Origin of the sequence: Chelatococcus sambhunathii, assembly GCF_001418005.1 — a bacterium.
Classification (GTDB): domain Bacteria; phylum Pseudomonadota; class Alphaproteobacteria; order Rhizobiales; family Beijerinckiaceae; genus Chelatococcus_A; species Chelatococcus_A sambhunathii.
This window is the reverse complement of sequence record NZ_LIOL01000002.1, coordinates 393,227-619,983: the sequence shown is the minus strand read 5'-3', so window position 1 is coordinate 619,983 and position 226,757 is coordinate 393,227. Positions and strand designations below refer to the sequence as shown.

The 226,757-nt window shown below is 67.8% G+C and carries 199 protein-coding genes, 6 tRNA genes, 3 pseudogenes and 2 riboswitches (2 of these 210 running past the window's edge); of the genes and pseudogenes, 134 read left to right on the top strand and 74 right to left on the bottom strand.

Annotation, left to right across the window (positions count from 1 at the left end; genetic code table 11):
• Positions 1-726: the 3' portion of an asparaginase gene (locus ASC46_RS06415; protein WP_055458512.1), read on the top strand. 285 nt of this gene lie to the left of the window's left edge; 726 of the gene's 1,011 nt are visible here — the last part of the coding sequence; its start codon lies beyond the left edge, outside the window; its stop codon occupies positions 724-726.
• Positions 727-730: 4 nt separating this feature from the next.
• Here the strand turns inward: ASC46_RS06415 and ASC46_RS06410 are convergent, their stop codons facing one another.
• The 3 genes from ASC46_RS06410 to meaB are packed head-to-tail and all read right to left on the bottom strand — an operon-like array spanning position 731 to position 3,867.
• Entirely contained in the window at positions 731-2,098 is a 1,368-nt protein-coding gene (locus tag ASC46_RS06410) for a TIGR03808 family TAT-translocated repetitive protein (RefSeq protein ID WP_055458426.1), read from the bottom strand.
• 60 nt (positions 2,099-2,158) lie between these two features.
• Positions 2,159-2,863 (bottom strand): pyroglutamyl-peptidase I, encoded by a 705-nt coding sequence (locus tag ASC46_RS06405; protein WP_055458425.1) that lies wholly within the window; start codon positions 2,861-2,863, stop codon positions 2,159-2,161.
• A 14-nt stretch (positions 2,864-2,877) separates the two neighbouring features.
• Positions 2,878-3,867, bottom strand: a complete 990-nt coding sequence (gene meaB, locus ASC46_RS06400) for a methylmalonyl Co-A mutase-associated GTPase MeaB (RefSeq protein WP_055458424.1) — start codon at positions 3,865-3,867, stop codon at positions 2,878-2,880.
• Positions 3,868-4,045: 178 nt separating this feature from the next.
• Between meaB and ASC46_RS06395 the strand changes: the two genes are divergently transcribed.
• Positions 4,046-5,083: an alpha/beta hydrolase gene (locus tag ASC46_RS06395; protein ID WP_055458423.1), complete on the top strand. Its 1,038-nt coding sequence runs from the start codon at positions 4,046-4,048 to the stop codon at positions 5,081-5,083.
• Between the two features lie 12 nt (positions 5,084-5,095).
• Here the strand turns inward: ASC46_RS06395 and ASC46_RS06390 are convergent, their stop codons facing one another.
• Positions 5,096-5,836, bottom strand: a complete 741-nt coding sequence (locus ASC46_RS06390; RefSeq protein WP_055458422.1) for a DUF3750 domain-containing protein — start codon at positions 5,834-5,836, stop codon at positions 5,096-5,098.
• Between the two features lie 219 nt (positions 5,837-6,055).
• Between ASC46_RS06390 and ASC46_RS06385 the strand changes: the two genes are divergently transcribed.
• The 4 genes from ASC46_RS06385 to ASC46_RS06370 all read left to right on the top strand — a co-directional run bounded on the left by ASC46_RS06385 (position 6,056) and on the right by ASC46_RS06370 (position 8,335).
• A complete protein-coding gene (locus tag ASC46_RS06385; RefSeq protein WP_055458421.1) occupies positions 6,056-6,877 on the top strand; it encodes a lysophospholipid acyltransferase family protein in 822 nt (273 codons plus the stop codon).
• 67 nt (positions 6,878-6,944) lie between these two features.
• Entirely contained in the window at positions 6,945-7,457 is a 513-nt protein-coding gene (locus tag ASC46_RS06380) for a DUF2975 domain-containing protein (protein WP_157672317.1), read from the top strand.
• Between the two features lie 8 nt (positions 7,458-7,465).
• A complete protein-coding gene (locus ASC46_RS06375; RefSeq protein WP_055458419.1) occupies positions 7,466-7,699 on the top strand; it encodes a helix-turn-helix domain-containing protein in 234 nt (77 codons plus the stop codon).
• Between the two features lie 96 nt (positions 7,700-7,795).
• A complete protein-coding gene (locus ASC46_RS06370) occupies positions 7,796-8,335 on the top strand; it encodes a hypothetical protein (protein WP_141659659.1) in 540 nt (179 codons plus the stop codon).
• A 184-nt stretch (positions 8,336-8,519) separates the two neighbouring features.
• Here the strand turns inward: ASC46_RS06370 and scpA are convergent, their stop codons facing one another.
• From scpA to ASC46_RS06340, 6 genes are all read right to left on the bottom strand, one after another.
• Entirely contained in the window at positions 8,520-10,682 is a 2,163-nt protein-coding gene (gene scpA, locus ASC46_RS06365; RefSeq protein WP_055458417.1) for a methylmalonyl-CoA mutase, read from the bottom strand.
• Positions 10,679-12,586 (bottom strand): methylmalonyl-CoA mutase subunit beta, encoded by a 1,908-nt coding sequence (locus ASC46_RS06360; RefSeq protein ID WP_055458511.1) that lies wholly within the window; start codon positions 12,584-12,586, stop codon positions 10,679-10,681. Before ASC46_RS06360 ends, scpA begins: the two co-directional genes overlap by 4 nt.
• Before the next feature lie 134 nt (positions 12,587-12,720).
• A complete protein-coding gene (gene folK, locus ASC46_RS06355) occupies positions 12,721-13,242 on the bottom strand; it encodes a 2-amino-4-hydroxy-6-hydroxymethyldihydropteridine diphosphokinase (protein ID WP_055458416.1) in 522 nt (173 codons plus the stop codon).
• Positions 13,235-13,603, bottom strand: a complete 369-nt coding sequence (gene folB / locus ASC46_RS06350; RefSeq protein ID WP_055458415.1) for a dihydroneopterin aldolase — start codon at positions 13,601-13,603, stop codon at positions 13,235-13,237. Before folB ends, folK begins: the two co-directional genes overlap by 8 nt.
• Positions 13,600-14,436 carry a dihydropteroate synthase gene (folP, locus tag ASC46_RS06345; RefSeq protein ID WP_055458414.1) on the bottom strand — a complete coding sequence of 279 codons (837 nt, stop codon included), beginning with the start codon at positions 14,434-14,436 and terminating at the stop codon, positions 13,600-13,602. Before folP ends, folB begins: the two co-directional genes overlap by 4 nt.
• Before the next feature lie 108 nt (positions 14,437-14,544).
• On the bottom strand, positions 14,545-14,928 hold the full coding sequence (locus tag ASC46_RS06340; RefSeq protein WP_055458510.1) for a DUF2267 domain-containing protein: 384 nt from the start codon (positions 14,926-14,928) through the stop codon (positions 14,545-14,547).
• Between the two features lie 215 nt (positions 14,929-15,143).
• Here ASC46_RS06340 and ASC46_RS06335 point away from each other — a divergent pair, with 215 nt between their 5' ends.
• Positions 15,144-16,685, top strand: a complete 1,542-nt coding sequence (locus tag ASC46_RS06335; protein ID WP_055458413.1) for a helicase HerA-like domain-containing protein — start codon at positions 15,144-15,146, stop codon at positions 16,683-16,685.
• Between the two features lie 61 nt (positions 16,686-16,746).
• The gene (locus ASC46_RS06330; RefSeq protein WP_055458412.1) at positions 16,747-18,129 is read left to right on the top strand and encodes a dipeptidase; all 1,383 of its coding nucleotides are present in this window, start codon (positions 16,747-16,749) and stop codon (positions 18,127-18,129) included.
• A 330-nt stretch (positions 18,130-18,459) separates the two neighbouring features.
• On the opposite strand, the gene ASC46_RS06325 is transcribed toward ASC46_RS06330, so the two are convergent.
• Positions 18,460-19,137: a haloacid dehalogenase type II gene (locus ASC46_RS06325; protein ID WP_055458411.1), complete on the bottom strand. Its 678-nt coding sequence runs from the start codon at positions 19,135-19,137 to the stop codon at positions 18,460-18,462.
• 174 nt (positions 19,138-19,311) lie between these two features.
• Here ASC46_RS06325 and ASC46_RS06320 point away from each other — a divergent pair, with 174 nt between their 5' ends.
• Together ASC46_RS06320 and ASC46_RS06315 are read left to right on the top strand one after the other, a co-directional pair.
• Positions 19,312-20,205, top strand: a complete 894-nt coding sequence (locus ASC46_RS06320; protein WP_082464717.1) for a branched-chain amino acid aminotransferase — start codon at positions 19,312-19,314, stop codon at positions 20,203-20,205.
• Between the two features lie 68 nt (positions 20,206-20,273).
• Positions 20,274-21,005 carry a DUF1194 domain-containing protein gene (locus tag ASC46_RS06315; protein ID WP_055458508.1) on the top strand — a complete coding sequence of 244 codons (732 nt, stop codon included), beginning with the start codon at positions 20,274-20,276 and terminating at the stop codon, positions 21,003-21,005.
• Positions 21,006-21,009: 4 nt separating this feature from the next.
• Here ASC46_RS06315 and murJ read toward each other — a convergent pair whose 3' ends face one another.
• Together murJ and ASC46_RS06305 are read right to left on the bottom strand one after the other, a co-directional pair.
• A complete protein-coding gene (murJ, locus tag ASC46_RS06310) occupies positions 21,010-22,536 on the bottom strand; it encodes a murein biosynthesis integral membrane protein MurJ (protein ID WP_055458410.1) in 1,527 nt (508 codons plus the stop codon).
• A gap of 256 nt (positions 22,537-22,792) precedes the next feature.
• Positions 22,793-23,311 (bottom strand): DUF3828 domain-containing protein, encoded by a 519-nt coding sequence (locus ASC46_RS06305; RefSeq protein ID WP_055458409.1) that lies wholly within the window; start codon positions 23,309-23,311, stop codon positions 22,793-22,795.
• Positions 23,312-23,491: 180 nt separating this feature from the next.
• Between ASC46_RS06305 and ASC46_RS06300 the strand changes: the two genes are divergently transcribed.
• The gene (locus tag ASC46_RS06300; RefSeq protein WP_071923722.1) at positions 23,492-23,833 is read left to right on the top strand and encodes a hypothetical protein; all 342 of its coding nucleotides are present in this window, start codon (positions 23,492-23,494) and stop codon (positions 23,831-23,833) included.
• A gap of 61 nt (positions 23,834-23,894) precedes the next feature.
• On the opposite strand, the gene ASC46_RS06295 is transcribed toward ASC46_RS06300, so the two are convergent.
• Entirely contained in the window at positions 23,895-24,494 is a 600-nt protein-coding gene (locus tag ASC46_RS06295; protein ID WP_055458507.1) for a superoxide dismutase, read from the bottom strand.
• Positions 24,495-24,779: 285 nt separating this feature from the next.
• Between ASC46_RS06295 and ASC46_RS21590 the strand changes: the two genes are divergently transcribed.
• A complete protein-coding gene (locus tag ASC46_RS21590) occupies positions 24,780-25,979 on the top strand; it encodes a hypothetical protein (RefSeq protein WP_055458407.1) in 1,200 nt (399 codons plus the stop codon).
• A gap of 26 nt (positions 25,980-26,005) precedes the next feature.
• Here ASC46_RS21590 and sseA read toward each other — a convergent pair whose 3' ends face one another.
• Both sseA and ASC46_RS06280 read right to left on the bottom strand, forming a co-directional pair.
• On the bottom strand, positions 26,006-26,866 hold the full coding sequence (gene sseA / locus ASC46_RS06285; protein WP_210165971.1) for a 3-mercaptopyruvate sulfurtransferase: 861 nt from the start codon (positions 26,864-26,866) through the stop codon (positions 26,006-26,008).
• A gap of 28 nt (positions 26,867-26,894) precedes the next feature.
• Entirely contained in the window at positions 26,895-27,611 is a 717-nt protein-coding gene (locus ASC46_RS06280; RefSeq protein WP_055458406.1) for an alanyl-tRNA editing protein, read from the bottom strand.
• A 326-nt stretch (positions 27,612-27,937) separates the two neighbouring features.
• Between ASC46_RS06280 and ASC46_RS06275 the strand changes: the two genes are divergently transcribed.
• From ASC46_RS06275 to ASC46_RS06265, 3 genes are read left to right on the top strand one after another with little or no spacing between them, the layout of a single operon-like run.
• Entirely contained in the window at positions 27,938-28,981 is a 1,044-nt protein-coding gene (locus ASC46_RS06275) for an HlyD family secretion protein (protein ID WP_055458405.1), read from the top strand.
• A 17-nt stretch (positions 28,982-28,998) separates the two neighbouring features.
• The gene (gene rbbA / locus ASC46_RS06270) at positions 28,999-31,770 is read left to right on the top strand and encodes a ribosome-associated ATPase/putative transporter RbbA (protein ID WP_055458404.1); all 2,772 of its coding nucleotides are present in this window, start codon (positions 28,999-29,001) and stop codon (positions 31,768-31,770) included.
• A 1-nt stretch (position 31,771) separates the two neighbouring features.
• A complete protein-coding gene (locus tag ASC46_RS06265; RefSeq protein WP_055458403.1) occupies positions 31,772-32,941 on the top strand; it encodes an ABC transporter permease in 1,170 nt (389 codons plus the stop codon).
• Between the two features lie 54 nt (positions 32,942-32,995).
• Here the strand turns inward: ASC46_RS06265 and ASC46_RS06260 are convergent, their stop codons facing one another.
• Entirely contained in the window at positions 32,996-34,018 is a 1,023-nt protein-coding gene (locus tag ASC46_RS06260) for a zinc-dependent alcohol dehydrogenase (protein ID WP_055458402.1), read from the bottom strand.
• A 253-nt stretch (positions 34,019-34,271) separates the two neighbouring features.
• Between ASC46_RS06260 and ASC46_RS06255 the strand changes: the two genes are divergently transcribed.
• From ASC46_RS06255 to ASC46_RS06245, 3 genes are read left to right on the top strand one after another with little or no spacing between them, the layout of a single operon-like run.
• Positions 34,272-36,056, top strand: a complete 1,785-nt coding sequence (locus tag ASC46_RS06255; RefSeq protein WP_055458401.1) for a PHA/PHB synthase family protein — start codon at positions 34,272-34,274, stop codon at positions 36,054-36,056.
• Positions 36,057-36,061: 5 nt separating this feature from the next.
• Positions 36,062-37,462 carry a bifunctional enoyl-CoA hydratase/phosphate acetyltransferase gene (locus tag ASC46_RS06250; RefSeq protein WP_055458400.1) on the top strand — a complete coding sequence of 467 codons (1,401 nt, stop codon included), beginning with the start codon at positions 36,062-36,064 and terminating at the stop codon, positions 37,460-37,462.
• Complete coding sequence (locus ASC46_RS06245) at positions 37,459-38,676, top strand: acetate/propionate family kinase (protein ID WP_055458399.1); 1,218 nt, start codon at positions 37,459-37,461, stop codon at positions 38,674-38,676. The genes ASC46_RS06250 and ASC46_RS06245 overlap by 4 nt, the downstream gene beginning before the upstream one ends.
• A 255-nt stretch (positions 38,677-38,931) precedes the next feature.
• Here ASC46_RS06245 and ASC46_RS06240 read toward each other — a convergent pair.
• Positions 38,932-39,007: transfer RNA gene (locus tag ASC46_RS06240), tRNA-Asn, on the bottom strand.
• Between the two features lie 141 nt (positions 39,008-39,148).
• On the opposite strand from ASC46_RS06240, the gene ASC46_RS06235 reads away from it, so the two are divergent.
• The 7 genes from ASC46_RS06235 (at position 39,149) to ASC46_RS06205 (ending at position 48,098) form a co-directional block, all read left to right on the top strand.
• Positions 39,149-39,222, top strand: a tRNA-Cys gene (locus ASC46_RS06235).
• Between the two features lie 101 nt (positions 39,223-39,323).
• On the top strand, positions 39,324-39,989 hold the full coding sequence (locus tag ASC46_RS06230) for a protein-L-isoaspartate O-methyltransferase family protein (protein WP_055458398.1): 666 nt from the start codon (positions 39,324-39,326) through the stop codon (positions 39,987-39,989).
• On the top strand, positions 39,986-41,575 hold the full coding sequence (locus ASC46_RS06225; protein WP_245280484.1) for a TolC family outer membrane protein: 1,590 nt from the start codon (positions 39,986-39,988) through the stop codon (positions 41,573-41,575). Before ASC46_RS06230 ends, ASC46_RS06225 begins: the two co-directional genes overlap by 4 nt.
• A gap of 142 nt (positions 41,576-41,717) precedes the next feature.
• The gene (locus ASC46_RS06220) at positions 41,718-42,425 is read left to right on the top strand and encodes a PopZ family protein (RefSeq protein ID WP_055458397.1); all 708 of its coding nucleotides are present in this window, start codon (positions 41,718-41,720) and stop codon (positions 42,423-42,425) included.
• Positions 42,426-42,553: 128 nt separating this feature from the next.
• Positions 42,554-45,259: a valine--tRNA ligase gene (locus ASC46_RS06215; protein ID WP_055458396.1), complete on the top strand. Its 2,706-nt coding sequence runs from the start codon at positions 42,554-42,556 to the stop codon at positions 45,257-45,259.
• Positions 45,260-45,550: 291 nt separating this feature from the next.
• Entirely contained in the window at positions 45,551-47,281 is a 1,731-nt protein-coding gene (ilvD, locus tag ASC46_RS06210; protein WP_055458395.1) for a dihydroxy-acid dehydratase, read from the top strand.
• Positions 47,268-48,098, top strand: a complete 831-nt coding sequence (locus ASC46_RS06205; RefSeq protein WP_055458394.1) for a tetratricopeptide repeat protein — start codon at positions 47,268-47,270, stop codon at positions 48,096-48,098. Before ilvD ends, ASC46_RS06205 begins: the two co-directional genes overlap by 14 nt.
• A gap of 14 nt (positions 48,099-48,112) precedes the next feature.
• Here the strand turns inward: ASC46_RS06205 and ASC46_RS06200 are convergent, their stop codons facing one another.
• Complete coding sequence (locus ASC46_RS06200; protein WP_055458393.1) at positions 48,113-50,254, bottom strand: CHASE2 domain-containing protein; 2,142 nt, start codon at positions 50,252-50,254, stop codon at positions 48,113-48,115.
• Positions 50,255-50,376: 122 nt separating this feature from the next.
• On the opposite strand from ASC46_RS06200, the gene ASC46_RS06195 reads away from it, so the two are divergent.
• A complete protein-coding gene (locus ASC46_RS06195) occupies positions 50,377-51,171 on the top strand; it encodes a FecR family protein (RefSeq protein ID WP_071923736.1) in 795 nt (264 codons plus the stop codon).
• Between the two features lie 10 nt (positions 51,172-51,181).
• Here ASC46_RS06195 and xth read toward each other — a convergent pair whose 3' ends face one another.
• A complete protein-coding gene (gene xth, locus ASC46_RS06190) occupies positions 51,182-51,964 on the bottom strand; it encodes an exodeoxyribonuclease III (protein ID WP_055458391.1) in 783 nt (260 codons plus the stop codon).
• 97 nt (positions 51,965-52,061) lie between these two features.
• On the opposite strand from xth, the gene ASC46_RS06185 reads away from it, so the two are divergent.
• Positions 52,062-52,739 (top strand): ceramidase domain-containing protein, encoded by a 678-nt coding sequence (locus tag ASC46_RS06185; RefSeq protein ID WP_055458390.1) that lies wholly within the window; start codon positions 52,062-52,064, stop codon positions 52,737-52,739.
• A 365-nt stretch (positions 52,740-53,104) separates the two neighbouring features.
• Here ASC46_RS06185 and ASC46_RS21505 read toward each other — a convergent pair whose 3' ends face one another.
• Both ASC46_RS21505 and ASC46_RS06180 read right to left on the bottom strand, forming a co-directional pair.
• The gene (locus ASC46_RS21505; protein ID WP_096335192.1) at positions 53,105-53,254 is read right to left on the bottom strand and encodes a hypothetical protein; all 150 of its coding nucleotides are present in this window, start codon (positions 53,252-53,254) and stop codon (positions 53,105-53,107) included.
• A gap of 70 nt (positions 53,255-53,324) precedes the next feature.
• Positions 53,325-53,957, bottom strand: coding sequence for a MarC family protein (locus tag ASC46_RS06180; protein ID WP_055458389.1), 633 nt, complete (start codon positions 53,955-53,957; stop codon positions 53,325-53,327).
• Positions 53,958-54,236: 279 nt separating this feature from the next.
• On the opposite strand from ASC46_RS06180, the gene gyrA reads away from it, so the two are divergent.
• Positions 54,237-56,990: a DNA gyrase subunit A gene (gene gyrA / locus ASC46_RS06175; protein WP_055458388.1), complete on the top strand. Its 2,754-nt coding sequence runs from the start codon at positions 54,237-54,239 to the stop codon at positions 56,988-56,990.
• A 105-nt stretch (positions 56,991-57,095) separates the two neighbouring features.
• Here the strand turns inward: gyrA and ASC46_RS06170 are convergent, their stop codons facing one another.
• Positions 57,096-57,866: a hypothetical protein gene (locus ASC46_RS06170; protein WP_055458387.1), complete on the bottom strand. Its 771-nt coding sequence runs from the start codon at positions 57,864-57,866 to the stop codon at positions 57,096-57,098.
• A gap of 367 nt (positions 57,867-58,233) precedes the next feature.
• Entirely contained in the window at positions 58,234-59,115 is an 882-nt protein-coding gene (locus ASC46_RS06165) for a polyphosphate kinase 2 family protein (protein ID WP_055458386.1), read from the bottom strand.
• Positions 59,116-59,196: 81 nt separating this feature from the next.
• Between ASC46_RS06165 and coaD the strand changes: the two genes are divergently transcribed.
• The 5 genes from coaD (at position 59,197) to tgt (ending at position 63,292) form a co-directional block, all read left to right on the top strand.
• Positions 59,197-59,700: a pantetheine-phosphate adenylyltransferase gene (coaD, locus tag ASC46_RS06160; protein ID WP_019402695.1), complete on the top strand. Its 504-nt coding sequence runs from the start codon at positions 59,197-59,199 to the stop codon at positions 59,698-59,700.
• A 24-nt stretch (positions 59,701-59,724) separates the two neighbouring features.
• Complete coding sequence (locus tag ASC46_RS06155; protein ID WP_096335193.1) at positions 59,725-60,291, top strand: peptidylprolyl isomerase; 567 nt, start codon at positions 59,725-59,727, stop codon at positions 60,289-60,291.
• A gap of 67 nt (positions 60,292-60,358) precedes the next feature.
• A complete protein-coding gene (locus tag ASC46_RS06150) occupies positions 60,359-60,829 on the top strand; it encodes a peptidylprolyl isomerase (protein ID WP_055458385.1) in 471 nt (156 codons plus the stop codon).
• A gap of 229 nt (positions 60,830-61,058) precedes the next feature.
• Complete coding sequence (gene queA, locus ASC46_RS06145) at positions 61,059-62,156, top strand: tRNA preQ1(34) S-adenosylmethionine ribosyltransferase-isomerase QueA (RefSeq protein ID WP_055458384.1); 1,098 nt, start codon at positions 61,059-61,061, stop codon at positions 62,154-62,156.
• On the top strand, positions 62,153-63,292 hold the full coding sequence (tgt, locus tag ASC46_RS06140; protein WP_055458383.1) for a tRNA guanosine(34) transglycosylase Tgt: 1,140 nt from the start codon (positions 62,153-62,155) through the stop codon (positions 63,290-63,292). The genes queA and tgt overlap by 4 nt, the downstream gene beginning before the upstream one ends.
• 6 nt (positions 63,293-63,298) lie before the next feature.
• On the opposite strand, the gene ASC46_RS06135 is transcribed toward tgt, so the two are convergent.
• The 6 genes from ASC46_RS06135 to ASC46_RS06110 all read right to left on the bottom strand — a co-directional run bounded on the left by ASC46_RS06135 (position 63,299) and on the right by ASC46_RS06110 (position 67,828).
• Positions 63,299-64,408, bottom strand: a complete 1,110-nt coding sequence (locus tag ASC46_RS06135; protein ID WP_245280483.1) for a hypothetical protein — start codon at positions 64,406-64,408, stop codon at positions 63,299-63,301.
• A gap of 32 nt (positions 64,409-64,440) precedes the next feature.
• Positions 64,441-64,516: transfer RNA gene (locus ASC46_RS06130), tRNA-Lys, on the bottom strand.
• A gap of 39 nt (positions 64,517-64,555) precedes the next feature.
• The gene (gene accC, locus ASC46_RS06125) at positions 64,556-65,938 is read right to left on the bottom strand and encodes an acetyl-CoA carboxylase biotin carboxylase subunit (protein WP_055458382.1); all 1,383 of its coding nucleotides are present in this window, start codon (positions 65,936-65,938) and stop codon (positions 64,556-64,558) included.
• 10 nt (positions 65,939-65,948) lie between these two features.
• Positions 65,949-66,434 carry an acetyl-CoA carboxylase biotin carboxyl carrier protein gene (gene accB / locus ASC46_RS06120; protein WP_055458381.1) on the bottom strand — a complete coding sequence of 162 codons (486 nt, stop codon included), beginning with the start codon at positions 66,432-66,434 and terminating at the stop codon, positions 65,949-65,951.
• A gap of 19 nt (positions 66,435-66,453) precedes the next feature.
• Entirely contained in the window at positions 66,454-66,912 is a 459-nt protein-coding gene (gene aroQ / locus ASC46_RS06115) for a type II 3-dehydroquinate dehydratase (protein ID WP_055458380.1), read from the bottom strand.
• A gap of 136 nt (positions 66,913-67,048) precedes the next feature.
• A complete protein-coding gene (locus ASC46_RS06110) occupies positions 67,049-67,828 on the bottom strand; it encodes a DsbA family protein (protein WP_055458379.1) in 780 nt (259 codons plus the stop codon).
• Between the two features lie 241 nt (positions 67,829-68,069).
• Between ASC46_RS06110 and ASC46_RS06105 the strand changes: the two genes are divergently transcribed.
• The gene (locus ASC46_RS06105) at positions 68,070-69,230 is read left to right on the top strand and encodes a pyridoxal phosphate-dependent aminotransferase (RefSeq protein WP_055458378.1); all 1,161 of its coding nucleotides are present in this window, start codon (positions 68,070-68,072) and stop codon (positions 69,228-69,230) included.
• Between the two features lie 51 nt (positions 69,231-69,281).
• Here the strand turns inward: ASC46_RS06105 and ASC46_RS06100 are convergent, their stop codons facing one another.
• From ASC46_RS06100 to ASC46_RS21205, 8 genes are all read right to left on the bottom strand, one after another.
• Positions 69,282-69,863 (bottom strand): GntR family transcriptional regulator, encoded by a 582-nt coding sequence (locus tag ASC46_RS06100; RefSeq protein WP_245280482.1) that lies wholly within the window; start codon positions 69,861-69,863, stop codon positions 69,282-69,284.
• 214 nt (positions 69,864-70,077) lie between these two features.
• Complete coding sequence (locus tag ASC46_RS06095; protein WP_055458376.1) at positions 70,078-70,824, bottom strand: ATP-binding cassette domain-containing protein; 747 nt, start codon at positions 70,822-70,824, stop codon at positions 70,078-70,080.
• A gap of 62 nt (positions 70,825-70,886) precedes the next feature.
• Positions 70,887-71,831: a sugar ABC transporter substrate-binding protein gene (locus tag ASC46_RS06090; RefSeq protein ID WP_055458375.1), complete on the bottom strand. Its 945-nt coding sequence runs from the start codon at positions 71,829-71,831 to the stop codon at positions 70,887-70,889.
• A gap of 56 nt (positions 71,832-71,887) precedes the next feature.
• Positions 71,888-72,829, bottom strand: a complete 942-nt coding sequence (locus ASC46_RS06085; RefSeq protein WP_055458374.1) for an ABC transporter permease — start codon at positions 72,827-72,829, stop codon at positions 71,888-71,890.
• 198 nt (positions 72,830-73,027) lie between these two features.
• Positions 73,028-74,518, bottom strand: coding sequence for a xylulokinase (locus tag ASC46_RS06080; protein ID WP_055458373.1), 1,491 nt, complete (start codon positions 74,516-74,518; stop codon positions 73,028-73,030).
• A 6-nt stretch (positions 74,519-74,524) separates the two neighbouring features.
• Positions 74,525-75,172, bottom strand: coding sequence for a DsbA family oxidoreductase (locus ASC46_RS06075; protein ID WP_055458372.1), 648 nt, complete (start codon positions 75,170-75,172; stop codon positions 74,525-74,527).
• Positions 75,173-75,198: 26 nt separating this feature from the next.
• On the bottom strand, positions 75,199-76,461 hold the full coding sequence (locus ASC46_RS06070) for an AMP-binding protein (protein ID WP_055458371.1): 1,263 nt from the start codon (positions 76,459-76,461) through the stop codon (positions 75,199-75,201).
• A gap of 13 nt (positions 76,462-76,474) precedes the next feature.
• Positions 76,475-76,669 carry a hypothetical protein gene (locus ASC46_RS21205; RefSeq protein WP_141659657.1) on the bottom strand — a complete coding sequence of 65 codons (195 nt, stop codon included), beginning with the start codon at positions 76,667-76,669 and terminating at the stop codon, positions 76,475-76,477.
• 135 nt (positions 76,670-76,804) lie between these two features.
• Between ASC46_RS21205 and ASC46_RS06065 the strand changes: the two genes are divergently transcribed.
• On the top strand, positions 76,805-77,539 hold the full coding sequence (locus ASC46_RS06065) for an invasion associated locus B family protein (RefSeq protein WP_055458370.1): 735 nt from the start codon (positions 76,805-76,807) through the stop codon (positions 77,537-77,539).
• 94 nt (positions 77,540-77,633) lie between these two features.
• On the opposite strand, the gene hspQ is transcribed toward ASC46_RS06065, so the two are convergent.
• On the bottom strand, positions 77,634-77,963 hold the full coding sequence (hspQ, locus tag ASC46_RS06060; protein WP_055458369.1) for a heat shock protein HspQ: 330 nt from the start codon (positions 77,961-77,963) through the stop codon (positions 77,634-77,636).
• 95 nt (positions 77,964-78,058) lie between these two features.
• Positions 78,059-79,102: an HpcH/HpaI aldolase/citrate lyase family protein gene (locus ASC46_RS06055; protein WP_055458368.1), complete on the bottom strand. Its 1,044-nt coding sequence runs from the start codon at positions 79,100-79,102 to the stop codon at positions 78,059-78,061.
• A 247-nt stretch (positions 79,103-79,349) separates the two neighbouring features.
• Here ASC46_RS06055 and ASC46_RS06050 point away from each other — a divergent pair, with 247 nt between their 5' ends.
• On the top strand, positions 79,350-80,324 hold the full coding sequence (locus tag ASC46_RS06050; RefSeq protein WP_055458367.1) for an AEC family transporter: 975 nt from the start codon (positions 79,350-79,352) through the stop codon (positions 80,322-80,324).
• Between the two features lie 10 nt (positions 80,325-80,334).
• Entirely contained in the window at positions 80,335-81,444 is a 1,110-nt protein-coding gene (locus ASC46_RS06045) for a CaiB/BaiF CoA transferase family protein (RefSeq protein ID WP_055458366.1), read from the top strand.
• Here the strand turns inward: ASC46_RS06045 and ASC46_RS06040 are convergent.
• On the bottom strand, positions 81,436-82,671 hold the full coding sequence (locus ASC46_RS06040) for a UbiH/UbiF family hydroxylase (protein WP_055458365.1): 1,236 nt from the start codon (positions 82,669-82,671) through the stop codon (positions 81,436-81,438). The genes ASC46_RS06045 and ASC46_RS06040 overlap by 9 nt on opposite strands.
• A gap of 172 nt (positions 82,672-82,843) precedes the next feature.
• Between ASC46_RS06040 and ASC46_RS06035 the strand changes: the two genes are divergently transcribed.
• The gene (locus tag ASC46_RS06035; RefSeq protein WP_055458503.1) at positions 82,844-83,584 is read left to right on the top strand and encodes a TerC family protein; all 741 of its coding nucleotides are present in this window, start codon (positions 82,844-82,846) and stop codon (positions 83,582-83,584) included.
• Here the strand turns inward: ASC46_RS06035 and ASC46_RS06030 are convergent, their stop codons facing one another.
• The gene (locus ASC46_RS06030) at positions 83,585-85,315 is read right to left on the bottom strand and encodes a SulP family inorganic anion transporter (protein WP_055458364.1); all 1,731 of its coding nucleotides are present in this window, start codon (positions 85,313-85,315) and stop codon (positions 83,585-83,587) included. It abuts the gene before it with no gap.
• Positions 85,316-85,431: 116 nt separating this feature from the next.
• On the opposite strand from ASC46_RS06030, the gene ASC46_RS06025 reads away from it, so the two are divergent.
• The 5 genes from ASC46_RS06025 (at position 85,432) to ASC46_RS06005 (ending at position 91,211) form a co-directional block, all read left to right on the top strand.
• A complete protein-coding gene (locus ASC46_RS06025) occupies positions 85,432-86,403 on the top strand; it encodes a quinone oxidoreductase family protein (protein WP_055458502.1) in 972 nt (323 codons plus the stop codon).
• A gap of 125 nt (positions 86,404-86,528) precedes the next feature.
• Positions 86,529-88,037, top strand: coding sequence for an ABC transporter ATP-binding protein (locus ASC46_RS06020; protein WP_055458501.1), 1,509 nt, complete (start codon positions 86,529-86,531; stop codon positions 88,035-88,037).
• Entirely contained in the window at positions 88,027-89,121 is a 1,095-nt protein-coding gene (locus ASC46_RS06015; protein WP_055458363.1) for an ABC transporter permease, read from the top strand. Before ASC46_RS06020 ends, ASC46_RS06015 begins: the two co-directional genes overlap by 11 nt.
• A complete protein-coding gene (locus tag ASC46_RS06010) occupies positions 89,118-90,035 on the top strand; it encodes an ABC transporter permease (RefSeq protein WP_055458362.1) in 918 nt (305 codons plus the stop codon). The genes ASC46_RS06015 and ASC46_RS06010 overlap by 4 nt, the downstream gene beginning before the upstream one ends.
• A gap of 105 nt (positions 90,036-90,140) precedes the next feature.
• On the top strand, positions 90,141-91,211 hold the full coding sequence (locus tag ASC46_RS06005; RefSeq protein ID WP_055458361.1) for a BMP family ABC transporter substrate-binding protein: 1,071 nt from the start codon (positions 90,141-90,143) through the stop codon (positions 91,209-91,211).
• A gap of 69 nt (positions 91,212-91,280) precedes the next feature.
• On the opposite strand, the pseudogene ASC46_RS06000 reads toward ASC46_RS06005, so the two are convergent.
• The 3 genes and pseudogenes from ASC46_RS06000 to ASC46_RS05990 all read right to left on the bottom strand — a co-directional run bounded on the left by ASC46_RS06000 (position 91,281) and on the right by ASC46_RS05990 (position 95,321).
• Positions 91,281-93,270 (bottom strand): annotated as a pseudogene (locus tag ASC46_RS06000) (PhoX family protein).
• A 244-nt stretch (positions 93,271-93,514) separates the two neighbouring features.
• Entirely contained in the window at positions 93,515-94,924 is a 1,410-nt protein-coding gene (gene glnA, locus ASC46_RS05995) for a type I glutamate--ammonia ligase (RefSeq protein WP_055458360.1), read from the bottom strand.
• A gap of 58 nt (positions 94,925-94,982) precedes the next feature.
• Positions 94,983-95,321, bottom strand: a complete 339-nt coding sequence (locus ASC46_RS05990) for a P-II family nitrogen regulator (protein ID WP_019403288.1) — start codon at positions 95,319-95,321, stop codon at positions 94,983-94,985.
• Between the two features lie 205 nt (positions 95,322-95,526).
• Here ASC46_RS05990 and ASC46_RS05985 point away from each other — a divergent pair, with 205 nt between their 5' ends.
• Positions 95,527-97,014, top strand: a complete 1,488-nt coding sequence (locus ASC46_RS05985) for a bifunctional ADP-dependent NAD(P)H-hydrate dehydratase/NAD(P)H-hydrate epimerase (protein WP_055458359.1) — start codon at positions 95,527-95,529, stop codon at positions 97,012-97,014.
• A 43-nt stretch (positions 97,015-97,057) separates the two neighbouring features.
• Here the strand turns inward: ASC46_RS05985 and ASC46_RS05980 are convergent, their stop codons facing one another.
• Positions 97,058-98,473: a multicopper oxidase family protein gene (locus tag ASC46_RS05980; RefSeq protein ID WP_169790086.1), complete on the bottom strand. Its 1,416-nt coding sequence runs from the start codon at positions 98,471-98,473 to the stop codon at positions 97,058-97,060.
• Positions 98,474-98,685: 212 nt separating this feature from the next.
• On the opposite strand from ASC46_RS05980, the gene ASC46_RS05975 reads away from it, so the two are divergent.
• The 33 genes from ASC46_RS05975 (at position 98,686) to ASC46_RS05815 (ending at position 131,918) form a co-directional block, all read left to right on the top strand.
• Positions 98,686-98,771, top strand: a tRNA-Leu gene (locus ASC46_RS05975).
• A 74-nt stretch (positions 98,772-98,845) separates the two neighbouring features.
• Positions 98,846-100,249 (top strand): trigger factor, encoded by a 1,404-nt coding sequence (gene tig, locus ASC46_RS05970; RefSeq protein ID WP_055458357.1) that lies wholly within the window; start codon positions 98,846-98,848, stop codon positions 100,247-100,249.
• Between the two features lie 85 nt (positions 100,250-100,334).
• Complete coding sequence (locus ASC46_RS05965; protein WP_019403284.1) at positions 100,335-100,958, top strand: ATP-dependent Clp protease proteolytic subunit; 624 nt, start codon at positions 100,335-100,337, stop codon at positions 100,956-100,958.
• A gap of 236 nt (positions 100,959-101,194) precedes the next feature.
• On the top strand, positions 101,195-102,460 hold the full coding sequence (gene clpX / locus ASC46_RS05960; protein ID WP_055458356.1) for an ATP-dependent Clp protease ATP-binding subunit ClpX: 1,266 nt from the start codon (positions 101,195-101,197) through the stop codon (positions 102,458-102,460).
• A gap of 248 nt (positions 102,461-102,708) precedes the next feature.
• Positions 102,709-105,138: an endopeptidase La gene (gene lon / locus ASC46_RS05955; RefSeq protein WP_055458355.1), complete on the top strand. Its 2,430-nt coding sequence runs from the start codon at positions 102,709-102,711 to the stop codon at positions 105,136-105,138.
• A 302-nt stretch (positions 105,139-105,440) separates the two neighbouring features.
• A complete protein-coding gene (locus ASC46_RS05950) occupies positions 105,441-105,719 on the top strand; it encodes an HU family DNA-binding protein (protein ID WP_019403281.1) in 279 nt (92 codons plus the stop codon).
• Positions 105,720-105,827: 108 nt separating this feature from the next.
• Positions 105,828-105,903: transfer RNA gene (locus ASC46_RS05945), tRNA-Val, on the top strand.
• A gap of 839 nt (positions 105,904-106,742) precedes the next feature.
• Positions 106,743-106,819 (top strand) — tRNA-Asp (locus tag ASC46_RS05940).
• A 450-nt stretch (positions 106,820-107,269) separates the two neighbouring features.
• The gene (locus tag ASC46_RS05935) at positions 107,270-107,635 is read left to right on the top strand and encodes an NADH-quinone oxidoreductase subunit A (protein ID WP_055458354.1); all 366 of its coding nucleotides are present in this window, start codon (positions 107,270-107,272) and stop codon (positions 107,633-107,635) included.
• Positions 107,626-108,210 carry a NuoB/complex I 20 kDa subunit family protein gene (locus ASC46_RS05930; protein WP_055458353.1) on the top strand — a complete coding sequence of 195 codons (585 nt, stop codon included), beginning with the start codon at positions 107,626-107,628 and terminating at the stop codon, positions 108,208-108,210. Before ASC46_RS05935 ends, ASC46_RS05930 begins: the two co-directional genes overlap by 10 nt.
• Before the next feature lie 12 nt (positions 108,211-108,222).
• On the top strand, positions 108,223-108,828 hold the full coding sequence (locus ASC46_RS05925; RefSeq protein WP_055458352.1) for an NADH-quinone oxidoreductase subunit C: 606 nt from the start codon (positions 108,223-108,225) through the stop codon (positions 108,826-108,828).
• 15 nt (positions 108,829-108,843) lie between these two features.
• On the top strand, positions 108,844-110,034 hold the full coding sequence (locus tag ASC46_RS05920; protein WP_055458351.1) for an NADH-quinone oxidoreductase subunit D: 1,191 nt from the start codon (positions 108,844-108,846) through the stop codon (positions 110,032-110,034).
• Positions 110,034-110,966: a hypothetical protein gene (locus ASC46_RS05915; RefSeq protein WP_245280480.1), complete on the top strand. Its 933-nt coding sequence runs from the start codon at positions 110,034-110,036 to the stop codon at positions 110,964-110,966. The genes ASC46_RS05920 and ASC46_RS05915 overlap by 1 nt, the downstream gene beginning before the upstream one ends.
• Complete coding sequence (gene nuoE / locus ASC46_RS05910; protein ID WP_055458349.1) at positions 110,966-112,096, top strand: NADH-quinone oxidoreductase subunit NuoE; 1,131 nt, start codon at positions 110,966-110,968, stop codon at positions 112,094-112,096. Before ASC46_RS05915 ends, nuoE begins: the two co-directional genes overlap by 1 nt.
• Before the next feature lie 6 nt (positions 112,097-112,102).
• Positions 112,103-113,404 carry an NADH-quinone oxidoreductase subunit NuoF gene (gene nuoF, locus ASC46_RS05905; RefSeq protein WP_055458348.1) on the top strand — a complete coding sequence of 434 codons (1,302 nt, stop codon included), beginning with the start codon at positions 112,103-112,105 and terminating at the stop codon, positions 113,402-113,404.
• 50 nt (positions 113,405-113,454) lie between these two features.
• A complete protein-coding gene (nuoG, locus tag ASC46_RS05900; RefSeq protein WP_055458347.1) occupies positions 113,455-115,533 on the top strand; it encodes an NADH-quinone oxidoreductase subunit NuoG in 2,079 nt (692 codons plus the stop codon).
• Positions 115,534-115,545: 12 nt separating this feature from the next.
• On the top strand, positions 115,546-116,589 hold the full coding sequence (gene nuoH / locus ASC46_RS05895; protein ID WP_055458346.1) for an NADH-quinone oxidoreductase subunit NuoH: 1,044 nt from the start codon (positions 115,546-115,548) through the stop codon (positions 116,587-116,589).
• Positions 116,590-116,620: 31 nt separating this feature from the next.
• Entirely contained in the window at positions 116,621-117,109 is a 489-nt protein-coding gene (gene nuoI, locus ASC46_RS05890; RefSeq protein WP_055458345.1) for an NADH-quinone oxidoreductase subunit NuoI, read from the top strand.
• A 93-nt stretch (positions 117,110-117,202) separates the two neighbouring features.
• Positions 117,203-117,817 carry an NADH-quinone oxidoreductase subunit J gene (locus ASC46_RS05885; RefSeq protein ID WP_055458344.1) on the top strand — a complete coding sequence of 205 codons (615 nt, stop codon included), beginning with the start codon at positions 117,203-117,205 and terminating at the stop codon, positions 117,815-117,817.
• A 20-nt stretch (positions 117,818-117,837) separates the two neighbouring features.
• Complete coding sequence (nuoK, locus tag ASC46_RS05880; RefSeq protein WP_055458343.1) at positions 117,838-118,146, top strand: NADH-quinone oxidoreductase subunit NuoK; 309 nt, start codon at positions 117,838-117,840, stop codon at positions 118,144-118,146.
• A 10-nt stretch (positions 118,147-118,156) separates the two neighbouring features.
• Positions 118,157-120,115 carry an NADH-quinone oxidoreductase subunit L gene (nuoL, locus tag ASC46_RS05875; RefSeq protein WP_055458342.1) on the top strand — a complete coding sequence of 653 codons (1,959 nt, stop codon included), beginning with the start codon at positions 118,157-118,159 and terminating at the stop codon, positions 120,113-120,115.
• The gene (locus ASC46_RS05870; RefSeq protein ID WP_055458341.1) at positions 120,115-121,626 is read left to right on the top strand and encodes an NADH-quinone oxidoreductase subunit M; all 1,512 of its coding nucleotides are present in this window, start codon (positions 120,115-120,117) and stop codon (positions 121,624-121,626) included. Before nuoL ends, ASC46_RS05870 begins: the two co-directional genes overlap by 1 nt.
• A 10-nt stretch (positions 121,627-121,636) precedes the next feature.
• Positions 121,637-123,082 (top strand): NADH-quinone oxidoreductase subunit NuoN, encoded by a 1,446-nt coding sequence (gene nuoN, locus ASC46_RS05865; RefSeq protein ID WP_055458340.1) that lies wholly within the window; start codon positions 121,637-121,639, stop codon positions 123,080-123,082.
• 19 nt (positions 123,083-123,101) lie between these two features.
• Positions 123,102-123,899, top strand: a complete 798-nt coding sequence (locus ASC46_RS05860; RefSeq protein WP_245280479.1) for a biotin--[acetyl-CoA-carboxylase] ligase — start codon at positions 123,102-123,104, stop codon at positions 123,897-123,899.
• A gap of 17 nt (positions 123,900-123,916) precedes the next feature.
• Positions 123,917-125,590 (top strand): ribonuclease J, encoded by a 1,674-nt coding sequence (locus tag ASC46_RS05855; RefSeq protein ID WP_055458339.1) that lies wholly within the window; start codon positions 123,917-123,919, stop codon positions 125,588-125,590.
• A gap of 30 nt (positions 125,591-125,620) precedes the next feature.
• Complete coding sequence (gene mce / locus ASC46_RS05850) at positions 125,621-126,025, top strand: methylmalonyl-CoA epimerase (RefSeq protein ID WP_055458338.1); 405 nt, start codon at positions 125,621-125,623, stop codon at positions 126,023-126,025.
• Positions 126,026-126,119: 94 nt separating this feature from the next.
• Positions 126,120-126,350, top strand: coding sequence for a DUF1467 family protein (locus tag ASC46_RS05845; RefSeq protein ID WP_055458337.1), 231 nt, complete (start codon positions 126,120-126,122; stop codon positions 126,348-126,350).
• A gap of 427 nt (positions 126,351-126,777) precedes the next feature.
• Positions 126,778-128,100, top strand: a complete 1,323-nt coding sequence (gene proS, locus ASC46_RS05840; protein WP_055458336.1) for a proline--tRNA ligase — start codon at positions 126,778-126,780, stop codon at positions 128,098-128,100.
• A 25-nt stretch (positions 128,101-128,125) separates the two neighbouring features.
• A complete protein-coding gene (locus tag ASC46_RS05835; RefSeq protein ID WP_055458335.1) occupies positions 128,126-129,406 on the top strand; it encodes a lipoprotein-releasing ABC transporter permease subunit in 1,281 nt (426 codons plus the stop codon).
• Positions 129,407-129,412: 6 nt separating this feature from the next.
• Complete coding sequence (locus ASC46_RS05830) at positions 129,413-130,105, top strand: ABC transporter ATP-binding protein (protein ID WP_055458334.1); 693 nt, start codon at positions 129,413-129,415, stop codon at positions 130,103-130,105.
• A 112-nt stretch (positions 130,106-130,217) separates the two neighbouring features.
• A complete protein-coding gene (locus ASC46_RS05825; RefSeq protein ID WP_055458333.1) occupies positions 130,218-130,637 on the top strand; it encodes a DUF3775 domain-containing protein in 420 nt (139 codons plus the stop codon).
• 26 nt (positions 130,638-130,663) lie between these two features.
• Positions 130,664-130,879 carry a ChaB family protein gene (locus ASC46_RS05820; RefSeq protein WP_055458332.1) on the top strand — a complete coding sequence of 72 codons (216 nt, stop codon included), beginning with the start codon at positions 130,664-130,666 and terminating at the stop codon, positions 130,877-130,879.
• Between the two features lie 10 nt (positions 130,880-130,889).
• Positions 130,890-131,918 carry a ribose-phosphate diphosphokinase gene (locus tag ASC46_RS05815; RefSeq protein WP_055458331.1) on the top strand — a complete coding sequence of 343 codons (1,029 nt, stop codon included), beginning with the start codon at positions 130,890-130,892 and terminating at the stop codon, positions 131,916-131,918.
• Here ASC46_RS05815 and ASC46_RS05810 read toward each other — a convergent pair.
• Entirely contained in the window at positions 131,854-132,963 is a 1,110-nt protein-coding gene (locus tag ASC46_RS05810; RefSeq protein ID WP_055458330.1) for a hypothetical protein, read from the bottom strand. The two genes, ASC46_RS05815 and ASC46_RS05810, sit on opposite strands and share 65 nt — an antisense overlap.
• Positions 132,964-133,144: 181 nt before the next feature.
• On the opposite strand from ASC46_RS05810, the pseudogene ASC46_RS05805 reads away from it, so the two are divergent.
• Together ASC46_RS05805 and ASC46_RS21690 are read left to right on the top strand one after the other, a co-directional pair.
• A pseudogene (locus ASC46_RS05805) lies at positions 133,145-134,461 on the top strand (nicotinate phosphoribosyltransferase); the annotation flags it as partial.
• A 69-nt stretch (positions 134,462-134,530) separates the two neighbouring features.
• Positions 134,531-134,719 (top strand): hypothetical protein, encoded by a 189-nt coding sequence (locus tag ASC46_RS21690; protein WP_169790089.1) that lies wholly within the window; start codon positions 134,531-134,533, stop codon positions 134,717-134,719.
• A gap of 69 nt (positions 134,720-134,788) precedes the next feature.
• Here the strand turns inward: ASC46_RS21690 and ASC46_RS05800 are convergent, their stop codons facing one another.
• Entirely contained in the window at positions 134,789-135,235 is a 447-nt protein-coding gene (locus ASC46_RS05800) for a host attachment protein (protein ID WP_063186295.1), read from the bottom strand.
• 253 nt (positions 135,236-135,488) lie between these two features.
• On the opposite strand from ASC46_RS05800, the gene ASC46_RS05795 reads away from it, so the two are divergent.
• From ASC46_RS05795 to lpxB, 16 genes are all read left to right on the top strand, one after another.
• A complete protein-coding gene (locus tag ASC46_RS05795) occupies positions 135,489-136,184 on the top strand; it encodes a CBS domain-containing protein (protein ID WP_055458328.1) in 696 nt (231 codons plus the stop codon).
• A gap of 523 nt (positions 136,185-136,707) precedes the next feature.
• The gene (dnaE, locus tag ASC46_RS05790) at positions 136,708-140,178 is read left to right on the top strand and encodes a DNA polymerase III subunit alpha (protein ID WP_055458327.1); all 3,471 of its coding nucleotides are present in this window, start codon (positions 136,708-136,710) and stop codon (positions 140,176-140,178) included.
• A gap of 468 nt (positions 140,179-140,646) precedes the next feature.
• On the top strand, positions 140,647-141,651 hold the full coding sequence (locus ASC46_RS05785; protein WP_055458326.1) for a 30S ribosomal protein S2: 1,005 nt from the start codon (positions 140,647-140,649) through the stop codon (positions 141,649-141,651).
• Between the two features lie 107 nt (positions 141,652-141,758).
• Entirely contained in the window at positions 141,759-142,676 is a 918-nt protein-coding gene (gene tsf, locus ASC46_RS05780; RefSeq protein WP_055458325.1) for a translation elongation factor Ts, read from the top strand.
• A 181-nt stretch (positions 142,677-142,857) separates the two neighbouring features.
• On the top strand, positions 142,858-143,571 hold the full coding sequence (gene pyrH, locus ASC46_RS05775; protein ID WP_096335194.1) for a UMP kinase: 714 nt from the start codon (positions 142,858-142,860) through the stop codon (positions 143,569-143,571).
• Positions 143,572-143,674: 103 nt separating this feature from the next.
• Positions 143,675-144,235, top strand: a complete 561-nt coding sequence (frr, locus tag ASC46_RS05770) for a ribosome recycling factor (RefSeq protein ID WP_055458324.1) — start codon at positions 143,675-143,677, stop codon at positions 144,233-144,235.
• A 64-nt stretch (positions 144,236-144,299) separates the two neighbouring features.
• Complete coding sequence (locus ASC46_RS05765) at positions 144,300-145,070, top strand: isoprenyl transferase (protein ID WP_425349087.1); 771 nt, start codon at positions 144,300-144,302, stop codon at positions 145,068-145,070.
• A gap of 5 nt (positions 145,071-145,075) precedes the next feature.
• Positions 145,076-145,951 carry a phosphatidate cytidylyltransferase gene (locus ASC46_RS05760; RefSeq protein ID WP_055458322.1) on the top strand — a complete coding sequence of 292 codons (876 nt, stop codon included), beginning with the start codon at positions 145,076-145,078 and terminating at the stop codon, positions 145,949-145,951.
• Between the two features lie 9 nt (positions 145,952-145,960).
• The gene (dxr, locus tag ASC46_RS05755) at positions 145,961-147,121 is read left to right on the top strand and encodes a 1-deoxy-D-xylulose-5-phosphate reductoisomerase (RefSeq protein WP_055458321.1); all 1,161 of its coding nucleotides are present in this window, start codon (positions 145,961-145,963) and stop codon (positions 147,119-147,121) included.
• Positions 147,122-147,154: 33 nt separating this feature from the next.
• Entirely contained in the window at positions 147,155-148,318 is a 1,164-nt protein-coding gene (gene rseP, locus ASC46_RS05750) for an RIP metalloprotease RseP (RefSeq protein WP_055458320.1), read from the top strand.
• Between the two features lie 148 nt (positions 148,319-148,466).
• Positions 148,467-150,800, top strand: coding sequence for an outer membrane protein assembly factor BamA (bamA, locus tag ASC46_RS05745; protein ID WP_055458319.1), 2,334 nt, complete (start codon positions 148,467-148,469; stop codon positions 150,798-150,800).
• A gap of 61 nt (positions 150,801-150,861) precedes the next feature.
• The gene (lpxD, locus tag ASC46_RS05740; protein ID WP_055458318.1) at positions 150,862-151,914 is read left to right on the top strand and encodes a UDP-3-O-(3-hydroxymyristoyl)glucosamine N-acyltransferase; all 1,053 of its coding nucleotides are present in this window, start codon (positions 150,862-150,864) and stop codon (positions 151,912-151,914) included.
• Positions 151,915-151,965: 51 nt separating this feature from the next.
• Positions 151,966-152,430: a 3-hydroxyacyl-ACP dehydratase FabZ gene (gene fabZ, locus ASC46_RS05735; RefSeq protein WP_055458317.1), complete on the top strand. Its 465-nt coding sequence runs from the start codon at positions 151,966-151,968 to the stop codon at positions 152,428-152,430.
• Between the two features lie 4 nt (positions 152,431-152,434).
• A complete protein-coding gene (gene lpxA / locus ASC46_RS05730; protein WP_055458316.1) occupies positions 152,435-153,235 on the top strand; it encodes an acyl-ACP--UDP-N-acetylglucosamine O-acyltransferase in 801 nt (266 codons plus the stop codon).
• 2 nt (positions 153,236-153,237) lie between these two features.
• The gene (locus ASC46_RS05725; RefSeq protein ID WP_055458315.1) at positions 153,238-154,095 is read left to right on the top strand and encodes an LpxI family protein; all 858 of its coding nucleotides are present in this window, start codon (positions 153,238-153,240) and stop codon (positions 154,093-154,095) included.
• Positions 154,095-155,258, top strand: a complete 1,164-nt coding sequence (gene lpxB / locus ASC46_RS05720) for a lipid-A-disaccharide synthase (protein WP_055458314.1) — start codon at positions 154,095-154,097, stop codon at positions 155,256-155,258. The genes ASC46_RS05725 and lpxB overlap by 1 nt, the downstream gene beginning before the upstream one ends.
• A gap of 77 nt (positions 155,259-155,335) precedes the next feature.
• Here the strand turns inward: lpxB and gltA are convergent, their stop codons facing one another.
• Positions 155,336-156,628, bottom strand: coding sequence for a citrate synthase (gene gltA, locus ASC46_RS05715; protein WP_055458313.1), 1,293 nt, complete (start codon positions 156,626-156,628; stop codon positions 155,336-155,338).
• A gap of 260 nt (positions 156,629-156,888) precedes the next feature.
• Positions 156,889-158,310, bottom strand: a complete 1,422-nt coding sequence (gene gltX / locus ASC46_RS05710) for a glutamate--tRNA ligase (protein ID WP_055458312.1) — start codon at positions 158,308-158,310, stop codon at positions 156,889-156,891.
• A gap of 334 nt (positions 158,311-158,644) precedes the next feature.
• Between gltX and ASC46_RS05705 the strand changes: the two genes are divergently transcribed.
• Complete coding sequence (locus ASC46_RS05705; protein ID WP_245280478.1) at positions 158,645-160,762, top strand: ComEC/Rec2 family competence protein; 2,118 nt, start codon at positions 158,645-158,647, stop codon at positions 160,760-160,762.
• On the opposite strand, the gene lexA is transcribed toward ASC46_RS05705, so the two are convergent.
• The 8 genes from lexA to ASC46_RS05665 all read right to left on the bottom strand — a co-directional run bounded on the left by lexA (position 160,740) and on the right by ASC46_RS05665 (position 169,267).
• Positions 160,740-161,438 (bottom strand): transcriptional repressor LexA, encoded by a 699-nt coding sequence (gene lexA, locus ASC46_RS05700; RefSeq protein WP_019403650.1) that lies wholly within the window; start codon positions 161,436-161,438, stop codon positions 160,740-160,742. The genes ASC46_RS05705 and lexA overlap by 23 nt on opposite strands.
• A gap of 114 nt (positions 161,439-161,552) precedes the next feature.
• Entirely contained in the window at positions 161,553-162,764 is a 1,212-nt protein-coding gene (locus tag ASC46_RS05695) for a molybdopterin molybdotransferase MoeA (protein ID WP_055458310.1), read from the bottom strand.
• A 24-nt stretch (positions 162,765-162,788) separates the two neighbouring features.
• Entirely contained in the window at positions 162,789-163,292 is a 504-nt protein-coding gene (gene moaC, locus ASC46_RS05690) for a cyclic pyranopterin monophosphate synthase MoaC (RefSeq protein ID WP_055458309.1), read from the bottom strand.
• Entirely contained in the window at positions 163,289-164,095 is an 807-nt protein-coding gene (gene trpC / locus ASC46_RS05685; RefSeq protein ID WP_055458308.1) for an indole-3-glycerol phosphate synthase TrpC, read from the bottom strand. Before trpC ends, moaC begins: the two co-directional genes overlap by 4 nt.
• A 7-nt stretch (positions 164,096-164,102) precedes the next feature.
• Positions 164,103-165,116 (bottom strand): anthranilate phosphoribosyltransferase, encoded by a 1,014-nt coding sequence (gene trpD, locus ASC46_RS05680; protein WP_055458307.1) that lies wholly within the window; start codon positions 165,114-165,116, stop codon positions 164,103-164,105.
• Between the two features lie 10 nt (positions 165,117-165,126).
• On the bottom strand, positions 165,127-165,738 hold the full coding sequence (locus tag ASC46_RS05675) for an anthranilate synthase component II (protein ID WP_055458306.1): 612 nt from the start codon (positions 165,736-165,738) through the stop codon (positions 165,127-165,129).
• Between the two features lie 88 nt (positions 165,739-165,826).
• Positions 165,827-167,347 carry an anthranilate synthase component I gene (gene trpE, locus ASC46_RS05670; RefSeq protein WP_055458305.1) on the bottom strand — a complete coding sequence of 507 codons (1,521 nt, stop codon included), beginning with the start codon at positions 167,345-167,347 and terminating at the stop codon, positions 165,827-165,829.
• Positions 167,348-167,353: 6 nt separating this feature from the next.
• Complete coding sequence (locus tag ASC46_RS05665) at positions 167,354-169,267, bottom strand: peptidylprolyl isomerase (protein ID WP_055458304.1); 1,914 nt, start codon at positions 169,265-169,267, stop codon at positions 167,354-167,356.
• Positions 169,268-169,417: 150 nt separating this feature from the next.
• Here ASC46_RS05665 and tpiA point away from each other — a divergent pair, with 150 nt between their 5' ends.
• The 9 genes from tpiA to ASC46_RS21585 all read left to right on the top strand — a co-directional run bounded on the left by tpiA (position 169,418) and on the right by ASC46_RS21585 (position 177,077).
• Positions 169,418-170,182: a triose-phosphate isomerase gene (tpiA, locus tag ASC46_RS05660; protein ID WP_055458303.1), complete on the top strand. Its 765-nt coding sequence runs from the start codon at positions 169,418-169,420 to the stop codon at positions 170,180-170,182.
• A 124-nt stretch (positions 170,183-170,306) separates the two neighbouring features.
• Positions 170,307-170,726 (top strand): preprotein translocase subunit SecG, encoded by a 420-nt coding sequence (gene secG / locus ASC46_RS05655; RefSeq protein ID WP_055458302.1) that lies wholly within the window; start codon positions 170,307-170,309, stop codon positions 170,724-170,726.
• A gap of 174 nt (positions 170,727-170,900) precedes the next feature.
• Positions 170,901-172,529, top strand: a complete 1,629-nt coding sequence (locus ASC46_RS05650) for a CTP synthase (protein ID WP_055458301.1) — start codon at positions 170,901-170,903, stop codon at positions 172,527-172,529.
• Between the two features lie 48 nt (positions 172,530-172,577).
• On the top strand, positions 172,578-172,982 hold the full coding sequence (locus ASC46_RS05645) for a DUF350 domain-containing protein (RefSeq protein ID WP_019403639.1): 405 nt from the start codon (positions 172,578-172,580) through the stop codon (positions 172,980-172,982).
• Between the two features lie 83 nt (positions 172,983-173,065).
• A complete protein-coding gene (kdsA, locus tag ASC46_RS05640; protein ID WP_055458300.1) occupies positions 173,066-173,908 on the top strand; it encodes a 3-deoxy-8-phosphooctulonate synthase in 843 nt (280 codons plus the stop codon).
• A gap of 97 nt (positions 173,909-174,005) precedes the next feature.
• Positions 174,006-174,104: riboswitch (TPP riboswitch) on the top strand.
• Positions 174,093-175,262, top strand: coding sequence for a glycine oxidase ThiO (thiO, locus tag ASC46_RS05635; RefSeq protein ID WP_055458299.1), 1,170 nt, complete (start codon positions 174,093-174,095; stop codon positions 175,260-175,262). (Overlaps the previous riboswitch by 12 nt.)
• Positions 175,259-175,489 (top strand): sulfur carrier protein ThiS, encoded by a 231-nt coding sequence (gene thiS, locus ASC46_RS05630; RefSeq protein ID WP_055458298.1) that lies wholly within the window; start codon positions 175,259-175,261, stop codon positions 175,487-175,489. Before thiO ends, thiS begins: the two co-directional genes overlap by 4 nt.
• A gap of 1 nt (position 175,490) precedes the next feature.
• A complete protein-coding gene (gene thiG, locus ASC46_RS05625) occupies positions 175,491-176,288 on the top strand; it encodes a thiazole synthase (protein ID WP_055458297.1) in 798 nt (265 codons plus the stop codon).
• Between the two features lie 3 nt (positions 176,289-176,291).
• Positions 176,292-177,077, top strand: coding sequence for a thiamine phosphate synthase (locus tag ASC46_RS21585; protein WP_055458296.1), 786 nt, complete (start codon positions 176,292-176,294; stop codon positions 177,075-177,077).
• Here ASC46_RS21585 and queF read toward each other — a convergent pair.
• Positions 177,059-177,517 carry a preQ(1) synthase gene (gene queF, locus ASC46_RS05615; RefSeq protein WP_055458295.1) on the bottom strand — a complete coding sequence of 153 codons (459 nt, stop codon included), beginning with the start codon at positions 177,515-177,517 and terminating at the stop codon, positions 177,059-177,061. The two genes, ASC46_RS21585 and queF, sit on opposite strands and share 19 nt — an antisense overlap.
• A gap of 197 nt (positions 177,518-177,714) precedes the next feature.
• Between queF and eno the strand changes: the two genes are divergently transcribed.
• The 9 genes from eno to ASC46_RS05570 all read left to right on the top strand — a co-directional run bounded on the left by eno (position 177,715) and on the right by ASC46_RS05570 (position 187,190).
• Entirely contained in the window at positions 177,715-178,998 is a 1,284-nt protein-coding gene (gene eno / locus ASC46_RS05610; RefSeq protein ID WP_055458294.1) for a phosphopyruvate hydratase, read from the top strand.
• A 195-nt stretch (positions 178,999-179,193) separates the two neighbouring features.
• A complete protein-coding gene (locus tag ASC46_RS05605) occupies positions 179,194-179,517 on the top strand; it encodes an FtsB family cell division protein (protein WP_055458293.1) in 324 nt (107 codons plus the stop codon).
• Positions 179,518-179,705: 188 nt separating this feature from the next.
• Positions 179,706-180,773 (top strand): pyruvate dehydrogenase (acetyl-transferring) E1 component subunit alpha, encoded by a 1,068-nt coding sequence (pdhA, locus tag ASC46_RS05600; RefSeq protein WP_055458292.1) that lies wholly within the window; start codon positions 179,706-179,708, stop codon positions 180,771-180,773.
• A gap of 101 nt (positions 180,774-180,874) precedes the next feature.
• The gene (locus ASC46_RS05595; protein WP_055458291.1) at positions 180,875-182,275 is read left to right on the top strand and encodes a pyruvate dehydrogenase complex E1 component subunit beta; all 1,401 of its coding nucleotides are present in this window, start codon (positions 180,875-180,877) and stop codon (positions 182,273-182,275) included.
• 15 nt (positions 182,276-182,290) lie between these two features.
• Complete coding sequence (locus ASC46_RS05590) at positions 182,291-183,661, top strand: pyruvate dehydrogenase complex dihydrolipoamide acetyltransferase (protein ID WP_055458290.1); 1,371 nt, start codon at positions 182,291-182,293, stop codon at positions 183,659-183,661.
• Between the two features lie 54 nt (positions 183,662-183,715).
• A complete protein-coding gene (gene lpdA / locus ASC46_RS05585) occupies positions 183,716-185,155 on the top strand; it encodes a dihydrolipoyl dehydrogenase (protein WP_055458289.1) in 1,440 nt (479 codons plus the stop codon).
• Positions 185,156-185,174: 19 nt separating this feature from the next.
• Positions 185,175-185,555 carry a GlsB/YeaQ/YmgE family stress response membrane protein gene (locus ASC46_RS05580; protein ID WP_245280477.1) on the top strand — a complete coding sequence of 127 codons (381 nt, stop codon included), beginning with the start codon at positions 185,175-185,177 and terminating at the stop codon, positions 185,553-185,555.
• A gap of 190 nt (positions 185,556-185,745) precedes the next feature.
• Positions 185,746-186,705 carry a lipoyl synthase gene (gene lipA / locus ASC46_RS05575; RefSeq protein ID WP_055458287.1) on the top strand — a complete coding sequence of 320 codons (960 nt, stop codon included), beginning with the start codon at positions 185,746-185,748 and terminating at the stop codon, positions 186,703-186,705.
• A gap of 8 nt (positions 186,706-186,713) precedes the next feature.
• Positions 186,714-187,190: a type II toxin-antitoxin system RatA family toxin gene (locus ASC46_RS05570; protein WP_055458286.1), complete on the top strand. Its 477-nt coding sequence runs from the start codon at positions 186,714-186,716 to the stop codon at positions 187,188-187,190.
• Between the two features lie 7 nt (positions 187,191-187,197).
• Here ASC46_RS05570 and ASC46_RS05565 read toward each other — a convergent pair whose 3' ends face one another.
• Both ASC46_RS05565 and ASC46_RS05560 read right to left on the bottom strand, forming a co-directional pair.
• Positions 187,198-187,695 carry a CinA family protein gene (locus tag ASC46_RS05565; protein WP_055458285.1) on the bottom strand — a complete coding sequence of 166 codons (498 nt, stop codon included), beginning with the start codon at positions 187,693-187,695 and terminating at the stop codon, positions 187,198-187,200.
• Complete coding sequence (locus tag ASC46_RS05560; RefSeq protein ID WP_055458284.1) at positions 187,692-188,903, bottom strand: bifunctional 2-C-methyl-D-erythritol 4-phosphate cytidylyltransferase/2-C-methyl-D-erythritol 2,4-cyclodiphosphate synthase; 1,212 nt, start codon at positions 188,901-188,903, stop codon at positions 187,692-187,694. The genes ASC46_RS05565 and ASC46_RS05560 overlap by 4 nt, the downstream gene beginning before the upstream one ends.
• Positions 188,904-189,085: 182 nt before the next feature.
• Between ASC46_RS05560 and dusB the strand changes: the two genes are divergently transcribed.
• The 7 genes from dusB (at position 189,086) to hflX (ending at position 198,341) form a co-directional block, all read left to right on the top strand.
• Positions 189,086-190,090: a tRNA dihydrouridine synthase DusB gene (gene dusB / locus ASC46_RS05555; RefSeq protein ID WP_055458283.1), complete on the top strand. Its 1,005-nt coding sequence runs from the start codon at positions 189,086-189,088 to the stop codon at positions 190,088-190,090.
• A gap of 38 nt (positions 190,091-190,128) precedes the next feature.
• A complete protein-coding gene (locus ASC46_RS05550) occupies positions 190,129-191,238 on the top strand; it encodes a two-component system sensor histidine kinase NtrB (RefSeq protein WP_055458498.1) in 1,110 nt (369 codons plus the stop codon).
• 12 nt (positions 191,239-191,250) lie between these two features.
• On the top strand, positions 191,251-192,696 hold the full coding sequence (gene ntrC / locus ASC46_RS05545) for a nitrogen regulation protein NR(I) (RefSeq protein WP_055458282.1): 1,446 nt from the start codon (positions 191,251-191,253) through the stop codon (positions 192,694-192,696).
• A gap of 105 nt (positions 192,697-192,801) precedes the next feature.
• The gene (locus ASC46_RS05540) at positions 192,802-195,081 is read left to right on the top strand and encodes a sensor histidine kinase NtrY-like (RefSeq protein ID WP_245280476.1); all 2,280 of its coding nucleotides are present in this window, start codon (positions 192,802-192,804) and stop codon (positions 195,079-195,081) included.
• Entirely contained in the window at positions 195,078-196,448 is a 1,371-nt protein-coding gene (ntrX, locus tag ASC46_RS05535) for a nitrogen assimilation response regulator NtrX (RefSeq protein ID WP_055458281.1), read from the top strand. Before ASC46_RS05540 ends, ntrX begins: the two co-directional genes overlap by 4 nt.
• Positions 196,449-196,693: 245 nt before the next feature.
• Entirely contained in the window at positions 196,694-196,948 is a 255-nt protein-coding gene (gene hfq / locus ASC46_RS05530; protein WP_055458280.1) for an RNA chaperone Hfq, read from the top strand.
• Position 196,949: 1 nt separating this feature from the next.
• The gene (hflX, locus tag ASC46_RS05525) at positions 196,950-198,341 is read left to right on the top strand and encodes a GTPase HflX (protein WP_055458279.1); all 1,392 of its coding nucleotides are present in this window, start codon (positions 196,950-196,952) and stop codon (positions 198,339-198,341) included.
• 3 nt (positions 198,342-198,344) lie between these two features.
• On the opposite strand, the gene mazG is transcribed toward hflX, so the two are convergent.
• The gene (gene mazG / locus ASC46_RS05520; RefSeq protein ID WP_055458278.1) at positions 198,345-199,178 is read right to left on the bottom strand and encodes a nucleoside triphosphate pyrophosphohydrolase; all 834 of its coding nucleotides are present in this window, start codon (positions 199,176-199,178) and stop codon (positions 198,345-198,347) included.
• A gap of 327 nt (positions 199,179-199,505) precedes the next feature.
• On the opposite strand from mazG, the gene ASC46_RS05515 reads away from it, so the two are divergent.
• Genes ASC46_RS05515 through ASC46_RS05505 form a run of 3 tightly spaced genes read left to right on the top strand, consistent with a single transcriptional unit; the run spans position 199,506 to position 202,437 of the window.
• Entirely contained in the window at positions 199,506-200,474 is a 969-nt protein-coding gene (locus ASC46_RS05515; RefSeq protein WP_072249432.1) for a tripartite tricarboxylate transporter substrate binding protein, read from the top strand.
• On the top strand, positions 200,465-200,938 hold the full coding sequence (locus tag ASC46_RS05510; protein ID WP_055458277.1) for a tripartite tricarboxylate transporter TctB family protein: 474 nt from the start codon (positions 200,465-200,467) through the stop codon (positions 200,936-200,938). The genes ASC46_RS05515 and ASC46_RS05510 overlap by 10 nt, the downstream gene beginning before the upstream one ends.
• Positions 200,935-202,437 (top strand): tripartite tricarboxylate transporter permease, encoded by a 1,503-nt coding sequence (locus tag ASC46_RS05505; protein ID WP_096335329.1) that lies wholly within the window; start codon positions 200,935-200,937, stop codon positions 202,435-202,437. Before ASC46_RS05510 ends, ASC46_RS05505 begins: the two co-directional genes overlap by 4 nt.
• Before the next feature lie 19 nt (positions 202,438-202,456).
• Here ASC46_RS05505 and ASC46_RS05500 read toward each other — a convergent pair whose 3' ends face one another.
• Positions 202,457-202,927, bottom strand: coding sequence for an Lrp/AsnC family transcriptional regulator (locus ASC46_RS05500; protein WP_055458494.1), 471 nt, complete (start codon positions 202,925-202,927; stop codon positions 202,457-202,459).
• Positions 202,928-202,947: 20 nt separating this feature from the next.
• Complete coding sequence (locus ASC46_RS05495; RefSeq protein WP_055458276.1) at positions 202,948-204,033, bottom strand: NAD/NADP-dependent octopine/nopaline dehydrogenase family protein; 1,086 nt, start codon at positions 204,031-204,033, stop codon at positions 202,948-202,950.
• 730 nt (positions 204,034-204,763) lie between these two features.
• Between ASC46_RS05495 and ASC46_RS05490 the strand changes: the two genes are divergently transcribed.
• The 3 genes from ASC46_RS05490 to ASC46_RS05480 all read left to right on the top strand — a co-directional run bounded on the left by ASC46_RS05490 (position 204,764) and on the right by ASC46_RS05480 (position 207,035).
• Complete coding sequence (locus ASC46_RS05490; RefSeq protein ID WP_141659656.1) at positions 204,764-205,156, top strand: hypothetical protein; 393 nt, start codon at positions 204,764-204,766, stop codon at positions 205,154-205,156.
• Positions 205,157-205,270: 114 nt separating this feature from the next.
• Complete coding sequence (locus ASC46_RS05485) at positions 205,271-206,395, top strand: ABC transporter substrate-binding protein (RefSeq protein WP_055458274.1); 1,125 nt, start codon at positions 205,271-205,273, stop codon at positions 206,393-206,395.
• The gene (locus ASC46_RS05480) at positions 206,388-207,035 is read left to right on the top strand and encodes a FecCD family ABC transporter permease (RefSeq protein ID WP_245280475.1); all 648 of its coding nucleotides are present in this window, start codon (positions 206,388-206,390) and stop codon (positions 207,033-207,035) included. The genes ASC46_RS05485 and ASC46_RS05480 overlap by 8 nt, the downstream gene beginning before the upstream one ends.
• Positions 207,036-207,092: 57 nt before the next feature.
• Here the strand turns inward: ASC46_RS05480 and ASC46_RS21685 are convergent.
• A pseudogene (locus tag ASC46_RS21685) lies at positions 207,093-207,337 on the bottom strand (hypothetical protein); the annotation flags it as partial.
• Positions 207,338-207,474: 137 nt separating this feature from the next.
• Positions 207,475-207,687: riboswitch (cobalamin riboswitch) on the bottom strand.
• A gap of 211 nt (positions 207,688-207,898) precedes the next feature.
• On the opposite strand from ASC46_RS21685, the gene ASC46_RS05475 reads away from it, so the two are divergent.
• The gene (locus tag ASC46_RS05475) at positions 207,899-212,602 is read left to right on the top strand and encodes an alpha/beta fold hydrolase (protein ID WP_055458273.1); all 4,704 of its coding nucleotides are present in this window, start codon (positions 207,899-207,901) and stop codon (positions 212,600-212,602) included.
• A 51-nt stretch (positions 212,603-212,653) separates the two neighbouring features.
• Here the strand turns inward: ASC46_RS05475 and ASC46_RS05470 are convergent, their stop codons facing one another.
• The 9 genes from ASC46_RS05470 to ASC46_RS05430 form a co-directional block, all read right to left on the bottom strand.
• Complete coding sequence (locus ASC46_RS05470; protein ID WP_055458272.1) at positions 212,654-213,469, bottom strand: alpha/beta fold hydrolase; 816 nt, start codon at positions 213,467-213,469, stop codon at positions 212,654-212,656.
• 18 nt (positions 213,470-213,487) lie between these two features.
• A complete protein-coding gene (locus ASC46_RS05465) occupies positions 213,488-213,727 on the bottom strand; it encodes a DUF1127 domain-containing protein (protein WP_157672316.1) in 240 nt (79 codons plus the stop codon).
• Between the two features lie 121 nt (positions 213,728-213,848).
• Complete coding sequence (locus ASC46_RS05460; protein WP_055458270.1) at positions 213,849-215,093, bottom strand: NAD(P)-binding domain-containing protein; 1,245 nt, start codon at positions 215,091-215,093, stop codon at positions 213,849-213,851.
• A 79-nt stretch (positions 215,094-215,172) separates the two neighbouring features.
• A complete protein-coding gene (locus ASC46_RS05455) occupies positions 215,173-215,781 on the bottom strand; it encodes an OsmC family protein (RefSeq protein ID WP_055458493.1) in 609 nt (202 codons plus the stop codon).
• A 243-nt stretch (positions 215,782-216,024) separates the two neighbouring features.
• On the bottom strand, positions 216,025-217,521 hold the full coding sequence (cysK, locus tag ASC46_RS05450; protein WP_055458269.1) for a cysteine synthase A: 1,497 nt from the start codon (positions 217,519-217,521) through the stop codon (positions 216,025-216,027).
• A gap of 40 nt (positions 217,522-217,561) precedes the next feature.
• Positions 217,562-218,830 carry an MFS transporter gene (locus ASC46_RS05445; protein WP_055458268.1) on the bottom strand — a complete coding sequence of 423 codons (1,269 nt, stop codon included), beginning with the start codon at positions 218,828-218,830 and terminating at the stop codon, positions 217,562-217,564.
• A gap of 305 nt (positions 218,831-219,135) precedes the next feature.
• Positions 219,136-219,849 carry a class I SAM-dependent methyltransferase gene (locus tag ASC46_RS05440; RefSeq protein WP_096335328.1) on the bottom strand — a complete coding sequence of 238 codons (714 nt, stop codon included), beginning with the start codon at positions 219,847-219,849 and terminating at the stop codon, positions 219,136-219,138.
• A 35-nt stretch (positions 219,850-219,884) separates the two neighbouring features.
• Positions 219,885-220,481, bottom strand: coding sequence for an HD domain-containing protein (locus ASC46_RS05435; protein WP_055458492.1), 597 nt, complete (start codon positions 220,479-220,481; stop codon positions 219,885-219,887).
• A 160-nt stretch (positions 220,482-220,641) separates the two neighbouring features.
• The gene (locus tag ASC46_RS05430; RefSeq protein WP_245280474.1) at positions 220,642-221,190 is read right to left on the bottom strand and encodes a hypothetical protein; all 549 of its coding nucleotides are present in this window, start codon (positions 221,188-221,190) and stop codon (positions 220,642-220,644) included.
• A 431-nt stretch (positions 221,191-221,621) separates the two neighbouring features.
• Here ASC46_RS05430 and ASC46_RS05425 point away from each other — a divergent pair, with 431 nt between their 5' ends.
• From ASC46_RS05425 to ASC46_RS05400, 6 genes are all read left to right on the top strand, one after another.
• Complete coding sequence (locus ASC46_RS05425) at positions 221,622-222,857, top strand: ABC transporter substrate-binding protein (RefSeq protein ID WP_055458265.1); 1,236 nt, start codon at positions 221,622-221,624, stop codon at positions 222,855-222,857.
• Positions 222,858-222,971: 114 nt separating this feature from the next.
• Entirely contained in the window at positions 222,972-223,904 is a 933-nt protein-coding gene (locus ASC46_RS05420; protein ID WP_055458264.1) for a carbohydrate ABC transporter permease, read from the top strand.
• Positions 223,904-224,788, top strand: coding sequence for a carbohydrate ABC transporter permease (locus ASC46_RS05415; RefSeq protein WP_055458263.1), 885 nt, complete (start codon positions 223,904-223,906; stop codon positions 224,786-224,788). The genes ASC46_RS05420 and ASC46_RS05415 overlap by 1 nt, the downstream gene beginning before the upstream one ends.
• Before the next feature lie 3 nt (positions 224,789-224,791).
• On the top strand, positions 224,792-225,871 hold the full coding sequence (locus ASC46_RS05410; RefSeq protein ID WP_055458262.1) for an ABC transporter ATP-binding protein: 1,080 nt from the start codon (positions 224,792-224,794) through the stop codon (positions 225,869-225,871).
• Between the two features lie 60 nt (positions 225,872-225,931).
• Positions 225,932-226,699: a sugar phosphate isomerase/epimerase family protein gene (locus tag ASC46_RS05405; protein ID WP_055458261.1), complete on the top strand. Its 768-nt coding sequence runs from the start codon at positions 225,932-225,934 to the stop codon at positions 226,697-226,699.
• A gap of 5 nt (positions 226,700-226,704) precedes the next feature.
• On the top strand, positions 226,705-226,757 hold the 5' portion of the coding sequence (locus tag ASC46_RS05400; RefSeq protein ID WP_055458260.1) for a Gfo/Idh/MocA family protein. Its footprint extends 1,123 nt past the window's final position; 53 of the gene's 1,176 nt are visible here — the first part of the coding sequence; its start codon is at positions 226,705-226,707; the stop codon falls past the right edge of the window.

Below are 226,757 nucleotides of genomic sequence, written 5' to 3'. Positions count from 1 at the left end.
CGCGCGGGGCGCGAGCCAGCCTGCCTTGAATGCGGCGCCCACTGGCCCATGGGGCAGGAAGCGGCGCGCGCGCTCGCCCGCACCGGGGCCGAGCCGACGGTCCTGCACAACAACTGTTCCGGCAAGCATGCCGGCTTCATCTGCGCCGCCTGCGCCATGGATGTCGATCCCGCTGGCTACATCGAGCCCGGCCACGCGCTGCAGCGGGAGGTCAAGGCGGCGATGGAGGCGCTGACAGGCTTTGCGCACAGGGACGAACTGCGCGGCACGGACGGCTGCTCCATTCCGACCTATGCCGTGCCGCTGCGGGCGCTCGCCCGGGCCTTTGCCCGCATCGGCACCGGGACCGGCCTCACGCGGGAGCGGGCCGCCGCCTTCGCCCGCCTCAGGGCGGCTGTCGCGGCCCACCCCTTCATGGTGGCCGGCACCGGCCGCTTCGACACCATCCTCATGGAGGCGCTCGGCGCGCGGGCCTTCGTGAAGGTCGGGGCGGAAGGCGTCTATTGCGCCACCTTTCCGGAGCTCGGCCTCGGCATCGCTCTCAAGTGCGACGATGGGGCAGCGCGGGCGGCCGAGGTGGCCATGGCGGCCCTCGTCGAGCGCTTCCTGCCGCTGTCCGCGCAGGAGGCGGAGGCCGTTGCCGCGCTGTCGCGCCCGCAGATGCGCAACTGGAACGGCCGCCTCGTCGGCACCATGCGGCCGGCGGCGGCGCTCGCCAGCGGCTGACGCGTCAGGCGACGGCATTTCCGGTCACCACGATGCCGGTTGCCCGCGCATCCGGGCGGGCCGTCAGATCACCCGTGACGGCCTTGTCGTATTCGTAGCCGACAACGGCACCCTCGCGGGCGCCGGAGATGACGTTGCCCGAGATCACGGCGCTGCGCTCCTTCGGCACGAGGCTGACGCGGATGCCGGTCCGCGCGTTGCGTATGACATTGCCGGTCACGGCGATGTTGCGCATCGCCCAGGACCAGCCGACGCTGATGCCCTTGTCCTCCGCATCCTCGATGACATTGCCGGTGACGCTCGCCTCGGCCTCGACGTGAATGCCGGTGCCGCCGGCGAGCACGCCATCATAGGAGCGGGGGCGGTGGCGCAGGCCGCGCAGCAGGTTGCCGCTGCACACCGAAAGACGGCCGCCGTGGTCGAGGTTGGTCATGGAGATGCCGCTCATCGCCTCCTCGACCACGTTGTTGGCGATGATCGTACCTTCGAAGGCGAATTCGGCCCACAGCGCCGTCTCGCCGAGACGCGCGCAGTTGTTGCCGATGATCTGGCAGGCGGAGCCCGAATTGTTGCGGATCGCGGACAGGGCGCAGTCGCGCACGGTGTTGCCGCTCACGAGGACGCCGCCAGCCCGGAAGATGCTGATGCCGTTGCCGTATTCGCCCGTGCCGCCGGCATCGGCTGCGATGTGCGAGATCCGGTTGCCGGCAACGACAGTGCCGTCGTCTCCCTTCTCCGAACGCCAGACCTGGATGCCGTTGCTGCCGCAGCGGGTGACCGTGTTGGCGGTGATCGAGAGACCGGTCGCATCAATGGAGAACAGGGCCGAATGGCTTGCCTCCGAAAACGCAGACCCCGTGACGCGGCCGCCGCAACCCGCCAGATGAAGCGCGATGCCACCGGCCTTCTCGAAGCGGCAGCCGTCGATCTCGACCTCGCGCACGCCCGCGAGCGTCACGAGGCCGGCGCGATCGGGCAGCGGGCGGGACAGCCCGTCGAGGCGCAGTCCGTAAAGGGCGATGGACTGGGCGTTCCGCGCCGTGAGCATCGGCCCGCTGCCGGCATGGACGAAGGTGGTGAGGCCGGGCGCGCCGACGAGCCGCGCCCCGTCGGGCAGCGCCACCGCGGCGATGCGGTAGCGCCCCGGAGGGACAAGGAGCGGCGCGCTCCGCCGGGCCGCCTCCGCAAGCGCCGCAGCGAGCCGGGCGGACTGGTCCTCTTCCGTATTGGGCCGCAGGCCGAACGGGAGCGCCGAAATGCCGAGGGCAGCGGCCATGCCGTCAGCCTCGCGGCCGATCGCGGAGCCCGCCGCGAGCGGCGCGGCGCCGGCGAGGGCGGCGGTCATCAGGATGAGGCGGCGGCTTTCGTCCATGGGCAGTGTCCTTTTAGAAGGCCATGGACACAAGATCCGTGCCGGCTGCCTTGTCCCGGATCAGGACATTTGCCTGCGGGCGCTTTCCCGGACGAGAACGATGGCGGCTGTCTCGAGGGCGCGGGCCATGGCGGCGAGGGTGGGGCGCCGGACCTTTGCCGGTGCGCCTGTCTGCGGCGAATCCTTGCGCGTCGGGCGAGGCGTCGGGCTGCTCGCCCAGGCACTCGGCATCGGCACGTGGATGAAGACGACCGGGATCGACGGGCGCTTATCTTCAAGCTGGCCGAGCGCGGTGAAATAGCTGGCGTTGCACAGATAGCGGCCGGCGTCGATGGACCGGCGGACCGGCATGCCCGTGCCCGCCATCGCCACCTTCAGGCGTGCGAGCGGGGCCGGCGAGCGGCGCACCAACGGAGCGCCCTTCGCAAGCGCCGCCCCGCGATGGGTCTTGCCCGAGGCGTCGGGGGCCGTCCTGTTGGCCTTGTTGACCGCGCGCGTTTCCACCCGCACGTGGCGGGCGCGGGTGGCGACGCCGAGCATCAGGACCGCCCGCGGCCGCGCGGCGGCCAGCCGGGTCGGCAAAGCCTTGTCCAGGATGGCGTAGCGCGTTCGGAAGACGTGGTGCTCCGCCCTGATGCCGAGCCGGGCGAGGCGCCGGCTGCCGCCGACGCGCTCGGCGAGCACCGCCGTGGGATTGACCGGCACACGCGGGAAGGGCCCGAAGCCGGTGATGAGAATGTCGCAGCGCTTGTTCCGTTTAACCATCTGGTGTTGGCCCGTCAAAGCCCTAGCAAGGACGCGATCTCGTCGGCCGCCACTGTCGCCGCGAGCTTTCCCGCCGCGACCTCAGCCTCGAGCGCCGGCACGCGCTTGCGCACCTGCGGATCGGCCCGCAACCGCGCATGCAGCCGATCCTCCACCATGGCCCACATCCACTTCACCTCCTGCGCGCGTCGCTTCTGCTGCAGTTCGCCCGTCGCCGTCATGCGCTCCCGGTGGTCGACGACCTTCTCCCAGAGGACGTCGAGGCCGACGTTGGCAAGGCCGGAGATGGTGATGACGGGCGGCGACCAGGTCGGGCTCGCGGGCGCGAGAATGTGCAGGGCGGCGCGATAGTCGGCCGCCGCGGCCTTGGCGCGAGTCGCACCCTCGCCATCCGCCTTGTTGACGGCAATCATGTCCGCCATCTCGACGATGCCCTTCTTGATGCCCTGCAGTTCGTCGCCCGCGCCCGGCAGCATCAGCACGAGGAAGAAATCCGTGAGGTCGGCCACCGCCGTTTCCGACTGGCCGACGCCCACCGTCTCGACGAGAATGACGTCGAAGCCCGCCGCTTCGCACAGGAGCATCGTCTCGCGCGTCTTCGCCGCGACCCCGCCGAGCGTGCCGGAGGAGGGCGATGGGCGGATGAAGGCGTTCTCGTCAATGGCGAGCCGCGCCATGCGCGTCTTGTCGCCGAGGATCGAACCGCCGCTGCGCTGCGAGGAAGGGTCCACCGCGAGCACCGCCACCTTGTGGCCCGCCGCCGTCAGATTGGAGCCGAGGGTGTCGATGGTGGTCGACTTGCCGACGCCCGGCACGCCCGTGATGCCGACGCGCACGGCCCCGCCGGTGCGCGGCAGTACCGTCTGGATGAGCTCGCGCGCCAGCGCCTGGTGGTCGCCCCGGCGTGATTCGACGAGCGTGATGGCGCGCGCCAGCGCCGCGCGCTCGCCCCTGGCGAGGCGTGCGGCAAGATCGGGCAGGGCGGAGCGGTCGAGGCGTGTCATGTTACGCTATAGTTGCCACAGATTCGCGCATCGAGGTGGGATGAATTCCGCATACGGAGCGCTGCGGGCCGGGCGTACCGTCGCAGGCCGGCCTTTGCCACCTTTTGCCCTATCTTCGCCCACAATCGAACGCCAAAAGGGACCCGTCCCAGAAGCCCCGGCAAACCGAAGCCCGTTCATGCCCCATCGTTTGTCCCGCCGCGTCCTGCTGCGCCTCGCGCTCGTCAATGCCGGCGCCGCCACGCTCGCCGGCTGTTCCAGCGCCATCGGCGCTTTTGACGGTGACAGCGCGCCGGCGTCCGCCCTCGGATCGTCGCCGATGGGCGCGCGCGGCGGCCCTGTCGTCTATGCCGTGACGACACGCGCGCCGGTGAACGGGGCGAGCGAGCGGCCTTGGTTCGGTTCCGCCCGAGCCGGCGGCACGCGCGCCGTCGCCGTGCGGTTCGATCCGCCGCCAGAGACATTCTTCGGCCGCATCGGCTCGACGCTTTCGGGCGACTGGCGCATCAACGCCGTCGAGGCCCTGGGCAACAATGATCCCGTCGCCGCGCTGACGCTGGAGGCGGGTGGACGCGACGTGCTGGTCTATGTTCACGGCTACAACCAGAGCTTCGAGCGTGCCGCGATCGACGCGGCGGAACTGACGCGCGCCATCGGCTTTTCCGGGGCGACGGTCAGCTTCTCCTGGCCGTCGAAGGAGGGGCTGCTCGACTACGGCTACGACCGCGAGAGCGCGTTGTGGTCGCGCGACGCCTTCCAGGATCTGCTCGAGGCACTGGTGCGCAACGCCATGGTGGGCCGCGTCCACATCGTCGCGCACAGCATGGGCACGCTCCTGACGCTGGAGACACTCCGCCAGCTCTGGGCAGTGAGCGGCAGCGCGGACGTTGCCGCGCGCTTTGGCGCGATCGTCTTGGCTTCGCCCGACATCGACGTCGATCTCTTTGCAACCGGCGTGCAGCGCATCGGCCCGCTGGCGAAGCACATCACGGTGATTTCCAGCGTCAACGACCGGGCGCTCGCCGTCTCGAGCCGTCTTGCCGGCGGGGTCTCGCGCGTCGGCGCCGCCGACCGGGCCGTGCTGGAGCCGCTCGGCGTCAAGATTGCCGATGCCTCGGACTATGGCTGGGGCATTATCAGGCACGATCTGTTCCTGACGAACAAGGACGTGCGCGGCGTGATCAAGCGGGCCGTGGAGCGCCGGACCTGGGATTGATCGTGAAGTCGCTCAGACGAGCGCCAGCCGGCCGAAGCCGGGCAGTTTCAGCGCGGGCTGGCGCAGGTCGAGCCCGGCGACAAGTCCGAAAAGGTTGATTTCAAGTCCCTCGACCCAAGCGACCGTTATGCCGAAGAGTCCGCCGAGCGCGACCTGGAAACCGGTGCCGCTCGGCGCGAGGCCGGCATAGATCATCTCGACATGGTAGTCCTTTCCGAGTGCCGTCGGCGGCAGCGCGACGCCGAGCTGCGGCACGCGGGCCACGACATGGGCGACAAAGCTGTTCGAATTCGGCCCCGGCCAGACGCGGTAGCTACCTCGCTCGCGGAAGGGATAATCCGCGATCGCCGCCCGCACGGCGGGTAGCAGAGCTTCCGCCGCCTCGCCTTCGATGGCGGCGACGAGCTCGGGCATGTTCCCATACCAGCGCCCGTCGGGCGCCCAGCCGTCGCGTCGCACAGGCGTGCCCCAGCCCACCTTGTCGTAGCGCTCGTAGGGGACGGCGCCCGCCTCCTTGACGACGAGCCAGGTGTGATGCGCCACGGCGCCTTTCCAGCGCCCGGTGCGAGCCGCATAGATGTGGATGATGGCCGGGCTGTCGGCGACCGGCGCCGGCAGGAGGCCGCTGCTCGTCCAGTCGGCGCCGCTCCAGGAGCGGGGATGGCCGTGGCCCATCCACATGAGCGCATGGGCGCCGAGCGGCAGGAGGAAGACGAGCACGAAGGCCGCGAGGGCAAGGCGCATGAGACGCATGAACAACCGGATGCCGACTGCCGCGGGAGCTGTCAATTCACGGGACGGCGAGGGGACGCACCGTCGTTCCGCGAGCGTGAGGCGAAAAAGGGCCACGCTGCCCGGCGTCCGGCGGAGCTCCCCGCGCGTCAGGTCGCCGTAATGCATCTGCCGCAGACAGCGGTGCGCCTGGGTCCGGGTAGACAGGGCCCGGGCCGGTGCAACCGACAGGGTGTTTTCATGATGTCCGGTGCCTCTCCGCATCGCGCCGCCGACGGCGCGCCTTCCGCCTGCGAGACGCCTTCCGAAGATCGCTTCAACCCGCCACTCGCCATCCGGGCGGGCAGCTTCGCCCTTGCGGGCTATCTGCGCCTCGTGGCGCGCACGACCCTTTTCGGTGTGCGACGGGGCCGGCAACCAGACGGCGCTGCCATCTTCGCCATGTGGCATGGCCAGCAGCTGCTCTCATTCGCTGCCCGCATGGACGAGCGGCCGGTGGCGGCACTCGTCTCCACCCATCGGGACGGGGCTCTTATCGGCGCTGTCTGCGCGCGCCTCGGCCTCACCGTCATCCACGGATCTGGGGCGGAAGACCCGCGGCAGGCGCGGCGTAAGCGTGGCGCGTTTGCGTTCCGCGCCATGCTGCGGGCGCTGGCCAAGGGCACCAGTGTCGCCCTCACCGCGGACGTGCCGAAGCGCGCCCGCATCTGCGGGCCCGGCATCATCCGTCTCGCCCTTCATTCCGGCCGGCCGATCTACCCGCTTGTGGCGGTGACCAGCCGGCGCATCGACCTCGCCAACTGGGATCGGGCGAGCATCCCGCTCCCCTTCGGTCGCGGTGCCATCGTCATCGGCGAGCCGGTGCTGGTTCCGTCCGACGCGACGGCCGGCCATTGCGAGGATCTGCGCGGCCGGCTCGAAGCCGCGCTTGATGACGCCATCGCGGCGGCTTACGGCGCGATCGGCCACCGCGATCCGGGCGCTGGCCTCATTCACGGCACGGCGGGGGAGCGGGAGGCTGCAACCGGGCCATCACGGCGCGCGTTTCATGTTTATCGATAAATCTGATTGCTGCCGAAGCCCGTCCGGACTAGCGTCTGCAGACATTGTCACCATGTGGGAATGGGTGATGCCTACGGTTCAAATCTACAGCCGGCGCCTGTCGCTGGTCACCGCAGTCCTGCAATGGCTCGTGCCTCTCGCATGGATCGCCATTGCGACGGTGGCGACCATGCATGGCGATCCTGAATTGCCGGGTGGTCCGGCGGATGCGAGCCAGTTGCAGCTTTCCAGCAAGATCGCCTTTGTCTTGCTGACCAGCATTGCGCCGCTGCTCCTCGGCTTGATGCTGCGGGAACTGCACCAGCTGCTGCTGCTCTATGCAGGCGGAGAGGTGTTCACGGCGCCGGCGGTGGTGCGCATCCACCGCATGGGTGTCCTCCTCGTCGCCTATTCCCTGGCCGACCAGGTCGCATTCCTGGCGGCGGGCCTCGTCCTCTATTTCACCGAGCGGCTCACCGAGGTGCCGCTCGCCTACCAGCTTCATCTCGGCGAACTGTTCATCGGGCTCGTCGTCATCCTGCTCGGCCGCATCATGGGCATGGCCTGCCGCATGCAGGACGAACTGAGCCTGACGGTGTGAGCCGGGCAATGGCGATCATTGTCAACCTCGATGTCATGCTCGCAAAGCGCAAGATGCGCCTCGGCGATCTGGCGGCTGCCGTCGGCATCTCGATCCAGAACCTCTCCGTGCTCAAGACCGGCAAGGCCCGCGCCATCCGCTTCTCGACGCTCGACGCGCTCTGCCGGCATCTCGACTGCCAGCCGGGCGACATTCTCGCATTCGTGGATGACGGCTGTCCTCAGCCAATCGACGATGATTGATTTCATGTTTATCGAGAAAAATTAATTGACAAAAATGTTATTCGCCCTAGGTTGACGGGAGCGTTTCTGCGATCCCGACTTGGGGAGGTGCATGCCATGATCCGTGAGAGGCGAGCGGCCGATGCCACCGGGCGTGCCGTCCGGCGAGGCAGGCTCGGTGCCCTTGGCTGGCCGGCTGCGGTATTGAGCCTGGTCGCCCTCGGCGCATTTGCTATCGCCATGGAGCGGTCGGCGCCGCAGGATGAGGCGCTGGTCGCCGCCGCAGTTCGCGCGGCCTTGGCACGCGATATGGAAGGGCGCCTCGCGCTCTCTTCTTCACCGGCCTTCGCCGCCCTGGAGGCGCGGCACCCGGGCCTCTGGTTCCGCGCCTGCGACGGCAACGGCGAATGCCTGTCCTACGGCCCGGTGCCGGACACGCTGGGTCCGCCTGAAGCCGGCGGAGGCAAGACGGGGCAGCCCCATGTCGGCGGCGTGACCATCGCCGCCGGCGTCGCACGGCAAACCGGGTTGCGAGGGCTCGGTCTCGCCACCCTGCGCGTCATGCTCGAGGCCCTCACGACCGTCGGCGGCATGGGCACAGGCGAGCATGCGAAATACCGGCTCTACTCTTATGCGCATCACCCGGCGGGAATGTAGGGGCGGCACAGCCAGCCGGGCCACGTCGGGTCTTCCCGACCGCTCCCAGCTTCAGGATACATTGATGGCGTCTGGCGATGTCGTCCGGCACGAGGGCCGGCCACTGCGAGGACCTGAGCCGCTAGCTTGAAGCTGCACCCGATGACGCCATTGCCGCGATCGCCGGCCCGGTGGATCGTGCCCGCTACTCTGCGGCCTGCTTCGGCTCGTAGCCGAGGCGGCGGTTGAGCTCCCTGATGAGCTTCTCGGCCGCTTCGGCGATCACCGTGCCCGGCGGGAAGATGGCCGAGGCGCCGGCCTTGGTCACGGCCTCGTAGTCCTGCGGCGGCACGACGCCGCCGACGACGATCATGATGTCCGGCCGGCCCTGCTTCTCGAGTTCCGCCTTCAGCTCCGGCACCAGCGTCAGGTGCCCGGCGGCGAGGGAGGAGACGCCGACGATGTGCACGTCGTTCTCCACAGCCTGGCGGGCAGCCTCCGCCGGGGTCGCGAACAGGGGGCCGATATCGACGTCGAAGCCGAGGTCGGCGAAGGCCGAGGCGATCACCTTCTGGCCGCGGTCGTGCCCGTCCTGGCCCATCTTGGCGACGAGGATGCGGGGCCGGCGGCCGTCGTCATGCTCGAAAGCTTCCACGAGGGCGAGAACACGCTCGACGGCATCGCTCATCGCGCCGACCTCCCGTTTGTAGACGCCGGAGATGGCCTTGATCTCCGCCCGGTGGCGGCCCCAGACCTTCTCCAGTGCCGCGGAAATCTCGCCGACCGTCGCCTTGGCCCGGGCGGCATCGACGGCAAGGGCGAGCAGGTTGCCCTCGCCGGTGTCGGCGGCCTTCGTCAGGGCCGCGAGCGCCGCCTCCACCGCCGGGGCGTCGCGCTCGGCCCGCAGGCGCTTGAGCTTGTCGATCTGCGCCGCGCGCACGGCCGAATTGTCGACTTTCAGCACCTCGATCGGCGGCTCGTCGTCCGGGCGGAAGCGGTTGACGCCGATGACGGCCTGCTGGCCGGAATCGATGCGTGCCTGCGTCCGCGCCGCCGCCTCCTCGATGCGCAGCTTGGGGATGCCGGCCTCGATGGCCTTCGCCATGCCGCCGAGCTCCTCCACCTCGCGGATGTGGGCCCAGGCCCGCGCGGCGAGCTCGCCCGTCAGCCGCTCCACGTAGTAGGAGCCGCCCCACGGGTCGATGATCCGCGTCGTGCCGCTCTCCTGCTGCAGGAAGAGCTGGGTGTTGCGCGCGATGCGGGCGGAAAAGTCCGTCGGCAGCGCGAGCGCCTCGTCGAGGGCGTTGGTGTGCAGCGACTGGGTGTGCCCCTGCGTCGCCGCCATGGCCTCGATAGCCGTGCGCGTGACGTTGTTGAACACGTCCTGCGCCGTCAGCGACCAGCCGGAGGTCTGGCAATGGGTCCTGAGTGCCAGCGACTTGTCGTTCTTTGGCGAGAAGCCCTTGACGAGCTTCGCCCACAGGAGGCGCGCGGCCCGCAGCTTCGCCACCTCCATGAAGAAGTTCATGCCGATGGCCCAGAAGAAGCTGAGCCGCGGCCCGAACTGGTCGATGGTGAGCCCGGCCGCGAGGCCGGCGCGGATATATTCGACGCCGTCGGCGAGCGTATAGGCGAGCTCGAGGTCCTGCGTCGCCCCCGCCTCCTGCATGTGGTAGCCGGAGATGGAGATGGAGTTGAACTTCGGCATATGCGCCGAGGTGAAGGCGAAGATGTCCGAGATGATGCGCATCGACCCCCTGGGCGGGTAGATGTAGGTGTTGCGCACCATGAATTCCTTGAGGATGTCGTTCTGGATGGTGCCCGCGAGCTTCTCGGGCGGCACCCCTTGTTCCTCTGCCGCGACGATGTAGAGCGCCAGCACCGGCAGCACGGCGCCGTTCATGGTCATAGACACGCTCATCTCGTCGAGCGGGATGCCCGCGAACAGCGTGCGCATGTCGTAGATGGAATCGATGGCGACCCCGGCCATGCCGACGTCGCCGGCGACGCGCGGATGGTCGCTGTCATAGCCGCGGTGGGTGGCGAGGTCGAAGGCCACGGACAGGCCCTTCTGCCCGGCGGCGAGGTTGCGCCGGTAGAAGGCGTTGGAGTCCTCGGCCGTGGAGAAGCCGGCATACTGGCGCACGGTCCACGGCTGGTTGACGTACATGGTAGGATAGGGGCCGCGCAAATAGGGTGGCAGCCCGGGGAAGGTGTCGAGGAAGTCCAGTCCCTTGCGGTCTGGCTCGCCGTAGTGCGGCTTGACCAGGATGCCCTCGGGTGTCAGCCACGGCTCTCCCGCGGCACCGGCCGTACCGGGCGGCATGGCGGCGAAGGGAACGTTCGCAAAGTCCGGGATCCGCGTCATGACATCCCTTTCCGAGCCGGCGTGGCCGCTGCCTGTGCCTTGGTAAGCAGGGCGAGCGCATCGCAGCCCATGAAAATATAGTCCTCGACGCCGGCGCCGGCCAATCGCGCGGCGAGCGGCTCGGCCGGACGGCCGGCGAGCCAGATGGCTGTGGCACCGGCCCCCTTGAGGGCGGCAGCCGCCGCTTCCCCCTCCGTCTCGTAGGCCTCGTCCGTGCCGCACAGGCAGGCGATGGCGGCGCCAGATCCGGCGAAGGCGGCGGCGAGGGCTGCGATGTCGGTCGTGCCCCGCGATCCGGCAAAGCCGTCGTTCGTCAGCGCCGCGATGCCGCCGGCCTCGAAGAAGTTGCGGGCGAAGGTCGACCGCGCGGTGAAGGCGGCAAGCGGTCCCAGATTGGCGAGGAAGATGGACGGGCGATGGCCGCAGCGGACAAGCGTATCATCGCTCGCGTCGCGCAGCGCCTCGAACGGTTCCGCGTCCCGCATCGACGGCAGCGGCTCGGCCAACAGGGCCGCGTCTGCGGACAGGGCAGGACCGACCTCGTCCGGCGCCGGCATGAGGACGGCGACCGGCGCCTCGCCGAGATGCGGGAATTCGCTCGTGCCGGTGATCGGCGCCTTGCGCGTGGCGATGTCGCGTCTGGCCTTTTCGCGTGTTTCGGCGATGCGCGCCTGCTCGTGGCCGGCGGAGAGGCTGGCGAGAATGCCGCCCTCACGCTCGATGGTCTGGAACAGGCCCCAGGCCCTTTCGCACAGCGCCTCGGTCAGCGCCTCGAAGGCGCCGGATCCGGCGGCGGGGTCGGTGACGCGCCACAGGTTCGATTCCTCGGCGAGGATGAGTTGGGTGTTGCGGGCCATGCGCCGGGCGAAGCCATCGGGCAGGCCGAGCGCGGCCGTGAAGGGCAGCACCGTGATGCCGTCCGCACCGCCGAGAGCGCCGGAGAAGGTGGCGACCGTCGCCCGCAGCATGTTGACCCAGGGATCGCGCTTCGTCGCCATGCGCCAGGCGGTCTCGGCATCGAGGCGGATCGGCCGCGACGCGAGGCCGCAGACGTTCTCGATCCGCGCCCACAGGCGCCGCAAGGCGCGGAACTTGGCGAGGGTGAAGAAGGCGTCCGCATCCGCCGGCATGAGGAAGGAGAGGAGCGGGGCTGCCTCTTCCGGGGCGATGCCGGCCTCTTCCAGCACGCGCAGATAGAGGACGCCGGTCGCGAGCGCGGCCGCGAGCTCCTGCGCCGGCCCGGCGCCGGCCTCGTGCCAGGCGCGCGTATCGACACGCAGGAGGCCGCGGGCAAAGCCCTTGGTGCTGAGGTCCGCGACCGTGCCGGTCAGCCGTTTCGCGAGTTCCGGCCAGGGGAGCGGCAGGCGGCCGGTACGCGCGAAGTCGCCGACTGGGTCGAGGCCGAAGTCGATATCGAGGCCGGAGGCCGGCAGGCCGCGCCGCGCCGCGTGTTCGGCGACGATGGTGGCGACGCGGCGGCCGTCGAATGGCGCCGTCTCGAGCCGGATGCGCACAAGTTCGAGCAGGACGCCCGATAGCGCGGCGGCCAGAGAATCGGCATCCGCCAGCGTCAAGCCGAAGCCGCGTGCCGTTGCCGAGCCGGCGAGAGCGAGCACGAGCCCGCTCGCCCCTCCTTCGAGATCGGCGAGCGCCAGCCGGTTGGCCTCGGTGGGGTCGGGATGCTCGATGCGCTGCAAGACCTGCCATGGTTCGGCCTCGGCCCGCCCGAGGGGCGGTGGCGCAGCTTCGGCCTTTCCATAGAGAGGCTGGACGACGATGCCTTCGCGGCTGCGGAAAACGAGCTTCTTCTCGAAATCCGCTCCCTTCAGGGCGCGTTCGACCTGGGCGAGCCAGTCGTCGCGGGTGGCCTGGGGAAATGCAGCAGCGAGCTCAAGGTCTTCGATCACGCGTTGCGGCCTCGTGCGAAGCGATGGAACGGCGCCGAGATTGCCACGGGCGATGCCGCCTCACCACCCTTCCTTGGTCGCATCGATGCCCATACCGCCTGGGCAGATGCGGAACGGCCGAGCGATCGCCCTCAGAGATGGACTTCCCAGTCCAGCCGCTCGATGCCGGTCATGTCGATGGCCGCTGCCGCCTCGCGCACGCTGCGGCTCCCGATCATCCGCTCGGGCGCGATGTCGACGAGGGGGGCGAGAACGAAGGCCCGCTCGCCGATATAGGGGTGCGGAACGTGCAGATGCGGCTCGTCGATCACCTCGTCGCCATAAAACAGGATGTCGATGTCGATGATACGCGGCCCCCAGCGCTCGCGCCGCACGCGGCCGGCCTCCTGCTCGATCCGGAGGGCCGTTTCGAGAAGGGTGCGCGGCTCGAGCGTGGTCTCAATGGCGATGCAGATGTTGAGGAATGACGGCTGGTTCGTCTCGCCCCACGGGGCCGTGCGATAATAGGCGGAATGGCGGATCACGCGCACGCCGGGCGTCGCATGCAGGGCGGCCACCGCGCAGTCGATCTGCACGCGCAGGTCGCCGATATTCGAGCCGAGCCCGAGGATGGCCTCGACCGGGGTCGCGCGCTGGGGGACGGCGCTAGTCATGGCGCGTGCGCCCGATGGTGACGGCGACGGTCTCGAAGATGGCATCGATCGGCGCATGTGGCTTCTCGATGGTGACCTCGAGCCGCTCAATGCGCGGGAACCGCGCCATGATGGCATCGGCGACAGCGCCGGCGGCGGCTTCGATCAGGTCGAAATGCCGGCTGGAGAAAGCCGCGCGGGCCACCTCGACCATCTCGGCATAATTGAGCGTGTCCTCGAGCCTGTCGGAGCGCTGCGCCGCGGCGAGCGGCAGCTCGGCCGTCAGGTGCAGGATGAAGGGCTGCCCCAGCACCCGTTCCTCGGGCATGACGCCGTGGGTGCCACGCAGGGCGAGGCCGCGGACGGTGATGCGATCACTCATGATGACTGGGCCTTGGCTATGGCATCGGCGACGCTCAGCGCCTGCACATGGGCGACGACGTCGTGCACCCGCACGATCTCGCAGCCCGCAGCCGCTGCGATGACATGGGCGGCCAGTGTGCCGGGCAGGCGCTCGTCCGGTACCGTGCTCACGATATGGCCGATGAAGGATTTGCGCGAGGCTCCGACGAGCATCGGCAGGCCGAAATGGTCGCGCAGCTCGGCAAGGTGGCGCAGCACGACAAGGTTCTGTTGCGGTGTCTTGCCGAAGCCGATGCCGGGGTCGAGCACGATGTCGGTGCGTGCGATGCCGGCCCGGGCGGCGATGTCGAGCGTGCGCGCGAAGAAGTCCCGCATGTCGGCGAGGATGTCGATCTCCGCATCGGCCCCAGGCCGATTGTGCATGGCTATGACGGGCACGCCGTGCTCGGCCGCAACGCGGGCCATGTCCGGGTCGCCTTGCAGGCCCCAGATGTCGTTGATGATGCGCGCGCCGGCGGCGACGGCCGCGGCCGCGACCGCTGCCTTTGTCGTGTCCACGGAGACGGGCGTTGCGTTCTCGGCGACGAAGCGCCGGAGTACCGGCATCAGCCGCGCCAGCTCTTCCGTCGCGCTGATGGGAGTGTGGCCCGGCCGGCTCGATTCGGCACCGATGTCGATGAAGTCCGCCCCCTCCTCGGCGAGCGCGCGGCAATGCATGAGCGCCGCATCCACCGTCGGCAGGCGCCCGCCGTCATAGAAGGAATCGGGCGTGACGTTGACGATGCCCATGATACGCGGGCGACCGACGAGGGGAACGCCGGCGAGCTGCCGGCGGCTGAGCGCTTCTGTCATGCCCGCTGCGTGACGCCGTGGCGGCCGCCTGTCAAGCCGTCTGCAGCTGTTGCGATGGTTTTGCGCGCGCCGCCGACGCAACCCGCGCCGGGGCGCGCGCTCGAAGCGTCACACGAATTGTGACAGGCCGGGCACGGCGCCGACGATGGGCCCCATAACGTCCTCGCCCGCCTTCTCGCGGCCATAGGCGAAGAGCTCGCGGCCGAGGGCCTGCATCTGCCCCATGGACAGACCCGCCGATGTCAGCTGGCCGCCGAGTGCCATGATGCCGCCGCCCATCAGGCCGCCGACCATGCCGGCAAGGCCACCCTTGCCGTTGCCGCTGGCTTCGGCCATCGCGGCCTCGGCGCCGGGCAGGGCGGCGATGAGCTGGCGCACCTCCGTCTCCGGGCCTTCCTTGAGCAGGAAGTTGAGGACGATTGCGATGGCCTTGCGCGCCGTTGCCGCGTCGAGACCAACCTTTTCAGCTATGCGTGCGACGAGTTCGTCCATCATGGGCTCCTGTGTCGGAAGGTGGGGCATCTTTTGCGCCGCTGTCGCGAAAAGCAAGCAGATAGTTCATATCGAAACCATTCCGGAGCGCGCGGTCAGGGCGCATTTCGCCGTGCGGTCGGCGCTCCCGTTGTGGAAAGGCGGCGCCCGATCTCCTATAAGCTGAATCGGCGTCGCAGGCGCCGATGGACGAGACGCGAGGGATGGCACGATCCATGGCGGAAGAAGGCACCATTCTCATCGGCAAGGCCACCGGCGATGCTCACAAGGACACTCCCAGATACGAGGAGCTGCTGCTGCGACTCGCCAATCGCCACGGCCTCGTGACCGGCGCGACCGGCACCGGCAAGACGGTGACGCTGCAGGTGCTCGCCGAGGGCTTCTCCAATGCCGGCGTGCCGGTCTTCGCCGCCGACATCAAGGGCGACCTGTCCGGTGTCGCCGCCATGGGCGAGGGCAAGGAGCCCTTTGTCAAGCGCGCCGCCGACATCGGCGTCACCTATGCCGCGGACAGCTTCCCCGTCACCTTCTGGGACCTCTTCGGCGAGAGCGGCCATCCGGTCCGGGCCACGGTCTCGGAGATGGGGCCGCTGCTGCTCGCCCGGCTGCTCGACCTCAACGACACGCAGGAGGGCGTGCTCAACATCGCTTTCCGCGTCGCGGACGAGCAGGGCCTGCTGCTGCTTGACCTGAAGGACCTGCGCGCCATCCTCGCCCATGTGGCGGAAAACGCGAGCGCGCTGTCGGCGCAATACGGCAATGTCTCGACCCAGTCCGTTGGCGCCATCCAGCGCCAGCTCCTCGTGCTGGAGAACCAGAAGGGAGACTTCTTCTTCGGTGAGCCGGCGCTCGCCATCTCCGACCTGATGCGGATCGACCGGGACGGGCGCGGCGTCATCAACATCCTGGCCGCCGAAAAGTTGATGAACAACCCACGGCTCTACGCCACCTTCCTTTTGTGGCTGCTGTCGGAGCTGTTCGAGCAACTGCCGGAGGTGGGGGACCTCGACAAGCCCAAGCTCGTCTTCTTCTTCGACGAGGCTCACATGCTGTTCTCCGACGCGCCGAAGGCGCTGGTGGAGGCGGTGGAGCGGGTGGTGCGACTCATCCGCTCGAAGGGCGTCGGCGTCTATTTCGTCACGCAGAACCCGCTCGACGTGCCGGAGACGGTGCTCGCCCAGCTCGGCAACCGCATCCAGCACGCCCTGCGCGCCTTCACCCCGCGCGATCAGCGCGCCGTGCGCGCTGCAGCCGGCACCTTCCGCCAGAACCCCGCCTTCGACACGGAGAAGGCCATCATCGAGCTCGGCGTCGGTGAGGCGCTGGTGTCGGTGCTCGAAGGCAAGGGCGCCCCCTCCGTGGTGGAGCGCACTCTGATTGCGCCGCCCTCGGCCCGCGTCGGCCCGTTGACGCAGCAGGAACGCGAGCGACTGATCGCGGCAAGCCCGCTCAAGGGCCGCTACGATAACGCGGTTGATCGGGAATCGGCCTATGAGATCCTGGCGCAGCGTGCCGCCGAGGCCGCCGCCACCAAGCAGGCGCCGCAGCAGGCCGGCGCCGGCAGCGAGGGCGGTGTGCTCGACACGCTCGGCGGCATTCTCGGCGGTGGCCAGCCAGCCGGCAGGGGCGGGCGCCGGACCGTCACCGTCACGGAGCGGGTGATCACGAACGTGGCCTCCTCGGCCGCGCGCACCATCGGCACCCAGCTCGGCCGCGCCATCCTGCGCGGCATCCTTGGCTCCATGACCAAGCGCTGAGCACCTTTCGTTCCATCATTCCAGGCGGCCCATCGGGCCGCCTTCGCCGTGGAGGGCATCGATGTCGCATCTCGACCAGGTACTCGCAAGGATCGACGAGGATCTCGGCGCCTCACTCAACCGCCTCTTCGGCCTCCTGCGCATTCCCTCCATCTCGACCGACCCGGCCTACAAGGAGGAGTGCCGCAAGGCGGCCGAATGGCTCGCTGCCGACCTCGAGGGTCTCGGCTTCGCGGCGGGCTTGCGCGAAACGCCGGGCCACCCGGTGGTGCTCGCCCACCAGCGACGCGAGGGCGCGCCGCATGTCCTGTTCTACGGCCACTACGACGTGCAGCCGGTCGATCCGCTCGACCTCTGGGAGACGCCGCCCTTCGAGCCGCGCCTCGCCGAACTGCCGGGCGGGCGCAAGATCATCGTGGCGCGCGGCGCCTGCGACGACAAGGGCCAGGTGATGACCTTCATCGAGGCCTGCCGGGCGTGGAAGGCGGTCACCGGCTCGCTGCCGGTCGGCATCACCGTCCTGCTCGAAGGCGAGGAGGAGGACGGCTCCCGCAACCTGCCGGCCTTTGTCGAGGCGACGAAGGAGGAGCTTGCCTGCGACGTCGCCCTCGTCTGCGACACGGGCATGTGGGACCGCGAGACGCCGGCGATCACCGCCTCGCTGCGCGGCATGCTCTATGAAGAGCTGACCGTGCGCGCGGCCGACCGTGACCTCCATTCGGGCCTCTTCGGTGGCGCGGCGCAGAACCCGATCCGCGTGCTCGCCCGCATCATCGCCTCGCTGCACGATGCGGACGGCCGGGTCACCGTGCCGGGCTTCTACGAGGGCGTCGCCGAGACGCCGCCGGAGGTGATTGAGCAGTGGAAGGCGCTGAACCTCACGGCCGAGGAATTTCTTGGCGGTGTCGGCCTCAAATATCCGGCGGGCGAGAAGGGGCGGCTCCTCATCGAGCAGATCCAGTCCCGCCCCACCTGCGACGTCAACGGCATCATCGGCGGCTATACGGGCGAGGGCACCAAGACCGTCATCGCCGCCGAGGCGCGGGCCAAGATCTCCTTCCGCCTCGTCGGCGACCAGAACCCCGACGCGATCCGCGATTCCTTCCGCGATTTCGTGCGCCGGCAGCTGCCCGAGGATTGCTCGGTGGAGTTCATCGCCCACAAGGGCTCGCGCGCCGTCGCGCTGCCCTATGACGGTCCGGTGCTCAACAAGGCGCGCAAGGCGCTCGCCGCGGAATGGGGCAGGGAGCCCGTCACCATCGGCTCGGGCGGCTCGATCCCCGTCGTCGGCGACTTCAAGCGCACGCTCGGCGTCGATTCGCTCCTCGTCGGCTTCGGCCTCGACGACGACCGCGTGCATTCGCCCAACGAGAAATACAACATGACGAGCTTCCACAAGGGCATCCGCTCCTGGGCGCGCATCCTCGCCGAACTGGCGCAATAGGGCAGCTGGCGCGACAGGGAAGGGGCACCGCCGCTTCCACCGTCATGCCCGTGCCTGTCCCGCAGCTGTCGGAGCGGCGCGCGGGACCGTTGGAAGAACGGCACAACCTTCCCGCCCGTCCTGGTCGCGCCTGTCGCGGCCATCCACGCCTTTCGATCTCGCGCAGGCTTTGCGGCGTGGATGCCCGCGACAAGCGCGGGCACGACGGTGGAAATGGTCGGAAGGTCATTTAAACGTCGTGTGTCCCGCCGGCGCCTTGGAACTGGTGCGTGTTCAATGGCGTCGATGGCCGGCAGACGGGCCGGAGAGACGGTGCTTCACGACCCCACGCTACACCAGCCCGTTCAGGTCGCGGACGATGGCGACGGGGCGCTGGTCGGCATATTCGTCCGGCGCGCCGGCGCGGTTGACCCAGACGGCTCGGAAGCCGAAGCGCGCGGCGCCCGCCACGTCCCAGCGGTTGCTCGAGACGAAGACGGCCTGCGCCGGCTCGATGCCGAACCGGCGCGTCACGAGCGCATAGGCTGCGGGGCTCGTCTTGAACACGCGCACCTCGTCGACGGACAGGACCGCATCGAGATGCTCGCCGATGCCGGCCGAGGCGACGGCATCGGCAAGCATCGACCTTTCGCCGTTGGAGAGGATCGACGTTGCAAGCCCGCCGGCCTTGAGGGTGGCGAGTACGGCCGGCACCTCCTCATAGGCGTCGAGCACGCGGTAGGCGCCAAGGAGCTTGTCAGCGATGGCGCGGTCGACGGACGGAAAACGCGCGAGCGCATGGTCGAGCGCCTCGCGCGTGAGTTGCCAGAAATCCCGGAAGTCGCCATAGAGCGACAGCACCCAGGAATATTCGAGCTGTTTGGCGCGCCAGACATCCGACAGCGCCGAGGCATCCGGGCCGATTGCCCCGGCATGCCGCGCCACCGCGGCATGCACGTCGAACAGCGTGCCGTAGGCGTCGAAAACGACGACGCCCGCGCCCGGCGCCGCCTCATCGAGAAGAGCCATGCGCGTTCCCCCTGCGCTTTCATGGGTGACAGGCCGGCAGGATGGCGCCCCGCGGCCACATCACGCAAGCGTGGTGGACGCTTCAGCGATATTCATTGGACGATGAGCCCGCGCACCATTGACGGCTTGCCGGACGGGGCGTTCGATGGGACAAGAACACTGACGTATTGGAGCATGATGATGTCCGGGCAATCTCGGCCTTGGTATAGCGAGACATGGACCTGGTTCGATGGCGGCTGGCATGAGGGCAACCTGCCGCTCATGGGGCCGCGCAGCCACGCCTTCTGGCAGGGCACCTCCGTTTTCGACGGCGCTCGGGTCTTCGAGGGCGTGATGCCGGACATCGACAGCCATGCCGCGCGCGTCAACCGCTCGGCCAAGACGCTCGGGCTGAAACCGACCATGGAACCCGAGGCGATTGTCGAGCTCGCGCGGGAGGGCGCGCGCAAGTTCGGGGCGGGCGCCGAGCTCTACGTCAAGCCCATGTACTGGGCCGAGGCGGACGGGCCGGCGGTGATCGCGCCCGATCCTGAGTCGACCCGTTTCTGCCTCTGCCTCTTCGTGGCGCCCATGCCCAAGCCCGGCGGCATCACGCTGACCAAGGCGAGCTACCGCCGCCCGACGCTGGAGACGATGCCGACCGACGCCAAGGCCGGCTGCCTCTATCCCAACAACGCCCGCGCCGTCCTCGAGGCGAAGCGCAAGGGCTTCGACAACGCCCTCGTGCTCGACATGCTCGGCAATGTCGCCGAGACCGCCACCACGAACGTCTTCATGGCGCGCGACGGCGAGGTGCTGACGCCGGCGCCCAACGGCACCTTCCTCAACGGCATCACGCGGCAGCGCGTCATCAGGCTGCTGCGCGAGGCGGGCGTGACGGTGCACGAGACGACGCTGCGCTACGACGATTTCGTGGATGCGGACGAGATCTTCCTCTCGGGCAACTATTCCAAGGTCATGCCCGTGCTCAGGATCGACGAGCGCGAACTGCAGCCCGGCCCCTTCTACCGCCAGGCGCGCGAGCTCTACTGGGCCTTCGCCCATGCCGGCGAGAAGGTCGGCGGATAACGTCATCCTGAAGTGACGCATTCCCTCCGCATCCCTAGGCTTCCGCGCCGGGGATGCCGGAGGTGGACATGCGGATCTTGGCGGGCCTGTCGTTTCTTCTCATCGCGCTCGTTTCCGTCCCGGCGCGAGCCGAGGAGGTCGATCTCGAGCTGGTGCTGGCGGCCGACGGCTCGGGCTCCATCGACGACGACGAACTCACCCTGCAGCGCGAGGGCTGGGCGAGCGCGCTGACGAGCAACGACGTCCTTGCCGCCATCGGCAGCGGCCTCATCGGCGCCATCGCCGTCGCCTATGTGGAATGGGGTGGCCCGCAATCGCAGGTGACCGTCGTCGACTGGCAGGTCATCCGCGATCCGGCGACCGCCGAGGCCTTCGCGCACAAGCTGCGCACGCGCCCGCGCGGCGCCTATGGCTACAACTCGATCTCCAACGCCATCGACTATTCCGTGCGCCTCGTCGAGGAGAGCGGCTTTTCGGGCATGCGCAAGGTCATCGACGTCTCGGGCGACGGCCCCAACATCGGCGGCCGGCCGCTGGCCGAGGCCCGGGCGGAGGCCCTGGCGAAGGGCTTCACCATCAATGCCCTCGCCATCCGCCGGCCGGGCGGGCGCCCAGGTGGGCCGGGCGGCATGTCGCTGGAAACCTATTACGGTGAGCAGCTGATCGGTGGGCCCGGCGCCTTTGTCGAGATCGCCGACGAAACGCGCCCCTTCGCCGTCGCGGCCCGGCGCAAGCTCGTCGCCGAGATCGCCGACAGTGGCGGCGCGACGCGCCACGCCACCCTGCAGGCGGTGCCGTGAGATTCTAGACGCGCCGCAGCGGCACGCGCATCAGCCTGATCCCGGCCAGCAGCGTCGCGCCATAGGCGAGCGCGCCGGCTGTCGCGACGAGGAAGATCAGCACCTGAGGTCGCCAGGGCAGGGTGGCAGGCAAGAGGCCATCGCCCCAGCGCTCGGCCGCGAGCGCCGCAAGGCCGAGCACGGCGCAGGCGATGGTGATGGCGACAATGGCGCAGCCCAGCTCGCGGCTCGGCGCCGCCCATTCGCGGCGCTTCGCCAGCACGAAGAGCAGGAGCACGTTGACCCAGGCGCCGACCGCGGTGGCAAGGGCGAGGCCTGGCGCCGCCATCGAGCCAACGAGGAGAAATTTCAGCGCCACGTTGACGGCGACGGCCGACAAGGACGCGATGACCGGCGTCGTCGTATCGGCGCGGGAATAGAAGCTTGCCACCGCGGAGCGGATGAGGACCACAGCCGGCAGGCCGGTGGCATAGGCGGCGAGCACGGCGCCCGCCGCCGCGGCATCCTCGGTGGTGAAGGCGCCACGGCCGAACAGCGCCTGCATGATGAGGTCCGGCACCGCGAGGAAGGCGACGGCGCAGGGGGCGGCGAGCACGAGGGTAAAGATGGCGGCCCGGTTCTGCGCGCCGTGCGCGCCCGCGACGTCCCCCGCGGCGATGCGCCGGCTCATCTCCGGCAGCAGGACGGTGCCGGCGGCGATGCCGACGACGCCGACTGGCAGCTGGTAGAGGCGGTCGGCATAATAGAGCGAGGAGATCGCGCCGGTCGGCAGCATGGCGGCGATGATGGTGTCGGCGAACATGGCGATCTGCACGCCGGCCGAGCCGATGACGGCCGGCCCGAGCACCTTGAAGAAGGCGACCATGTCGGCATCGAAGCGTGGCACGGCAAAGCGCGGCGCGAGGCCGGCGCGCCTTGCGTCCCAGCAGACGAGCGCAAGCTCCAGCACGCCCGCGGCCGCAACGCCCCAGGCGGCGGCATGGCCGGCCGTCGGGAAGAGGAAGGCGAGGCCCATCGCCACGATGAGCGACAGGTTGAGGAGGATGGGCGCCCCGGCCGCGGCGGCGAAGCGGTCGGCGGCGTTGAGCACGCCCGAGACGAGCGTCACCAGCGTGATGAAGAGGAGGTAGGGAAAGGTGATGCGCGTCAGCGTCACCGTCAGCTCAAACTTCGCCGGCTCGTCCCGGAAGCCCGGCGCCATCAGGTCGATGAACTGCGGCATGAGGGCGAGCGCCGCGGCGAGCAGCGCGAGCTGCACGAGCGTGAGCAGCGAGAATACCCGGTCGGCGAAGCGGCGGGCGGCCTCCGCACCGTCCGTGGTCAGAATGCGCGCATAGGCGGGAATGAAGGCGGCGTTGAAGGCCCCCTCGCCGAAGATGGCGCGGAAGTGGTTCGGCAGCCGGAGCGCCATGAAGAAGGCATCGGCGACGAGGCCGGCACCCATCACCGCGGCGAAAACGACGTCGCGGGCAAAGCCGGTGAGGCGCGAGAGCAGCGTGAAGCCGCCGACGGACAGGAGCTTCTTCAGCATCCGCGCCGCTCGTCGCGCAGGACGGCCGCCGCGCCCGGCCGATACTCCGCCCCGGCGGGCGTGGTGCCGACATGTTCCCCGAAGAGGCCGAGCGACATCAGCTGAATTCCGGAAAGGGACGCGAGGGAAACGGTCGACAGGCACCTGCCGGCGTGGCCTGGCGCACCCGTCGGACGAGCGGTGCGGCCAAGGCCGCTCTTATCGGTTTCGATCGTGGCAGAAAAGCGGGAAAGATTCACTCTCCAGGGGCGGGCGGCTACTCGCCTGTCCTCTGCTTCAGGATCGCCCTGAGGGACCATGCCTCGCCGTCGACGCTGCCGCGCAGGTCGTCGATCCTCCAGCTGCCGTCCTCCAGGATAAGGACATAGCGCACCACCGCATCGGCCGCCTGCGCGCGCTCCGTGAAGCGGCCCGTGAGCGTCACCGCGAGAAGGGCGGTGGCATCCGTCCGCGCCTCGCTCGCCACGGTGAAGGACTTCACGTCCGGGTCCTGCGAATTGGTGACGGGATCGAAGTCGAGCACCGGCTCGTCGTTCGCTTCGGCAATCGCTTCGGCCTTGCGCCACAAGGCTTCGAGTGCGCTCGAGAAGTTCCTGCGCCGCACGCCTTCGTCGAAGAGGAACATGCCGCCCTCGTCGCCCTGGCCCTGGGCGGCGCGGTCGTAGATCGCCCTGACGACGGTGTTCGGCTCACCGGCTGCGGCCATGGCCGGGGCGGAGGAGACGAGGGCCACCGCCGCGAGGAAGGTGCGCCGGCTGAGACCGACCATGTTCATGCTGGATATCCGTTCGGGGTGAGAATGCGCCGCGATCATGCCGCAACGGCCGCGCGCTGCAACGGCATTCTTTCCTTTTCGGGCTTGAAGCCGGGTGGCCATATGCCTAGCCATGACGGGAGCGGTCGGCTGCTTTTCGATGAATGCCGGTCCGCGAAAAAACTCAACGGGACTCACCCCATGGCGAGAACACGAATCCGGTTGGCCGCCTGCGCGGCGCTCCTCATCTTCGCATCCCCGACGGTGGCCGAGGAGCCGGCCTGTGCCACCGCTGCCGCCGGGCAGGCGCTGAAACTGCTGAAGTTCCATACCGAAGGTGACGATCGCGCCGCGGTCTTCGCCGACCGCGTGAAGTCGCTCGGCACGATCAAGGCGCTGCGGGGCAAGGGCCGTTTCGACGTCGTCGAAGTGCCCGGCGCGGTCTACAAGGCCGATTACCGCATGCGCCTCATCTATGCGCAGATCCCCGGCGAATGCGTCCTGATGGGCCAGGAGATCATCGAGGCGAGCGATCCCTATTAAGTTCCCCATAAGGAGAACGGGGCCCGACGGGCCCCGTTCGCGATGCGAATCAGCGCATCCCTCAGCGGGTGGCTGCCTCGTACATCTCCGTCACGTATTCCCAGTTCACGAGATTCTCGATGAACGCCTTGAGATAGTCGGGGCGACGGTTGCGATAGTCGATGTAATAGGAATGTTCCCACACGTCGCAGCCGAGAATCGGCTTGGCGCCGTGCACCAGCGGGTTTTCGCCGTTCGGCGTCTTCATGACGATGATCTTGCCGTCCTTGACGGCGAGCCAGCACCAGCCGGAGCCGAACTGCGTGGCGCCCGCCTGGGCAAAATCTTCCTTCATCTTCTCGACGGAGCCGAGATCCTCGATGATCTTCTTCTCGAGGTTGCCGGGGATGGCGCCGCCGCCGTTCGGCTTCATCCACTTCCAGAAGTGGATGTGGTTGTAGTGCTGGCCGGCATTGTTGAAGAGGCCCTGATTCTTGCCGAAAGAGCCGACGACGACTTCCTCCACCGATTTGCCGGCGAGGTCCGTGCCCTCGAGCAGCTTGTTGCCGTTGTCGACATAGGCCTTGTGGTGCTTGTCGTGGTGATACTCCAGCGTCTCCTTGGACATGTACGGCTGGAGGGCGTCGTAGGCATAGGGAAGATCGGGGAGGGTGAAGGACATCGTTATCTCCTTTGCTTCCGCATCGAGGAATCCGGGACGCGTGCCGGTGGACGCGCCGCAGGCCAGGACCACAGCCGTCGACGAATTGCCTCAGCGGTCGACGGTCATGCTGGCCTCCCGTGGGGTGCGGGTAGCCGTGGAAGAGCCCACCCGGTCTACTTAGGGACGGTCGGCGCACGGGGCAAGCGCGCGCTGCGCAGAGCGCCACGAGTTGGCAGCATGAGCGCAAGGCTTTACTGTGCGCCGAAGAAGTATGGCGTAGACTGAAATGAAAGTTGTCGTGTGATGGTTGCCGTAATCCTCGTCGTTGCAGGTGTTCTCGTCGCCGGCGGTTTCTACGCGGTGATGGCCGGTGCCGAAGTCATCGTGCTCGAGCGCGGATGGTCGATGGTGATCGCCGGCAGTGTCTTCGCCGCCGCCGGCTTCGTTCTGGCGGCCATTGCGCTTCTGATGCGCGACCTGCGCCGCCTCGCTGGGGGCCTCGAGTTCCTTCCGACCCGCGAGTCGTCGCTGGGCCGGGCGGCCGAGCAGCCATTCGACGACGAGGCGGATTTTCGTCCTGTCGTCGTCCCCGGCGTGCCGATAGCGCCCTCCGCCGCCGCCGGTGCGGCCGCGACAACCGGTGGAAAGGCATGGGCGGAGGAGGAGACGCGGGAGACGGAGGCGGCCGAGGAGCCGGGCTTCGAGACGATGCGACCGTTCCCCTCGCGCCGATTCGAGGATCGTCCGGCAGCTGAGGAAGAACGGGAAGAGCCGGAAGAGCGGGAGGAGCCGGTCTCCGCCGCAGCCCCGGACCAGCCTGCATCGGCAGAGGAGGTGTCGGCCCAGCCCCCGCGCAGCGGCAAGCTGGATGATCCGTTCGCCCGCTTCGACTTTTCGCGGGATTTCTTTGTCACGGAGCCTCGGACGGCCGGGACCGAATCGCAGGAGGCTGGCGAACAGCAGAAGGAAGAGCCCCGCCTGTCGACCTTCGGCACGGCGCCCCAGGTGTCGGAGGAACCCGAAGCGGAGGCCGAGCCGGAGCCCGCCCCGAAGGGTGAGGAAACACTGCCCCAACTCCCGTCCTGGCTGCGTCGCACGGAGGACCGGGGCGACGCGAAGGGCTTCGAGGCGCCTGCAGCCCCCTGGCAACAACAGGGACGTGAACCTTCTTCTGCACTGGCCGCTGACGGGGCAACGCCGGAACCGTCTGAAGACGGGCCCGCAACGGACCGCGCCGAGGAGGCCCCGGCGGAGCATGACGAAGCCGGGGAGCCCGCGCCTGCGGAGCAGGAGGCCGACACCGCCCCGGCGGCGCCGACCGTCGTCGGCACCTACAGCGCCGGCGGCAATCTTTATGTGATGTACTCCGACGGTTCCATCGAGGCCGAGACGGGCCGCGGCGTCTTCAAGTTCGCCTCGCTCGACGAATTGAAGACCTATATCGCCACCGGAGAGGGTGGGCAGTTGCAGTCGTCGGGCCGGTCGGCACCCAAGGACGATTGACGGGCCATCGTTCCCTTCGGGGCCGCTCAGTCGGCCGGCCCGGTCACGACCGGGCAATCGGCCCGGCTGCCCCATTCCGCCCATGAGCCGTCGTAGAGCGCGGCGGGCGGCCTGCCCAACGCGTCGAGCGCGAGCCACAGGATCGCCGCCGAAACACCCGAGCCGCAGCTGGTGATGACCGGCCGGTCGAGGCTGACGCCGGCGGCCTCGAACACGGGCCGGATATCCTCCGGCGCCTTCAGCCTTCCCTGCTCGACGAGGCGGGCATGCGGCACGTTGAAACTGCCGGGTATGCGGCCGGGGCGCACGCCCGGGCGAGGCTCCGGCGCCTCGCCGCGGAAGCGTTCCGGCGAGCGGGCGTCGACGATCTGGGCCGAGCGATCGGTGAGCGCGGCGCGCACGCCCGCGACATCGGCGACACCCTGCGGCGCCCGCGCCGTGAACGACCGCCGCGGTGGCTGCACAGGCTCCGCGTCGACGGGCCGCCGCTCGGCCAGCCACTTCGGGAAGCCGCCGTCGAGGATCTTCACGTCCTGCGCGCCGAAGGCCCGGAACATCCACCACACACGCGCCGCGGCGAGCAGCCCCGCGCCGTCGTAGACCACGATCCGCATGCCGTCGCCGATGCCGAGCGCGCCGACGGCGTCCGCGAACCGTTCCGCCGTCGGCATCATGTGCGGCAGGTCGGTGCTCTCGTCGCGGATCGCCTCGATGTCGAAATGGACCGCGCCGGGGATGTGCGCGGCGCGATATTCGGCGGCGCCGTCGCGGTTGTCCGTCGGCAGATACCAGGAGGCATCGACGATGGCGATGTCCGGCGCGCCGAGATGCTCGGCGAGCCAAGCGGTAGAAACGAAATGGGCCGAAGGCAGCTTGGTCTCGCTCATGGCCTGGTCCTCTGCGTTACGGCCGTGATCAGGCGAGCGCGATGCGCACGCGCCGGTTCTGCCGACCCTTCTTCTCGATGGCGGTGATGGCGACCGCGCCGATCTCGCCGGTGGTCTTCACATGCGTGCCGCCGCAGGGCTGCAGGTCGAGCCCCGCGATCTCGACGAGCCGCACGGTGCCCGAGCCCATCGGCGGCTTGACGGACATGGTCTTGACGAGGCCGGGATTGGCGAGGAGCTCCTCGTCCGTGATCCAGCGCTCGCTCACCGGCGCATCCTGCGCGATCATCTCGTTGAGCTTGACGCCGATCTCGTCCTTGTCGAGGCCGGCATCGGGGATATCGAAGTCGAGCCGGCCCTCGCCGTCGCCGATGGCGCCGCCGGTGACGGGAAAGGGCAGGGCGACCGAGAGCAGGTGCAGCGCGGTATGCACGCGCATGCGCGCATGGCGGACGTCCCAGTCGAGGCGCAGGCCGACGATGTCGCCGATGGCGGGGAGACGCCCCTCGGCCGCCGGCACATGCGCGATCGTCGACCGGTCGGGGCCGTAGACGGCATTGGCGATGGCGATCTCCTGGCCGCCGGGCAGCATCATCCAGCCGATGTCGCCGGGCTGGCCGCCGCCCTGTGCATAGAAGATGGTGCGGTCGAGGATGATGCCGCCATCGTCGGAGAGGCCGACGACGGTCGCCTCGGCCGTTTTGATATAGGGATCGTCCCGGAACAGAAGGGTCGTCTTGCTCATCGCGCGCCTCCGCAGAACAGGTTGCGCGACCGTAGGCGGGGGCCCTGGCCGCTGCAAGCCCGTCGGGGGCAGTGCTGCGCCTCCGAGCCATGCAAGGCTGGGGGCGAAGCGCTCGCGGCCCGCTGCAGGCCGGACATGTGGGCTGCGGCAGGAATGGAGGAACATTGATTGGCATACCGTCGCCGGGCCATGATCTGCATCAAGGCCGCAGCGAGTGCCGGAGCCTAGGACGACACTCGGCCGGTGACGCCGGCTGGAATCGCGGCCTTTGGCAGCAGAAGCTGCCGAGGCGAGTTCACCGACAGTGGGCCTTCAGGAGGTTTCGGATGAGCCTGCCCCGTCCCTGTTGTCTTGCGCTGCTCGTGGTGTTTCTGGCGACGCCCGGCTGGCTGCCGCCCTGCGAAGCGGTCTTCGGTGCCGGGGTTGCGCAGGCGCAGGGAACCCTCGAGACGCTGTTCAACCGCCTGCGCCGCAACAGCCTGCCGGAGGGCATCGCCAGAGCCAACGGCCGTATCGAGGCCGAGCAGGTCGACGTCTCGGCCAAATATGCCGGCCGCCTCGCCGAGGTTCTCGTCGAGGAGGGCGACATGGTCGATGCCGGCACCGTCATCGCCCGCATGGATGATTCCGAATACCGGGCCCAGTTGCGCGGCGCCGAGGCGCAGGTGCTGCGGGCCGTCAAGGCGAAGGCCGAGGCCGAGGCCTTGATCGCCCAGCGCGAGAGCGACCGTCTGCTCGCGAAGGCCGAGCTCGACAGGGCCGAGGAGCTCTTCACCAAGGGCCATTTGTCGCAGGAGCGGCTCGACCAGCGGCGCAGCCAGATGAAGGCGGCCGATGCCGCGCTCAACGCCGCCCAGGCCTCGCGCGACCAGGCCGCCGCCGCCATCGAGGCGGCGAAGGCGGATGTGGCTCGGCTCGAGACGGTTGTCGCCGACATGGTGCTGAAGGCGCCCCGGCGCGGGCGCGTGCAATACAAGCTGGCGCGCGGCGGCGAGGTGGTGGCCGCCGGCGCGCGCATCGTCACGCTGCTCGACCTTGCGGACGTCTATATGACCATCTTCCTGCCTGCGCGCGACGCCGGCAGGGTCGTTCTCGGCGACGAGGCGCGCATCATCCTCGATCCCATCCCGCATTATGTGGTGCCGGCGCGGGTCTCCTTCGTCGCGGCCGATGCGCAATTCACGCCCAAGGCCGTCGAGACGGCAGACGAACGCGAGAAGCTGATGTTCCGCGTCAAGATCCGCATCGATCCCAACCTGCTCAGGCAATACGAGCCGCAGGTGAAGACGGGCGTGCGCGGCATCGGCTTCGTCCGCACCGACAAGGATGCCGGCTGGCCGACGGACCTCGCCATCCGGCTGCCGGACTGAGCCCAGCGGTAGCCTTCATGGATATCGCCTGCCCTTCTGCAGCCCCGGCCGTCACCGGCGCGGATGCTGTCGTCACCCTGCGCGGCGTCACCCACCGTTACGGCAAGGTGCACGCCCTCGACGATGTCTCGCTGTCCATTCCCGCCGGCTGCATGGCCGGGCTGATCGGCCCCGACGGGGTCGGCAAGTCGACGCTGCTCGCGCTCGCTGCCGGGGTGCGCAGGATCCAGGAGGGGGAGGTGAGGGTGCTCGGCGGCGACATGGCCGATGCCGGGCACCGCAGGGCGAGCGGCGCGCGCATCGCCTACATGCCCCAGGGCCTCGGCCGCAACCTCTATCCGACCCTCTCGGTCTACGAGAATCTCGACTTCTTCGGCCGCCTCTTCGGGCAGGGCACCGAGGAGCGCGAGACGCGCATCGCCGAGCTCCTGAAAGCGACCGGGCTCGACCCGTTTCCCGACCGGCCGGCCGGCAAGCTGTCGGGCGGCATGAAGCAGAAGCTCAGCCTGTGCTGTGCGCTCATCCACGATCCCGACCTCATCATCCTCGACGAGCCGACGACCGGCGTCGATCCGCTGTCGCGGCGCCAGTTCTGGGACCTTATCGAGCGCATCAGGCAGCGCCGGCCGGGCATGAGCGTCATCGTCGCCACCGCCTATATGGAGGAGGCGGAACGCTTCGACTGGCTCGCCGCCATCGACGACGGCAGGGTGATCGCCACCGGCTCGCCGGACGAGGTGCGCGCGCGGGCGGGGACGGACACGCTCGAAGCCGCCTTCATCGCCCTCCTGCCCGAGGAGAAGCGCCGCCAGCACGAGCCGGTCGCCGTGCGCCCGCGCGTCGCGAGCGACGGCCCGCCGGCCATCGAGGCGGAGGGCCTGACCTGCCGCTTCGGCGACTTCACGGCCGTCGACAATGTCAGCTTCCGCATCGCGCGCGGGGAGATCTTCGGTTTCCTCGGCTCCAACGGCTGCGGCAAGTCGACGACGATGAAGATGCTGACCGGCCTCCTGCCGGCGAGCGAGGGCTGGGCCAGGCTGTTCGGCGAAACGCTTGATGCACGCGATCTCGAGACGCGCCGGCGCGTCGGCTACATGTCCCAGTCCTTCTCGCTCTACGGCGAATTGACCGTGCGGCAGAACCTCGAGCTGCACGCCCATCTCTTCCACCTCCCGGCCGACAGGGTCGCGCCGCGGGTCGACGAGATGCTGCAGCGTTTCGACCTGGCCGATGTCGCGGACGAGCGCCCCGAAAGCCTGCCGCTCGGCATCCGCCAGCGCCTGCAGCTCGCCGTCGCGGTGATCCACGGGCCGGAGATGCTGATCCTCGACGAGCCGACGTCGGGCGTCGACCCGGTGGCGCGCGACGCCTTCTGGCGCTTCCTCGTCGGCTTGTCTCGTGACGAGGGCGTGACGATCTTCATCTCTACCCATTTCATGAACGAGGCCGAGCGCTGCGACCGCATCTCGCTGATGCATGCGGGCAAGGTGCTCGACGTGGGCACGCCGCGGGAACTGGCAGCGCGGCACGGCGGCGGCGACATCGAAGAGGCCTTTGTCGCCTGCCTTGCCGAGGCGGCGGGCATCGACCTGTCGGCCGAGGATGCGCAGGAGGCGCCGGTCGCGCTGCCGACGGCCATGGGACAGGCGCAGGCCGCGCGCTCCTTCGACCTGCGCCGGCTTTGGGCCTATGCGCGGCGCGAGACGATGGAACTGATGCGCGACCCCATTCGCCTCGCCTTCGCACTGCTCGGCCCGATCATCCTCATGATCACCTTCGGCTACGGCATCTCCTTCGACGTCGAGAAGCTCACCTTCGCGGCCCTCGACCAGGACCGGTCGCTGGAAAGCCGGCAACTGCTCGAAAGCTTCTCCGGCTCCCGCTATTTCGACGAGCGGGCGCCGATCGCCAATGCCGCCGAGGTGGTGGACCGCCTGAAGAGCGGCGAGCTCAAGCTCGCCATCGAGATCCCCGCCGGCTTCGGGCGCGACCTCGTTGCCGGCCGCCAGCCGGAGGTCGGCGTGTGGCTCGACGGCGCCATGCCCTTCCGGGCCGAGACGACGCGCGGCTACGTCAGCGGGCTGGCGCTGCAATATCTCCAGACGCAGTCGCACGAGCGCGGCCGCGGTTCCGTCAGCGTCCTGCCGGCCGATATCGAGACGCGCTTCCGCTACAATCAGGCCTTCAGGAGCATCTATGCCATCGTGCCGAGCGTCATCATGCTGATGCTCGTGCTGATTCCGGCGATCATGACGGCGGTCGGCGTGGTGCGCGAGAAGGAGACCGGCTCCATCGCCAATTTCCGCGCAACGCCGGTCACCAGGTTCGAGTTTCTCGTCGGCAAGCAGCTGCCCTATGTCGTCATCGCGGCCGTGAGCTTCGTCTCGCTGCTTGCGCTCGCGCTGCTGCTGTTCGGCGTGCCCGTGAAGGGCTCGCTGCCGACGCTGCTTTTCGCGACCCTGCTCTATATCCTCGCGACGACCGGCTTCGGCCTCTTCGTCTCGTGCTTCACGCGCACCCAGGTCGCGGCGGTCTTCGCCACCTCGATCATCGCCATCATCCCGGCGGTGAACTTCTCCGGCCTTCTCGTGCCGGTCTCCTCGCTGTCCGGCAGCGCCCGCTTCATCGGGCTCGCCTTCCCGGCGGCGTGGTACCAGCCGGTGAGCGTCGGCACCTTCACCAAGAGCCTCGGCTTCGCCGACCTGTGGCCCAACCTCGTCATGCTGGCGCTGTTCGGCATCGGCTTCATCGTCGCGTCGCAGGTCGCGCTCGCCAAGCAGGAGCCGTGAGATGAGCGGGCAATCGAAACGGCATCGCCTGTCGGCGCGCGGCATCGGCGGCCATGTCGCCAATGTCCTGCGCCTGGCGGTGAAGGAATTGCGCAGCATCCGGGCCGACCCGGTCCTCGTCGCGCTCATCCTCTACACCTTCACCTTCGCCATCTACTCGGTGGCGACGGGCGCGAAGACGGAGGCGGAGAACATGGCCATCGCGGTCGTCGACGAGGACCGCTCGTCCTTGTCGCGCCGACTGCAGGATGCCTTCCTGCCGCCCCTGTTCAAGACGCCGGTCGAAATCGGCGCCGGCGACATCGACGCGGCCATGGATGCGGGGCGCTTCGTCTTCGTGCTCGTCATTCCGCCGCGCTTCGAGGCGGATCTCCTCGCCGGGCGCCATCCCGAGCTGCAGGTCAATGTCGATGCGACGGCCATGACCCAGGCGGGCAACGGCGCCGTCTACGTGCAGAACATCCTGACGAACGAGATCATCGCCTTCCTGCAGCGGCGGGAGGGCAGCGCCATCCTGCCGGTCAACGTCGTCGTGCGGGCGATGTTCAATCCAAACCTGACCTCGTCCTGGTTCACCTCGGTGATGCAGGTGATCAACAACATCACCATGCTGTCCGTCATCCTGACCGGGGCCGCGCTGATCCGCGAGCGCGAGCACGGTACCGTCGAGCACCTGCTCGTCATGCCGGTGACGCCTGTCGAGATCATGCTCGCCAAGATCCTGGCGAATGGCCTCGTCATCGTGGCGGCGGCCTTCGTCTCGCTCGTCGTCGTGGTTGAGTGGCTGCTCGCCGTGCCCATCGCCGGATCGATCCTGCTCTTTCTTTCAGGGGCGGTGCTCTACCAGTTCTCGGTCGCGGCGCTCGGCATCCTGATCGCCACCTTCTCGACCTCAATGGCCCAGTTCGGACTGCTCGCCATCCCGGTGCTCATCGTGCTCAACCTCCTGTCGGGCTCGACGACCCCGATGGAGAGCATGCCGGAGTGGCTGCAGCATGTGATGCAGATTTCACCGGCGACGCATTTCGTCGCCTTTTCGCAGGCCGTGCTCTATCGCGGGGCGGGGCTCAAAATCGTGTTGCCGCAGATGCTGGCGCTCGCCGCCATCGGTGTCGCCTATTTCGCCGTCTCGCTCGGCCGCTTCCGCAAGGTTATCTTCAACGCCGGTTGAATGGCGGCCTAGGCGGATGAGGGGCGGCGACGGAGACCATCGCCGCCGAAGGGCTCAGGCGAGGTCGAGGACGACCCGGCCGTCGATGGCGCCGGCTTCCATGCGCTCGAAGACGTCGTTGATGTTGTCGAGCCGGTCCCAGGAAAAATGGGCCGCGACGGCGCCGTCGCCGGCGAAGGCAAGCGCCTCCTCGAGGTCCTGGCGCGTGCCGACGATGGAGCCGCGTACCGTGATGCGCTTCAGCACCGTGTCGAAGATCGGCATCGCGAAACGGCCCGGCGGCAGGCCGACGAGGGCCATCGTGCCGTGCGGACGCAGCACGCCGAAAGCCTGCTCGAAGGCAGCGGGCGACACCGCCGTCACGAGGACACCATGCACGCCGCCGATGCGCTGCTGCAGCTCCGAAACAGGGTCGCGCTCGCGGGCGTCGATGGCAATCTCCGCGCCCAGCGACCTGGCGAGTTCCAGCTTGTCGGGATGCACGTCGATGGCGGCGACATGCATGCCCATGGCGCGCGCATATTGCACGGCCATGTGGCCGAGCCCGCCGATGCCGGAGATCGCCACCCATTCGCCGGGCTTCACCTCCGTCTCCTTGAGGCCCTTGTAGACGGTAACCCCGGCGCAGAGCACCGGCGCGGCCGGTCCCCAGGCGAGGTTTTCAGGCAGCCGGCCGACGTAGTTCGGGTCAGCGAGGGCATATTCGGCGAAGCTGCCGTTGACGGAATAGCCGGTGTTCTGCTGGCTGCCGCATAGCGTCTCCCAGCCGGTGCGGCAATGGGGGCAGTAGCCGCAGGCCGTGTGCAGCCAGGGCACGCCGACACGGTCGCCCTCCTTCACGCGCTTCACGTCGCGCCCCACAGCGGCAACCGTGCCCACGCCCTCGTGGCCAGGAATGAACGGAAGCGTCGGCTTGACCGGCCAGTCGCCCTTCACCGCGTGCAGGTCGGTGTGGCAGACGCCCGTCGCCGCGATCTTGACGAGGATCTGGTCCGGCCGCGGCTCCGGCACCGTCCATTCCTCGATGGCGAGAGGCTCGCCGAACACCCGCGCTATGGCGGCTTTCATCTTGGGCATGGCACACTCCTTCGGTTGAACCCTGCGGGTGAGAGGCGGGCGAGGCCGCGGCCTCGAGAACGATCGCGGCGGCTTCCGGGTTGTCGTCACATTGAAGCGGATCATGTCTGAGAGCCGCGATCATGCGTCGGCACGGCCGGGGTCTGCTTTGTGCGAGATCAAACGGTGGGGTTGCCCGGCGTGCCATTGTGCGACGCAGCGCGGACATGCCCGACGTGAAGGCCTGCGGTCGGGCTGGACAGAGGAACGCGAGATGAACGATCCCCGTCACCCCCGGATCTCGACGGCACACACGTGTCGCGACGAAAGCCTGGGACTGGAGGGCTACCGCGCCCTGGACCGCATGCGCGAGGCGCTGACAGGAGCGATAACCGGCGGAATCTCGCCGACCTCGCTGGCGCTTGCCCTGTTCGACTGGTCGATCCATCTCGCCGCGGCGCCGGGCAAGCGGCTGGAGCTCATCGACAAGGCGGTGCGCAAGACCGGGCGCATCGCCGCCCATATCGCCGCCGCGGCAGCCCGGCCCGACACGCCGCCCTGCATCGAGCCGCTGCCCGGCGATCATCGCTTCCGCGCCGAGGGCTGGCGCAAGCCGCCGTTCAGCCTATGGGCCCAGGCCTTCCTGCTGCAGCAGCAATGGTGGCACAACGTCACCCGCGAGGTGCCCGGCGTGAGCCCGCACCACGAGGAGGTCGTCTCCTTCGCCGTGCGGCAGCTCCTCGACGTGTTCTCGCCATCGAACTTCCCGCTGCTGAACCCGGAGGTGCTGGAGAAGACGATCGAGACCGCCGGCGCCAATTATCTCGAAGGCTTCTCGAACTTTCTTGAGGATGTCACCCGGCAGGCGACCGGACAGCTTCCCGTGGGCGCGGACGCCTTCCAGCCGGGCCGCGACGTCGCGGTCACGCCGGGCAAGGTGGTCTTCCGCAACCATCTGATCGAGCTCATCCAGTATGCGCCGGCGACAAAGGCGGTGCTGGCCGAGCCGGTGCTGATCGTACCGGCGTGGATCATGAAGTACTACATCCTTGACCTTTCGCCGCAGAACTCGCTCGTCCGCTATCTCGTCGGGCAGGGGCATACAGTCTTCTGCATCTCCTGGCGCAATCCCGACGCCACGGACCGCGATCTGTCGATGGACGACTACCGGCGGATGGGGGTGATGGCGGCGCTCGACGCCATCAATGCCATCCTGCCGGATGTGAAGGTCAACGCGGTCGGCTATTGCCTCGGCGGCACGCTCCTGGCGATCGCGGCGGCGGCCATGGCCCATGCTGGCGACGATCGCCTCGCCTCGATGACGCTTCTTGCCGCGCAGACGGATTTCACCGAGCCGGGCGAACTGGCGTTCTTCATCGACCACAGCCAGATGCACTTCCTCGAGAGCATGATGTGGAACAGGGGCTATCTCTCCGCCGACCAGATGGCGGGCGCCTTCCAGCTGCTGCGCACCAACGACCTCGTCTGGTCGCGGCATATTCGCGAATATCTGATGGGCGAGCGGGCGCCGATGTTCGACATCATGGCCTGGAACGCCGACACGACCCGCATGCCCTATCGCATGCACGCCGAATATCTGCAGCGCCTCTACATCGACAACGAACTGGCGAGCGGCCGCTTCATGGTCGAGGGACGCCCGGCGGCCCTGCAGAACATCCGCGTGCCGATGTTCGTCGTCGGCACGGAGCGCGACCACGTGGCGCCGTGGCGCTCGGTCTACAAGGTGCATCAGCTCTGCGACACGGACATCACCTTCGTCCTGACGAGCGGCGGCCATAATGCGGGGATCGTCAGCGAGCCGGGGCATGTCGGCCGCACCTTCCGCACCGGCCTCAAGGAGGCCTCCGCCCTCTATCTCGGCCCGGACGAATGGCTGGCGGCGGCGACGGTGAAGGAGGGCTCCTGGTGGACGGACTGGGCGGCCTGGCTCGCGGAGCGGTCAGCAGGCGAGCGGGTCGCCCCGCCGGCGATGGGGGCGCCGCGCAAGGGCTATCCGCCCCTCGCCGATGCTCCGGGCACCTACATCTTCCAGAGGTGAGCGGCATGAGCGATTTCCTGCGCAACCGCACTTTCGACGAGCTGCGCCCGGGCGACGGCGCCTCGCTGGTGCGTGTTGTCGGCCGTGACGACATCGACCTGTTCGCGGCCGTCTCGGGCGACGTCAACCCGGCCCATCTCGATGCCGCCTTCGCGGCGACCGACAGGTTCGGCCACGTCGTCGCGCACGGCATGTGGACGGCGGCGCTGGTCTCGGCCGTGCTCGGCACGGAACTTCCCGGCCCGGGCACGATCTATCTCGGGCAGGAGCTGAAGTTCCTGAAGCCGGTCACCCCAGGCGACACCATCACCGCACGGGCGAGCGTGCGGGAGAAGCGCCCCGAGAAGCGCATCGTCCTTCTCGACACCGTCTGTACCAACCAGCGGGGTGAGGAGGTCCTGAGCGGCGTCGCGACGGTGATCGCGCCGGAGCGGCGCATCGAATGGCCGCGCAAACGCCTGCCCGACGTCTCGCTGCGACGGCATGACCGCTACGAAGAGTTTGTGGCAAAGGCCCGCAAGGCGCCGCAGGTCCGCGCGGCCATCGTGCATCCCTGCTCCGTCGCCGCCATGCAGGCGGCGGTCGAGGTGCGGGACGAGGGCCTGTTGGAGCCGCTCCTGATCGGGCCGGAAGCGAAGATCCGTGCCACGGCCGACGCGGCGCAGGTATCGCTCGACGGCATCACGATCGAAACCGTCCCCCACAGCCACGCGGCTGCGGAGCGCGCGGTGGAGCTCGCCGTCGCCGGCGCGGTGTCCGTTCTCGTCAAGGGCAGCCTGCATACGGACGAGTTGCTCGGCGCGGTCGTGGCACCGTCTTCCGGCCTCAGGACCGAGCGCCGTATCAGCCACGTCTATGCCATGGACGTGCCGGCCTACGACAAGCCGCTCATCGTCACCGACGCGGCCGTCAACATCCAGCCGACGCTCGACCACAAGCGGGACATCTGTCAGAACGCGGTCGATCTTCTGCGCATCCTTGGCATGGAGGAGCCGCTTGTCGCCGTGCTCGCCGCCGTCGAGACGGTCAACCCCAGGATGCCGTCGACGCTCGACGCAGCAGCCCTGACCGTGATGGCGGCCCGCGGCCAGATCACCGGCGCGCGCGTCGACGGGCCGCTTGCCTTCGATAATGCCATCAGCCCCGATGCCGCACGCACGAAGGGCATCGTCTCGCCCGTCGCCGGCCGGGCCGACATCCTGCTGGTGCCGGACCTCGAGGCCGGCAACATGCTGGCCAAGCAGCTCATCTACTTTGCCGGCGCGACGGCCGCCGGGCTCGTCCTCGGCGCCCGCGTGCCGATCGTCCTCACCAGCCGGGCCGATCCTCTCTCGGCGCGGATCGCCTCGGCAGCACTGGCAAGACTCGCTGCGGCGCCCCGTCGCCCGCCGGGGGTGGGTGCATGACGGGCGATCTTCTCGTCACCTTCAACGCCGGCTCGTCCACGATCAAGATCGGCCTGTTCGAGGCCGGCGCGGGGAGGGCGCGGCGCATCGCCCGGGGCATCATCGACCTGCGCCGCGCGCCGCCGATGTTCCGGCTCGACGAGGGGCCGCTGCCCTTCGAAACGGCACTCGCGGCGCCGGCCGAGGACGTGCGGGGTCTTCTGGCCGAGACTTTCGGTCTCGTCGGCCAGCACGTCGACCTCGAGCGGGTGAGGGCGGCGGGCATCCGGGTGGTGCACGGCGGCGGCACCTTCACCGGGCCGGTCCTTATCGACGACGATGTCGTCGGCAAGCTCGACGAATTGACGGTTCTGGCGCCGCTGCACCAGCCGCAGAGCCTGCGCATCATCCGCGGCATCCGGCACCTGCGGCCCACGCTGCCGCTGTGTGCCAGTTTCGACACCGCCTTTCACCAGAGCCAGGACGATATCGTGCGCCGTTTCGCCCTGCCGCGCGCGCTGCACGACGAGGGAATCAGGCGCTATGGCTTCCATGGCTTGTCCTACCAGTTTATTGCCGGCGAACTCGCCCGCCGTGCGCCTGAGACGGCGGCCGGCAAGGTCGTTGTCGCCCATCTCGGCAGCGGCGCCAGCCTGTGTGCGCTCGAGGGCGGCGTGAGCCGGGACACGAGCATGGGCTTCTCGACGCTCGACGGGATTCCCATGGCGACGCGCTGCGGCGCGCTCGACCCCGGCGTTCTCCTTCACCTCATGGGGCAGAAGGCCATGCCGCTCGCCGCCGTCGAGGACCTTCTGTACCATCGCTCGGGTCTTCTCGGCGTCTCCGGCATCAGCCCCGACAGCCGCGTTCTCCTCGATAGCCGGGATGTGCGGGCCGAGGAGGCGATCACGCTCTTCTGCTTCCGCATCGCGGGCGAGATCGCGCGCCTCGCCGTGACGCTCGGCGGCCTCGACGGTGTCGTCTTCACCGCGGGCATCGGCGAGAATCAGCCGCGCATCCGTGCCGAGGTCTGCGCGCGGCTGGGCTGGCTCGGCCTCACGCTCGATGCGGGCGCCAATGCCGCCAACGCCCCGCGCATCAGCACGGAAGACAGCCGCATCGCCGCCTACGTCATCCCGACCGACGAGGAGCAGGTGATTGCGGATGAGACGCTGGCTGTGGTCGGCGATGCCGACCGTGGAGGACCGGCAGGCCACGATCTGCTTCGAGTCTGAGGTCCGGAGCGCTCCTGCCCGTCGGAGGGTCGGCCGAACCGGCCGTTCCGGAGGTCACTGTTTGGGACGGCCAGGAAGCTGGCAGACGGCAAGATCCTTGATGAAAGCCGCCAACTGGCGGCAACGCTTCACCAAGGTCCGCAGCGTTCTCGTTCGATCTTGCGTGGATTGGCACCTCATTGGCGCTTGCGGCGCCAATGTCCGAGCGCGGACGGGGCAATCTGAAGCGTAACAACGATTTTGGGAGGAAGAAGGTGGCTCCCCGAGCAGGACTCGAACCTGCGACCATTCGATTAACAGTCGAACGCTCTACCGACTGAGCTATCGGGGATCACGGCCGGTTGACTATATCATGACAGACGCTCCTGCAACCCCTTTTCGTGCCCGTCACCAGGCTGTGGATCGAGGGGGAGGGGCACCCCAAAACGGATGTTGCGGAAGGGCCCGCGCCTTTGGTATGAACCCGCGGCGAGGCCTCGTGGCGGAGTGGTTACGCAGAGGACTGCAAATCCTTGCACCCCGGTTCGATTCCGGGCGAGGCCTCCATATCCGGCGATACCGCTTTCGGGATCGAACCCGCCGGCCCGATGCCAGCGGGAACGCTGCCCGGGGTGTCCTGCCGGCAGCGATCCTGAAAGGTCCCCCCGATGCTCGATTTCGCCCAAGCCCGCCGCACCATGGTGGACTGCCAGGTCAGAACCTTCGACGTGGTGGACCATGCCTTGCTGAGCGTCCTTGAGGAAGTGCCGCGCGAGCGTTTTGTGCCGGCCGCCGCGGAAGCTACCGCCTATTCCGACCGAGCCATCACGCTGACGCGATTCGCCGACGGGACGGCGCGTGTCATGCTGCCACCCATGGTGCTCGCCCGGATGATCCAGGCTCTCGACATCGTGCCGGGCAGCCGCATCCTCGATGTGGCCGGCGGCACGGGCTACGCGAGCGCTGTCATGGAGCGTCTGGGGGGCGATGTTGTCATGCTCGAGGCGGATCCGGCTCTGGCAGAGCGTGCGAAGGCCATCCTGTCCGATCTCGGCTGCGACGTCACGGTCCAGGTCGGACCGGTCGCCGAGGGTTATGCAGCGGGCGCGCCCTATGACCTGATTCTCGTGAACGGGGCCTATGAGACCGTTCCCGACGAATTGCTCGCCCAGCTCGCCGACGGCGGAAGGCTCGCCGCGGTCGATGCCTCGGAAGGGGCTGGCCGGGTCGTGCTCTTCCAGCGTGCTGGCGAGGCGGTGGGTAGCCGTCGGCTGTTCGATGCCGCAGCGCCGGTGATCGAGGGGTTGCGGCGCGCGCCGTCCTTCCAGTTTTGATTGTCTTCAAGGTTATACGCTGTGTCGCATTTTTGCGGCACAACCAGAAAAGTTGGCGCGATCGTTCGCGTCAGCGGTTCTCGCTGCCGGATCCGGGCTGTATGCTCGCCGCCGAGCGTTCGCAGGGGCTGGCACGTTCGAAGAAGGATTCTGAGGTGCTTTTTAGGCCTCGACATGACGGGAAGGTGGCCGTGATTCGACATTCGAAGACCACCGGGGCGAAGTGGCTGAAGCTTGCGGCACTGTCCGGCACCATCCTCGCGTCCTGCGCTGCTGCGCAGGCCGAGACGATGGCCGGCGCGCTCGCGAAGGCATACGAGAACAACCCGTCTCTGAACGTCCAGCGTGCGCAGGTGCGCATCACCGACGAGAACGTGCCCCGCGCCAAGGGCGGCTGGCGCCCCACCATCACCGCGCAGGGCACCATTGGCGCCGTGGCGTTAAATTCGCGCACACCCAACGTCGGCGGGTCCAATGACGATCTGTTCCGCCGCACCATCGGTATCGAGGTGCAGCAGATGATCTTCGACAGCGGCCGCACGCTCAACACGGTGCGCGCGTCCGAATCGCAGGTCTTCGGTGCGCGCGAGACGCTTCGCAACACCGAGCAGAGCGTGCTCCTCGAAGGCGTCATCGCCTATATGAACGTGCTGCGCGACACCGCCGTCTACAACCTGCAGACCAACAACGTCGAGGTGCTGCAGGAGCAACTGCGCCAGACGAAGGACCGCTTTGACGTGGGCGAGGTGACGCGCACGGACGTCGCCCAGGCCGAGGCGGCGCTCGCTGCCGGGCGCGCCCAGCAGAGCGTGGCCCAGGCCAATCTCAGGTCCAGCATCGCGACTTACCGGCAGGTGATCGGCGTTGAGCCCAAGCAGCTCGGGCCGGGCATTTCGGCCGAGAAGTACCTGCCCAAGACGGTGGATCAGGCGGTCGCGCTCGGGTTGCAGCGCCACCCGGCGATCGCCGCCGCGCAACACAGCGTCGATACGGCCGAGTTGCAGGTAAAGGCGACGGAAGCGCAACTGCTGCCCGATTTCCGGGTTTCGGCGGGCGTGTCGCAGAGCTGGGACCAGACCATTTCTGGCGACCGGCGCACGAGCGCCTCCATCATCGGCACGCTCAACGTTCCCATCTATGAGGGTGGCGTCGTCTATGCGCAGACCCGGCAGGCCAAGGAGACCGCCGGTCAGGCGCGCATCCAGGTCGATCTGATCCGCGACCAGGTGCGCCAGCAGGTCATCGCCACCTGGTCACAGCTGGAGGCTGCCAAGCAGCAGATCACGGCGGCGCAGGCGCAGGTGGAAGCCAACCAAGTCGCGCTTGAGGGCGTCCGCGAGGAGGCCAAGGTCGGCCAGCGCACGACGCTCGACGTGCTCAACGCCCAGCAGGCATTGCTCAATTCTCGCGTCGAGCTGGTCACGGCCCAGCGAGACCGCATCGTTGCATCCTATGGCGTGCTCTCGGCCGTCGGTCGCCTGGCGGCGCCCACGCTGGGCCTCAGGGTCGCGACCTATGATCCGAAGATCCACTTCGAGCAGGTCAAGGACAAGTGGATCGGTCTCGACACGCCGAGCGGCAAGTAGCAGAGGTGGTATTTTGCGGCCGGAATGCCGCTAAATCCTGTGGTCTTTCGGGCGGGGCGCTTGCCTCGCCCTTTCTGCGTGAAATACTCGGCTGAGGCGGACGGACGTGATTCCCGCGTCCGACAATTGATCGGTGCGACGCATGAATTCGGCGAGCCCCAAGCTGCAGGACCCTGCGAAGACGCCCGAGCCGACGATGGACGAGATTCTCGCGTCCATCCGGCGCATCATCACGGAGGACCAGTCCGCGGCGGCGCCGGCTCCCCGGCTGCCGGTGGCGGAAGAACGCATCCCCCGTCAGGATGCCGGCCGTCCCGACGGCGCCCGTGCCGATAGCTTGCGCCGTGAGGCCGCCGCTCATGAGCGGATGCACCGGGGTGAACCCTTCCTGCCGGAGACGCCGCGCAGGCCTGTTGCCGCCGAAGAGTCTGGCGCCGCGGTGCGCCCGCCGGCTCCCGGGCCCGCACCGCATGCGACGCCCCTGAACGCGCCGGCCGGCCGCGAAGGCTTCTCCCGCGCCGCCATCGAGCGCAGCGTTGCCGAGGAGGCTATGCCGTCGCTGGTCGCGTCGCTTTCAGCTGCGCTGCCGCCGCGACAGCCGGAGCCCGCATCTGCCCAGCGCGAGGCGAGGGACGAGTTGCTCTCGCCACAGACCGGCGCCCGCGTCGCCTCCTCGTTCGAGGCTCTGACGTCCAACGTTTCCGGTCAGGGTGCGCGCACGCTGGAGGACCTTGTGCGCGATATGCTGCGTCCCATGCTCAAGGCTTGGCTCGACGACAATCTTCCGGCCATCGTCGAGCGCCTCGTGCGGCAGGAGATCGAGCGCGTGGCACGCGGCGGCCGCCGCTGAGTCTTGTTGCGACACGCGCAGTCTGATCGCCGGATCAACCTGGTCCGCGATTGACTTATGCCTGTCGCTTCGCTTTCTACCAGTCGGTTCCCCGCGCCGGCCCCTGCCGGCGTGCGCAAATGGTTTGGGTGATGGACAAGACTTTCGAGCCGGGCGCCGTCGAGGCGCGGATTTCCGCCTTGTGGGAGAAGGAAGGGGCGTTTCGCGCCGGGCGTGCGGATCGCGCCGGCGCGCCGCCCTATTGCATCGTCATTCCTCCGCCGAACGTCACCGGCTCGCTGCACATGGGGCATGCGCTCAACAACACGCTGCAGGATGTGCTCTGCCGCTTCGAGCGCATGCGTGGCAAGGACGTGCTGTGGCAGCCGGGCATGGATCATGCCGGCATTGCTACGCAGATGGTGGTCGAGCGCCAGCTCATGGAGCGGCAGGAGCCGTCTCGCCGGGACCTGGGGCGGGAGCGCTTCGTCGAGCGCGTCTGGGCGTGGAAGGAACAGTCCGGCGGCGCCATCATCAACCAGCTGAAGCGCCTCGGGGCCTCGTGCGACTGGTCGCGCGAGCGTTTCACGATGGACGAGGGGCTGTCGCAGGCCGTCGTAAAGGTCTTCGTCACCCTCCATTCCGAGGGCCTGATTTACAAGGACAAGCGCCTCGTCAACTGGGATCCGCGCTTCCTTACCGCCATCTCGGATCTCGAGGTGCAGCAGGTCGAGGTCAAGGGTCATCTCTGGCACATCCGCTATCCGGTCGAGGGCGAGGCGGAACGCTTCATCACCGTCGCCACAACCCGGCCGGAGACCATGCTCGGCGACACCGCGGTCGCGGTCCATCCCGAGGACGAGCGCTATCGCGATCTCATCGGCCGGAATGTCGTGCTGCCGCTCGTCGGCCGGCGCATCCCGATCGTCGCCGATGCCTATTCCGATCCGGATAAGGGCACCGGTGCAGTCAAGATCACGCCGGCGCACGATTTCAACGACTTCGATGTCGGCAAGCGCCATGGCCTCCGGCTCGTCAACGTGCTTGGCCCGGAGGCCGAAATCACGGTGCGCGATAACGAAGCTTTCCTTGAGGGCGCCGTGGCCGGCGCCGATCTCGACGCGGTGCTCGCACTCCATGGGCTCGACCGTTTCGAGGCGCGCAAGCGCATCGTCGCCATGCTGGAGGAGCGGGAGCTTCTCGCGGCGATCGAGCCGCACACCCACATGGTGCCACACGGCGACCGCTCCGGCGTCGTCATCGAGCCTTGGCTGACGGACCAGTGGTATCTCGATGTCAAGCCGCTCGCCGAGAAGGCGCTCGCCGCGGTGCGCGCCGGCAAGACGCGTTTCGTGCCCGAGACATGGGAGAAGACCTACTTCCAGTGGCTCGAGAACATCGAGCCGTGGTGCATCTCGCGTCAGCTCTGGTGGGGGCACCAGATCCCGGCGTGGTACGGGCCGGATGGCCATGTCTTCGTCGCCGCGGGTGAGGACGAGGCAAGGTCCGCCGCGGCCCGCCATTACGGCAGCGAAGTGTCGCTCACCCGGGACGAGGATGTGCTCGACACCTGGTTCTCCTCCGCGCTGTGGCCGTTCTCGACGCTCGGCTGGCCGGAAAAGACGCCGGAGCTCGCCCGCTATTATCCGACCAGCACGCTCGTCACCGGCTTCGACATCATCTTCTTCTGGGTCGCCCGGATGATGATGATGGGCATCCATTTCATGGACGACGTGCCCTTCCGCGACGTCTACATCCACGCCCTCGTCCGCGACGAGAAGGGCGCGAAGATGTCGAAGTCGAAGGGCAACGTCATCGACCCGCTCGACCTCGTCGAGAAATACGGCGCCGATGCCCTGCGCTTCACGCTCGCCGCCATGGCCGCGCAGGGGCGCGACATCAAGCTTTCGACGCAACGGGTTGAAGGATATCGCAATTTCGCGACCAAGATCTGGAATGCGGCGCGCTTTGCCGAGATGAACGGCTGCGTGCGCGTGGCGGATTTCGCGCCGGACAAGGCGACGCTGACGCTCAACCGCTGGATCGTCGGCGAGTGCGGGGCGGCCGCAGGCGCGGTCACGGCGGCGCTCGAGGCGTTCAAGTTCAACGAGGCGGCCGGCGCGGCCTACCGCTTCGTCTGGAATCTCTTCTGCGACTGGTATCTCGAGCTCGCCAAGCCTGTGCTGCAGGGCGAGGACGGCCCCGCCAAGGACGAAACGCGGGCGACGATCGCCTTCGTCCTCGACGAGATCTGCAAGCTGCTGCACCCCTTCATGCCCTTCCTCACCGAGGAGCTATGGGCCATCAAGGGCGAAGAGGGGCCCGCGCGGGAGACGATTCTGGCGCTCGCGCCGTGGCCTGCGACCAGGGTGGCGGGCGATGCCGAGGCGGAGGCCGAGATCGGCTGGATCATCGACCTCGTGTCCGACATCCGCTCCGCCCGGGCAGAGACGAACGTGCCGGCCGGGGCGCAGGTGCCGCTCGTCTTCGTTGGTGCCTCCGCCGAGACCCGGGCGCGCGTCGCACGCTGGGAAGATGTGCTGCGCCGTCTCGCCCGGCTGGGCGACATCAGCTATGCCGAAGCTGTGCCCGGGGGCAGCATCCAGCTCATCGTCCGCGGCGAGGTGGCGGCCCTGCCGCTCGCCGGCCTCGTCGATCTCGCTGCCGAGCGTATTCGCCTCGAGAAGGAACTCGGCAAGCTCGATGCGGACATTGCCCGCATCGACGCCAAGCTCGCCAATGCGGACTTCGTCGCCCGCGCCCCGGAAGAGGTCGTGGAGGAGCAGAAGGAGCGCCGGGAGGGCGCTCTCCTGCGCCAGGGCAAGATCCGCGAAGCGCTCGCACGCCTCGCATAGCGATTAAGGTTAATTTCCTCTCAATTTTATGTGACTTCAGCGCAACAGGCCGTGACGATCGACGATCGGCACGGCCCTGGCGCTGCGGCTGCCGCGAAGCCGCCATAAACGAGTCGCACCTCTTTACGCACAGCAAATCCTTGAAAGCGCTGCGGTTTGGCTGCGGGGTCCAAGGTTCCGGCAAGCAATTGCCGGGAGGATTGGGCTCGTGGGTGCCTCTTGGCATCGCCGCAGGCTTCTGGGAAAGAATTGCCTCGCAAGGGGCAGGGCGAACAGGGAGTGCGTTGCCATATGGACGCGCGCGTCTTCAACAAGGCGAAGCTGCCCAGCCGTCACGTGACGGAGGGGCCCGCGCGTGCGCCCCATCGCTCCTATTATTATGCGATGGGCCTGACAGAGCGGCAGATCCACCAGCCTTTCGTCGGCGTCGCCAGCTGCTGGAACGAGGCGGCTCCCTGCAACATCGCCCTGATGCGTCAGGCCCAGGCGGTGAAGAAGGGCGTCGCCGCCGCCGGCGGAACGCCGCGCGAGTTCTGCACGATTACCGTGACCGACGGCATCGCCATGGGCCACCAGGGGATGAAGTCCTCGCTCGTCTCGCGCGAGGTCATCGCCGATTCGGTCGAGCTCACCATGCGCGGCCACTGCTATGACGCGCTCGTCGGCCTCGCCGGCTGCGACAAGTCGTTGCCCGGCATGATGATGGCCATGGTGCGCCTCAACGTTCCCTCGATCTTTATCTACGGCGGCTCCATCCTGCCCGGCCACTTTCGGGGAAAACCCGTCACCGTGCAGGATGTCTTCGAAGCCGTGGGCCGCCATTCCGTCGGCGGCATCTCGGACGACGACCTTGCCGAGCTGGAGCAGGTGGCCTGTCCTTCGGCCGGAGCCTGCGGCGCGCAGTTCACCGCCAACACCATGGCAACCGTCTCGGAGGCCATCGGCCTCGCGCTGCCTTATTCGGCGGGTGCACCGGCGCCCTACGAGATCCGCGACCGCTTCTGCATGACGGCGGGCGAGATGGTCATGGAACTCGTCGCCCGGCAGATCCGCCCGCGCGATATCGTCACACGGAAGGCGCTGGAGAATGCAGCGACCGTGGTGGCCGCCTCGGGCGGCTCAACCAATGCGGCACTGCATTTGCCGGCTATCGCCCATGAGGCGGGCATCGGGTTCGACCTCTTCGACGTTGCCGAGATCTTCCGCCGCACGCCCTATATCGCCGATCTCAAGCCCGGCGGGCGTTATGTCGCCAAGGACATGTTTGAGATCGGCGGCATTCCGCTCCTGATGAAGACGCTGCTCGACCACGGTTTCCTTCATGGCGACTGCATGACCGTCACGGGTCGCACGATCGCGGAAAACCTCGCTTCCGTGCGCTGGAACGATGAGCAGGACGTGGTGCGTCCCGCCGACAAGCCGCTGTCGCCGACGGGCGGCGTGGTCTGCCTTCGCGGCAATCTCGCGCCGGATGGCGCCATCGTGAAGGTGGCGGGCATGGACGAGGACAGCCTCGAATTTGCCGGACCCGCCCGATGTTTTGACAGCGAGGAGGCCTGCTTCGAGGCGGTGACGAACCGCGCCTACGAAGAAGGGGACGTTCTCGTCATCCGCTACGAAGGGCCGCGCGGCGGCCCCGGCATGCGTGAGATGCTGGCCACGACGGCGGCCCTCTACGGGCAGGGCATGGGCGACAAGGTGGCGCTTATCACGGACGGACGTTTCTCCGGCGCGACGCGAGGCCTGTGCATCGGCCATGTCGGGCCGGAGGCGGCTGTTGGCGGACCGATCGCCTTGCTGCGCGACGGCGACATCATCGAGATCGATGCCGTGGCCGGCAGGCTGGATGTGCGGCTGTCCGAGGCTGAGATGGCGCGTCGGCGCGCCGTCTGGACCCCGCGCGAGACGGATTATGGCTCGGGGGCACTCTGGAAATATGCGCAGACGGTTGGGCCGGCGCGCGGCGGCGCCGTGACCCATCCCGGCGCCTTCGAAGAAAAGCACTGCTATGCTGACCAGTAGAGTACTCGCCTGCGGGCTCGGCGCTCTCGTCTTTGCCGCCACGCCGGCGGCCCTGGCGCTCGACGGCCCGCGCTCCGCCGCCGCCCCGGTGATCGGCGCCTCGCCCACCGATGCCTTCAAGTCGGTGCGCGACGCCTTCAAGATCGGCATCCGCGACTACAACGCCGGCGACAAGGTGGGCGCCGTGCGCGCGCTCGAATATGCGGCAACCCAGGGCCATACCATGGCGCTGTGGAAGCTCGGCCGCATGTATGCCGAGGGTGACGGCGTCGGCCACGACGATCTCAAGGCCTTCGAGTATTTCTCGAAGATCGCCGACCAGTATGCGGACGAGAGCCCGGCTTCGGCCAATGCGCGCTTCGTCTCCAGCGCCTTCGTCGCGCTCGGCGGCTATTTTCTTGAAGGCATATCCGGCAGCTACGTCAAACGCGACGTCAGCCGCGCGGTGGACATGTTCTACTATGCTGCCTCCTACTACGGCGATCCGGATGCGCAGTATGGCCTTGCACGCCTCTATCTCGAGGGGTTAGGCGTCGAGAAGGACAGCCGCCAGGCAGCGCGCTGGCTGCACCTGTCCGCGGAGAAGGGGCATCACGCCGCCCAGGCGCTACTCGGCAACCTGCTCATCCTCGGCGACGGCGTGCCGCGGCAAGGTGCCCGCGGCCTGATGTGGCTGACGATGGCCCGCGAGGCAGCCGATCCGCAAAAGGACAGCTGGATCATCGATCTGCATGACAAGGCCTTCTCTTCCGCGAGCGAAAGCGACCGGCAGGCGGCGCTCGCCTACATGCAGCAGTATCTCAGCAAACACCGCTAAAAACCTCAGCTGATTCAGCCTTTCGACACCGACTCGTTCTCCGCGAGTCGCGCCCGGTGGAAGGCGTATAGCGGCGCCCGGTCAACCCCGCGGGAGTTTCGCGATACCTCGTCCAGAAGCTCTCGTGCTGATGGCCGCCTCCCGATTGCGGCCTCGATGGCACAGTCGTGTTGCCGGCGGAAATCGTCGAATCCGGCGTCCCGCTGGTCGGGCCCGCACACGAGCGTATAAAGCCGCGTCGCCTCGCCGCGGCCGCGCAGGCGCACCTCGTCGACGAGGAGGAAGCCGAAGGCGGGCGCCGCGGCGACGACCGCTCCCGAGGCGAGGATTGGCTCCCCGTAGATTTTGCTCGCCTGCTCGATGCGCGCGGCAGCATTTACCGTATCGCCCACGGCGGAATAGTCGAAGCGATGCAGCGAGCCGAGGTTGCCGACGCAGGCCGGACCGGTGTGGATGCCGATGCCCACGGCAAGCGGCGGCAAACCCTCCTGCGCCAGGGCTGGGGCAAGCCGGCCAATGGCCGCTTGCATGGCGAGGGCGGCCGCGAGCGCCTTCGCCACGTGGTCGGGCACGTCGAGCGGTGCGTTCCAGAAGGCCATGAGGCCGTCGCCGAGGAACTTGTCGATGGTGCCGCCGTGGCGCATCACCTCGTCGGTCAGCGGCGTGTGCACGGTATTGAGGAAGGCGACGACGTCCCGCGCGTCGAGCCGCTCGGCACGACTGGTGAAGCCGCGAATGTCGGCGAAGAGAACGGTTATCGGCCGGGTTTCGCCGCCGAGCGCCAGGCGCCCTGGTTCGCGCGACAGCACCGCCACGACCTCCGGTGACAGATAGCGCGCGAAGGCTTGGCGGATCCACCGCCGCTCCGCCTCAGTGCGACGCAGGGCGATGGCGATGGCACTGGCGAAAGACGCCGCCGTGCCGGCCAGCGGCCAGACTGGATCGATGAGCATCGCCGCGCGCGAGAAGGCAAGCCAGCTTGCCGCGCCCACGGCCGCCGCGAGGCCAAGGAAGGCGGGGGCGCTGACAAGGGGCCGCACTCGCAGGGCAAGTGCCACGGCAAGGGCGCTGAGGGCAAGAAGCCCGGCCACCTCGACGCCCGGCGCATAATCCGGCCGCATCAGGCGGGCACCCGACAGCACGTGCTCGAGGAATTCCGCGTGGATATCGACGCCGGGCACCGCCGCCTCGAGCGGCGTCGCGCGCACGTCGGCAAGGGCGGCGGCGCTCGCGCCGACGAGGACGATGGCGCCGGAAAGCGCGGCCGTATCGGCGGAGCCGTCCAGCAGGCGCCAGGCCGGGAGGCGACGCTCGTCTCGGGTGCCGGCATAGTGGATGCGCAGCGCCCCGTCCGCCTCTGTGGCGATCGTGACCTCGCCGATGCGCACGGCCGCGATCCCCGTCGGACGTCCGAAAGCGGTTTCGCCGCTCGCATTCGAGGCGCGCACGAGGATGGTCGATGCCCCTTGCGCGACACGCAGCGCCTCGCTTGCCAGGCCCGGCACCAGCGCATCGCCGAGCGCCATGAGCGTCGGCACGCGCCGCACGACGAGGTCGCGATCCGGCACCCAGTTGAGCGCCCCGAGGCCGGCTGCCGGTTCGGTGAAGAGCGGCAGAGAGGGAATGACGCCCGAGAAGCGCGGCACGAATTTCAGGGGATCGTCGCCTGCCGTGGCAAAGCCCGCTTTCGGCGCGAGGGGCGTCTCACCAGGGGCGTTCGTCAGGGAGAGGCTCATGATGACAGGGGCTGAGGCGACGGCCTCGGCCAGCCGCTCGTCGCCGTCCGGCCCGTTGGTTCGCTCCGGCTCCGACAGGAGGATGTCGAAGGCGACGGCACCGGCCGCCCGCAGCCGGTCGACGATCGCGGCGAGGCGCGCCCGCGGCCAGGGCCACTGGCCCAGTCGGGCAAGGCTCTCGTCGTCGATATCGACGATGCGAACGGGCAGGGTGGGGTCGTAGGGACGCGGCGACAGGCGCTGGTAGCTGTCGAATGTGATGTCGCGCACGGCGCGCACCGGCATGGGCGCCCAGAGGATGAGCGCGGCAGTGACGGCAACCGGAACGAGCACGGCGATCCAGCCGCCGGGCTGCAGGTGGCGGCGTGCCCATCGGCGTCGGTCCGTCGGTGTCGTCGGCGTCGGGCCGCTGTCCTGCATGGGTCGTCTCCGTCTGCAGGAGAGACTGTCGCAATCGCCGGTGCGCAAGGCAAATCGCGCCCCTTCCTCGTGCACTGGCTGCGTTGCAAGTTATACTCTCGTCAAGCAAAGAGGGGCGCGCGATGGCAAGGTGCACGATTGCCACTGTGGCGGCACTGGCTGCCGGCTTCCTGACGGCGCTCTGCGGGCCCGCAGCGGCCGAGACGGACATCGGCGCGGCCGTGATCGCCGAGCGCCAGGTGTCGGGCAGCCTCAACGGGCGGGTGCGGACCGTCACCGTCGGTTCGGACGTCTTCGCCGACGAGATCATCCGCACCGGCCGGGACAGCGCGGCTCGCCTCGTCTTCCGCGACGAGACGCACTTGATGATGACGGCCAATGCCGTCGTCACGCTCGACCGCTTCGTCTTCAATCCCGACCGGACGGCAACTGAAGCCGTGGTGCGCGCCACCCGCGGCGCCTTCCGCTGGGTGAGCGGCGCCTCGCCCTCCGGCGCGTACGAGATCCGCACGCCGATCGCGACCATCGGCGTACGTGGCACAGTCTTCGATCTTCTTGTCGAGGCCGCCCGCGTCACGGTGGTGCTGCAGACGGGAGCGGTCGAGGTTTGCACGCTCGCGGGCCGCTGTGTCGACATGGTGCGTCCCGCAGACGTCGTCGTCGTCACGCGGACCGGCCTCGTCGGGCCGGTGCCCGGCACGGCGAACACCTTCGACTTCTTCGAGGCCTGCCTGCGGAGCAGCAACCGGGCCCTCTGCCGGCAGGTGGAAGAGGTGCCGTCAAGGCAGCCGATCGAATGGCTCGACCGCAACGGCCCCGCCTCGCCGGGTGATGGAGGCTCCTCACAGGGCGGCAACCGCGGCGGCCAGGGCGGTGGCAATCAAGGAGGCGGCGTACCGGGAAACAACGGGCCGTGAGCCATGGCGTTCACAGATCGAATTCGGCCATGACGGGCACGTGGTCGGACGGCTTGTCCCAGGCGCGCGTGCGCTTGACGATCGTGACGCTCCGGAGCCGGTCGGCCGCCTGCGGCGACAGGAGCAGGTGGTCGATGCGGATGCCATTGTTCTTCTGCCACGCCCCCGCCTGGTAGTCCCAAAAGGTATAGAGGCCCGTGGCATCGGTGGTGGAGCGCAGGGCGTCGTAGAGACCGAGGTTGAGGAGGCCGCGGAACTTCTCCCGCGTTTGCGGCAGGAACAGCGCGTCGTTCACCCACAGCTCCGGCCGGGCTGCATCCTTCGGCTCGGGGATGACGTTGAAGTCGCCCGCGATTACGAAGGGCTCCTCTTCGGCGAGCCGGGTCCGGGCGTGGGCATGGAGCCGGTCCATCCAGGCGAGCTTGTAGCTGTATTTCTCGGACGGCGCGGGATTGCCGTTCGGCAGGTAGATCGCGGCGATGCGCGCCGCGCCTTTCTTGCCCGGCACGAGCGCCTCGACGAAGCGCGCCTGACCGTCATCGTCGTCACCAGGCAGGCGCAGGCGGATGTCCTCCAGCGGCCGCTTGGAGAGGATGGCGACGCCGTTGAAGCTCTTCTGCCCGCACAGCGCGATGTTATAGCCGGTGCCGTCGAGCTCGAGCCGCGGGAAGGCGTCCTCCTGGCACTTCAGCTCCTGCAGGCAGACGACGTCCGGCGCCTCCTCCTTCAGGAAGCGCAGCAGATGCTCCAGCCGCTGCTTGACGGAATTGACGTTCCAGGTGGCGATCCGCATGGCGTGTCGGCTCCGGCGAAGGGGTGTTGCCTCATCGTCATGGAGATGTGACACGGGAGGGACGGCACCGCAATCACGCGAAGGCGAGGGGTGGGGGATGGATCGGTCGTCCTGGCATCAACCGATCGATGCCTATTGCGAGCGCATCGATCCGAGCTTCTGGTCCGAACCCGTCAATGCGCTGACGAACGGCGCCTTCATCCTCGCGGCCATCGCGGCGGGCCTGATCTGGCTGCGGGCGCCGCGGCGGGACTGGCTGGTGGCGGTCCTGATCGTGCTGGCCTTTGCCGTAGGCGTCGGCTCCTTCCTCTTCCACACGGTCGCGACGCGCTGGGCGGCACTCGCCGATGTCGTGCCCATCGCACTGTTCATCATCGTCTATTTCTTCCTCGCCATGCGGCGCTACCTTGAGCTGCCGCTGTGGGCGGCGCTCGCCGTCACGGCGCTGTTTCAGGGATTGTCGATGATGGTGCCAGGATTGTGGCTCGATTTCGCCCGCGCGCAGTTCGGCTACGATCCGCTCAACGGATCGGCCGGCTATCTGCCGGCCGCCGCCGCGATGATCGTCGTCGGGGCCCTCGTATGGCGCTGCAAGCCGGCCGTCGGACGTGCGCTCGTCGGCATCGGCGGCCTCTTCGTCGTCTCGCTGACCTTCCGCAGCATCGATACGCTCGTTTGTGGCGCGTTGCCCCTCGGCACCCATTTCGTGTGGCACCTCGCCAACGGGCTCGTTTTGTTCCTGCTGCTGCGGGTGGCGCTGCCGAGGCCGGCCTGAGCGCTACCAGCGCCTCGTGCAGACGCGCACGCGGCGCGGCCCCCACGGTGTGTCGCGCCAGCGCCAGCGGCAGACCACACGGCCGCGCGGCGGTGGGCCCGGCCGCCAGAAGCAGTCACCCCAGCGGTTGCACACCCAGCGGACGGAGGTAACGGGCCCTTCCGTCCGTTGGGCTGCTCTCGCGCCGTCAGCGGATGGCGCGAGGGGCATGGCCCCGGCCGACGCGCCCAAGCCCAGACCGAGACCCATGCCGAGACAAAGGATTGCTGCCTTGACGCTGTCTCTCATGTGCCGTCTCCCACTCGAGCCTTCCACTTTGCCCCCACGTCGACGGGGCGAGCGGCGCAGCGGGCTGTCCGCCCCATTCAGTTCTTCTCGATCGACACACCGTGCTGACCGATGCTGATCTCCACCCCGTCGGGCTTGCGCTCTTCCTCGTAGAGGCGATAGCCGAGAACGATGACGACGACGCCCAGCGCGCCGACGAGAAGATAAAGCAGGCTTCGTGATGGCATGATACACCCCCGTCCCTTGCATGTCCGGGACGACAACGGGGCCTCAGCCGCATTTGTTCCGCCTGGGTCGTCAGCCGGTCGCAGCGACCGCCTTGATGCCGTCGATGACGAACTGGACCGCGAGGGCGGCAAGGATAACGCCGAGCAGGCGCGTGAGCACGATGTTGCCCGTCGTGCCGAGCAGCCGCGCTATGCTCTTGGCAAGATGGAAGACGACGAGGCAGAGCGCCAGTACCGCGGCAATCATGGCGAGCAGCAGAACGAGCCGCACCGGCTCGCCGCCCGCCTGGCCGGCGATGAGAATCGTGGCGGTGATGGCGCCCGGGCCGGCGAGCAGGGGTATGGCGAGCGGGAAGGCCGCCACGTTACGGATATGGTCCTCGGTGATCGCCGTCTCGGCCGTCGCCGCCTTGCGCGCCGTCCTCAGCTCGAAAACCATCTCGAAGGCGATCCAGAACAGCAGCAGTCCCCCGGCGATGCGGAAGGCCGGCAGGCCGATGCCGAGCGCCTGCAGGAGGAAATCGCCGCCGAGGCCGAAGAAGGCCATGATGCCGAAGGCGATGATGCAGGCGCGCACGGCGACGCGCCGGCTCTCCGCCGCCGTCATGCCACGCGTGAGGCTGAGGAAGATCGGTGCAAGACCCGGCGGATCGAGCGTGACGAGCAGCGTGACGAGTGCCGATGAGATGAATTCCTGCACGATGCCCCCGCATTCTGCCGCTTTTCACGCGCGATTGTGCCGTCGCCGCCGAGGCTTGCGCAAGGCAGTTGGCGCTCCTGCGCCACCGTGCTTCGAGACTTGCGCCGGCCGGCGTCGCAGAAACATCCAAAACCACAACTAAGTGGCTGATTCTGATCGTGGATCAGTTACGGGGCGCGGCGCTTTCGCCTATGGCATTTTGGGGCCGTATGGGCTAGACCCAATGAGACTCATTCCGCCGCGACATCCCCGCCGGCGGAGCATTCACTGCGGACGTGCACCTTGGCGGATCAAGACGACATCGAGAACGGCGGCAGCGACCGCGAGCCGCCCGGCGGCGATATCAAGCCGGTCTCCATCATCGATGAAATGAAGCGCAGCTACCTCGATTACGCCATGAGCGTGATCGTGAGCCGTGCCCTGCCGGATGTGCGCGACGGCCTCAAGCCCGTGCACCGGCGCATCCTCTTCTCGATGCACGAGAACGGCTACACGCCGGACAAGCCCTACCGAAAATCGGCCCGCATCGTCGGTGACGTGATCGGTAAGTATCACCCGCACGGCGACCAGTCGATCTACGACGCCCTCGTGCGCATGGCGCAGGATTTCTCCATGCGCCTGCCGCTCGTCGACGGGCAGGGCAACTTCGGCTCGGTGGACGGCGACCCGCCGGCGGCTATGCGCTATACCGAATCGCGGCTTGCCAGGGCGGCAATGTCCCTGATCGAGGATATCGACAAGGACACGGTCGATTTCAACGACAACTACGACAATACGGAGCAGGAGCCGTCGGTTCTGCCGGCGCGTTTCCCGAACCTGCTCGTCAACGGCGCCGGCGGCATCGCCGTCGGCATGGCCACCAACATCCCGCCGCATAATCTCGGCGAGGTGGTCGATGCCTGTGTCGCCTATATCGACCGGCCCGAGATCACCGACGAGGATCTGATCGAGATCGTGCCCGGCCCGGACTTCCCGACCGCGGCGACGATCCTCGGCCGCTCGGGCATCCGAGCGGCCTACACGACCGGGCGCGGCTCCATCATCATGCGTGCCCGGAGCGTGGTGGAGGAGGTGCGCAAGGACCGCGAGGCAATCGTCGTCACGGAAATTCCGTACCAGGTGAACAAGGCGGCGCTGATCGAGAAGATCGCCGATCTGGTACGCGAGAAGCGCATCGAAGGCATTTCGGACCTGCGCGACGAATCCGACCGCGACGGCATGCGCATCGTCATCGAACTGAAGCGCGATGCGGTGGCGGACGTCGTCCTCAACCAGCTCTACCGCTACACGCCCATGCAGACGAGCTTCGGCGCCAACATGGTGGCGTTGAACGGCGGCCGGCCGGAGGTGATGACGCTGCGCGACATGATCGTCGCCTTTGTCGATTTCCGTGAGGAGGTGGTCTCCCGCCGCACAAAGTTCCTGCTCAACAAGGCGCGCGATCGCGCCCACGTGTTGGCGGGTCTTGCCATTGCCGTCGCCAATATCGACGAGGTCATCCACCTCATCCGCACGGCGCCGGACCCGAACTCGGCGCGCGAGGCGCTGATGGCGCGCGACTGGCCGGCCGGCGACGTCGCGCCGCTCATCGCCCTTATCGACGATCCGCGCCACCGGGTGAGCGAGAACGGCACCTATCGCCTGTCGGAGACGCAGGCGCGTGCCATCCTCGACCTGCGCCTGCAGCGCCTGACGGCCCTCGGCCGCGACGAGATCGCCGACGAGCTCAACAAGCTCGCCGAGGAGATCAGCGACTATCTCGACATCCTGCGCTCGCGCGCGCGCATCATGGGCATCGTGAAGGACGAACTCGCCGCCGTGCGCGATGCCTTCGCCACCCCGCGCAAGACCGAGATCCTCGACTGGGCGGCGGATGTAGAGGACGAGGATCTCATCCAGCGCGAGGACATGGTCGTCACCGTCAGCCATGCCGGCTACATCAAGCGCGTGCCGCTGACGACCTACCGGGCCCAGCGGCGCGGCGGCAAGGGCCGCAGCGGCATGCAGACGCGCGACGAGGATTTCGTCTCGCGCCTTTTTGTCGCCAGCACGCACACGCCAGTGCTCTTCTTCTCCTCGCATGGCCAGGTGTACAAGGAGAAGGTGTGGCGCCTGCCGCTTGCGGCGCCGAACGCCCGCGGCAAGGCGCTCATCAACATGCTGCCGCTCGACGAGGGCGAGCGCATCACCACCATTATGCCCCTGCCGGAGGACGAGGCGAACTGGGCGTCGCTCGACGTGATGTTCGCCACGGCGCGCGGCAACGTCAGGCGCAACAAGCTGTCCGACTTCGTGCAGGTGAACCGCGCCGGCAAGATCGCCATGAAGCTTGACGAGGGGGATTCCATCGTCGATGTGCAAATCTGCACCGAGCATGACGACGTGCTGCTGACGACGGCGCTCGGCCAGTGCATTCGCTTCCCGGTGCCGGAGGTGCGCGTCTTCAAGGGCCGCGATTCGACCGGCGTGCGCGGTATCTCGCTCGGCGATGGGGACAAGGTCATCTCGCTCGCCATCCTGCGCCATATGGATGCGACGGCGGACGAGCGCGCGGCCTATCTCAAGCTCGCCAATGCCGCCCGCCGCGCGGCCAACGGTGACGGCGCGGAGGAAGAGCTGGATGTGGAGGAGGGCTCGGCCGACAGCGCCTTGTCGCAGGAGCGCTATGCGCTCATGGGCGCGGCCGAGCAGTTCATTCTCACGATCTCGGAGAACGGCTACGGCAAGCGTTCATCGGCCTACGAGTACCGGGTCACCGGCCGCGGCGGCAAGGGCATCGTGGCGATGGCCGTCAACGGTCGCAACGGATCGCTGGTGGCGTCCTTCCCCGTCGAGGCGAGCGACCAGATCATGCTGGTGACCGACGGCGGCCAGCTCATCCGCTGCCCGGTCGACGGCATTCGCATCGTCGGCCGCTCCAGCCAGGGCGTCATCGTCTTCAACACGGCCGAGGACGAGCGCGTTGTCTCCGTTGAAGGCATCAGCGACGAGAGCGAGGATGGGGGCGATGGCGGGGAGGCCTCGACCGAGGCGTGATATGCGTCAATGCCTGCAGCGGGGGCGAAGGCTCGACGCTGCAGGCAGGGACAGGCATGCAACGGAATGTGTGCAAGGGAAAGGGGTGTGCCGCCCCCTGCCTGCCTAGACCTCGAACAGCCGTCCCAGTTCTCCGATGTCCTCCAGATCCTGGAGCAGTGCCGGAGCGTCTGCTGCGTCTTCGGCCAGCTCTGCCGAAGCATTTGTTTCGTCCGCTATGGCCCGGCCGTCCGAAGCGACGGAATCGGCTTTCGTCCGCGGGGTATAGCCTGCAATCTCGATGCCATTCTGGACCGATTCCTCCCTGAGAATGCTCAGGAAGTCAGCGGCGTCCAGCTTTCCGGTGCCGAGTTCTCCGAGCGTGTATGAGCCATCCGGCGAAACAGTTATTTCGTTTGTGCTGACGATATCCGTCGTGACCTTCGGATTGAGCATGAGCTCTGCAAGCGGATATCCTTTTCCGTTGCGTCCTTCCTGCCCCAGTGCGGTCAGGATGCTCGTATTGCGATTGTCGGGACCGGAAGCCCAGATGATCTTTCCCCCACCAGCCTCGTTGACCTGCCTGGCGAGATCGTCCACCAGCTTGTAGCCGTCGACGCCTCCGTTCAGGCGATTGTTCAAGCTGCTGCCGTTCAAATGGACCATCGTGCGGTTCGCGTAGATGCCGTCGGGCTGCCGGTCCGTGAGGACCAGCAGGGCGGAACAGGACGTCAACCGATTGGTTTCCAATGCCGTGCTGGCATCATGCGCGGCCGCCCAGTAATTTATCGGGACGTAGGCCGCAGCGTCCCCGTCGCCATTGCGCTTGGCTCTGCCCGGCGCGGCCACGGCGCTGGTGAACAGGTCGTTCTGAGTTCGGCCATTCGCTGCCGACATCGCCGGGGACGAAGCCGCTTGGCTTGTTTCCGACCATGCTTTTGCTTCTTCTGGGAGTGTTCCTGGTGTGATGTGTCTGTAATGGTTTGAATATTTAAAATTGTTATGTATCATATCATTCTCACATAATCTCATTTGTTAATTGATGCGGGGAATTTGATATTGAATAATGCGCGGCTCCGGCTTGAATGGTAGCCGAGCGGGAGCGATCAGGAACCATTCGACCGTGTGAAAACTGAATGCGCGATGCCGCGCCTTGTTTGAGCTTCCATCTGGTCGCTGTGCCGCGCAGGCGTCCGCCTGTGCGGCGCTGGCATTGCCCGCCGATGGACTGGTCCTTTCCGTCGGAGCCGAAGGCGAGGGAGTCTCAATCGTTGTCGAGGGCCTTGCGGATGCCGGCGAGCTTCTCGCGGGTTGCCGCCGAGACGAGCGGGAAGGCGAGGTCGAGCTTGCGCATCTCGCTGATGATGGCGGCCATGACGGTGACGCGGGTGAACCACTTGTCGTCGGCCGGCACCACGTACCATGGCGCCTGCTCGGTCGCCGTGGCGCGGATGGCGGCCTCGTAGGCCTGCATGTAGGCGTCCCAGTGTTGGCGCTCGTCGACATCCTTCACGTCGAATTTCCAGTTCTTGGACGGGTCGTCGATGCGGGCGATGAGTCGCTTCTTCTGCTCTTCCTTGGAGACGTTGAGGAAGAACTTCAGAACCTTCGTGCCGTTGCGCGACAGGTAGTCCTCGAACAGGCGGATGTCCTTCAGCCGCTCATCCCAGATGGACCCGGTGACGAGGCGCGTCGGCAGTCGTTGCCGCGCGAGGATCTCCGGGTGAACGCGCACCACCAGCACCTCTTCGTAGTACGAGCGGTTGAAGATGCCGATGCGGCCGCGCTCCGGCAGCCGGCAGGTGGTGCGCCACAGGAAATCATGGTCGAGTTCCTCGTCGGAGGGAGCCTTGAACGGATGCACCTGGCAACCCTGCGGGTTGATGCCGGACATCACATGCTTGATCGCCCCGTCCTTGCCGGCGGCGTCCATCGCCTGAAAGATGAGCAGGATTGACCATTCGTTCTGGGCGAAGAGCTTTTCCTGCATCTCGCGCATGTGGGAGATGCCCTCGTCGAGCTTTGCCTTGGCTGCGGCCTTGCTGATGTCGAAGCCGTTGGTGTCGCGCGGGTCGTGTTTCGACAGTCGGAACTTGCTTCCGTCGGTGATGCGGAAGGGGGCAAGGAAGGCGTCGATGTCCGGCATGGGCGACTCCCGCAGCAGGAAAGGACTAGGATAACGGGCCCGGCCGGTTTATCCAGCGCAGGGCGCCGCCAGGGAGATTCCATGTCCGTACGCACCGCTCTCTATGCCGGCTCGTTCGATCCCGTCACCAACGGGCATCTCGATGTCGTGCGCAATGCCTGCCGCCTCGTCGACAGGCTCGTCATCGCCATCGGCATCCATCCGGGCAAGGCGCCGCTGTTTGCCGCCGAGGAACGGGCGGAGATGCTGGAGGAGGAGTGCGGGCCGCTGGCGCAGGAGCAGGGGGCCGAGCTCGCCGTCGTCACCTTCTCCGATCTCGTGGTGGAGGCGGCGCGCCGCAACGGCGCGAGCCTGCTCATCCGCGGGCTGCGCGACGGCACCGATCTCGATTACGAGATGCAGATGGCGGGCATGAACGAGGTCCTGGCGCCAGACGTGCAGACCGTCTTCCTGCCGGCTTCTCCCATCGTGCGCCCCATCACCGCCACGCTCGTGCGCCAGATCGCGGCCATGGGCGGCGATGTCTCGCGTTTCGTGCCTCACCGGGTGGCCGCCCGCCTTCAAAGACGTTTCGCCGGCGGCTGAGCCGGCCCGGATCAGGAGAGCCTCATGCCGCGTTTGCTGCTCGCGCTTGCCGCCTTCATGTCCCTCATCGTCGCGCCCGCGCTCGTGACGCCGGCCATGGCGCAGGCGAAGCTCGACCCCGAGAACACGATCTATCTCGACACCAAGGACGGGCGCGTCACCATCCGCCTCAGGCCAGATCTCGCGCCGATGCACGTTGAGCAGATCAAGAAGCTGACGCGGGCCGGCTTCTATGACGGCATCGTCTTCCACCGCGTCATTGACGGCTTCATGGCTCAGACCGGCGACCCGACGGGCACCGGCACCGGCGGCTCGCAGTTGCCGGACCTGCCGGCCGAGTTCTCCAACGCCCCCTTCAAGCGCGGCACGCTCGGCATGGCGCGGGCGCAGGATCCAAACTCTGCCAACTCGCAGTTCTTCATCTGCTTCGACGATGCGTCCTTCCTCAACGGCCAGTACACCGTCTTCGGCGAGGTTGTCTCGGGCATGGATGTGGTCGACAAGATCAAGAAGGGCAGCAAGGCCCGCAACGGCGCGGTCGACAACCCGGACAAGATCGTCCGCATGCAGGTCGCCGCAGACGCCAAGTGAAAGGCGCCCTGCAGACCCGGATGCCGGACCGGGGCGATTCACGGCTCGTTCAACCAGGAGACAAGAGATGACGACCGATCCCGAAAACACCATCGTCATGGAGACCACGAAGGGCCGCGTCGTCATCGCGCTGCGGCCGGATCTCGCGCCGAACCACGTGGCACGTATCAAGGAGTTGGCGCGGGCCGGCTTCTATGACGGCATCGTCTTCCACCGCGTCATCGACGGCTTCATGGCCCAGGTCGGTTGCCCGCACGGCACCGGCACCGGCGGCTCGGACCTGCCGGACCTGAAGGCCGAGTTCAACGCGGAGCCGCACGTGCGCGGCACCTGCTCGATGGCCCGTACCCAGAATCCCAACTCCGCCAACTCGCAGTTCTTCATCTGCTTCGACGACGCGCGCTTCCTCGACCGGCAGTACACCGTCTGGGGCAAGGTCGTCGAAGGCATGGAGAACGTCGACCAGCTGAAGCGCGGCGAGCCCGTGCGTGACCCCGACAGCATCGTCTCGATGCGTGTCGTGGCCGACGCAGCGTGACGTCCTGAAGCCTGGAGCCAAGGGGCGAGCCATTTGGCTCCAGGCAAGAGCCGCGTCGTAGCCGGGCTTCGACGCGTGGATGTCCGCGACAGCCGCAAGCATGATGCGGCCTTCATGCCAGGCTCCGCGAGTAGGACCGCCGCCGAATGTCAAACGATGCACTGGCAAGCCTGCCCCTCACCGCTTAAGTCCTGCCGCGAAGAACCTTCGTTTCACCCAGGAAGAACCGTTGCGCGTCGATCTGTTCGACTTCGAACTGCCCGATGAGAGCATCGCCCTGCGGCCGGCGAGCCCGCGCGACAGCGCGCGCATGCTCGTGGTGCGTCCCGATGGAGAAAGGCTGCTCGCGGATCGGATCGTACGCGAACTGCCGGATTTGCTGGCGCCGGGCGATGTGCTCGTCCTCAACGACACTCGCGTCATCCCGGCGCGTCTTGCCGGCATCCGCGTGCGCGGCGAGGCCGTGTCCCACGTCGAGGTGACGCTTCACAAGCGCGAGGGCGCCGATCTCTGGCGCGCCTTTGCCCGCCCCGGCAAGCGCCTCAAGGTAGGCGACCGCATCCGCTTCGGCGAGGAGGGCGAGAACATGGCCTGCCTGCTCGCCGCCCTCGATGCGGAGGTAGAAGAGAAGAGCGACGGTGGCGAGGTGCTGCTGCGCTTTGCCTTCTCGGGGCCGGCGCTCGACGAGGCGATTGCCCGCCTCGGCCATGTGCCGCTGCCGCCCTACATCGCCTCGAAGCGGCCTGACGATGCCGCAGACCTCAGGGATTACCAGACCATCTACGCTCGCCACGACGGCGCCGTCGCTGCGCCGACCGCGGGCCTCCACTTCACGGACGAGCTTTTCTGCGCGCTCGATACGCGCGGCATCGCGCGGCGCTTCGTGACGTTGCACGTCGGCGCCGGTACCTTCCTGCCGGTCAAGGCTGAAGATACGCGCGATCATCGCATGCACGCCGAATGGGGCACCATCGACGACGCGACGGCTGCCGCGCTGAATGCCGCGCGCGCCGAGGGGCGGCGTATCGTTGCCGTCGGCACGACGGCCCTGCGCCTGCTCGAAAGCGCCGTGCGCCCGGACGGTACCTTCGAGGCATGGCGCGGGGACACGTCGATCTTCATCACGCCGGGCTATCGCTTTCGCGCCGTCGATGTGCTGATGACCAACTTCCACCTGCCGCGCTCGACGCTCTTCATGCTGGTCTGTGCCTTCGCCGGCATGGAGACGATGAAGGCGGCTTATGCCCACGCCATCGCGGCGGGCTATCGCTTCTATTCCTATGGCGATGCCAGTCTGCTCTTCCGCGCGCCGGAGCCGCCAGCATGACCGTTTCCTTCACCTTCACCCCCGGCAAGACGAGCGGCTCCGCCCGAACAGGCGAGATCCGCATGCCGCGGGGTGTCATCCGCACACCGGCCTTCATGCCCGTGGGCACGGCAGCCACCGTCAAGGCCATGTATCCCGACCAGGTGAAGGCGCTGGGGGCGGACGTCGTCCTCGGCAACACCTATCACCTCATGCTCCGTCCGGGGGCCGAGCGGGTGGCCGCGCTCGGCGGCCTGCACAAGTTCATGAACTGGCCCTATCCGATCCTGACGGATTCCGGTGGTTTCCAGGTCATGTCGCTGGCACAGCTCCGCAAGATCGATGAGAACGGCGTCACCTTCCAGTCCCATCTCGACGGGTCGACGCATGTTCTCACGCCCGAACGCTCCATCGAGATCCAGGGCCTGCTCGGCTCCGACATCCAGATGCAGCTCGACGAATGCGTGAAGCTGCCGTGCGAGGAGGCAGTGGCGGAGAAGGCGATGCGCCTCTCCCTGCGCTGGGCCGAGCGCTGCAAGGTCGCCTTCGGCACGCAGCCCGAGCGGGCGTTGTTCGGCATCGTGCAGGGCGGCGAGGTCCCGCGTCTGCGCATCGAGAGCGCGCGCGAACTCGTCGACATGGGGCTCGACGGCTATGCCATCGGCGGCCTTGCTGTGGGCGAACCGCAGCCTGTCATGCTCGCCATGATCGAGACCGTGATGCCTCATCTCCCGGCCGGCAAGCCGCGCTATCTCATGGGCGTCGGTACACCGGACGATATCGTCGAAGCCGTGCGTCGCGGCATCGACATGTTCGACTGCGTCATGCCCACGCGGGCTGGCCGGCACGGCCTCGCCTATACCCGCTTCGGCCGCATCAATCTGCGCAATGCCTGCCATGCCGAGGATTCACGGCCGCTCGACCCCGATTCCAAGTGCCCGGCCTCGAACACCTACAGCCGCGCGTATCTGCACCACCTCGTCAAGGCGGGCGAGATCCTCGGCATGATGCTGCTGACGTGGAACAATCTCGCCTATTATCAGGATCTCATGTCCGGCCTGCGCCGCGCCATTGCGGACGACCGTCTCGACGACTTCATCGCCGAGACGAAGGCAGCCTGGGCGCGCGGCGAGAAGGGCGGGGACGCCACCGCCTGAGCCGCCTCACCAGACGGGCGAGCCGGGGGTAACGAAGAAGCCGTCGTCAGCCTCCGTCGCCCCGCCCATGGCTGCCGCCAGCGTCTCCTCGATGCGCCGCGCGATGCCGATGCGATAGTGCATCGGATCCCAGTAGTTGCTGTCCTCACGCGTCACGGGCGACGATCGGCGGAAATCGAGGAGCAGCGCGCCGTGGCGCTGCGCAATCTCGGCGAGCATGGCCTTGCAGGCCTCCTCGTGCATGACGGCCTTGCTGCCTGGCCGCGGCTGCACGGCGACATGCACCGGCGGCAGCAGGATCATCTTGCGCGTCGTGGCCGGTGCGCGTGCGAGCATGGCATCGAGCCATGCGAGCGCCGGAAAGCGCCAGCTCTTACGCTCCGCCTCGCTCACCGTCTCGGCGGGCACGACGGATGTCACGGCCTCGGGGGCATGCCCCTGCCAGATGTGCATGCGCGCGCGGGAAAGGTCGTAGGTGTCCTCCGGCGGCACGAAGACCTCGTAGCCGTCGCCGCGGATGCGCTCGTCCATGAGGCCGAGCCGATAGGCTGCCACCCGCAGGGCGATCTCGAGATTCTTGGAATTGAAGAGATGGGCCCAGTCGTTGAGCCGGTCGTCGTCGTAGAGCCAGGGCGGGAAGGGGCGGGGCGTCAGGCGCTTGGCCTCGCTGTCGGCGTCGCGGTCGCACCAGGGCGCGTCGATGCCGAAGACGAGCGTCCCCGGCGCCGGCGTATGGCGCAGGAACAGGTTGGCGATCTGCATCTGTTCCCATGGCGTGGCGGCATTCATCGCAAGATTGGCGAAGCGCCCGCCGAGGAGCTTATCGAGCCGCTGCGGATCGAGGAGACGTACGGTCGAAGTCCCGAAGACGGCGGAGGAATAACGTCCGCTGCGCACGATTTGCGGATAGACGTAGCGCTGGTTGATGTCCATGAGCGGACCCGGCTCGCCCGCGCCGCGCCTGACGCCGTAGGGATCGAAGCCGGCGATGACGCCATAGGTCAGCGCGGCGAACGCGAGCGTGGCGAGGACGAAGGTGAGGCTGAAGCGCCTCGCGACCGTCTCGTCCTTGGGGCCGCCGGGCCTGTCCGGCGGCATGCCTGCGCCTGATGTCATCTGCAATCCCTTGCCGGTCAGGGACTTGGCGGTGGTGAGCGCGCTGGGGCTCGAACCCAGGACCTACTGATTAAAAGTCAGTTGCTCTACCGGCTGAGCTACGCGCTCGCTCTGGTCCGCCTCAGATACGGGGAACGCCGGGGGCGGTCAACCACCTTGGCCCTGTGCTGCGGAGCTTTCGAGATCGAGTCCACCGCTGCGCAGGAAGCCCTCGAGCCAGTGGATGTCGTAAAGCCCGTTCTGGATGTCCTGGTTGCGCACCAGCGTGCGGAACAGCGGCAGCGTCGTGTCGATGCCGTCGACGACGAACTCGTCGAGCGCGCGGCGCAGGCGCATCAGGCACTCGTTGCGCGAGCGGCCGTGCACGATCAGCTTGCCGACGAGCGAATCGTAATGCGGCGGAATGCGGTAGCCCTGGTAGACCGCCGAATCAACGCGCACGCCGAGGCCACCGGGCGGATGATAATAGGTGATCGTGCCGGGCGAGGGACGGAAGGTCGCCGGATGTTCGGCATTGATGCGGCACTCGATGGCATGGCCCTCGATCTGCACATCCTCCTGGCGGATGGACAGGGGATGGCCGGCGGCGATGCGAATCTGCTCGATCACGAGATCGATGCCGGTGATCATCTCCGTCACCGGATGCTCCACCTGGATACGGGTGTTCATCTCGATGAAGTAGAACTCGCCGTTCTCGTAGAGAAACTCGACCGTGCCAGCCCCGAGATAGCCGAGCTTCTTCATCGCGTCGGCGACGATGGACCCGATCCGGTCGCGCTCGGCGCGGTTGAGGGCGGGCGAGGGACCTTCCTCCCACACCTTCTGGTGCCGCCGCTGCAGCGAGCAATCGCGCTCGCCGAGGTGGATGGCGCCGCCCTGGCCGTCGCCGAGCACCTGCAGCTCGATGTGTCGCGGCTTCTCGAGATATTTCTCGATATAGACGGCATCGTCGCCAAAGGCCGCCTTCGCCTCCGCGCGCGCGGTCTGCAAGGCGTGCGGCAGCTCATCGGCGTTGCGGGCCACCTTCATGCCGCGCCCGCCGCCACCGGCCGCCGCCTTGATGAGGACGGGAAAGCCGATCTCGGCCGCGACGCGCCGGGCCTCGTCGTCGTCGCTGATGCCGCCCTCCGAGCCCGGCACGCAGGGAATGCCGAGGCGCTTTGCCGTGCGCTTGGCCTCGATCTTGTCGCCCATAAGCCGGATGTGTTCGGCCTTGGGGCCGATGAAGGTGATGTTGTGGTCGCTCAGCATCTCGGCGAAGCGGGCGTTCTCGGACAGAAAGCCGTAGCCGGGATGGACCGCATCGGCGCCCGTGATCTCGCAGGCCGAGATGAGCGCCGGCATGTTGAGATAGCTGTCGCGCGCGGTGGGCGGGCCGATGCACACGCTCTCGTCGGCGAGGCGCACATGCATGGCATCGGCGTCGGCTGTCGAATGGACGGCGACAGTGGCGATGCCGAGCTCCTTGCAGGCCCGAAGGATGCGCAGGGCAATTTCGCCGCGATTGGCGATGAGGACCTTGTCGAACATGCGGAGAGCCTCACTCGATGACGAGGAGCGGCTCGCCATACTCCACCGGCTGCCCGTCCTCGACCAGGATCGCCGTGACCGTGCCGGAGCGTGGCGCCAGGATGTCGTTGAAGGTCTTCATGGCCTCGACCAGGAGCAGCTTGTCGCCGGCCTCGACGCGCGCACCCACCTCCACGAAGGGCTTCGCCTCCGGCGAGGGGCGGCGATAGGCGGTGCCGACCATCGGCGAGGTGACGGCGCCGGGGTGATCGGCGCCCGGCTTGCCGGCCGGCGGCGCCGGCGGGGCGGCGACCGGTGCCGGAGCGGGATTGTGGGCGACGGCAGCGACCGGGGCGGCAGCCACGGGAACGGACACGTTCGCCGTCAGGTGGCGTGCGACGCGGATGCGCAGATCGCCCTTTTCCACCTCAATCTCGGAGAGATCGGTGTCGGCGATCAGCTGCGCGAGCTCGCGCACGAGGCTCGGGTCGATCGGGTTCTGTTTTGCGGTGGCCATCGTCTGAATGTCCGTTCGATCAGTTGCCATCGGCACCGTGGCGCTGCCTCAGGATGCGCACGATGGCATCAAGCGCGAGCTCGTAGCTCACCGGGCCGAAGCCGCAGATGACGCCGGCGCAGACGGGCGCGATGGTGGAGTGATGTCGAAAGGCCTCTCGGGCGTGCACGTTCGACAGGTGGACCTCGATCGCCACCGCATCGACAGCCTTGATGGCATCGCGCAGGGCAATGGAGGTGTGGGTATAGGCCGCGGCATTGAGCACGATGCCGGCGCCGGCAAGGCCCGCCTCGTGGATGAATTCGACGAGTTCGCCCTCGACATTCGACTGCCGGCAGGTGACATCAGCGCCGAGGCGAGCGCCGAGTTCGACCAGGCGCTGCTCGATCGCGGCCAGCGTCAGGGAGCCGTAGGTCTGTGGCTCGCGAACGCCAAGAAGGTTGAGATTGGGACCGTTGATGATGTGAACGGCGACCATGGGCTCTCTATGCCGTGGCGGACGACGCGGCCGGGACGGCGCGCGAACCCGGCCCTCTTAGCGCGAAGCGCGTGGGAAAGGAAGACTTTGCGCGCGAAAGCCGCCTCGCGGCGCACGCTGCTTTGCGACGCCGTGCTCAGCACTCGCTCTTGCCGCACGTGCGCATGGCTGCGATGCGCTGCTTGATCGGTTCGGCGCCGACCGCGCCAGGGATGATCGCATCGCCGATGACGAAGGCGGGAGTGCCGGTCAGAGACAGCTTATCGCCAAGTTCCAGCGTCTCGGCCAGCGCCTCGCGGATCTTCGGCGACTCCATGTCCTTCTGCAGGCGCGCGAGGTCGAGGCCCATCTCTTTGGCGACGGCCATCGCCCGATCCTTGCCCACCCGGCCACGCGAGTTCATGAGACGGGTGTGGAACTCGAAGTACTTGTCGCCGTCGAGCTGCTCCCGGACGGCGAGGGCGACAACGGAAGCATCGACCGAATCGGCCCCGAGGATCGGCAGGTCGCGCAGGACGACGCGCAGCTTGGGGTCCGCCTTCGTCAGGGCCACGACATCGCCTACGGCCCGCTTGCAGTAGCCGCAGTTGTAGTCAAAGAACTCGACAAGCGTGACGTCGCCCTCGGGATTGCCGACGACGATGCCGTGCGGCGACTGCGTCAGCGCCTCGGAATGGCTGGCGAGCGCCTGCTTTTGCGCATCCTCCTGCGCCTGCTGCTGCCGGCGCTCGAGCTCGACCAACGCCTCCTGCAGGACCTCCGGGTTCTGGATGAGATACTCGCGGATGATTTTCTCGATGCCCGCCCGATCCTGAGTGGAAATGGTGTCCGACTGCGCCGAGGCTCCGAAGGCCGTGAGGCTGGTGGCGAGCCCGCAGGCGAGGAGGACGGGAGCGAACGAGCGAAGAGCGATCATGTTGGATTCCTGAACCGGGATGGAGCAGCTTTTCCGGCTCAGGGAGCACGGAAGGACGCCAAGATCAATTCACCAGCGCGTCAGTGCGCCAACACCGCGTCATTTCTGGGGCATCGGGACTGGCGGGGGGCAAACGGCCGCAGGCAGCCTCCGTCAGCGAGCGCCGCGATGCCGGCCGCGGCGTTGCCATCGGCCCGGCGGGCGGTTAATCCCGCGGGAGACCTGACCCGAGAGCCTGTCCATGCCGCTCCCTCCATTGCCCGCCCGTCTCAGTCGCGTGTCGTCATTCCTCGCCATGGACGTGCTCGCCGCCGCCAGGACGAAGGAGCGCGCAGGCGGGGACGTGGTGCACATGGAGGTCGGGCAGCCGTCCGCGCCGGCGCCGCGCCGGGTGCGGGAGGTCGCGCGCGCGGCGCTCGAAACCGGCCGGATCGGCTACACGGAGGCGCTCGGCCTGCCGTCCCTGCGCGAGCGCATCGCCCGGCACTATCGCGATGCCTATGGCGTCGACGTGGCGCCCGAGCGCGTCGTCGCGACCACCGGCTCCTCGGCGGGCTTCGTGCTCGCCTTCCTCGCCCTGTTCGAGCCCGGCGCGCGCGTCGCCATCACGGCGCCCGGCTATCCGGCCTATCGCAACATCTTCGCGGCGCTCGGCATCGAGCCCGTCGACATCGCCGTCGATGCCGCAAGCGGCTGGGTGATGACGGCCGAGGCCGTGGAGCGGGCCCATCGGGAGGCGCCGCTCGCCGGCGTGCTGGTGATGAGCCCGGCCAATCCCTCCGGCACCATGATGGGGCGCGAGGCGCTGGCCCGCCTCGCCGACACCTGCCGACGCTCCGGCATCTGGTTCATCTCCGACGAGATCTATCACGGGCTGACCTACGACGCGCCGGCCGAGACGGCGCTCGCCGTCCATGACGACGCCCTGATCGTCAACTCGTTCTCCAAATATTACTGCATGACGGGCTGGCGCATCGGCTGGCTCGTGGTGCCCCATGCCCTCGTGCGTCCTGTCGAGACGCTGGCGCAGAACCTCTACATCTCGCCGCCCTATCTCAGCCAGGTGGCGGCCGAGGCGGCCTTCGACGCCGTCGAGGAGCTCGAGGCGATCAAGGCCGGCTATGCGGCCAATCGCGCCTTCCTGCTCGAGGAGCTGGCGGCGATCGGCCTCGGCGAGGGGCCGCCCGTCGACGGGGCATTCTACATCTACCGCGACGTCGCACGCTTCACGAACGATTCGCTCGCCTTCTGCCGCCGCATGCTGGAGGAGACGGGCGTCGCGGCGACGCCGGGCCTCGATTTCGACCCGGACAGGGGCGCGCGATTCGTTCGCTTCTCCTTTGCCGGCTCGATGGAGGATTGCCGCCAGACGGTGGCGAGGCTGCGCGCCTGGCTGCGCTGAGGGCGCCGCCCGCCGCTCGGGCGCTGCGCCACCTGCAGCTTTTCGCCGCCGTCAGCTCATCAGCGACAGGCCGTGCCGGTGCAGGGCCTTGAGATGCTGCTGGACCGCGCGGCGCGCGCGTTTGACATCCTCGGCTTCGAGCGCGTCGACGATGGCGAGATGGTCGCCAAAGGATTTCTCGCGCCGGCCGCTCCAGCGCATCTCGCCGAACAGGCGCGTGGCGATGCGCAGCGCGCGGATGGTCTGCCGCAGGGCGCTGTTGCCGCAATGATCCGTATAGAGGCTCTGCACGGCCTCCTCGATCTGCAGGACGGTCTCCGGCGGAACCTTGCGCTCCGCCTTGGCGCTTTCGATCTCGGCGCGCACGCCGCAGAGCGCCGACTGATGCACGCGCCCGATGGCCAGGGTGGCCGCCTCCGGCTCCAGGAACTCGAGCACCTTCAGGCTCTGGAGGTATTCGATGAGGTCCACCTGGCGAACCACGAAGGAACGGTTCGAAGCCTTGGCGACCAGTCCCTCGCCCTCGAGGCGCTGCAACGCTTCCCGGAGCGGCGTGCGCGAAATGCCCAGCATGTCGGCGATGCGGGCCTCGACGATGATCTCGCCACCCTTCAACCGGTGTTGATAGATCATCTCCGAAACGGCGCGATGTGCCAAACATGAAAGGCTGGAATCAGCCTCTGCAACTGTACTGGATTCGTTGGTTTGCATATAGTCACCATTCAGCTGTCGAAAAGCTGTCAATGGTCGTTCAGATAACATTCAGGATTGGCGCCGGCGCGTCAGTCTGTGCTGGATTGCGGCCAAAAATACCTCAAAGAATGCATGATCGCGTTGGATCGATATATCAGCTTTCCTTGCCGGTCATGACCATATGGGCGAGGCCGTCGGCGTCGAGGCCGGCGACGGGCCGGTCGATGACCTTGCGGCCGCTCTTGAGGATGGCGACCCGCGTCGCCACCGCGGTGACGTCCGCCATGTTGTGGCTGATCAGCACGACGGTGCGGCCTTCGGCATTGAGCTTGCGGATGAGGTCGAGCACCAGCGCCGTTTCCTTCACGCCGAGCGCCGCCGTCGGCTCGTCCATGATGACGACCTGGGCATCCCAGTGCAGGGCGCGCGAGATGGCGACCGCCTGGCGCTGGCCGCCGGACAGGCGCTCGACCGGCCGGTGCATGTCCTCCACCGCGACCGACAACCGGCCGAGATAGCCCTTGGCCAGTTCCTCCATGCGCCGCTTGTCCAGGATATGGACGAAGGGCAGCAGCGGGCGCGTCAGTTCCGCCCCCATGAAGACGTTCTGGACGATCGACAGGCGCGGGGCGAGGGCAAGGTCCTGGTAGATCGTGGCGATGCCCTTCGCCAGTGCATCCTGCGGCGAGCGGAAGCTGACCGTCCTGCCGTCGAGCGTAATGGCGCCGGCGGACGGCTCCTGCGCGCCGGAGATGATGCGCACCAGTGAGGACTTGCCGGCGCCGTTGTCGCCGCAGATGGCGAGCACTTCGCCCCGCCCGATGTCGAGGTCGATGCCCTTGAGCGCGGCGACCGCGCCGTAGGACTTCTCGATGCCGCGCAGGGAAAGGACGGGCGCCATGGATCTCGCCGTTCGGGTTGGGCGCGGCCGGCAGTTGCGGCCGCGCAGGTCAGCTTGCGGACCTACTTGATGAATTCCTTGACGTTCGTGGCGTCCACGAGCGTCGCGTCGGTGAAGAGATAGGGGCCCGCCGTCACCGAGTCCTTCGGCTGCTTCTTGACGACGATGGTGTCGATCGCCTCGACGGCGGAGCGGCCCATGCCCTCGAAGGGGATGGCGACGGTCGCCATCAGCATGCTCTCCGGATCGGCGATGCGGCGGTAGGTCTCGGGCCCGCCGTCGATGGAGACCAGCACGATGTCGCCCTTCTTGAGGCCCTGGGCCTGCATCAGGTCGTCGATGATATAGGCCTGCCCGTCAAAGGAGGCCCAGATGCCGTTGATCTGGCCCTGGTTCTTGAGGAGCAGCGCCTGCATGCCGTTGCGCACGTCGTCGCGCCAGCTCTGCGTGCGCGCCATGCTGTGCTTGCCGATCTCCTTGACGGCCGTGTTCTCGGACAGGACGACGTCGAGCACCTTGCCGCGGATGCGCGTGCCGACATTGCCCTCGAAGCGCTGGGTAAGGATGTTGCCGCGGTAGCCGAGCTGGCCGAGCAGGTAGAGCGCCGCATCGGCGCCGACCTTGTACTCGTTCACCTGCACGTCCATCAGCGTGTGCGGGCTCGTGCCGGCCATGACGGTGATGACGGGCACGCCCGCCTTGCTGGCAGCCTCGAGCTGCGCGTCCGCCTCCACGGGCTTGCCCATGGCGATGACGATGGCGTCGACCTTCCGCGCGATCAGCGCATCGAGCTGCTCGGCATGCTTCGGCAGCGCGCCTTCGGAATTGAGCAGGGTGACGTTCCAGCCCTTCGCCTTGGCGGCCTCCGCCGCGGCGTTGGCGACACGCGCATGCGTCTCCGACGACATCTGGAAGGCGACGATGCCGAGCTCGAAAGCCATGGCGGCATTGGCGGACAGTGCCAGCAGCGCCCCGGCTGCGGCGGCGATGAGCGACGTCTTCTTCATGTTTCCTCTCCCCAGCCCCGATCGATCCTCGATCAGTTGATCTTGGCGCAAACTCCCTACAGCTTAAACGCAGCTTTCTTCAGCGCCGTGGCAGACAGTGCAACGGAAACGATGATGATGAGCCCGAGCACGATGTCCTGCACGTAATAGGCGGCGCCCATCAGGACGAGCCCGTTGCCCAGCACCTTGAGGGTGAGCGCGGCCACGAGCGTGCCCGGCACGTTGGCCCGGCCCGGCTCGAACATGGTCATGCCGAGGAGCACCGCAGCGATGGCATAGAGGAAATAGTCGCCCGCCATGTTCGGCGCGGCCGAGGACAGGCTCGCCGTGAGGAGCACCGCGGTGACGCCGGCGAGAAGGCCCGAGAGGGCGAGGCCGAGGCGCTTCATGCGCCCGGTCGCGATGCCGGCGAGCCGGGCCGCCTCGTCCGCCTCGCCCGTCGCCGTCATGTGCACGCCGGTGCGCGTGCATTTGACGAGGAACAGCGCCCCGCCGGCGACGAGGGCGAGCCAGATCACGAGGTTGGGGAGGCCGAGCATGCTGCCGCGCGCGATGCCCGTGAACTCCGCCGGCCAGCGCCCGACGAAGGCGACGCCCTGCGTGATCATGAAGGCGAAGCCCTTGGCGATTGCCGCGGTGCCGAGCGTGGCGATGAGTGACGGCACCTTGAGCCGCGTGACGGCGATGCCGTTGAAGAGGCCGGCGCCGAAGGCGACGAGAAGGCCGGCCGCGACGGCGAGGAGCGAAGACTGGCCCGCCTGGATCAGCGCCCCCGTCACCACCGCGGCAAGGCTCGCCACCTCCGCCACCGACAGGTCGAGCTCCGACGTGATCAGCGCCAGCGTGAAGCCGATGGCGAGGATGGCGAGGAAGCTCGTCTCCTTGAGCACGTTGAGGAGGTTGGTCGGCGCCGCGAAATTCGGCGCGAAGGCGACGAAGAACAGCGTGAGGGCGAGGCCGGCGACGGCGGTGCCGTAGGTTTCGAGGAAGGAGCGCATCAGCGGTCGATCGCGCGGGCGATGCCGGCAAGGCGGCGGCGGGGAAGGGGCGCGAAGGCGGGAGACATTCGGCGGACGGCGGCTCGGCGGGCGCTGAGGCTGGCGGAGCGGGCATCGTTAGCAGACTGGGGATGCCCCGCAAGCAGAAAGGGCACGAATTGTGTGCGCCGCGCGCATGAATTGTGTGGCCAGCCGGCGTTACGTCGGCGTTTCGAGATGCGCGAGGTCCGCCGTCAGCGGCGCCAGCATCGGCACGGCGCGCCGGAACTGCGCATGGAGCGCGTCATAGAACGGGCGCCGGTCGCCGCGCGGCACGTGGCGACGGGCGGGCCGGGCCATGCCCACCTGCGCCGCGGCAAGATCGGGATAGGTGCCCGCGGCGACCTGGGCGAGGGCGGCGGCGCCGACGAGGCCGGGCTCGCCTGCCGCGCCGACGACCACGGGCCGGTTGCAGACGTCCGCCTTCACCTGCGCCCACAGCCGGTTGGCCGCTGCGCCGCCGCCGAAGCGGATCTCGCTGCAGGTGATGCCGGCCGCCGCCTCCGCACGGGCCAGGACCTCGCGGTTGAGCAAGGCGATGCCCTCGATCAGCGCCCAGGCGAGGTCGCCCGCCCCGTGGCGGCGGTTGAGGCCGAGGAAGGCGCCGCGCATGGCCGGGTTCCAGTAGGGCGTTCGCTCGCCCTGCAGGAAGGGCAGGAAAAGCACCGGCGCCCGATCCCGCGGCCGGGCAAGCAGCGTCTCGAACACCGCGGGCACATCGGCGTCCTCGCCGCGCCAGCCGGCCAGCAGCTCCGCCAGCCAGCGTGCCGTGTCGGCACCATTCTGGCCGGGGCCGCCGATCTGGTTGAGGCCGTCGCCCCAGTCGATCGTCAGGAGCCCCTCGGCCGTCCGGTCCGCCGGGCTCATCAGGCCGAGCACCTCGGTGGTGCCGGAGATGTTGTAGGCGAAGCCCGGCCGCATGGCGCCGAGGCCGACGACCGCCGCCCACGTATCGTGCGAGCCGCAGACGACAGGCCGTCCCGCGAGCCGGGCGAGCGCCCCGCTGGCATCCTCGCGGATCGTGCCGACCGTCGCACCCGGCGGCAGGAGCGGCGGCAGGACCGCATCGCTGATGCCGGCGCCCGCGAACAGGCTCGCCGTGCCCGCATTTGCGGCACAGGCAGTGAGGCGCGCGGCGGAAATGGCATCGCTCGCCACGATGCCGGTCAGGCGGGCATTGATGAAATCCTTTGGGTCGACGACGTGCGCCAGGCGGCGGTAGGCCGACGGCGCATAACGCTGCAGCCAGGCGAGTCGGGCGAGCGGGTGGAAGGCGTTGACGTGCGTCGTCTCGGGATGGCTGGCATCGAGGCGCGCGCGCAGCTCCTCCGCGAGCTCGGCCGCGCGCGCATCCCGCCACGTGATGGCGGCGTGGACGGGCGCCCCGGCCGCATCGAGGAAGACCTGCGTGCGCGTGATGCCGCACACGGCGACGGCCGCCGCGCCGGCGAAGGCTTCCGGCGCCTTGCGCGCAAGCTGCTCGGCCGCCGCGGCGAAAAGGTCCCACCAGGCCTCAGGCGCAATGCCACCGCCGTCCTCGTGCTCGCCCGGCGAGGCGAGGGTGACGTCCTGCCGGATGGCGCCGGCTTCGTCGACGAGGGCGAGACGGAAATGCGAGCCGCCGATGTCGCAGGCGAGGACGAGGGGCATCGCGGCTCAGCCCGCGAGGGTTTTGTCGATGACCTCGACGAGCGTTTCCGGAGCCTGGGCGCCGGAGACCCCGTAGCGCCCGTCGAAGATGAAGAACGGCACGCCGGAGATGCCGAGCCGCGCGGCGGTCGCGATCTCCTCCCGCACCGCGTCCTTGTCCTCCTCCGTCGCGAGCCTTGCGGTGACTTCCGCCGGATCGAGGCCGCCGCTCGCCGCGGCCTCCGTGAGGACGGCGTGGTCGCCGATGTCGCGGCCGGCGAGGAAATAGTCCGAGAACAGGCGTTCGACGACCGCGTCCTGGTGGCCGAGCGGCTGGGCCCAGCGGATCAGTCGGTGCGCGTCGAGCGTGTTGGGCGAACGCGCGATCGCCTCGAAACGGAAGGTGATGTCCGTGTCCGCGGCGGCGGCGCGAACGTTGTCATGCAGGGCGGCGATGCGTTCGTCGTCGCCGAACTTCCGCCTGAGATAATCCTTCCGGTCGATGCCGCCTGAGGGGATTGTCGGGTCGAGCTGGAACGGGCGCCAGTTGACGGTCACGGCGATATCCGGGCGCTGCGCCAGCGCCGCCGCGAGCCGCCGCTTGCCGATAAAGCACCATGGGCAGACCACGTCGGAGACGACGTCGATGACGAGGCTGGCGGAGGGCGCGGCCATGGCTTGTCCTTTCCGGCGATGGCCGCTCAGGCGGCCGGCGGCTCCGCTGCTTCGGAGATGGCGAGAATGCGCGCGTCGAGGCTGTCGACCCGGTAGGGCAGGCGCCGCCAGCCGTCGGCGAGGGGCGCACCGCCCGGCCACTCGAACCGCCCGACGGGCGCAATTTCGGTCGCGCCGCCGCGCACCTCGAGGTGGCCGCCGATGCCGCGTCGGGTATCGAGCAGCGGCTGGCCGTTCATCATGGGGGCCGGCTGCGGGCCGAGCATGAGGGTCGGCTGGCCATTGCCGCCGCGCACGGCGCACAGAAGTGCGAACTCGCCGATGTCGAGGACATCGACGATGTGGGCTTCGCCGGCGGCATCGGACGGCTCGGCACGGAACGGCACCTGATGGACGAAGGCGACCCGCCGGCGCCGGTCGCGCAAGAGGCCGCTTGCGGCCAAGGGCTGCTCGAGCCAAGCAGGCGCGACGAGGAGCGCCTGCGGATCGGCGACCAGCCGGTCCGCGAGCGGGCGGCTGTCGAACAGCGCCTGCATGATCAGCGGCGCGCCGCTGATGAGCGCAGCGGCGAGGCCGCAGCTGAGGCCGGCGAGATCGTCCGGCGCCAGCAGTGAGATGATCTGCTGGCCCGCACCCAGCTTCGCCGCGAGGACGAAAGGCAAGGCGCTCGCGATCAGCGAGGCCTCGCTACGCAACAGGGGCGTTGGCCGATCGGGACGGTTGAAGGTGATGACGCCGGGTGAAGCCGCAGCCGGGGCAGGCACCGGGTCCTCCGTCTCCGCCAGCACCGTGTCGAGGGCGACGACGCCATCCGGCACCTTGTCGCCGAAGGCTGCGATGAAGCGCAGGCCGAAATAGCGCGCCGCAATGTGCCGCGCCATGTCAGCCGGCCGCATGCCGGCGAGCCTGCCGATGGTGAGCAGCGCCTGGACGCCGGCGGCCTCGCAGGCCTGGGCGAGGGGCGGCGCATCCCAGCCGAGCGGCAGCAGCGTGGGGCAGAAACCCGCGCGCATCGTGGCGAGAATGGCGATACATGCCTCCGGCCCGGACGGCATCAGAATGCCGACGGCGGCCTTTGGATCGAGCCGCACGTTGCCGAGAACGGTGGCGAGCCGTGCCGACATCGTGTCAGCTTGCGCGAGGCGCATCTCCGCGCCGAGCAGGCTCGCGACCGGCTCCGCCGAGGGCAGGGAGGCGAACGCCGGCCGCTCCGGCGAGCGGCGGGCCGAGCCGGTGAGGAGACGGGTCAGGCTGAGGCGCGCCCAGATCTCGTCATCGAGGGCAGCCACTCGCTCCTGCGCTTCACTGCGTGTTGCCGTCACCCAGCCTTGTTTCCCTTCTACGAATCGCGCGCTCCATCATGCGCATCTTGGCCGGTTGTTGCCAACGAAAGGTCACCGGCCGGTGTCCTGTCTCGCGTTCAGGTCCGTAGAGCGCCTTCCAGCCTGCTGGCGCCCGGCGGCGGAACACGATAAAGGAGTGCGCGAGTCGTGTCATTCAATCGCCTCATTCGGCGCGGAATGCAGCGTCTCCTCGCGTGATGGTCGTTTCGCCGGCCGCAGCGGAGATCGTTCCGCCACCGAGCCAGTCCAACGGGCGCCGCGCCCGTCGAACCGTGAAAGAGGAATTCTAATGGGCCTCATGACGAACACCGCGGCGAAGCGCACGCCGCTCGCGATGGTTGCGGTCGTCGCAGCCGCAGCGACTGGCCTTCTGCCGGGTCTTGCCCATGCACAGCAACAGCCGGCGCCGCAGCAGCCCCAGCAACAGCAGCAGGGGCCGACGATCGTGCAGGTCAAGCCAGAGCCGTCCCAGACCGACTGGACGAAGGTCTGCGGCCGGGACCAAGCAGCCAACAAGGAAGTCTGCTACACGACACGCGACTTCGTGTCCGACCAGGGCCAGCCGGTCCTGGCCGTGGCGGTTTATGAGGTCAAGGGCGACCCGACGCGCATCGTGCGCTTCCTGATGCCGCTCGGCCTGCTTTTGCGCCCGGGTGTGCGCTTTACTGTCGACCAGAACCAGGCGACCCCCGGCCAGTACGCCATCTGCTTCCCCAACGGCTGCTTCGCCGAAGCGCAGGTGAAGGACGACTTCATCGGCCAGATGAAGAAGGGCAACACGCTCAACGTCAGCGTGCAGAATCAGATGGCGAACGAGGTGACCTTCGCCATTCCGCTCGCGGGCTTCACCAAGGCCTATGACGGCGCGCCGATCGACCCGAAGGTGCTCGAAGAGCAGCAGCGCAAGCTGCAGGAAGAGCTCCAGAAGCGCTCCGAGGAACTGCGCAAGCGTCTCGAGCAGCAGCAGGGTGCGGCCGGCGCCAGCGGCGCCGCCCCGGCCAACGGGCAGAAGCCGGCTCAGTAAGGCCTCGCTCGGATCGCACAAGACAAAGGCGCCGGTCTCCCGGCGCCTTTTCATTTGGCCTATGTCTGGACTTTGAGGGCGGAAACGCGTCGGCCTAATTGTCGAAACCGTGCCGCACCCGGTAATTGCCTTCGGCCGTGCGCTCGAAGATCTCATCGACCTGCGGATGGCGTATCGGCTCCTGCGAGTGGTCGGGCTCCAGGTTCTGCTCCGAAACGTAGGCGATGTATTCCGTCTCGTCGTTCTCGGCGAACAGGTGATAGAAGGGCTGGTCCTTGGCCGGACGCTGCCCCTCGGGAATGGCGAGCCACCATTCCTCGGTATTGTCGAAGGTCGGGTCGACATCGAAGACCACGCCTCGGAAGGGATAGATCCGGTGCCGCACGACCTGGCCGATGCCGAACTTTGCTGAACGCGTCTTCATGGTGCTTTCTGTCCCGTCTGCTAGGACATATAGAGGGGGGCAGGCGCCGTCAACGCGGTGCAACAATAGCTAACTTTCGGCAGCATTGCGGTTTTTCACAAATTGTAGAGCGCACGCCGGTCCGGGTCCTTGTCGGCGACCGCACGCGCGAGATCGACGATCACCTTGGCCTGCTTCCAGGTGGCGTCGTCCTGCATCTTGCCGTCGATCATCACGGCGCCGGTGCCGTCCGGCATCGCCTCGAGGATGCGCTGCGCGAAGGCGACTTCTTTCGCATCGGGGCTGAACACCCGCTTGGCGATGGCGATCTGCGACGGGTGCAGCGACCATGCCCCCGCGCAGCCGAGCAGGAAGGCGTTGCGGAACTGGCTCTCGCAGGCCGCCTCGTCTGAAAAGTCGCCGAAGGGGCCGTAGAAGGCCTTGAGCCCGTTGGCCTGGCAGGCATCGACCATGCGGGCGATGGTGTAGTGCCAGGGGTCCTGCTGGGCGCTGGCCCGCTCGATGCCCTGCGCGCTGCGGTCCGCAAGCACCCGATAGTCCGGATGGCCGCCGCCGACGCGGGTCGTCTTCATGCCGCGTGAGGCGGCAAGGTCCGCCGGGCCGAGACTCATGCCGTGGAGGCGCGGGGAGGCAGCGGCGATGTCGTCGACATTCTTGACGCCTTCCGCCGTCTCCAGGATCGCGTGGATCAGGATGGGCCGGCCGATGCCGTGCCGCGCCTCGAGCTGGGCGAGCAGCTGGTCGAGGTAGTGGATGTCCCACGGGCCTTCCACCTTCGGCAGCATCACGACGTCGAGCTTCTGCCCCACGGCCGCGACGATGGCCATGACGTCGTCGAGCATCCAGGGGCTGTTGAGGGCGTTGATGCGCACCCACAGGCCCGTCGTCCCGAAATCGCAGCCCTCGGCCATTTCGATGAAGCCGGCGCGTGCGGCCTCCTTGGCATCGGCGGGGATGGCATCCTCGAGATTGCCGAGCAGCACGTCCACCTCGCCGACGATATCGGCCACCTTGGCGCGCACCTTCTCGATGTGCGGCGGGATGAAATGGATCATCCGCTCGAGCCGCGTCGGCAGCTCCCGGAAGGGCTGCGGCGCGCCGAGCGCCAGCGGGCGATAGAAGTTGCGCGGCAGTTTCATGTCGTCTCCACCCTCGGATCGCCGGTTCCCGGCATTCATGCTGCAGTGCAATAGACACCAGTTGCGCCGCGTCGTCCATTGGCCGGAGGGCGAAGGGACGACGGCTGACCAGGCGCTCCACACGCCGGGCATGCTGTTGCGCGGGGCTTTCCGTGCATGGGGCCCCTGCGCTTGCGGCGGTTGTGCTGCCGGCCCCGCACGTTATGCCTTGAGCCGCGGGCGCCACGCCGCCCGCCGGGAGCCCTCGATGACGGACCTTGCCGCGCTGATCAGCCTCGTTGCGCCCTTCTTCGGGCTCATCGCGCTCGGCTTCTACTGCGGCAAGCGGGTGCATATTCCCGAGGGCGGGCTCGCGTGGATGCAGTTCTTCCTCATCTACGTCGCGCTGCCGCCGCTGTTCTACCGGCTCATCGTCAACACGCCGATCGAGGAACTCGCCAACTGGCCCTTCATCGCGGCGACGACCCTGTGCACCTTCAGCGCCTTTGCGATCTCGTTCTCGGCGGGAATGGCGACGTCGCGCGGCGACATCTCGCAGGCGACCCTGCGCGGGCTCGCGGGCGCCTATTCCAACATCGGCTACATGGGGCCGCCGCTCGTACTCGCCGCCCTCGGCAGCGGGGCCAGCGCGCCGGTGGCGCTGATCTTCGTCTTCGACAACATCCTGCTCTTCACGCTCGTGCCGTTCCTGATGACCATCGGCGGCGCCGACAAGCGCAGCTTCGCCGAGACGACGCGGGCCGTGGTCTGGCGGGTGGTGACGCACCCGTTCAACCTCGCCACCGCCGCCGGCGTCGCGGCGAGCTATTTCAGGCTCACGCTGCCCGACTTTGCCGATAAGATGGTGACCTGGCTCGCCGGGGCGGCCGCGCCGTGCGCGCTCTTCATCCTCGGGGTGACGGTGGCGCTGCGGCCGCTGGGGCGCCTGCCGCTCGAGGTGCCGGCCCATGTCTTCGTCAAGCTCATCATCCATCCGCTGCTGGTCTGGGTGGTTCTATCGGCCTTCGGCGATTTCGATCCCGTCTGGGTCTACGCGGCGGTGCTGATGGCGGCGCTGCCGCCGGCCCTCAATATCTTCGTGTTGTCGACGCAGTATCGCATCGGCCTGGAACGCGCCTCGGCGGCCATCCTCGTCGGCACCGTCGCCTCCATGGTGACGCTGACGGGCTTTCTCTGGCTCATCAAGACGGGCAGGATGCCTCACGATCTGTTTCCGTCGTGAGGGGTAATTCATGGCGCATCTGCCGCTCGAGGGCCTCGTCGTCCTCGATTTCTCGACCCTGCTACCGGGGCCGCTGGCGACCCTTATGCTCGCCGAGGCCGGGGCCGAGGTGATCAAGGTGGAAAAGCCGCAGGGCGACGACATGCGGCACTTCCCGCCGCAGCTCGGCGAGACTTCGGCGCCCTTCGCCGTCCTCAACGCCGGCAAGCGCAGCATCGCCCTCGACCTGAAGAACCCGGACCAGCGGGCGGCGCTGCGCCCCCTCGTCGAGCGGGCGGATATTCTCGTCGAGCAGTTCCGCCCGGGCGTCATGGCGAAGCTCGGCCTCGGCTACGAGGCGCTGAAGGTCATCAACCCGCGCCTCGTCTACTGCTCCATCACCGGCTTCGGGCAGGAGGGGCCGCGGGCGCAGGAGGCGGGCCACGACCTCAACTATGCCGCCGTGGCGGGGCTCCTGTCGCTCAGCCCCGGCACGACGCGGAGCCCGACGGTGCCGCCGATGCTGGCGGCCGACATCGGCGGCGGCTCGCTGCCGGCGGTGCTCAACATCCTTCTTGCCCTGCGCCGGCGCGACCTCACCGGCGAGGGCATGCACCTCGACATCGCCATGAGCGACGCGATGTTCACCTTCGCCTGGTATGGCCTCGCCCAGGGCCACGCCACCGGCCGTTTCCCGGGAGCGGGGGAGAATGTCCTTGCCGGCGGCTCGCCGCGCTACGGCCTCTATGCCACCCGCGACGGGCGCTTCCTCGCCGTGGGGGCGCTGGAGCAGAAGTTTTGGGACACCTTCTGCGGTGCGCTCGACCTGCCGGAGGCCCTCCGGGACGACCGGCGCGATCCGGCGGCGACGCGTGCGGCGATCACTGAACGTATCGCTGCGCAGGACGCGGACGAGTGGCGCCGGCGCCTCACCCCGCTCGACTGCTGCTGCACGGTGGTGGCCAGTCTCGACGAGGCGGTGCGCGACCCGCATTTCACGGCTCGCGGGCTCATGGGAGCGACCGCGGCGACGCCCGACGGCAGCCGCATTCCGCTCGCCGCCGTGCCGATCGACCCGCAGCTGCGGCGCGCCCGCGACGAGCAGCGCCCGGTGCCGGCGCTCAAGCCCGCGTCACAATAGCGGGTCGGCAGCCCCGGCGCGGGACATCAGCCGCGGCAGGCGCGCGTGCGGGGCGAGCCCCTCGCGCATGACGAAGCGGCGCAGCGGCCCGATGAGATCGAGCGCGATGAGGCCGGCGCCGCGCAGGAGGTCGGCCGGGAGGAAATGGGCGAGCAGCGTCCGGTTCAGCGCGTCGACGCCCGTCGTCCTGAGGCGCACGTCGAGCCGCCGGCCGCGTTCGTAGGCTCCGAGGGCTTCCGGGCTGCCGATGTCGAGGCCGCGCGTGCGCGCATCGACCACGGCATCGCGCAGGTTGGCGACGTCGCGCATGCCGAGATTGAGGCCCTGTGCGCCGATGGGCGGAAAGACGTGGGCCGCCTCGCCGGCGACGGCGATGCGATCGGCGGTGAAACGCGCGACCGAAAGGCCGCTCATCGGCACGCGCCCGCGTCCGCCCTCGACGCGCATACGCCCGAGCATGGACCGCGCCTGCCGCTCGACGGCAAGCGCGAAGCTTTCGTCGTCACGCGCCGCGAGCGTCTCCGCCTGCTCAGGGCTGCATACCCACACGAGGCTGGAGCGTAGCCCCGGCAGCGGCACCAGCGTGAAGGGCCCCGAGCGGGTGTGGAACTCCGTCGACGTGTCGCGGTGGTCGCGGCTGTGCGCGAGGATCGCTGTCAGCGCCGTCTGCGGATAGGACCATTCGCGGATGTCGATGCCCGCGTCGGCCCGCATGCGCGAGTTGCGTCCGTCGGCCGCCACGACGAGGGGCGCCCTAAGGATGCGGCCGTCGTCCAGGCTCGCTTCGGCGAGGTCGGCGCCGGCGGTGAAGGCGGTGGCGGACGCAGCCACGCGCGCGAGGCCCCGCGTATTGTCCGCGAGGGTAGCAAGGCCCGCGACCAATGTCGCGTTCTCGATGTTGTAGCCGAAGGCGTCGAGGCCGATCTCGCCGGCGTTGAAGGTCACCGGCGGCGGGCGGAAGAGGTTGTCCGTCGCATCGATGAGGCGCATGTGCGCCATGGGGGCCGCCTGCATCTGCAGGCCGTGCCAGGCGCCGATGGCATCGAGCAGGCGGATGGAGGCATCGAGCAGCGCCACCGTGCGCCCGTCGCGCGCCGTGCGCACCTCCCCGACGAGCGTGGTGCGGAGGCCTTCCTGAGCCAGTGCGATGGCGAGGGCGAGGCCGGCTGGGCCGGGCCCGACGACGATGACATCGGCGTCCGCCGCCGGGACTTTCCGCTTCGCCATCGCATGTCCTCCAACTCGGCCGCGCCTTGCGCCGCACGTCGACCTCTGAGCTACCGCAAGCTGGGCGCGGATGCCAGAGGCCGGCTACCGCATGCCACAATGGCCGGATTGTCGCGGCTTCCGGGCCATGCTTTCCTGCCGGACCGAGCGATTCGAGACGGAGCTTTCCTGCATGTTCGAATGGGTGGCCAATCCCGCCGGCTGGGCCGCGCTCGTCACGCTCTCGGCCATGGAGATCGTGCTCGGCATCGACAATGTCGTGTTCATCTCCGTGCTGGTATCGAAGCTGCCGCGCGACCAGGCGGAGCGGGCCCGCCGCATCGGCCTCCTGCTCGCGCTCGTCTTTCGTGTTTTGCTGCTTTTTGCGCTCACGGCCATCATGCGCCTGACGGAGCCGGTCTTCACCATTTTCGGCAATGGCTTCTCTTGGCGCGACATCATCCTCATCGTCGGCGGGGCGTTCCTGATCGCCAAGGCGACACACGAAATTCACGCCGAGATGGAGGGGCCGGGCGAGAGCGAGCGGCGCAGTGCGGCACCGGGCGCCTTCACGGCGGCCGTCGCGCAGATCACGGTCATCGATCTCGTCTTCTCGGTCGATTCCATCGTCACGGCCATCGGCATGGCCCAAGACGTATCGATCATGATCATCGCCGTCGTCATCGCCATGGCGGTAATGTATGCGGCCTCCGGGCCCGTCAGCCGCTTCATCGCCCACCACCCCACCACGAAGATGCTGGCACTGGCCTTCCTCATCCTCATCGGCGTGTCGCTGGTGGCTGAAGGCGGCGAGATCCATATCCCTCGCGGCTACATCTATTCGGCCATGGCCTTCGCGGCAGCCGTCGAGGCGATCAACGTCATGGCTGGTCGCAAGCGGCGCAGGCATGCCGGGGGGAGCGGAGAGGCCTGATCAGAGCGTGGCGAGCGCCCGGCCTGCCGCGTCGCGGGCCGCCGCGACGGTGGCGGCATAGCGCACGAGCGGCACCTTCAGCCCCTCGTGCGCCAGAACCCGCCTGACAGAGGGGCTTGCGCCCGCGATGTAGAGCCGGGCCCCGCGCCGCGTTGTCTCCCGGGCGATCGACAGGAGCGCGCGGGCCGCTGTCGAATCGGCGAAAGGCACCTGCGACAGATCGAGCACCAGCGTCTTGGGACGGCTGCCGATGCGCTCCAGGATGGCGCCGACGTTGCCGGCGGCGGCGAAGAAGAGCGGGCCGGCGATGCTGTAGACGATGACGTCCGGATCGGCGACGCGGCCACTGTCGTAAGCTTCCCGCGCGCCGGCCGGCGCATCCGCCTCGTCGTCCATGCCGAGCGAGGCGTGCCGCTCCACGGCGACGAGCTCGCCCATGCGGTGCATGAAGAGGAAGCTGCCGAGCACGACGCCGACGGCGATGCCTTCTGTCAGATCGCGGAAGACGGTGAGGAGGAAGGTGGCGAGCAGCACCACGGCCTCGCCGCGCGAGCGCGTGAGGATCGACGCGAAGGCGTGCCGCTCGGCCATGTTCCAGGCGACCACGGCGAGCACAGCCCCGAGCGCGGCCAGCGGCACATAGGCCGCGAGTGGCGCCGCCACCAGCATGAAGACGAGCAGGAAGAGCGCGTGTAGCATGCCGGAAACGGGCCCGATGGCGCCGGCGCGGACGTTCGTTGCCGTGCGGGCGATGGTGCCCGTCGCAGTCAGGCCGCCGAAAAGCGGAGACGCGATATTGGCGAGCCCCTGCGCGACGAGCTCGCAGTTCGAGCGGTGGCGCCGCCCCGTCATGCCGTCGGCGACCACCGCCGACAGGAGCGATTCGATGCCGCCGAGCAGCGCGAGCGCCAGCGCATCCGGCAGGACGGTGAGCACCTTGTCGAGCGACAGGGCCGGCATGCTCGGTGCCGGCAGGCCGCGCGGCACCTCGCCGAAGCGCGAGCCGATGGTCTCGACCGGCAGGCCGAAGGCCCAGGAGGCGAGGGTGGCCGCAAGCACCACGATGAGGAAGGCCGGCAGCCGCGCATCGATGCGGCGCACGAGGATGATGAGGCCGATCGAGGCGACGGCGAGGGCGATGGTCGCCCCGTTCGCCGTCTCGCGCACCTGCCACAGCGCCTCGACCTTCGGCAGGAGGGCCGCAGGCTCGGGCCCGGCCAGCGTCAGGCCGAGGAGCTCCTTGAACTGGCTCGCCAGGATGATGACGGCGATGCCGGCGCTGAAACCGACCGTCACCGGATGCGGGATGTACTTGATGTAGGTCCCGAGCCGAAGAAAGCCGATGAGGACGAGTACGAGGCCGGCGATCATCGTGGCGAGCAGGAAGCCGTCATAGCCGTGGCGCTCGATGGTGGCGGCCACGAGCACGATGAAGGCGCCGGCCGGGCCGCCGATCTGAAAGCGGCTGCCACCGAAGGCGGAGATGAGAAAGCCGCCGATGATGGCGGTGGCGAGGCCCTTGTCCGGGCTCACCCCGCAGGCGATGGCAATCGCCATCGACAGGGGTAGGGCGACGATGGCGACGGTCAGGCCCGCCAGCGCGTCGGCGCGCAGCTGCGGCAGGCCATAGCCCTCGCGCAGGACGGTGACGAGCTTGGGCGTGAACAGGTCCCGCAGGCTGGGAGACGGCTTCGGCGAAGGTCTCGGTGACGTCTTTGCCTGCTGAAGCATGGGGTTTGATCCTGACGCAAATTACAAAATGTATTTGTAGTATATAAGCCCGGAGCCGCATTGCCTACGACGGCATTGCATATCTAACATGCAATGCAACACGAGGGATGGAAGCCGTGAAAGCAATCCGCATTCACCGCCACGGCGGGCCAGAGGTGCTGGTCTATGAGGATGTCGACATCGGCCAGCCGGGTCCCGGCGAGGTCCGCGTCCGCAACATGGCAGTCGGCCTCAATTTTATCGATGTCTATTTCCGCACCGGCGCCTACAAGCCGCCGGGCCTGCCGTTCACGCCCGGCAACGAAGGAGCCGGCGAGGTTGTGGCGGTGGGCGAGGGCGTCGGCGATTTCGCTCCCGGCGACCGGGTGGCCTACGCTGCTACGCTCGGCTCCTATGCCGAAGAGCGGATCGTGCCGGCCCAATTCCTGGTACACCTGCCCGGCGCCATCGACTTCGAGACGGGCGCGGCCATGATGCTGAAGGGCCTGACGGCGCAATATCTGCTGCGCCGCACCTTCCGCGTCGAGGCTGGCCACACCATCCTCGTCCACGCAGCCGCGGGCGGCGTCGGCCTCATCCTGACCCAATGGGCGAAGCATCTTGGCGCCACCGTCATCGGCACCGTCGGCTCGCCGGACAAGGCCGAGCTCGCACGGCACAACGGCTGCGACCACGTCATCGACTACCGCAGGGAAGACTTCGTCGCCCGCGTGAAGGAGATCACGGGCGGCGAGGGGTGCCACGTCGTCTATGACGGCGTCGGCAAGGCCACCTTCCCGGGTTCGCTCGACTGTCTTCGCCGCTTCGGCTATTTTGTCAGCTTCGGCTCCGCCTCGGGACCCGTCGAGGCCTTCGACATTCTGCTCCTGGCGCAGAAGGGCTCGCTCTTCGCAACCCGGCCGACGCTGTTCACGCATCTGGCCACGCACGAGGACGTGGTCGAGATGAGCAACGATCTCTTCCATGTGGTCGAGAGCGGTGTCGTCAAGATCCCGATCCACGCCCGCATGCCGCTCGCCGAGGCAGCCGAGGCGCACCGCCGCCTCGAGGCGCGGCAGACGACCGGGTCGACGGTGCTGCTGCCCTGAGCAACCTTTCATTGGCACGGATCCTGCCTCGGCGGGCGGGGCGAGACACGGGGCGGGGCGGCGTGACGGAGTTGGACGCAGCAGCGGGCGCGGGCGCGGATGAGACGGGGCCGCCGCTCATCGCCATGCACGGCATCACCAAGATCTTCGGCTCGCTCGTCGCCAACGATCATATCGATCTCGCCATCCGGGCGGGCGAGATTCATGCCCTGCTCGGCGAGAACGGTGCGGGCAAGTCGACGCTCGTCAAGATCCTCTACGGACTGCTTGAGCCGACGCAGGGCGAGATCCGCTGGCGGGGCGAGCCGGTGCGCCTTGCCGGGCCGCAGGAGGCTCGCGCGCTCGGCATCGGCATGGTCTTCCAGCATTTCTCGCTGTTCGAGAACCTGACGGTGGCGGAGAACATCGCCGCCGCCATGCCGCCCGACCTGTCGCTCGCCGAGGTTGCCGCGAAGGCGCGGGACGTGTCGGGCCAGTACGGCCTGTCCGTCGACCTCGACCGGCCGGTGTGGACGCTCTCGGCAGGCGAGCGCCAGCGTATCGAGATCATCCGCTGCCTGCTGCAGGACCCGCGGCTGATCGTGCTCGACGAGCCGACCTCCGTGTTGACGCCGCAGGAGGCAGACCGGCTTTTCGTGACGCTCGAACGCCTGGCCGCGAGCGGCTGCGCTATCCTTTATATCTCGCATCGCCTCGAGGAGGTGCGGCGGCTGTGCTCTTCGGCCACGATCCTGCGTGCCGGCCGCGTCGTCGCTACCATCGACCCGCGCGCCGTCAGCGCCCGTGAGATTGCGGGCCTGATGGTGGGCGCGGCGCTGCACGACGTGGTCGCCGGCCGTGCCGCCGCCGAAGGCACCCCGCGGCTCCTGGTGCGCGGCCTCTCGCTCGCGCCTGAGAAGGCACATGGCCAGGCGCTGCGGGACATCGATCTCGTCGTGCGGGCGGGCGAAGTCCTCGGCATCGCTGGGGTTGCCGGCAACGGCCAGGGGGAGCTTTTCGCCGCACTCTCCGGCGAACGTCTCGCCGCTGCACCGGACGTTGTCACCATCGATGGTAAGCCCGTCGGGCATCTCGGTGTAACCGAGCGGCGGCGGCTGGGCGCCGCCTTCGTGCCGGAGGAGCGGCTCGGCCACGGTGCGGTGCCGGACCACCGCCTCGCGGAGAACACCTTGCTTTCACGCCACGGCACCGGCGGCCTCGTCTCGCGCGGCTTCGTGCTCGCCGACGCGACGCGGGCACTGGCGACGCGCATCATCGAGACCTTCGACGTGCGCAAGGAGGGTGCGGACCCGCGCGCTCGTACCCTTTCCGGCGGCAATCTGCAAAAATTCGTCGTCGGCCGCGAGATCCTGCGCGAGCCGGGCGTGCTCGTCGTCAATCAGCCCACGTGGGGCGTGGATGCTGGCGCCGCCGCGCTCATCCGCCAAGCGTTGGTCGATCTTGCCCGCAGCGGCAGCGCCGTCCTCGTCATCAGCCAGGACCTCGACGAATTGTTCGAGATCGCCGACCGCATCGCCGTCATCCACGCCGGTGAACTGAGCGCGCCGGAGGCGACGGGCGACCTCACCCGCGAGACGGTCGGCCTGCTCATGGCGGGCGCTGCGGCACCGAAGGGGACCGTCCATGCGCATTGAGCTGCAACAACGCACGGCGCCCTCGGCCATCGCGCGGCTCCTTGCGCCCGTGCTGGCGCTGGCTGCCGCCTTTCTCCTCGGCGGTATCGTCATTGCGGCCATGGGCCGCTCGCCGCTCGCCGCGCTCGACGTTTATGTGCTGCAGCCCTTGTCCGACCCATGGGCGCTGCAGGAGATGGTCGTGAAGGCGACACCGCTCGTGCTCATCGCCATCGGCCTGTCCTTCTGCTTCCGGGCCAACCTGTGGAACATCGGCGCCGAGGGACAGTTCGTGGTCGGCGCCATTTGCGGCAGCACCGTCGCGCTCGCCACGCACGGAACAGCCGCGGGCGCCTGGGTGCTGCCGGCCATGCTGCTGCTCGGCACGCTCGGCGGCATGGCCTGGGCGGGCGTGCCCGCCTTCCTGCGCGCCCGCTTCGGCGTCAGCGAGATTCTGACCAGCCTGATGCTGGTCTACGTGGCCGAGTTGATCCTCGACTATCTGGTGCGCGGGCCCTGGCGCGATCCCAAGGGCTTCAACTTCCCCCAATCCGTCACCTTCGACGAGGCGGCGACGCTGCCCTTCCTCACGGACGGCGGGCGTCTGCATGTCGGCATCCTCATGGCGCTCGTCGCCGTCATCGTCGCCTTTGTCGTGATGGGGCACACCATCTTCGGATATCGCCTCAGGGTCACGGGCGAAGCGCCTCGCGCCGCACGCTTTTCCGGCTTCAGCGAGCCGCGCACGACCTTCATCGTCTTCGCCATTTCCGGCGGCCTCGCCGGGCTCGCCGGCATCGTCGAGGTCGCGGGCCAGATCGGTCAGCTGAAGCCCTCGATCTCGCCGGGCTACGGCTTCACGGCGATCATCGTCGCCTTCCTCGGGCGCCTCAATCCCTTCGGCATCCTGCTCGCCGGCCTCGTCATGGCGCTGACCTTCATCGGCGGCGAGGCGGCGCAGATCACGCTGCGCCTGCCATTCGACCTGACGCGCACCTTCCAGGGCATCCTGCTGTTCTGTGTCCTGGGGGCCGACGCGCTCGTCACCTATCGTGTGCGGCTCGTGCGCGGCACGCCGGCACAGGCGGCAGGGAGAGCGGCATGAGCATTGTCGAAGCCATTCTGCTCACCATCGTCACGGCATCGACGCCGCTCCTCATCGCCGCCCTCGGGGAGCTGGTCACCGAGCGGGCCGGCGTTCTCAACCTGGGTGTCGAGGGTATGATGGCGATGGGCGCCGCCTGCGGCTTTGCTGGCGCCATCCTGTTCGATTCGACCCTTCTTGGCGTCCTCTGTGGCATTCTTGCCGGGGGGCTGACGGCGGCGCTCTTCGCCTTCGCCGTGCTCGGCCTCGCCGCCAATCAGGTCGCCTCAGGCCTGGCGCTGACCATCTTTGGCCTCGGCCTGTCCGGGCTCATCGGCGCGCCCTTCATCGGCGCCCGGCGCGATCCCATCACGCATCTCCACATCCCGGGGCTCTCGGACCTGCCTCTCGTTGGGCGTCTGTTCTTCGGCCAGGATGCCTTCGTCTACGCCTCGCTCCTGCTTTGTCTCGGCGTCGGCTGGTTCCTGTTCCACACCCGCAAGGGCCTGTTGCTGCGGGCGGTGGGCGAGAACCAGACCTCGGCCCATTCTCTCGGCCTGCCGGTGCTGCGCGTGCGCTTCGTCGCCATCCTCTTCGGCGGCGCCTGCGCGGGCCTCGCGGGGGCCTATCTCTCGCTCGTCTATACGCGCTTCTGGTCGCCGGGCATGACCTCCGGGCGCGGCTGGATCGCGGTCGCGCTCGTCGTCTTTGCGGCTTGGCGGCCCGGCTGGACCTTCTTCGGCGCCTATCTCTTCGGGGCGGCGACGGTGCTGCAGCTCCATGCGCAGGCGGCGGCGATCGGCATCCCGTCCCAGGCGCTGTCAGCCTTGCCTTATCTTGCGACGATCGTCGCGCTCGTCGTCCTCTCGCTCGGCCGGCGGCGCGACACCGGTGCCCCGGGTTCGCTCGGCGCACCTTTCGTGCCGGACCGGTAGCTTGCTAAATTCGTCCGTCCCGCCGTGCCGGAGAGGGGACGTCGCAGGGGGCGGCGTCCTGCGGGCGGATAAGACCAGCCCCCATTCGAGTGACAGGGACCCACGATGAAGCGTCTATTCACCCATCTTCTGGCGACGGCGGCCATGGCGCTCGTTGCCGGCGCTGCCAGCGCGCAGGACAAGCTCAAGGTCGGCTTCATCTATGTGGGGCCGGTCGGTGACCACGGCTGGAGCTACCAGCACGATGTCGGCCGCAAGGCCATCGAGAAGGCGCTCGGCGACAAGGTCGAGACGAGCTACGTCGAGAGCGTGCCGGAGGCCGATTCAGAGCGCGCCATCGAGCAGCTCGCCCGCACCGGCCACAAGCTCATCTTCACCACCTCCTTCGGCTACATGGAGCCGACGCTCAAGGTGGCGAAGAAATATCCGGGCGTGAAGTTCGAGCACGCCACCGGCATCAAGCGCGCCGACAATGTGTCCACCTATGCGGCGAAGTTCCATGAGGGCCGCTATGTCATCGGCCAGATCGCGGCCAGGATGTCGAAGACCGGCGTCATCGGCTATGTCGGCGCCTATCCGATCCCCGAGGTCGTCGCCGGCATCAACGCCTATTTCCTCGGCGCCCAGTCGGTGCGGCCGGACATCAAGATCAAGGTGGTCTGGGCCAATTCCTGGTATGATCCGGGCAAGGAGGCGGACGCCGCCAAGGCGCTGCTCGACCAGGGCGTCGACGTGATGGCCCAGCATACCGACAGCCCGGCGCCCCTGCAGGCGGCCGAGGCGCGCGGCCATTTCGGCTTCGGCCAGGCGTCGGACATGATTCGCTTCGCGCCCAAGACGCAGCTGACCGCGATCGTCGACAACTGGAACGACTATTACGTCGCCCGCACCAAGGCCGTGCTCGACGGCACCTGGAAGTCCGAGGACACCTGGGGTGGCCTCGACAGCGGCATGGTGAAGATGGCGCCCTACACCAACATGCCGGATGATGTGAAGAAGATGGCCGAGGAGACGGAGGAGGCGATCCGTTCCGGCAAGCTCAATCCTTTCAAGTGCCCCGTATTCAGGCAGGACGGCAGCGAGGTGGAGTGCAAGGGTGGCGCGGCTCTATCAGACGAGCAGGTGCTCGGCATGAATTTCTATGTGAAGGGTATCGAGGACAAGCTGCCGCAGTAGACGGCGGCAGGGACTGCAGGCGGAACGGCCGGCGCAAAGGCGCCGGCCGTTTGCGTCTTAACGGAGCACTCAGCCGGCGATCTTGCCGCCGCCCCGCTTCGTGATGGCGACAATCGACGGGCGAGGCGGCATGCCGTCCTGGAAATCCGGCCACCGCGTCGCCGGATCGTCGAAGGTCGAGATGCGGCCGAAGGCCGACCAGTCCTTGCCATCGTCGCCGGGGTGCTGCACGGCGACAAAGAAGGTGGTGAGGTCCGGCGTCGGCATGGGGCCGCAGAGCTCCGCACCCGCCGGGCAACGGAAGAACAGCTTGGAGGTGCCGCGCGCCGCGCCTTCCGTGTCGATAGCGAAAAGCCCGTCGGTGCGGCCCGTGCTCTTTTCGGACATGCCGTCCGTCGACACCCACAGGCGCCCCTCGCTGTCGATGGCGCAGTTGTCCGGCATGCCGAACCAGCCGTCCTTGCTCGTCGCCGAGGAGAATGTGGCGCCGACGTCGGCGATCGAGGGGTTGCCGCATTTGACGAGGATTTCCCAGGTGAACTTGCGCGCCGCATGATCGCCGCCCTCCGGCAGCATCTCGATGATGTGGCCGAACTCGTTGTTGGCGCGCGGATTGGCGGCGTCGACCTGTTCGGCCTTGCGGCGCGCGTTGTTGGTCAGCATCACATAGACCTTGTCGGTCTGCGGATTGGCCTCGACGTCCTCCGGCCGGTCCATCTTGGTGGCGCCGAGGAGATCGGCGGCGCGGCGCGCCCTCGATGACGACATCGGCCTGGCTGGCAAAGCCGTTTGCCGCCGTCAGCGGCCCCTCGCCGAAGACGAGCGGCAGCCATTCGCCAGTGCCGTCGGCGTCATAGCGGGCGACATGCAGCGTGCCCCTGTCGAGCAGGTCCATGTTGGCGGCGCGGTCGGCCGGATCGACCCGGCCTTCGGTGACGAACTTGTAGACGTAGTCGAAGCGCTCGTCGTCGCCCTGGTAGACGACGAAGCGTCGGTCCTTGTTGACGATGTTCGCCGCGCCCTTGTGCTTGAAGCGGCCCATGGCCGTGCGCTTCTTCGGCACCGAGGTGGGGTCGAGCGGGTCGATCTCCACCACCCAGCCGAAGCGGTTCGATTCGTTCGGCTCCTTGGCGAGGTCGAAGCGGTCGTAGTGCTGGCCCCAGTTGTAGGAATTGCCGGGCACGCCGTAGCGCTTCAGCGCCGCCTCCTCGGGGTGGCCGTCGGCCTTGCCCCAGAAGTAGCCGTTGAAGTTCTCCTCGCACGTCAGCCACGTGCCCCAGGGCGTGATGCCGCCGGCGCAGTTGTTGAGCATGCCGCGCACCTTGCGCCCCTCGGCATCGTAGGAGGTCTTCATGCGCTCGGCGCCGGCGGCCGGGCCGGTGATCTCCATTTCCGTCTCGGCGGTAATGCGGCGCGCATATTTCGAATCCGGCACCACCTGCCACTTGCCGTTCACCTTGCGGACTTCGATGACCGAGCCGCCGTGCGCCATCATCTCGATGTCGACGAGCGCCTTCGTCATGTCCTTGAAACGGACGTCCTTGGTGTGCTGGGGCGGGATGCCCGGAAACATCAGCTCCTCGTTGGTGTATTCGTGGTTCACGACGAGGAGGCCGTGCGCCGACGGGTCGGCGGCGCCGGGCAGGGGGATGTAGCCGAGGAAGTCGTTATTGTAGCCGAACTGCCCGGCCTGCGCCTCGGCGCTCTGGCTCTTCGGATCGAACGCCGGCGCGCCGGGCAGCACGGGGTCGCCCCAGCGGATGAGAATGTCGGCGTCATGGCCCTCGGCGACATGATGCCGCTCGTCGACACCCGCCGCCGGCTCCTTGAAGCGGAAGGCCGATGCGTCGGTCTCGGCGCGCGCCTTTTCGGCCGTGGCGAGCGCCAGCGGCGAGACGGTGGCCGAAATGGCGGTGACGGCCAGCGCCCCGCGCATCAGGTCGCGGCGGCTGAAGCGCCGGGCGATGATCTCGCCCATGCTGGGATTGTCGCTCGTGTTGCGGCCGAGGTTCTCTGATTCCTCGTAAGCCTGGGAGCGAGTCAGCTCAGCGTCGGTCATCCTGGGATCCCCCGATGGAAAATCAGCCGCTCACAGTTAGGGCCGGGGCATGTCCGACGGATGACACTACGTCCCGCGATCGACTGTAACCGATGACGCCCGCAGACGACGTTTCTCCATCGGCCATGGCGCCTGCGAGACCCAGGCCACGGTGGAGAAGGACCCTGAAACGAAACAGCCGGGGCCCGAAGACCCCGGCTGCCATATTCCGGTGCGGGCGGCCGGAAGGGCCCCCCGCGCTGCATCAGACCGAGTAGTACATGTCGAACTCGACCGGGTGCGGCGTGTGCTCGAAGCGGATGACGTCCTGCATCTTGAGTTCGATATAGGCGTCGATGAAGTCGTCGCTGAACACGCCGCCGGCCTTGAGGAAGGCGCGGTCCTTGTCGAGGGACTGCAGGGCCTCGCGCAGGCTGGCGCAGACGGTCGGGATCTTCTTCAGCTCGCGCGGCGGCAGGTCGTAGAGATCCTTGTCCATCGCCGAGCCGGGGTCGATCTTGTTCAGGATGCCGTCGAGGCCAGCCATGAGTAGGGCCGCGAAACCGAGGTAGGGGTTCGCCGTCGGGTCGGGGAAACGCACCTCGACGCGCTTGGCCTTCGGCGAGTTCGTCCACGGAATGCGGCAGGAGGCCGAGCGGTTGCGCGAGGAGTAGGCGAGCAGCACCGGCGCCTCGAAGCCCGGGACCAGACGCTTGTAGGAGTTGGTCGACGGGTTGGTGAAGGCGTTGATGGCCTTGGCGTGCTTGATGATGCCGCCGATGTACCACAGGCATTCCTGGCTGAGGTCGGCATACTTGTTGCCGGCGAACAGCGGCTTGCCGCCCTTCCAGATCGACTGGTGCACGTGCATGCCCGAGCCGTTGTCGCCATAGACCGGCTTCGGCATGAAAGTGGCTGACTTGCCGTAGCTCTGGGCCACGTTGTGGATGCAGTACTTGTAGACCTGCATCTGGTCGGCCATCAGCGTCAGCGTGTCGAACTTCATGCCGAGCTCGTGCTGGGCCGAGGCGACCTCATGGTGGTGCTTCTCGACCTTGACGCCCATGGCAGCCATGGCCGCGAGCATCTCGCCACGCATGTCCTGTCCGGAATCGAGCGGCGGCACGGGAAAGTAGCCGCCCTTCGTCGGGATGCGGTGGCCGAGGTTGCCGCCCTCATAGTCCGTGTCGCCGTTGATCGGCAGCTCCGCCGCATCGAGCTTGAAGCCCGTGTTATAAGGGGTGGCCGTGAACTTGACGTCGTCGAAGACGAAGAACTCCGCCTCGGGGCCGACATAGATCGTGTCGCCGATGCCGGTCGACTGCAGGAAGGCCTCGGCCTTCTTGGCGATGCCGCGCGGGTCGCGGTTGTAGGCCTCGCCCGTGGTCGGCTCGAGAACGTCGCAGACGATGGAGAGCGTCGCGGCCGAGAAGAATGGGTCGACGGTGGCGGTGGCCGGGTCCGGCATGAGGAGCATGTCGGATTCGTTGATGGCCTTCCAGCCGGCGATCGAAGAGCCGTCGAACATCGTGCCTTCGGCGAAGATGTCTTCGTCGATCATCGACACATCGAAGGTGACGTGCTGCCACTTGCCACGCGGATCGGTAAAGCGGAAGTCGACATACTTGATGTCTTCGTCCTTGATCAGCTTGAGCACGTCCTTAGCGCTCTTCATCATTATCATCCTCTAGTGGAACTGGCCGTCTGCGGCCCGTGGGGTGGCGTAGGTCGGATCAAATCGCGTCCGTGCCGGTCTCGCCGGTGCGGATGCGGATGACCTCCTCGACCGTGGATACAAAAATCTTGCCATCTCCGATCCGGCCCGTCTGGGCCGCCTTGCGGATGGCCTCGACCGCCCGGTCGACCATCTCGTCGGCAAGAACGATCTCGATCTTCACCTTGGGCAGAAAGTCGACGACGTATTCCGCCCCGCGGTAGAGCTCGGTATGGCCCTTCTGGCGGCCGAAACCCTTGGCTTCGATGACGGTGATACCCTGCAGGCCGACGTCCTGAAGCGCCTCCTTCACCTCGTCGAGCTTGAAGGGTTTGATGATCGCTTCGATCTTCTTCATGCCGTGCAGCCTCCGCAGGATCAGTCAGTGCAAACAGCTCGTGTGGCTCTTACCATCAAAGCCGATCGGCCTGCCACGGGGAATTGGCCGCTCCCTGCCACGCAATGTTGCAGCCAGACGACATTTGGAGGCTAAAAATTGTGCAGATGCTACTTTTTTCATCGACCCCGGCGAGGGGGCTGCCATCGCAGCGGCAGAATGCCCGATGCTTGAGCTCATGACCTGCGCCGAGATGGCTGCGGCGGATGGGCGCACCATAGCCGGTGGCACGCCGGGCATCGTGCTGATGGAACGGGCGGGGCAGGCGGTGGCCGAGCGGGTGCTCGCCGGGGTGGCAGGACCCCAGCGCATCGCCGTTCTCTGCGGGCCCGGCAACAATGGCGGCGACGGCTTCGTCGTCGCGCGCCTGCTCGCGGCGGCGGGCCACGATGTGGCCGTCCACGCCCTCGTGCCGCCGGACCGGCTGACGGGTGACGCCGCCGAGGCGGCCCGCGGCTGGCAAGGCGAGGTCCTGCCGCTCGCGGGCTGGCGTGCCGACGGTGTCGATATCATCGTCGACGCCATCTTCGGCGCCGGGCTCGCGCGCGATATCGCCGCGCCGCTCGATGCGGTGATCGCGGCAGTGAATGCCGCCAGCGCCCAGGTCGTCGCGGTCGACGTGCCCTCCGGCATCGACGGCGACACCGGCACCGTGCGGGGCTGCGCCGTCAGGGCTGACGAGACGGTGACTTTCGCCCGGCGCAAGCCCGGCCATCTGCTGCTGCCGGGACGCGAACATTGTGGCCGCGTGCATGTTGCGGACATCGGCATCGCCGACGCGACGGTGGCCGCGCTCGATGTGCGGACGGCCGCGAACGCTCCCGGCCTCTGGCGGGACAAGCTGCCGCGCCCGGATGCGGCGGGTCATAAATACAAGCGCGGCCATCTCGTCGTCGCCTCCGGCGGGCCGGCGCGGACGGGCGCGGCGCGCCTTGCCGCGCGAGCCGGCCTGAGGGCCGGGGCCGGGCTCGTGACCGTCGCCTCGCCGCCGGCGGCCGTCGCCATCAATGCGGGGCATCTGACCGCCATCATGGTGCGCGCCGTCGATGGTGCCGAACAGCTCGCCGACCTGCTGACAGATGCGCGCTTCTCGGCGCTCGTTCTCGGTCCGGCGCTGGGCATTGGCGAGGAGACGCGCCGTATGGTCGAGGTGGCCGCCGCCGCGCGCCGGCACCTCGTGCTCGATGCGGATGCGCTGACGAGCTTTTCGAACAATCTCGCCGGCCTGTGGCAGGTGGTGACCTCCGCTGCGCCGGCTGGCGTCGTGCTGACGCCGCACGAGGGCGAGTTCGCAAGGCTGTTCGGGGAGGCCGGGGGTGTCGCGCAGGCGCGATCCAAGCTGGAGCGGGCCCGGGCCGCCGCCGCGGCGAGCGGGGCCGTTGTCGTGCTCAAGGGCCCCGACTCGGTCATCGCCGCGCCGGACGGACGCGCCGCCATCAACGAAAACGCGCCGCCTTGGCTCGCGACGGCCGGGACGGGCGACGTGCTCGCCGGCATCATCGGCGGCCTCATGGCCCAGGAGATGCCGACCTTCGTGGCCGCCTGCGCCGGCGTGTGGATGCACGGAGCGGCGGCCGCTGCCTTCGGGCCGGGCCTCATCGCCGAGGACCTGCCGGAGATGCTGCCGCAGGTGTGGCGGACGTTGCTGGATTAGCCTTCGTTTTCAGCGGGAAGGGATGGCTTCTTGAATCACCGCCTCACGTCACCTCGTACCAGGTGGCGAGGCCGGCCGGCAGCCGGTCGAGGATGGCCGAGCCGATCAGCCAGCGGCCCGGATTGTCGGCGACAAAGGCGATCCGCACCGTGCGCCCGGGCGGCACGGCGAACGTGTCGAGCCAGTAGGGCTCCCAGCCGTCGTCGAGCGGATGCAGCAGCCGCACATGGTGCCCGTGGATGTGCAGGGCCTGCACGAAGGCGGTCTGGTTGGTGAAGGCCAGCACGGCTGGCTTGCCGCGCGGCACGCGCAGCAGCGGCTCGCGCTGGTCTGTAAAGGCGGCGCCGTTGACCTGCCAGAGGCGCGTGACATCGGCATCGGTCGCCGGCCGGTTCGGGTCGAGGCCGCCGCCGATCACAGCCTCCGCGCGCAGGGCGGCGGCAAGGTCGATGGCGGCCGGCAGATCCGGTGCCGCCAATGCCGGCCGCGGTTCATCGGCATGCGGCGACGGGGCACCGGTCGCCGCGAACGTGACGAGCGGCACCGTCGACGTGCCGAACAGGCCGCTGACGGTCGCGCCTTCGCCCGGCGTGACGACGACGTCCAGTCGTCCGCCGGGCAGCAGCGTCAGCATCGCGCGGGCCGGAGCGAAGGGCTCGACGGCGATGCTGTCGACGGCGATGACCTCCGCCTCCATGGCGTCGAAGCGCAGCGTGAAGATGCGCGCGTTGGCGGCATTGACGAGGCGCAGACGCGCACGGCCGCGCTGCGGCAGCCTTACCGCCTGCGGCGGCGTCACGCCGTTCACCGTCAGCCAGTTGCCGAGCCGGCCGGCGAGCCCCGCGTCCTGCGCGGTGCCGAAGCTCGCCCGCAGGGCGCCGCTCTTCTCGAGTGCCCAGTCGGACAGGACGACGATCACGTCCTCGTCCACCGCGATCGATTCCGGCTCGGGGACGATGAGCGTGCCATAGAGCCCGCGGGCAGATTGCTCGGCGGCATGGGCGACGACGGCCGGGCGGAGAAGGAACGTACCCGGCCGGACCGGCGTGAGGGCAAGCGAGCGCTCCCCGCCGGGCGGCACGGCATCCCCCGCAAGCGGCGCCGCTCCGTCAAGCGCATTCTCGGTCCGCAGGCCGAGGACATGCATGGAGACGGGCTGCGGCAGCTCGTTGGTGAGGTGCAGCGCGAGGGCTTCGCCAAGTGGCGCGCGCAGCCGTGCCCCCGCGGCATCGCCGGTGAAGCTCCATAGGTCCGCGGGGCCTGCGGCGGACGGATTGAGCGGTACCGTCGCGGGCGCCGCGACAAGGCGGGCGCCGCCTCCGGCAGCCGGCTGAGCGCAGGCTCTGCGCGTTGTGCCCGTGAACAGCGCAAGCCCGCCGAGTGCCTTCACGAATGTGCGACGGGCCATGGCGGTGGTATGGGAGCGAGAGGAAATCGTCGTTGCCTCGAATGGCGCCATGGAGACCATCGCTTTGTCGGAAGGCCCAGATCTAACGCGAAGCGCCGTCCGGCACGAGGGCGCGGCAGCATTTTTCCGCCCTCGCCATGCTGCTGCGCGGGGGGGCCGGGCACAAAAGGCGGCGCGCGTCATTTTTTTGCTGCATCACCCTTCTGTCATGATATAGAGCCCCGTCCCGGAAGGGGTCTTGGCCGCAGGGCGAGACTCCGGTTGCGGGCGTGGCGGAATTGGTAGACGCGCTGGATTTAGGTTCCAGTGACGACAAGTCGTGGGGGTTCGAGGCCCTCCGCCCGCACCATGCGCCTTGGTGAGGTTCGGCGCGGCCGACCCTTGTGAATGATCATTCAGAGCGAACGGAATAGAGCTGTAAAGATGCAGGCGACGCAAACCCTGTCCGAGGGGCTCAAACGCGAGTTCAAGGTGGTCGTGCCGGCCGCCGATCTGGAAACGAAGCTCACGGGCGAGCTGGCCGGACTGAAAGATCGTGTCCGCATCAACGGCTTCCGCCCGGGCAAGGTGCCGCTGACGCACCTGCGCCGGCTCTATGGCCGCGCCGTGATGGCGGACGTGGTGCAGAACGCCGTCAACGACGCCAACCGCCAGATCGTCGCGGAGCATTCGCTCAAGCTCGCCCAGGAGCCTCAGGTCACATTCCCCGAGAACAAGGACGAGATCGAGGCCGTGATGGAGGCGAAGGCGGATCTTGCCTTCACCGTCGCGCTCGAGGTGCTGCCGCAGATCGAGATCAAGGACTTCTCCGGCATCGAGCTGACCAAGGAGGTCGCCGAGATCGGTGACGCCGAGGTCGACGAGGCGCTGGAGCGCATGGCCAAGCAGAACCGCAGCTTCTCGCCAAAGGACGGTGCGGCCGAAAACGGCGACCGCCTGACGGTCGACTTCGTCGGCACCATCGACGGCGAGGCCTTCGAAGGCGGCTCGGCCGAGGACATCAAGGTCGAGATCGGCTCGAACTCCTTCATCCCCGGTTTTGAGGAGCAACTGGTCGGCGCCAGGGCTGGCGAAGACCGCACGGTCAACGTCTCCTTCCCTGAGAATTACCTGGCGCCAAACCTCGCCGGCAAGGCTGCGACCTTTGCCGTGAAGGTCAAGGCGGTCGAGGCCCCGGACGCGCTCAAGATCGACGACGAGCTCGCCAAGGGCTTCGGCATGGAGTCGCTCGACAAGCTCAAGGACGCCTTGCGCGAGGCGATCGGGCGCGACTTCGCCGCCCAATCCCGCCGCAAGCTCAAGCGCATCCTGCTCGACGCCCTCGACGAGCAGTATACCTTCGACCTGCCGCCGAGCCTCGTCGAGCAGGAATTCGCCGGCGTGTGGAACCAGGTCGAAGCCGAGATGAAGCAGTCCGGCAAGACCTTCGCCGACGAGGACACGACGGAGGAAGAGGCGCGCGCCGAATACCGCCGCATCGCCGAGCGGCGCGTGCGACTGGGGCTGGTCCTTGCGGAAATCGGCGAGAAGGCCGATGTAAAGATCACGGACGACGAGGTGACGCAGGCCGTCATCGAGCGCGCCCGCCAGTTCCCCGGCCAGGAGAAGGCCGTGTGGGACTATTATCGCAAGAACCCGCAGGCGCTTGCCGAGATCCGCGCCCCGATCTTCGAGGAGAAGGTGGTCGACCACGTCCTCGGCCAGGTCAAGGTGACGGAAAAGACAGTGTCGCGCGAGGCTCTGTTCTCGGACGACGAGGACGGCGAGGCTGGCGCGGACGAGGGCAAGAAGGCCAAGAAGGCCTCCAGGTCCAAGAAGAAGGCGTAACAGGCTATCCTGCGGGCGATTCGCTGCAGGATCGCCCGCAGGGTCGGTTCACGGCCGCGGGCATTCGGAACCGACGAGGAAGACGATGAGGGATCCGTTAGAGGTCTATAACAACACGCTCGTGCCGATGGTGGTGGAGCAGTCCAACCGCGGCGAGCGTGCGTTCGATATCTATTCCCGCCTGCTGCGCGAGCGAATCATCTTCCTCACCGGCCCGGTGGAGGATTATTCGGCCTCGCTCATCGTGGCGCAGCTGCTGTTCCTCGAGGCCGAGAACCCGAAGAAGGAAATCTCCTTCTACATCAATTCCCCCGGTGGTGTGGTGACGTCGGGGCTGTCCATCTACGACACGATGCAGTTCATCCGCTGTCCCGTTTCGACGCTGTGCATCGGCCAGGCGGCCTCCATGGGCTCGCTGCTTCTTGCCGCGGGCGAGGCCGGACAGCGTTTCGCGCTGCCGAATGCGCGCATCATGGTGCATCAGCCTTCGGGCGGCTTCCAGGGCCAGGCGACGGACATTCTCATCCACGCGCGCGAAATCGAGGCGCTGAAGCGCCGCCTCAACGAGATCTACGTGAAACACACGGGCAAGGATCTCGTCTCCATCGAGCAGGCTCTGGAGCGCGATTTCTTCATGACCGCGGATGCGGCTCGCGACTTCGGCCTCATCGACCAGGTCCTGGCGACGCGCCCGGAGGTGGCGGCCTGATCGCGGTTGTCCCCAAGGACGGGTCAGGGGACGGGCGCCGGCTCCGGCGTGCCGTCCCATTTCTGTTGATCGGCATGCGGCACCATGTTTGCATGGTAGCCGTCATCGAATGAATCGGCGCGCTGGCGCCGGGCGAAGATCGCGGAATTACCCTTTCTTAGATCGACGCCTATATGAAGATGTGATGACGCTCGTACCGCGTGGTGCGGCACGGGCGGATCGAGCGGAGACGGACCATGAGCAAGACCAGCGGTGGCGACGCCAAGAGCACGCTCTACTGCTCATTTTGCGGCAAGAGCCAGCACGAGGTCCGCAAGCTCATCGCTGGACCGACCGTGTTCATCTGCGACGAGTGTGTGGAACTGTGCATGGACATCATCCGCGAGGAATCCAAGTCCTCGCTGGTGAAATCCCGCGATGGCGTGCCGACGCCGAAGGAGATCAGCAAGGTTCTCGACGATTACGTGATCGGCCAGGACCATGCCAAGAAGGTGCTCTCCGTCGCGGTGCACAACCACTACAAGCGCCTCGCGCATGCGACGAAGCACAATGACGTCGAACTTGCGAAGTCGAACATCCTGCTCGTCGGCCCGACGGGTTCGGGCAAGACGCTGCTCGCCCAGACGCTGGCGCGTATCCTCGATGTGCCGTTCACGATGGCGGATGCCACCACCCTGACGGAGGCCGGCTATGTCGGCGAGGATGTCGAGAACATCATCCTCAAGCTCCTGCAGGCCTCCGACTACAACGTCGAGCGGGCCCAGCGCGGCATCGTCTACATCGACGAGATCGACAAGATCTCGCGCAAGTCCGACAATCCTTCGATCACCCGCGACGTGTCGGGCGAGGGCGTGCAGCAGGCGCTCCTGAAGATCATGGAGGGCACGGTGGCTTCGGTGCCGCCGCAGGGCGGGCGCAAGCACCCGCAGCAGGAGTTCCTGCAGGTCGACACCACCAATATCCTGTTCATCTGCGGCGGTGCCTTCGCCGGGCTCGAGCGCATCATCAGTGCACGCGGCAAGGGCACTTCGATCGGCTTCGGTGCCAATGTGCAGGCTCCGGATGACCGGCGCACGGGCGAAATCTTCCGCGAGGTCGAGCCGGAGGATCTCTTGAAGTTCGGCCTCATCCCCGAATTCGTCGGCCGCCTGCCGGTCATCGCGACGCTCGAGGATCTCGACGAGGACGCTTTGACGAAGATTCTCAGGGAGCCGAAGAACGCGCTGGTCAAGCAGTACCAGCGGCTCTTCGACATGGAGAACGTCGAACTCACCTTTTCTGACGAGGCGCTTCTGCTCATTGCCCGCAAGGCGATCGAGCGCAAGACGGGTGCGCGCGGCCTCAGGTCCATCATGGAGGGCATCCTGCTCGACACGATGTACGACCTGCCGGGTCTCGAGGGTGTGGAGCAGATCGTCATCAGCCCCGAGGTGGTCGAGGGCAAGGCCAAGCCCTTGTTCATCTATGCGGATCGACAGGCGGAAACGAGCGCCAGCGCCTGACGGGCGCTCGCTCGCCGGTTGCACGGAGCAGGGCCGATCACCGTTTTGCGAGCTGGCCCTGCGTCCTTTCTTGAAACATACGGCACGGGACGCCACCTAACGCCCAACACCCGGTGCCGGCATGCTCTTAGAAGAGGTGCCGGCAAGGTGTGTCGGGGCAGCCGCAGCCGCGGTGAGCGCGCCCGACAATCCGTCCGTTGTCGGCCCATCGGGGCGGGGGCGGGCGCAAAGGAAAGGAACTGAGGGCTATGACCAATTCCAAGCCCCGCCAGCCGGCCATCCCGGGCACTGTTGCCGTCTATCCGGTCTTGCCCCTGCGCGATATCGTCGTATTCCCGCACATGATCGTGCCGCTCTTTGTCGGCCGCGAGAAGTCGATCCGCGCGCTCGAGGAAGTGGTCAAGAGCGACGGGCACATTCTACTCGCGACGCAAATCAACGCCTCTGACGATGATCCGGCGACGGACGCGATCTACCAGGTCGGCACCGTGGCGAGCGTGCTGCAGCTCCTCAAGCTGCCCGACGGCACCGTGAAGGTCCTTGTCGAGGGTGCCGGCCGCGCCAAGGTGCGCCAGTACACCCGCAGCGACGACTATTACGAGGCCGAGGCCGAGGTGCTCGCTGAATCGGCCGGCAATGCGGTGGAGACGGAGGCGCTCGCTCGCTCCGTGGTCTCGGAATTCGAGAACTACGTCAAGCTGAACAAGAAGGTTTCACCCGAGGTCGTCTCCGCGGTGACGCAGATCGACGATCCCTCGAAGCTCGCTGACACGGTCGCCTCGCATCTCGCCGTCAAGATCGCCGACAAGCAGGCGATCCTCGAGACGACGTCGGTCGCAGAGCGGCTCGAGAAGGCTCTCGGCCTGATGGAAAGCGAGATCTCCGTCCTGCAGGTGGAGAAGCGCATCCGCACGCGCGTCAAGCGCCAGATGGAGAAGACCCAGCGCGAGTACTACCTCAACGAGCAGATGAAGGCGATCCAGAAGGAGCTTGGCGACGAGGACGGTCGCGATGAGCTCGCCGAGCTGGAAGAGCGCATCGAGAAGACCAAGCTGACCAAGGAGGCGCGCGAGAAGGCGCAGGGCGAGCTGAAGAAGCTGCGCCAGATGTCTCCCATGTCGGCCGAGGCGACGGTTGTGCGCAACTATCTCGACTGGCTGCTCGGTATCCCGTGGGGCAAGCGCTCGCGCGTCAAGAAGGACCTGAACCTCGCCCAGGAGGTGCTGGACACCGACCACTTCGGCCTCGACAAGGTCAAGGAGCGCATCGTCGAATATCTTGCCGTGCAGCAGCGCGCCAACAAGCTGACGGGCCCGATCCTGTGCCTCGTCGGACCTCCGGGCGTCGGCAAGACCTCGCTCGGCAAGTCCATCGCCAAGGCGACGGGGCGCGAGTTCGTGCGCATGTCGCTCGGCGGCGTGCGGGACGAGGCCGAGATCCGCGGCCACCGGCGCACCTATATCGGCTCGCTGCCCGGCAAGATCATCCAGTCGATGCGCAAGGCCAAGACGTCCAATCCGCTCATCCTGCTCGACGAGATCGACAAGCTGGGCATGGACTTCCGCGGCGATCCGGCCTCGGCCCTGCTCGAGGTGCTGGATCCTGAGCAGAACTCGTCGTTCAACGACCATTATCTCGAGGTCGACTACGACCTGTCGAACGTGATGTTCGTGACGACGGCGAACACGCTCAACATCCCGCCGGCCCTGCTTGACCGCATGGAAGTGATCCGTATCGCCGGCTACACGGAAGAGGAGAAGGCCGAGATTGCCCGGCGGCATCTCATTCCCAACGCGCTGGCCAAGCACGGCCTGCAGCCGAAGGAATGGGAGATCGACGATGCCGGACTGCTCATCCTCATCCGCCGCTACACGCGAGAGGCGGGCGTGCGCAATCTCGAGCGCGAGATTGCCAATCTCATCCGCAAGGCGGTGAAGGAGATCATCCTCACCAAGAAGAAGAGGATCAGCGTTACGGCTGACAACATCTCCGACTATCTCGGCGCGCCGAAGTTCCGCTATGGCGAGATCGAGGCTGAGGATCAGGTGGGCACCGTCACCGGTCTCGCCTGGACCGAGGTCGGCGGCGAGCTCCTGACGATCGAAGGCATCATGATGCCCGGCAAGGGCAAGATGACCGTCACCGGCAACCTGCGGGACGTGATGAAGGAATCGATCTCTGCAGCGGCGTCCTATGTCCGCTCGCGCGCGGTCGACTTCGGCATCGAGCCCCCGCTGTTCGAGCGGCGTGACATCCACGTGCACGTTCCGGAAGGCGCGACCCCGAAGGACGGCCCGTCGGCCGGCATTGCCATGGCGACTGCCATCGTCTCGACGCTCACGGGCATTCCGGTGCGCCGCGACGTCGCGATGACCGGCGAGGTCACGCTGCGCGGACGGGTTCTGCCGATCGGCGGCCTCAAGGAAAAGCTCCTCGCCGCTTTGCGCGGTGGCATCAAGAAGGTGCTGATCCCCGAGGACAACGCCAAGGATCTGGCGGACATCCCGGCTTCGGTGAAGAACGGCCTCGAGATCGTCCCCGTGTCGCGCATGGAGCAGGTGCTTGCCCATGCTCTGGTGCGTCAGCCCGAGGCGATCGTCTGGGACGAGGAGGCGGCCTCCCGGAAGGGCGCGGTCGCATCCAGCGATGAGGATGGCACGGGTCTCGTCGCTCACTGAGCCGGGATGCTAGGACGGAATCGCAGGAGGCGGGATCCACGGACCCCGCCTCCTTCGCTGAAGAGCCGCGATTCGCTTGTCAGCCAAGGACAAGCCGGCATCGCACCTTCGGGGCCGAATTTGGGCGTCGTTAGTGCGCGACACGGGTGCTTTTTTGTGGTTTTGCAGCCTGTAACCGTTGCATTTCTTGGGATTCTGCGGCATCGGGGTTGAGCGTGCCGCCGCTGTTGCGGGCGGACGTGTCCGCGCCATGTGGCGCATTCGGTTCGCAGCTGTGACGGCGCGAATGCAAGGAGGACAACATGAACAAAGGTGAACTCGTCTCGGCCGTCGCCGAGAAGGCGGGCCTCACGAAGACCCAGGCCACCGAGGCGATCGACGCGGCGATTGACGCGATCACGGGCGCTCTGAAGAAGGGTGACGAAGTGAAGCTGGTCGGGTTCGGCACCTTTGCGGTCGCCGACCGAGCGGCCGGTACGGCGCGCAATCCGCGTACGGGCGAGACGATCCCCGTGCCGGCGTCCAAGGCGCCCAAGTTCAAGGCGGGTGCCGCTCTCAAGGACGCCGTCAACGGCAAGTGACGTTACAGGGGCGAGCCGATCGCATGAGGCTATTCGGCCGTTCGCTCACGCGGGATGCGGCCAGAGCCCTTGCGGAGGGCCCGGCTCGCCCCTAAACACTGGGACAATGGGCGGTTAGCTCAGTCGGTAGAGCATCTCGTTTACACCGAGAGGGTCGGCGGTTCGAGTCCGTCACCGCCCACCACCTGAAGTCCTTGAAATATCAGCCTTGAACGTTTGTTCCGCGATCTTGCAGTGGCGGGGGATAGCGCCGGACATGGCGTGTGCAGGCCAGTCCTGAGATGAGGCGCCGGCCTGTCTTTGGGCTCCTTCCGCGCCGCCCGCCGGTCGGTCCCGTGCAGCGGGGGACGGGCGGCCGCTTGCCGAACCCGGCAGAACATGTGCCGATTTTCCGCCGGCACGGCCCCGTCCCGGCCGCGGCACGGGCATCGATTGCGATTTCTCCTGGCGATCTGGGACGTTGAATATGGGGCGGTGAACCCCATATTCTTCAAGCGGTGTTCTGTGACCTCCGCGGCGAGCCCTGATCGCATCCATGCCCCCCAAGGAATGCGGTCGGGGCTTCGCTATGTCGGCGTGGCGCGCAAGCCCGCCGTGGGCTGGTTCGGTCATATGCTTGTCTCTCGAAGTCAGATCCGGTTGCTGTCCGCGGGGGCCGATGTCCTGCGTCATCCGGCCGTGGCTGCCATCGATGCGCGGCCGCGATGAAGCGGGGAGGGGCCGGTCCGCCTTGGTGAGGCGGTGGCCTTGTCTCGTTGCGCGGGCCCATTGGGGCAGCGGATTCGGAGGAGCGGAAAGAGGCAACGCTTCGCCCCGCGAGACGTGCCCTGCAGGTCGTCCAGGGTGAATCGGATGCTCGCGCTCGGCCTTGCGAAGAACGGCCATTGCGAGCGGCGGCAGCCGCTGTCCACAGGCGGGAAGGGGTGTTCGGAAGGGTTTTCACAGGGATGCAGTCAAGGTGCTTGACAGGGCCGGAGACGGGTCTTAAGTCAGCGCCACCACAGCGAACGAGACGTTCGCCGCGGGGGTGTAGCTCAGTTGGTTAGAGCGCCGGCCTGTCACGCCGGAGGCCGCGGGTTCGAGCCCCGTCACTCCCGCCACTTTCTTCCTCGAAAATCAGAGCCTCGAAGTTCCAGACACGATCCTGCGGCGACGGGAACGTGACGTCGACTGTCCGGACCGTGGTCTATGTCCGAGCCGGTTGTCCTTCGGGCACGGCACCCGTCGGGTATGCCGGACGGGTGCCGTGCCGAAATGTCCCATGCGGATGTTTGGTCGAGCGAGGATGAGGCGGGTCGCGGGGTGGCGGTTGCGCGGGCCTTGCGCCGCGGTGCCGAAAGCCGGGAACATGGCAGCTATGCGGCACCGCAGCACTTGCGCCCGCGGATCGGCTGCGATAAGCCTCGCCCGCAAATGCGAAACGGTCCAAGGTAGCGGATTGCCGGCGTTTTCCGTCGCTTCGCCGCGCTCGGACCGGCTTCGTGCTGAGCGAGAAATCCGTCCAAGAGCCCGCCGTCTTCGGCGACGGGCCACGATACCGCGGGTGCCGGATGCAGAGCCTTCTTGCCGACTATCTGCCGCTCGTCATCTTCATCGGTGTGTCGCTGGTGATCGGGATGGCGCTGCTTGTCTCGCCCTTCATCGTGGCATATTCGCGGCCTGACGCCGAGAAGCTGTCGGCCTACGAATGCGGCTTCAACGCCTTCGACGATGCGCGCATGAAGTTCGACGTGCGCTTCTATCTCGTCGCCATCCTCTTCATCATTTTCGACCTCGAGGTCGCCTTTCTCTTCCCGTGGGCCGTGGCCTTCGGCGACCTCGGCTGGTTCGGCTTCTGGTCCATGATGCTGTTTCTCGGCGTCCTGACCGTCGGCTTTATCTACGAGTGGAGAAAGGGAGCCCTCGAATGGGATTGATCGGCGAAGCGAGCGGCCCGGCCGTCGCGCCGGCGGCCAGGGGCGTCATCGACCCGCGGACCGGCAAGCCCGTGGGCTCGGATGATTCCTTCTTCCTCGGCCTCAATGACGAACTGGCGGACAAGGGCTTCCTCGTCACCTCGACGGACGAGCTCATCCAGTGGGCCCGCACCGGCTCGCTGATGTGGATGACCTTCGGCCTTGCCTGCTGCGCCGTGGAGATGATGCAGCTGTCGATGCCGCGCTACGACGTCGAGCGCTTCGGCTTCGCTCCGCGCGCCAGCCCGCGCCAGTCGGACGTGATGATCGTCGCCGGGACGCTGACCAACAAGATGGCGCCGGCCCTGCGCAAGGTCTACGACCAGATGCCCGAGCCACGCTACGTCATCTCGATGGGCTCGTGCGCCAACGGTGGCGGCTACTACCATTATTCCTATTCGGTCGTGCGTGGCTGCGACCGGGTGGTGCCGGTCGACATCTATGTCCCGGGCTGCCCGCCGACCGCCGAGGCGCTGCTCTACGGCGTCCTTCTTCTGCAGAAGAAGATCCGCCGCACCGGCACCATCGAGCGCTGAGGAACGAGGCGAATGAGCGTCAATCTGACCGAGCTCGGAGAGCATATCCTCGCATCGCTGCCGGGTGCGGCGAAGGCGGCGGGCGTCGGCTTCGGCGAGCTCACGATCTATGCCGACGCGCACGAGATCGTGCGTGTCCTGACCTTCCTGCGCGACGACGCGCGCTGCCGCTTCGTCAACTTCACGGACCTGTGCGGCGTCGACTATCCGGTGCGCGAGAAGCGCTTCGACGTCGTCTATCACCTCCTGTCGCCGCAGCATAACACGCGCATCCGCGTGAAGGTGGAGACTGACGAGGTGACGCCCGTGCCCTCGGCCGTCGGCGTCTTCCCGGCTGCCAACTGGTTCGAGCGCGAGGCTTACGACCTCTACGGCATCCTGTTCTCCGGCCATCCGGACCTGCGCCGCATCCTCACCGACTACGGCTTCGAGGGCCATCCGCTGCGCAAGGACTTTCCGCTCACCGGCTTCGTCGAGGTGCGCTACGACGACGAGGAGAAGCGGGTGGTCTACGAGCCGGTGCGGCTCAACCAGGAATTCCGCAACTTCGACTTTCTCTCGCCGTGGGAGGGCACCGACTACGTGCTGCCCGGCGACGAGAAGGCCAAGGCCAACTGAGCGGGAGAGGGCGCCTTGGGCGAGCATCAGATCCGCAATTTCTCGATCAACTTCGGCCCACAGCATCCGGCGGCGCACGGCGTGCTGCGCCTCGTGCTCGAGCTCGACGGCGAGGTGGTGGAGCGCGTCGACCCGCACATCGGCCTTCTGCACCGGGGCACGGAGAAGCTGATCGAGGCCAAGACCTACCTGCAGGCGGTGCCCTATTTCGACCGGCTCGACTATGTCGCGCCGATGAACCAGGAACACGCTTTTGCGCTTGCGGTCGAGCGGCTGCTCGGTATCACGGTGCCGAAGCGCGGCCAGCTCATCCGTGTGCTCTATTCGGAGATCGGGCGTCTCCTCTCGCACCTCCTCAATGTGACGACGCAGGCCATGGACGTCGGCGCGCTCACCCCGCCCCTCTGGGGCTTCGAGGAGCGCGAGAAGCTGATGATCTTCTATGAGCGGGCCTCGGGCGCGCGCATGCACGCGGCCTATGTGCGCCCCGGCGGCGTACACCAGGATCTGCCGAGCAAGCTCATCGACGACATCTGGGATTTCTGCGACCCCTTCCTCAACGTCTGCGACGACCTCGAGGGGCTCCTCACCGACAACCGCATCTTCAAGCAGCGCAACGTCGACATCGGCGTGGTCTCGCTCGAGGACTGCTGGGCCTGGGGCTTCTCCGGCGTCATGGTGCGCGGCTCGGGCGCGGCGTGGGACCTGCGCAAGGCGCAGCCCTACGAGTGCTACGAAGAGCTCGATTTCGACATCCCGGTCGGCAAGAACGGCGATTGCTACGACCGTTACTGCATCCGCATGGAGGAGATGCGGCAGTCCATCCGCATCATGAAGCAGTGCCTCGAGAAGCTGCGCTCGCCCGAAGGGCAGGGCGCGGTCTCGACGAGCGACCACAAGATCGTGCCGCCCAGGCGCGGCGAGATGAAGCGTTCGATGGAAGCGCTCATCCACCACTTCAAGCTCTATACGGAAGGCTACCACGTCCCCGCGGGTGAGGTTTACGCCGCCGTCGAGGCGCCCAAGGGCGAGTTCGGTGTCTACCTGGTGTCGGACGGCACCAACAAACCCTATCGCTGCAAGATCAAGGCGCCGGGCTTCGCCCATCTGCAGGCCATGGATTTCATGTGCCGCGGCCACATGCTGGCCGACGTCTCGGCCGTGCTCGGCTCGCTCGACATCGTGTTCGGCGAGGTCGACCGCTGATGGCTTCGGCACCGGCCATAGAAGGGACGGGGCTCGTGGGCTGCGCATCCGGCTGGACGCCGTCGGAGCGGACGCGCCGTAAGGTGCTCGAGCCGCTGCGCCGGCGTGTCCTTGGGCCGCTCTTCACCCGTCTCGGCTACGACCTCCTGCCGGCCGTGCCGGAATGGGAACACCGGCCCCTGTCGCGCCGCGAGGTCGATCGGCTCGTGCGCGGAGCCGCCCACCATATCGCCGTCGATCTGGACGCGGCCGGCATCGCGGTGCCGGAGGACATGGAAGGCCTGGTGCGCGCCTTCTATGAAGACATCTGCCAGTGCCCGGTCCGCCAGAAGCACGGCGGCAACGGCTTCAACGGCGCGCTCGAGCTCTTCGTCATCGCGCGGGCGCTCGCTCCGGACGTCATCATCGAATCGGGTGTCTTCCGCGGCCTGACGACCTGGGTGCTGCGCAAGGCCTGCCCCGAGGCGCGGATCTTCTGCTTCGACGCGGTCTTCGCCAATCTGCAGCACCGCGATCCGGCGGCCACCTATCACGAGGCGGACTGGTCGGGCTACGATTTCGACGGGCTCGACCTGTCGCGCGCGCTCGCCTTCTTCGACGATCACATCGACCAAGCACGGCGCATCATCGAGGCGGGGGAGCGCGGGCTCAGCCAGCTCGTCTTCGATGACAACACCGCCGCACATCGTATCCACGCCCATGGCGGCCCGGCCTTTCCGACCGTCGACATGGTGCTCGCCGATGACCTGCCGACGGAGCCGGTACGCTGGCTGCGCAACGGGCGCGAATTCGTCTATGAGGCCGACGCCTCCGTCATCGAAGCCGTCCGCGAGCGGGTCGAGACGGTGCGCAATTTCGATGATCTCCATGGCGTGACCGGCTATTCGCCGGCGCGCCTGACCTATGTGAAGCTCAAGGACAGGCGGATCTGATGGCTGTTCGTCGTCTCGCCCCCAAGGAATTCCAGCCGGACAGCTTCGCCTTCACGGCGGAGAATGCGATCTGGGCAGGGCAGCAGATTGCGAAATATCCCGAAGGCCGACAGGCATCGGCGGTGATCGCGCTGTTGTGGAAGGCGCAGGAGCAGGCCGGCGGCTGGTTGCCCGAGCCGGCGATCCGCACCGTCGCCGACCTCCTCAAGATGCCCTACATCCGGGTGCTCGAGGTCGCGACCTTCTACACGATGTTCAACCTCGAGCCCGTCGGCCGCCATCTGGTGCAGCTGTGCGGAACGACGCCCTGCATGCTGCGCGGCGCCGAGCAGCTCAAGGACGTCCTGAAGCGCAGGGTCGGCGACGAGAAGCACGTCAGTGCCGACGGCAAGTTCTCGTGGATGGAGGTCGAGTGCCTCGGCGCCTGCTGCAACGCGCCGATGGTGCAGATCAACAATGACTATTACGAGGACCTGACACCCGAAAGCCTCGAGAAGCTGCTCGACGATCTCGCCGCCGGCAAGCCGGTTAAGCCCGGCCCGCAGAACGGCCGACGCGCCTCCGAGCCGGAGGGCGCCATCACCACCTTGAGCGATCCTTCGCTGTTCGACGGCTCGCAGATCGGCGCCTGGCGCCAGCGCTTCGAGGCCGAGGCAGCCGAAAAGGCGCGCGCAGAGGCGGAGGCTGCCGCCGCAGCGCCGGAGGCGGCGAAGACGCCCGAGCCCGCCAAGCCGAAGGAGACGCGAGCCGAGGAGAAGGCCGCCGACCGTCCCGAGGTGCGTGTCGCTGAAGGCAAGGCGCCGATCGCGCCGGCCGCCAAGGCGGATGCGGCCGAGGGCGTCGCAGACGAGCACAAGCCCATCCTCCTCGCCAAGGCGCGTGGCGACGGCCCGGACGACCTCAAGCTCATCTACGGTGTCGGGCCGAAGCTCGCGACCATGCTGAACGAGCTCGGCGTCTATCACTTCGATCAGATTGCCGCCTGGAACGAGATGAATCTCGCCTGGGTCGACCAGCATCTTGGCGCCTTCCGCGGGCGCGCGGTGCGCGACAAGTGGATCGAGCAGGCCAGGAAGCTCGCTACGGGCTGGCGCCCGGCGAGCGACGTCGGCGAGAAGCCGGAGGAGTGAGCGGCCATGCTGTCTGACAAGGACCGCATTTTCACCAATCTCTACGGGCTTCACAGCCCTGGCCTCGAGGCCGCGAAGATGCGCGGCGCTTGGGACGGCACCAAGTTCCTGTTGCAGCAGGGGCGCGATTGGATCATCGAGGAGATGAAGAAGTCGGGCCTGCGCGGGCGTGGTGGCGCGGGCTTTCCCACCGGCCTCAAGTGGTCGTTCATGCCCAAGCAGTCCGACGGGCGCCCGCACTACCTCGTTGTCAATGCCGACGAGTCGGAGCCGGGCACCTGCAAGGACCGCGAGATCATGCGCCATGATCCGCACCTCCTGGTCGAGGGCTGCCTCATCGCCTCCTTCGCCATGGGGGCCCACGCGGCCTACATCTACATCCGCGGCGAGTACATCGCCGAACGCGAGGCGCTGCAGCGGGCGGTGGACGAGGCCTACGAGGCGCGCCTCATCGGCAAGGACAACGTCCACGGTTATCCCTTCGACCTCTACGTGCACCACGGCGCCGGCGCCTATATCTGCGGCGAGGAGACGGCGCTGCTCGAGAGCCTCGAGGGCAAGAAGGGCATGCCGCGGCTGAAGCCGCCGTTCCCGGCCAACATGGGTCTCTACGGTTGCCCGACGACGGTGAACAACGTCGAGTCGATCGCCGTCGCCGGCACCATCCTGCGCCGCGGCGCCTCCTGGTTCGCGAGCCTCGGCCGGCCGAACAACGTCGGCACGAAGCTCTTCTGCGTCTCCGGCCACGTCAACAAGCCGTGCAACGTGGAAGAGGAGATGGGCATCACCTTCCGTGAACTCATCGACCGGCATTGCGGCGGCATCCGCGGCGGCTGGGACAACCTTCTCGCCGTCATCCCCGGCGGCTCCTCGGTGCCCTGCGTGCCGGCCGAGCAGATCATCGACTGCCCGATGGACTTCGACTCCCTCAGGAATCTGAAGTCCGGCCTTGGCACGGCCGCCGTCATCGTCATGGACAGGTCCACCGACATCGTCCGGGCGATCGCGCGACTCAGCTACTTCTACAAGCACGAGAGCTGCGGCCAGTGCACGCCCTGCCGCGAGGGCACGGGCTGGATGTGGCGCGTGCTGACGCGCATGGCCGAGGGCCGGGCGCAGAAGCGCGAGATCGACATGCTCCTCGACGTGACCTACCAGGTCGAGGGCCACACGATCTGCGCGCTCGGCGATGCCGCGGCCTGGCCCGTGCAGGGCCTCATCCGCCATTTCCGCCACGAGATCGAGAAGCGCATCGACGATTATGCGGCCAACCCGCATTCGGATGCGGTTCTGCAGGCAGCTGAGTGATTGATCACGTCCGGGCGGCTCGCCGCCGGACGGGAAAGGACGAAGTAGCGATGGCCAAGCTCATCGTCGACGGCAATGAGATCGAGGTGCCTGCGGAGTTCACCATCCTGCAGGCCTGCGAGGAGGCGGGCGCCGAAGTGCCGCGCTTCTGCTTCCACGAGCGGCTGTCGATCGCCGGCAACTGCCGCATGTGCCTTGTCGAGGTGAAGGGCTCGCCGAAGCCCGTCGCCTCCTGCGCCATGTCGGTGCGCGACCTGCGGCCCGGCCCCAACGGCGAGCCGCCGGTCGTCAACACCCGCACGCCGCTCGTCAAGAAGGCGCGGGAGGGGGTGATGGAGTTTCTGCTCATCAACCACCCGCTGGACTGCCCGATCTGCGACCAGGGCGGGGAATGCGACCTGCAAGACCAGGCCATGGCCTACGGCGTCGATTCCTCGCGCTTCGCCGAGAACAAGCGCGCCGTGGAGGACAAGTACATCGGCCCGCTGGTCAAGACCTCGATGAACCGGTGCATTCACTGCACCCGCTGCATCCGCTTCACCACCGAGGTCGCCGGCGTGCCGGATCTCGGTGCCATCGGCCGCGGCGAGGACATGGAGATCACGACCTATCTCGAACACGCCATGGGCTCGGAGCTGCAGGGCAACGTGATCGATTTGTGCCCGGTAGGCGCGCTGACCTCGAAGCCCTATGCCTTCAAGGCGCGGCCCTGGGAATTGTCGAAGACTGAATCCGTCGACGTGATGGATGCGGTCGGCTCGGCTATCCGTGTCGATGCCCGCGGGCGCGAGGTCATGCGTTTCCTGCCGCGCGTCAACGAGTTCATCAACGAGGAATGGATCTCGGACAAGACGCGCTTCGTCTGGGACGGCCTCAGGACCCAGCGCCTCGACCGCCCCTATGTGCGGGAGAACGGACGGCTGCGTTCGGCGAGCTGGAACGAGGCCTTCGCTCTCATCGCCGAAAAGGTCAATGCGGCGAAGAGCGAGCGCATCGGTGCCATCGTCGGCGACCTTGCCGCCGTCGAGGAAACTTACGCCCTCAAGCTCCTCATGGAGAAGCTCGGCGTCCCCAACATCGACTGCCGTCAGGATGGCGCGCAGCTCGACCCGGCGCTCGGGCGCGCGACCTATCTCTTCAATACCACCATCGCCGGCATCGAGGATGCCGATGCGGTGCTGCTCATCGGCACCAATCCGCGCAAGGAAGCGCCGGTGCTCAATGCCCGCATCCGCAAACGTTGGCGCCTGCTGCGTACACCCATCGGCGTGATCGGCGAGAATGTCGATCTCACCTACGACTATTCCTATCTCGGCACCGGCGCGCAGACGCTGGCCGATCTCGCGGCCGGCAACGGCGCATTTCTCGAGGTGCTGAGCAAGGCCGAGCGGCCGCTCATCATCGTGGGGCAGGGGGCCCTGGCGCGGGAGGACGGCATGGCCGTGCTCGCGGCGGCGGCGAAGCTCGCCAAGGCCGTCGGCGCCCTTGGCGAGGCGTGGAACGGCTTTTCGGTGCTGCACACCGCCGCGGCGCGGGCTGGCGCGCTCGACCTCGGCTTCGTGCCGAAGGCGGACGGTCTCGACGTTGCCGGCATGCTGGCTCCTGGCGCGCTCGACGTCCTCTTCCTTCTCGGTGCTGACGAGGTCGACGTGCCGGAAGGCGCCTTCGTCGTCTACCAGGGCACGCACGGTGACCGCGGTGCCCACCGGGCCGATGTCATCCTGCCGGGGGCGGCCTATACGGAGAAGACCGGCATCTATGTCAACACCGAGGGGCGCCCCCAGTTCGCCAACCGCGCTGTGTTCCCGCCGGGGGACGCCCGCGAGGATTGGGCGATCCTGCGCGCGCTGTCCGATGTGCTCGGCAAGCGCCTGCCGTTCGACTCGCTTGCGGCGCTGCGCGAGCAGCTTTTCGCCGCGCATCCGCATCTTGCCGCTATCGGCGAGATCGCGCCGGTGGACACGGCCGGCATCGAGACGCTCGCCGGCAAGGGCGGCGTGCTCGCCGATGCGCCGCTGATTTCGCCGATCGCCGACTTCTATCTCACCAACCCCATCGCGCGCGCTTCCGCCGTCATGGCCGAGTGCTCGGCTCTGGCCGGCGGGGCGCTGAAGCAGGCTGCAGAGTAAGGACCACGCCCGATGGAATGGCTGACCACGGTTGCGATCATTCTCGGCAAGAGCCTGCTCCTGCTGGTCGCGCTGCTCGTCTTCATCGCCTACATCCTCTATGCCGATCGCAAGGTCTGGGCGGCGGTGCAGCTGCGCCGCGGGCCCAACGTCGTGGGGCCGTGGGGGCTGCTGCAGTCCTTCGCCGACCTGCTGAAGTTCGTGCTCAAGGAGCCGGTGATCCCTGCAGGCGCCAACAAGGGGCTTTTCTTGCTGGCGCCGCTCGTCACCTGTGTGCTGGCGCTGGCCGCCTGGGCGGTCATCCCGGTGGCGGACGGATGGGCGATCGCCGACATCAACGTCGGCATCCTCTACATCTTCGCCATCTCCTCGCTCGGCGTCTACGGCATCCTGATGGGCGGCTGGGCGTCGAACTCGAAGTACCCTTTTCTCGGCGCGCTGCGTTCCGCCGCGCAGATGGTGTCCTACGAGGTCTCTATCGGCTTCGTCATCATCACCGTGCTGCTCTGCGTCGGCTCGCTCAATCTCACCGAGATCGTGCGCGCTCAGGAGGCGAGGGGGCTCGCGACGATGCTCGGCGTGCCGTGGCTGACGGTGCTCAACTGGTACTGGCTGCCGCTGTTCCCGATGTTCGTCATCTTCTTCATCTCGGCGCTCGCCGAGACGAACCGCCCGCCCTTCGACCTGCCCGAGGCAGAATCGGAACTGGTGGCCGGCTTCATGGTGGAATACGCCTCGACGCCGTACCTCCTGTTCATGCTCGGCGAGTACGTGGCCATCATGACCATGTGCTCGCTGACGACGATCCTCTTCCTCGGCGGCTGGACCGCGCCGGTGGCGCTGCCGCCGTTCACGTGGATCCCGGGCGTCGTATGGTTCGTGGTCAAGGTCTGCTTCGTCTTTTTCATGTTCGCCATGGTGAAGGCGATGGTGCCGCGCTATCGCTACGACCAGCTGATGCGGTTGGGCTGGAAGGTGTTCCTGCCCCTGTCGCTCGCTGCCGTCATCATCGTCGCGGCCGTGCTGCAGATCACGGGATGGGCGCCGGCCTCGTGAGGCCGGCAAGAGAAAGGGACGGAGCCGGATCATGAGGCTCGATCAGGCCGCAAAGTCGCTCTTCTTGAAGGAGTTCGTATCGGCGTTCTTCTTGTCGATGCGCTATTTCTTCAAGCCGAAGGCGACGCTCAACTATCCCTTCGAGAAGGGAGTCCTGAGCCCGCGCTTCCGCGGCGAGCACGCGTTACGCCGTTATCCCAACGGTGAGGAGCGCTGCATCGCCTGCAAGCTGTGCGAGGCCATCTGCCCGGCTCAGGCCATCACGATCGAGGCCGGGCCGCGCCGCAACGACGGCACGCGCCGCACGACGCGTTACGACATCGACATGGTGAAGTGCATCTACTGCGGATTCTGCCAGGAGGCCTGCCCGGTCGATGCCATCGTCGAGGGACCGAACTTCGAATTCGCGGTGGAGACCCGCGAGGAGCTCTACTACGACAAGGACAAGCTCCTCGACAACGGCGCCCGCTGGGAGCGGGAGATCGCCCGCAACATCGCGATGGACGCACCCTACAGGTGACGTCGCGGTGAGGTTGTTCGTGAGGGATTCGGTGTCTATAGACGCCATGCCCGGGGGCTTGGGGCCCGTGGGCGACAGGACGGGATACGGGGCATGACGGTCGCAGCGGCCTTCTTCTATCTCTTTTCGTGCGTGTGCGTGGCGTCGGCCTTCATGGTCATCGCCTCGCGCAACCCCGTGCATTCGGTGCTCTTCCTGATCCTGGCCTTCGTCAACGCGGCGGGCCTGTTCATCCTGATGGGCGCCGAGTTCCTGGCGATGATCCTCGTCGTCGTCTATGTCGGCGCGGTCGCGGTGCTCTTCCTCTTCGTCGTCATGATGCTCGACGTCGATTTCGCCGAGCTGCGCCAGGGCTTCCTGCAATATCTGCCGGTGGGCGCCCTCATCGGCGTGATCTTCCTCATCGAGCTCGTGCTCGTCGTCGGTTCGATGGCGATCGATCCCGAGCTCGTGAAGACGCCGGTCGCGGCCATCCCCCCCGTCAGCGAGATGACGAACACCGCGGCGCTCGGCCAGGTGCTCTACACGCGCTACCTCTACTTCTTCCAGGCGTCGGGCCTCGTGCTGCTCGTCGCCATGATCGGCGCCATCGTGCTCACGCTGCGCCACAAGCCGGGCGTCAAGCGCCAGGATGTTGCCCAGCAGGTGGCGCGCACGCGCGACACCGCCATCGAAGTGCGGAAGGTGCCCTTCCGCGAGGGCGTGTGAGTGAGGCCGGAGAGACAGACATGACCATCGGGCTCGCGCATTATCTCACCGTCGCCGCCGTGCTGTTCACGCTCGGCGTGCTCGGCATCTTCATCAACCGCAAGAACGTCATCGTCATTCTGATGTCGGTCGAGCTCATCCTGCTTGCGGTCAACATCAATCTCGTCGCCTTCTCGAGCTTCATGGGCGACATCGTCGGGCAGGTCTTCGCCCTGCTCGTGCTGACCGTGGCGGCCGCCGAGGCGGCCATCGGGCTTGCCATCCTCGTCGTCTACTTCCGCAACCGCGGCACCATCGCGGTTGAGGACATCAACATGATGAAGGGCTGAGGCCGCGATCATGTATCACGCGATCGTCTTCCTGCCGCTTGCCGGCTTCCTGATCGCTGGCCTTGCCGGCCGGTTCATCGGCGCGCGGGCAAGCGAGGTCGTCACGACCTCGGGCCTGTTCGTCTCCTGCCTCCTGTCGTGGATCGCCTTCTTCGACGTCGGCTTCGGCGAGGGGGCGACGCGCGTCGCGGTGGCGAGCTGGATGGTCTCCGGCGACCTCGTGGTCGACTGGGCCTTCCGCATCGATACGCTCACGGCCGTGATGCTGATCGTCGTGACGACGGTCTCCTCGCTCGTCCATCTCTATTCCATCGGCTACATGCACGAGGATCCGGCGAGGCCGCGCTTCTTCGCCTATCTCTCGCTGTTCACCTTCGCCATGCTGATGCTGGTGACGGCCGACAACCTCGTGCAGATGTTCTTCGGCTGGGAGGGCGTCGGCCTCGCGAGCTACCTGCTCATCGGCTTCTGGTACGAGAAGCCGTCGGCCAATGCCGCCGCGATCAAGGCCTTCGTCGTCAACCGCGTCGGCGACTTCGGCTTCCTGCTCGGCATCTTCCTCGTTTTCGTGCTGTTCGGCGCGGTCACCTTCGACGGCATCTTCCCCCGCGTGGCGGAATTCAACGAGGCGACCTTCCGCTTCCTCGGCTACGAGTGGCACGCGCTGACGCTGGCGAGCCTCCTGCTCTTCATGGGCGCCATGGGCAAGTCGGCGCAGTTCCTGCTGCACACCTGGCTGCCGGACGCCATGGAAGGCCCGACCCCGGTCTCCGCCCTCATCCATGCGGCGACGATGGTGACGGCCGGCGTGTTCATGGTCGCGCGCATGTCGCCGGTGTTCGAATATGCCCCGACGGCGCTGTCGGTCGTCACGGTGGTCGGCGGCATCACCGCCTTCTTCGCCGCGACCGTCGGCCTCGTGCAGAACGACATCAAGCGCGTCATCGCCTATTCGACCTGCTCGCAGCTCGGCTACATGTTCGTCGCTCTCGGCGTCGGCGCCTACGGGGCGGGCATCTTTCACCTCTTCACGCACGCCTTCTTCAAGGCGCTGCTGTTCCTCGGCGCCGGCTCGGTCATCCACGCGATGCACCACGAGCAGGACATGCGCCACATGGGCGGCCTTCGGAAGCACATTCCCTTCACGGCGGCCATGATGACGATCGGCACGCTGGCGCTGACGGGTTTCCCGTTCACGGCGGGCTACTTCTCGAAGGATGCCATCATCGAAGCGGCCTATGCCTCCCACACGCCGGGGGCCAACTTCGCCTTCCTCGCTACGGTCATCGCTGCGTTGTTCACGTCCTTCTATTCCTGGCGCCTGTACTTCATGACCTTCGAGGGCAAGGCGCGCTGGGCCGAACACGGCCATGACGACCATGGCCATGGCCACGGTGACCACACGCCGCACGAGAGCCCGCTTGTGATGCTCATCCCGCTCGCTGTCCTGGCGATCGGCGCGGTCGTTGCCGGCTTCGCCTTCAAGGAAGCCTTCATCGGCCATGACTACGACCACTTCTGGAAGGGCGCGCTCTTCACTGGTGCCGACAACCACATCCTGCACGAAATGCACGAGGTGCCGGGCTGGGTTGTCGCCTCGCCCTTCGTGATGATGATGCTCGGCTTCCTCATCGCGCTGTGGTTCTACATCATCAACCCGCGCATGCCGGCGATCGTCGCGGGGCAGCAGCCGCTCCTCTACCGGTTCCTGCTCAACAAGTGGTACTTCGACGAGATCTACGACGTCCTGTTCGTGCGTCCGGCGATGTGGCTCGGCCGCTTCCTCTGGAAGAAGGGTGACGGCTGGCTCATCGACGGTTTCGGGCCGGACGGCGTCTCCGCCCGTGTCGTCGACGTCACCAACCGCGTCGTGCGCCTGCAGACCGGCTACGTCTACCACTACGCCTTCGCGATGCTCGTCGGTGTCGCGGCTCTCGTCACCTGGTACCTCATCGGGGGCACGCACTGATGTTCGGCCTCGGTCTCCTTTCTGGTCTCCTCATCCTGCCGCTCGTCGGTGCCGCCTTCATCCTCATGGTGCGCGGCAGCGAGGAGGCGGTGCGCTCCAACGCCCGCTCCGCGGCGCTGGTGACGACGCTCGCGACCTTGGTCCTCTCGCTCGTCGCCTGGGGACGGTTCGACACGGCGAGCGCCGCCTTCCAGCTCACCGAGGACCATGCCTGGCTGACGGAGGCCATCCGCTTCCGCCTCGGCGTCGACGGCTTCTCGATGCCGTTCGTCCTGCTGACGACCTTCCTGATGCCCTTCTGCATCCTGGCGTCGTGGACCTCGATCGAGAAGCGGGTGAAGGAATACATGGTCGCCTTCCTCGTGCTCGAGACGACGATGATCGGCGTCTTCGTGGCGCAGGATCTTGTCCTGTTCTACCTGTTCTTCGAGGCCGGCCTTATCCCGATGTTCCTCATCATCGGCATCTGGGGTGGCAAGCGGCGCATCTACGCCAGCTTCAAGTTCTTCCTCTACACGCTGCTCGGCTCGGTGCTGATGCTCATCGCCATCATGGCGATGTATTGGGACGCCGGCACGACCGACATCGCGGCGCTGCTCAAGCACCCCTTCGCCCCGGCGATGCAGACGTGGCTGTGGCTCGCCTTCTTCGCCTCCTTCGCGGTGAAGATGCCCATGTGGCCGGTCCACACCTGGCTGCCGGACGCGCACGTCGAGGCGCCGACAGCAGGGTCCGTCATCCTCGCCGGCATCCTCCTCAAGATGGGCGGCTACGGTTTCATCCGCTTCTCCATCCCGATGTTTCCGGAGGCCTCGGCCGATTTCGCGCCGCTCGTCTTCGCCCTGTCCGTCATCGCGATCATCTACACCTCACTCGTCGCGCTGATGCAGGAGGACATTAAGAAGCTCATCGCCTATTCGTCGGTCGCCCACATGGGCTTCGTGACCATGGGCATCTTCACGATGACCACCCAGGGCATCCAGGGCGCCATGTTCCAGATGGTCAGCCATGGCCTCGTCTCGGGCGCGCTCTTCCTGTGCGTCGGCGTGATCTACGACCGCATGCATACACGCGAGATCGCGGCCTATGGCGGCCTCGTGCAGCGCATGCCGCGCTATGCGGTTGTGTTCATGGTCTTCACCATGGCCAATGTCGGCCTGCCGGGCACCTCGGGCTTCATCGGCGAGTTCCTGTCGCTCGCGGGCGCCTTCAAGGCCAATCCCTGGGTCGCGGTGCTCGCCACCTCGGGCGTCATCCTCTCGGCTGCCTATGCCCTGTGGCTCTACCGCCGCGTCGTCTTCGGCGTGATCGAGAAGGACAACCTGAAGACGATCACCGATCTCAACACCCGTGAGATGGTCGTTCTCGTGCCGCTGCTCGTGCTGGTCATCTGGTACGGCCTGCAGCCCGGCGCCATTCTCGATGTCTTCGCCGCTCCGACGGCGGAACTGCTCAAGTCCACCGAGGCCGCGCTGGCAACCGCCAAGTTCGTGGCCCTGACGCTTCACTGAGGTTCAGCCGATGGCCGCCGTCCCGATGTTCGCGCTCGCTCCGGCCCTGCCGGAGATCGTCCTGGCTGCCGCCGCGCTCCTTCTCGTGCTCATTGGCGCGCTGAGGGGCGAGCGTGCTGCCGGCCTGATCGAGGCGCTCACACTCGTCGCCATTCTCGCCGCCGGCTTCTTCGTGGTGACGCAGGGCGGCGAGCGGGTGGAGACCTTCGGCGGCTCCTTCGTCGTCGACGGCTTCGCGCGCTTCGCCAAGGTGCTGACGCTGGTCGGCTCGGCCGCGGCCTTGCTGATGTCGGGCGACTACCTGCGCCGGGCGGGCATCAACCGCTTCGAATATCCCATCCTCATCCTGCTGGCGACGACCGGCATGATGATGATGATCTCGGCCAACGACCTCATCGCACTCTATCTCGGCCTCGAGCTGCAGAGCCTCTCGCTCTACGTCGTCGCAGCCATCGACCGCGACAATGCCCGTTCGAGCGAGGCGGGCCTCAAGTATTTCGTGCTCGGCGCCCTGTCCTCGGGCATGCTGCTCTACGGCGCGTCGCTGATCTATGGCTTCACCGGCACGGTCTCCTTCACCGGCATCGCCCAGGCCCTGCAGGGCGAGGGGCACACCGGCGCGATCTTCGGCCTTGTCTTCATCGCTGCCGGCCTCGCCTTCAAGATCTCGGCCGTGCCCTTCCACATGTGGACGCCGGACGTCTACGAGGGCGCGCCGACGCCGGTCGCCGCCTTCTTCGCGGCGGCGCCCAAGATGGCGGCGATGGCGCTCCTGGTGCGCGTCTTCATTACGGCCTTCCCCGGCATCGTCGATCAGTGGCGGCAGATCATCGTCTTCGTCGCCATCGCCTCCATGGCGCTCGGCGCCTTCGCTGCCATCGGCCAGCGCAACATCAAGCGCCTCATGGCCTATTCGTCCATCGGCCACATGGGCTACGCGCTCGTCGGCCTTGCCGCCGGCACGGCGGAGGGCGTGCAGAGCGTGCTCGTCTACATGGCGATCTATCTCGTCATGACGCTCGGCACCTTCGCCTTCATCCTGTCCATGCGGCGGGAGGAGGGGCCCGTCGAGGGGATCTACGATCTCGCCGGCCTTGCCCGCACGCAGCCCTATGCTGCGTATGGCCTGACGATCCTGTTCTTCTCGCTCGCGGGCATTCCGCCGCTCGCCGGCTTCCTCGCCAAGTGGTACGTCTTCGCGGCCGCCGTCGAGGCGCAGCTCTATTCGCTTGCCGTCATCGGCGTGCTCGCCAGCGTCGTCGGCGCCTACTACTACATCCGCATCGTCAAGATTATGCACTTCGACGAGCCGGCGGGCGCGGCCTTCACCCCGATGGCGGCCGGCCAGAAGGTGATCTTCGCCCTCGCCAGCATCATTATCGTCGTCCTGATGCTGCCCGGCGCTCCGGGGCCGTTGAACAGCGCCGCGCTCGCCGCCGCTCGCTCGCTGTTCTGACGGGGCCGGCGACACGGACGTGGAACGCGGGAGCATCTCGCAGGAGGCGCGCGACGCCGGCTTCGATGCCGTGATGCTGGCGACGACCACCTCGACCAACGACGAGGCTCTTGAGCGGGCCTCGTCGCAAGGGGCGGACCGCCTCTGGGTCGTGGCGCGCGAGCAGACGAGCGGCCGCGGCCGCCATGGCCGGCAATGGGCCTCGCCGCCCGGAAATCTCTACGCCAGCCTTGTCCTGAGCGAACCGTGCGATCCGCCGAAGGCGCCGCAGCTCGGCTTCGTCGCGGGCCTCGCTTTGCACGATGCGGTCGCGGGCGTCACCGGGCTCGCGGCGCCACGGCTGGTGCTCAAATGGCCGAACGACCTGCTGATGGATGGCGGCAAGCTGTCCGGCCTCATTCTCGAGGGGCACAGGCTCGGGCCGGACAGGCATTTTGCCGTCATCATCGGCATGGGCCTCAACGTTGCCCACAAGCCGGCCGATACACCTTATCCGGCGCGCTGCCTCGCCGAGGCCGTCGGAACGGTGGACGTGAGCGACGTTTTCCGCGCATTGTCGGCGAGTTTCGCCTATAGGCTGAGGCAGTGGGACCGGGGGCTCGGCTTCGCCCTGACGCGCGAAGCCTGGCTCGCCCGCGCCGCCGGCATCGGCGGGCCGGCGCGGGTGCGCCTGCCGGGCGGCGATCTCAGCGGCACCTTTGCCGGGCTCGACAGCGCCGGCCGGCTGCTGCTCGATACCCCGGACGGGCGCCGGACGATCGATGCGGGAGATCTTTATCTCGGTCTCGCCGACATGGCATCTCAAGGATGCGACTGAAGGAGGATTGAGAGGGCATGGCCTCACGCGATGACGACGGCCTCGTATTCGTAGCGCTCGGTGGTCTCGGCGAGATCGGCATGAACGCCGGTCTCTACGGCTTCGGGCCGGCGCGCCGGCGCAAATGGCTGCTCGTCGACTGCGGCATCGCCTTCGCTGGCGAGGATGTGCCGGGCGTCGATCTCATCTTCCCCGACATCCGCTTCCTCGAGGAGGAGAGGGACAACCTCGTCGGCATCGTCATAACCCATGCGCACGAGGACCATATCGGCGGCCTCGCCGAGCTGTGGCCGCGCCTTGGCGCGCCCGTGGTGTGCACGCCCTTCGCGGCGGGGCTCCTGGAGGTCCGCCGCCTCGGCGAGCCCGGCGTGCCCAAGATCCCGCTGAACGTGGTGGAGCAGGGCGGTCGCGTCACCCTCGGCCCCTTCGACATCGAATTCGTCGCCGTCGGTCATTCGATCCCTGAATCGAATGCGCTCGCCATCCGCACGCCGCTTGGTACCGTCGTCCACACCGGCGACTGGAAGCTCGACCCGCATCCGGGCGTCGGCCGGCCGACGGACGAGAAGCGGCTCACGGAAATTGGCGACGAGGGCGTGCTCGCGCTCATCTGCGATTCGACCAACGTCTTGCGGGATGGCGTCAGTCCCAGCGAGGCGGACGTCGCCAAGACCCTGATGGAGGTCATCCGCGAGGCGCCGGAGCGCGTGGCCGTGACGACCTTCGCCTCCAACGTCGCGCGCCTGCGCGCCGTGGCCGAGGCGGCCGCGGCCTGCGACCGCGAGGTCGTCGTCTTCGGCCGGGCGATGGACCGCGTCATCGACGTCGCGACCGAGCGCGGCTATCTCGCCGGCCTGCCGCCGTTCCGCTCGGCTGAGACCTTCGGCTACCTGCCGCGCAACAAGGTGGTCGCATTGCTCACGGGTAGCCAGGGCGAGCCGCGGGCCGCGCTCGCCCGCGTCGCGAATGACGAGCATCCCGACATCGCACTCTCTGCCGGCGATCGCGTGATCTTCTCCTCGCGCACCATTCCGGGCAACGAGAAGGCGGTCGGTCGCATCATCAACAATCTCGTCACGCGTGGCATCGAGGTGATCACCGATCGGGACGCGCTCATCCACGTCTCCGGCCATCCACGCCGCGGCGAACTCGCCGCCATGTATCGCTGGGTGCGGCCGAAGGTGCTTGTGCCGGCGCACGGCGAGGCCCTGCACCTCACCGAACAGGCAAAATTCGCCCGCGCCGAGGGCATCGGCAGCGTGGTGCGGGCCATGAACGGCGAGATGGTTCTGCTCGCGCCCGGCAAGCCGGCCGTCGTGGACGACGTGCCCGTCGGCCGCCTCTACAAGGACGGGATGATCGTCGTCAGCGCCGGCGAGGCCACCATCGGCGAGCGGCGCAAGCTCGCCTTCGCCGGCGTCGTCTCCGTCGCCATCGCCCTCGACGCCAAGGGCGAGATCGTCGGTGAGGCGCAGGTGGAGGTCAGCGGCCTGCCGCCCGCGACGCGCGAGGGCGAGCCGATGTTCGAGCTCGTCGCCGATGCTGTGGCCGACGTGCTGGACGGGCTACCCAAGGCGCGCCGGCGCGACCCCGATGCGGTCGCGAATGCCGTCGAGCGCGCGGTGCGGGCGGAAGTGCGCCATGCCTGGGGCAAAAAGCCAACGTGCCACGTGCACGTGATCGTCGTATGAGGTGAGGGTTCCGTCAGCCGGGAGAGCCTCATGATCGGCCGCCTCAACCACGTCGCCATCGCTGTCCGCAATCTCGAAAGCGCCTGCGCCGTCTACCGGGACACCCTCGGAGCACGCCTGTCGCCGGCCGTTCCGCAGCCGGAGCATGGCGTCACCACGGTATTCATCGAACTGCCGAACACCAAGATCGAGCTGCTGGAGCCTCTGGGCGCCGATTCCCCGATTGCCCGCTTCCTCGAGCGCAATGCCGATGGTGGCATCCACCACATCTGCTACGAGGTAGACGACATCATCGCCGCGCGCGACCGGCTGGTGGAGAAGGGCGCGCGCGTGCTCGGCAGCGGCGAACCGAAGATCGGCGCGCACGGCAAGCTTGTGCTCTTTCTCCACCCCAAGGACTTCTGCGGTACGCTCGTCGAGCTGGAACAGGCCTGAGCGACCGTCCTAGATCCGGACCCGTCGGGTTGCTTCAACCTGATCGGTGGATCCGTCTCCATTGCCGAGAACCCAAGCGGAGCGGGTAGACCCGATGACCATTGCGACCTGGCTGGCCCTCTATTTCATCATCTGGTGGACGGTTCTGTTCGCTGTCCTGCCCTTTGGCGTGCGCAGCCAGTTGGAATCGGGCGAGGTGACGAGCGGCACGGAGCCCGGCGCGCCGGCGAAGCCCCGACTCCTCAAGAAGGTGCTGGCGACCACCGTCGTCTCGGCCATCGTCCTCGCGCTCGTGAAGGTCGCGCTGGCGCTCATCGAACTGTGACATAAGGGGGTAGGAAACGCGGTTGGTTGCGCGTGAAACCGTGTCTTCCAACAAAAAAGCAAGGCTGACGCCTTGCTGTTGGAGTTTCTCTCGAACCCGTAACGCCTGTTCATTCGGAACAACGGGGTGCTCTCGCACCTCTCGACGTCGCCTGGGCTTCCTCCCGAGACCTGGACCGCAGTTCCCCACTCTGTGAATGGCGGCGGGGACTTTCGATCGGGTAACAATGCATAGTCGATCGTTCACCACTTGTCACCCATTTGTGCAGGGGCTGCCCGCATTTTTTGCATGGTGTTGTCACACATGGGCCGAATGGCGGTGCGTTGGTCGGTGAGTCGCAAAGCCAGCCTTGTCTTTTGCCGTGCGGCGGTGTTGTCTCAGCGGACGACTCGCTTCCCTTTCCACACAAGCCCGTTGCCGGTTTCTCATGCGTCTCAGCCGCTATTTCCTGCCCACGCTCCGCGAAGATCCCAAAGAGGCGGAGATCGTTTCCCATCGCCTGATGCTGCGGGCAGGACTCATCCGGCAGCAATCAGCGGGGATCTATTCCTGGCTGCCGATCGGCCTCAAGGTCCTGAACAAGATTGCGGCAATCGTACGGGAGGAACAGAACCGTTCCGGCGCCGTCGAACTCCTGATGCCGACCATCCAGTCGGCCGATCTGTGGCGTGAATCGGGGCGCTATGACGCCTACGGCAAGGAGATGCTGCGCATCACCGACCGGCACGAGCGCGAGATGCTCTACGGGCCGACGAACGAGGAGATGATCACGGACATCTTCCGGTCCTACGTGCGCTCCTACAAGGACCTGCCGCTCAATCTCTATCACATCCAGTGGAAGTTCCGGGACGAGATCCGGCCGCGCTTCGGCACCATGCGCTCGCGCGAATTCCTGATGAAGGATGCCTATTCCTTCGACATCGACCAGGCCGGCGCGCGCCATTCCTACAACAGGATGTTCGTCGCCTACCTGCGCACCTTCGCCCGCCTCGGCCTCAAGGCCATCCCCATGCAGGCGGATACGGGCCCGATCGGCGGTGACCTCAGCCACGAGTTCATCATCCTGGCCTCGACGGGCGAGAGCGAGGTGTTCTGCCACCGCGACTTCCTCGACTTTCCGATCCCGGCCGCGGACACGGATTTCGACGACGTCGCCGGCCTTCAGTCGATCGTCGACAAGTGGACGTCGCTCTACGCCGCGACCTCCGAGAAGCACGACGAGGCCGCCTTCGCTGCTATTCCGAATGACCGGAAGGTGTCGGCGCGTGGCATCGAGGTCGGCCACATCTTCTATTTCGGCACGAAATACTCCCTGCCGATGAAGGCGACGGTGACCGGGCCGGACGGCAGGGAGCATCCCGTGCACATGGGCTCCTACGGCATCGGCCCGTCGCGGCTCGTCGCCGCCATCATCGAGGCCAGCCACGACGAGGCCGGCATCGTCTGGCCGGATCCGATCGCGCCTTTCGACGTCTCGCTCATCAACATCAAGGTCGGTGACACAGCGACGGACGAGGCCTGCGCGCATCTCCATCGGGCGCTCGCCCTGCGCGGCCTCGACGTGCTGTACGACGACCGGGACGAGCGTCCCGGAGCCAAGTTCGCGACGGCCGACCTCGTCGGCATGCCGTGGCAGATCCTCGTCGGCCCCAAGGGGCTTGCCGACGGCAAGGTGGAGGTGAAGCGCCGCGCCACGGGCGAGCGCGAGCTTCTGTCGATCGAGGATGCCGTGACGCGGATCGCGGGCTGACGGCGAGGCAGGGGCGGGGAGCGGCATGAGCGGACGCGCGGCCGAGAGCGGTTCGACGAGACCCTTTGCGCTCTTCGAGTGGCTGCTGGCGGCCCGCTATCTGCGGGCGCGCCGGCGCGAGGGCTTCATCTCCGTCATCGCCGGCTTCTCCTTCCTCGGCATCATGCTCGGGGTTGCGACGCTGATCGTCGTGATGTCGGTGATGAACGGCTTCCGCAAGGAGCTGCTCGACAAGATCGTCGGCGTGAACGGCCACATGTTCATCCAGCCGATCGATTCCCCGCTGACCGATTTCGACGCCGTGTCGAAGCGGCTCGCCGACCTCTCGGGGGTGAAGCTCGTCGTGCCGATGGTGGAGGGCCAGGCGCTCGTCTCCTCCACCGCGGCCTCCGGCGGCGCTCTGGTGCGCGGGGTGCGCGAGGCCGACATCGCCAGCATTCCCTTCATCGCCGATACCATCCGGCAGGGCACCCTGCGCGATTTCGACGAGAAGGGCGGCGTCGCTATCGGCCGGCGCATGGCCGAATATCTCGGCCTTCGTGTCGGCGATTCACTCACCATCGTCTCGCCGCGCGGCGCCGCGACGGCCTTCGGCACCGCGCCGCGGATCAAGGCCTACCCCATCGTCGCGGTGTTCGAGATCGGCATGTCCGAGTTCGACAACACCTTCGTCTACATGCCGCTCGGCGAGGCGCAGGCCTATTTCAACCGGGACGGCGACGTCAGCGTCATCGAGGTCTTCCTGAACAATGCCGATGATGTCGGCGCCATGCGCCCGCGCATCGAAGAAGCCGCGGGCCGGCCGATCATGATCACCGACTGGCGCCAGCGGAACCGCACCTTCTTCGGTGCGCTCGAGGTCGAGCGCAACGTGATGTTCCTCATCCTGACGCTGATCGTGCTGGTGGCGGCCCTCAACATCGTCTCGGGCCTCATCATGCTGGTGAAGGACAAGAGCGAGGACATCGCCATCCTGCGCACGATGGGGGCGACGCGCGGCTCCGTGATGCGGGTCTTCCTCATCACTGGCGCCTCCATCGGCATCGTGGGCACGCTCGCCGGCTTCCTGCTCGGCCTGACGCTCGCGTGGAACGTGGAGGCGATCCGCAGTTTCCTGTCGCAGCTGACGAGTTCCAACCTCTTCCCGGCCGAACTCTACTTCCTCAGCCGCCTGCCGGCCGAGATCGACCCGGGCGAGGTGACGACCGTGGTGCTCATGGCGATCGTCCTGTCGCTCGTGGCAACGCTCTACCCGAGCTGGCGGGCGGCGCGCCTCGACCCCGTCGAAGCCCTTCGCTACGGGTGAGACGGCATGACGACGCCCCAGACGCCGGCCCTGTTCCTCTCCAAGATCGAACGCCGTTACCCCCAGGGCGAGACGATGCTCGACATCCTGCGCGGCGCGGACCTCGCCGTGTGGCCAGGCGAGATCGTCGCGCTGGTCGCGCCGTCCGGCACAGGCAAGTCGACGCTGTTGCACATCGCCGGCCTCCTGGAGCATCCCGATAGCGGCGAGGTCTACGTCGGCGGCGAGCCGACGACGGAGCTCGACGATGCCGGACGCACGCGCCTGAGGCGCCTCGATATCGGTTTCGTCTACCAGTTCCACCACCTGCTGCCGGAGTTCTCGGCGCTCGAGAATGTCGCCCTGCCACAGCTCATCCGCGGCTTGGCGCGCCGGGAGGCGGAGGCCCGCGCCGCCGAGGTGCTGAGCTTCCTCGGCCTCGGCGAGCGCCTTGTCCACCGGCCGGCGGAGCTCTCCGGTGGCGAGCAGCAGCGCGTCGCCATCGCCCGCGCCGTGGCCAATGCGCCGCGGGTGCTCCTCGCCGACGAGCCGACCGGCAATCTCGATCCGAAGACGTCGGACTACGTCTTTTCGATGCTGGTCGCGCTGGTGCGTGCCTCGCGCCTCGCGGCGGTCATCGCGACCCATAATCTCGACCTTGCCGCACGCATGGACCGCCGCGTCACCATCCGCGACGGCCTCGTGGTCAGCCTCGACTGAGGGGACGGCACATATTGCGCCATTGATTCTGCGCAATGGCTGGCTGCAAGATAGGACACATGCTGGTGGGGACCTGCAGGCACCGTCGTCTGCGGAATCGGGGAGCCACACCATGCCGAGGCCGCCGAATCTCTCCATTGCACTGGACAAGGTCTGCTTCATCATCATCAAGGCGCGCCAGTTCGACGTGAAGGACGACGTCACCGAGCCGCACCCTGCCTCGAACGCCAGTGATGACGGCATGCGCTCGGTGCTGGAGGACCATCGCGACGATCCCGTGGCGGCCGAGCTCGCCGCTGCCATTGCCGCGCTCAACGAGGATGAGCAGATCGATCTCGTGGCACTGGCCTGGCTGGGGCGCGGCGATGCCGGCCTCGACGGCTGGGTGGACCTGCGGGCCGAAGCCGAGCGCGCGCATAACACCCGCACGGCCCGCTACCTCATGGGAATCCCGCTGCTTGCCGACTATCTGGAGGAGGGGCTGTCGCAGTTCGGCCTGTCTTGCAGTGACATGGAGAGCGAGCACCTCTGATCCTTGCGGCATCGCGCGAGGTTGCCATGCCGTACCGCGACAACAGCGACCTGCCGCCGGCCGTGCGCGCGCATCTGCCGGCGCATGCACAGGACATCTATCGGACGGCCTTCAACCGTGCCTTCGCCGATCATTCAGATGACCCCCGGCGGGAGGAAATCGCCCATCGCATTGCATGGGCGGCCGTCAAGCGTTCCTATGTCAAGCGGGGTGAACTCTGGGTTGCCCGCGATGGTCGATAGGAGGCTCGCGATGCCGCCAGCCACGATTTGGTCACCCGCCGATGTACGGTCCGTTGCGACCGACCGGCTGAAGATCTTTGCGCTTGTCGGCTCGCAGGATCTCGGGCACGCGGTCGCGCGCCTTATCGGGCAGGAGCTGGCCCGGCACGAGGAGCGGGATTTCGAGGACGGCGAGCACAAGGCGCGGCCGCTCGAGCCCGTTGCCGGTGCCGATGTCTATGTTATCCACTCGCTGCATGGCGGCCCGGATGGAAGCGCCAACGACAAGCTGTGCAGGCTCCTCTTCTTCATCGGCGCCCTCAAGGATGCAGGCGCAGCGCGCGTCACGGCCGTCACGCCCTATCTCTGCTATGCGCGCAAGGACAGGCGCACCAAGGCGCTCGATCCCGTCATCACGCGCTATGTCGCCGGCCTTTTCGAGGCCATGGGGACCGATGCGGTCGTCGCGCTCGACGTGCACAACGAAACCGCCTTCGAGAACGCCTTCCGTCTGCCGACGGTGGCGCTTTCGGCGGCCCCGCTGCTCGTCCGCCACCTCGCCGCGGGCCTTGCAACGGAGCCGCTGTGCGTTGTCTCGCCCGATCTCGGCGGCGGCAAGCGGGCTGATCTGTTCCGCGAGGTGCTGGAAGCGGTGACGGGCCGCGCGGCGGGCAAGGCTTTCGCCGAGAAGCGGCGCAGCGGCGGCATCGTCTCTGGGGATCTTTTCGTCGGCGAGGTCGCGGGCGCGACCTGCATCATCGTGGACGACCTCGTCAGCACGGGCGGCACATTGGCGCGTGCCGCGAAGGCAGCCCGGGCGGGCGGCGCACGGAGCGTCATCGCCTGCGTGACGCACGGCCTGTTCATGCCGGGCGCCGAGACGGCGCTCGCAGATCCCGCCATCGATCGTGTCGTGTCGAGCGACAGCGTGCCGCCGTTCCGGCTGCCGCAAGGGCCTGTACGCGACAAGCTCGACGTCGTGCCCGTTGCGCCGCTCATCGCCGAGGCGATCGCGCGGCTGCACACCGGCCAGGCACTCGCCGATCTGTTCGTCTATTGAGAATGCGCTCGAGCCGTCCTGCATCGGCAAGGGCAAGATCGATGTAGGTGCGCGCGAGGGGTGGCCATTTCTCCGGCGTGCGGGGCTCGGCATCGAGAAGGTGGGTGATGGCGAGGCGCGCCCGCAGCAGGGCCCGGTAGCTGCGATAGAACAGGAAGAGGCCGTTGCCACGGCGGTCGCCGAGCAGACGCGCGAGGCGGTGCCGCAGCGCTTCTCCTGCCCAGCCAACGCCAAGCCGCTCGCATTCGAGATGGAGGAAGGCGATTTCGTCGAGCGGGTCGAGCGCACGCAGCGGTTCCGAAAACTCGAGGCAGTCGATGACGATAACGGGATCGGTCAGCCAAATGTGCTCGGGTCTGAGATCCCCATGCGCCTCCACGACCCGGCGCGCCCGCCGGACAAGAATGCCCGGTCGTCGGGCAAGGAAGGCGCGCTGCGCGCGGCAGATGCGCGCGATCGTGCCTTCCGGGAGGTGAAAGCGCGGATCGCGCAGGAGCTGCTCGTTCTCGAGCAAGGCTCGCCGCCAGCGCGCCAGATGCACGGCGGGGGCGACGGGAAGGCGGCGAACCCGCCGGTAGAATGTCGCGAGCCGAGCGGCGAGGCGCTCTGCGTCCGCCCGCGTCAGGTGCTGCTCGCGGGCGTGGGTCTCGAGGGTATGGCGCTCGTCGAGACGGCGCATGAGGACGAGCCAGTCGACGATCGTTCCGACCGCGCCGAAGGACAGGCCGTCCGGCGTCCGCCTGAGCGGCATGACATCCAGATAGACGTCGGGCGCAAGGCGGCGGTTCAGCGCCAACTCGGTGCGGCAGGCCGCAGCCCGCCGGTCGGTAGTCGAAAAATCGAGACAGGCGGACCGCACGGGCTTCTTGAGCTTGTAGACGTGCCGCTCGGTCAGGAACAGCCAGGACATGTGCGTCTCGCGCGCCTCGACGGTGCTGGCGGGCAGGGCAAGACACTCCGGCTGACTGAGGAAACGCACCTTGTCCGCAAACGGAACATCCGGCGCGGTCTCGGCCGTGAGACGCGGTGTCGAAGGCGCGAACATGCGGTAAGGTTATAGACCGCCTCGCCGGCGGCGTTGACGTCGATCAAGGCGAGATGGCGTGCTCGGCGTCATCGTCGCCAGTCATGGGCACCTTCGGGGCCGGTGCGGCGGGCCGCCAGCAGGCATCGCACCGGTTGCCGCAAGGCAGGTCGTCCGTGAGAAGCCTGTCCGAGGTGTGCGGATGGACGCTGCGGGTGCCCTGCTCACAGACCTCTACCAGTTGAACATGATCCAGGCCTATCTGGAGCATGGCCGAACGCGGACGGCGGTGTTCGAGTTTTTCGTCCGCAAGCTGCCGCCGCGGCGCAATTTCCTTGTCGCAGCGGGGCTCGAGCAGGCGCTCGACTATCTCGAGAACCTGCGATTCACGGATGACGAGATCGCATGGCTCGGTGAAAGCGGGCGTTTCTCGCCGGCGTTTCTCAGGCAGTTGCGCGCGCTGCACTTCACCGGCGATGTCGATGCGGTGCCGGAAGGCACTGTCTTCTTCCCGAACGAGCCGATCCTGCGCGTGGTGGCTCCGTTGCCCGAGGCCCAACTCGTCGAAACCCGCCTCCTCAATCTCCTGCACTTTCAGAGCCTCATCGCATCGAAGGCGGCGCGCATGGTGCTCGCGGCGCCAGGCAAGCTCCTCGTCGATTTCGGCCTGCGGCGGGCGCACGGGATGGAGGCGGGGCTTCTTGCCGCACGGGCGAGCTATCTCGCCGGCTTTGCCGGCACCGCGACGCTCCTCGCCAGCCGTCTGTTCGGCATTCCCTCGTTCGGCACCATGGCCCATTCCTTCGTGCAGGCGCATGAGGACGAGGTGGCCGCCTTCGAGGCTTTCGCCTGCTCCCGGCCCGAGGGCCTCGTGCTGCTGATCGACACCTACGACACCGAGGCGGCCGCGCGGAAGGTCGTGGAGCTCGCGCCGCGGCTGCGGGCCAAGGGCATCGCCATCAAGGGTGTGCGCCTCGACAGCGGCAACCTCGTCGCCCTGTCGCGCGCCGTGCGGCAGATCCTCGACGACGGCGGCCTGCCGGACGTGACCATCTTCGCCAGCGGCGGCCTCGACGAGGAGGCGATCGCAGCCATGCTGGCGGCCGGCGCTCCCATCGACGGTTTTGGCATCGGCACCAGCCTGACGACCTCCGCCGATGCACCGGCGCTCGACTGCGCCTACAAGCTGCAGGAATACGCCGGCGTCGCCCGGCGCAAGCTGTCGGCCGGTAAGGCTACCTGGCCCGGCCGCAAGCAGGTCTGGCGCAGCCATGGCGCGGACGGGCGGCCTGCCGGCGACATCCTCTCCGTGCTGGACGATGACCAGCCCGGCACACCGCTGCTCGTGCCCGTCATGCGCCATGGCAGGCGCATCGCGCCGCAACCGTCCCTGGCCGCGATACGGGCTTATGCGGCCGAGGCCCTGTCCCACCTGCCGGACGATCTGCGCGGGCTCGATCCGGCGCCCGCCTATCCGGTGACGGTCGCGCCGAAGCTTGTTGCGCTCGCCGAGACTGTCGACCGGTGGCTCGCCGCTTCGCTTGGAGCGAACGGCGGGCGTGCAAATAACCAGCAAGAGGAGTTGTCGATGAAAGAATCATCGAATGCCGAGACACCGAAGGGAAGGCCGCCGGAGAAGCCGGCCTCCCGCGAAGCCGAAAGGCGCCGGCGGCTCGAAGAACAGCTCGAAGAGGGGCTTAAGGAAACCTTCCCGGCCTCCGACCCGGTTTCCGTGACGGAGCCCGCGCCAACGCGGCCGGGCAATAACGGTCGCTAACGGACGGGGGCGAGCGTCGCAGCGACAGGGGCGGTCTTCGGCTGTCCCCGGGGCGGCCGGCACCATCGGTCATGCGTTCGTCAGGAGCCGCTCGATCTCGTAGACCGGATGCTTGGTCAGGTCCTTGCCGACCTCGGCCAGCAGCGTCGCGCGCATGTCATCGGCGAGACATTCGCGCAAGGCCGCCAGCATGCGCGGCGGCGCCACGAGCACAAGGCCGGGCGGCTGCATCGCCTTGTGAAGGGATTCAAGCGTCCGCATCGTCTCCTCTGCGAACTGCACCTTGGCCTCGCGGTGCCGGTCCGCACTCTCGACTGCACTCGCCGGACCAACGGCATTCTGCCGGCGGCCGGGCCGGTCCGTGCCGGCAGCCGCATCGACGCCGTTCTCGGGAGCCTCGGCATGCCGTTCGACCTGAAGATTGGGGAAGAGCTCGTCGCCCTCGTTCCGCAGGAAGAGGGCCCTGCGGGCATCGCACACGACGACGAGGGCATCGTGGGGGAGGGAAAGCTGCATGAGAATCTCCAAAGGCGAACGGTGATGGTGCCGATAGTCGCGCCTGCGCGGGGACGCTCATTGATCGACCGCAACCTGGCGTCGAAACCGCGCAGCCGTTCGGCCGTTGATGTAACGCAAGGCTTTTCGGGCCCGTCTGTGCCACAGCAAGGCCGCCGGACAGACGGCAAGCGAGCCGGGAGAAGGGCGGAGCGTCTCACGAACGCCCGCTTTTGGCGGAGCGTCATGGCAGTGAGCATGAGGAGGCAGGACGATGAACGTTGGCGACATCATGACCATGGGCGCGGCGACGGTACATCCGGACACGTCCGTCCTCGAGGCGGCGCAACTGATGCTTCATCATGGCATCAGCGGCGTGCCCGTCGTCGACAAGGAGGGGCGGCTCGTCGGCATGGTGACCGAGCGCGACCTGCTGCGGCGCGCTGAGACCGGCACCGAGCACCGGCGTCCGCGCTGGCTCAGCTTTCTCATGGATCCGGCTGCGCGAGCCGAGGACTACGTGCGCAGCCACGGCCGCAAGGTGTCGGACGTCATGACGCAGGACCCCCAGAGCGTTGCCCCCGACGCGCCGCTCACCGATGCGGTGGATCTGATGGAGCGACGCGGCTTCAAGCGCCTGCCCGTGGTGCGTGACGGCAAGGTTGTCGGCATCGTGAGCCGGGCCAATTTCCTGCGCGTTCTTGCGCGCCGGCTGGAGGACGCGGCGCAGGCGACCGCCGAGGACATGGACATCCGCCGGCGCATCCTCGAAGAGGTCGATCGCGAGGGCTGGGTGTCGAACGCCTCCCTCGACGTCGTGGTCAACGCCGGCAAGGTCGAACTCGACGGCACGGTCGATGACGAGCGCGTACGTGATGCCCTGCGCGTGCTGGCGGAGAACGAGCCAGGCGTCAGCGAGGTGGTGGACCGTCTGCGCGTCCAGCGCCCGATGACGCAATGGCCGATCTGACGGCGGTTCCCGCGACATCGCGCTATCAGTTCCAGGGGCCAGCGATCCGCCGGTCTTGAGAGTGGCCGAGGCGTCGGGTGCCTCGGTGACAGTCACCACGAACCGATTGCTACCGCGTGCGCAGGCGAGCGCCCGCGCTCCGGCTGCTTCGCGCCGCCATCCCTGAAGGCACGCCGCACGGAGCGCCGGCGACGGTAATGATTTATTGACTCAAACACGCGCCGGGACTTGAACAAAAAGTGAATAATTGTGAACATAAGACGAACAAGAGGAGCGAGACATGTTCAAGACCGTTGTCACCTCACTTGTCGAGATCGCATCGCTCGGCGTCTTCGTCACCATGATCGGCGTCTGGGCCACGGTTGCCAGCGCGCCTCCCGTCTGATCGAAAGACCGTCCACAGCCGGTGGGACGCCGACCCTCGACGGCGCCGACCGGTCAAGGCGATACTGCGGCGCTTCCGAGCGATCGGATGGATCAGCAGCGAGTCGCCGGGGCCGAAGGGACGAGGACGGAACGAACGATGGGTAGCATCCTGAGCAGCGTCGGCTTCGTGCATCTTCACGTGCACTCGTCCTATTCGCTGCTCGAGAGCGCCCTGACCGTCACGACCCTCGGCAAGCTCGCCGCCGCCGACAAGATGCCGGCGCTTGCCCTCACCGACACCAACAACCTCTTTGGCGGATTGGAGTTCTCGGAAAAGCTGAAGGGCCTTGGCATCCAGCCCATCGCCGGTGTGCAGCTGTCGGTTGCCTTCGAGGAACAGGATCCGGCCCAGCGCAGCGTCCACGCCCGCGACTATCCCCACCTCGTCCTGCTGGCCCAAGACGAGGTGGGATACGGCAACCTGATGCGGCTCACGAGCTGGGTCTATCTCGAAACCGATCCCAACGAGAAGCCGCATGTGCCGCTCGACCGTGTCCTCGCCAACAGCCGGGGCCTCATCGCGCTGACCGGCGGCTTCGGAGGGCCGCTCGACCAAGCTCTCCGCGAGGGGCGGTCCGAAAGTGCCGAGAAGCGGCTCAAGGCCTTGCGCGGCGCCTTCGACGGGCGGCTCTATGTGGAATTGCAGCGTCACGGCCTGCCCGAGCAGGCTGCCGCCGAGCCTGAGCTGCTGCGGCTCGCCTATGACCTCGGTCTGCCGATCGTCGCCACCAACGAGCCCTTCTTCGCCAAGCCGGACGATTACGAGGCCCATGACGCGCTGCTGGCAATCGCAGCAGGGCGGCTCCTGTCAGACGAGAACCGGCGGCGCGTCACGCCGCAACACGACTTCAAGACACGCGCGCAAATGGCTGATCTATTTTCGGATTTGCCGGAAGCACTGTCTTCGAGCGTCGAGATTGCCATGCGCTGTGCCTACCGCATCCGCACGCGCAAGCCGATCCTGCCGCGCTTCGACGCCGGCACCGAGGGCGCCGAGAGCGACGAGGGTGCGGAGCTGCGCCGGCAGGCGGTGGAGGGTCTGAAGCGCCGCCTCGATGCGCACGGCCCGGCGCCCGGCCTGACGGTGGCGGATTACGAGGAGCGGCTGGACTTCGAGCTATCGGTCATCGAGCGCATGAAGTATCCCGGCTACTTCCTCATCGTGTCGGACTTCATCAAATGGGCGAAGGCTCACGAAATCCCCGTCGGGCCGGGACGCGGCTCGGGCGCGGGCTCGCTCGTCGCCTATGCCCTTACCATTACCGACCTCGATCCGCTGCGCTTCGGCCTGCTGTTCGAGCGCTTCCTCAACCCCGAGCGCGTGTCGATGCCGGACTTCGACATCGACTTCTGCCAGGACCGGCGCGAGGAGGTGATCGGCTACGTCCAGAAGCGCTACGGCGAGGACAAGGTCGCGCAGATCATCACCTTCGGCACCTTGCTCGCCCGCGGCGTGATGCGCGACGTCGGCCGCGTGCTGGAGATGCCCTATGGCCAGGTCGACAAGCTCACCAAGCTCGTGCCGCAGAACCCGGCCAATCCGGTGACGCTCAAGAAGGCCATCGAGGACGAGCCGCGCCTGCAGGCTGCCGCCGAGGAGGAGCCTGTCGTCGGCCGCATGCTGGCCATCGCCGAGAAGCTGGAAGGCCTGCACCGTCACGCCTCGACCCATGCCGCAGGCATCGTCATCGGCGATCGGCCGCTCGAGGAACTGGTGCCACTCTATCGCGATCCGCGCTCGGGCATGCGCGTCACCCAGTTCAACATGAAGTGGGTAGAGCAGGCGGGGCTCGTGAAATTCGATTTCCTCGGCCTCAAGACGCTGACGGTGCTGACGACGGCGGTCAATTTCGTGCGCCAGCGCGGCATCGACCTCGACCTGTCGCGCATCCCGCTCGACGACCGCACCACCTTCGAACTCCTCGGCCGCGGCGAGACGGTCGGCGTGTTCCAGGTGGAAAGTGCGGGCATGCGCAAGGCGCTCGTCGACATGCGTGCCGACCGGCTGGAGGACCTCATCGCCCTCGTCGCGCTCTACCGGCCCGGCCCGATGGCCAACATCCCGGTCTATTGCGACCGCAAACACGGGCGCGGCGAAGCCTCCGAGAAATGGTACCTGCACCCGAAGCTGGAGCCGATCCTCAAGGAGACTTTCGGCATCATCATCTATCAGGAGCAGGTGATGCAGGTGGCCCAGGCGTTGTCCGGCTACTCGCTCGGCGAGGCCGATCTCTTGCGCCGAGCCATGGGCAAGAAGATCAAGGCCGAGATGGACGCCCAGCGCGTGCGCTTCGTCGAGGGGGCGCTGAAAAACGGCCTCACGAAAGACCTTGCCAACGAAATCTTCGACCTTCTCGCGAAGTTCGCCGACTACGGCTTCAACAAGAGCCACGCGGCGGCCTATGCGCTCGTCGCCTACCAGACGGGCTATCTCAAGGCCAACTACACCGTCGAGTTCCTGGCCGCCTCCATGGCGCTCGACATGGACAACACGGACAAGCTGTCGGAATTCCGCCGCGAGGCCGAGCGCCTCGGCATTCGCGTCGAGCCGCCGTCCATCAACCGCTCGGGCGTCTCCTTCGAGGTCGACCACGACGGCGTGGGCCCGGGAATCATCCGCTACGCACTTGCAGCGACAAAGGGCGTCGGACGTCAGGCGGTCGAAAGCATCATTGCAGCACGCGGCAACAAGCCTTTCACAAGTCTTTCTGATTTTGCGTCGCGCATCAATCCGCGTCTCGTCAACAAGCGCACCCTGGAAGCGCTGATCGCGGCGGGCGCTTTCGATGAGCTGGAGCCCGATCGGGCGCGCGCGACGGCGGCGATCGATGCCATGATGGCGCTCGCATCGCGCATGGCGGCGGCGGCCACCGACGGTCAGGCGGACATTTTCGGCGGCCTAGCCGCCGGCCCCGAGCTGCTGCGCATCCCACCCTATGAGCCGTGGGTTCCGGCCGTGCGGCTGCAGAAGGAATACGACGCTGTCGGCTTCTTCCTGTCCGGCCACCCGCTCGACGGCTACGAGGAGATGCTCGAGCGGCTGCGCGTTCAGCGCTGGGTGGATTTCGCCAAGGCGGTCAAGGCCGGTGCGACCATGGGCCGGCTCGCGGCAACGGTGCTCGACCGGACTGAGCGGCGCACCAAGAGCGGCAGCAAGATGGGCATCGTCACGCTCTCGGACCAGACCGGGCATTTCGAGGCCATCGTCTTCTCCGAAGGGCTGCAGCGCTTCCGCGATCTCCTGGAGCCGGGGCGGGCGGTGGTGCTCGTGGTGCAGGCCTCCGTCGAGGGTGAGGACGTGCGCGCCCGCATCCAGTCCGTCGAGCCGCTCGATGAGGCGATCGCGCAGCATCAGAAAGGCATGCGCATCTATGTACGCGACGAAGCCCCGCTCGCCAGCGTCAGCGAGCGCCTGAAGCAGCGCGGCGAGGGTGAAGTGTCGATGGTGCTCATCCTCGACAATGCGCAGGAGGTGGAGCTGCGCCTGCCCGGGCGCTATCTCGCCACCCCGCAGATCGCCGGCGCCCTGCGCGCCGTGCCGGGCGTGGTGCACGTCGAGCTGCAATAGCCGCTGCGCAGTGCGGCCGGACGTGCTGGGTCATGCCGCCATGCGATGATAACCTGACGGGTATCGGGCCATGCGCTGGTTCCCGGCGCTCGCCCGCGCTGCGCGCACGCGGGCCGGGAAACGAGGGCCTGACCGGGAGAACCGTGATCGCGGACGGATGCAGGGAAACGCGGCGGAACGGAATGCGAGCCGGGGCCCGGCGCTTGATCCCGAGCCGCCTGCTCTCCCGATCCCCGCATTCCCACGCATCCGCCCTCGAGGGTGGAATGCTGATGCCTGCCGCCATCGCGCTTTGGTACGAGGTCCCGCGAAAATTGCCACGCCGTGAAGCGCCCGGAGGCTTGCGTCGCGGCCGCGGCGCCCGTATAAGCGCCGCCATCCCACACGCGGAGAACGCTCGAAGAGCATCCGGTGGCCGACGCCAGCGTCGGTCGCAACTCCGCGGAGGCTTGAACCGGAGAAATCGTAATGGCGCTTCCTGAATTCTCGATGCGTCAGCTGCTTGAGGCTGGCGCGCATTTCGGACACCAGTCCCACCGTTGGAACCCGAAGATGGAATCCTACATCTTCGGCGCCCGCAACGGCATCCACATCATCGACCTCGCCCAGACGGTGCCGGCGCTCTACCGTGCGCTGCAGGCGATCTCCGACACGGTGGCGGCCGGCGGTCGCGTGCTGATGGTCGGCACCAAGCGCCAGGCGGCCGATGCCGTCGCCGATGCGGCCAAGCGCTCGGCCCAGTACTATGTCAACTCCCGCTGGCTCGGCGGCATGCTGACCAACTGGAAGACGATCTCGGCGTCCATCCAGCGCCTGCGCAAGGTCGAGGAGATGCTGGCCGGCGGCGCGCAGGGCCTGACCAAGAAGGAGCGTCTGATGCTGTCGCGCGAGCGCGACAAGCTCGAACGTGCCCTAGGCGGCATCAAGGACATGGGCGGCACGCCGAACCTGCTCTTCGTGATCGACACGAACAAGGAGCAACTCGCCATCAAGGAGGCGCAGCGCCTCGGCATCCCGGTGGCCGCGATCGTTGATACGAACTGCGATCCTGACGGGATCACCTATCCCGTGCCGGCCAACGATGACGCGGGTCGGGCCATCGCGCTCTACTGCGATCTCGTGGCCCGCGCGGCGATCGACGGCATTTCGCGCAGCCAGGGCGATTTTGGCATCGACATCGGCGCCTCCGAAGCTCCACTGGTCGAGGATTTGCCGGCGGAGATCGAGCAGGCGGGCGAGGCCTTCGAACTGCTCGATGCCCCGCGCGGTGCGCCCGACGATCTCACCAAGATCGCGGGCGTTGGTCCGCAGCTCGAGAAGACCCTGAACGAGGCCGGCATCTTCCATTACTGGCAGATCGCCGCCATGGGCGAGGCCGATGTCGCCAAGCTCGACGCGGAGCTCAAGCTCAACGGCCGCATCGAACGCGACGGCTGGGTGGCGCTTGCCCGCACCCTGAGCGAGTCTGTTTGACCGCTTCGCAATTCCGTGCCGCTTGAGCGGCACGATGATGTCCGGGGCATGGTGCGGCCTGGCGCTTCGGTGCCGGGCCGCGCCGCATCGACGATTATGAGGACGAAATGGCTAATATCACCGCAGCGATGGTCAAGGAGCTCCGCGACAAGACCGGCGCGGGCATGATGGACTGCAAGACGGCGCTCGCGGAGACCAACGGTGACGTCGAGGCGGCGGTCGACTGGCTGCGCAAGAAGGGTCTCGCCAAGGCCGCCAAGAAGTCGGGCCGCGTCGCGGCCGAGGGCCTTGTCGCGCTCGCCATCGACGGCGCCAAGGGTGTGGTCGTCGAGGTGAATGCCGAGACGGACTTCGTTGCGCGCAACGACCAGTTCCAGGCGCTCGCCGCCAATATCGCCCGTGTCGGCCTTACGGTCGGCGACGATGTCGAGGCCATCAAGGCCGCGGCCTATCCGGGCGGGGGCACGGTCGCCGACGCCATCGCCAACGCTATCGCCACCATCGGCGAGAACATGACGCTGCGCCGCGCCGCCTCCATCTCGGTGCCGCAGGGCGTCGTCGCCTCCTACATCCACAACGCCTCGGGCGAGGGCCTCGGCCGCATCGGTGTGCTCGTCGGCCTCAACTCGGCCGGCAAGACCGATGAGCTCGCGGCGCTCGGCCGCCAGATCGCCATGCATATCGCTGCGGCGAGCCCCTTGGCGCTCGACCCGGCGGGCCTCGATCCGGCGACGGTGGAGCGCGAGAAGGCAATCCTCGGCGAGAAGCATGCCGGCAAGCCGGCCAACGTGATCGAGAAGATCGTCGAGAGCGGCCTCAAGACGTATTACAAGGAGGTCTGCCTTCTCGACCAGGCCTTCATCCACGATCCATCCAAGACGGTCGCCCAGGCTCTCAAGGAGGCCGAAGGCAGGGTCGGCGCGCCCGTTTCGCTGACGGGTTTCGTGCGCTACAGCCTCGGCGAGGGCATCGAGAAAGAGGAAACCGACTTTGCCGCCGAGGTGGCGGCGGCGGTCGGCGGCTGAGACCGGAATGTCCAGAAGACGGCGGCGCCAAGCGCCGCCGTTTTTGTAGGATGAAGCGGTTGGAGGCATTTCTGCCGGCGGTATTGCGGATCGCGTCGGCGAAATGCCCTGTCATGACGGTTGCAACGCCTGTCGAGATCCAGTCGGATCGCTGCAGGCCCTGGCGGAGGCAGAAGGGACGATGGCTGGCAAACGGGCGCTGATCAAACTGTCGGGTGAGGCACTGGCGGGACCGGGCGGAGCCGGCATCCATGGCGAAACCCTGACTGCGCTCGCCAACGACATCGCCACGGCCGCCGGTGTCGGCCACGAGATCGCCGTCGTCGTCGGTGGCGGCAATTTCTTCCGTGGGGTGCAAGGCCTTGCCAAGGGTCTCGACCGGCCGACGGCCGATTCCATCGGCATGCTCGGCACGGTTATGAACGCCCTGGCATTGGAGCACGCCATCGAATCGGCTGGAGTACCCGCGCGCGCCATGTCGGCGGTGCCCATGCCGTCTCTGTGCGAGAGCTATGCGCGCAAGCGCGCCCTCGACCACATGGCCCATGGCAAGGTCGTGATCCTCGGCGGCGGCACCAGCAATCCCTATTTCACGACCGACACCGGCGCGGCGCTGCGTGCGGCCGAGCTGTCGTGCGCGCTGCTCATGAAGGCGACGAACGTCGACGGCGTCTATACGGCAGATCCGAAGAAGGACCCGACTGCCACCCGCTTCGAGCGCCTAACTCACGACGAAGCCATCGCCCGCAATCTCAAAGTGATGGACACGGCCGCGTTCGCTCTTGCGCGCGAGGCGGGGCTCACCATCGTCGTCTTCTCCCTTGCGGAGCCGGGCTCCATCGGGGCCGTGCTCGAGGGTGGGGGGCGGGCCACCATCGTTGCTCCCGCGACGTGAGGCGCACGCGCCCGTGTTCACCGATTCGAGACGAAGGTCTTGACCCGGAGGCTCGGGCGCGCTCAACGTCGCCGCGATATCTTGCAGGGAGCGAGCAAAAACAATGAGCCAGACATACGACCTCGCCGACATCAAGCGTCGCATGCAGGGCGCCGTTCAGGCCCTGAAGCACGACCTTGGCGGACTGCGCACCGGCCGCGCCTCGGCCAGCCTTGTCGAGCCCATCCAGGTTGACGCTTACGGCAGCCTGATGCCCATCAACCAGGTCGCGACCATCAGCGTGCCGGAGCCGCGCCTCCTCAGCGTGCAGGTGTGGGACCGCGGCATGGTCTCGGCCGTCGAGAAGGCCATTCGCGATTCCGATCTCGGCCTCAACCCGCAGACGGAGGGGCAGGTGATCCGCCTGCGCATTCCCGAGATGAATGAGCAGCGCCGCAAGGAGATGGTCAAGGTCGCGCACAAATATGCGGAGGAGTCGCGCATCGCGGTGCGCCACGTCCGCCGCGACGGCCTCGACACGCTGAAGAAGCTCGAGAAGGACGGCGACATGAGCCAGGACGACCACGCCCGCGAGGCCGATCTCGTCCAGAAGGCGACCGACCAGGCGATTGCCGAGATCGATCAGCTTCTCGCGGCCAAGGAAAAGGAGATCATGCAGGTCTGATCTGCATGACGGGGGCGGCGGCGCGGTGCGACGTCGGGGCCGATGGCGCCGTGAGGACGGGTCGATGACGGTAATGACCGAGCCGGCAACGGCAGCGGAAGATGTGCGGGCGGCGGCAGGCGAGGCCGGCGTGCCGGCGCATGTCGCCATCATCATGGATGGTAACGGCCGCTGGGCGCAGAAGCGCCACCTGCCGCGGGCCGAGGGCCACCGGCGGGGCGTCGAGGCGTTGCGCCGTGCCGTGCGTGCCGCCGCGGCGCGAGGCATCCGCTATCTCACCATCTACAGCTTCTCGTCAGAGAACTGGCGCAGGCCGGCAACCGAGATCGCCGACCTCATGAACCTCCTGAAGCTCTTCGTGCGCCGCGACCTTGCCGAGCTGCACCGGGCGAATGTCCGTGTCCGCATCCTCGGGGAGCGGGCCAATCTCAAGCCCGACATCACGGCCCTGCTCGAGGAGGCCGAAAGCGTCACGCGCGACAACACCGGCCTGACCCTCGTCGTCGCCTTCAACTACGGCTCGCGGCAGGAGATCGTTCGTGCCGCCCGGCGCCTCGCCGAGGAGGTCGCCGCCGGCCGCCTCGCTCCTGACACCATCGACGCCGATGCCGTCGCTGCCCGGCTCGACCTGGCCGGCGTTCCCGATCCAGACCTCATCATCCGCACCTCGGGCGAGCAGCGTCTGTCGAACTTCCTGCTCTGGCAGGCGGCCTATGCCGAACTCGTCTTCCTGCCGGTGCTGTGGCCCGATTTCGACGAGGCCGCCTTCGACGAGGCGCTTGCTGAATTCGCCCGGCGCGAGCGGCGTTATGGCGGCCTGACGGCGAGCGCCTGAGCGTCATGGCTTCTCCAGAGCCGCGACCGCCGGCCACGCCCCGCAGCACTGGTTCCTTCCTCTCATCCGAGCTCGGCCGGCGCATTTTGTCCGGCATCGCCCTCGTCGCCGTGGCGCTCGGCACAGCCTGGTGGGGCGGACTTGCCTTCGACATCCTCTGGGCCCTGGCGGGCGCGCTCGTCTGCCGCGAATGGGTGGCGCTATCGCCGGCGCGCGACCAGCCCGTCCTGGCTCTTGGCGGCGCCGCGGCCGTGGCCGTCGCCAGTGTGGTTCTGTCGGTGAGCGGCCACCTGCCGTCTGCCTTGACCGCGCTTGCGGTGGGGGCCGCCGGCCTTGCCGCCCTCGGGCGTGATCGCACCTCGCGCCTGTGGGCGCTGGCCGGTCTTCTCTATGCGGCGGTCATCGGGCTCGTTCCCGTTGCTGCCCGCGCCCTGCCGGAGGTCGGCCTCGTCGTCATCCTGTGGATGTTCGCTGTCGTCTGGATGACGGATATCGCCGCCTATTTCACCGGCCGCAGTCTCGGCGGGCCGAAGCTGTGGCCGAGCATCAGCCCGAAGAAGACATGGTCAGGCTTCTTTGGCGGACTTTTGGCGGGCAGCCTTGCCGGCATGGCTGTCGTCGCTGTCGCGCAGGATAACGGCGTCGCGCAGGCTGTCCCGCTGTGGCTGGTCGGCTGCTGTTCGGCCATCGCCTCGGCGCTCGGCCAGCTCGGCGATCTCGCCGAATCCGCGCTGAAACGCCGGGCCGGGGTGAAGGATTCCGGACACATCATTCCGGGCCACGGGGGCGTGATGGATCGGCTCGATGCCTTCTGGGCCGTGGCGGTTCTCGTCGGCTTGGGGCTCGTCGTCAACTCCACCGTCCGGGCTCCGGCGCTGTGAGGGGCAGCGATGGCGACACGTCTCACCATCCTCGGTGCCAGCGGCTCCGTCGGCCGGGCAGTGGCCGATGTGGTCGCCGCCCATCCCGGGCGTTTCGAAGTCGAGGCCGTCGTCGCCGGCCGCGATGCGCGCGCGCTCGCCGGCGTGGCGTTGCGGCTGCGCGCGCGCTGCGCCGTGCTGGCGGACGGCGAGGGCGGGGCGGCTCTTGCGGAGACCCTGTCCGGCAGTGGCATCGCGAACGGGGCGGGCGAGGCGGCGGTGCTCGAGGCCGTGGATCGGGACTGTGACCTCGTCGTCGCCGCGATCGCCGGCACGGCCGGGCTGCGCCCGACCCATCGTGCGCTTCGCCCCGGCCGCCGCATCGCGCTCGCCAACAAGGAATGTCTCGTCAGCGCGGGCGCCGCCTTCATGCGCGATGCCGCCGCGGCCGGTGCGACGATCCTGCCGCTCGATTCCGAACACAACGCGCTCTTCCAGGCTCTGGGCGAGGCTCCCATCGAGAGTGTCGAGGCGATGACCTTGACGGCCTCCGGCGGACCCTTTCGTGACTGGCCGGCGAAGGCCATTGCCGAGGCGACTCCGCAGGAGGCCTTGAAGCACCCCAACTGGTCGATGGGGGCGAAGATCACCGTCGATTCCGCCGGGCTCATGAACAAGGGCCTCGAGCTGATCGAGGCCCATCATCTCTTCGGCCTGCCTGCCGCGCGGCTGAGAGCGCTGGTGCATCCGCAGTCGATCGTCCATGGCATCGTGCATTTCCGGGACGGGTCGCTCTCGGCCGGTCTTGCGGTACCCGACATGCGGGTGCCGGTGGCGCATTGCCTCAGCTGGCCCGAGCGCGTTGAAACACAGATCCCGCGGCTCGATCTTGCCGCAATGGGCTGCCTTACTTTCGCCGAACCCGACACCGCACGCTTTCCCGCGCTGCGGCTGGCGCGTGAAGCCCTGGAGCAGGGTGGGGCCGCGCCGACGGTGCTCAACGCGGCCAACGAGGTCGCGGTGGAAGCGTTCCTTGCAGGACGCATCAGGTTCGGGGATATCGCCCGCTTGGTCGAGGCGGTATGCACGCGCGAGGGCGCGAGCGCCGCGCCGGCAGGGATCGAGGAAGCGCTCGCGGTGGACTTTGCCGCGCGGGAGCGAGCCCGCGCGCTTCTGCAGCAATCATGCTGAACGGGCGCAAGTGAGCCCGGCGAGGAGTGGACGATGGACATAGCGGGCACGGTGATCGGCGCGGGGTGGGGGCTCCTGAGCTATGTGGTTCCCTTCCTGTTCGTGCTGACGGTCGTGGTCTTCTTCCACGAACTCGGCCACTTCTGGGTCGCCCGCCGCTGTGGCGTCGCCGTCCAGGCCTTCTCCATCGGCTTCGGCCGGGAACTTGTCGGCTGGACGGATCGCCAGGGAACGCGCTGGCGCATCTCGGCGATCCCGCTCGGCGGCTATGTGAGATTCGCCGGCGATGCCAACAGCGCCAGCATGCCGGACCGCGACGCGCTCGACACCATGTCCGAGGCCGAACGGCGCGGTAGCTTCTACCACAAGGGTGTCGGCGCCCGCGCGGCGATTGTGGCCGCCGGTCCCATCGCCAACTTCCTGCTCGCCATCGCCATCTTCACCGCGAGTGTCTATTTGGGCGGCCGGGCCATTCTCCTGCCGCGGGTCGACGCCGTGGAGGCGGGCAGCGCCGCCGAGCGCGCCGGCATCCGTCCGGGCGATCTCGTGCTTTCCATCGACGGGCGCCCCGTGGAAAGCTTCGCCGACATGCAGCGCATCATCAGCGCCCGCCCGGGCGAGGCGCTGGCCGTCACCGTCGAACGGGACGGCAGCGAGGTGATGCTCACGGCGACACCGGACCTGCGCGAGATGACGACACCATTCGGCAAGCAGCGCATCGGCCTGCTCGGCCTGCGCGCCTCCCGCGACCCCGGCGACTGGACCGTGAAGCAATACGGCATCGTCGATTCTCTGCGGATAGGGTTAACGGATACTTGGTACATCGTGGAGCGCACCGGCGATTATGTCGGAAAGCTCCTGACGGGCCGGGAATCGACCGATCAGCTCTCGGGCCCGATCCGCATCGCACAGGTTTCCGGGGAGGTCGCCTCGATGGGCGGGCTTGCCGGCCTCATCAATCTGGCGGCGATCCTATCTGTCTCTATTGGCTTGATAAATCTCGTTCCGGTGCCGATGCTCGATGGTGGCCATCTGCTATTCTACGCCATCGAGGCCGTGCGCGGACGCCCGCTCAGCGAGCAGGCGCAGGAAATCGGCTTCAGAATCGGGCTTGCCTTGGTGCTCATGCTCATGCTCTTCGTGACGTGGAACGATCTGCAGCATCTGGGCGCCGCTTTCGGTCTCGGAGCGACGTGACCGACGGGCAACGCTTGCTCGAAAAATGCGCGCATGGCGCCTTCGGCCCGTTTGCAGACCGGCGTAAACTCTGTAGAAGCGTCTTCGACCCATACTCCGGGCAATCGAGACGGTTCGTTCGGGAAAGAATAAAGAGGGTAGGCACCTGATGACGCGGAATGTGAACAACCGCCGGGCCAGAGTGGCGCGCCGCCTGACGGGCGTGCTCCTTGCCAGCGTGGCCATCGTTGCGAGCGCCCAGGTTGCCACCGCCCAGTCGGCACGTGGCGCGCGTGCGGGTGCGCAGACGGCGACTGTCGGCGCTCCGCTCATCAATCGCGTCGTGTTTCAGGGCAACAAGAAGCTGAAGTCCGAGCAGCTCGGCCCCGAGATGCAGACCCAGGCGCGCACGCCCCTCAGCCAGTCGGTGGTCGACGGTGATATTGAGCGCATCCGCGAGATCTATCGCCGCGGCGGCCGCAGCCTCGCCAAGGTCGATGCCCGCGTGGTGCCGCTGTCGAACGACCGGGTCGATGTCGTCTTCACCATCGACGAGGGCGACAAGACCGGCGTCAAGGAAATCAACTTCGTCGGCAACAATGCCTTCTCGTCGTCGAGGCTGCGCAACCTGATGACGACGACGGAAATGAATTTCCTGTCGTTCCTCAAAAATACCGACGTCTACGATCCTGATCGCATTTCTGCCGACCTCGAGCTGATCCGTCGCTATTACCTGAAGAACGGATATGCCGATTTCCGCGTTGTCTCGGCGGATGCGGTGTTCGACGCGGCTCGCGAGGGCTACATCGTCACCATCACTGTCGACGAGGGTCAGCAGTATCGCGTCAGCGGTGTCACGGTCGATTCAACCGTACCGGAAGTGCAGGCTGCGGAGCTGCAGCGGCTGACGCGCCTGTCCTCGGGCGACGTGTACAATGCTGAGGCCGTCGAGAAGACCCTCACCAACATGACGGCTGAGCTCGGTCGCCGGGGGTACCCTTTCCTGGTTGTGCGCCCGCGCGGCACGCGCGATCCGGCCTCCCACACGATCGCACTTGATTACGTGGTGGAAGAGGGGCCGCGCGTTTATATCGAGCGCATCAATGTGCGCGGCAACACGCGCTCACGCGATTATGTCATCCGCCGCGAGTTCGACATTGGCGAAGGTGACGCCTACAATCAGGTGCTGATCGACCGTGCCGTTCGGCGCCTCAACAATCTCGGCTATTTCAAGACTGTCCGCATCACCAACGAGCCCGGCTCGACGCCGGATCGCGTGGTGGTCAATGTGGATGTCGAGGATCAGTCCACCGGCCAGTTCTCGGTGTCGGGCGGTTATTCGACCTCCGACGGCTTCATCGGCGAGGTCGCGGTTTCCGAGTCGAACTTCCTCGGGCGTGGTCAGTATGTCCGCCTCGCCGGCACCTGGGGTCAGCGCACGCAGGGCGTGGAGTTCTCCTTCACGGAGCCTTACTTCCTCGGCCAGCGCATGGCCTTCGGCGTCGACCTGTTCTCGAAGTACACCGACAACACCAACTATTCGCGCTACGAGAACCGCGTGACCGGCGGGCAGCTGCGTCTCGGCCTGCCGATCACCGAAGAGGTCACGCTGACGCTGCGCTACTCCCTGTATCAGTCCGAGCTCAAGATCCCGAATACCTACTCGAAGCCGTATAACGACTGCTCCATTCCGCTGCCGGGGCTGACGCCGGTCAATCCCAACGGCACGGCGACCTACCCGAATTGCACGTGGAACGGCGAAGCGTCGATCGCGGTCAAGGAAGCGGTCGGGACAACCTGGACGTCACTGGTCGGCGCCACTTTGTCCTACAATACGCTCGACAACATCCGCGATCCGCGTTCCGGCTTCTATGCTGAGGTGAAGCCGGAGATCGCTGGCCTTGGTGGCGATTCGCGGTTCATTCGCGCCACGGCCGAGGCGCGCTACTATCACGAGCTGTTCGACGACGTTGTCGGCATGATCAAGGTGCAGGGCGGTCACATCCGCGCCTTCGGCGGCAATGACCTGCGCATTGTCGACAACTTCTTCCTCGGCCCCTCGCTGGTGCGCGGCTTCGCCCCGTCCGGCATCGGGCCACGCGACATGACCGGTGACTACCGCGCCAACGCGCTCGGCGGCACGACCTATTTCGGCGGCACGCTCGAGGTGCAGTTCCCGATCTTCGGCCTGCCGCGCGAGTTCGGTCTGCGGGGCGCTGTCTTCGCCGATGCAGGTTCGCTCTTCGGTTACGAGGGCAACAGGTTCTTCGATCTCAACGGCGACGGCTCGATCTATTGCCCGGCGGCAGGCACCAATCCGCTCAGCCAGGAGCCGGAATGCCTCAACGTCCGGGATGACAAGAAGATCCGCTCCTCGGTCGGCGTGAGCCTGCTCTGGCAGTCGCCGCTCGGCCCGTTGCGTTTCGATTACGCCTTCGTGCTGTCGAAGGCGACAGGGGATCAGACCCAGGCCTTCCGCTTCTCGGGCGGCACGAGTTTCTGATGCTCTCCTCGAAGCGGCCCGCAAGGGCCGCTTCCGTTTCAGGCGAAAGACATTTCTGGCGATGTCGGATCCGGTGTTCTTCGTTCAGGCCGTGCGCCCGACGCTCGCCGAGGTGGCGTCTCTTACCGGAGTGACGCTGCCTGCGGGCGCCGACCCGCAGATGGTGTTGAGCGGAGTTTCGCCGCTCGAAAGCGCGGCGCAGGGCGATCTCGCCTATATGGACAATCCGCGCTATGCGGCTGCGCTCGACGTCACGCAGGCAAGTGCCTGTTTCGTCTCGAAGCGTTTTGCCGCGCGGGTGCCCGCCGGCTGCGTCGCGCTCGTGGTCGCCGAGCCTTACCGTGCCTTCGCCAAGGTGCTCACGGCAATGTATCCGGCGGCAGTGCGGCCTGGCTCGCAGTTCGCTGCCGACGGCATCTCGCCCGGCGCCTATGTGCATCCCCAGGCGCGGCTGGAGGCGGGCGTCATCGTTGATCCGGGGGCAAGCGTGGGACCGGGAGCCGAGATCGGCTCCGGAACGGTCATCGCGTCGAATGCCGTGGTCGGTCCCGGCGTGCGCATCGGCCGCAACAGCTCCGTCGGGCCGGGTGTGGTACTGCAGCACGCGCTGATAGGCAACCGCGTCATTCTGCATGCGGGCGCCAAGATCGGGCAGGACGGATTCGGCTTCGCCATGAGCGCCGAAGGTCATCTCAAGGTGCCGCAGATCGGGCGCGTCATCATCCAGGACGATGTCGAGATCGGCGCCAACACCACGGTCGACAGGGGCGCCAGCCGCGACACGGTGATCGGCGAAGGGACCAAGATCGACAACCTGGTGCAGATTGGTCATAACGTCGTCATCGGCCGCCATTGCGTCATCGTCTCGCAGGTCGGTATCGCCGGCAGCGCCACCTTGGAGGATTTCGTCGTCCTCGGCGGTCAGGTCGGTGTCGTCGGCCACGTTCGCATCGGCATGGGCGCACAGATCGCGGCGACGAGCAATGTCGCGACCGACGTGCCTGCGGGCGTCAGGTGGGGCGGCTCGCCCGCCAAGCCCATGCGGGTCTGGCTGCGGGAACTGATGACCTTGAAGAACCTGGCAGCCCGGCGCGGCGACGCCGGTGAAGGATAAGGAACCACTGCGGGCGCCCGGCGTCTGCGTTGTGCGGGGAGACGACGATACATGAACGATGCGACCACGGGCCTCGAGGCTGCCGATATCGTGCAGATCCTGAGCTATCTGCCGCACCGTTATCCCTTCCTGCTCATCGATCGCATCATCGAGATGAAGGGCGACGAGAGCTGCATCGGCATCAAGAACGTCACCTACAACGAGCCGCAGTTCATGGGGCACTTCCCCAGCCGTCCGCTGTTCCCCGGAGTGTTCATGATCGAGGGCATGGCCCAGACCGCCGGAGCCATGTGCGTGGCCTCCAAGCTCGCCCAGAAGGCGCGGCCGAAGGAGGTCTATTTCATGACCATCGACAAGGCCAAGTTCCGCAAGCCGGTCGTGCCCGGCGACACGGTGGAGTATCACATGACCAAGCTCGCCAATCGCCGCAACATGTGGTGGTATCGTGGTGAGGCGAAGGTCAATGGCGTGCTCGTCTGCGAGGCTGAAGTCAGCGCCATGCTGGTCGTAGAGTGAGCTGATGTCGCAGATTCATCCGACGGCGATTGTCGAGGAGGGTGCGCGCCTCGGCGAGGGCGTGCGCATCGGGCCCTATTGCCATGTCGGCCCGCAGGTGTCGCTGGGAGACGGTTGCGAACTCGTCAGCCACGCGGTTGTCGCGGGCCGTACCCGCATCGGGCCCCGCACGCGGATCTTTCCCTTCGCGTCCATCGGCCATCAGCCGCAGGACCTGAAGTATCGCGGCGAGCCCTCGACGCTCGAGATTGGCAGCGACTGCATCATCCGTGAGGGCGTCACGCTCAATCCCGGCACCGAAGGTGGGGGCATGAAGACGGTCATCGGCGACCGCTGCGCCTTCCTTGCCAATTCGCACGTTGGGCACGACTGCCACGTCGGCAGCAATGTCATCCTATCGAACAACGTCATGCTGGCGGGCCACGTAACCGTTGGCAACTACGTCATCATCGGCGGCGGGGCAGCGGTCATCCAGTTCGCGCGTGTTGGCGCGCATGCGTTCGTGGGCGGCATGTCGGGCCTGGAGAACGACCTCATCCCCTATGGCATGGCGATGGGCAACCGTGCCTATCTGTCGGGCCTCAACATCGTCGGGATGCAGCGTCGCGGCTTCTCGCGCGATGATATCCACACTGTCCGGCGCGCCTACCGCCTGCTTTTCGCGGACGAGGGCAGCCTGCGCGAGCGCGTGGAGGACGTGGCGGCGGAGTTCCAGAACCACGCCGTCGTGCATGAGATCCTCGATTTCATCCGCGAGGGCGGCAAGCGCTCCATCTGCACTCCGCGGGCTTCCGACGAGAACTGACCATGGCCGCTGGCGCACCGGTCGCCCTGCTTGCCGGCGGCGGGGCCCTGCCGGGCCTGCTTCGCGCAGCCCTGTTGCGGCGCGATCGGAGCGTTCGGGTCCTTGCCCTGCGCGGCTTTGCCGAGCGCGGGCTTGTCCGCGAAGCGGACGTTGTCGTCGACATCCTTGATTACAAGCGTATCTTCGCACAGCTCGAGGCCTGGGCGCCGGCCGAGGTGGTGCTCGTCGGCACAGTGCATCGGCCGAAGCCCACGGCCTTCGCTGGAGCGCTTGCGGCATTCCGGAACCGCGACGAGATCGCCGCGATCCTCGGGGCTGGGGATGACGGCTTGCTCGCCGGCGTTATCCGTCTCCTCGAGGAACGCGGTCTTACCGTGGGCGGCATTGATCGGCTGGCGCCGGAGCTGCTTGCCGGCGCAGGCGTTCTCGGCGCGGTGATGCCCGACGAGCCGAGCCTTGCGGCCGCGGCGGCCGGGCAGGGGGTGCTCGAGGCACTGTCACCGTTCGACGTCGGACAGGCGGTGGTCGTTGCCGCGCGGCGTGTCGTTGCCATCGAGGGACCGGAGGGCACCGACGCGATGCTGGCGCGCGCGCGCCGCCTGCGGCGCAGCCCTCGCCTGCGCGCCGTCCACGGCGGGGTGATGGTCAAGATGGCGAAGGTCGGACAGGACCTGCGCGTCGACCTGCCGACCATCGGGCCGCGCACCGTCGCCTGCGCGGCGCGGGCCGGCCTTGCCGGCATCGCCATCGGCGCCGGTGCAACGCTGATCGTCGACGGGCCCGGCACGATCGCCGAGGCGGACCGGCGCGGCCTCTTCCTCCTCGGCATCGAGCGACGGCACGACAGGATCGAGAGCTGATGCAGCAGCAGGCGGGATTGCACGTTTTCATCGTCGCCGGGGAGGAATCGGGCGACCAGCTTGGCTTCAAGCTCATGCGCTCGCTGCGGGCCCGGCATCCGGACATCCGTTTTTCGGGCGTTGGAGGCCACGCCATGACCGGCGAAGGGCTGATGAGTCTCTTCCCGCTCGACGACATCGCCGTCATGGGTTTCACCGCCGTCATCGGCCGTCTCAGAACGATCATCGATCGCGTGCATCGCACGGTCGATGCCGCCGTGGCGGCCCGGCCGGATATCCTCGTCATCATCGACAGCCCCGATTTCACCCACGCAGTGGCGAAGCGGGTGCGCAAGCGCCTGCCCGACCTGCCGGTGGTCGACTATGTCAGCCCGAGCGTCTGGGCCTGGCGTCCCGGCCGGGCCCGCAAGATGCGCGCCTATGTCGACCACGTATTGGCGCTGCTGCCCTTCGAGCCGGCGGCCCACGCGCGTCTCGGCGGCCCTCAATGCAGCTATGTCGGCCATCCGCTCATCGAGCGGCTGGCCGAGTTGCGCCCGGCAAGCGGGGAGCGGCCGGCCCTTGCCGAAGGGGCGCCCGCGACGGTTCTGGTGCTGCCTGGCAGCCGCCGCTCCGAGGTGTCGCGGCTCATGCCGGTCTTCCGCGAAACCTTGCCGTTGGTCGAGGCCGCGAGCCGGCGGCCGCTGCATTGGCTGATGCCGGTCGTGCCGCACCTCGCCGATGAGATCGAGGCCGCTGTCGCCACCTGGCCAGTGAAGCCGCAGATCGTCCACGGCGCCGCGGCCAAGCTGGCGGCCTTCCGGCAGGCCCACGCGGCCCTCGCCGCCTCCGGCACGGTCACCCTGGAGCTTGCATTGTCCGGCGTGCCCATGGTGGTCGCCTACAAGGTGGGCTGGCTCGAATCCCAGGTGCGGCACCTCCTCACCGTGTCGACCATCACCCTCGCCAATCTCATCCTCGGCGAGAGCGCCATTCCCGAGCGCCTGCAATGGGACTGCACGCCCGAGAAGCTTGCCGGTACGCTCGCGCCGCTGATCGAGGAAGGGCCGGAAAGGCAGGCCCAGCTCGCCGCGCTCGCCCGCCTCGATGCGGCGATGCGCATCGGCGACGAGGCACCGAGCGAGAGGGCTGCGCGCATCGTGCTCGCCGTCGTCGGGCGCTGAGCAGCGAGGAAGCCGAGGCAGAACGACGAGAAAACAAAAAGGGCCCCGCGAGGGGCCCTTTCGTTGGTCCGAACCGCTCAGGAGCGCTGGGCGATCGGGGTGTAGTCGCGCTGCGGCGCGCCGGTGTAGAGCTGGCGCGGACGGCCGATCTTCTGGGACGGATCCTCGATCATCTCCTTCCACTGCGCGATCCAGCCGACGGTGCGGGCCAGCGCGAACAGCACGGTGAACATGGAGGTGGGGAAGCCCATCGCCTTCAGCGTGATGCCCGAGTAGAAGTCGATGTTCGGATAGAGCTTCTTCTCGATGAAATATTCGTCGTGCAGCGCGATGCGCTCGAGCTCCATGGCGACATCGAGCAGCGGGTCGTCCTTGATGCCGAGTTCGTTCAGCACTTCGTGCGTCGTGCGCTGCATGATCTTGGCCCGCGGGTCGTAGTTCTTGTAGACCCGGTGGCCGAAGCCCATGAGGCGGAACGGATCGTTCTTGTCCTTCGCGCGGGCGATGAACTCGGGGATCCGGTCGGGCGTGCCGATCTCTTCCAGCATCTTGAGCGCCGCCTCGTTGGCGCCCCCGTGAGCCGGGCCCCACAGGCAGGCAACGCCCGCCGCGATGCAGGCGAAGGGATTGGCGCCCGAGGAACCGGCGAGCCTCACCGTCGAGGTGGAGGCATTCTGCTCGTGGTCGGCATGCAGGATGAAGATGCGGTCCATCGCCCGGGCGAGCACCGGGTTCGGCACGTATTCCTCGCACGGCACCCCGAAGCACATGTGCAGGAAGTTCGACGTGTAGTCGAGGTTGTTCTTCGGATACATGAACGGCTGGCCGATGGAATATTTATAGGCCATGGCCGCAAGCGTCGGCACCTTCGCGATCATGCGCATGGAGGCGATCATGCGCTGCTGCGGATCGGAGATGTCGGTGGAGTCGTGATAGAAGGCCGAGAGGGCGCCGACCGAGGCGACGAGGATCGCCATCGGGTGGGCGTCGCGGCGGAAGCCCTGGAAGAACCGCGTCATCTGCTCGTGCACCATCGTATGGCGCGTCACGCGGTAGTCGAAATCGGCCTTCTGGCTCGCCGTGGGCAGCTCCCCGTAGAGGAGGAGGTAGCAGGTTTCCAGGAAGTCGCCGTGCTCGGCGAGCTGCTCGATCGGGTAGCCGCGGTAGAGAAGCACGCCCTCGTCACCGTCGATATAGGTGATCTTGGACTCGCAGCTCGCGGTCGAGGTGAAACCCGGATCGTAAGTGAACATCCCGGCATTCTTGTAGAGCGGCGCGATGTCGACGACGCTCGGCCCAATCGTTCCCTCTCGCACGGCAAGGTCGATAGTCTTGCCGTCGATGGAGAACGTGCCCGTTCCTGCGCTCATGGATGCATCCCCTTTCTTCGGGTAAAGCGCACAGGACAACGGCTCATCGGCAGGGGTTGCCCCTTGGCTGTGATTGCCTTTCCGCTCCGCCGTCCCGCGGTTTTTCGATCCGATCGAGATAAGATCGAGGCCTGCGTATCGCATTCGCGGCATGCGTTCAAGCAGCGCCGGAAGCGGGACTTGACCGGCAACAATGCCGGCGCCGCAACCCTTGGGAGAAGTCGTTGCTGCGCCGCATCAACCCGCCCGGTGGAGGCCCGTCAGCGGGTCTGATCACGCAACCGCGCCAGGCTCTCCTCGCGGCCGAGCACCTCCATGACGTCGAACAGGCCGGGCGAGGTGGAGCGCCCCGTTAGCGCCGCGCGTAGCGGCTGTGCCATCAGGCCGAGCTTCACGCCCGCCTCCTCGGCGGCCGCGCGCACGGCAGCCTCCGTTCCCGCCGGCGTCCACGCATCGAGGCTCTCGAGGCGGCGGAGCACTTGGCCGAGTCGGGTCCGGGCGTCGTCGTCGAGAATGCCGCGCGCCTTCTCGTCGAGTTGCAGGGGACGAGATGCATAAAGATAGGACGCGCTGTCGAGGAGCTCGATCAGGGTCTTGGCGCGCTCCTTGAGGCCAGGCATCGCGGCGAGGAGCTTGGCCCGCAGCGCCGGCTCCAGCGAGGTGCCGAGGCCGCGGGCCGGACCGATCTCCGGCAGCAGCGCCTCGATGGCTCGAACAAGCTCCTCGTCCGGCGCAAGGCGCATGTAGTGGCCGTTGAGGTTCTCCAGCTTGGCGAAATCGAAACGGGCGGGAGAGCGGCCGATGCTGGCGAGATTGAAGGCCGCGATCATCTCTTCGGTAGAGAAGATCTCCTGGTCGCCGTGGCTCCAGCCAAGGCGCACGAGATAGTTCCGCAGCGCCGCCGGCAGATAGCCCATCGAGCGGTAGGCGTCGATGCCGAGCGCCCCATGCCGCTTGGACAGCTTGGCGCCGTCCGGTCCGTGGATGAGCGGGATATGCGCCATCACCGGCGCCGCCCAGCCGAGCGCCTCGTAGATCTGCGTCTGCCGCGCCGCGTTCGTCAGGTGGTCGTCGCCGCGGATGATGTGGGTGACGCCCATGTCGTGATCGTCGACCACGACGGCCAGCATGTAGGTCGGCGTCCCGTCCGAGCGCAGCAGCACGAGGTCGTCCAGGTCCTTGTTCTGCCACGTCACGCGGCCCTGGACCTGATCGTCCACCACCGTCTCGCCGGTCTGCGGCGCCTTGAGGCGGATCACCGGCTTGACGCCGGCCGGCGCCTCGGCGGGATCGCGGTCGCGCCAGCGGCCGTCGTAGCGCATCGGCCGCCCCTCCTTGCGGGCGAGGGCGCGCATTTCCTCGAGCTCCTCCGGCGTGGCGTAGCAGTAATAGGCCTTGCCCCGACGCAACAGCTCCTCTGCCACCTCGCGATGGCGCGCCGCGCGCGCGAACTGGTGCACGACCTCGCCCTCCCAATCGAGGCCGAGCCAGGTCATGCCGTCCAGGATCGCTTGGATCGCGGCCTCGGTAGAGCGTTCCCGGTCGGTATCCTCGATCCGCAGCAGCATCTTGCCGCCGTGGTGGCGAGCGAAGAGCCAGTTGAACAGGGCCGTGCGGGCACCGCCGATGTGGAGGAAGCCCGTGGGCGAAGGCGCGAAGCGGGTGACGACCGTGCCTGACATGGGTGTTCGGAACTCTCGGAAGGTGGCGGTGGCGAATCGATGCGAGCGTGCCGCATGCCTCGGTTCTGCTGCTCGCAAAATCCGGCGACTTGATGGTTCAATGCAGCGGGCGCTCGTGTAGCATGACCTGCCGTCCGACGTAAGGAATTCCTCGCTCCGCATGCCGCCGGAACGATCTCGCCAGGCCCGTGCCGTTGCCGCCGTGCTTGATCGCGCGACCGGCGGACGCGGCGCCGTTCGGGCTGGTGGCCTGTCCCTTGCCGATATCACCCCTTTCCTTGTCCGCTGCCTAGACGAGGAGAGCACGCACCGGCGCCTGCTCCCTTGGGCGGCGGTGAGCTTCGGCATCGGGGTGCTGCTCTATTTCGCGGCCGACCGCGAGCCGAGCGTCTGGGCGCCTGTCGCCGCCCTCGCCATCGCCGTCGGATTGGCAGCCGTTTCGCGACGTCATGTGACTTTCGTCGCGGCGGTTGCCGCCGCCTTTCTCTTCGCCGGCTTCCTCGCCGGTGCGGCACGGACGGCGCGCGTGGAGGCGCCGGTGCTCGCACGCGTGACCATCGCGCCGCTCACCGGCTTCGTCGAAAGCGTGGAGGAGCGGCCTCAGGGGCCGCGGGCCGTCGTGCGGGTCGAGACGCTCGGCAACCTCGGCGACGGCGAGCGCCCGGCGCGTGTGCGGGTGTCGATGCGCGAGCCGGCCCGGCTGCGCGCCGGCGATTTCATCGAGGCCACCGCTCGCCTGATGCCGCCGCCCGGGGCGGCCTGGCCGGGCGGCTATGATTTCACGCGCGACGCCTTCTTCCGCGGCATCGGCGCCGTCGGCTCGCTTGTGGGGCGTGTGGAAATCAGTGCCCCGCCGCGCGTGCCGGACTGGCGCCTGGCCCTTGCAACATGGCTTGACGAGGCGCGTAATGCGCTGACGACGCGCATCGCCCGTGCCGCCGGCGGGCAGGAGGGGGCTGTCTCGGCTGCGCTCGTCACCGGCAAGCGCGGCCTCATCACCGAGGATACCAACGAGGCCCTGCGCGCCGCCGGCCTCTATCACATCGTGTCGATCTCCGGTCTGCACATGGCGCTCGCCGCCGGCACGGTGTTCTGGGCCGTGCGCGCGCTCCTCGCGCTCTTTCCGGCCATCGCCCTCACGTGGCCGATCAAGAAGATCGCCGCCGCGACGGCCATGGCGGGGGCCGTGGGCTACTGCCTGTTCTCGGGTGCTGACGTCGCCACCCAGCGGGCGCTGATCATGACACTGACCATGCTCGGCGCCATTCTCGCCGACCGGCCGGCGCTCTCGATGCGCAATCTCGCGTTCGCCGCCATCTTGTGTCTCGCCCTCGAGCCGGAGGCAGTGCTCGGGCCGAGCTTCCAGATGTCGTTCTCGGCAGTGGCCTGTCTCGTGGCGCTCGCGGAATGGCAGGCGGCCCGTCCGGGCAGGGGCGAGGCGTCGCTCGGTCCGGTCGCGCGCGCCCTGTGCCATGCGTGGCGATGGACCGTCACCCTCGTCGTCACGACCCTGGTCGCCTCCCTGGCGACAGGGGCCTATGGCGCCTATCACTTCCAGACGGCGATGCCGCTGAGCGTGGTGGGCAACGGCATCGCGCTGCCCTTCGTCTCCTTCATCGTCATGCCGGCGGCTGTGCTCGGGGTTCTGCTCAACCCCTTCGGCCTCGACGCGCCCATCTGGTGGCTGATGGGGCAGGGCACGGCCATCGTGCTCGCGGTCTCCCACGCCATGCAGGACTGGCGCCTGTCCGTGATGGCGATACCGGCCTTTCCGGGCAGCGCGCTCATCCTCTTCTCGCTGGCGCTGCTTGTGCTGACCATCTGCATCTCGCCGCTGCGCTGGCTCGCCGCCGTGCCCGCGGCCGCCGCCCTCGCCATCGCCGCGGGAGCGGCGCGGCCGGACATCTTCGTCGACCGCAACGGTGCGAGCGCGGCCGTCCGGGGTGTCGAGGGGCGTCTCGCCGTGCTCGGCCGCGCCTCGTCCTTCGTCGTCGCCCAATGGCTGCGCGCAGACGGCGATGCGAGGCAGCCGGGCGACGAAAGCCTCAAAAGCGGAGTCTTCTGCGACCGCGACGGCTGCACCATGCAGGCGGTCGACGGCCGCATGGTCGCCCTGGTGCGCCGCCCCTCGGCCTTCGTCGAGGACTGCCGGCGGGCCGACATCCTCGTCACTGCGCTCACCGTCCCGCCCGGCTGTGCAGCGCCCGTGGTCATCGACCGCACGAAGCTGCGCGAGAACGGCGCAATGGCCGTCATCCTCGGGAATGGCGGCAGCGATCGGCTCATCGGCCAGTTGCCCTCCGACGAGCGCCGCGCCTGGATGCAGGCGCTTCCTTCACGACCGTTGTCCACGGCGGCCGGCGCCGCGACGGGCCGGCCATCGCCCGCGTCAGCCGATGAGACGGGCGGGGAGGATCAGGAGCCCGACGTCAGTAGCGACGCAGCAGATTGACGAGCTTGCCCTGGATGCGCACCCGGTCGGGGCCGAGCACGCGCGTCTCGTAGGCCGGGTTGGCCGCCTCGAGCGCGATGGAGGAGCCGCGGCGCCTCAGGCGCTTCAGCGTTGCCTCCTCGTCATCGATCAGGGCGACGACGATATCCCCTGTATTCGCCGTATCCTGCTTGCGGATGACGACCGTATCGCCATCCAGGATGCCGGCCTCGATCATCGAATCGCCGCGCACCTCGAGCGCGAAGTGCTCGCCGCTGCCCAGCATGTCCGGCGGCAGCGAGACGGTGTGGCTGCGGCTCTGGATGGCGGAAATGGGCGTGCCGGCAGCAATCCGGCCCATGACAGGAATCGCAACTGTCTGGACAGCGGGTTCGACCGCCTGAGGCGCCGGCGCGCGCACCTTGCCAAGCCCGCCCTCGACCACGCTCGGGTTGAAGCGCCCGCGCGGGGCTGCGGCGACGCCGTCGGGCAGGCGCAGCACCTCGAGCGCCCGGGCGCGGTTCGGAAGCCGGCGAATGAAGCCGCGCTCCTCCAGCGCCACGATGAGGCGATGGATACCGGATTTCGACTTAAGATCGAGGGCTTCCTTCATCTCGTCGAAGGACGGCGGCACGCCGGTCTCACGCAGGCGTTCGTGGATGAAACGCAGGAGTTCGTGCTGTTTGCGCGTCAGCATGGCCGGCGATCTCGCTCCCCCTCGTCGAATCGCATTGTCGATGCGAGTCGAAAACAAATCATGAACGAGATTAGACGTTCCCGGTGTGTTCCGCAAGTTCGACCGAGGCGAAGTTCAGAGCCGGATGATGCGGCAGGGCTCGCCCGCCCGGGCGGCGGGGGCATGGGGCGCACGCACGACGAGCGCCTCGGCCTCCGCCATGAGGCGCAGCATGGAGCTGTCCTGGCGCGGGAAGGGGCTGGCGACGAGGGTGCCGTCGTCGGCCGTCGCGAGGCGGGCGCGCAGATAGTCCTGCCGCTCGTCATTGGCCGGCAAATCGCTGCCGAGCCGGGCCGGCAGGGTCGCGATTTCGGCCGCATCCGGATCGCCGCTCAGCGCCCGCACGAGCGGCGCGAGGAAGATGAGCGCGCACACGATGCTGGAGACGGGATTGCCCGGCAGGCCGAGCACGGCCATGGCGCTGAGGCGCCCGTGCATCAGGGGTTTGCCCGGGCGCATGGCGATGCGCCAGAAGCCGAGCTGCCATCCCTGCGCCGAAAGGGCGCGCTGCACGAGATCGTGATCGCCCACCGAGGCGCCGCCGAGTGTCACGAGCACGTCGGCCCGGGCCTCCTTGGCCGCATCGATCGCGGCAGAGAGCGCGGCGAGATCGTCACCGGCGATGCCGAGGTCGATGGCTTCGGCCCCGGCCCGTTCGGCGATGGCCGCAACGGCATAGGTGTTGGAGGCGACGATTTGATCGGGTCGGCTCGGTTCGCCGGGGCGGACGAGTTCGTCTCCGGTTGCCAGAATGGCAACGCGCGGCCGCCGCACCACTGGCAGCGCCGCATGGCCCATGGCCGCGGCGAGCGCAACTGCCGAGGGGGCGAGTTGCCGGCCGGCCTGCAGCAGGATCTCGCCTTCGCGAAAATCGAGCCCGGCCTCGCGCACGAAGCGCCCGGCCGCCACCGTCGACAGCGCTTCGATCTGGTCGCCGTTGGCGCGGGCATTCTCCTGAATCAGGATGGCGTCGGCGCCCGCCGGCAGGGGCGCGCCGGTGAAGATGCGCACGCATTCGCCGGGCCGGACCGCGCCCGCAAAGGCATGACCGGCGGCACTGGTGCCGATCAGCGAGAGGCGCGCGGGAACGGCCGTGACATCGGCGGCACGCACGGCATAGCCGTCCATCGCGGAGGCGACGAAAGGCGGCTGGGTGCGCAGGGAGGCGAGGTCGACGGCCAACGTGCGGCCGGCGGCCCTGTGCAGCGGCACGGTCTCGTGCTCGCGAACGGGGCTCGCGCCGGCGAGGATGCCGGCGAGCGCATCGGCGACCGGCGTCAGGGCCAAGCTGGCCTCCTCATGCTGGCCTCCTCATGCCGTCTTCTCCGCGTCCGGCCGGTCGCCGGCGCGGAAATCGCCGGACTTGCCGCCGCTCTTGGCGAGGAGGCGGATGCCCTCGATGCGCATGGCCCGGTCTGCGGCCTTCACCATGTCGTAGATGGTGAGGCAGGCGACGGAGACGGCGGTCAGCGCCTCCATCTCGACGCCGGTCTGACCCGTGACGCGCGCCTCGCCCGTCACGCGTACGCCCGGAAGCGCCTCGTCGATGGTGCAGTCCACCTTCACCTTGGTCAGGTTCAGCGGATGGCAGAGGGGGATGAGCTCATGGGTCCGCTTCGCCGCCATGATGCCGGCGATGCGGGCCGTAGCCAGCACGTCGCCCTTCTTGGCTTCGCCCGAGCGGATGAGGGCGAGCGTCTCCGGCAGCATGACGACATGGCCCTCCGCCTGCGCGATACGCTGCGTCACGGCCTTGTCGCCCACGTCGACCATGTTGGCCTTGCCCGAGGCGTCGACGTGCGTGAGCCGCGTCATGCCGCTGCAGCCTCGCCGAAGAGGAGGGCGCGGGTCGCGGCCGTCACGTCCGTCTGGCGCATCAGGCTCTCGCCGACGAGGAAGGTGCGGATGCCAACACCCGCGAGCCGCGCGATGTCGGCATGGGTGAAGATGCCGCTCTCGCCGACGACGATGTGGCCGGAGGGAATGCGTGGCGCCAGCGCCTCGCTGACGGCGAGCGATGTCTCGAAGGTGCGCAGGTCACGATTGTTGATGCCGATCATGCGCACACCGAGGGCCAGCGCGCGGTCGAGTTCCTCGGCATCGTGCACCTCGACGAGGACGTCCATCGTAAGTTCCTCGGCCGCGGCGACGAGGGCGCGCGCCTCTTCGTCGCTGATGGAGGCCATGATGACGAGGATGCAGTCGGCGCCCCACGTGCGCGCTTCGTAGACCTGATAGGGCTCGAACAGGAAGTCCTTGCGCAGGGCGGGCAGGCCGGAGGCCGCGCGCGCCGCGCCGAGATAGTCCGGATGGCCCTGGAAGGAGGGGCCGTCCGTCAACACCGACAGGCAGCTCGCGCCGCCGTCCGCATAGGCCTTCGCCAGCGCCGGCGGGTCGAAATCGGCGCGGATGAGGCCCTTCGACGGGCTCGCCTTCTTGATCTCCGCGATGAGGGCCGGCCGGTCCTCGGCCAGATGGGCCTCGACGGCGGCGAGGAACGGGCGCGGGGCCGGGGCGGCATGGGCGAGGCGCACCATCTCCTCGTGCGCGATGCGCGCCTTTGCCGCCGCGATCTCGCGGCGCTTGTAGGCTTCGATCTTCGCCAGAATGTCGCTCATGGGGCCCTCAGGCATTCGACGCGGCAACGAGCCGCTCGAGCGTAGCGCGTGCGGCGCCGCTGTCGAGCGCCGCCCCTGCGGCCGCAACGCCCTCCTTGAGATCCGCGGCCTTGCCGGCGACCACGAGGCCGGCGGCGGCATTGAGGACGGCGATGTCGCGGTAGGGCGTCTTCTCCCCGGCGAGCACGGCGCGCAGCGCGGCCGCATTATGCTCGGCCTCGCCGCCGCGCAGGTCGGCGATCGACGCCCGGGCAAGCCCGACATCCTCCGGCGTGACGGTGAAGCGGCGGATGCGCCCATCCTCCAGCGCCACCACCGAGGTCGGCCCGGTGGTCGTCATCTCGTCGAGCCCGTCCGATCCGTGCACGGCCCAGACACGCTGTGCGCCGAGGGCGGCGAGCACCTCGACGAGCGGCTCGAGCCAGCTCTCGGAATAGACGCCGAGCAGCTGGCGGCGCACGCCGGCCGGATTGGCGAGCGGCCCGATGAGGTTGAAGACGGTGCGGGTGCCGAGCTCGACGCGCACCGGCGCCACATGGCGCATGGAGGCGTGGTGAGCGGGCGCGAACATGAAGCCGACACCCGCCGCGGCAAGGCAGCGCTCGATACCAGCCGGGTCGAGGCCCACCTTGACGTCGAGTGCGGCGAGCACATCGGCGGCGCCGGATTTCGAGGAGGCGGCCCGGTTGCCGTGCTTGGCGACCGGTACGCCGCAGGCGGCGGCGATGATGGCGGCGAGCGTCGAGACATTGTAGCTGCCCGCGTTGTCGCCGCCGGTACCGACGATGTCGATGGCGCCCGCCGGAGCGCTGACGCGCACCATGCGTGCGCGCAGCGCCTCGACCGCGCCGGCAATCTCATCCACCGTCTCGCCGCGTACGCGCAGCGCCATCAGGAAGGCGCCGCTCTGGGCCGGCGTCACCTCGCCCGAGAGCAGGGTGTCGAAAGCCTGACGGGCTTCCTCGCGGCTCAGCGAGACACCGGTGGCGACTTTGGCGATGAAGGGTTTGAAGGCGTCCATCGGTGCTCCGTCAGCTCGTTCTTGCGGGGCGCCCGGTCTCATTCCAGCGCGCGGCGATATCGAGGAAATTGCGCATTATGGTCGCGCCGTGCTCTGAGAGGATGCTCTCGGGGTGGAACTGCACGCCGTGGAGCGGCAACCGCCGATGCGCCATGGCCATGACGAGGCCGTCCTCGCTCTCAGCGGTGACGGCGAGGTCGGCCGGGCAGTTCTCGCGCGCCACGATGAGCGAGTGGTAGCGCGTGGCCTCGAATGGGCCGTTGATGCCGCGGAAGAGGCCCTCGCCCTTGTGATGCACGCGCGAGATCTTGCCGTGCATCGGCAGGGGCGCGCGCACCACCTCGCCGCCGAAGGCCTGGCCCATGGCCTGCAGGCCGAGGCACACGCCGAACATGGGTACGCTCGGCGCAGCCTTCTCGATGAGCTCGAGGCAGATGCCCGCCTCGTTGGGCGTGCACGGACCGGGCGAGAGGACGATGGCATCGGGGTCGAGCGCCAGCACCTCGTCGGCGCTGATGGCGTCGTTGCGGCGCACGTCGATCGCGGGGCCGAGCGCCCCGATGAGGTGCACGAGATTCCAGGTGAAGGAATCGTAATTGTCGACGAGAAGGATGCGGAGCATGCGCGTGGCTTTCTGAGAGTCAAAGCTTTGCCCGTCGGGGCAGTGGTGGGTCAAGCCTCCAGAAGCCGGCGCCATCGCTCCCGTCTCATCATTGCCCCCGTCGTGCGCGCATGGCGAAGCGTACCGCATCCTCGGCGGCGCGGAACTGGGCTTTCGCCTTGCTGATGCATTCCTGCTGCTCGAATTCCGGGTCGGAATCATAGACGATGCCGGCGCCGGCCTGCACGGCCATGCGCCCGTCCTTCACCACGGCGGTGCGCAGCACGATGCAGGTGTCCATCTCGCCGTCGGCGCCGAAGTAGCCGATGCAGCCGGCATAGGGCCCGCGCTTCTCCTTCTCCAGTTCGTCGATGATCTCCATGGCGCGGACCTTGGGCGCGCCGGAGACCGTGCCGGCCGGAAAGCCGGCGACGAGGGCGTCGAGCGCGTCGCGGCGCGGATCGAGCCGGCCTTCGACGTTCGAGACGATGTGCATCACTTGGCTGTAATATTCGAGGAAGAAGCTGTCGGTGACCGTCACCGAGCCGATCTCGCTGACGCGGCCGACGTCGTTGCGGCCGAGGTCGAGCAGCATGAGATGCTCGGCCCGCTCCTTCGGGTCCGCCAGCAGCTCCTCGGCGAGCGCCTTGTCCTCCTCGGGCGTCGCCCCGCGCCGGCGCGTGCCGGCGATGGGCCGGATGGTGACCTTGCCGTCGCGCACCCGCACGAGGATCTCCGGGCTCGAGCAGACGATCTGAAAGTCGAGGAAATCGAGATAGCAGAGGAAGGGCGAAGGGTTCAGCCGCCGCAGCGAGCGGTAGAGCGACAGCGCCGGCAGCGTGAACGGCGCCTCGAAGCGCTGCGACAGCACCACTTGGAAGATGTCGCCGGCGGTGATGTATTCCTTCGCCCGCGCCACCATGGCCTTGAATTCTTCCGGCGTGGTGTTGGAGATGGGCGCCGGCGCCGCGATGGCGGTGGGATCGAGGCGTGCATCGTGGGGCAGGGGGCGCTCCAGCGCCTCGAGGGCGGCGTCGAGTCGTGCCAGCGCAGCCTCGTAGGCCGCTCGGGCGGAAACGCCCTCCTTCGGGCGCACGGGCGTGACGAGCGAGAGTTCGTCCCTGACGGCGTCGAAGACCGCCATGACCGTGGGGCGCACCAGGACCGCATCCGGCAGGTCCAGCGCATCGGCTGGCTGGTGCGGCAAGCGCTCCATGAGGCGCACCATGTCGTAGCCGAGATAGCCGAAGATGCCCGCCGCCATCGGAGGCAGGTCGCCGGCGAGCGGGATGCGGCTCTCGGTGATGAGGGCTCTCAAGCTGTCGAGCGGGGCTGCGGCCTCCGGCACGAAGTCCTGTGGCCGGTTGAGGGCATCCCGGTTGATCTCGGCCCGCCCGTTCCGGCATCGCCAGATGAGGTCGGGCCTGAGGCCGATCATGGAATAGCGGCCGCGCACGGCGCCGCCCTCGACCGACTCGAGCAGGAAGGCGGGCGCCTGCCCGCCGTCCGTGAGCTTGAGGAAGGCTGCGACCGGCGTCTCGAGATCCGCGACCAGCGTCGCGCTCACGACGCCTGCCGCGCCTTTCTCGTAGCCGGCGGCGAAATCCTCGAAAGAAGGTGTCGGCTGCATGGCGGCTCAGAACTCGCCGCTGGTGCCCAGCGCCGTGCGCAGGGCCTGCTGGTTGATGCGCACGTCGAGCTCGCTCTGCAGGCTGGCGACATATTCGCCGAGGACGTCGTCCGTGATCGCCGTCGCGAGCTGGCCCTGCAGGCGCTCCGCCTCCTGGGTCGAGGTCACGAACGCCGGCACCGTCGCCGCCGTCACCTTGAAGACGACGCGGCGGTCGCCGTCGCCGATCCCGGCCGAGGCGGCCTTGCCGGCGTGGACGGAGAAGGCCTGGGTCACGACATTGGCCGGCAGGCCGTCCTGGGCCTGGCCGCGGGCGAGGCCTTCCGCGGTCCTTGCCTCGAGCGAGAGCTCGGTAGCGATGGCCTCGATGGTTTCGCCCTGGTCGAGCCGGGTGACGATCTCCTGCGCCTTGTCCGACAGGCGCCGGGCGATCTCGTCGACCCGCCACTGGGCGGCGACGTCGGCGCGCACCTCGTCGAGGGTGCGGTCGCGTGCCCCCTCTACATTGGTCACGTCGTACCAGAGATAGCCGCCATCGGCGAGGCGCAGCGCCTCGTTGTCGGCTCCGATATCGGTCTCGAAGGCCAAACGTAGCAGGGCCTCACGCTCGGGAATATCGGCGACGGGCTGCCCGTCCTTGCCGTTGCCGCCCCGGTCCAGCGGGCCAATGGTGCGTGCGTTCAGCGAGAACTCCCGCGCGATCTCGGTGAGCGGCTTGCCGGCGATGCGCTGGTCCTCGATGCGGTCGTGCGTCTCGTCCAGGTGCGAGCGCGCGCGCTCGATGGCGATCTCCCGTTTGATCTCGTCGGCGACTTCCGCGAAGGGCCGCACAGCGGCGGGCGTGACCTCGGCAGCGCGCACGAGCACGACGCCGAAGCGGCCGCTGACCGGCGTGCTCACCCCGCCCGGAGCGAGGGCGAAGGCCGCTTCCGCCACCGCCGGATCGATCATCTGCTCGCGGGTGAAGGTGCCGATCTCGATGTCCTCCGGCCGCACGCCGCGCTCCGCGGCAATATCGGCGAAGGAGGCGCCGGCGAGGATTTTATCGTGCGCGGCCTTGGCCTCTTCCTGCGAGGGGAAGGACAGCTGCTGCAGCTTGCGGGTCTCGGGCCTCGTGAAGCGGCGGGCCTTCTCCTCCTCATAGCGCGCCGTGGCATCGGCGTCGGATACCTCGCCGGGCTTGGCGAGATCCTCAGGCCCCAGCGACAGAATCGAGACGGTGCGGTATTCCGGCGCGCGGAAGGCAGCCTTGCGTTCATCGAAAAAGGACTGCAGCGCAGCCTCCTCCGGCGCGTCGACGTTGCCGGCCAGGGAGGCGGGCAGTTCGACATAGGCGATGCTGCGGCGCTCGGCGCCGTAGCGATGGATGGCCTCGCGCATCGCGAGGGGCGGCACGATGGCGCCGGTGAGCGCATCGGCCAGCTGGCGGCGGGCGAGCACGGCTTGCTGCTCGGTGATGAAGGCCTGCTCCGTCAGGCCGTTGGCGCGCAGGATGCTGTCGAAGGCGAGGCGGTCGAACTGGCCGCTGGCGTTGCGGAAGGCAGGATCCTTGACGATGGCTTCGCCCGCCGTGTCGCGCGAGACGGCGAGGCCGAGCTCGGATGCGCGCTCGTCGAGCGCCGCTTCCGCGATCAGTCGGCCGAGGAGCTGCTGCTCGAGGCCGAGCGCCCGCGCCTGGTCGGCGGTGATGGAACGGCCGAAGCGACGGGAGAGCTGCTGCAGCTCGTTCTGGTAGGCGGTGCGCACCTGCTCGACGCCGATTTCACGGTTGCCGACAGTGGCGACGGTGTTGACGCCATAGCCGCGGAACACGTCGCCGATACCCCAGATCGCAAACGACAGGATGAGAAGGCCGAAGAGGATGCCCACGACGAGCTTGCCGAGCCAGCTCTTGCCGAGATTGCGAAAACCCTGAAGCATGTCGATCCGGTTCCAGTCCCTGAGATTTCAGGAGGGCGATGGCCCTCGCGAAGGCGGCGGATCATAGATAGACACACCGCCTCCCGCAATGTCGCGCGTTGCTCCGTTTTCCGTCCTCTGTTAGTCCACCCGCAAACGGAGGCAGGACGGATGACGACGGAACGACCGCGCCCGCTCGTGGCGGGCAACTGGAAGATGAACGGCACGCGAGCCGCCACCGAGACCTTCAGCGCGATTCTCGAGGGTTACGACGCCGGCCTGCGCAGCAAGGTCGATCTGCTCGTCTGCCCGCCCGCGACGCTGATCTACCTCTTTGCCGTCGCGGCTGTCGGCACGCCCGTCAAGGTCGGCGGGCAGGACTGCCATGCCGCCACCCATGGCGCCCACACCGGCGATATCTCGGCGGCGATGCTGGCCGACGTCGGCGCGAGCTACGTTATCGTCGGCCATTCGGAACGGCGCACGGACCACGGTGAAACCGACGAGATGGTCAAGGCCAAGGCCCGGGCCGCGATCACGGCGGGACTGACGCCGATCGTCTGCGTAGGCGAGACGCGCGAGGAGCGCGACGCCGGCCGTGCGCTGGCGGTGGTCGGTGCCCAGCTTGCCGGGTCGATGCCGGAAGAAGCGGCGCGCGCGCCGGTGGTCGTTGCCTACGAGCCGGTTTGGGCCATCGGCACCGGGCTGACGCCTACGGTTGTCGACGTCGCCGAGATGCACGGCTTCATCCGCCAGAGCCTCGTCGACCGCTTCGGCGCGGCCGGCCGCAACATGCGCCTGCTCTACGGCGGCTCGGTCAAGCCGGGCAACGCGCGCGAGCTCCTCGGCGTCGCCGAGGTCGACGGCGCCCTCGTCGGCGGCGCCAGCCTCGTCGCGGAGGATTTCCTGGCGATAGCGCGTGCCTATATGGCGTGAGGGAGTGATCGTCCGCAGACGCGGCGATGCGTCCTTTGATCCGCGGCGCGGGCTGTGCTAAAGGCCGCGCCAATTGAGTTTGCCGCCGCGCCTGGCTCGCTGCCGCGCGGCTCTGGAACAGAGCATGCTGACCGTCCTCATCGTCGTTCATCTCATCATCGTGCTGGCGCTCGTCGGCGTCGTGCTGCTCCAGCGCTCGGAAGGCGGAGGCCTCGGCATGGGTGGGGGCGGCGTCTCCGGCTTCATGACCGGCCGCGGCCAGGCCAACGTGCTGACGCGCACGACAGCGATTCTCGCTGCCGCCTTCTTCGCGACGAGCCTGCTCCTGTCCGTGCTTGCCGGCTACCAGGGGGCGCCGAGCTCCGTCATCGACCGCGTCGCGCCCGGTGCCGGCCAGAACGGGCCTGCCGCGCCAACCTCCGGCCCCGGTGTGCTCGAGGAGTTGCAGCGCCTGCAGGGCGGGCCGGCGCAAGACGCAGGCCAAGCACCGGCACAGCAGCCGCCGGCCCCGCCGGCCGGGCCGCAGGTGCCGACCTCACAATAATCGGCAACAGCGAGGGCCGGGCTTCCGGCCCTCTCCTTTTGTGGAACGGAGCTTGCAGGACGCGCGGCGCGCGCAGCAGGTCGGCGCGTGGCGGACAAGCCTTTGTTGATTCCGGTTGCCGCTTGCACGAGTCGCATTCCCGAATCGCACAGTTCGGAGTAAACGAGAGTCCCCATGGCACGATACGTTTTCATCACCGGCGGCGTGGTGTCGTCCCTGGGCAAGGGTCTTGCTTCGGCGGCCCTCGGTGCGCTCCTTCAAGCGCGTGGTTACAAGGTTCGGCTGCGCAAGCTCGACCCCTATCTCAACGTCGATCCGGGCACGATGAGCCCCTACCAGCACGGTGAGGTCTTCGTGACCGATGACGGCGCGGAGACGGATCTCGACCTTGGCCATTACGAGCGCTTCACCGGCCGCCCGTGTACCCGGGACGACAACATCACGACGGGCCGCATCTATCTCGACATCCTGACCAAGGAGCGGCGCGGCGACTATCTCGGCGCCACCATCCAGGTCATCCCGCACGTGACGAACGCCATCAAGGAATTCGTCATGCGTGGCAACGAGGATTACGACTTCGTCCTCGTCGAGATCGGGGGGACGGTGGGCGACATCGAGAGCCAGCCGTTCCTCGAGGCGATCCGCCAGCTTGGCCAGGAACTGCCGCGCAATCACGCCATTTTCGTGCACCTCACGCTGCTGCCCTTCATCCCCTCTGCCGGGGAACTGAAGACGAAGCCGACTCAGCACTCGGTGGCGGAGCTGCGCTCCATCGGCATCCAGCCGCACATCCTGCTTTGCCGCACCGATCGGCCGATCCCGAAGGAGGAGCGGAGAAAGCTCTCGCTCTTCTGCAACGTGCGTGAGAGCGCCGTGATCGAGGCGCGCGACGTCTCCTCCATTTATGACGTCCCCATCGCCTATCACGAGGAAGGGCTGGATGACGAGGTGCTCGCCGCCTTCGGCATCGAGGGGGCGCCGGCGCCCGACATCTCGCGCTGGAAGGCAATCTCCGAGCGCGTGCGCACGCCCGAGGGCGAGGTGACCATCGCCATTGTTGGCAAGTACACCGGCCTCAAGGATGCCTACAAGTCGCTCATCGAGGCGCTGCAGCACGGCGGCATCGCCAATCGCGTAAAGGTCAACCTCGACTGGATCGAAAGCGAGATCTTCGAGCGCGAGGATCCGGCGCCGTTCCTGGAGCACGTGCACGGCATCCTCGTGCCCGGCGGATTCGGCTATCGCGGCGCCGAGGGCAAGATCAGGGCAGCCGCCTTCGCTCGTGAGCGCAGGCTACCCTATTTCGGCATCTGCTTCGGCATGCAGATGGCGGTGATCGAGGCGACCCGCTCGCTTGCCGGCGTAAACGCCGCAAGCTCGACCGAATTCGGGCCGACGAGCGAGCCGGTCGTCGGCATCCTGACAGAATGGCTGAAGGGCAACGAGCTCGAGCGGCGGTCGGCCGAGGGCGACCTCGGTGGCACGATGCGCCTCGGCGCCTACGAGGCCCAGCTCACGCCAGGCAGCAAGGTGGCCAACATCTACGGCCGCACCCAGATTTCCGAGCGCCACCGCCACCGCTACGAGGTGAACATGGCATATCGCCAGCGCCTGGAAGAGAAGGGCCTGGTCTTCTCGGGCGTCTCGCCGGATGGGCTCCTGCCGGAGATCGTCGAGCTTGCCGGTCATCCCTGGTTCATCGGCGTGCAGTTCCATCCGGAGCTGAAGTCGCGGCCCTTCGAGCCGCATCCGCTCTTCAAGAGCTTCGTCGCGGCGGCCCTGGAGCAGAGTCGTCTCGTCTGACAATTCATCGCACGGGCTGGCGGCAAGGAAACGGGGCTGGGGGCGCCGATGGTGTTTGAATCGATCAACAATCTGCCGGATTTTCTGGTCGACTACCTCATCGCGCTCGTCCTTGTCCTCGTCTACATCGGCATCTACACCTTCATCACCGCGCACAACGAATTCGCGCTCATCCGCCGCGACGTCGCGGCGGCCAGCCTGTCCCTCGGGCTCAGCATCGTCGGCTTCGCGCTGCCGCTGTCGAGCGCCGTGGTGCACGCGCGCACCTGGCCGGACCTCGTGGTCTGGGGCCTCGTCGCCATGATCGTGCAGATCAGCGCCTACTGGCTCGTGCGCCTCGCGATGCCAAACCTGTCGCAGCGCATCGCCAACAACGAGATCGCGGCCGCGCTCTTTCTCGGGGCGGCTTCGCTGGCCGCCGGCATCCTTAATGCCGGTGCGATGACGTTCTGAATGACCTTCAGAGGCGGGCGGACGCAATTCGGCCTTTCTCCTGCGCCATCGAGCGCCGTTCTTCACCTTTCCGGGCGGGAAACATGAGCGCCAACGCAACCGTCAAGATCGGCAACGTCTCCTTCGGCAACCACCTGCCGCTGTCGATCATCGCAGGGCCGTGCCAGCTTGAGAGCCGTGGCCACGCGCTGGAGATGGCGATGGCGCTGAAGGAGATCTGCACCCGACTCGGACTCGGCCTCGTCTTCAAGACCTCCTTCGACAAGGCCAACCGCACCTCCGCCGGCGCAGCCCGCGGCGTCGGCCTTGCGGCCGCCCTTCCGATATTCGCCGAGATCCGCGAGAGCTTCGGCCTGCCGGTGCTGACCGACGTGCATGATGCGGCCCAGTGCGCACCTGTCGCGGAGGCGGTTGACGTGCTGCAGATCCCGGCTTTCCTCTGCCGGCAGACGGACCTCCTCGTCGCGGCCGCAAAGACGGGCCGGGCGGTCAACATCAAGAAGGGCCAGTTCCTCGCCCCTTGGGACATGGCGAACGTCGTCGCCAAGGTCACGGGTGCTGGCAATCCCGACGTGCTGGTGACGGAGCGCGGCGTCTCCTTCGGCTACAATACGCTCGTCTCGGACATGCGGGCGCTGCCCATAATGGCCGGGACGACGGGTGCCCCCGTCATCTTTGACGCCACCCACTCGGTGCAGCAGCCCGGCGGCAACGGCACGTCCTCCGGCGGGCAGCGCGAGTTCGTGCCGGTGCTGGCACGCGCAGCCGTGGCCGTCGGCGTCGCCGGCCTCTTCATCGAGAGCCACGAGGACCCGGACCGCGCGCCGTCCGACGGTCCCAACATGGTGCCGCTGAAGGAGATGGAGGGCCTTCTGGCGGAACTGAAGGCCTTCGACGTGCTGGCAAAGAAGCGGGCTGCCCGCTGAGGTTATCCTGAAAAACTGATTCGCCTTGTGAGAAGCGCGCCGCTGCCGGGCAGTCATTACCGGACTTGCAGCGGCGCGCTTTTTGTCGTGTATATGACACGTCGGCCTGGGGTGCCGCACGGCAGTGCGGCTGAGATCACACCCATCGAACCTGTCTGGATCATGCCAGCGTAGGGAGCAGCCGGTGAGCGCAGAAGCATCATCGCGACCGGATAAAGTCATCATCATCGGCGGAGGTGTCATCGGCCTCTCCATCGCCTGGCGTCTCGCCGCGCGGGGTGTCGACGTCATTCTTTTCGAGGCAGGCCGCTGCGGCACGGGCGCGAGCCATGCCGCCGCAGGCATGCTGGCCGCCTGCGCCGAGGTGGAGCCGGGCGAGGAGCAGCTGCTGTTCCTCAACCGCGCGAGCCAGGCGCTGTGGCCCGACTTTGCCCGAGAACTGGAGGCGGCGAGCGGCCTTGCCGTCGATCTGCGCACCGAAGGCACGCTCGTCTGTGCCTTCTCGGCCGACGACCAGGCGCGGCTGTGGCACCACCTCGCCTTGCAGGAACGGCTCGGCCTGCCCGTGTCGTGGCTCGATGCCGCCGAGGTGCGGCGCCGCGAGCCGTTCCTCAGCCCCGGTATCGTCGGCGGCCTGTGGAGTCCCGAGGACCATCAGGTCGACAACCGCAAGCTGGCCGCCGCCCTGCATGTGGCTGCCGGGCGGGCCGGCGCGGCGATCCACGAGGACAGTCCGGTCGAATCGGTCATCGTCGAAGACGGACGGGCGCGCGGCGTTGTCGCCCGCGGCCGGCGGATCGATGCCGACGTCGTCATCCTTGCCGCCGGTGCCTGGTCGCGGCGCATCGCCGGCCTGCCGCGCGCCGCCCTGCCGCCGGTGCGGCCGGTCAAGGGCCAGCTTGTGGCGTTGCAGATGGATCCGGCTGCACCCGTCCTCAGCCATGTGACCTGGGTGCCGGGCGCCTATCTCGTGCCGCGCCGCGACGGGCGCCTCATCATCGGCGCCACGGTGGAGGAGAAGGGGTTCGACACCCGCATGACGGCCGGCGGCCTCCTCGCGCTCCTCGACGCCGCCTGGCGGGCCCTGCCGGTCGTCGAGGAACTGCCGATCGCCGAGACCTGGGCCGGCCTCAGGCCCGGCAGCCGCGACGACGCGCCGATCCTCGGACCGGGTGAGCTTGCGGGCCTCGTCTACGCCACCGGCCACCACCGCAACGGCATCCTGCTCACGCCGGTCACCGCCGCCGTGGTCGCCGACCATGTCCTCAACGGGCGGCTCGCCGATGTGGCGCGCCCCTTCACCCTTGCGCGCTTTCAGGCGCGCGCCGATGCGCCGAGCGAGGTTTCGTCATGACGAAAGCATCCTCCGTCGCGCTGCCGCGCATCCGCGTCAACGGCGCGGACGAGCCGCTGGCGGCCGCAACGATCGCCGAATTTCTCTCGCAGCGCGGCATCGACCCGGCCGGCCCCGGCCTCGCGGTCGCGCTCAACGGCGCGGTCGTGCCACGCGCGCAGTGGCAGGACGAGCACCTGAACGAGGGCGACAGGATCGAGATCGTCCACGCACGCCAGGGAGGTTGAGATGAACGTCGTCGAACAGGGCCCGCGCGCGGCCGACCCGCTCGTCATCGCGGGGCGCAGCTTTTCCTCCCGGCTGTTCCTCGGCACGGCCGGCTATCCCAACCAGAAGGTAATGTTGGACGCGATTGCCGCGAGCGGCACCGAGCTCGTCACCGCCTCCATCCGCCGGCTCGACCTGTCGAACCCGGAGGAGGGGATCGTCGACCTCATCGCCGGCCGTGCCGACCTCCTGCCGAACACGGCCGGCTGCCAGACGGCGCGCGACGCCGTCCTGACGGCCGAACTGGCGCGCGAGGCGCTGGAGACGAACTGGGTAAAGCTCGAGATCATCGGCGACCGGGAACTGCTCTACCCGGACGTCGAGGAACTCCTCAGCGCCACGGACGAACTGGTGCGCAAGGGCTTCGTCGTCATGGTCTATTGCAACGACGATCCCGTCACCTGCCGCAAGCTCGCCGATCTCGGCGCCGCCGCGGTCATGCCGCTTGGCTCGCCCATCGGTTCTGGCCTTGGCATCGCCAATCCGCATCTCATCGAGCTCATCACGGCGCGCTCGCCCGTGCCGGTGGTGCTCGACGCCGGCATCGGCACGGCCTCGGATGCGGCGCTCGCCATGGAGCTGGGCTGCGCCGCGGTTCTCCTCAACACGGCGGTATCGAGGGCGAACGATCCCGTCGCCATGGCGCGCGCCATGCGCCATGCCGTCGAGGCGGGCCGGCTCGCCCACCGGGCCGGGCGTATCCCCAGGCGCCGCTATGCCGAGCCGTCGAGCCCGCAGTTCGGCCTCGTCGGATCCTGATCCGTGGCCCTGCCGCAGCCGCCGCTGCTGCTCGTCACCGATCGCCGGCAGGCGAGGGGTGAGCTTGTCGCCATCGTCTGCGCAGCGGTCGCCGGCGGCTGCCGCTGGGTGAGCCTGCGGGAGAAGGATCTGGCGGAAGACGAGCAGGTCGCTCTGGCGCTGCGCTTGAGGGATGCGCTGCCAGACGATCTCTGTTTGACGGCGCATGGCTCGGTGGAGGTGGCGCGGCAGGCCGGGCTCGACGGCGTGCATCTGGCGGCCGGCGGCGACGCGCGCGGAGCAAGAGAGAGGCTGGGCCGGGCATACTCCCTCCCCCCTTGCGGGGGAGGGTTGGGGAGGGGGGTGATGCCGCCTGGCGAGCCGCCGGCACCCCTCGGCGCGCCCCCCACCCCCAGCCCCTCCCTGCAAGGGGGAGGGGAGCAGGGCGTGCCAGGCTTTACGGGTGCTCCCCATACGCTGATCGGCATGTCCGTCCACTCGCCTGACGAAGCGCACACGCTCAACCCCGGGACCGTCGACTACGTGATTGCCGGCCCCTTCGCCGAAACCGCGAGCAAGCCCGGCTACGGCCCGGCGCTGGGCGTCGAGGGTCTTGCCGCCATCGTCCGCGCCAGCCCCGTGCCCGTGATCGCCATCGGCGGCATCGCCGCCGCCAATGTGGGCGTCTGCCTCGCAGCAGGCGCCGCCGGCATCGCCGTCATGGGCTCCATTATGCGGGCGGCGGATCCCGCCGCGGAAATGGCGCGTCTCGTCGCGGCGCTGGCCGGCGCTCAGCCGCGCGGGCGGTAGGGCGGCACGCCCTGGTCGGGCAAAAAGAGGCCCGCAGGCGGCGCGCCGGTCTGCCAGAAGACGTCGATCGGGATGCCGCCACGCGGGAACCAGTAGCCGCCCACGCGCATCCAGCGCGGTACGAGCAGCTCCGACAGCCGCTTGCCGATGTAGACCGTGCAGTCCTCGTGGAAGGCGCCGTGGTTGCGGAAGGAGAACATGAACAGCTTCAACGACTTCGATTCGACCAGCCACTCCCCTGGAACATAGTCGATGACGACGATGCCGAAGTCCGGCTGGCCGGTGACCGGGCAGATCGAGGTGAACTCGGGGCAGGTGAAGCGCGCCACGTAATCCGTGTCGGGATGCGGGTTCGGCACACGGTCGAGCACCGCCTCCTCGGGCGAGGCGGGCAGGGACGCCGGCTTGCCCAGCTGCAGCGATTCGTGCTGTTGCGCCATATGTCGATCCTCGTGTCGTCCTCATGCCCCCGCGGGGAGGGCTGTCGCACCAGTGTCGCGCCGGCGCAAGAAAAAATGCATCCTGCCGCCTTCGCCGATCGATGGGGAGCCGCCAGCCGATTGCCACTGTTCCACGCGATGCTCTAAAAGCCGGAGCCACGGCAGAGCCCCGTGACGAGCCAGGGAGAAAGAGCCCCATGACCGCCATTATCGACATCGTCGCCCGCGAGATCCTCGACAGCCGCGGCAACCCGACGGTGGAAGTCGACGTGATCCTCGAGGACGGCTCCATGGGCCGCGCCGCCGTGCCGTCCGGCGCCTCGACCGGCGCCCACGAGGCGGTGGAGCTGCGCGACGGCGACAAGAGCCGCTACGGCGGCAAGGGCGTCCGCAAGGCTGTGGCCGCGGTCAACGGCGACATCTTCGACGCCCTCGGCGGCATGGACGCCGAGGACCAGGTCAAGATCGACGAGACGATGATTGCTCTCGACGGCACGCCGAACAAGGCCAAGCTCGGCGCCAACGCCATCCTCGGCGTCTCGCTCGCCGTGGCCAAGGCAGCCGCCGAAGCAGCCGGCCTGCCGCTCTATCGCTATGTCGGCGGCACCTCGGCGCGCCTCCTTCCGGTGCCGATGATGAACATCGTCAACGGCGGTGCCCATGCCGACAATCCCATCGACTTCCAGGAATTCATGGTCATGCCGGTCGGCGCACCGACCTTCGCGGATGCGGTGCGCACCGGCTCGGAGATCTTTCATACGCTCAAGAAGGCGCTGAAGGACGCTGGCCACAACACCAATGTCGGCGACGAGGGCGGCTTCGCGCCCAACCTGCCGTCGGCGGAGGCCGCGCTCGATTTCGTCATGAAGGCCATCGAGGCCGCGGGCTACAAGCCTGGCGAGGATGTGATGCTGGCGCTCGACTGCGCCGCTACCGAGTTCTTCAAGAACGGCGCCTATGTCTACGAGGGCGAGGGCACGACGCGCGATCCCGAGGCCCAGGCGAAGTATCTCGCCAAGCTCGTCGCCGATTATCCGATCGCCTCGATCGAGGACGGCATGGCCGAGGATGACTGGGCGGGCTGGAAGGCCCTGACCGATCTCATCGGAGCGAAGTGCCAGCTCGTCGGCGACGATCTCTTCGTCACCAACGTCAAGCGCCTTGCAGAAGGCATCGCGAAGGGCACGGCCAATTCCATCCTCGTCAAGGTCAACCAGATCGGCTCGCTCACCGAGACGCTCGCCGCCGTCGACATGGCCCACCGTGCCGGCTACACGGCCGTGATGTCGCACCGCTCCGGCGAGACGGAGGACGCGACCATCGCCGATCTCGCCGTCGCGACCAACTGCGGGCAGATCAAGACCGGCTCGCTCGCCCGTTCCGACCGGCTCGCCAAATACAACCAGCTCATTCGCATCGAGGAAGAGCTCGGCAAGCAGGCGGTCTACGCGGGCCGCACGGCGCTGAAGGCGCGCCGCTGAGGTAAGGATCGCCGATGTTCCCCTCCCCCTTGCGGGGAGGGGTAGGGGTAGGGGTCTTGACGAGACACATGGCGCATTTCGTCCTACGTGCGCTCCCCCCTCCCTAATCCTCCCCGCTAAGGGGGAGGGAACAGCGCGCTTTCCGGGGCACTGGCCCTTAATGTATCCTTAACCATGGGCTTCCATGCTCGCTCCATGGTTATTCGCAAACGCCTTCGCTCGGTCCTCATCCCGCTCGTGCTCTACGGTGTATCGAGCGCGGTGGTCGGCTATTTCGTCGTCCACGCGCACAGCGGCGCGCGCGGGCTCGAGGCCAGACAGTCGTTCGAGGCGGAAATCGCGGAGCTCAAGGGCGAGCTTGCAGACTTGAAGGAACGGCGCGGCGAGTGGGAGACACGCATCGCCCTCATGCGCGCCCAGTCGGTGGATCGGGACATTCTAGAGGAACTGGCGCGTGAAGAGCTCGGTTTCGTGCATCCCAACGATGTCGTCGTGATGTTGCCGGCCCAGAAGCACTGAAGGCGTGCGGAAAAGTCGCTACGGCGGGTAGTCGAGGTTGCTTAACCGGAGTCGGGTTAACTGAAAAAACGACACTGATATCAGCCGGTTAGTTTCAAACGTATCCATTTATCCTGTGCCGATGGGGCTCGCCTTCGGCGCGCGGCTGCGCTACAACACCGCTCAACAACCCCGTTGGGAGGATGTTCATGGCTGTAGCCGCTCGTAAGGCATCGCGCTCGGATGCCGCGCCATCTGCCGCAAAATCGCGTACTGCAAGAAAGACGCAGTCGCAGGCTCCGAAGAAGGGCGCGGCGGGCTTCACGAAGGAACAGGATCTCTTCGCCTATCGCGAAATGTTGCTGATCCGCCGCTTCGAGGAGAAGGCGGGGCAGATGTACGGCATGGGCCTCATCGGCGGCTTCTGCCACCTCTACATCGGCCAGGAGGCCGTGGTCGTCGGCATGCAGATGGCCACGAAGGAAGGCGACCAGGTCATCACCGGCTATCGTGACCACGGCCACATGCTGGCCTGCGGCATGGATTCGAAGGGCGTCATGGCCGAGCTCACCGGCCGCCGCGGAGGATACTCCAAGGGCAAGGGTGGCTCGATGCACATGTTCTCCAAGGAGAAGCACTTCTACGGTGGGCATGGCATCGTCGGCGCCCAGGTCTCGCTCGGCACCGGCATCGCCTTCGCCAACCGCTACCGCAAGAACGGCAACGTCTGCCTGACCTATTTCGGCGACGGCGCCGCCAACCAGGGCCAGGTGTACGAGAGCTTCAACATGGCCGAGCTGTGGAAGCTGCCGGTGGTCTTCGTCATCGAGAACAACCGCTACGCCATGGGCACCTCGGTCTCTCGCGCCTCCGCGCAGACCGATTTCTCCAAGCGCGGCGCCTCCTTCAACATTCCCGGCGAGCAGGTGGACGGCATGGACGTGCGTGCCGTCATGGCTGCCGGCGAGCGCGCCATCGAATGGGCCCGGTCCGGCAAGGGTCCCTACATCCTGGAAATGCAGACCTACCGCTACCGCGGCCACTCCATGTCCGATCCGGCGAAGTATCGCTCGAAGGACGAGGTGCAGCGCATGCGCGAGGAGCATGATCCGATCGAGCAGGTGCGTCGCCGCCTCATCGATCAGTGGAAGCTCAGCGAGGACGAACTGAAGGCTGTCGACGCCAAGGTGCGTGAGATCGTCAACGAGGCGGCCGAGTTCGCCACGAACGATCCCGAGCCCGACGTCACCGAGCTCTACACCGACATCCTGAAGTAGGGCCGGCCGCCCCGTCGCCGTGTCCGCCCGGTGCGGATGCGGCCGGGCGGGGTAGAGCCGCCGCTTCGATCGCCCGTAATGCTTTGCTCCGAGATCGCCCCATGCCCATCGATATCCTGATGCCCGCGCTGTCCCCCACGATGGAGAGCGGCAAACTGTCCAAATGGCTCAAGAAGGAAGGTGACAGCGTCAAGTCCGGCGACGTGATCGCCGAGATCGAGACGGACAAGGCCACCATGGAGGTGGAGGCCGTCGACGAGGGCGTCCTCGCCAAGATCCTCGTCGGCGAAGGCACCGAGGACGTGGCCGTCAATACGCCGATCGCCGTCATCGCCGGCGAGGGCGAGGATGCCGGCAGCGTCGCCAACAGCACCGCTGCCACGCCCGCGGCGCCTGCGCAGGCGCCGGCCGGCGAGGCGCCGCAGGTCTCGGCCAAGCAGCACGAGGCCCCCGTCTCGGCCGTCGCGGCCCCCGCGGTGGTGAGTGCCCAGCCCGATCCCGAGGTGCCCGCCGGCACCGAGATGGTGAAGATGACGGTACGTGAGGCGCTGCGCGACGCCATGGCCGAGGAAATGCGCCGCGACGAGGCCGTTTTCGTCATGGGCGAGGAGGTCGCCGAATACCAGGGCGCCTACAAGGTCACGCAGGGCCTCCTGCAGGAGTTCGGCGCCGACCGCGTGGTCGACACGCCGATCACCGAGCACGGCTTCGCCGGCCTCGGCGTCGGGGCGGCCTTCACGGGCCTCAAGCCGATCGTCGAGTTCATGACCTTCAACTTCGCCATGCAGGCGATCGACCAGATCATCAACTCGGCGGCGAAGACGCTCTACATGTCGGGCGGCCAGCTCGGCTGCCCCATCGTCTTTCGTGGCCCCAACGGCGCCGCCGCCCGCGTCGCGGCCCAGCACAGCCAGGACTATGCCGCCTGGTACAGCCACATCCCGGGCCTGAAGGTCGTCGCGCCTTATACGGCGGCCGACGCCAAGGGCCTGCTCAAGGCGGCGATCCGCGATCCCAATCCAGTCATCTTCCTCGAGAACGAGATCCTCTACGGCCACAGCTTCGAGGTGCCGAAGCTCGACGACTACGTCCTGCCCATCGGCAAGGCGCGCATCGCCCGTGCCGGGTCGCACGTCACCATCGTCGCCTGGTCCATCGGCATGACCTACGCCCTGAAGGCAGCCGAGGAGCTTGCGAGGGAGGGTATCGAGGCCGAGGTCATCGATCTGCGCACCATCCGCCCGATGGACACCGACACCATCATTGAATCGGTGAAGAAGACAGGCCGCTGCGTCACGGTGGAAGAGGGCTGGCAGCAGTCCGGCGTCGGCGCCGAGATAGCCGCCCGCGTCATGGAGCGCGCCTTCGACTATCTCGACGCGCCGGTGCTGCGCGTTTCGGGCAAGGATGTGCCGATGCCCTATGCCGCCAATCTCGAGAAGCTTGCCCTGCCGTCGGTGGCCGAGGTGGTCGCCGCGGTCAAGGCCGTCGCTTACGCCTGACGCGGGGAGGGGCCCATGCCGATCAACATCCTGATGCCCGCCCTGTCGCCGACGATGGAGAAGGGCAATCTCGCCAAATGGCTCAAGAAGGAAGGGGATGCCGTCAAGTCCGGCGACATCCTCGCCGAGATCGAGACGGACAAGGCCACCATGGAGGTGGAGGCCGTCGACGAGGGCGTGCTGGCGAAGATCGTGGTGCCCGAGGGCACCAGCGACGTGCCGGTGAACGACGTCATCGCCGTTCTCGCCGCCGAGGGCGAGGACCCGAAGGCGGTTTCCGCCTCGGGCGGCGCGCCGACCAAGGAAGCTCCTAAGGAAGCTGCCAAGGAGCCCGCCAAGGCCGAGGCGCCCAAGGCTGAAGAGCCCAAGGTGGAGCCCACCAGGGCCGAAGCGCCGGCCCCCGCCGCCAAGGCCGGCCCCGCGCCGGTCGCCGACGGCAACCGCGTTTTCGCCTCGCCGCTCGCGCGGCGCCTCGCGAAGGAGGCGGGGATCGACATCGCCGCCATCGCCGGTTCCGGCCCGCACGGGCGCGTCGTCGAGCGGGACGTGAAATCCGCGCTCGCCGGCGGCGCCAAGCCCGCGGCAGCGGCCGTCCCCGCTGCTGCCCCGGCCCCCAAGACGGCACCTGCGCCCGCTCCGGCCGGCATGGGCGACGAGCAGATCAAGAAGCTTTTCGAGCCCGGCTCCTACGAGGAGGTGCCGCACGATTCCATGCGCAAGACGATTGCGCGCCGCCTGACGGAATCGAAGCAGACCATTCCCCACTTCTACCTGTCGGTGGATTGCGAGCTCGACGCGCTGCTCGCGCTGCGCGAACAGATCAACGCCGCCGCACCGAAGGGCGAGGACGGCAAGCCCGCCTACAAGGTCTCGGTCAACGACTTCGTCATCAAGGCGCTGGCCCTGTCGCTGATGCGCGTGCCGGACGCCAACGTCTCGTGGACGGACAACGCCATGCTGCGCCACAAGCAGGCGGATGTCGGCGTTGCGGTCTCGATCCCCGGCGGCCTTATCACGCCCGTGGTGCGCAAGGCCGAGACGAAATCGCTGTCCACCATCTCCAACGAGATGAAGGACTACGCGGCGAGGGCCCGCGCCCGCAAGCTCAAGCCCGAGGAATACCAGGGCGGCTCCACCGCCGTGTCGAACCTCGGCATGTTCGGCATCCGGGACTTCTCGGCCGTCATCAACCCGCCGCACGCGACCATCCTCGCCGTCGGCGCGGGTGAGAAGCGGGTCATCGTCAAGAATGACGCGCCCGCCGTCGCCACGGTGATGACGGTGACGCTGTCGACCGACCACCGCGCCGTCGACGGCGCGCTCGGTGCCGAACTGATCGCCGCCTTCAAGCAGCTCATCGAGAATCCGATGGGGCTGCTGGTCTGAGCCGCGAGCGCCACCAATCCCCTCCCGTGCAGGGAGGGGAGGAGAGAGCCTGACATGTCCAGCTACGACATCATCATCATCGGCGCCGGTCCCGGCGGCTACGTAACCGCCATCCGCGCGGCGCAGCTCGGCTTCAAGACGGCGGTGGTCGAGCGCGAGCACCTCGGCGGCATCTGCCTCAACTGGGGCTGCATCCCCACCAAGGCGCTGCTGCGCTCGGCCGAGATCTACCACTACGCCACCCATGCCAAGGATTACGGCCTCGTGCTCGAGGGCGCGATGAAGGTGGATACGGCGGCGGTGGTGAAGCGCTCGCGCGGCGTTTCCAGCCAGCTCAACACCGGCGTCGGATTCCTGCTCAAGAAGAACAAGGTCGACGTCATCTGGGGCGAGGCCAACATCACCAAGCCGGGCGAGGTCGTCGTCAAGGCGCCGACGAAGTCGGTCCAGGGCGCGCCCATCGAGGCGCCCAAGGGTGCGCAGCCGCCCGGCACCTATCAGGCCAAGCACATCATCGTCGCCACCGGCGCGCGCCCGCGCGTGCTGCCCGGCCTCGACCCGGACAAGAAGCTGGTGTGGACCTATTTCGAGGCCATGGTGCCCGAGAAGATGCCGAAGTCGCTGCTCGTCGTCGGCTCCGGCGCCATCGGCATCGAATTCGCCTCCTTCTACCGCACCATGGGCGCCGAGGTCACGGTGGTGGAGGTGCTGCCGCAGATCCTGCCCGTCGAGGACGCCGAGATCGCCGGCTTCGCGCGCAAGCGCTTCGAGAAGCAGGGCATCAAGATCCTGACTGGCGCCAAGGTGACGAAGCTCGACAAGGCGGCCGACAGCGTCACCGCCCATATCGAGGACGAGAAGGGCGCCAAGCAGACGATCACGGTCGATCGCGTCATCTCCGCCGTCGGCGTCGTCGGCAACATCGAGAACCTCGGCCTCGACAAGCTCGGGGTGAAGACGGAGCGCGGCTGCGTCGTCACCGACGGGCTGGGCCGCACCAACGTTCCGGGCATCTACGCCATCGGCGACGTCGCCGGCCCGCCGATGCTTGCCCACAAGGCCGAGCACGAAGGCGTCATCTGCGTCGAGACCATCAAGGGTCTGCCCACGCACGCCATGGACAAGGCGATGATCCCGGGCTGCACCTATTGCCACCCGCAGGTCGCGTCCGTCGGCCTCACGGAGGCGAAGGCCAAAGAGGCGGGCTACGATGTGCGCGTCGGCCGCTTCCCCTTCGTCGGCAACGGCAAGGCCATCGCTCTCGGCGAGCCGGACGGCCTCGTCAAGACCATCTTCGACAAGAAGACCGGACGCCTCCTCGGTGCCCACATGGTCGGCGCGGAGGTGACGGAGCTCATCCAGGGCTTCGTCATCGCCATGAACCTGGAGACGACGGAGGAGGAGCTCATCCACGCCGTCTTCCCGCACCCGACCTTGTCGGAGATGATGCACGAATCCGTGCTCGACGCCTACGGACGCGTCATTCACGTCTGAGGATCGTGCGCGCCGCACGATGAGCGGCGCGTACAGAACTTGTACCGACTCCTTGCTGTCGAGGCGAAGAGGAGCGATCCTTGGTTGCGCTCTTTTTCTCGATTGCAAGGGGGCATTCATGCAAGGGGTCGGTATTCTCGGAGTTCAAGGCATCAATCTTCTCTGGCTCATTCTTATCGGTATTCTGGCGGGCTTCATCGCCGAGAAGGTGATGAACCGCAACCACGGTCTCCTCACCAATCTCATCGTCGGCCTCATCGGCGCCCTGATCGGGCCGTCGATCCTCGGCGCGCTCGGCCTGATGCCGGCAGGCAGAAGTCTGTTGGTCAGCCTCGTCGTGGCAACGATCGGCGCCGTTGTGCTTCTGTTCCTGCTCAGCCTGATCAGGCGGCGATGGTAGCGTGCGATTTCACGCGCATAAAACGCCTGAGGTTCTGCGCGAGGAGGATATTGCACATTCTGCGCGCGGAGCCGTGCCTTGATGAAGGGCGCTTTGCCGCGCCCGAACTGGCTTGCCTACTTGCGAGACGGCCTGCAAATACATAACCAAGAGAGGTCGTCCGCGAGGGGCGACCCCGCGGAGATGTCTGATGGCTGTCGTTCTCGACCTGCTCAATCGCGACCCACGCCCGCGCCACCCCGAAAAGGCCCATCGGCCGGACCAGCCCGTGATGCGCAAGCCGGACTGGATCCGCGTGAAGGCACCGGGTTCGCCCAAGTGGGCCGAGACCAATCGCATCGTGCGCGAGAACAAGCTCGTGACGGTCTGCGAGGAGGCTGGCTGCCCCAATATCGGCGAGTGCTGGGAGAAGAAGCACGCGACCTTCATGATCATGGGGGATACGTGCACGCGCGCCTGCGCCTTCTGCAATGTCAAGACCGGCATGCCCCAGCCGCTCGACAGGGACGAGCCGGAGGGCGTCGCCAAGGCCGTCGAGAAGCTCGGCCTCAGCCACGTCGTCATCACCTCGGTCGACCGTGACGATCTCGCCGACGGCGGCGCGCAGCATTTCGCCGAGGTCATCGCCGCCATCCGCGCCCGCTCGCCGAAGACGACCATCGAGGTGCTGACGCCGGACTTCCTGCGCAAGGAAGGCGCGCTCGAGGTCGTGGTGAAGGCGCGGCCGGACGTGTTCAACCACAATCTCGAGACGGTACCGTCGAAGTACCTCAAGGTACGGCCGGGGGCACGCTATTTCCACTCGGTGCGCCTCCTTCAGCGCGTGAAGGAGCTCGACCCGACCATCTTCACGAAGTCCGGCATCATGGTCGGCCTTGGCGAGGAGCGGAACGAGGTGCTGCAGCTCATGGACGACCTGAGGGCGGCCGACGTCGACTTCCTCACCGTCGGCCAGTACCTGCAGCCGACGAAGAAGCACCATCCCATCGTCCGCTTCGTCACGCCGGACGAGTTCAAGGCCTATGAGACGACGGCCTATGCCAAGGGCTTCCTCATGGTGTCGTCGAGCCCGCTGACGCGCTCCTCGCACCATGCCGGCGAGGATTTCGAGCGGCTGAAGGCGGCACGCGCGGCCAGGCTGGGCGCCTGACGGGCATCATGCCGTCGTTTCGCAACAAGCGTCGCGTGCCGCACACGCCGGCGCAGATGTTCGACCTCGTGGCGGATGTGGAACGCTATCCCGCATTCCTGCCGCTGTGCGAGGCACTGCGCGTGCGCCGGCGCGCCGCCAGCGGCGAGGGGGTGGAGACCCTCGTCGCCGACATGACAGTCGGCTACAAGGCTATCCGCGAGACCTTCACGAGCCGCGTCACTCTCGACAGGCCGCGCATGCGCATCCTGGTTGAATATGTTGATGGGCCCTTCCGTCATCTCGAGAACCGTTGGGCCTTCCTTCACCTTGATAATGGTGGCTGTGAGGTGGATTTCTTCATTTCCTACGAGTTCAAGAGCATGGCGCTCGGCCTCGTCATGGGCGCGGTCTTCGAGCGCGCCTTCCACAAGTTCGCGGAAGCGTTCGAGGAGCGGGCCCGGGAGGTCTACGGCCGAGGCGGAAGCGTGGCTGCCCGGGCCTGAAGCCAGGTCAAGCCCCGGCACAGGCCTCTTCGAGCATCGTGAGGGCTACCGCCACCGACAATCGCCGCACCTCGGAGCGGCCGATGTCGCCCAAACGCTCCTCCCGATGGAGGACCTTGCCGGTACGCATGGCCACGGCGAAATGAACGAGGCCGACCGGCTTTGCCGCGCTGCCTCCGCCGGGGCCCGCGATACCGGTGACGGCAACGGCGAGATCGGCCCGCGAACGGGCGAGGGCGCCCGTGGCCATGGCCCGCGCCACCGGCTCGCTGACAGCACCGTGTTCGCCGATCAGATCCGCATCGACGCCGATGGCTTCGACCTTCGCCTCGTTGGAATAGGTGACGAAGCCGCGCTCGACGACGTCGGACGATCCGGCGATGGCTGTGAGCGCGCCGGCGACGAGCCCGCCGGTGCAGGATTCGGCCGTGGCGATCTTCAGGCCGCGCTGGCGGCAGGCCGCGAGCAGGGCCTCCGCCTGGGCGAGAATGGCACCGTCGATCATGCCTGTCCCTCCGAGGATGCCGGCAGGCGCACTGTGGCGCTCGCCTGGGCGGCGATGCCCTCGCGCCGGCCGGTGAAGCCGAGCCCTTCCGAGGTCGTCGCCTTGACGGAAACCTGCCCCGTGCCGATGCCGAGGATCTCGGCGATCCGTGCGCGAATGGCCTCGCGATGCGGCCCGATGCGGGGCCGCTCGCAGACGACGATGACGTCGACATTGTCGATGATGCCGCCGCGCCGGCGCACGCGCTCGCCGGCATCGCGCAGGAAGAGGTCGGAGGATGCGCCCTTCCACTGCGGGTCGGACGGGGGGAAATGGGTGCCGATGTCGCCCTCCGCGATGGCGCCGAGCAAAGCATCGGTTAGGGCATGCAGCACCACGTCGCCATCCGAATGGGCGACGATGCCGCGCTCGTGCGCGATGGCGATGCCGCCGATCATGATGTGATCGCCCTCGCCGAAGGTGTGCACGTCATAGCCGATGCCGAAGCGCACCGTCATGTCGCGCTGTGCCGACAGGCGCCGTTCCGCCTCAACGAAGTCCTCGCCGGTCGTCAGTTTCACGTTCCGCGCCTCTCCGGGAAAGATGTGGACGGTGCCGCCCGCCCATTCGGCGATGGCGCCGTCGTCGGTGAAGCCGTCGATGCCTCGCTCGGCGGCCGCGCGATGGGCGGCGAGAAGTGCGGGGAAAGCGAAGGCCTGCGGCGTCTGCACCGTGCGCAGCATGGCCCTGTCTGGCGTCTCGGCCACGCAGCCATCGGCGCCGACGACCTTGACCGTATCCGTCACTGCGAGACCGGGCACAGCCGCGCCGTAGAGCTCGGCGGCCGCGATCGCCCGGTCGATGAGCTGCGGCGAGAGGAACGGGCGCGCCGCGTCATGCACAAGGATGATGTCCGGCGCGCGCCCCATCTGCCCGGCAAGTGCCTCGAGGCCTGCGTGGACCGAGGCCTGCCGGGTCGCGCCGCCGAAGCCGGCCGGCAGCAGCTTGCCCTCGTGTTCGAGACCGCGTGCGATCTGGTTGTAGATGGCTTGGTCGTCGGGATGGATGACGCACAGGACCTTGGCGATGGCCGGATGACGCAGCATCGCCGCGAGGCTGTGAGCGACCAGCGGCCGCCCGGCCAGGAGCCGGTACTGCTTGGGTAGCGCGTGCGGGCGCGCCCGTGTGCCGCGACCGGCGGCGACGATGATGGCTGCAACGAGCGGCATCGAACGGCTCTCGACCTCTTCCACCGTCCACCCCGGTTGGGGCGAGACGAGTCCCGGCCGTTCTGATAAGGCGGCGGGGCGCTCAGCGCAAATGCACCGGGCTGCGGCGAACGAGCCTATTGTGCAGCGCAAGATTTTGCGCAATTTTGATGCAACGCTGTGTATGATCAAGAAATGGGCAGATGACTTTAGCGATCGGCTCTGTCGCAATCGACGGACGTGCTTTCCTCGCGCCCATGTCGGGCGTGACGGACGTCGGACTGCGCCGGCTGGCGCGCCGTTTCGGCGCCTCCCTCGTCGTGTCCGAGATGGTGGCCTCGCAGGAACTGGCGCGCGGCGACGAGGAAGCGCGCATGCGGGCGGAAGGCGAGGGCGTCTCGCCGCACGTCGTGCAGGTCGCCGGCTGCGATCCGCACTGGATGGCGGAGGGGGCCCGCGTCGCGGCGGAGGCGGGCGCCGACATCATCGACATCAACATGGGTTGCCCGGCGAAGAAGGTGACGGGCGGCTGGGCCGGCTCGGCGCTGATGCGGGATCTCGACCATGCCACACGGCTGGTGGAGGCCGTCGTCGCCGCCGTTCGCGTGCCGGTCACCCTGAAGATGCGGCTCGGTTGGGATGACGCGAGCCGCAATGCGCCGGAGCTCGCCCGCCGCGCCGAAGCGGCCGGCGTGCGCCTCGTCACCGTACACGGGCGCACACGCCAGCAGTTCTACAAGGGCAGCGCCGACTGGGCGGCGGTCGCGGCTGTGCGCGCTGCCACCTCCTTGCCCCTCGTCGTCAACGGCGACATCGCTGACTCGGCAGACGCCCGCGAGGCCTTGCGGCTGTCGGGCGCCGATGTGGTCATGATCGGCCGCGCCGCCGTGGGCCGGCCCTGGCTTGTCGGCGAGATTGCCCGCGATCTCGCCGGGGATGCCGGCCGGCAGGGCGGGGCACCCGACGCCGCGACGCGCGGCGCAGCTGCCATCGAGCATTATGAGACGCTTCTTTCACTCTACGGCCGCGAGATGGGTCTAAGGCACGCTCGCAAGCACCTTGCAGCCTATGCCGAACATGCCATCGCGCTCGGCAGCAAGCTCGCCCGCGTCGAGCGGGCGCGGATCGTCACCTCCGAGACCCCCCAACACGTCATCGCGGCGCTGCGCGCCATGTTTGCCGACGTGCCGCTCGAGGATGCCGCATGAACGCGCAGGAGATCGTCGCGAGCGAAGAGTTGCCGCTCATGAACAGAGGTTTCGAACAGGACGGCGATGCCATCGTCAATGTCCTGCCGCTTCCCGTCATCACGGTCGATGCCGAGGGGCTCATCACCCAGGCCAACATCGCCGCCGAGAGCTTCTTCGAGACGGGGCTCAACCTCCTGCGCCGGCAGCGCCTCAGCGAGCTTCTGCCGTTCGGTTCGCCGGTCATCGCACTCGTCGAGGAGGTGCGCCAGCGCGGGGCCAGCGTCAGCGAATACCGGGTCGACATCGGTTCGCCGCGTCTCGGCGGCTCGCGCATCGTCGACGTTTTCGCAACGCCCCTCGCCGAGCCGCGTGGCCGCGTCGTCCTGATGCTGCAAGAACGGACAATTGCCGAAAAAATGGACAGGCAGCTGACCCATCGCGGCGCGGCCCGGTCCATCACCGCGCTCGGCTCCATGCTGGCGCACGAGATCAAGAACCCGCTCTCCGGCATCCGCGGCGCGGCACAGCTGCTCGAAGCGACGGCCAACGAGAATGACCGCCTGCTCACGCGCCTCATCTGTGACGAGAGCGACCGCATCGTGAAGCTCGTCGAGCGCATGGAGGTCTTCGGCGAGGAGCGGCCGATAGAGCGTGGCCCCGTCAACATCCACGACGTGCTCGACCACGTGAAGCGGCTGGCGGTCTCGGGCTTCGCGCGCCATATCCGCTTCGTCGAGGAATACGACCCGTCGCTGCCACCGCTCTACGGCAATCGCGACCAGCTCATCCAGGTGTTGCTCAACCTCGTGAAGAACGCGGCCGAGGCAATCGGGCCGGACGCAGTCGACGGCGAGATCACGCTGGCCACTGCCTTCCGCCCGGGTGTGCGCATGCAGATCCGTGGCTCGGAAGAGCGGCTCAGCCTGCCGCTCGAGATCCGCGTGCGGGATAACGGTCCGGGCGTGCCGCAGGACCTCCTGCCGAACTTGTTCGATCCCTTCGTGACCACCAAGGCCCAGGGAACTGGCCTCGGTCTTGCTTTGGTTGCCAAGGTCATCGGCGATCACGGCGGCATCGTCGAGTGCGAGTCCGCCCCGCGGCGTACGACCTTCCGCCTGCTGATGCCGATGCTTCTCGCCCATGACGGGCGGGCAACAAGGACATGATGGGATAACGAGATGCAGCGCGGCAGCGTTCTAGTAGCAGACGACGATGCAGCAATCCGTACGGTCCTTAATCAGGCGCTGTCGCGCGCCGGCTATGACGTACGCTCCACGGGCCAGGCGGCGACGCTGTGGCGCTGGGTTTCGCAGGGCGAGGGCGACCTCGTCATCACCGACGTCGTGATGCCGGACGAGAATGCCTTCGACCTGCTGCCGCGCATCAAGAAGATCCGGCCGGAGCTGCCGATCATCGTCATGAGCGCGCAGAACACGTTCATGACCGCGATCCGCGCCTCCGAGCGCGGCGCCTATGAATATTTGCCCAAACCCTTCGACCTGAAGGAGCTCGTCGCCATCGTCGGCCGCGCCCTCTCGCGCCCGCGGGGGGCCGCTGTCTCGGCGCACGGCATCGAGGGCGAGGACATACCCCTCGTCGGGCGCTCCCCGGCCATGCAGGAGATCTATCGCGCGCTGGCGCGCCTGATGCCGACGGACCTCACCGTGATGATCACCGGTGAGTCGGGCACCGGCAAGGAGCTCGTGGCGCGCGCCCTGCACGACTACGGCAAGCGCCGCAACGGACCCTTCGTCGCCGTTAACATGGCCGCCATCCCGCGCGACCTCATCGAATCGGAGCTCTTCGGCCACGAGAAGGGGGCCTTCACCGGTGCCACCGGCCGCAACGCCGGGCGTTTCGAGCAGGCGGAGGGCGGCACGCTCTTCCTCGACGAGATCGGCGACATGCCCATGGAGGCGCAGACGCGCCTCCTGCGCGTGCTGCAGCAGGGCGAGTACACGACCGTCGGCGGCCGGGTGCCGATCAAGACCAATGTCCGCATCATCGCGGCGACCAACAAGGACCTCAGAGTCTCCATCAATCAGGGCCTGTTCCGCGAGGATCTCTACTTCCGCCTCAACGTCGTGCCGTTGCGCCTGCCGCCGCTGCGCGAGCGCAGCGAGGATATTCCCGACCTCGCGCGCCATTTCTTCGGCATGATTGAGAAGGAGGGGCTGGCGCGGAAGCAGATCGACGCCGAGGCCCTCGACAAGCTCAAGCGCTATCGCTGGCCGGGCAACGTGCGCGAGCTCGAGAACCTCGTGCGCCGTCTCGCCGCGCTCTACCCGCAGGAGACGATCACCGCGCCGATCATCGACGCCGAGCTCGAGCCGGTCGGCGCGCTCGCGGCCGATGACGCGGTCGCAACGGCGGCGCCGGCGAGCCTCTCGGAAGCCGTCGAGCAGCATCTTGCCGCCTATTTCGCCGAGTTTCCCGACCGGCTGCCGCCGCCCGGCCTCTATCATCGCATCCTGAGGCAGATCGAGCCGCCGCTGATCGGTGCTGCGCTTGCCGCCACCCGCGGCAACCAGATCAAGGCGGCGGAGCTGCTCGGTCTCAATCGCAACACATTGCGGAAGAAAATTCGCGACCTCGACATGCAGGTGATCCGCAGCGCGCGATGAGCATTCCCTGCGCTCTGTCATATTTTGACAACACTGTTGTCTTGATGCATCACAAGGGCAGTCGAGTCGCTGACTGAGCCGTTCGGCTCGAAGATTCGAGGCCTCGTGACGTCAACATCGAACCAGGGCACCCGCAGCACGGTGCGCGACGAAAAGGGCTCGGCGCGCGTCTCCGGGCTGGTCGGCACCATTGCCGTGGTCACGGCGCTGGCGAGCGCGCTCATCACCTTTCTCGTGCTCGCTGGCCTCACGCCCATCCTGCCGACGCACGAGGTCGTCGTCTGGGCGCTGTTCATCAATGTCGTGCTCGTCATCGCGCTTGTCGCGATCGTCCTGTGGGACACGTGGAGCCTGTTTCGCGCACGGCGCCGGGGCGCCGCCGCGGCGGGGCTGCACGTGCGCATCGTCTCGCTGTTCAGCCTCGTCGCGGCCTTCCCGGCCGTGCTCGTTGCCATCGTCGCCACGGTGACGCTGGAGCGGGGGCTTGACCCCTGGTTCACCGGTTCGCTCAAGGCGCTGATGACCAACACGCTGGACATCGCCAAGGCCTACCGCGACAGCCAGTGCCGCTCGCTGGTGCGCGAGACCTACCTGATGGCCGACGACCTCAATCGCGCCAAGCCGATGTTCGACGTCGACCGGCGGCTCTACCGGGATTTCATGACCTCCCGGGCGCTCTATCTCGGCTTTCCCGTGGCCATGCTCATCCAACAGGACGGCGAGGTCATGGAGCGCATCGAAGCCAAACAGCTCGAGGGCCTCACCCTGCCGGACAAGGAGGTTCTGGCGGGGGCAAGCCCGACCGACGCCGACTGCCTCATCACGAGCAACAGCAACATCTTCCGCGCCGTCATCAAGCTTCCCTCCTATGGCGATGCGGTGCTGTTCGTGGCGCGGGCCGTCGATCCGCGCGCCGTCTCCTTCCCGGGCGAGGCCGAGGCGGGCGTCGCCTATTACCAGGCGCTCGAAGCGAAGAAGGCCGGGATCCAGATCGCCTTCGCCTCGATGTTCGCGCTCGTCGCGCTCATCGTCCTCCTGTCGGCGGTATGGCTCGGCCTCAGTTTCGCCAACCGCCTCGTCGCACCGATCCGCCGCCTCATCCACGCCACGGACCAAGTGGCGACCGGCAATTTCTACGTCCAGGTGCCGATCCGCCGCGCTGAGGGTGATCTTGCCCATCTCGGTGCGACCTTCAACAAGATGACGAGCGAGCTGCGCCAGCAGCACGACAGCCTCACGGAGGCGAGTGACGTGCTCGACAAGCGCCGGCGCTTCACCGAGGCGGTGCTCGCCGGCGTCTCCGCCGGCGTGGTGGGCACGGATGCGCACGGCCGCATCACGATCGTCAACCCCTCGACCGAACAGTTGTTGCGCCAGCCAGCGTCGCGCCTCGTCGGCCGTCCCGTGGCCGAGGCGGTGCCAGAGCTCGCAGAACTCGTGGAGGAGGCTCTCACAAGTCGGCACCGGCAGTTCGTGCAGGGGCAGATTTCCATCAACCGCGACGGGCGCGACCGCATGCTCACGGTGCGCGTCACCAGCGAGCAGGCTGTTGGCCAAGACAAGGGTTTCGTCGTCACCCTCGACGACATCACCGATCTCGTTACTGCCCAGCGCACCTCGGCCTGGGCCGATGTGGCGCGGCGTATCGCGCATGAGATCAAGAACCCGCTGACACCGATCCAGCTCTCGGCTGAGCGCATCCGGCGCAAGTACGGCAAGGTCATCGTTGCCGATCGGGAGGTCTTCGACCAGTGCGTCGCGACCATCGTGCGCCAGGTGGACGATATCAAGCGCATGGTCGACGAGTTCTCGTCCTTCGCGCGCATGCCCAAACCTTCGCTCGCCCACGACGACGTGGTCGAGACAGTGCGGCAGGTCATTTTCCTGATGCGCGTCGGCAATCCCGAAATCACCTTCGAAGAGCGCTACGAGCCCGATTCCATCGCCGCGCGCTTCGACCGGCGCCTGATCTCCCAGGCGGTGACGAACATTGTCAAGAACGCCACCGAGGCGGTCCTCGCCGTGCCGGAGGAGGAGCGCGGGCCCGGCCGCATTGCTGTCGCCGTCACGCGCGAGGACGGCGGGCGCGTCGTCATCGACATCGCCGACAATGGCAAGGGCTTCCCGCGCGAAGGGCGCCAGCGGCTGCTGGAACCCTACATGACGACGCGAGAGGGGGGCACGGGTCTCGGCCTCGCCATCGTCGGCAAGATTCTCGAAGACCACGGCGGCGGCATCGAGCTCATCGATGCGCCGCCGGACGAGCGCGGGCGCTCGGGCGCCCGTGTCAGGCTGTGGTTTCCCATGACCGACGCGGCCGAAGATTCGCCCGATGAGGGCGGGCGCGCGAGAGCCGCGGCATTGCATACGGGGCAGGACGGATGAGTGCAGACATCCTGGTCGTTGACGACGAGGCCGATATCCGCGAGCTCGTGGCCGGAATTCTGGAGGACGAGGGGCACCGCACGCGCACCGCCGGCAGCTCCGACGAGGCGCTGGCCAGCATCGAGCAACGGCGGCCGCACCTCGTCTTCCTCGATATCTGGCTGCAGGGCAGCCGGCTCGACGGGCTGCAGGTTCTCGACAACATCAAGGAGAACCACCCCGAACTTCCGGTGATCATGATCTCCGGCCATGGCAACATCGAGACGGCCGTTTCCGCCATCAAGCGCGGCGCCTACGACTTCATCGAGAAGCCGTTCAAGGCGGACCGGCTGGTGCTCGTCGCCGAGCGCGCGCTCGAGGCCTCACGCCTCAAGCGCGAGATCAAGGAACTGCGCACGCGCTCGGTTCAGGCGAGCCGCATTGTCGGCCGCTCGGCTGCCATCAACCAGCTGCGGCAGGCGGTGGAGCGCACCGCGCCGACGAACGCGCGCGTGCTCATCACCGGCGCGCCGGGGGTCGGCAAGGAGCTGACGGCACGCACGCTGCACGGCCTCTCAAGCCGGGCCAATGGACCCTTCGTGGTCATCAACGCGGCGACAATCACGCCCGAGAACATGGAGAGCGAGCTCTTCGGCGTGGAGGCCGGCGAGGGCAGGGCGCGCCGCACCGGCGCGCTCGAGGAAGCCCACGGCGGCACGCTCTACATCGACGAGATCGCCGACATGCCACGCGAGACGCAGAACCGCATTCTGCGCGTTCTCGTGGACCAGAACTTCCAGCGCGTCGGCGGGGCAACACGCGTCCATGTCGACGTGCGCATCATCTCCTCGACGAGCCACGACCTGACGGAAGCCATCGCCGCGGGCCGGTTCCGCGAGGACCTGTTCCACCGCCTCAGCGTCGTGCCGATCCGCGTGCCCTCGCTCGCCGAGCGGCGCGAGGACGTGCCCGAACTGGTCGACTTCTTCATGGACCAGATCTCGTCGGCAACCGGCCTTGCCAAGCGCCTCATCGCCGAGGATGCCATGGCCGTGTTGCAGACGCACGACTGGCCCGGCAATGTCCGCCAGTTGCGCAACAACGTTGAACGGCTGATGATTCTTGCCGGCGGCGATCCGGAGGTCTCCATCACCGCCGAGATGCTGCCGGCCGAGATCGGCTCGCTCGTGCCGACGACACCGGCCGGGGCGGGCGGCGAAAAGCTGATGAGCCTGCCACTGCGCGATGCGCGCGAGATTTTCGAGCGCGAATATCTGATCGCACAGATCAACCGCTTCTCGGGCAACATCTCGCGCACGGCCGAATTCATCGGCATGGAGCGCTCAGCCCTGCATCGCAAGCTCAAGTCGCTGGGGATCGGCTCGTGAGCGGACCGGCAAGGCGCACTCCGCGCCACGGCCTCGGGCGCACGCTCCATTCCACGGCGCAACTTGCCCGAAACCGCAATAAACAAACTTAATGCGCGCAAGACCACTTGCGCGTAAAGTCCTATGCCTTTGTAATGATACCAACCGGTCTGATATGCCCTGGGCCTGGGACGATTCTCTCCAGCGGGCAAGAACAACAAAAGCGCGCCGCGGACCGGCGGCGGCACGGCTGACGAGGCTCAACAATGGCGGGCGAACGCACGCAGAACCTGCAAGACACTTTTCTCAACAACGTCCGTAAGAACAAGGTTCCGCTGACGATCTTCCTCGTCAATGGCGTGAAGCTGCAGGGCGTCGTGACCTGGTTCGACAACTTCTGCGTCCTTCTGCGCCGGGATGGCCATTCGCAGCTTGTCTACAAGCATGCGATTTCGACGATCATGCCAGGCCATCCGATTCAGCTCTTCGAGCAGGGCGAAGAGGGCGGCGAAAAGGCCTGACTTGACCGAACCGAAAAACCGAAAGGGCGCGCTTGCCGCGCACCTGAACGAGCCTGAGAAGACCGTCGCTTCGGGGACCGCGACCTTCGTTGTCGGTCCTTATCCTGCGCGCAAGGCACGCGTGCGGGAGGAGGGCGGAGCGAACCTGCGGGATCCGCAGGCGCGGCTCGACGAAGCGGTGGGCCTCGCGCGCGCCATCGACCTCGACGTCGTCGAGGCCTTCATCGTGACGCTCGACGACGTGCGCCCGTCGACCTATCTCGGCAAGGGCAAGGTCGAGGAGCTGACCGGAGCCATCAAGGCCTCCCACATCGGCCTCGTGGTGATGGACTGCGCGCTGTCGCCGGTGCAGCAGCGCAATCTGGAACGGGCCTGGGGGTGCAAGGTCATCGACCGCACCGGGCTCATTCTCGAGATCTTCGGCCGCCGGGCCCGGACGCGCGAGGGCGCGCTCCAGGTCGAGCTGGCGCATCTGGCCTATCAGAAGAGCCGGCTGGTGCGCTCGTGGACGCACCTCGAACGCCAGCGCGGCGGCTTCGGCTTTCTCGGCGGTCCCGGTGAGACGCAGATCGAGGCGGATCGACGCATCATCCAGGAGCGCATGACGCGGATCGAGCGCGACCTCGAGCAGGTCAAGCGCACCCGCTCGCTGCACCGCGCCAGCCGCCGGCGCGTGCCTTATCCCGTCATCGCGCTGGTCGGTTACACCAACGCCGGCAAGTCGACGCTGTTCAATCGGCTCACCACCGCCTCGGTGATGGCCGAGGACATGCTGTTTGCGACGCTCGACCCGACGGCGCGCGCCATCACCCTGCCGCACGGGGAGAAGGCCATCCTCTCCGATACCGTCGGCTTCATTTCCGATCTGCCGACGATGCTCGTTGCCGCCTTCCGCGCGACGCTGGAAGACGTCGTCGAGGCCGACGTGCTCCTGCACGTGCGCGATGTGTCGCACGAGGATACCGAAGCCCAGGCGGCCGACGTCGAGACCATCCTGCGCGAGCTCGGCATCGACGAAACCCGCCAACGCAGCCTCATCGAGGTCTGGAACAAGGCTGACCTGCTCGATGAAGCGGGCCGCGAGCGCCTCGCCGCGCTCGCCGTTCGCAAGGGTGAAGGGCCGCAGCCGGTGCTCGTGTCGGCCCAGACCGGATATGGCATCGACGCCCTGCTCGCCGAGATCGAGGCGCGCATCGCCGCCGGCAGGCCCGTCTACCGGGTGGACCTCGCCCCGACGGAGGGGGCGACGCTCAACTGGCTCTATGAGGAGGCCGAAATCCTCAGGCGCGAGGAGGGCGAGGACGGACACATCGCGCTGACCATCCGCCTGTCGCCCGACAAGGAGGCACGCCTGACCCGGCGCTGCCCCGGCGCGCGGCGCGTCGCGGCCTGAGCCTCACGCGCCCTCGCGTTCCCTGCGCTTGGCTTCCTGCCAGATGTCCTCCATGTCCTCGAGGGAGACGTCGGCCATGGATGCGCCCTGGCCTTCAACGACTTGCTCGATGAAGCGGAAGCGGCGCTCGAACTTGGTATTGGTGCCGCGCAGCGCCGCCTCCGGGTCGATTTCGAGGTGGCGAGCGAGATTGGCGACGGCGAAGAGCAGGTCGCCGATCTCGTCCTGCTGAGCCGCCCGGTCGGTCGAATCGAGCGTCTCCTCCACCTCGCGAAGCTCCTCGCGGATCTTGTCAACGACGGCCCGCCGATCCGTCCAGTCGAAGCCGACCGTCGCCGCCTTGCGCTGCAGCTTCTCGGCCCTTGTCAACGCGGGCAGCACCTTGGGCACGTCGGCGAGGAGGCCGCGGGGCGCGTCCTCCTCCCCGCCCGCGGTGGAGCGCTCGCGGCGACGTTCGTCCTTCTCCTGCCGCTTGATGTCGTGCCAGAGCGCCTTCACCGCCTCCGGCGCGAGATCGCGCGCCTCGCCGAAGACGTGCGGATGGCGGCGGATGAGCTTGGCGGTGATTGCCTGAACGACATCGCCGAAAGCGAACAGGCCCTCTTCCTCCGCCATGCGGGCATGGAAAACGACCTGCAGCAGGAGATCGCCGAGCTCATCGCGCAGGTCGAGGAAATCCCGCCGCTCGATCGCATCGGCCACCTCATAGGCCTCCTCGATCGTATAGGGCACGATGGTCTCGAAGGATTGTTCGAGATCCCAGGGGCAACCGGTGCCGGGCGTGCGCAGCGCCGCCATGATGGCAAGGAGCACCTCGATGTCGCGGGACGGTTTCATGTCGAGCCTCGGTGTCGGGCGGCAGCGGCCGATTGGGGCCCTCAATAGCAGAATTTTCGGCCGGTGCCCCTGTTCGGCTCCACACGGTGGGTGACAGTAATATTTCAACCACGGAGGAGCGTCCGCACGGCATTTTCGGGGCAGGGGCCGGCAGCGGCGTGAAAGGAAAACCTATTCCGCTGCTCCTGCGCTATCGTCAGGCCGTCGTGCCGGCAGAACCGTCTTTCTGTTGTACGTTGAAAAGAACACGTTGGCCGTTATAGAGGACAACAAGATCGGCAGTGCGCCGCCGTTCCGATGCGGCGGATTTTCGGAGGAGTGGAGCAGATGAAACGAGTTTTCCGCGCAGGGGTCATGGGAGTGGTTGCCGCCGTCGCGTTGTCCGGCAGCGCCCTTGCGGCAGATTATCCAACGAAGCCGATCGAGATGATCGTCGCCTTCGCGCCGGGCGGCGGCACCGACGTTGCCGCCCGCTCGATCGCGAGCTTCATGGAGAAGCACCTCGGCGGCGGCGCGCGCATCGCCGTCATCAACAAGCCCGGCGCCGGCGGCGAGATCGGCTGGACGGCAGTCGCTCAGGCCAAGCCGGACGGCTACACCATTGGCTTCATCAACGTACCGGCCATCAATGCGCTCGTTGTCGAGGGCAAGGCCAAGTTCAAGATGGACGACTTCCAGCCCATCGCGAACCTCGTCTACGACCCGGGCGTGCTCGTCGTCGGCAAGAACAGCCCGTACCAGTCCGTGAAGGATCTCGTCGAGGCGGCCAAGGCGAAGCCCGGCTCGATCGCCATCGGCACGTCCGGCGCCGTCGGCTCGTCCGAGCACATCACCATCCTCAATTTCGAGCGCCTGGCCGACGTCAAGCTGACGCACGCGCCCTTCGGCGGCACGGCGCCGGTGCGCCAGGCGGTGCTCGGCGGCCACATCCCCGCGGCGACGATGAACCTCAGCGAGGCGCTGCAGCTGTCGCGCGAGGGCGAGATCCGCGTCATCGGCGTCATGAGCGAGGGGCGCTCGGACTATCTGAAGGATGCGCCGACCTTCCGCGAACAGGGGTATGACGTCGTCGCCGGGTCATCGCGTGGCATCGCCGCGCCCAAGGGCATTCCTGCCGATATCGTCGCCAAGCTCGAAGCGGCGGTCGACAAGGCTCTGAACGATCCAGAATACCTCGAGGCGGCCAAGAAGGCGGAGATCCCGCTACACTATCTTGCCTCGGGTGACTACAAGGCCTTCCTCGAAAAGAGCACCGCCGACCTCGAGGCGACCTGGAAGGTCTCGCCGTGGCGGTGACGACCGGTCCCTCTCGACGCATCGTCGAGATCGTGTTCGCGGCGGCGCTGATCGCCGTCGCGGGTGCGGTATTCGTCCTCTCGGCCGATTATCCGGCCGAGAGCGCGGCCTTCCCGCGCGTGCTGGCGGCACTGCTCGCCCTGTGCGGCCTCATCGTCACCGTGCGCCAGCTCCGGCACGGCACCGAAGCCGGCGGGCAGCCGTTCTTCGCCCATCTGCCGCGCTTCCTGCTCGCGGTCGTGATCCTCGTCGCCTATGTCGCGGCCATCGGCGTCGCCGGCTACCTGCTGCCGAGCTTCGCGCTCGCCGTCGGCCTGCCGTTCGTGCTCGGCTATCGGCGCCTCGCGCTCACCGTCCCGCTCGCCCTCGGCACGCTTGCCGCGATCGTCCTCATCTTCAATGTCGTCCTCGAGCGGCCCCTGCCGCCCGACGTCCTGATGCACCTGTGGGAGACGGTGCGGTGATCGATGCCCTTATCCATGCCCTGCCGCACGTCTTCGCGCCGGCCAATCTTCTCGCCGTCGTCATCGGCTCTGTCGCCGGCCTCGTCGTCGGCGCGTTGCCTGGCCTCACGGTGACGACCGGCATCGCCATCCTCATTCCCATCACCTTCGGGCTCGATCCGCTGTTCGCCCTCGGCATGATGGCCGGCATGTACAACGCGGGCAGCTACGGCGGCGCCATTCCCGCCATCCTCATGCGCGTGCCTGGCACGCCGGCCTCCGTCGCCACCATCCTCGACGGCTACGAGATGACGAAACGGGGCGAGGCCGCCTATGCGCTGCAGGTCGCGGTCGTTTCCGGCGTCATCGGCAGTGCCCTCTCGGCTGTCGCGCTCATCCTCTTCGCGCCGCCGCTCGTCAAGGTGAGCCTGCTGTTCGGGCCGGCGGAATATTTCTGGCTGGCGATGCTCGGCCTTGCCACCATCTCGGCGCTGCTCGGCGACGACCTCGTCAAAGGCGTCACGGCCTCGCTCATCGGCCTCCTCATCGGCACGGTCGGGCAGGATCTGACGAGCGGCACCGAACGCTTCACCTTCGGTAGCCTGGAGCTGATGGACGGCTTCAGCATCGTGGTTCTGCTGACCGGGCTCTTCGCCCTGCCGCCGGTCTTCCAGATGGCGGAGGAATCGATCAAGGAAGGCATGTCGGCAGCGGCCCTGAAATTCAGGAAACAGCGTTCCGTCCTGCGCGAGTGGCGCTATTTCCTGCCCGTCTGGCTGCGCAGCTCCGCCATCGGCGTCTTCATCGGCATCATGCCGGGCGCCGCCGGCAGCATGTCGTCCTTCCTCGCCTATAACGACGCCAAGCGCGTGGCGCGCAGCCCGGAAACCTTCGGGCAGGGCAACCCGGAGGGTGTCGCGGCCTCGGAGGCCGGCAACGGCGCGGACAATGCAGCCGCGCTCATTCCGGCCCTGTCGCTCGGCATTCCGGGCTCGGGCGTCGCGGCCGTCATTCTCGGCGGGTTGCTGGTGCATGGCCTCAGGCCGGGGCCGCAGCTCTTCCGCGACCATCCGGACGTCGTCTATGGCTTCATGCTGCAGATGCTCCTGTCCGCCTTCCTGCTGCTCGTCGTCGGCGGCCTTGCCGCGACGCGCATCTTCGGCCAGGTGCTGCGGCTGCCGCGCGTGGTGCTGGCGCCGCTGATCATCCTCTTCGTCGCCATCGGCGTCTATGCCGTCAACAACGCGATGTTCGACCTCTACATCCTCGTCGGCGTCGGGCTCGTCGCCTATGTGATGGAGAAGCTGGGCTATCCGCAGGCGCCCGTCGTGCTCGGGCTCATCCTCGGGCCGATGGCCGAGAGCCAGCTGCGGCTCTCGCTCACCATCTCCCAGGGCAACCCGGCCGTGCTGGTGTCGTCCTGGGTGTCGATCATCATCGCGCTGCTGACCGCCCTCGTGCTGGTGACGCCGCTCTACCGGGCCTGGCGCGAGCGGCAGCGCAAGCCGGCGGCGGCCTGAAGGCCGCCGCTCGGCCCGCTCATTCCGAGGCGAGGGCGTAGTCGAGCGGTATCTCGGTCGTCGACTTGATCTCCTCCATGGCGAACATGGAGGAGACGTCGGTGAGATCGACGCGGCTGATGAGCTTCTTGTACACCGCGTCATAGGCCGCAATGTCGGTGACGAGGGCGCGCAGGAGATAGTCTATCTCGCCGCTCATGCGATAGACGTCGACGATCTCCGGGATATCGGCCACGGCCTTCTGGAACTTCTCGAGCCAGGCGAGCGTGTGCTGGCTCGTGCGCACCGCGATGAACACGGTGACGCCGGCGTTGAGCTGCTTGCGGTCGAGCAGGGCGACGCGCTTGCGGATGATGCCGGCCCGTTCCAGCTTCTGGATGCGCCGCCAACACGGTGTGGGCGACAGGCCCGCCCGCTCCGCGATCTCGGCGATGGAGAGGGTCGCATCGCCCTGCAGGGCGGCAAGGATGCGACGGTCGAATTCGTCGATCGCCATGGGCTGTCCGCCTGCTATGCCTTGGCCGCCGGCCAGCCGTGGCGGGCGCGCTGCAGCAGTTCGTCCTTCGACAGGCCGTCGAGGCCGAGCACGGGCAGGAGGTCGTTCTCGGCCCGGAAGTCGCGCCCCCAGATGGCCGAGACGAGCGTGATCGCCGCCGCATGCACCGAGGTGTCGACGCCGGCGATCTTGCCCACCGCCTCGGCGAAGACGAGACCATAGGGCACGTCCTCCAGGATGAAGCGCGTATCGAGCGAGGTCGGCCCGGGCGGGCCGCCGCGCCGCGCATGGATCGTCCGCGCGATCTCGGCGAGGTCCGTCATCGGCACGTCGAAGGAGCGGTGGAAATGCTCCTCGATGGGATGGATCCTCAGGCCGAAGGCATCGGCAACGGCGAGCCGCTCGTGGTCCAGCGTCGTGATCAGCCGGCTGACGGAATCCGTCATGTAATGGTACTGCGGCCAGTTCTCGCCGCGTTCGATGCGCGTGAGATTGCCGAGCGCCAGCCCGAGATGGGCCACCGGGTTGATGTTGATGAGTGAGGTGGCGAGCACGTCGGACTGCGCGAGGAAGCGGTCGCCGAAGAGCGTCCGGCAGGTCTCGAGGCCTACGGCGGCCTGCGAGACGGGCAGGGTGGCGACATGCAGGCTGGTGCGCACCGTCATGATCGCGACGTCGGTGCCGCTGCGCCGGCGCGCCGTCAGCACCGTGGTGCCCCAGGTGGCGATCGGCACCTCGACGCCCCGCTCGGCGAGGAGACGCGACAGGTAGAGCGCGCTCAGCGAGCACAACGAACTGATGACGACCACCTGGCCGGGCCGGATGTGCGGGGCCGCCGCTTCCATCACGGTGCGATGCCCGTTGCCGGGAACAGCGACGAGGATGACGTCGGCATCCGCGACAGCCCCGGCCGCGCTCGAAGCGACCTCCGGCCGGCACTCGCCCTCGATCTTGCCGCTGTAGCGCAGGCTCTCCCCCGCCGCGAGCTCGCGCGTGCCCGCGCCCGACGGCGACCAGAGCACCGGCACATGGCCGTGGTGGGCAAGCCAGGCGGCGGTGGCAAGACCGATACCCCCGGTCCCGAGAATGGCAACCTTCATGTCGTCTCCCGAAAGATTCCTTGTACACACCGGCGCATTTCCGGCGCCGGCTGCCGATCATAGCGCGGTGCGCGGGAATTCCTGCCTCAATTTGCCGGGCAGTGGAGCATGCGATTTCTACCACTCGCTCGAGTGCTTGCCTTTGCGCAATGCCGTTCCCGCTCTTGCCAGCTGTTGAGCCGGGCGGCGGGCGCATGGCCCGCAAAGACGGCGCCGAGCGACAGGAGGACGACGGCTCCAGATGGAGCGCGGGCCACCACAGGGTGATCGAGGAGAAGGGTGAGCGGGCTTTCAGCATGATATCCGCGTAGACGGGCGACCATTGAAGCGCTCGTCCTCGCCGATGAAGATCCGAGCAGCGTGGGGGCATCAGCCTTTGCGGCGGTTAGGGGACCCATCCCTTGCGGTCTCCTCGATTGTTGACACGCTGGAGAGGCACAAGAGACCTGCCGGACGGCTCTGGCGCGATCGCCTCCATTAAATGCGATCGGTTCGCGTTCAAAGAATGAATTATGATTTTATATAAGTGGCTTGTCGGACATTATTTAAAAATTGCTTTATCTAATGACATAACTCTCTCCCTGGCGGTTGCGCGACATCAATTACGCTCGCGCTCCCAGTGCTAAGCATATGTCAAAGGGCGAGGCGGCGTTGGGCCGCAGCGAGGTCCTGTTGAGCCGCACCGGCGCGATGCTAATGTCGCCGGTGAACCGGGGGACGGTGCGTGCAAATGAGGCGCAGACGGCAGGAGACGGGAACGCGACGCTGGATAGCGGTCGTCGTGGCCTATCTCTTCGTTTTGCAGTCGCTCCTTACAGGCCTTGCCGTCGAGGTCCATGCCGTCTCAGGCCCGGACGGCGACATTGCCTTCATGCTCTGCGCTCCCGGCACCATGGATATGCAGCAGGACGAGGGCACCCCTGCGACGGACGGGCGCTTCAACTGCTGCATCGTCGGATGTTCCCTGGCGGGCAGCGCCGTGCCGCCGGCAGCGAACGCCTTCACTCCCGTCGCCTACCGCATCGAGGACCGCATCGCCTTCGCGAACCATCGCGACGAGCCGCGCGGCTTCCTCGCCTGGCATTCTCCCGCCTGTCCACGCGGGCCGCCGGCCGCTGCCTGAACGGGCGACAGCGCCCGTCCCCCTGTCCCATCGCAACGCCTTCCCACCCGAAGCGCCACGTTGCGTGTCTTCCCGGAACAGCGCCGGCCAGCACGGCCGGCAAGGCAGGCATCCATGTTCAGAACCGTTTCGAGGCTGCTCGCGGCAGCCGTCGTCATCGCTTGTCCGCTCGCGGCGGGCGCGGCCCCTACCGAAATCACCGATGCGCTCGGCCGCAAGGTCACGGTCGAGCTTCCCGTCGCGCGGGTCGCCGTCAACTTCAACTTCGAGGAATTCACGGCAGTGGCCGGCCTCGAAGGCTGGCGCCGCGTCGTCGGCATCTCGCGTGCGCCGTGGGAAGGCTGGCGACCGGCCATCTTCTCCCGCTACAAGGCGGTCATCCCCAACCTCGCCGACATGCCCGATATCGGCCACACCGACGACGGCAGCTTCAGCGCCGAGAAGGTGATCGGGCTGAAGCCCGATGTCCTTTTCCTCTCCGAATGGGCCTACAAGGCGCTGACGACGGCCCGCGACCAGATCGAGGGCGCCGGCATCCCCATCGTCGTCATCGACTACAACGCCCAGGAGCTCGAACGGCATGTCGCCTCGACGCGGGCCATCGGCCGGGTCATGGGGGCCGAGGAACGCGCGGAAGAGCTCGCCGACCTCTATCGGCGCGAATATGCCGACGTCATGGCTAGGGTGGAGCGGGCCAGAAGCGAGCGGGTCGGCAAGCCACGCCCCAAGGTCTATGTGGAACTGGGGCAGGGCGGCGCCGACACCGTGGGCAACACCTACAACGGCACCATGTGGGGCCGGATCATCACGCTCCTCGGCGCCGAGAACCTCGCCGAGGGCCGGCTGCCGGGGCCGTGGGGGCAGCTCAATCCCGAGACCGTCATCGCCGAGGACCCGGACCTCATCCTCATTGCCGGCTCGTCCTGGGTGAACCGGCCGAAGGCCGTGCGCACCGGCTATGACATGACGCCGGACGGCACGCGCGCCACCCTGCGCCCCTATGCCGAGCGGGCCGGCTGGTCCGACCTTGCCGCCATCCGCGAGGGGCGGATCGCCGCCATCGAGCACGGCCTGTGCCGCACGCTCTACGACTTCGTCGCGATGCAGTTCATCGGCAAGCTGCTCTATCCCGCCGCCTTCGCCGACGTCGATCCGGTCGGGGCCTTCCGGGACTACCACGAGAAGTACCTGCCGATCCCCTTCAGCGGCACCTGGATGCTGGACTACGGCCATGACTGACGTGCTCCTCGCGCCGCTGGCGCAACCCCGGGCCGAAGGCATCGCGGCCCTGCACGGCGCCATCGCGCGGCGCCGCGCCATGGTCCTCCTCGCCGGCAGCCTCGGGCTCGTCGCGAGCCTCGTCCTCGATGTCGCGACCGGCCCGGCCTTCCTCTCGCCGGCCGATGTCGTGCGCTCCCTCGCCGGTATGGCGGTGGAGCGCTCGGTCGATGCCATCGTGTGGTCGATCCGGCTGCCCGTCGCCTTCGTCGCGCTCGTCGTCGGCGCGGCGCTCGGGCTCTCGGGGGCGATCATGCAAACCATCCTCAACAACCCCTTGGCGTCGAGCTACACGCTCGGCGTCTCGGCGGGTGCGGGCTTCGGCGCGGCGCTCGTCATCGTCATCGGCGTCGCGCTGCCCGTGCCGGAGGCCTATGCCGTTCCCGTCATGGCCTTCCTCTTCGCCGCGCTCGCCTGCGCCGGCGTCTACGCCATCGGCCAGACGCGCGACGCCTCGCCCGAGATGCTGGTGCTCGGCGGCATCGCACTCCTCCCCGAGGAAGGGACGGAGGAAGCTGGTTGGCAAGGTCATGGTCCTTTTTGGGAAACAGGCCATCTGGTTTTGCCGTCCATCCCGTGCGGGAGCGGCGCAGATGGCTGAAAGCAGGGCGCGTCGCAGCAAAATGAAATGTTATAACATTCACTATGTCACGCCGGGTACCGGCGCAAGATCGTTTGCACGGCATTCGCGCCATACACAGGTGGCTGCGTAGCAGCGGTTGGCGATGAAGTGCATGCTGGTCGCACGGCGGCGCGTTCAGCCCGAGGAAGCCGCGCGGTATGGTGTCCCGTCCCGCAGGCTGCCTCGCTCTCGGCCGCTTGCTTCAGCATCGTCCTGAACTCGTCCTGGAAGGCGCCGGTCCACAGATGCGGGTTCTCGGACCTGATCTGGTTGATGGCGTTCGGTTTCCACGGACAAAGACACCGGCTTCAAATCCCATTATCGGGGGCAAAGGCCGGGCGGATGCGAGGATGGCGTCGACGGCTCACGCCGTGGTCCCGACGACCCAAGCGACCCACCGGGACACCCCGCCCGAGGACGTTTCGTTCCAGTCACGGCAGGTCTCCTGACTCGCGGGTCGTCGCCTTCGTCCGGCCTTCCCGGAGCCCGCGGGCTCCAGTGACACGAGATGGACGATTGGCTCGCCGCTCACAGTTGCGGGGGCAGCTCCGGCCTTGCCGCTCGGCGCACCGGATTCCCTCTTAGCTCTCGTTTCAGGACGATTCGAGAGACCATGACTACTAGATAGCGTGCCGATCGCGAGCGGCAGCGTCAATATCTTGGCGCCATCCTTCCTCGACTGTGTTGGCGAGCCGCCGAGCCGGCGAGCGTTCCCACTCCGGCGCACGGGGTGCGGGTTTCGTCGGGTGCGCTGCGGCACACCCCGGCAGCGCTGGCCGAATGATAACTTTCAGCCCTCCGCTGCAATTGGTACATTTTGAAACGAGTAGAGGCAACATGCCGTGTCGCTCGATATCCGCGTTCTTGGAGACCTGACGGTCCTTCGCGCCGGCGAGGCCGTGTCCCTGCCGCCGTCGCGCAAGACGCGGGCGCTGCTGGCCTATCTCGCCATGACCGACAGGCCGCAGCGGCGCGAGCGGCTGTGCGAGATGTTCTGGGAAATCCCGGACGACCCGCGCGGTGCGCTGCGCTGGAGCCTGTCGAAGATCCGCCAGATCGTCGAGAACGGCGAGGGCGGCGTTCTGGAGGCCGACCGCAACACGGTCTATCTCAACAAGGACGTTCTGGTCCTCGATGCGGCGCCGCTGCGCGGCCTCGGCATCCGCGATATCGAAGCGCTCGGCACCGAAAGCCTGGAGGCGCTCGCCGGCGCCTTCCGCGGCCGCTTCCTCGACGATCTCTCGCTGCCGCGCTGCCCGGAGTTCGAGGCCTGGCGCATCGCCGTCGGCGACGAGCTCGACGTCACGCGCCTGCGTCTCCTGCGCATCCTGATCGACCGTCTGGCGGACGAGCCGGAGCGCGCGCTCGTCCACGCCCGCATGTTGCAGGCCCTCGAGCCCGACGACGAGACGGTGCGCACGGACATCCGCCGGCTCGGAGAGGCTGCCCGCCGGATCGCGATGGTCCAGCCGCGGCAGGCCAGGGAGGGCGAGGCTGCGCCTGTCGAGGCCCGCGAGGAGAGGGAGGCGGAGCCGCAGGGCCCGGCCGCAGCCACGCCGCTGGCCCAGGAAATCCGTCGCTGCGCGACGCCCGACGGCGTGCGGCTGGCCTATGCGCTGAGCGGCCAGGGGCCGCCCCTCGTCCGCGCCGCCCACTGGATGTCGCATCTGGAGCGCGACTGGGACAGCCCGGTGTGGAAGCACTGGATGGAGGGGCTCTCGGCCAATTTCCGGCTGGTGCGCTACGACCAGCGCGGCAACGGCCTGTCGGACCGCGACCCGGCCGATCTCACCTTCGAGGCGATGATCGCCGATCTCGAGAGCATCATCGACGCCGCGGGCCTGCGCCGCGTCTTCCTGCTCGGCATCTCGCACGGGTGCGCCACGTCGATCGCCTATGCCGCGCGCCATCCCGAGCGCGTGGCCGGCATGGTGCTCTACGGCGGCTTCAGCCAGGGCTGGCGCAGGCGCGGGGACCCGCGCGAGGTGGCGCGCCGCGAGGCGATGAGTGCCCTGATGCGCGAGGGCTGGGGACAGGACGACCCGGTCTTCCGCCAGATGTTCACCTCCATGTTCATCCCCGAGGCGACGCCCGAGCAGAAGGATTGGTACAACGATCTGCAGCGGGACACCGTCTCGCCCGAGGTGGCGCACCGGATCTTCGAGGAAGGCGGCGAGATCGACGTGACGGATCTCCTGCCGCGGATCCGCGTGCCGACGCTCGTCATGCATGCCACCCGCGACGCGGTGATCCCCTTCGAGCACGGCAAGGCGCTCGCCGCCAGCATGCCGGGTGCGCGCTTCCTCGCGCTCGACAGCGCCAACCACGTGCTCCTGGCGCACGAGCCGGCCTTCGCCACTTTCCTCGAGGAGACGCGCCGCTTCCTTGCCGATCCGGAAGAAACGCAGAAGCTTTCCCAGCCGCCGGCGCGTCTCGGTATCGACCGGTCCCGCCAGTACGTCACGGTGCTGGCTGCCGAGGTCGTCAGCCCGCTCGATGCCGTCGAGACCGTCGATCCCGAGACCGCGGAGTGCGAGCTGCAGCCGATCTACGACCGCCTGGTGGCGGTGATCGAGGAGCACGGCGGCGTCGTCACGGCCAATCTCGACGGCATGGTCAGCGCGACCTTCGGCCTGGCACGGGCGACGGAGGACCACGCCTTCCTCGCCTGCCGGGCGGCGCTTGCGGCGCGGCTCGCGGTCGAGGAGCTGTCGCAGGGCGGTGCGCGGCTGAGGGCCGGGATCGACACGGGCGAGGTCATCGTGCGCCAGACGCCCGGACCGGACGGCATCCGGGTCGAGGTGAACGGCGTCGCCACGCGGTCCGCGAACCGCCTGATGCGCGCGCTGCGGCGAGCGACCATCGCCGCGACGGCCCGGGCGCGAACGGCAGCCGGCGGCTATCTCCAGATGCAGCGGATGCGCCATGCCGAACACCCGCAACTCGGGCGGGACGAGCGGGCCTATGAGCTCGTCAGCGAGAACCACGCCCTGTCCCGCTGGCATCTCAGGGCGAACCGCGGACTGACCGGCCTCGTCGCGCGCGAGGCCGAGCTCAAGAGCCTCATCACGGCCTGGCGGCGCGTGCGCGAGGGCCATGGGCAGGTCGTCGGCATCGTTGCCGATCCCGGCCTCGGCAAGTCGCGCCTCGCGCACGAGTTCCTCGCCCTCGACGAGGTCGCCGGCTTTGCCGTTCTCGAAAGCGGCGGCCATGAATTCGATGCCAGCGTCTCGCTCGGCGTCGCCAAGAAGCTGCTGCTGTCCGCCTGCGGCATCCGCGGCGAGGACACGCTGGAGGAGGCGCGCTATCGCCTCCTGCGCCGGCAGGCGGAGCTTGCGCTCGACCCGGGTCACGGCGCGCCGTTGTCCTTTCTCGCCGACATGCCGGTCGAGGACGAGGCCTGGCACCGGCTCGATGCGCGCGAGCGGACGGCCCGCGTCTGCGCGGCGATGAGCGCCTTCCTCATCGCCGTGAGCCGGCAGGCGCCGCTCGCCCTGCTGGTGGAGGATCTGCACTGGATCGATGCGGAGAGCGAGGCCATCGTGAACCGCCTCGTCGATGCGATCGGCGCCAACCGCATCATGCTCATCGCCACCTATCGGCCGCACTACCGGCACGGCTGGGCACGCAGGGGCTCGTTCCAGCAGATCAGGCTGGAGCGTTTCGTGCGCGAGGAGATGGACGCGTTCCTGACGGCGCTGCTCGGCTCCGACCCGAGCCTCGGGGACCTGCGCGCGCTCCTGACCGAGCGGGCCGATGGCACGCCGCTGTTCCTCGAGGAGATGGTGCGGGCGCTGGCCGCGAGCGGCGCCCTCATTGGCCAGCCCGGCCATTTCGAGGCGAGAAGCCCCGTCACCGACGTGGTCGTCCCCTCATCGGTGCAGTCGGTTATCGCCGCCCGCATCCAGCAGCTCGGCGATACGGAGCGCCAGGTGCTGCAGGTTGCCGCCGTCATCGGCCGCAACGTGCCGCGCCCGCTGCTGCAGCACCTCATGGCCGGGGCCTATCTCGATGCGGCGCTCACCCGCCTGCAAGAGCTCGAATTCCTCTTCGAGGTGCAGAGCTTCCCGCATGTCGAATACACCTTCAAGCACGCCCTGACCCTCAACGTCGCCTACGACTCGCTGCTGCTGGAGGACCGCAGGCAACTGCACCGAAGCGTCTTTGCGGCGATGGAACGGCTCTATGCCGGCTCGCTGACCCACCACATCGAGCAGCTCTCCGAACATGCGTTTCGCGCCGAGCAGTGGGAGCCGGCCGCGCACTACCTGCTCATCGCCGCGGGCCGGGCCGAGGAGCGTTCGGCCTATGCGGCGGCGGCGCGGTTCCTCGAGAAGGCACGCAAGGCCATCGCGGCCCTGCCGCGGACGCCGGAGACGCTCGCCCAGGCGATCGACCTGCGCGTGCGCATGCGCCCGGCCTATGGCGCACTCGGCGACTATCACAAGGCTCTCGGCCCGCTCCTGGAGGCGCGCGAGCTCGCGATGGAGCTAGGGGATCCGCAGCGCATCTCCGACGTTCTCCTCCATCTGAGCTATCTCAACAGCTCGCACGGCCGCTTCGAGGAGGCGCTGGAGCCTGCGGAGACGCTGAATCGCGCGGCCACGGCCAACGGCGTCGAGCGCTGCATCAGCGAATCCGATCTCGCCGCCGCGCAGGCCCTCATCCTGCGCAGCAGGGCGCGGCAGGTGCTGGAGCGCCTTGCCCCGCACGAGGAACGCTTCACCAGGCTCTGGCGCCTGGAGCGCTTCGGGCAGATCGGCGCGCGATCAGTCTGGTATCTCGGCCATCGTGCCCAGGCGCAGGCCCGCCTCGGCCTGTTCGATGCGGCCGACCTGACGCTCGCCGAGCTGCGTCAAGTGGTCAGCGAGGTGGCGCGGCCCGTCGACAGCTGCGCGGAAGTCTATTTCACCGGGGTCGTCGAGGTCCTGCGCGGTCCCGACGCGCAGGTCGTGAAGCGTCTGCGGCAGACTGTGTCGGAGGCAAGCAGCAGCGGGCGGCTGCTCGTGCAGGGATGGCTGCTCGCCATTCTCGGCCACGCGGAATTCATGCTGGGCGAGATGGAGACAGCCTATGTCACGCTCGAGAAGGCCATCACCGAGGCCGAGCGGATAGACCTGCCGCAGTTCGAATGTCACGCCCGGGCCGTGCTGGCCGGCCTGCGCGCACGCCTGGGCGAGCCGGAGGCCGCGGCCAATCTCGCCCATGCGCGTGAACTCGCCCGCCAGCGCGACGACCCGTGGAGCGAGATCCTCGTGCTGCGCGGCTTCGCCGCGCTGAAGCCGGCGCGGTCCGCTGTGACCTGGCTGGAAGAGGCCTGCGCCCTTGCACGGCGGCGCGAACTGCGGCCTGAACTTGCCCGCTCGCTGCGAACCCTCGGACACGCCCAGCGCAGGATCGATCCCGCTCTCGCCGCCGCGACCCTCGCGGAGGCTAACGCGCTCTATGGCGAGATGGGCCTGCGCGAGCGCCTCGCCGGCGCTTCGGAGCGGCGGACGGTGCAAAGAGCCGCCGAGGATCATGCCGCGAGGGCGATCACGACGTAGCACCGCCCGACGCCCGACGATTTTTCGGGGACCGGGCGAGGCCGAGCCCGATCATGCGGCTTGCGACCGGGTAGCGGCTGCGCCAGCCAGCACGACATGACGGACGATTCGCTCCGCGACCAGCGTCTCGTGGGTTACGGGACCCATGTGCCCGGCGCCGGCCACCACCTCCAGGGCCGTGGCCGCAAGGCGCGAGGCGAGTTCCTCGGCGATGAGCCGCGTGGGTGCCGGCGCATGTTCGCCGCGCAGGAGGAGGACCGGGAAGGGGAAGCCAAGATACCGGCTCATCGCCGTCGACTCGTGGATGAGGGCGCGAAAGTCGAGGCTCGCCTTCGGCAGGTAGCCGACAAGCTTCGCCTGCAGGTCCGGGCGCATGGTGCTGAAGGCGCCGGCGCCGTTCCAGTAGTCGACGAAGCGCTCCGCCGCCGCCCGGTAGGAGCCTTCGGAGAGGCCCGTGTGGATGGCGCCTGCGATCGCCTGGATCTCCCGAAGCGCCGCTCGGCCGGGTGGGCCCATCGTCCTCAAGAGATGAAATGCGGACGGCTCGTAAAGGCTGAGGCTCGCCAGCCGCTCGGGCCGCCGGGCGGCGATGTGGAGCGCCAGGCCCCCGCCATAGGAATGGCCGACGAGATGCACCGGCCCCTCGAGGCGGTCGATAAGGGCGATGATGCTCGCCGCCTCGTCCGCCAGGGAGAAGATTGCCTGGCCTTCCCACGCGCCGCCTCCGTCGGAGCCGATGAGATCGGGCGCGATGAGGCGATGGTCGGGGGCGAGGCGCTCTGCGAGCCTGCGCCACTGCCGGCCTCCGCCGCCGGAGCAGTGCAGGGCGACGACGTGGCCGGCAAGGTGGCCGGGGTGCGATGCCATCTTCACGGAGGCCGTTCCTCAGTACCGGTCGCGGCCGGAGAGGCCGTGTTCGCTGAAGGCCGTCACGTCGTCGATCTGCGAGCGGTCGATGCCGACGTCCAGGAGCAGGTAGTCGGGCAGCTCGTGGAGGTCCCGCCGGGCCTGCCGCAGGCGCAAGAAGCGGCGCATGTCGGCAAAGGCTCCCGCCACGATGCGAAGAGACGGAAAGCGAGCATGCCGGCTGGCGTGAAACGGCGTGACATGGTCGAGGACACTCATGGTCGTCTCCATTCTTCGGGGCGCTGAAGGGCGCCGATGCGACACTTATCCGGGTTGAACGTGAGCGTGACCGTTGAAGAGAACGTCGGTTTCTGCGGTATGACTGTTGGATTTCTTCTCCTCATGCCGCAGTGCGGCGGCGCACGCCGAGATGGCATGCGATGTGCGCGGCAAGCGCCTCGGCATCCGCCCCTACGCCGTCGATGAAGCTCGAGTTGCGCCGGCGCATGAAGTGGAGGCCGAGCACGTAAAGCCCGGCGAGCGGGCAGATGCCGCCGTCGTGGACGATCTCGCCGCGGGCATCGAGAACCGGCATGTGCAGCCACGGATAGCTGCGCCGGTAGCCCGTCGCCCAGACGACGGTCCTGATGCCTGCCCGGTCGAGGTCGATCTCGGCACCGCCATCGTGAAGCAGGATCGGCTCGGCCGGCTCGTGCGCTGTCGCCCGGCGGAAGGTTCCGTTCTCGACCATTTCGTCGATGCTGTTCAGGATGCGGATGAGGCGCAGGTCCGCCGCGGCCGTGGTTTGCGACAGGTCGCCGGCAAAGCGCATGCGCCGGCCGCAGGCACCGATTGCCCGTCCCACGAGCTGCACGCCCCTGCGCTGCAGGATCGCGAGATCGATCGAGCGATGGTCGGAGCTGCCGACGAGCTGCAGCGACGGCTCTTCGCGCAGGGTGGCGTGAGGGTGCATCTCCGCCTTCGCCTTGCGCAGGCTGCCGAGCCGATCGAGCCACCACAGGATGTCGTGCCCGCGGTAGCGGCGCGGCAGCCGCGTGTGATGGCCGACGGAGAGCGTGACGGGCCGCCCCGAGGCGTGGATCTCCTCGGCGAGCTGGATGCCGCTCGCCGAGGCGCCGAGCACGAGGACGCCACCTTCGGGAAGCTGGTCGGCTCGGCGATAGTCGCGCGGCACGACCTGCGCCATATGCCGCGCAAGGCGCGATGCCATGGCGGGAACGCGTGGCAGGTCGCAGTGGCCGGTGGCGATCACCAGGCCGCGCGCGGCCCATTCCCCCGCATCCGTGACGATGCGATATCCGGCGCTCACGCGCCGTGCGGATCTGACATCGACGCCGCTTTCGACCGGCGCGGCGATGCGCTGCGCATAATTCTCCAGAAACCGGACGGTCTCCGGCATGGTCATGAAGCCGTCGGGATCCGGCCCGTCGTAGCCGCCGCCGGGAAGCCGTGTCATCCAGTTCGGCGTCAGGAGTCTGAGCGAATCCCAACGCTCGCTGCGCCAGCGTTCGCCGACACGTCCCCGTTCGAGAACGACATGGTCGATGCCGCGCGCACTCAGGCAGTGGCTCATGGCGAGGCCGGCCTGACCGGCGCCGATGATGACGATATCGGTGTAACGCATGAGAGGAGGGCCCCGCGGAAAATCGCCGGCCCCATGGCAATAGCGCCGGCGAGGGGGGAGGGTGCTTGTCGCGAATGCGTCAGGCGCTGATGCCGACGGTGACCGGCACGCCGTTGGTCAGCACGTCGAACACGGCCGAGCGGGCACGCGCCTGCGCCACGATCTCCTCGAGCTTTTCCTTCGGCGCGTCACCGGCGACGGTGAGCTGCGCGCGGATGCCCTCGTAGCCGTTGCGGACCTCCTTCGATAGGCCGAGGATGCCGCGCAGGTCGATGTCGCCCTCGACGGTCGCTTCCACCTTGTGCAGCGTGACGCCGCGGGCGGCTGCGATATTGGCGATGCCCGAGGTGAGGCAGGCGGCAAGCGCGCTCAGGAGGTACTCGACCGGTGTCGGGCCCTGGTCCGCCCCGCACAGGACGGCCGGATGGTCGCCATGGGCTTCGTGGGCGGTCGCGTGGGACTGCTCGGCGCCGGCGCCGAAGAAGTCCTTCATCGTGCTGACGCTGTGCGTGCCCGATACCCAGCGGCTGCGGGCGCGGAAGCGGAACCGCGCCAGTTCCGCCTGCCCGGCCACGGCATTGATGGTGGCGAACAGCGTCGGCGTGTCGACGCCGTTGCGCGGCGGCGGCGGCTCCTTCCGGGCCGGCTTGTCCATCGTCATGGCGGTGGTGTGCGTCGTGGTGTGCATGTCGCGCTCCGGGGTGGGGAGGAACTGGCGGCCGGGTCTCGCCGCGGCCATCGTCATGTCTCGGCCATCGCCGTGTGACGCGCCGTGTGAACAAGGGTGGAAAATGCGACGTCACGCCGGCCTCGGGAGGCGGAAACGTTGGAATCCAGGTCGCGGCGCGCAAAGCGTGAAAAAGGGGAGCGGCGAAGGCCGCTCCCCTTTTCCTGGTTCGCCGGAGGGGACGCCAAGCCCCCGGGCGCCGCCTCAGGCCTTTGCGCGCGCCCATAGCGGCAGGAGGCTGTCGGGATCGGGACAGGCACCGGGATCGTGGCCGATGCCCGCCGCTGCAAGGCGCGCGCTGAGCGAGCCGTCCTTCCAGGCGGCGAGCGTATCCGTGCAGCCGCCCACGTGCCGGCCGCCGACGAAGACCTGCGGGATGGTCGGCGAGCCGATGCGCGCCCGGAGCGCCTTGCGGATCTCCCCGTCCATGGCGTTTCTCTGCCGTTCGGGCGCATCGATGTCGATGGACCGGTAGGCGATGCCGGCGCGGTCGAACAGCTTGCGGATGCTCCAGCAGAACTCGCACCACGTGAGGGCGAACATCACGACCGGATGGTCAGGATCGCCGATGGCCTCGTCGACGAAGGCATGGGCCGCCGGGTCGATGCTGACCTCGCCGGGAGTCGCCGGAGAGGCCGCGAAGGACGGTGACCGGTCGAAGCGGTAGCCGGGCGTCGAATGGGAGATCTCCTCCTCCTCCGGCGACATGTCCTCCGCGATGTGGTCGAACAGGATGGTGCTCAGATAGCGCTCGCCCGTGTCGGGCAGCATGCACAGGACGTTCCGGCCCGGCCCGGCCCGGCGCGCCACCTCGATGGCGCCGGCGAGCGTCGCCCCGCCTGAGATGCCGGCAAGGATGCCTTCGTCCGTGGCGAGCCGGCGGGCGGCTGCGAGGGCACTGCCGCCGGAGACGGGCACGATCTCGTCGACGAGGCCCTCTGCCATCGCCTTGCCGACGATTTGCGGGATGAAATCCGGGCTCCAGCCCTGCATCGGATGGGGACGAAAGCGCGTGTGCGCCCGGGTCGGCATGCCGCGCTCGTCGAAGGTCTGCGTGATGCCGCTCGACAGGAGCGTGGAATTGTCCGGCTCGCAGACGACGATGCGCGTCTGCGGCCGCTCGCGCTTGAGCACGCTCGCCACGCCCGCGAGCGTGCCGCCGGTCCCCGTGCCCGTGACCCAGTAGTCGAGCGGACGGTCGCGGAAAGCCTCGAGGATCTCGCGCGCCGTCGTGCGGGCATGGATGGCGGCATTGACCGGCGTCTCGAACTGCCGGCACAGGAACCAGCCGTGCGTCTCGGCCAGCTCGATCGCCTTGGCGAGCATGCCGCTGCCGCGCTCGACGGCTGGCGTCAGCACCACCCGCGCGCCGAAGAAGCGCATCAGCTTGCGCCGCTCGAGGCTCGCGTTCTCCGGCATCACGATGACGAGCGGGTAGCCCTTGCGGGCACAGACCATGGCGAGGCCGATGCCCGTGTTGCCGCTTGTCGCTTCCACCACTGTCTGGCCCGGCTGCAGCGCGCCGGTCCGCTCGGCCTCGGCGATGACCGCCGAGGCCAGCCGGTCCTTGACCGAGCCGCCCGGATTGAACGCCTCGAGCTTGGCGAAGAGCGCACCGCCGCCCTCGTGAATGCGGGTGAGGCGAACGACGGGCGTGTTGCCGATCGTGTCGAGGATGCTCTCGTAAGGCACTGATGTCATTGCCATCATCCTTGTCTGGAGTGTCGATGTCGAAGGGGGCTCAACGGCTCGTCCACGGGGCCGGCGCGAGGCCGCTCGGGGTGGCCTTGCCGCGCGTCGTCGTGCCGGCGGCCAGCATGGCGATGGTGGCGAGATTGGCGACGCCGGCCGCGAAGGCGATGAGGAAGGCGAGCGTGTAGCTGGCGAAGCCGTCGTAGACGAGTCCGCCGAGATAGCCGCCGACCCCCATCCCGGCCCAGGCCACCATCATCACCGTGCCGAGGGCCTGGCCGAAGCGTCCAGCCGGTACCAATTCGCGCACGCACAGGATGAGGCAGGTCATGTTGCCGGCGAAGCCGAAGCCGAACACCGCCGAGAGCGCGAGAAGGCTGATCTGGTTGTCGAGGAGGGGATAGATCGCGACGCATGCCGTCTGCATGAACGAGGCCGTCGCATAGGCGGGCAGGTTGCCGATCCGATCGGCGAGGAGGCCGAAGACGACGCGCCCGACGGTGCCGAACAGCATCGCCACGAGCAGGCTCGTCGATCCGAGATCGGACGAGCCGCAGACCGCGGTGACGAAGCTGGCGAGGTGCACGAGCGGAAAGCCCATGCACGCGCAGCACAGGAAGGCCGCGGCCGCAAGCAGCAGGACGGGCGAGGGGCGGCCATCGCCGCTTGATCCCGTTCCGGCAGCCAGTGCCGGCGGAGCCATGGCGACCGGCGGGCGGCGGACGGACGGCATGAGGAGGCCAAGCGCCACCAGGGTCGCTGCGGCGAGGATCGCATAGGCCGGCCGCCAGCCGACGCTGTCGATGAGCAGGTTGGCCGTGTAGGGCATCACGCCCTGGCCGAGCGCGCCGCCCGCGGTGACGATGCCCATGGCGAGGCCGCGGCGACGCTCGAACCAAAGGGCAGTGACCGACAGCACCGGTGCATAGAGGCAGGCGAAGCCGAGCCCGCCGAGCACGAGGCTCGCGGCATAGAGATGCCAGAGCGACTGAGCGAAGGCGAAGGCGCCGAGCGCGGCGACCATCGCGGCCGAGCCGAAGGCGAGGAGAATGCGGGCGTCGAGCCGGTCGGACAGGCGCCCCCAGAAGAGCCCGCCCAGCGCCATGCCGACCGTGGACAGCGTATAGGCGAGGCTGAGGTCCGCCCGCGACCAGCCGAACGCGGCCTCGAGCGGCCGGATGAAGACCGACGGCAGCGCGAGGGCGCCGAAGCCGAAGGCCATGGCGGTCGTTGCACCGGCCGCGGCCAGGAGGGCACGCAACGGCGCCGGAGCGACCTTGCCGCTAGGGGTGCCGGGCACGGATTGCTGCATCTGCATGAGGTCCTGCTCCCGAGGAGTGGTCCCCCTTCAATCGGGGCTCCACATGGGAGCCGGCGTTTGAGCGAGCGTGGAAAGGCGTCCTGCGACCGTGGGAATGCGGGGCGTTAAGGCGCTTTCGGGGGCGCCACAGCTCGCTTCGCACGCGCGGGTAACGGCGAGCGCCGAGGAGGAGCGCTGGCGGCCTTGTTCACGGCCAACAGCTGCGGCGCCTGCAATTCGATCGTCGGGCCCGCCTCACCAGCACGCATTGGACTTGCCACCGTTGCCGGTTCGCGCGGTGATGGCGAAACGAGTCGCCTCCGTCAGGCCGTCGGCTTTTCCCATTCCATGATATGGAAATAGGGCACCCGCCTGTAGCGATCGGCCGTCTCCGTCGGGCCGCCGTGTGGTGCCGGTTCAGCGAAATGTTTCAGGGTCAACCCGTTCTCAATCAACAGGCCCATATAGGTGCTGAGGGGGCGATGCCAGTTGCGGATGCGGATGCCGCGCCAGCTGACCCAGATGGCGCGCTCTTCCAGATAATTGTCGATCGCATAGCGGAGTTGTCCGCTCGCATCAGGTTGCCAGCTGTCCGGCAGGCCGGCCGTGCTGAAGCTGTTGAGATTGGCGATCAGCAGCGTCCCTCCGGGCCGAAGCACCCGCGTCATTTCAGCGATGGCGGCCGCGGCGTCCGGGATGTCGATCAGTGTCAGATAGCTCACCACGAGGTCGAAAGCGGCGTCTGGAAACGCGAGTTGCTCCGCCCGCCCCGACCTGTAATCCCCGCCCGGGTCACGGCGCCGCGCCTCCTCGAGGAGCGCCCGCGTCGGGTCGATGCCAACCGCGCGGATGCCAAGCTCCGCCAGCATGCGGCAGAAGCGGCCTTCGCCGCAGCCGACATCAAGCGCGCGTGCGAAGCCTCGCCCGCGAACACGCTCCAGCATGGGCCCGTCGAGCACGAATACCCGGCCGAAGTCGCCACGCTCGCCAAGGCTGGCGACCCACGCCTCGGCTGATTCCGGCCATCCTTCGGTCATCGGCACTCCCTCTTGCATGTCGCCCGTCAGCTCGATCAGCGTGCGATGTCGCCGGACACGCGCATGCGCGCTCGGGTCGCCGCATCCACCAGAGCGCGTATCTCCGCCAGAAGCGGGTGGCGGGCGGTATGCTGCACGCCATAGTCCAGATTGAAGGCGTAGTCGAAGCCGGGCGGATTGCGGCCGACGTTGTGCTGGAGCATCGTTTCCAGCTTGTCGAAGCCCTTGGCCAGTATGGCTTCCGGCGTCGCGGCAGCATTGTATTCATCCCACAGGGCGAGGATGTCGCGATTAAGGTCCGCGGGCAGGGGCGCGCAGAGCTGCATCAGGTCCGCTCGCTCCCGGCTGGCCCTGCCGTCGTCGGCGCGCTGGGCGATCGCCGGGATGTCGCCCGCGATCGCCTCGCCGAGATCGTGCACGATGCACAGCTTGAGCAGGCGATGCAGATCGCAGCCGGCCAGTTCCTTCTCGAACATGATCACCAGCAGGCACAGGCGCCAGCTGTGCTCGGCGGTGCTTTCGGCACGGCCGTTCGACGTCCTGCCGCTGCGCAGCGTGTCCTTCAGCCGCTCGGCCGCCTGGATGAAGTCTATAATGCCGGTGAGCCTTTCGCTGTCGATCACGGGTTGCATGCCGCTGTCCTTCACGCCGTCGTTCTGCACCGGCACCGGGCGGTTTCGGTCTCACGGGGTGCCGAATCTCTCGATGGCCGATCGTTCCGACGCATTCTCGACACCGTCGGGGTCGTGTGGAATCCCCGGGAGCGTTCCTGCGATAGGTTGCGCCTGCAGGTCAACCGGTTCGCCGCCGTGCGTCCTGGCTGGAAAGACCCTGCACCCTCCACTCGCTGAGCGGCAGGATGTCGGGCGCTCCCCCCATCGGGGCGTACCAGGAATCGACCGCCCAGTCGGTGCCGCCCGTATCGCGGATGACGGCGGTGGAATGAAAATACCGGCCGTCGATGAGGAAGCCGCGCGAGGCAACGGATCGGACCGTGTGATGGCGCAGGAGATCGTGCTCCGCGAGATAGAGGAGGAGGGCGCGCGTGTTGGTCGATTCGTCGATGCAGTCCATCTGACCCGGCTCGCCCGAGGCGCCGAAGCGCGAGCGCGGCTCATCGCGGATGCCGATCACGTCGAAGGCGCGGCGCTCGAAATGGCGCACGGCGTCCGAAATCGCGGCGCGCTCGGCGGCCGGGGATCGACGTCCCCTCGCGAGGATGGCAGCGAAGCGCCGGGTATCGGCGGCATCGAGGACAAGGCTGGCCCTGAACCAGCAGCCATAGCCATGGCAGACGTGGATCACGTTTTGCGCAACGGCCGGGCGGCTGGCGCTGTCCATGGCAGACAGCGCGCAAAGGAGCAGGAGGAGCGATCGCAGGCGACCGCGCCTTGTGCTGATGCCCGGCAGTGAGACGATCATTCCGAGCCTTTCGAACGCAGAGGCCGTGATCGGGAGCAAACCTGCCGGCGCCCCCGCCGCGGAGAACTATAGCGCTCGTTGCACCTTGCACCAGCATCTGCCGCCGGCATGGCCGCCCTGGACACCAGCCGCCCAACCCGCGCACGGGTTTCATCCGGGCCAACAAACGTCTGTGCGAGCCGGCGGTTTTCGCCACGAGCCCCGATGAGCGTCGCCGAGACCGAGGACAGGGCCGGGCGAGCCGACCCGGAGCATCGATTCACGCTTGACACCAGCCGGCTTCCGTCCCAACCTGCTGAAAAAATGTAATCGATTACAAACATCGATCGCAACGCTTCTGGGAGGAAGCCATGGGTTCGTTCTCACGCTTTTCAGCGTGCACGTTTGCTTTCACTCTGCTCTGCAGCACGCCCGTCCTTGCACAGGAGAAGGCGGAGGTGATGCACTGGTGGACTTCGGCCGGTGAATCCGCCGCGGTCAAGGTCTTCGCCGACGCCTATACGAAGGCCGGCGGCACTTGGGTGGACAACGCCATCGCCGGCGGCGTCAACGCCCGCGCGGCAACGGTCAACCGCATGGTGGGCGGCAATCCGCCGACCATGGCGCAGTTCAACACTGGCAAGCAGTTCGACGAACTCATCGAGAACGGCCTCCTCGTCGACGTCGAGGCAATCGCCCAGGCCGGCAAATGGCGCGAGCTGATGCCGAAGCCGATCATCGAGGCGACCGTCCGCGACGGCAAGTTCTACGCCGTGCCCGTCAACATCCACGGCCAGAACTGGATGTTCTACAACACCAAGATCTTCGCGGACGCCGGGCTCGAACCGCCGAAGACCTTTCCCGAACTCATCGAGACGGGCGAGAAGCTGAAGGCCAAGGGCGTCATTCCCATTGCGCTCGGCGGCCAGCCCACTTGGGAGCGCAACCTGTTCAGCGCGCTCCTCGTCGGCCATGGCGGTGCGGACCTCTTCCGCAAGATCTACGGTGCCCGCGACGTCGAGGCCGCCAAGAGCGACAAGTTCAAGGAAGTGGCCGAGCTCTACGGCAAGATGCGCGGCCTCGTCGATCCCGGCAGCCCGGGGCGCAACTGGAACGATGCCGCCTCACTCGTCATCACCGGCAAGGCGGCCATGCACTTCAACGGCGACTGGGCGAAGGGCGAGTTCATCGCCGCCGGCCAGACGGCCGGCAAGGAATATGGCTGCACCATCGTCGGCGAGGGCAAACTCGTCATCGGTGGCGACGTCTTCGTCTTCCCGGTGACCAAGGACGCCGGTGCCCAGGCGGCCCAACAGAAACTGGCGGCGGTACTGCTCGACCCTGAGACCCAGCTCGCCTTCAACAAGAAGAAGGGCTCCATCCCCGTGCGTCTCGATGTCGACGTGTCGAGCATGGACGCCTGCGCCCAGAAGTCCCACGCCGTGCTCAAGGATCCCGCCAACCAGGTCGAAGCGACGGAGATCATCAGCACGCCGAACTTCACCGGCGCCATGCAGGACGCCATCACCCAGTACTGGAACACGTCCTCCATGTCGGCGGACGCCTTCGTCGAGAAGGTCGTCACGGCGATGCGCAGCGCGAGCTGACCGGCGGCGCCGGTCCGGCCATTGCCCGGATCGGCCTCGCGCCTGTTCCAACCTCTGCCAACGCAAGCCGCCGCGCGCTCCTGCGGGAGGCGGGCGGAACCGGGAGGAGGTCCCATGGCTACCGTCACCGTCCGTGCCGCTGCCACCGGCGCTGCGGCGCCAGCGGCACGCCCGCGCATCGGACGAGGCCTTCCCGCCGCGCTCGCCCTCGTGCCGACGGCGCTCATCGTGCTCGTCGTCTATGTCGGCTGCATGCTGTGGACCGTGCGGCTGTCCTTCACGAGCTCGACGCTGCTGCCGAAGTTCGACTTCGTGGGCCTTGCGCAATACGAGAGGCTGATCCTCAACGACCGTTTCGTCGTCTCGGCGCAGAACACCGTCATCTTCGGCGTCCTGTTCATCGCCGGCTGCCTCGTGCTCGGCTTTCTGCTCGCGGTCTTCATCGACCAACGGGTGAAGGGCGAGGGTGCTTTCCGCACCGTCTTCCTCTTTCCCTATTCAATGTCCTTCGTGGTGACGGGCGTGGCCTGGCAGTGGTTCCTCAACCCGGGCCTCGGGCTCGAGAAGCTCGTCCGCGACATGGGCTTCTCCGATTTCACCTTCGACTGGCTCGTCAACCAGGAGATGGCGATCTACACCCTCGTCATCGCCGGCATCTGGCACGGGGCGGGGCTCACCATGGCGATCCTCCTCGCCGGCCTGCGCGGCGTCGACGAGGACCTGTGGAAGGCCGCGCGCGTCGATGGCGTGCCGCCCTGGCGCTACTACCTCTCCATCGTCCTGCCCCTGCTGCGGCCGATGGTAGTGACCGCCACAGTGCTCCTCGCCATCAGCGTGGTGAAGCTCTACGACCTCGTCGTCGCCATGACCGGGGGCGGGCCCGGCATCGCCACCGAAGTGCCGGCCAAGTTCGTCATGGACCACCTCTTCGAGCGCAACAACATCGCGCTCGGCACCGCCGCCGCGACGCTGATGCTGGTGACCGTCGTCATCATCATCGCGCCGTGGATCTACGCCCGCTACGTCCGCAGCAAGGGGAGGCGCTGATGAGCGCGTCGCTGCCCAGCGGCCCGCGGCCGCGCCGCCTCACGCCCGGCCGCATCGGCCTCTATGCCTTCCTCCTCACGGCGGCGGTCTTCTTCCTCCTGCCGCTGTGGATCATGCTCATCACCTCCTTGAAGCCGATGGAGGAGATCCGGCTCGGCAACATCCTCGCGCTGCCCATGGCGCCGACGCTCGAAGCGTGGGGCAAGGCCTGGTCGTCCGCTTGCACGGGGCTCGACTGCAACGGCATCAGCGTCGGTTTCTGGAACTCGGTGCGCATCCTCGTGCCGTCGGTCATCCTGTCCATCGCGCTTGGCGCGGTGAACGGCTACGCCCTGTCGTTCTGGCGGGTGAAAGGGGCCAACGTCCTCTTCGGCGTGCTGCTCGTCGGCGCCTTCATCCCCTATCAGGTGTTTCTCTATCCGCTGGTGCGCATCTTCTCGCAGATGGGCATCTACAATTCGCTCACCTGCATCGTGCTGGTGCACGTCATCTTCGGCCTGCCGACGATGACGCTGCTCTTCCGCAACTACTACGCGGGCATCCCGATCGAACTGTTCAAGGCGGCGCGCATCGACGGCGGCGGTTTCTGGACCATTTTTCTGCGCGTCATGCTGCCGATGTCGGTGCCGATGCTCGTCGTCGCCACCATCCTCCAGGTCACCGGCATCTGGAACGACTTCATCTTCGGGCTCACCTTCGCCGGCCGCGAGAACCTGCCGATGACGGTGCAGCTCAACAACATCGTCCACTCCACCCAGGGCGAGCGCGCCTACAACGTCGACATGGCCGCCACCATGCTCGCGGCGCTGGTGCCGCTCGCCGTCTACTTCGTCTCCGGGCGCTGGTTCGTCCGCGGCATCGCCGCCGGCGCAGTGAAAGGATGATCCATGTCGGCTGTCTCCATCCGTGACGTCTCCGTCGCCTTCGAGGCGGTGCGCGTCTTCGACGGGCTTTCGCTCGACATCGAGGAGGGCGAGTTCGTCGTCCTCCTTGGCCCCTCCGGCTGCGGCAAGTCCACGCTGCTCAATGCCGTCGCCGGTCTCATCGACGTCGCCGACGGCCAGATCTTCATCGGCGGCCGCAATGTGACCTGGGAGGAGCCGAAGGACCGCGGCATCGCCATGGTCTTCCAGTCCTACGCGCTCTACCCGCGCATGAGCGTGCGCGAGAATATGTCCTTCGGCCTCCGAATGGCGAAGACTCCGAAGGCGGAGATCGGGCGCCGGGTGGCGCAGGCGGCGGAACTCCTGCAAATCGGCCACCTGCTCGACCGGCGGCCGGACCAGCTTTCGGGCGGTCAACGCCAGCGCGTCGCCATCGGCCGGGCGCTCGTCCGCGATGCCGCCGTCTTCCTCTTCGACGAGCCCCTGTCGAACCTCGACGCCATGCTGCGCAACGAGTTGCGCGTCGAGATCAAACGTCTGCACGCACGCCTCGGCAAGGCGACGATGATCTACGTCACCCATGACCAGATCGAGGCGATGACGCTCGCTGACCGCATCGTCGTCATGCGCGACCAGAAGGTGCAGCAGATCGGCTCGCCCGCCGAGATCTACGGCCGGCCGGCCAATCTCTTCGTCGCCGGCTTCATTGGCGCGCCGCAGATGAATTTCCTCAACGGCCGGCTCGAGGCCGAGGGCGGCGGGCTGTCCTTCGTCGCCGGCACCTTACGCCTGCCGCTCGCCGGCTATGCCTTCAACGGCGCGCCGCCCGTCGGCGAGGAGGTCGTGCTCGGCGTGCGGCCGGAGCATCTGGCGCTCGCAGAGGCGGGCCTCTGGCAGGGCTTCGGCGTCGACATTGTCGAGCCGATGGGCGCCGACACGGTGCTGTGGTGCTCCGATGGCACCCATACCCTGCAGGTGCGCACGACCGGGACGAGCCGGATCACGCGCGGCGAGCGCGTCGGCCTGGGCCTCGATCCCGAACAGGTTTCCCTCTTCGCCGCCGATACCGGCGAGCGCCTGTGAACCCTCCCTCGGCCGGCAAGGGCGTTCCGCGCCGGCCTTTCCGCCACGCATGAGGCTCTCATGTCCGTCACCGATTGCTTGTCGATCCAGCTCTACACCCTGCGCTCGCTCGAAGACCTCGACCGTATCCTCGATGTGGCGGCCGAGGCCGGCTACCGCCGGGTGGAGACCGTCGGCTCCCAGCTCGACGACGCCGCGCGCGTCAAGGCCAAGCTCGACGCGCGTGGGCTCGCCGCCTCGTCGAGCCATGTCAGCCTCGCGGCCCTGCGCGAGCGGCCGGAGGCCGTCGTCGAGGCCTGCCGCACCCTCGGCATCACCGATCTCTACATGCCGGCGGTGCCGCCGGAAGACCGGGACATGGCAGCCGACGGCTGGCGTGCCGTAGGCCGCGAGCTCGGGCAGATGGCCGAGCGCTTCGCGAAGGAGGGCATCCGCCTCGGTTATCACAACCACCATTGGGAGCTGCAGCCGAAGGCGGGGCCGACTACGGCCCTCGAACTTCTCTTCGAGGGCGCCGGCGCGAGCCCGCTGACGTGGGAGGTGGACGTCGCCTGGCTGGTGCGCGGCCATGTCGACCCGAAGCCCTGGATCGAGCGCTACCGCAACCGGATCACCGCCGCCCATGTCAAGGATATCGCGCCGGCCGGACAGAACGAGGATCAGGACGGCTGGGCCGATGTCGGCGCAGGCGTTCTCGACTGGCGCGACCTGTGGCGCATCTGCCGGGCGGCGGGCGCAAGATGGATGGTGGTGGAGCACGACAAGCCGGCCGATCCCGCCCGCACGGCCCGGGCGAGCCTCGCCTTCCTCAACGGCATCGAAGGGTGATCGCCATGGCCAGTCTCAACGTCGGCATCGTCGGCTGCGGCGTCATCTCCGGCATCTA

Bases quoted from the DNA above. Each gene is read 5' to 3' on its own strand.
- ASC46_RS06410 (WP_055458426.1), bottom strand. From the start codon at position 2,098: ATGGACGAAAGCCGCCGCCTCATCCTGATGACCGCCGCCCTCGCCGGC.
- ASC46_RS06405 (WP_055458425.1), bottom strand. From the start codon at position 2,863: ATGGTTAAACGGAACAAGCGCTGCGACATTCTCATCACCGGCTTCGGG.
- meaB (WP_055458424.1), bottom strand. From the start codon at position 3,867: ATGACACGCCTCGACCGCTCCGCCCTGCCCGATCTTGCCGCACGCCTC.
- ASC46_RS06395 (WP_055458423.1), top strand. From the start codon at position 4,046: ATGCCCCATCGTTTGTCCCGCCGCGTCCTGCTGCGCCTCGCGCTCGTC.
- ASC46_RS06390 (WP_055458422.1), bottom strand. From the start codon at position 5,836: ATGCGTCTCATGCGCCTTGCCCTCGCGGCCTTCGTGCTCGTCTTCCTC.
- ASC46_RS06385 (WP_055458421.1), top strand. From the start codon at position 6,056: ATGATGTCCGGTGCCTCTCCGCATCGCGCCGCCGACGGCGCGCCTTCC.
- ASC46_RS06380 (WP_157672317.1), top strand. From the start codon at position 6,945: ATGCCTACGGTTCAAATCTACAGCCGGCGCCTGTCGCTGGTCACCGCA.
- ASC46_RS06375 (WP_055458419.1), top strand. From the start codon at position 7,466: ATGGCGATCATTGTCAACCTCGATGTCATGCTCGCAAAGCGCAAGATG.
- ASC46_RS06370 (WP_141659659.1), top strand. From the start codon at position 7,796: ATGATCCGTGAGAGGCGAGCGGCCGATGCCACCGGGCGTGCCGTCCGG.
- scpA (WP_055458417.1), bottom strand. From the start codon at position 10,682: ATGACGCGGATCCCGGACTTTGCGAACGTTCCCTTCGCCGCCATGCCG.
- folK (WP_055458416.1), bottom strand. From the start codon at position 13,242: ATGACTAGCGCCGTCCCCCAGCGCGCGACCCCGGTCGAGGCCATCCTC.
- folB (WP_055458415.1), bottom strand. From the start codon at position 13,603: ATGAGTGATCGCATCACCGTCCGCGGCCTCGCCCTGCGTGGCACCCAC.
- folP (WP_055458414.1), bottom strand. From the start codon at position 14,436: ATGACAGAAGCGCTCAGCCGCCGGCAGCTCGCCGGCGTTCCCCTCGTC.
- ASC46_RS06340 (WP_055458510.1), bottom strand. From the start codon at position 14,928: ATGGACGAACTCGTCGCACGCATAGCTGAAAAGGTTGGTCTCGACGCG.
- ASC46_RS06335 (WP_055458413.1), top strand. From the start codon at position 15,144: ATGGCGGAAGAAGGCACCATTCTCATCGGCAAGGCCACCGGCGATGCT.
- ASC46_RS06330 (WP_055458412.1), top strand. From the start codon at position 16,747: ATGTCGCATCTCGACCAGGTACTCGCAAGGATCGACGAGGATCTCGGC.
- ASC46_RS06325 (WP_055458411.1), bottom strand. From the start codon at position 19,137: ATGGCTCTTCTCGATGAGGCGGCGCCGGGCGCGGGCGTCGTCGTTTTC.
- ASC46_RS06320 (WP_082464717.1), top strand. From the start codon at position 19,312: ATGATGATGTCCGGGCAATCTCGGCCTTGGTATAGCGAGACATGGACC.
- ASC46_RS06315 (WP_055458508.1), top strand. From the start codon at position 20,274: ATGCGGATCTTGGCGGGCCTGTCGTTTCTTCTCATCGCGCTCGTTTCC.
- murJ (WP_055458410.1), bottom strand. From the start codon at position 22,536: ATGCTGAAGAAGCTCCTGTCCGTCGGCGGCTTCACGCTGCTCTCGCGC.
- ASC46_RS06305 (WP_055458409.1), bottom strand. From the start codon at position 23,311: ATGAACATGGTCGGTCTCAGCCGGCGCACCTTCCTCGCGGCGGTGGCC.
- ASC46_RS06300 (WP_071923722.1), top strand. From the start codon at position 23,492: ATGGCGAGAACACGAATCCGGTTGGCCGCCTGCGCGGCGCTCCTCATC.
- ASC46_RS06295 (WP_055458507.1), bottom strand. From the start codon at position 24,494: ATGTCCTTCACCCTCCCCGATCTTCCCTATGCCTACGACGCCCTCCAG.
- ASC46_RS21590 (WP_055458407.1), top strand. From the start codon at position 24,780: ATGGTTGCCGTAATCCTCGTCGTTGCAGGTGTTCTCGTCGCCGGCGGT.
- sseA (WP_210165971.1), bottom strand. From the start codon at position 26,866: ATGAGCGAGACCAAGCTGCCTTCGGCCCATTTCGTTTCTACCGCTTGG.
- ASC46_RS06280 (WP_055458406.1), bottom strand. From the start codon at position 27,611: ATGAGCAAGACGACCCTTCTGTTCCGGGACGATCCCTATATCAAAACG.
- ASC46_RS06275 (WP_055458405.1), top strand. From the start codon at position 27,938: ATGAGCCTGCCCCGTCCCTGTTGTCTTGCGCTGCTCGTGGTGTTTCTG.
- rbbA (WP_055458404.1), top strand. From the start codon at position 28,999: ATGGATATCGCCTGCCCTTCTGCAGCCCCGGCCGTCACCGGCGCGGAT.
- ASC46_RS06265 (WP_055458403.1), top strand. From the start codon at position 31,772: ATGAGCGGGCAATCGAAACGGCATCGCCTGTCGGCGCGCGGCATCGGC.
- ASC46_RS06260 (WP_055458402.1), bottom strand. From the start codon at position 34,018: ATGCCCAAGATGAAAGCCGCCATAGCGCGGGTGTTCGGCGAGCCTCTC.
- ASC46_RS06255 (WP_055458401.1), top strand. From the start codon at position 34,272: ATGAACGATCCCCGTCACCCCCGGATCTCGACGGCACACACGTGTCGC.
- ASC46_RS06250 (WP_055458400.1), top strand. From the start codon at position 36,062: ATGAGCGATTTCCTGCGCAACCGCACTTTCGACGAGCTGCGCCCGGGC.
- ASC46_RS06245 (WP_055458399.1), top strand. From the start codon at position 37,459: ATGACGGGCGATCTTCTCGTCACCTTCAACGCCGGCTCGTCCACGATC.
- ASC46_RS06230 (WP_055458398.1), top strand. From the start codon at position 39,324: ATGCTCGATTTCGCCCAAGCCCGCCGCACCATGGTGGACTGCCAGGTC.
- ASC46_RS06220 (WP_055458397.1), top strand. From the start codon at position 41,718: ATGAATTCGGCGAGCCCCAAGCTGCAGGACCCTGCGAAGACGCCCGAG.
- ilvD (WP_055458395.1), top strand. From the start codon at position 45,551: ATGGACGCGCGCGTCTTCAACAAGGCGAAGCTGCCCAGCCGTCACGTG.
- ASC46_RS06205 (WP_055458394.1), top strand. From the start codon at position 47,268: ATGCTGACCAGTAGAGTACTCGCCTGCGGGCTCGGCGCTCTCGTCTTT.
- ASC46_RS06200 (WP_055458393.1), bottom strand. From the start codon at position 50,254: ATGCAGGACAGCGGCCCGACGCCGACGACACCGACGGACCGACGCCGA.
- ASC46_RS06195 (WP_071923736.1), top strand. From the start codon at position 50,377: ATGGCAAGGTGCACGATTGCCACTGTGGCGGCACTGGCTGCCGGCTTC.
- xth (WP_055458391.1), bottom strand. From the start codon at position 51,964: ATGCGGATCGCCACCTGGAACGTCAATTCCGTCAAGCAGCGGCTGGAG.
- ASC46_RS06185 (WP_055458390.1), top strand. From the start codon at position 52,062: ATGGATCGGTCGTCCTGGCATCAACCGATCGATGCCTATTGCGAGCGC.
- ASC46_RS21505 (WP_096335192.1), bottom strand. From the start codon at position 53,254: ATGCCATCACGAAGCCTGCTTTATCTTCTCGTCGGCGCGCTGGGCGTC.
- ASC46_RS06170 (WP_055458387.1), bottom strand. From the start codon at position 57,866: ATGTCGGCAGCGAATGGCCGAACTCAGAACGACCTGTTCACCAGCGCC.
- ASC46_RS06165 (WP_055458386.1), bottom strand. From the start codon at position 59,115: ATGCCGGACATCGACGCCTTCCTTGCCCCCTTCCGCATCACCGACGGA.
- coaD (WP_019402695.1), top strand. From the start codon at position 59,197: ATGTCCGTACGCACCGCTCTCTATGCCGGCTCGTTCGATCCCGTCACC.
- ASC46_RS06155 (WP_096335193.1), top strand. From the start codon at position 59,725: ATGCCGCGTTTGCTGCTCGCGCTTGCCGCCTTCATGTCCCTCATCGTC.
- ASC46_RS06150 (WP_055458385.1), top strand. From the start codon at position 60,359: ATGACGACCGATCCCGAAAACACCATCGTCATGGAGACCACGAAGGGC.
- tgt (WP_055458383.1), top strand. From the start codon at position 62,153: ATGACCGTTTCCTTCACCTTCACCCCCGGCAAGACGAGCGGCTCCGCC.
- ASC46_RS06135 (WP_245280483.1), bottom strand. From the start codon at position 64,408: ATGACATCAGGCGCAGGCATGCCGCCGGACAGGCCCGGCGGCCCCAAG.
- accC (WP_055458382.1), bottom strand. From the start codon at position 65,938: ATGTTCGACAAGGTCCTCATCGCCAATCGCGGCGAAATTGCCCTGCGC.
- accB (WP_055458381.1), bottom strand. From the start codon at position 66,434: ATGGCCACCGCAAAACAGAACCCGATCGACCCGAGCCTCGTGCGCGAG.
- aroQ (WP_055458380.1), bottom strand. From the start codon at position 66,912: ATGGTCGCCGTTCACATCATCAACGGTCCCAATCTCAACCTTCTTGGC.
- ASC46_RS06110 (WP_055458379.1), bottom strand. From the start codon at position 67,828: ATGATCGCTCTTCGCTCGTTCGCTCCCGTCCTCCTCGCCTGCGGGCTC.
- ASC46_RS06105 (WP_055458378.1), top strand. From the start codon at position 68,070: ATGCCGCTCCCTCCATTGCCCGCCCGTCTCAGTCGCGTGTCGTCATTC.
- ASC46_RS06100 (WP_245280482.1), bottom strand. From the start codon at position 69,863: ATGATCTATCAACACCGGTTGAAGGGTGGCGAGATCATCGTCGAGGCC.
- ASC46_RS06095 (WP_055458376.1), bottom strand. From the start codon at position 70,824: ATGGCGCCCGTCCTTTCCCTGCGCGGCATCGAGAAGTCCTACGGCGCG.
- ASC46_RS06090 (WP_055458375.1), bottom strand. From the start codon at position 71,831: ATGAAGAAGACGTCGCTCATCGCCGCCGCAGCCGGGGCGCTGCTGGCA.
- ASC46_RS06085 (WP_055458374.1), bottom strand. From the start codon at position 72,829: ATGCGCTCCTTCCTCGAAACCTACGGCACCGCCGTCGCCGGCCTCGCC.
- ASC46_RS06080 (WP_055458373.1), bottom strand. From the start codon at position 74,518: ATGCCCCTCGTCCTCGCCTGCGACATCGGCGGCTCGCATTTCCGTCTC.
- ASC46_RS06075 (WP_055458372.1), bottom strand. From the start codon at position 75,172: ATGGCCGCGCCCTCCGCCAGCCTCGTCATCGACGTCGTCTCCGACGTG.
- ASC46_RS21205 (WP_141659657.1), bottom strand. From the start codon at position 76,669: ATGACACGACTCGCGCACTCCTTTATCGTGTTCCGCCGCCGGGCGCCA.
- ASC46_RS06065 (WP_055458370.1), top strand. From the start codon at position 76,805: ATGGGCCTCATGACGAACACCGCGGCGAAGCGCACGCCGCTCGCGATG.
- hspQ (WP_055458369.1), bottom strand. From the start codon at position 77,963: ATGAAGACGCGTTCAGCAAAGTTCGGCATCGGCCAGGTCGTGCGGCAC.
- ASC46_RS06055 (WP_055458368.1), bottom strand. From the start codon at position 79,102: ATGAAACTGCCGCGCAACTTCTATCGCCCGCTGGCGCTCGGCGCGCCG.
- ASC46_RS06050 (WP_055458367.1), top strand. From the start codon at position 79,350: ATGACGGACCTTGCCGCGCTGATCAGCCTCGTTGCGCCCTTCTTCGGG.
- ASC46_RS06045 (WP_055458366.1), top strand. From the start codon at position 80,335: ATGGCGCATCTGCCGCTCGAGGGCCTCGTCGTCCTCGATTTCTCGACC.
- ASC46_RS06040 (WP_055458365.1), bottom strand. From the start codon at position 82,671: ATGGCGAAGCGGAAAGTCCCGGCGGCGGACGCCGATGTCATCGTCGTC.
- ASC46_RS06035 (WP_055458503.1), top strand. From the start codon at position 82,844: ATGTTCGAATGGGTGGCCAATCCCGCCGGCTGGGCCGCGCTCGTCACG.
- ASC46_RS06030 (WP_055458364.1), bottom strand. From the start codon at position 85,315: ATGCTTCAGCAGGCAAAGACGTCACCGAGACCTTCGCCGAAGCCGTCT.
- ASC46_RS06020 (WP_055458501.1), top strand. From the start codon at position 86,529: ATGCACGGCATCACCAAGATCTTCGGCTCGCTCGTCGCCAACGATCAT.
- ASC46_RS06015 (WP_055458363.1), top strand. From the start codon at position 88,027: ATGCGCATTGAGCTGCAACAACGCACGGCGCCCTCGGCCATCGCGCGG.
- ASC46_RS06010 (WP_055458362.1), top strand. From the start codon at position 89,118: ATGAGCATTGTCGAAGCCATTCTGCTCACCATCGTCACGGCATCGACG.
- ASC46_RS06005 (WP_055458361.1), top strand. From the start codon at position 90,141: ATGAAGCGTCTATTCACCCATCTTCTGGCGACGGCGGCCATGGCGCTC.
- glnA (WP_055458360.1), bottom strand. From the start codon at position 94,924: ATGAAGAGCGCTAAGGACGTGCTCAAGCTGATCAAGGACGAAGACATC.
- ASC46_RS05990 (WP_019403288.1), bottom strand. From the start codon at position 95,321: ATGAAGAAGATCGAAGCGATCATCAAACCCTTCAAGCTCGACGAGGTG.
- ASC46_RS05985 (WP_055458359.1), top strand. From the start codon at position 95,527: ATGCTTGAGCTCATGACCTGCGCCGAGATGGCTGCGGCGGATGGGCGC.
- ASC46_RS05980 (WP_169790086.1), bottom strand. From the start codon at position 98,473: ATGGCGCCATTCGAGGCAACGACGATTTCCTCTCGCTCCCATACCACC.
- tig (WP_055458357.1), top strand. From the start codon at position 98,846: ATGCAGGCGACGCAAACCCTGTCCGAGGGGCTCAAACGCGAGTTCAAG.
- ASC46_RS05965 (WP_019403284.1), top strand. From the start codon at position 100,335: ATGAGGGATCCGTTAGAGGTCTATAACAACACGCTCGTGCCGATGGTG.
- clpX (WP_055458356.1), top strand. From the start codon at position 101,195: ATGAGCAAGACCAGCGGTGGCGACGCCAAGAGCACGCTCTACTGCTCA.
- lon (WP_055458355.1), top strand. From the start codon at position 102,709: ATGACCAATTCCAAGCCCCGCCAGCCGGCCATCCCGGGCACTGTTGCC.
- ASC46_RS05950 (WP_019403281.1), top strand. From the start codon at position 105,441: ATGAACAAAGGTGAACTCGTCTCGGCCGTCGCCGAGAAGGCGGGCCTC.
- ASC46_RS05935 (WP_055458354.1), top strand. From the start codon at position 107,270: ATGCAGAGCCTTCTTGCCGACTATCTGCCGCTCGTCATCTTCATCGGT.
- ASC46_RS05930 (WP_055458353.1), top strand. From the start codon at position 107,626: ATGGGATTGATCGGCGAAGCGAGCGGCCCGGCCGTCGCGCCGGCGGCC.
- ASC46_RS05925 (WP_055458352.1), top strand. From the start codon at position 108,223: ATGAGCGTCAATCTGACCGAGCTCGGAGAGCATATCCTCGCATCGCTG.
- ASC46_RS05915 (WP_245280480.1), top strand. From the start codon at position 110,034: ATGGCTTCGGCACCGGCCATAGAAGGGACGGGGCTCGTGGGCTGCGCA.
- nuoE (WP_055458349.1), top strand. From the start codon at position 110,966: ATGGCTGTTCGTCGTCTCGCCCCCAAGGAATTCCAGCCGGACAGCTTC.
- nuoF (WP_055458348.1), top strand. From the start codon at position 112,103: ATGCTGTCTGACAAGGACCGCATTTTCACCAATCTCTACGGGCTTCAC.
- nuoG (WP_055458347.1), top strand. From the start codon at position 113,455: ATGGCCAAGCTCATCGTCGACGGCAATGAGATCGAGGTGCCTGCGGAG.
- nuoH (WP_055458346.1), top strand. From the start codon at position 115,546: ATGGAATGGCTGACCACGGTTGCGATCATTCTCGGCAAGAGCCTGCTC.
- nuoI (WP_055458345.1), top strand. From the start codon at position 116,621: ATGAGGCTCGATCAGGCCGCAAAGTCGCTCTTCTTGAAGGAGTTCGTA.
- ASC46_RS05885 (WP_055458344.1), top strand. From the start codon at position 117,203: ATGACGGTCGCAGCGGCCTTCTTCTATCTCTTTTCGTGCGTGTGCGTG.
- nuoK (WP_055458343.1), top strand. From the start codon at position 117,838: ATGACCATCGGGCTCGCGCATTATCTCACCGTCGCCGCCGTGCTGTTC.
- nuoL (WP_055458342.1), top strand. From the start codon at position 118,157: ATGTATCACGCGATCGTCTTCCTGCCGCTTGCCGGCTTCCTGATCGCT.
- ASC46_RS05870 (WP_055458341.1), top strand. From the start codon at position 120,115: ATGTTCGGCCTCGGTCTCCTTTCTGGTCTCCTCATCCTGCCGCTCGTC.
- nuoN (WP_055458340.1), top strand. From the start codon at position 121,637: ATGGCCGCCGTCCCGATGTTCGCGCTCGCTCCGGCCCTGCCGGAGATC.
- ASC46_RS05855 (WP_055458339.1), top strand. From the start codon at position 123,917: ATGGCCTCACGCGATGACGACGGCCTCGTATTCGTAGCGCTCGGTGGT.
- mce (WP_055458338.1), top strand. From the start codon at position 125,621: ATGATCGGCCGCCTCAACCACGTCGCCATCGCTGTCCGCAATCTCGAA.
- ASC46_RS05845 (WP_055458337.1), top strand. From the start codon at position 126,120: ATGACCATTGCGACCTGGCTGGCCCTCTATTTCATCATCTGGTGGACG.
- proS (WP_055458336.1), top strand. From the start codon at position 126,778: ATGCGTCTCAGCCGCTATTTCCTGCCCACGCTCCGCGAAGATCCCAAA.
- ASC46_RS05835 (WP_055458335.1), top strand. From the start codon at position 128,126: ATGAGCGGACGCGCGGCCGAGAGCGGTTCGACGAGACCCTTTGCGCTC.
- ASC46_RS05830 (WP_055458334.1), top strand. From the start codon at position 129,413: ATGACGACGCCCCAGACGCCGGCCCTGTTCCTCTCCAAGATCGAACGC.
- ASC46_RS05825 (WP_055458333.1), top strand. From the start codon at position 130,218: ATGCCGAGGCCGCCGAATCTCTCCATTGCACTGGACAAGGTCTGCTTC.
- ASC46_RS05820 (WP_055458332.1), top strand. From the start codon at position 130,664: ATGCCGTACCGCGACAACAGCGACCTGCCGCCGGCCGTGCGCGCGCAT.
- ASC46_RS05815 (WP_055458331.1), top strand. From the start codon at position 130,890: ATGCCGCCAGCCACGATTTGGTCACCCGCCGATGTACGGTCCGTTGCG.
- ASC46_RS05810 (WP_055458330.1), bottom strand. From the start codon at position 132,963: ATGTTCGCGCCTTCGACACCGCGTCTCACGGCCGAGACCGCGCCGGAT.
- ASC46_RS21690 (WP_169790089.1), top strand. From the start codon at position 134,531: ATGAAAGAATCATCGAATGCCGAGACACCGAAGGGAAGGCCGCCGGAG.
- ASC46_RS05800 (WP_063186295.1), bottom strand. From the start codon at position 135,235: ATGCAGCTTTCCCTCCCCCACGATGCCCTCGTCGTCGTGTGCGATGCC.
- ASC46_RS05795 (WP_055458328.1), top strand. From the start codon at position 135,489: ATGAACGTTGGCGACATCATGACCATGGGCGCGGCGACGGTACATCCG.
- dnaE (WP_055458327.1), top strand. From the start codon at position 136,708: ATGGGTAGCATCCTGAGCAGCGTCGGCTTCGTGCATCTTCACGTGCAC.
- ASC46_RS05785 (WP_055458326.1), top strand. From the start codon at position 140,647: ATGGCGCTTCCTGAATTCTCGATGCGTCAGCTGCTTGAGGCTGGCGCG.
- tsf (WP_055458325.1), top strand. From the start codon at position 141,759: ATGGCTAATATCACCGCAGCGATGGTCAAGGAGCTCCGCGACAAGACC.
- pyrH (WP_096335194.1), top strand. From the start codon at position 142,858: ATGGCTGGCAAACGGGCGCTGATCAAACTGTCGGGTGAGGCACTGGCG.
- frr (WP_055458324.1), top strand. From the start codon at position 143,675: ATGAGCCAGACATACGACCTCGCCGACATCAAGCGTCGCATGCAGGGC.
- ASC46_RS05765 (WP_425349087.1), top strand. From the start codon at position 144,300: ATGACGGTAATGACCGAGCCGGCAACGGCAGCGGAAGATGTGCGGGCG.
- ASC46_RS05760 (WP_055458322.1), top strand. From the start codon at position 145,076: ATGGCTTCTCCAGAGCCGCGACCGCCGGCCACGCCCCGCAGCACTGGT.
- dxr (WP_055458321.1), top strand. From the start codon at position 145,961: ATGGCGACACGTCTCACCATCCTCGGTGCCAGCGGCTCCGTCGGCCGG.
- rseP (WP_055458320.1), top strand. From the start codon at position 147,155: ATGGACATAGCGGGCACGGTGATCGGCGCGGGGTGGGGGCTCCTGAGC.
- bamA (WP_055458319.1), top strand. From the start codon at position 148,467: ATGACGCGGAATGTGAACAACCGCCGGGCCAGAGTGGCGCGCCGCCTG.
- lpxD (WP_055458318.1), top strand. From the start codon at position 150,862: ATGTCGGATCCGGTGTTCTTCGTTCAGGCCGTGCGCCCGACGCTCGCC.
- fabZ (WP_055458317.1), top strand. From the start codon at position 151,966: ATGAACGATGCGACCACGGGCCTCGAGGCTGCCGATATCGTGCAGATC.
- lpxA (WP_055458316.1), top strand. From the start codon at position 152,435: ATGTCGCAGATTCATCCGACGGCGATTGTCGAGGAGGGTGCGCGCCTC.
- ASC46_RS05725 (WP_055458315.1), top strand. From the start codon at position 153,238: ATGGCCGCTGGCGCACCGGTCGCCCTGCTTGCCGGCGGCGGGGCCCTG.
- lpxB (WP_055458314.1), top strand. From the start codon at position 154,095: ATGCAGCAGCAGGCGGGATTGCACGTTTTCATCGTCGCCGGGGAGGAA.
- gltA (WP_055458313.1), bottom strand. From the start codon at position 156,628: ATGAGCGCAGGAACGGGCACGTTCTCCATCGACGGCAAGACTATCGAC.
- gltX (WP_055458312.1), bottom strand. From the start codon at position 158,310: ATGTCAGGCACGGTCGTCACCCGCTTCGCGCCTTCGCCCACGGGCTTC.
- lexA (WP_019403650.1), bottom strand. From the start codon at position 161,438: ATGCTGACGCGCAAACAGCACGAACTCCTGCGTTTCATCCACGAACGC.
- moaC (WP_055458309.1), bottom strand. From the start codon at position 163,292: ATGACGCGGCTCACGCACGTCGACGCCTCGGGCAAGGCCAACATGGTC.
- trpC (WP_055458308.1), bottom strand. From the start codon at position 164,095: ATGAGCGACATTCTGGCGAAGATCGAAGCCTACAAGCGCCGCGAGATC.
- trpD (WP_055458307.1), bottom strand. From the start codon at position 165,116: ATGGACGCCTTCAAACCCTTCATCGCCAAAGTCGCCACCGGTGTCTCG.
- ASC46_RS05675 (WP_055458306.1), bottom strand. From the start codon at position 165,738: ATGCTCCGCATCCTTCTCGTCGACAATTACGATTCCTTCACCTGGAAT.
- trpE (WP_055458305.1), bottom strand. From the start codon at position 167,347: ATGCAGCCGACACCTTCTTTCGAGGATTTCGCCGCCGGCTACGAGAAA.
- ASC46_RS05665 (WP_055458304.1), bottom strand. From the start codon at position 169,267: ATGCTTCAGGGTTTTCGCAATCTCGGCAAGAGCTGGCTCGGCAAGCTC.
- tpiA (WP_055458303.1), top strand. From the start codon at position 169,418: ATGACGACGGAACGACCGCGCCCGCTCGTGGCGGGCAACTGGAAGATG.
- secG (WP_055458302.1), top strand. From the start codon at position 170,307: ATGCTGACCGTCCTCATCGTCGTTCATCTCATCATCGTGCTGGCGCTC.
- ASC46_RS05650 (WP_055458301.1), top strand. From the start codon at position 170,901: ATGGCACGATACGTTTTCATCACCGGCGGCGTGGTGTCGTCCCTGGGC.
- ASC46_RS05645 (WP_019403639.1), top strand. From the start codon at position 172,578: ATGGTGTTTGAATCGATCAACAATCTGCCGGATTTTCTGGTCGACTAC.
- kdsA (WP_055458300.1), top strand. From the start codon at position 173,066: ATGAGCGCCAACGCAACCGTCAAGATCGGCAACGTCTCCTTCGGCAAC.
- thiS (WP_055458298.1), top strand. From the start codon at position 175,259: ATGACGAAAGCATCCTCCGTCGCGCTGCCGCGCATCCGCGTCAACGGC.
- thiG (WP_055458297.1), top strand. From the start codon at position 175,491: ATGAACGTCGTCGAACAGGGCCCGCGCGCGGCCGACCCGCTCGTCATC.
- queF (WP_055458295.1), bottom strand. From the start codon at position 177,517: ATGGCGCAACAGCACGAATCGCTGCAGCTGGGCAAGCCGGCGTCCCTG.
- eno (WP_055458294.1), top strand. From the start codon at position 177,715: ATGACCGCCATTATCGACATCGTCGCCCGCGAGATCCTCGACAGCCGC.
- ASC46_RS05605 (WP_055458293.1), top strand. From the start codon at position 179,194: ATGGTTATTCGCAAACGCCTTCGCTCGGTCCTCATCCCGCTCGTGCTC.
- pdhA (WP_055458292.1), top strand. From the start codon at position 179,706: ATGGCTGTAGCCGCTCGTAAGGCATCGCGCTCGGATGCCGCGCCATCT.
- ASC46_RS05595 (WP_055458291.1), top strand. From the start codon at position 180,875: ATGCCCATCGATATCCTGATGCCCGCGCTGTCCCCCACGATGGAGAGC.
- ASC46_RS05590 (WP_055458290.1), top strand. From the start codon at position 182,291: ATGCCGATCAACATCCTGATGCCCGCCCTGTCGCCGACGATGGAGAAG.
- lpdA (WP_055458289.1), top strand. From the start codon at position 183,716: ATGTCCAGCTACGACATCATCATCATCGGCGCCGGTCCCGGCGGCTAC.
- ASC46_RS05580 (WP_245280477.1), top strand. From the start codon at position 185,175: ATGAGCGGCGCGTACAGAACTTGTACCGACTCCTTGCTGTCGAGGCGA.
- lipA (WP_055458287.1), top strand. From the start codon at position 185,746: ATGGCTGTCGTTCTCGACCTGCTCAATCGCGACCCACGCCCGCGCCAC.
- ASC46_RS05570 (WP_055458286.1), top strand. From the start codon at position 186,714: ATGCCGTCGTTTCGCAACAAGCGTCGCGTGCCGCACACGCCGGCGCAG.
- ASC46_RS05565 (WP_055458285.1), bottom strand. From the start codon at position 187,695: ATGATCGACGGTGCCATTCTCGCCCAGGCGGAGGCCCTGCTCGCGGCC.
- ASC46_RS05560 (WP_055458284.1), bottom strand. From the start codon at position 188,903: ATGCCGCTCGTTGCAGCCATCATCGTCGCCGCCGGTCGCGGCACACGG.
- dusB (WP_055458283.1), top strand. From the start codon at position 189,086: ATGACTTTAGCGATCGGCTCTGTCGCAATCGACGGACGTGCTTTCCTC.
- ASC46_RS05550 (WP_055458498.1), top strand. From the start codon at position 190,129: ATGAACAGAGGTTTCGAACAGGACGGCGATGCCATCGTCAATGTCCTG.
- ntrC (WP_055458282.1), top strand. From the start codon at position 191,251: ATGCAGCGCGGCAGCGTTCTAGTAGCAGACGACGATGCAGCAATCCGT.
- ntrX (WP_055458281.1), top strand. From the start codon at position 195,078: ATGAGTGCAGACATCCTGGTCGTTGACGACGAGGCCGATATCCGCGAG.
- hfq (WP_055458280.1), top strand. From the start codon at position 196,694: ATGGCGGGCGAACGCACGCAGAACCTGCAAGACACTTTTCTCAACAAC.
- mazG (WP_055458278.1), bottom strand. From the start codon at position 199,178: ATGAAACCGTCCCGCGACATCGAGGTGCTCCTTGCCATCATGGCGGCG.
- ASC46_RS05515 (WP_072249432.1), top strand. From the start codon at position 199,506: ATGAAACGAGTTTTCCGCGCAGGGGTCATGGGAGTGGTTGCCGCCGTC.
- ASC46_RS05495 (WP_055458276.1), bottom strand. From the start codon at position 204,033: ATGAAGGTTGCCATTCTCGGGACCGGGGGTATCGGTCTTGCCACCGCC.
- ASC46_RS05490 (WP_141659656.1), top strand. From the start codon at position 204,764: ATGAGGCGCAGACGGCAGGAGACGGGAACGCGACGCTGGATAGCGGTC.
- ASC46_RS05485 (WP_055458274.1), top strand. From the start codon at position 205,271: ATGTTCAGAACCGTTTCGAGGCTGCTCGCGGCAGCCGTCGTCATCGCT.
- ASC46_RS05480 (WP_245280475.1), top strand. From the start codon at position 206,388: ATGACTGACGTGCTCCTCGCGCCGCTGGCGCAACCCCGGGCCGAAGGC.
- ASC46_RS05470 (WP_055458272.1), bottom strand. From the start codon at position 213,469: ATGGCATCGCACCCCGGCCACCTTGCCGGCCACGTCGTCGCCCTGCAC.
- ASC46_RS05465 (WP_157672316.1), bottom strand. From the start codon at position 213,727: ATGAGTGTCCTCGACCATGTCACGCCGTTTCACGCCAGCCGGCATGCT.
- ASC46_RS05460 (WP_055458270.1), bottom strand. From the start codon at position 215,093: ATGCGTTACACCGATATCGTCATCATCGGCGCCGGTCAGGCCGGCCTC.
- ASC46_RS05455 (WP_055458493.1), bottom strand. From the start codon at position 215,781: ATGCACACCACGACGCACACCACCGCCATGACGATGGACAAGCCGGCC.
- cysK (WP_055458269.1), bottom strand. From the start codon at position 217,521: ATGACATCAGTGCCTTACGAGAGCATCCTCGACACGATCGGCAACACG.
- ASC46_RS05445 (WP_055458268.1), bottom strand. From the start codon at position 218,830: ATGCAGATGCAGCAATCCGTGCCCGGCACCCCTAGCGGCAAGGTCGCT.
- ASC46_RS05440 (WP_096335328.1), bottom strand. From the start codon at position 219,849: ATGACCGAAGGATGGCCGGAATCAGCCGAGGCGTGGGTCGCCAGCCTT.
- ASC46_RS05435 (WP_055458492.1), bottom strand. From the start codon at position 220,481: ATGCAACCCGTGATCGACAGCGAAAGGCTCACCGGCATTATAGACTTC.
- ASC46_RS05430 (WP_245280474.1), bottom strand. From the start codon at position 221,190: ATGGACAGCGCCAGCCGCCCGGCCGTTGCGCAAAACGTGATCCACGTC.
- ASC46_RS05425 (WP_055458265.1), top strand. From the start codon at position 221,622: ATGGGTTCGTTCTCACGCTTTTCAGCGTGCACGTTTGCTTTCACTCTG.
- ASC46_RS05420 (WP_055458264.1), top strand. From the start codon at position 222,972: ATGGCTACCGTCACCGTCCGTGCCGCTGCCACCGGCGCTGCGGCGCCA.
- ASC46_RS05415 (WP_055458263.1), top strand. From the start codon at position 223,904: ATGAGCGCGTCGCTGCCCAGCGGCCCGCGGCCGCGCCGCCTCACGCCC.
- ASC46_RS05410 (WP_055458262.1), top strand. From the start codon at position 224,792: ATGTCGGCTGTCTCCATCCGTGACGTCTCCGTCGCCTTCGAGGCGGTG.
- ASC46_RS05405 (WP_055458261.1), top strand. From the start codon at position 225,932: ATGTCCGTCACCGATTGCTTGTCGATCCAGCTCTACACCCTGCGCTCG.